At 43.4% G+C, this 230686-nt stretch carries 177 protein-coding genes, 10 tRNA genes, 3 rRNA genes and 1 pseudogene (2 of these 191 cut by a window edge); 156 read left to right on the top strand and 35 right to left on the bottom strand.

The window, feature by feature from the left end; translation table 11 throughout:
- Positions 1-646, bottom strand: partial view of a BT2802 family ribose utilization protein gene (locus BacF7301_RS02810; protein WP_167959998.1) — the start only. The gene continues 896 nt to the left of window position 1, outside the view; the window shows 646 of its 1542 coding nt (coding positions 1-646); its start codon is at positions 644-646; the stop codon falls past the left edge of the window.
- Between the two features lie 255 nt (positions 647-901).
- Here BacF7301_RS02810 and BacF7301_RS02805 point away from each other — a divergent pair, with 255 nt between their 5' ends.
- Together BacF7301_RS02805 and BacF7301_RS02800 are read left to right on the top strand one after the other, a co-directional pair.
- On the top strand, positions 902-1705 hold the full coding sequence (locus BacF7301_RS02805; RefSeq protein ID WP_167959996.1) for an inositol monophosphatase family protein: 804 nt from the start codon (positions 902-904) through the stop codon (positions 1703-1705).
- Between the two features lie 35 nt (positions 1706-1740).
- Positions 1741-2448: a ComF family protein gene (locus tag BacF7301_RS02800; RefSeq protein WP_167959994.1), complete on the top strand. Its 708-nt coding sequence runs from the start codon at positions 1741-1743 to the stop codon at positions 2446-2448.
- A gap of 103 nt (positions 2449-2551) precedes the next feature.
- Here the strand turns inward: BacF7301_RS02800 and BacF7301_RS02795 are convergent, their stop codons facing one another.
- Positions 2552-3013, bottom strand: a complete 462-nt coding sequence (locus BacF7301_RS02795; RefSeq protein ID WP_167959992.1) for an HU family DNA-binding protein — start codon at positions 3011-3013, stop codon at positions 2552-2554.
- Positions 3014-3223: 210 nt separating this feature from the next.
- Positions 3224-7321: a hybrid sensor histidine kinase/response regulator transcription factor gene (locus tag BacF7301_RS02790; protein ID WP_167959990.1), complete on the bottom strand. Its 4098-nt coding sequence runs from the start codon at positions 7319-7321 to the stop codon at positions 3224-3226.
- 248 nt (positions 7322-7569) lie between these two features.
- On the opposite strand from BacF7301_RS02790, the gene BacF7301_RS02785 reads away from it, so the two are divergent.
- The 5 genes from BacF7301_RS02785 to BacF7301_RS02765 are packed head-to-tail and all read left to right on the top strand — an operon-like array spanning position 7570 to position 16875.
- Complete coding sequence (locus tag BacF7301_RS02785; protein ID WP_209319493.1) at positions 7570-8640, top strand: Ig-like domain-containing protein; 1071 nt, start codon at positions 7570-7572, stop codon at positions 8638-8640.
- Positions 8641-8657: 17 nt separating this feature from the next.
- Complete coding sequence (locus BacF7301_RS02780) at positions 8658-11699, top strand: SusC/RagA family TonB-linked outer membrane protein (RefSeq protein ID WP_167959988.1); 3042 nt, start codon at positions 8658-8660, stop codon at positions 11697-11699.
- A gap of 49 nt (positions 11700-11748) precedes the next feature.
- Positions 11749-13188 carry a RagB/SusD family nutrient uptake outer membrane protein gene (locus BacF7301_RS02775; RefSeq protein WP_167959986.1) on the top strand — a complete coding sequence of 480 codons (1440 nt, stop codon included), beginning with the start codon at positions 11749-11751 and terminating at the stop codon, positions 13186-13188.
- A 17-nt stretch (positions 13189-13205) separates the two neighbouring features.
- Complete coding sequence (locus BacF7301_RS02770) at positions 13206-15122, top strand: DUF4091 domain-containing protein (RefSeq protein ID WP_167959984.1); 1917 nt, start codon at positions 13206-13208, stop codon at positions 15120-15122.
- 52 nt (positions 15123-15174) lie between these two features.
- On the top strand, positions 15175-16875 hold the full coding sequence (locus BacF7301_RS02765) for a DUF4091 domain-containing protein (RefSeq protein WP_245208319.1): 1701 nt from the start codon (positions 15175-15177) through the stop codon (positions 16873-16875).
- 103 nt (positions 16876-16978) lie between these two features.
- Here the strand turns inward: BacF7301_RS02765 and BacF7301_RS02760 are convergent, their stop codons facing one another.
- The 3 genes from BacF7301_RS02760 to BacF7301_RS02750 all read right to left on the bottom strand — a co-directional run bounded on the left by BacF7301_RS02760 (position 16979) and on the right by BacF7301_RS02750 (position 21216).
- Positions 16979-17578 (bottom strand): HU family DNA-binding protein, encoded by a 600-nt coding sequence (locus tag BacF7301_RS02760; RefSeq protein ID WP_167959980.1) that lies wholly within the window; start codon positions 17576-17578, stop codon positions 16979-16981.
- Between the two features lie 294 nt (positions 17579-17872).
- Complete coding sequence (locus BacF7301_RS02755; protein ID WP_167959978.1) at positions 17873-19429, bottom strand: ATP-binding protein; 1557 nt, start codon at positions 19427-19429, stop codon at positions 17873-17875.
- Between the two features lie 101 nt (positions 19430-19530).
- Positions 19531-21216: a sodium:solute symporter family protein gene (locus BacF7301_RS02750; RefSeq protein WP_167959976.1), complete on the bottom strand. Its 1686-nt coding sequence runs from the start codon at positions 21214-21216 to the stop codon at positions 19531-19533.
- Between the two features lie 211 nt (positions 21217-21427).
- On the opposite strand from BacF7301_RS02750, the gene BacF7301_RS02745 reads away from it, so the two are divergent.
- The 10 genes from BacF7301_RS02745 to BacF7301_RS02700 all read left to right on the top strand — a co-directional run bounded on the left by BacF7301_RS02745 (position 21428) and on the right by BacF7301_RS02700 (position 43444).
- Positions 21428-22465: a LacI family DNA-binding transcriptional regulator gene (locus BacF7301_RS02745; RefSeq protein WP_167959974.1), complete on the top strand. Its 1038-nt coding sequence runs from the start codon at positions 21428-21430 to the stop codon at positions 22463-22465.
- A 408-nt stretch (positions 22466-22873) separates the two neighbouring features.
- Complete coding sequence (locus BacF7301_RS02740) at positions 22874-25957, top strand: SusC/RagA family TonB-linked outer membrane protein (protein ID WP_167959972.1); 3084 nt, start codon at positions 22874-22876, stop codon at positions 25955-25957.
- A gap of 24 nt (positions 25958-25981) precedes the next feature.
- Positions 25982-27589 carry a RagB/SusD family nutrient uptake outer membrane protein gene (locus BacF7301_RS02735; RefSeq protein WP_167959970.1) on the top strand — a complete coding sequence of 536 codons (1608 nt, stop codon included), beginning with the start codon at positions 25982-25984 and terminating at the stop codon, positions 27587-27589.
- Between the two features lie 31 nt (positions 27590-27620).
- The gene (locus BacF7301_RS02730; RefSeq protein WP_167959968.1) at positions 27621-29327 is read left to right on the top strand and encodes a DUF5017 domain-containing protein; all 1707 of its coding nucleotides are present in this window, start codon (positions 27621-27623) and stop codon (positions 29325-29327) included.
- 18 nt (positions 29328-29345) lie between these two features.
- Positions 29346-31958: a glycoside hydrolase family protein gene (locus tag BacF7301_RS02725; RefSeq protein ID WP_167959966.1), complete on the top strand. Its 2613-nt coding sequence runs from the start codon at positions 29346-29348 to the stop codon at positions 31956-31958.
- Between the two features lie 3 nt (positions 31959-31961).
- Complete coding sequence (locus BacF7301_RS02720) at positions 31962-35390, top strand: glycoside hydrolase family 88 protein (RefSeq protein WP_167959964.1); 3429 nt, start codon at positions 31962-31964, stop codon at positions 35388-35390.
- Between the two features lie 2 nt (positions 35391-35392).
- Entirely contained in the window at positions 35393-37450 is a 2058-nt protein-coding gene (locus BacF7301_RS02715; RefSeq protein WP_167959962.1) for an SGNH/GDSL hydrolase family protein, read from the top strand.
- Positions 37451-37466: 16 nt separating this feature from the next.
- Positions 37467-39962, top strand: a complete 2496-nt coding sequence (locus tag BacF7301_RS02710) for a beta-glucosidase (RefSeq protein WP_245208317.1) — start codon at positions 37467-37469, stop codon at positions 39960-39962.
- Between the two features lie 42 nt (positions 39963-40004).
- A complete protein-coding gene (locus tag BacF7301_RS02705) occupies positions 40005-42287 on the top strand; it encodes an FAD-dependent oxidoreductase (protein ID WP_167959960.1) in 2283 nt (760 codons plus the stop codon).
- Between the two features lie 131 nt (positions 42288-42418).
- Positions 42419-43444 carry a GntR family transcriptional regulator gene (locus tag BacF7301_RS02700; protein ID WP_167959958.1) on the top strand — a complete coding sequence of 342 codons (1026 nt, stop codon included), beginning with the start codon at positions 42419-42421 and terminating at the stop codon, positions 43442-43444.
- A gap of 61 nt (positions 43445-43505) precedes the next feature.
- Here the strand turns inward: BacF7301_RS02700 and BacF7301_RS02695 are convergent.
- Positions 43506-43579 (bottom strand) — tRNA-Asn (locus tag BacF7301_RS02695).
- Between the two features lie 28 nt (positions 43580-43607).
- A tRNA-Asn gene (locus BacF7301_RS02690) sits at positions 43608-43681 on the bottom strand.
- A 77-nt stretch (positions 43682-43758) separates the two neighbouring features.
- Between BacF7301_RS02690 and BacF7301_RS02685 the strand changes: the two genes are divergently transcribed.
- Both BacF7301_RS02685 and BacF7301_RS02680 read left to right on the top strand, forming a co-directional pair.
- Positions 43759-44748, top strand: coding sequence for an adenosine kinase (locus BacF7301_RS02685; RefSeq protein ID WP_167959956.1), 990 nt, complete (start codon positions 43759-43761; stop codon positions 44746-44748).
- A 45-nt stretch (positions 44749-44793) separates the two neighbouring features.
- Positions 44794-46482, top strand: coding sequence for a S41 family peptidase (locus BacF7301_RS02680; protein WP_167959954.1), 1689 nt, complete (start codon positions 44794-44796; stop codon positions 46480-46482).
- A gap of 78 nt (positions 46483-46560) precedes the next feature.
- Here BacF7301_RS02680 and BacF7301_RS02675 read toward each other — a convergent pair whose 3' ends face one another.
- On the bottom strand, positions 46561-47751 hold the full coding sequence (locus tag BacF7301_RS02675; protein ID WP_167959952.1) for a sensor histidine kinase: 1191 nt from the start codon (positions 47749-47751) through the stop codon (positions 46561-46563).
- A gap of 171 nt (positions 47752-47922) precedes the next feature.
- Here BacF7301_RS02675 and ahcY point away from each other — a divergent pair, with 171 nt between their 5' ends.
- Together ahcY and BacF7301_RS02665 are read left to right on the top strand one after the other, a co-directional pair.
- Positions 47923-49353 carry an adenosylhomocysteinase gene (gene ahcY / locus BacF7301_RS02670; protein ID WP_369805620.1) on the top strand — a complete coding sequence of 477 codons (1431 nt, stop codon included), beginning with the start codon at positions 47923-47925 and terminating at the stop codon, positions 49351-49353.
- A 99-nt stretch (positions 49354-49452) separates the two neighbouring features.
- Positions 49453-51975, top strand: a complete 2523-nt coding sequence (locus tag BacF7301_RS02665; protein ID WP_167959947.1) for a YfhO family protein — start codon at positions 49453-49455, stop codon at positions 51973-51975.
- A 165-nt stretch (positions 51976-52140) separates the two neighbouring features.
- Here the strand turns inward: BacF7301_RS02665 and BacF7301_RS02660 are convergent, their stop codons facing one another.
- Positions 52141-52737: a DUF4890 domain-containing protein gene (locus BacF7301_RS02660; protein WP_167959945.1), complete on the bottom strand. Its 597-nt coding sequence runs from the start codon at positions 52735-52737 to the stop codon at positions 52141-52143.
- Positions 52738-53125: 388 nt separating this feature from the next.
- Here BacF7301_RS02660 and BacF7301_RS02655 point away from each other — a divergent pair, with 388 nt between their 5' ends.
- From BacF7301_RS02655 to BacF7301_RS02640, 4 genes are read left to right on the top strand one after another with little or no spacing between them, the layout of a single operon-like run.
- Positions 53126-54457 carry a TolC family protein gene (locus BacF7301_RS02655; RefSeq protein WP_167959943.1) on the top strand — a complete coding sequence of 444 codons (1332 nt, stop codon included), beginning with the start codon at positions 53126-53128 and terminating at the stop codon, positions 54455-54457.
- Positions 54458-54485: 28 nt separating this feature from the next.
- On the top strand, positions 54486-55577 hold the full coding sequence (locus BacF7301_RS02650; RefSeq protein ID WP_167959941.1) for an HlyD family secretion protein: 1092 nt from the start codon (positions 54486-54488) through the stop codon (positions 55575-55577).
- A 52-nt stretch (positions 55578-55629) separates the two neighbouring features.
- Positions 55630-57267 carry an efflux MFS transporter permease gene (locus BacF7301_RS02645; RefSeq protein WP_167959939.1) on the top strand — a complete coding sequence of 546 codons (1638 nt, stop codon included), beginning with the start codon at positions 55630-55632 and terminating at the stop codon, positions 57265-57267.
- 38 nt (positions 57268-57305) lie between these two features.
- A complete protein-coding gene (locus BacF7301_RS02640; RefSeq protein ID WP_167967081.1) occupies positions 57306-58181 on the top strand; it encodes a helix-turn-helix domain-containing protein in 876 nt (291 codons plus the stop codon).
- 4 nt (positions 58182-58185) lie between these two features.
- Here BacF7301_RS02640 and upp read toward each other — a convergent pair whose 3' ends face one another.
- Positions 58186-58839, bottom strand: coding sequence for a uracil phosphoribosyltransferase (upp, locus tag BacF7301_RS02635; RefSeq protein ID WP_167959937.1), 654 nt, complete (start codon positions 58837-58839; stop codon positions 58186-58188).
- A gap of 281 nt (positions 58840-59120) precedes the next feature.
- On the opposite strand from upp, the gene pckA reads away from it, so the two are divergent.
- The 3 genes and pseudogenes from pckA to BacF7301_RS25885 all read left to right on the top strand — a co-directional run.
- Positions 59121-60728, top strand: coding sequence for a phosphoenolpyruvate carboxykinase (ATP) (gene pckA, locus BacF7301_RS02630; RefSeq protein ID WP_167959935.1), 1608 nt, complete (start codon positions 59121-59123; stop codon positions 60726-60728).
- A 289-nt stretch (positions 60729-61017) separates the two neighbouring features.
- The gene (locus BacF7301_RS02625) at positions 61018-62331 is read left to right on the top strand and encodes a MutS-related protein (protein ID WP_167959933.1); all 1314 of its coding nucleotides are present in this window, start codon (positions 61018-61020) and stop codon (positions 62329-62331) included.
- 58 nt (positions 62332-62389) lie between these two features.
- Positions 62390-62562 (top strand): annotated as a pseudogene (locus tag BacF7301_RS25885) (acyltransferase family protein); the annotation flags it as partial.
- Positions 62563-62653: 91 nt separating this feature from the next.
- Here the strand turns inward: BacF7301_RS25885 and BacF7301_RS02615 are convergent.
- The gene (locus BacF7301_RS02615) at positions 62654-63517 is read right to left on the bottom strand and encodes an Rpn family recombination-promoting nuclease/putative transposase (RefSeq protein ID WP_167959931.1); all 864 of its coding nucleotides are present in this window, start codon (positions 63515-63517) and stop codon (positions 62654-62656) included.
- 1628 nt (positions 63518-65145) lie between these two features.
- On the opposite strand from BacF7301_RS02615, the gene BacF7301_RS02610 reads away from it, so the two are divergent.
- From BacF7301_RS02610 to BacF7301_RS02575, 8 genes are all read left to right on the top strand, one after another.
- The gene (locus tag BacF7301_RS02610; RefSeq protein WP_245208315.1) at positions 65146-68361 is read left to right on the top strand and encodes a SusC/RagA family TonB-linked outer membrane protein; all 3216 of its coding nucleotides are present in this window, start codon (positions 65146-65148) and stop codon (positions 68359-68361) included.
- 10 nt (positions 68362-68371) lie between these two features.
- Positions 68372-70297: a RagB/SusD family nutrient uptake outer membrane protein gene (locus BacF7301_RS02605; protein WP_167959927.1), complete on the top strand. Its 1926-nt coding sequence runs from the start codon at positions 68372-68374 to the stop codon at positions 70295-70297.
- 33 nt (positions 70298-70330) lie between these two features.
- Complete coding sequence (locus BacF7301_RS02600) at positions 70331-71587, top strand: DUF5000 domain-containing lipoprotein (RefSeq protein ID WP_167959925.1); 1257 nt, start codon at positions 70331-70333, stop codon at positions 71585-71587.
- Positions 71588-71603: 16 nt separating this feature from the next.
- Positions 71604-72791 (top strand): DUF4998 domain-containing protein, encoded by a 1188-nt coding sequence (locus BacF7301_RS02595; protein ID WP_167959923.1) that lies wholly within the window; start codon positions 71604-71606, stop codon positions 72789-72791.
- 182 nt (positions 72792-72973) lie between these two features.
- On the top strand, positions 72974-75466 hold the full coding sequence (locus tag BacF7301_RS02590) for a glycoside hydrolase family 95 protein (RefSeq protein WP_167967080.1): 2493 nt from the start codon (positions 72974-72976) through the stop codon (positions 75464-75466).
- 29 nt (positions 75467-75495) lie between these two features.
- A complete protein-coding gene (locus BacF7301_RS02585; RefSeq protein WP_167959921.1) occupies positions 75496-76053 on the top strand; it encodes a chromate transporter in 558 nt (185 codons plus the stop codon).
- Positions 76050-76574, top strand: coding sequence for a chromate transporter (locus BacF7301_RS02580; RefSeq protein ID WP_167959919.1), 525 nt, complete (start codon positions 76050-76052; stop codon positions 76572-76574). The genes BacF7301_RS02585 and BacF7301_RS02580 overlap by 4 nt, the downstream gene beginning before the upstream one ends.
- Before the next feature lie 29 nt (positions 76575-76603).
- A complete protein-coding gene (locus tag BacF7301_RS02575) occupies positions 76604-78178 on the top strand; it encodes a beta-N-acetylhexosaminidase (protein ID WP_167959917.1) in 1575 nt (524 codons plus the stop codon).
- A gap of 102 nt (positions 78179-78280) precedes the next feature.
- Here the strand turns inward: BacF7301_RS02575 and typA are convergent, their stop codons facing one another.
- The gene (gene typA / locus BacF7301_RS02570) at positions 78281-80080 is read right to left on the bottom strand and encodes a translational GTPase TypA (protein WP_167959915.1); all 1800 of its coding nucleotides are present in this window, start codon (positions 80078-80080) and stop codon (positions 78281-78283) included.
- A 156-nt stretch (positions 80081-80236) separates the two neighbouring features.
- Between typA and rpsO the strand changes: the two genes are divergently transcribed.
- From rpsO to BacF7301_RS02555, 3 genes are all read left to right on the top strand, one after another.
- Entirely contained in the window at positions 80237-80506 is a 270-nt protein-coding gene (gene rpsO, locus BacF7301_RS02565) for a 30S ribosomal protein S15 (protein ID WP_167959913.1), read from the top strand.
- A 185-nt stretch (positions 80507-80691) separates the two neighbouring features.
- Positions 80692-81267, top strand: coding sequence for a helix-turn-helix domain-containing protein (locus tag BacF7301_RS02560; protein ID WP_167959911.1), 576 nt, complete (start codon positions 80692-80694; stop codon positions 81265-81267).
- Between the two features lie 46 nt (positions 81268-81313).
- Positions 81314-82963, top strand: a complete 1650-nt coding sequence (locus BacF7301_RS02555; protein WP_167959909.1) for an AMP-binding protein — start codon at positions 81314-81316, stop codon at positions 82961-82963.
- Between the two features lie 158 nt (positions 82964-83121).
- Here BacF7301_RS02555 and BacF7301_RS02550 read toward each other — a convergent pair whose 3' ends face one another.
- Positions 83122-84204 carry a mannose-1-phosphate guanylyltransferase gene (locus BacF7301_RS02550; protein WP_167959907.1) on the bottom strand — a complete coding sequence of 361 codons (1083 nt, stop codon included), beginning with the start codon at positions 84202-84204 and terminating at the stop codon, positions 83122-83124.
- A 164-nt stretch (positions 84205-84368) separates the two neighbouring features.
- Here BacF7301_RS02550 and BacF7301_RS02545 point away from each other — a divergent pair.
- From BacF7301_RS02545 to BacF7301_RS02530, 4 genes are all read left to right on the top strand, one after another.
- A tRNA-Leu gene (locus BacF7301_RS02545) sits at positions 84369-84452 on the top strand.
- Positions 84453-84573: 121 nt separating this feature from the next.
- Positions 84574-85155, top strand: a complete 582-nt coding sequence (locus BacF7301_RS02540) for an ORF6N domain-containing protein (RefSeq protein WP_167959905.1) — start codon at positions 84574-84576, stop codon at positions 85153-85155.
- Between the two features lie 493 nt (positions 85156-85648).
- Positions 85649-86308, top strand: a complete 660-nt coding sequence (locus BacF7301_RS02535; RefSeq protein ID WP_167959903.1) for a hypothetical protein — start codon at positions 85649-85651, stop codon at positions 86306-86308.
- A gap of 140 nt (positions 86309-86448) precedes the next feature.
- Positions 86449-86793 (top strand): DUF4890 domain-containing protein, encoded by a 345-nt coding sequence (locus BacF7301_RS02530; protein ID WP_167959901.1) that lies wholly within the window; start codon positions 86449-86451, stop codon positions 86791-86793.
- A gap of 1321 nt (positions 86794-88114) precedes the next feature.
- Here BacF7301_RS02530 and BacF7301_RS02525 read toward each other — a convergent pair.
- Together BacF7301_RS02525 and BacF7301_RS02520 are read right to left on the bottom strand one after the other, a co-directional pair.
- On the bottom strand, positions 88115-88618 hold the full coding sequence (locus BacF7301_RS02525) for a hypothetical protein (protein WP_167959899.1): 504 nt from the start codon (positions 88616-88618) through the stop codon (positions 88115-88117).
- Positions 88619-88625: 7 nt separating this feature from the next.
- Positions 88626-89045, bottom strand: coding sequence for a hypothetical protein (locus BacF7301_RS02520; protein WP_167959897.1), 420 nt, complete (start codon positions 89043-89045; stop codon positions 88626-88628).
- 370 nt (positions 89046-89415) lie between these two features.
- On the opposite strand from BacF7301_RS02520, the gene BacF7301_RS02515 reads away from it, so the two are divergent.
- The 10 genes from BacF7301_RS02515 to BacF7301_RS02470 all read left to right on the top strand — a co-directional run bounded on the left by BacF7301_RS02515 (position 89416) and on the right by BacF7301_RS02470 (position 102462).
- Positions 89416-90099: an energy transducer TonB gene (locus tag BacF7301_RS02515; protein ID WP_167959895.1), complete on the top strand. Its 684-nt coding sequence runs from the start codon at positions 89416-89418 to the stop codon at positions 90097-90099.
- A gap of 171 nt (positions 90100-90270) precedes the next feature.
- Positions 90271-90894 carry a hypothetical protein gene (locus BacF7301_RS02510; RefSeq protein WP_167959893.1) on the top strand — a complete coding sequence of 208 codons (624 nt, stop codon included), beginning with the start codon at positions 90271-90273 and terminating at the stop codon, positions 90892-90894.
- Between the two features lie 47 nt (positions 90895-90941).
- Entirely contained in the window at positions 90942-91505 is a 564-nt protein-coding gene (locus BacF7301_RS02505) for a cob(I)yrinic acid a,c-diamide adenosyltransferase (protein WP_167959891.1), read from the top strand.
- A gap of 73 nt (positions 91506-91578) precedes the next feature.
- Positions 91579-91800 (top strand): DUF2795 domain-containing protein, encoded by a 222-nt coding sequence (locus BacF7301_RS02500; RefSeq protein WP_002558131.1) that lies wholly within the window; start codon positions 91579-91581, stop codon positions 91798-91800.
- Positions 91801-91953: 153 nt separating this feature from the next.
- Positions 91954-92523: an RNA polymerase sigma-70 factor gene (locus BacF7301_RS02495; protein ID WP_167959889.1), complete on the top strand. Its 570-nt coding sequence runs from the start codon at positions 91954-91956 to the stop codon at positions 92521-92523.
- A 199-nt stretch (positions 92524-92722) separates the two neighbouring features.
- Positions 92723-93907: a FecR family protein gene (locus tag BacF7301_RS02490; protein ID WP_167959887.1), complete on the top strand. Its 1185-nt coding sequence runs from the start codon at positions 92723-92725 to the stop codon at positions 93905-93907.
- A 51-nt stretch (positions 93908-93958) separates the two neighbouring features.
- A complete protein-coding gene (locus BacF7301_RS02485; RefSeq protein WP_167959885.1) occupies positions 93959-97507 on the top strand; it encodes a TonB-dependent receptor in 3549 nt (1182 codons plus the stop codon).
- A 14-nt stretch (positions 97508-97521) separates the two neighbouring features.
- Positions 97522-98985: a RagB/SusD family nutrient uptake outer membrane protein gene (locus BacF7301_RS02480; RefSeq protein WP_167967079.1), complete on the top strand. Its 1464-nt coding sequence runs from the start codon at positions 97522-97524 to the stop codon at positions 98983-98985.
- A 10-nt stretch (positions 98986-98995) separates the two neighbouring features.
- The gene (locus tag BacF7301_RS02475; protein WP_167959883.1) at positions 98996-99901 is read left to right on the top strand and encodes a hypothetical protein; all 906 of its coding nucleotides are present in this window, start codon (positions 98996-98998) and stop codon (positions 99899-99901) included.
- 17 nt (positions 99902-99918) lie between these two features.
- Positions 99919-102462 carry a zinc-dependent metalloprotease gene (locus BacF7301_RS02470; protein ID WP_167959881.1) on the top strand — a complete coding sequence of 848 codons (2544 nt, stop codon included), beginning with the start codon at positions 99919-99921 and terminating at the stop codon, positions 102460-102462.
- Positions 102463-102569: 107 nt separating this feature from the next.
- Here BacF7301_RS02470 and BacF7301_RS02465 read toward each other — a convergent pair whose 3' ends face one another.
- From BacF7301_RS02465 to BacF7301_RS02455, 3 genes are read right to left on the bottom strand one after another with little or no spacing between them, the layout of a single operon-like run.
- The gene (locus BacF7301_RS02465; protein WP_167959879.1) at positions 102570-103757 is read right to left on the bottom strand and encodes a porin; all 1188 of its coding nucleotides are present in this window, start codon (positions 103755-103757) and stop codon (positions 102570-102572) included.
- A 15-nt stretch (positions 103758-103772) separates the two neighbouring features.
- A complete protein-coding gene (gene ansB, locus BacF7301_RS02460; protein WP_167959877.1) occupies positions 103773-104831 on the bottom strand; it encodes an L-asparaginase 2 in 1059 nt (352 codons plus the stop codon).
- Between the two features lie 32 nt (positions 104832-104863).
- Positions 104864-106174 (bottom strand): anaerobic C4-dicarboxylate transporter family protein, encoded by a 1311-nt coding sequence (locus BacF7301_RS02455; RefSeq protein ID WP_167959875.1) that lies wholly within the window; start codon positions 106172-106174, stop codon positions 104864-104866.
- A 180-nt stretch (positions 106175-106354) separates the two neighbouring features.
- On the opposite strand from BacF7301_RS02455, the gene BacF7301_RS02450 reads away from it, so the two are divergent.
- The 3 genes from BacF7301_RS02450 to ybiA all read left to right on the top strand — a co-directional run bounded on the left by BacF7301_RS02450 (position 106355) and on the right by ybiA (position 110366).
- Complete coding sequence (locus BacF7301_RS02450) at positions 106355-107788, top strand: aspartate ammonia-lyase (RefSeq protein WP_167959873.1); 1434 nt, start codon at positions 106355-106357, stop codon at positions 107786-107788.
- A 224-nt stretch (positions 107789-108012) separates the two neighbouring features.
- On the top strand, positions 108013-109383 hold the full coding sequence (locus BacF7301_RS02445; protein WP_167959871.1) for an FAD-dependent oxidoreductase: 1371 nt from the start codon (positions 108013-108015) through the stop codon (positions 109381-109383).
- A gap of 107 nt (positions 109384-109490) precedes the next feature.
- The gene (ybiA, locus tag BacF7301_RS02440) at positions 109491-110366 is read left to right on the top strand and encodes a riboflavin biosynthesis intermediates N-glycosidase (protein ID WP_167959869.1); all 876 of its coding nucleotides are present in this window, start codon (positions 109491-109493) and stop codon (positions 110364-110366) included.
- 461 nt (positions 110367-110827) lie between these two features.
- Here the strand turns inward: ybiA and BacF7301_RS26030 are convergent, their stop codons facing one another.
- On the bottom strand, positions 110828-110950 hold the full coding sequence (locus BacF7301_RS26030) for a hypothetical protein (RefSeq protein ID WP_256380254.1): 123 nt from the start codon (positions 110948-110950) through the stop codon (positions 110828-110830).
- A gap of 226 nt (positions 110951-111176) precedes the next feature.
- Here BacF7301_RS26030 and BacF7301_RS02435 point away from each other — a divergent pair, with 226 nt between their 5' ends.
- The 7 genes from BacF7301_RS02435 to BacF7301_RS02405 all read left to right on the top strand — a co-directional run bounded on the left by BacF7301_RS02435 (position 111177) and on the right by BacF7301_RS02405 (position 117705).
- Positions 111177-111752 carry a porin family protein gene (locus BacF7301_RS02435; RefSeq protein WP_167959867.1) on the top strand — a complete coding sequence of 192 codons (576 nt, stop codon included), beginning with the start codon at positions 111177-111179 and terminating at the stop codon, positions 111750-111752.
- A 33-nt stretch (positions 111753-111785) separates the two neighbouring features.
- Positions 111786-112040: a DUF3791 domain-containing protein gene (locus BacF7301_RS02430; protein WP_167959865.1), complete on the top strand. Its 255-nt coding sequence runs from the start codon at positions 111786-111788 to the stop codon at positions 112038-112040.
- Entirely contained in the window at positions 112037-112555 is a 519-nt protein-coding gene (locus BacF7301_RS02425; protein WP_167959863.1) for a DUF3990 domain-containing protein, read from the top strand. The genes BacF7301_RS02430 and BacF7301_RS02425 overlap by 4 nt, the downstream gene beginning before the upstream one ends.
- Positions 112552-112779 carry a DUF3791 domain-containing protein gene (locus BacF7301_RS02420; RefSeq protein ID WP_245208313.1) on the top strand — a complete coding sequence of 76 codons (228 nt, stop codon included), beginning with the start codon at positions 112552-112554 and terminating at the stop codon, positions 112777-112779. The genes BacF7301_RS02425 and BacF7301_RS02420 overlap by 4 nt, the downstream gene beginning before the upstream one ends.
- A gap of 84 nt (positions 112780-112863) precedes the next feature.
- Positions 112864-115320, top strand: a complete 2457-nt coding sequence (priA, locus tag BacF7301_RS02415) for a replication restart helicase PriA (RefSeq protein WP_167959861.1) — start codon at positions 112864-112866, stop codon at positions 115318-115320.
- A gap of 57 nt (positions 115321-115377) precedes the next feature.
- Positions 115378-117174 (top strand): DUF4091 domain-containing protein, encoded by a 1797-nt coding sequence (locus BacF7301_RS02410; protein WP_167959859.1) that lies wholly within the window; start codon positions 115378-115380, stop codon positions 117172-117174.
- 60 nt (positions 117175-117234) lie between these two features.
- A complete protein-coding gene (locus BacF7301_RS02405) occupies positions 117235-117705 on the top strand; it encodes a low molecular weight protein-tyrosine-phosphatase (protein WP_167959857.1) in 471 nt (156 codons plus the stop codon).
- Here BacF7301_RS02405 and BacF7301_RS02400 read toward each other — a convergent pair.
- Positions 117680-119752: an HD family phosphohydrolase gene (locus tag BacF7301_RS02400; protein WP_167959855.1), complete on the bottom strand. Its 2073-nt coding sequence runs from the start codon at positions 119750-119752 to the stop codon at positions 117680-117682. The two genes, BacF7301_RS02405 and BacF7301_RS02400, sit on opposite strands and share 26 nt — an antisense overlap.
- 94 nt (positions 119753-119846) lie before the next feature.
- Here BacF7301_RS02400 and gltX point away from each other — a divergent pair, with 94 nt between their 5' ends.
- Entirely contained in the window at positions 119847-121364 is a 1518-nt protein-coding gene (gene gltX / locus BacF7301_RS02395) for a glutamate--tRNA ligase (protein WP_167959853.1), read from the top strand.
- 13 nt (positions 121365-121377) lie between these two features.
- Positions 121378-122601, top strand: a complete 1224-nt coding sequence (locus BacF7301_RS02390; protein WP_167959851.1) for a 3-deoxy-D-manno-octulosonic acid transferase — start codon at positions 121378-121380, stop codon at positions 122599-122601.
- Between the two features lie 129 nt (positions 122602-122730).
- On the opposite strand, the gene BacF7301_RS02385 is transcribed toward BacF7301_RS02390, so the two are convergent.
- From BacF7301_RS02385 to BacF7301_RS02375, 3 genes are all read right to left on the bottom strand, one after another.
- Positions 122731-124359 (bottom strand): TlpA family protein disulfide reductase, encoded by a 1629-nt coding sequence (locus BacF7301_RS02385; RefSeq protein ID WP_167959849.1) that lies wholly within the window; start codon positions 124357-124359, stop codon positions 122731-122733.
- A gap of 233 nt (positions 124360-124592) precedes the next feature.
- Positions 124593-125105 carry a gamma carbonic anhydrase family protein gene (locus BacF7301_RS02380; RefSeq protein ID WP_167959847.1) on the bottom strand — a complete coding sequence of 171 codons (513 nt, stop codon included), beginning with the start codon at positions 125103-125105 and terminating at the stop codon, positions 124593-124595.
- Between the two features lie 148 nt (positions 125106-125253).
- Positions 125254-127035 (bottom strand): aminopeptidase P family protein, encoded by a 1782-nt coding sequence (locus BacF7301_RS02375; protein WP_167959845.1) that lies wholly within the window; start codon positions 127033-127035, stop codon positions 125254-125256.
- A gap of 187 nt (positions 127036-127222) precedes the next feature.
- Between BacF7301_RS02375 and rpsU the strand changes: the two genes are divergently transcribed.
- The 53 genes from rpsU to BacF7301_RS02110 all read left to right on the top strand — a co-directional run bounded on the left by rpsU (position 127223) and on the right by BacF7301_RS02110 (position 161698).
- Positions 127223-127414: a 30S ribosomal protein S21 gene (rpsU, locus tag BacF7301_RS02370; protein ID WP_022137136.1), complete on the top strand. Its 192-nt coding sequence runs from the start codon at positions 127223-127225 to the stop codon at positions 127412-127414.
- A gap of 73 nt (positions 127415-127487) precedes the next feature.
- The gene (gene xerC, locus BacF7301_RS02365; RefSeq protein ID WP_167959843.1) at positions 127488-128369 is read left to right on the top strand and encodes a tyrosine recombinase XerC; all 882 of its coding nucleotides are present in this window, start codon (positions 127488-127490) and stop codon (positions 128367-128369) included.
- Between the two features lie 16 nt (positions 128370-128385).
- The gene (gene hpf / locus BacF7301_RS02360) at positions 128386-128685 is read left to right on the top strand and encodes a ribosome hibernation-promoting factor, HPF/YfiA family (RefSeq protein ID WP_044655866.1); all 300 of its coding nucleotides are present in this window, start codon (positions 128386-128388) and stop codon (positions 128683-128685) included.
- Positions 128686-128782: 97 nt separating this feature from the next.
- Positions 128783-128856, top strand: a tRNA-Thr gene (locus tag BacF7301_RS02355).
- Between the two features lie 77 nt (positions 128857-128933).
- Positions 128934-129016 (top strand) — tRNA-Tyr (locus BacF7301_RS02350).
- A 30-nt stretch (positions 129017-129046) separates the two neighbouring features.
- A tRNA-Gly gene (locus BacF7301_RS02345) sits at positions 129047-129119 on the top strand.
- 9 nt (positions 129120-129128) lie between these two features.
- Positions 129129-129200 (top strand) — tRNA-Thr (locus BacF7301_RS02340).
- A 50-nt stretch (positions 129201-129250) separates the two neighbouring features.
- A complete protein-coding gene (gene tuf / locus BacF7301_RS02335; RefSeq protein WP_167959840.1) occupies positions 129251-130435 on the top strand; it encodes an elongation factor Tu in 1185 nt (394 codons plus the stop codon).
- Positions 130436-130487: 52 nt separating this feature from the next.
- A tRNA-Trp gene (locus BacF7301_RS02330) sits at positions 130488-130560 on the top strand.
- Between the two features lie 14 nt (positions 130561-130574).
- The gene (secE, locus tag BacF7301_RS02325) at positions 130575-130766 is read left to right on the top strand and encodes a preprotein translocase subunit SecE (protein WP_004296363.1); all 192 of its coding nucleotides are present in this window, start codon (positions 130575-130577) and stop codon (positions 130764-130766) included.
- 17 nt (positions 130767-130783) lie between these two features.
- The gene (gene nusG, locus BacF7301_RS02320) at positions 130784-131326 is read left to right on the top strand and encodes a transcription termination/antitermination protein NusG (protein ID WP_044655864.1); all 543 of its coding nucleotides are present in this window, start codon (positions 130784-130786) and stop codon (positions 131324-131326) included.
- 61 nt (positions 131327-131387) lie between these two features.
- Positions 131388-131831 carry a 50S ribosomal protein L11 gene (gene rplK, locus BacF7301_RS02315; RefSeq protein WP_004296361.1) on the top strand — a complete coding sequence of 148 codons (444 nt, stop codon included), beginning with the start codon at positions 131388-131390 and terminating at the stop codon, positions 131829-131831.
- 15 nt (positions 131832-131846) lie between these two features.
- Entirely contained in the window at positions 131847-132545 is a 699-nt protein-coding gene (gene rplA, locus BacF7301_RS02310; RefSeq protein ID WP_004296360.1) for a 50S ribosomal protein L1, read from the top strand.
- Between the two features lie 15 nt (positions 132546-132560).
- Positions 132561-133079: a 50S ribosomal protein L10 gene (gene rplJ, locus BacF7301_RS02305; protein ID WP_167959838.1), complete on the top strand. Its 519-nt coding sequence runs from the start codon at positions 132561-132563 to the stop codon at positions 133077-133079.
- Positions 133080-133126: 47 nt separating this feature from the next.
- Positions 133127-133501, top strand: a complete 375-nt coding sequence (gene rplL / locus BacF7301_RS02300) for a 50S ribosomal protein L7/L12 (protein WP_044655862.1) — start codon at positions 133127-133129, stop codon at positions 133499-133501.
- Between the two features lie 104 nt (positions 133502-133605).
- The gene (gene rpoB / locus BacF7301_RS02295; RefSeq protein WP_167959836.1) at positions 133606-137418 is read left to right on the top strand and encodes a DNA-directed RNA polymerase subunit beta; all 3813 of its coding nucleotides are present in this window, start codon (positions 133606-133608) and stop codon (positions 137416-137418) included.
- 104 nt (positions 137419-137522) lie between these two features.
- The gene (gene rpoC / locus BacF7301_RS02290) at positions 137523-141806 is read left to right on the top strand and encodes a DNA-directed RNA polymerase subunit beta' (protein WP_167959833.1); all 4284 of its coding nucleotides are present in this window, start codon (positions 137523-137525) and stop codon (positions 141804-141806) included.
- Positions 141807-141950: 144 nt separating this feature from the next.
- Positions 141951-142259 carry a DUF3467 domain-containing protein gene (locus BacF7301_RS02285; protein WP_167959831.1) on the top strand — a complete coding sequence of 103 codons (309 nt, stop codon included), beginning with the start codon at positions 141951-141953 and terminating at the stop codon, positions 142257-142259.
- A gap of 136 nt (positions 142260-142395) precedes the next feature.
- Positions 142396-142797 carry a 30S ribosomal protein S12 gene (rpsL, locus tag BacF7301_RS02280; protein ID WP_005675419.1) on the top strand — a complete coding sequence of 134 codons (402 nt, stop codon included), beginning with the start codon at positions 142396-142398 and terminating at the stop codon, positions 142795-142797.
- Positions 142798-142940: 143 nt separating this feature from the next.
- A complete protein-coding gene (gene rpsG / locus BacF7301_RS02275) occupies positions 142941-143417 on the top strand; it encodes a 30S ribosomal protein S7 (RefSeq protein WP_005675420.1) in 477 nt (158 codons plus the stop codon).
- A gap of 49 nt (positions 143418-143466) precedes the next feature.
- The gene (gene fusA / locus BacF7301_RS02270) at positions 143467-145584 is read left to right on the top strand and encodes an elongation factor G (protein ID WP_167959828.1); all 2118 of its coding nucleotides are present in this window, start codon (positions 143467-143469) and stop codon (positions 145582-145584) included.
- A gap of 81 nt (positions 145585-145665) precedes the next feature.
- Complete coding sequence (gene rpsJ, locus BacF7301_RS02265) at positions 145666-145971, top strand: 30S ribosomal protein S10 (protein ID WP_002558075.1); 306 nt, start codon at positions 145666-145668, stop codon at positions 145969-145971.
- An 18-nt stretch (positions 145972-145989) separates the two neighbouring features.
- Positions 145990-146607 carry a 50S ribosomal protein L3 gene (gene rplC, locus BacF7301_RS02260; protein ID WP_167959826.1) on the top strand — a complete coding sequence of 206 codons (618 nt, stop codon included), beginning with the start codon at positions 145990-145992 and terminating at the stop codon, positions 146605-146607.
- Positions 146607-147233 (top strand): 50S ribosomal protein L4, encoded by a 627-nt coding sequence (gene rplD, locus BacF7301_RS02255; protein WP_073347351.1) that lies wholly within the window; start codon positions 146607-146609, stop codon positions 147231-147233. Before rplC ends, rplD begins: the two co-directional genes overlap by 1 nt.
- A 16-nt stretch (positions 147234-147249) precedes the next feature.
- A complete protein-coding gene (gene rplW, locus BacF7301_RS02250) occupies positions 147250-147540 on the top strand; it encodes a 50S ribosomal protein L23 (protein ID WP_167959824.1) in 291 nt (96 codons plus the stop codon).
- Positions 147541-147545: 5 nt separating this feature from the next.
- Positions 147546-148370 carry a 50S ribosomal protein L2 gene (gene rplB / locus BacF7301_RS02245; protein WP_167959822.1) on the top strand — a complete coding sequence of 275 codons (825 nt, stop codon included), beginning with the start codon at positions 147546-147548 and terminating at the stop codon, positions 148368-148370.
- Positions 148371-148390: 20 nt separating this feature from the next.
- Entirely contained in the window at positions 148391-148660 is a 270-nt protein-coding gene (rpsS, locus tag BacF7301_RS02240) for a 30S ribosomal protein S19 (RefSeq protein ID WP_008762037.1), read from the top strand.
- Positions 148661-148696: 36 nt separating this feature from the next.
- Positions 148697-149107 carry a 50S ribosomal protein L22 gene (gene rplV, locus BacF7301_RS02235; RefSeq protein WP_004296344.1) on the top strand — a complete coding sequence of 137 codons (411 nt, stop codon included), beginning with the start codon at positions 148697-148699 and terminating at the stop codon, positions 149105-149107.
- Between the two features lie 5 nt (positions 149108-149112).
- Entirely contained in the window at positions 149113-149844 is a 732-nt protein-coding gene (gene rpsC, locus BacF7301_RS02230; RefSeq protein ID WP_005675430.1) for a 30S ribosomal protein S3, read from the top strand.
- Positions 149845-149867: 23 nt separating this feature from the next.
- Complete coding sequence (gene rplP / locus BacF7301_RS02225; protein ID WP_007212073.1) at positions 149868-150302, top strand: 50S ribosomal protein L16; 435 nt, start codon at positions 149868-149870, stop codon at positions 150300-150302.
- A 5-nt stretch (positions 150303-150307) separates the two neighbouring features.
- A complete protein-coding gene (rpmC, locus tag BacF7301_RS02220; protein WP_005675431.1) occupies positions 150308-150505 on the top strand; it encodes a 50S ribosomal protein L29 in 198 nt (65 codons plus the stop codon).
- Positions 150502-150771 carry a 30S ribosomal protein S17 gene (gene rpsQ / locus BacF7301_RS02215; protein WP_209319491.1) on the top strand — a complete coding sequence of 90 codons (270 nt, stop codon included), beginning with the start codon at positions 150502-150504 and terminating at the stop codon, positions 150769-150771. Before rpmC ends, rpsQ begins: the two co-directional genes overlap by 4 nt.
- 2 nt (positions 150772-150773) lie before the next feature.
- Positions 150774-151139, top strand: coding sequence for a 50S ribosomal protein L14 (rplN, locus tag BacF7301_RS02210; RefSeq protein WP_024988104.1), 366 nt, complete (start codon positions 150774-150776; stop codon positions 151137-151139).
- A gap of 20 nt (positions 151140-151159) precedes the next feature.
- A complete protein-coding gene (rplX, locus tag BacF7301_RS02205) occupies positions 151160-151489 on the top strand; it encodes a 50S ribosomal protein L24 (protein ID WP_007747948.1) in 330 nt (109 codons plus the stop codon).
- Complete coding sequence (gene rplE / locus BacF7301_RS02200) at positions 151489-152046, top strand: 50S ribosomal protein L5 (protein WP_004310886.1); 558 nt, start codon at positions 151489-151491, stop codon at positions 152044-152046. The genes rplX and rplE overlap by 1 nt, the downstream gene beginning before the upstream one ends.
- Before the next feature lie 5 nt (positions 152047-152051).
- Positions 152052-152351, top strand: a complete 300-nt coding sequence (gene rpsN, locus BacF7301_RS02195; RefSeq protein ID WP_167959818.1) for a 30S ribosomal protein S14 — start codon at positions 152052-152054, stop codon at positions 152349-152351.
- Positions 152352-152402: 51 nt separating this feature from the next.
- Positions 152403-152798, top strand: a complete 396-nt coding sequence (gene rpsH / locus BacF7301_RS02190) for a 30S ribosomal protein S8 (protein ID WP_004296336.1) — start codon at positions 152403-152405, stop codon at positions 152796-152798.
- A 15-nt stretch (positions 152799-152813) separates the two neighbouring features.
- Positions 152814-153383, top strand: a complete 570-nt coding sequence (gene rplF / locus BacF7301_RS02185) for a 50S ribosomal protein L6 (protein ID WP_167959816.1) — start codon at positions 152814-152816, stop codon at positions 153381-153383.
- Between the two features lie 21 nt (positions 153384-153404).
- Complete coding sequence (rplR, locus tag BacF7301_RS02180; RefSeq protein WP_167959814.1) at positions 153405-153749, top strand: 50S ribosomal protein L18; 345 nt, start codon at positions 153405-153407, stop codon at positions 153747-153749.
- Positions 153750-153754: 5 nt separating this feature from the next.
- Positions 153755-154273 (top strand): 30S ribosomal protein S5, encoded by a 519-nt coding sequence (rpsE, locus tag BacF7301_RS02175; protein ID WP_004296333.1) that lies wholly within the window; start codon positions 153755-153757, stop codon positions 154271-154273.
- Between the two features lie 9 nt (positions 154274-154282).
- Positions 154283-154459, top strand: coding sequence for a 50S ribosomal protein L30 (gene rpmD, locus BacF7301_RS02170; protein WP_002558056.1), 177 nt, complete (start codon positions 154283-154285; stop codon positions 154457-154459).
- Between the two features lie 32 nt (positions 154460-154491).
- Positions 154492-154938: a 50S ribosomal protein L15 gene (gene rplO / locus BacF7301_RS02165; protein ID WP_044655423.1), complete on the top strand. Its 447-nt coding sequence runs from the start codon at positions 154492-154494 to the stop codon at positions 154936-154938.
- A gap of 4 nt (positions 154939-154942) precedes the next feature.
- Positions 154943-156283: a preprotein translocase subunit SecY gene (gene secY, locus BacF7301_RS02160; protein ID WP_167959812.1), complete on the top strand. Its 1341-nt coding sequence runs from the start codon at positions 154943-154945 to the stop codon at positions 156281-156283.
- Positions 156284-156298: 15 nt separating this feature from the next.
- Positions 156299-157096, top strand: coding sequence for a type I methionyl aminopeptidase (map, locus tag BacF7301_RS02155; protein ID WP_167959810.1), 798 nt, complete (start codon positions 156299-156301; stop codon positions 157094-157096).
- Position 157097: 1 nt separating this feature from the next.
- Positions 157098-157316 carry a translation initiation factor IF-1 gene (gene infA, locus BacF7301_RS02150; protein WP_002558052.1) on the top strand — a complete coding sequence of 73 codons (219 nt, stop codon included), beginning with the start codon at positions 157098-157100 and terminating at the stop codon, positions 157314-157316.
- Positions 157317-157324: 8 nt separating this feature from the next.
- Positions 157325-157441 carry a type B 50S ribosomal protein L36 gene (gene ykgO, locus BacF7301_RS02145; protein WP_002558051.1) on the top strand — a complete coding sequence of 39 codons (117 nt, stop codon included), beginning with the start codon at positions 157325-157327 and terminating at the stop codon, positions 157439-157441.
- Between the two features lie 33 nt (positions 157442-157474).
- On the top strand, positions 157475-157855 hold the full coding sequence (rpsM, locus tag BacF7301_RS02140; RefSeq protein ID WP_004296328.1) for a 30S ribosomal protein S13: 381 nt from the start codon (positions 157475-157477) through the stop codon (positions 157853-157855).
- A gap of 11 nt (positions 157856-157866) precedes the next feature.
- Positions 157867-158256: a 30S ribosomal protein S11 gene (gene rpsK, locus BacF7301_RS02135; RefSeq protein WP_004296327.1), complete on the top strand. Its 390-nt coding sequence runs from the start codon at positions 157867-157869 to the stop codon at positions 158254-158256.
- A 116-nt stretch (positions 158257-158372) separates the two neighbouring features.
- A complete protein-coding gene (gene rpsD, locus BacF7301_RS02130; RefSeq protein WP_167959808.1) occupies positions 158373-158978 on the top strand; it encodes a 30S ribosomal protein S4 in 606 nt (201 codons plus the stop codon).
- An 11-nt stretch (positions 158979-158989) separates the two neighbouring features.
- Positions 158990-159982, top strand: a complete 993-nt coding sequence (locus BacF7301_RS02125; protein WP_004296325.1) for a DNA-directed RNA polymerase subunit alpha — start codon at positions 158990-158992, stop codon at positions 159980-159982.
- Positions 159983-159985: 3 nt separating this feature from the next.
- Entirely contained in the window at positions 159986-160504 is a 519-nt protein-coding gene (gene rplQ / locus BacF7301_RS02120; protein WP_167959806.1) for a 50S ribosomal protein L17, read from the top strand.
- Between the two features lie 149 nt (positions 160505-160653).
- Positions 160654-161049, top strand: a complete 396-nt coding sequence (locus BacF7301_RS02115) for a DUF8440 family protein (protein ID WP_167959804.1) — start codon at positions 160654-160656, stop codon at positions 161047-161049.
- A 106-nt stretch (positions 161050-161155) separates the two neighbouring features.
- The gene (locus tag BacF7301_RS02110) at positions 161156-161698 is read left to right on the top strand and encodes a DUF8460 domain-containing protein (RefSeq protein WP_167959802.1); all 543 of its coding nucleotides are present in this window, start codon (positions 161156-161158) and stop codon (positions 161696-161698) included.
- A gap of 45 nt (positions 161699-161743) precedes the next feature.
- Here BacF7301_RS02110 and BacF7301_RS02105 read toward each other — a convergent pair whose 3' ends face one another.
- Positions 161744-163558 (bottom strand): MutS family DNA mismatch repair protein, encoded by a 1815-nt coding sequence (locus BacF7301_RS02105; RefSeq protein WP_167959800.1) that lies wholly within the window; start codon positions 163556-163558, stop codon positions 161744-161746.
- A 297-nt stretch (positions 163559-163855) separates the two neighbouring features.
- On the opposite strand from BacF7301_RS02105, the gene BacF7301_RS02100 reads away from it, so the two are divergent.
- From BacF7301_RS02100 to BacF7301_RS02035, 14 genes are all read left to right on the top strand, one after another.
- Complete coding sequence (locus BacF7301_RS02100) at positions 163856-164497, top strand: DUF6563 family protein (RefSeq protein WP_167959798.1); 642 nt, start codon at positions 163856-163858, stop codon at positions 164495-164497.
- Between the two features lie 117 nt (positions 164498-164614).
- Positions 164615-166612 carry a urocanate hydratase gene (gene hutU / locus BacF7301_RS02095; protein ID WP_167959796.1) on the top strand — a complete coding sequence of 666 codons (1998 nt, stop codon included), beginning with the start codon at positions 164615-164617 and terminating at the stop codon, positions 166610-166612.
- A 162-nt stretch (positions 166613-166774) separates the two neighbouring features.
- Positions 166775-167677, top strand: a complete 903-nt coding sequence (gene ftcD / locus BacF7301_RS02090; protein WP_167959794.1) for a glutamate formimidoyltransferase — start codon at positions 166775-166777, stop codon at positions 167675-167677.
- Between the two features lie 14 nt (positions 167678-167691).
- The gene (gene hutI / locus BacF7301_RS02085) at positions 167692-168945 is read left to right on the top strand and encodes an imidazolonepropionase (protein ID WP_167959792.1); all 1254 of its coding nucleotides are present in this window, start codon (positions 167692-167694) and stop codon (positions 168943-168945) included.
- Between the two features lie 24 nt (positions 168946-168969).
- Positions 168970-169599 (top strand): cyclodeaminase/cyclohydrolase family protein, encoded by a 630-nt coding sequence (locus BacF7301_RS02080; protein ID WP_167959790.1) that lies wholly within the window; start codon positions 168970-168972, stop codon positions 169597-169599.
- Positions 169596-171095, top strand: a complete 1500-nt coding sequence (gene hutH, locus BacF7301_RS02075; protein WP_167959788.1) for a histidine ammonia-lyase — start codon at positions 169596-169598, stop codon at positions 171093-171095. The genes BacF7301_RS02080 and hutH overlap by 4 nt, the downstream gene beginning before the upstream one ends.
- A 352-nt stretch (positions 171096-171447) precedes the next feature.
- Positions 171448-172104 carry a TetR/AcrR family transcriptional regulator gene (locus tag BacF7301_RS02070; protein ID WP_167959786.1) on the top strand — a complete coding sequence of 219 codons (657 nt, stop codon included), beginning with the start codon at positions 171448-171450 and terminating at the stop codon, positions 172102-172104.
- Positions 172105-172148: 44 nt separating this feature from the next.
- On the top strand, positions 172149-173498 hold the full coding sequence (locus BacF7301_RS02065; RefSeq protein ID WP_167959784.1) for a TolC family protein: 1350 nt from the start codon (positions 172149-172151) through the stop codon (positions 173496-173498).
- A gap of 33 nt (positions 173499-173531) precedes the next feature.
- Positions 173532-174548, top strand: a complete 1017-nt coding sequence (locus BacF7301_RS02060) for an efflux RND transporter periplasmic adaptor subunit (protein ID WP_167959782.1) — start codon at positions 173532-173534, stop codon at positions 174546-174548.
- 73 nt (positions 174549-174621) lie between these two features.
- On the top strand, positions 174622-177762 hold the full coding sequence (locus BacF7301_RS02055) for an efflux RND transporter permease subunit (RefSeq protein WP_167959780.1): 3141 nt from the start codon (positions 174622-174624) through the stop codon (positions 177760-177762).
- Between the two features lie 30 nt (positions 177763-177792).
- Positions 177793-178086 (top strand): PG0541 family transporter-associated protein, encoded by a 294-nt coding sequence (locus BacF7301_RS02050; RefSeq protein WP_167959778.1) that lies wholly within the window; start codon positions 177793-177795, stop codon positions 178084-178086.
- Positions 178087-178201: 115 nt separating this feature from the next.
- Positions 178202-179599 carry an SGNH/GDSL hydrolase family protein gene (locus BacF7301_RS02045; RefSeq protein ID WP_167959776.1) on the top strand — a complete coding sequence of 466 codons (1398 nt, stop codon included), beginning with the start codon at positions 178202-178204 and terminating at the stop codon, positions 179597-179599.
- On the top strand, positions 179586-180506 hold the full coding sequence (locus tag BacF7301_RS02040; protein WP_167959774.1) for an SGNH/GDSL hydrolase family protein: 921 nt from the start codon (positions 179586-179588) through the stop codon (positions 180504-180506). The genes BacF7301_RS02045 and BacF7301_RS02040 overlap by 14 nt, the downstream gene beginning before the upstream one ends.
- A complete protein-coding gene (locus tag BacF7301_RS02035; protein ID WP_167959772.1) occupies positions 180493-181980 on the top strand; it encodes an MBOAT family O-acyltransferase in 1488 nt (495 codons plus the stop codon). Before BacF7301_RS02040 ends, BacF7301_RS02035 begins: the two co-directional genes overlap by 14 nt.
- 173 nt (positions 181981-182153) lie before the next feature.
- Here the strand turns inward: BacF7301_RS02035 and BacF7301_RS02030 are convergent, their stop codons facing one another.
- From BacF7301_RS02030 to BacF7301_RS01995, 8 genes are all read right to left on the bottom strand, one after another.
- Positions 182154-185321 (bottom strand): DUF4906 domain-containing protein, encoded by a 3168-nt coding sequence (locus BacF7301_RS02030; RefSeq protein WP_167959770.1) that lies wholly within the window; start codon positions 185319-185321, stop codon positions 182154-182156.
- 2 nt (positions 185322-185323) lie between these two features.
- The gene (locus tag BacF7301_RS02025) at positions 185324-187795 is read right to left on the bottom strand and encodes a DUF4906 domain-containing protein (protein ID WP_245208312.1); all 2472 of its coding nucleotides are present in this window, start codon (positions 187793-187795) and stop codon (positions 185324-185326) included.
- Positions 187796-187804: 9 nt separating this feature from the next.
- Positions 187805-188947 carry a FimB/Mfa2 family fimbrial subunit gene (locus BacF7301_RS02020; RefSeq protein ID WP_167959766.1) on the bottom strand — a complete coding sequence of 381 codons (1143 nt, stop codon included), beginning with the start codon at positions 188945-188947 and terminating at the stop codon, positions 187805-187807.
- 21 nt (positions 188948-188968) lie between these two features.
- Positions 188969-190357 carry a hypothetical protein gene (locus BacF7301_RS02015; RefSeq protein WP_167959764.1) on the bottom strand — a complete coding sequence of 463 codons (1389 nt, stop codon included), beginning with the start codon at positions 190355-190357 and terminating at the stop codon, positions 188969-188971.
- A gap of 167 nt (positions 190358-190524) precedes the next feature.
- On the bottom strand, positions 190525-191868 hold the full coding sequence (locus tag BacF7301_RS02010) for a hypothetical protein (protein ID WP_167959762.1): 1344 nt from the start codon (positions 191866-191868) through the stop codon (positions 190525-190527).
- A gap of 194 nt (positions 191869-192062) precedes the next feature.
- On the bottom strand, positions 192063-193601 hold the full coding sequence (locus BacF7301_RS02005) for a DUF3868 domain-containing protein (RefSeq protein ID WP_167959760.1): 1539 nt from the start codon (positions 193599-193601) through the stop codon (positions 192063-192065).
- 10 nt (positions 193602-193611) lie between these two features.
- Complete coding sequence (locus tag BacF7301_RS02000; protein WP_167959758.1) at positions 193612-194199, bottom strand: DUF3575 domain-containing protein; 588 nt, start codon at positions 194197-194199, stop codon at positions 193612-193614.
- Between the two features lie 438 nt (positions 194200-194637).
- Complete coding sequence (locus BacF7301_RS01995) at positions 194638-195816, bottom strand: tyrosine-type recombinase/integrase (protein WP_167959756.1); 1179 nt, start codon at positions 195814-195816, stop codon at positions 194638-194640.
- A gap of 221 nt (positions 195817-196037) precedes the next feature.
- Between BacF7301_RS01995 and BacF7301_RS01990 the strand changes: the two genes are divergently transcribed.
- On the top strand, positions 196038-197048 hold the full coding sequence (locus tag BacF7301_RS01990; RefSeq protein WP_167959754.1) for an aldo/keto reductase: 1011 nt from the start codon (positions 196038-196040) through the stop codon (positions 197046-197048).
- Between the two features lies 1 nt (position 197049).
- Here BacF7301_RS01990 and BacF7301_RS01985 read toward each other — a convergent pair whose 3' ends face one another.
- Positions 197050-197607: an RNA polymerase sigma-70 factor gene (locus BacF7301_RS01985; protein WP_167959753.1), complete on the bottom strand. Its 558-nt coding sequence runs from the start codon at positions 197605-197607 to the stop codon at positions 197050-197052.
- A gap of 167 nt (positions 197608-197774) precedes the next feature.
- Between BacF7301_RS01985 and BacF7301_RS01980 the strand changes: the two genes are divergently transcribed.
- The 10 genes from BacF7301_RS01980 (at position 197775) to BacF7301_RS01935 (ending at position 216562) form a co-directional block, all read left to right on the top strand.
- Positions 197775-198755 (top strand): FecR family protein, encoded by a 981-nt coding sequence (locus tag BacF7301_RS01980; protein WP_167959750.1) that lies wholly within the window; start codon positions 197775-197777, stop codon positions 198753-198755.
- 172 nt (positions 198756-198927) lie between these two features.
- Positions 198928-202371, top strand: a complete 3444-nt coding sequence (locus BacF7301_RS01975) for a TonB-dependent receptor (protein ID WP_167959748.1) — start codon at positions 198928-198930, stop codon at positions 202369-202371.
- Between the two features lie 21 nt (positions 202372-202392).
- A complete protein-coding gene (locus BacF7301_RS01970; RefSeq protein WP_167959746.1) occupies positions 202393-204261 on the top strand; it encodes a RagB/SusD family nutrient uptake outer membrane protein in 1869 nt (622 codons plus the stop codon).
- Between the two features lie 37 nt (positions 204262-204298).
- On the top strand, positions 204299-205927 hold the full coding sequence (locus tag BacF7301_RS01965; RefSeq protein WP_167959744.1) for an IPT/TIG domain-containing protein: 1629 nt from the start codon (positions 204299-204301) through the stop codon (positions 205925-205927).
- Positions 205928-205935: 8 nt separating this feature from the next.
- On the top strand, positions 205936-207246 hold the full coding sequence (locus BacF7301_RS01960) for an IPT/TIG domain-containing protein (RefSeq protein WP_245208311.1): 1311 nt from the start codon (positions 205936-205938) through the stop codon (positions 207244-207246).
- A gap of 29 nt (positions 207247-207275) precedes the next feature.
- Entirely contained in the window at positions 207276-208952 is a 1677-nt protein-coding gene (locus tag BacF7301_RS01955; RefSeq protein ID WP_167959740.1) for a right-handed parallel beta-helix repeat-containing protein, read from the top strand.
- A 53-nt stretch (positions 208953-209005) separates the two neighbouring features.
- Positions 209006-210586 carry a right-handed parallel beta-helix repeat-containing protein gene (locus BacF7301_RS01950; protein WP_167959738.1) on the top strand — a complete coding sequence of 527 codons (1581 nt, stop codon included), beginning with the start codon at positions 209006-209008 and terminating at the stop codon, positions 210584-210586.
- 36 nt (positions 210587-210622) lie between these two features.
- The gene (locus BacF7301_RS01945) at positions 210623-212767 is read left to right on the top strand and encodes an alpha-N-acetylglucosaminidase (protein ID WP_167959736.1); all 2145 of its coding nucleotides are present in this window, start codon (positions 210623-210625) and stop codon (positions 212765-212767) included.
- A gap of 29 nt (positions 212768-212796) precedes the next feature.
- Positions 212797-214197, top strand: coding sequence for a Gfo/Idh/MocA family protein (locus BacF7301_RS01940; protein ID WP_167959734.1), 1401 nt, complete (start codon positions 212797-212799; stop codon positions 214195-214197).
- A gap of 40 nt (positions 214198-214237) precedes the next feature.
- On the top strand, positions 214238-216562 hold the full coding sequence (locus BacF7301_RS01935; RefSeq protein ID WP_167959732.1) for a beta-galactosidase: 2325 nt from the start codon (positions 214238-214240) through the stop codon (positions 216560-216562).
- Positions 216563-216581: 19 nt separating this feature from the next.
- On the opposite strand, the gene BacF7301_RS01930 is transcribed toward BacF7301_RS01935, so the two are convergent.
- Positions 216582-216779 carry a hypothetical protein gene (locus tag BacF7301_RS01930; RefSeq protein WP_167959394.1) on the bottom strand — a complete coding sequence of 66 codons (198 nt, stop codon included), beginning with the start codon at positions 216777-216779 and terminating at the stop codon, positions 216582-216584.
- A gap of 910 nt (positions 216780-217689) precedes the next feature.
- On the opposite strand from BacF7301_RS01930, the gene BacF7301_RS01925 reads away from it, so the two are divergent.
- From BacF7301_RS01925 to BacF7301_RS01865, 13 genes are all read left to right on the top strand, one after another.
- Positions 217690-218832, top strand: a complete 1143-nt coding sequence (locus BacF7301_RS01925; protein ID WP_167959730.1) for an ISAs1 family transposase — start codon at positions 217690-217692, stop codon at positions 218830-218832.
- Between the two features lie 144 nt (positions 218833-218976).
- Positions 218977-220245, top strand: a complete 1269-nt coding sequence (locus BacF7301_RS01920) for an ATP-binding protein (RefSeq protein WP_167959728.1) — start codon at positions 218977-218979, stop codon at positions 220243-220245.
- 508 nt (positions 220246-220753) lie between these two features.
- Positions 220754-221092 (top strand): hypothetical protein, encoded by a 339-nt coding sequence (locus BacF7301_RS01915; RefSeq protein ID WP_167959726.1) that lies wholly within the window; start codon positions 220754-220756, stop codon positions 221090-221092.
- 1036 nt (positions 221093-222128) lie between these two features.
- Positions 222129-223653: ribosomal RNA gene (locus BacF7301_RS01910) — 16S ribosomal RNA — on the top strand.
- Positions 223654-223816: 163 nt separating this feature from the next.
- Positions 223817-223893, top strand: a tRNA-Ile gene (locus BacF7301_RS01905).
- Positions 223894-223965: 72 nt separating this feature from the next.
- Positions 223966-224039 (top strand) — tRNA-Ala (locus BacF7301_RS01900).
- Between the two features lie 177 nt (positions 224040-224216).
- Positions 224217-227098, top strand: a 23S ribosomal RNA gene (locus BacF7301_RS01895).
- Between the two features lie 113 nt (positions 227099-227211).
- Positions 227212-227322, top strand: a 5S ribosomal RNA gene (gene rrf, locus BacF7301_RS01890).
- The 16S, 23S and 5S rRNA genes sit together here with 2 tRNA genes alongside, the layout of an rRNA operon.
- A 380-nt stretch (positions 227323-227702) precedes the next feature.
- Entirely contained in the window at positions 227703-228146 is a 444-nt protein-coding gene (locus BacF7301_RS25880; RefSeq protein WP_167959724.1) for a DUF8440 family protein, read from the top strand.
- 163 nt (positions 228147-228309) lie between these two features.
- Positions 228310-229113, top strand: a complete 804-nt coding sequence (locus BacF7301_RS01880; protein ID WP_167959722.1) for a MotA/TolQ/ExbB proton channel family protein — start codon at positions 228310-228312, stop codon at positions 229111-229113.
- Positions 229114-229142: 29 nt separating this feature from the next.
- Complete coding sequence (locus BacF7301_RS01875) at positions 229143-229748, top strand: ExbD/TolR family protein (RefSeq protein WP_167959720.1); 606 nt, start codon at positions 229143-229145, stop codon at positions 229746-229748.
- Between the two features lie 15 nt (positions 229749-229763).
- Positions 229764-230417: an ExbD/TolR family protein gene (locus tag BacF7301_RS01870; RefSeq protein ID WP_167959718.1), complete on the top strand. Its 654-nt coding sequence runs from the start codon at positions 229764-229766 to the stop codon at positions 230415-230417.
- Positions 230418-230443: 26 nt separating this feature from the next.
- Positions 230444-230686 carry the beginning of an energy transducer TonB gene (locus BacF7301_RS01865; protein WP_167959716.1) on the top strand. It continues 573 nt past the right edge of the window, so only the first 243 of its 816 coding nucleotides appear in the window; its start codon is at positions 230444-230446; the stop codon falls past the right edge of the window.

Below are 230686 nucleotides of genomic sequence, written 5' to 3'. Positions count from 1 at the left end.
AAGCGGCTATATAAAGCTCGTTGACCATAAGGTCGTTCATATCCTGTTTTTGCTTTGCAGTCCGTATGGCTCCGATATGAGAGAGACGGTATTTTAATAAATTATGCAGAGAAGATTGCTCCGTTATTTTTCGAATTTTCTTTAACGATTCATTTTGGATAAAATGTTTGTGAAAAAGCTCCTGCTCTGTCATGTTAGGGAAGTTCAGCCGTAGCAAATATTCCAATTCCTGTTTCTGTGCAATCGTCAGAATCTCGTTGTTTTCATAGAACTGTGCCTGTTCTATCGTGTTGGATAGTATCTCGAAACATTCTTCGAACAGGGAACGCTCGTATAGCATACGGGCTTTGCATAAATCGTTCAACAAGTCATAGTAGATGTCTTTCTTCTTTCTCAATGTGAGTAGTGTATCTACCAGTTTCTCATATAAATATTGAATGGATACTTCAAAAGAACCTTTAGGTCTGCGCTTATAAAATTCTCCTTTCACCACATTTCCGTTAGGCTGTTTACTCTTCGTGATAATGTCGTAAATCACAAGATAGTCCTTCTCTTCCTTGTCTTTGACGACCTGCAAGGAGAAGTGTTTCTTTTCTGATTTCGATAAAGAGTATATCAGGGAAATAACGGAATCGACTCTTTTCATGAAGCCCTTTCAATTAGAATTCGGGTACAATATTCGGGAAATTCTGTGGAAAAAGCAAATATCGAGTACGTTAAAAATCCGTTTCGCATGGTGCTGAATCGGATTCTTTTAAATATTAATGAACAAGGGAATATCCGGAATTTCCACCTTATGTATTGAAAGTTCTTATCTTTTTCAGGGAAAACTCTCACTTCTATGAAAAAAAGTGATAATTTTGGCATAGATTTGTGGGTAGCCTAAATTACAAAAGAAGAAATGTTAGATTTGAAACAACTTACAGCCGAAGTATGCCGCATTGCAACTGACGCCGGACATTTTTTGAGAGAAGAACGGAAGAACTTCCGTCGTGAACGTGTTGAAGAGAAGCATGCGCATGATTACGTGTCTTATGTGGACAAAGAATCCGAAGTGCGAGTGGTGAAGGCTCTTTCTGCCTTGCTTCCCGAAGCGGGATTTATAACCGAAGAAGGCTCTGCCACCTATCGCGATGAACCGTATTGCTGGGTGATTGACCCGTTGGATGGAACCACGAACTATATTCACGATGAGGCTCCCTACTGTGTATGTATTGCTTTGCGTAACCGCACCGAACTTCTTTTGGGTGTCGTTTATGAAGTCTGCCGGGATGAATGTTTTTATGCCTGGAAAGGTGGGAAAGCCTTTATGAATGGTGAACAAATTCATGTCTCTGCTATTCAGGACGCGAAAGATGCGTTCGTTATCACGGAATTGCCTTATAATCATCTGCAATATAAACAGACAGCTCTCCATCTGATAGATAAGTTGTATGGAGTGGTGGGCGGTATCCGTATGAATGGTTCAGCCGCTGCCGCAATCTGTTATGTAGCTATCGGACGTTTTGATGCCTGGGCGGAAGCCTTTCTAGGTAAATGGGATTATTCTGCGGCAGCTTTGATTGTGCAGGAAGCGGGCGGACGCGTAACCAATTTCTATGGTGAAGAGCATTTTATTGAAGGGCACCATATTATAGCTACGAACGGACACCTGCATCCTTTATTTCAGAAACTTTTGGCGGAAGTTCCACCATTAGATATGTAGAAAAAATATCTCCTTATTAATTCCTTACTGTTATTATGAAACACACACTCTTTATAAAAGACTGGCTTGGTTCATTCTTATCCTTGTTCTTTCCCCATTGCTGCATAGTTTGTGGCAGGCCGTTGGCGAAAGGTGAAGAATGTCTTTGCACAATGTGCAATATCAATCTCCCACGCACAGATTACCATCTTCGAAAAGACAATCCCGTAGAAAAACAGTTTTGGGGAAAGATTCCATTGGAACGAGCCACCTCTTTCTTCTTTTACCGGAAAGGAAGTGACTTCCGGCAAATTCTACACCAACTCAAATACGGCGGACAAAAAGGCATCGGGGCAATCATGGGGCGTTATATGGCAGCCGAATTGCTGGAATCCGGTTTCTTTGAAGGGGTGGATGTAATACTTCCCGTGCCGTTGCACAAAAAGAAACAGCAGATTCGTGGTTATAATCAAAGCGAATGGATAGCCCGGGGGATTTCCGCTGTGACAGGAATTTCTATAGACACGGAATCTGTAGTGCGCCGAAAGAATACGGAGACACAGACACGTAAGTCCTCTTTGGAGCGTTGGGAGAATGTGGAAGGAATCTTTGAGTTGCATCATGCGGAATCTCTGACCGGAAAGCACGTTCTGATTGTAGATGATGTGTTGACTACCGGGGCCACCACCGTGGAATGTGCGTCTTGTCTGACTGATATAGAAGGAATACGGATTAGTGTGCTGACGTTGGCGATGGCGGAATAAAAAGCAGAATAAAAGAGAAACTAAAAAAAGTTGCAAGAACAGGATGGTGTATCCGCTTTCTTGCAACTTTATCTTTTTAGTTCATTAATATATTACACAGTAATTATGCTGCCGGATCCGGTGTTTCACCGTCGCCTTCATTGCCACCACCACTGGGAGGCGTAGAAACTTTAGTATCCGAAGTTTCCAGTTTCTGAATACTGACTGTTTTTATCATGTCTTTCAATAGACTTCCCGGTGTAAAGATAATCTTACGATTCTTTAAGGTCTCCGTAGTTACTCCCGCTGCATCGTTCTGGCTTTTACAGCCGAAAGAGGGGCGGAAAGTTCCAAAATCTCCGAGACTGACGGACGCTCCGATTTCCATATACGTTTTCAGTGAATCAATCAATCCGTCAAGGACAGATTTTACTGTACCGCGTGGAACGAATCCGACTCTGGTTACTTGGTCGCATAACATTTTAAAATCAACGTTAACCACGTTGAATGGTCGTGCTACATATTTCTCATTTTTGTCCTTGTCAAAGCCAAAGGTTGCTTTTTTGACTACATATCTCAGTGCCATAATTTTTTAATAGTTTTAATCGTTAATAGTTCTAGTTGTTTTGTGATCACGACGCAAAGATATGGCAACTGAAATTACTGACCAAACGATTTTGAAAGTGTGCGTGAATAAAATAATTAATTTCGGGATAATGGATTGAATATTAGATGGCTATGCGTTTCTTAATATTTACATTGCTCTAATTCTGAAAGCATAGCCATGCGCAGAAGTTTAAATTTCCGGCTTTTTATGTTTCTCCATATACTCTTTAGGACTCTGCCCAAACCTCTTTTTGAAATCATCGCTGAAATAGCGTCGTTCCGAATAACCTACCATATAAGCGATTTCGGTAATATTCAGTTGGTTTTGGACAAGCAGTTGTGCGGCTCTTTTCAATCGGAAATCCTTTACGAATCCAATAACTGTCATGCCTGTGAGCGCTTTTATCTTTTTATACAGGTTGGAATGGCTCATTGCCATCGTACTTGCCATTTGAGCGATATTTAGTTCAGGCTCTTCAATATGTTCTTCGATATAGCTGACTAATTTGGAAAGAAAGATACTGTCCTGTGACGTCAGGCTTATCTCCTGCGGATTGATAATAGCTTCCTTCTTAATTTGTTCCCTGATTCTTTTCCTGTTTTGCAATAAGTTGTTGACTCTGGTCAACAGGATATGTTCGTTGAATGGTTTAGTCAGATATTCATCGGCTCCGGTTTCAAATCCCTCGATAATAGAATTGACTAAGGTTCTGGCAGTTAATAGAATAACAGGAATATGACTGATTCTCATGTCACTTTTTAGTTTTCGGCAGAAAGCGATGCCGTCCATGACAGGCATCATAATGTCACTTATAATAATATCGGGAACGAGCTCCAAAGCCCTTTCGAAGCCTTCCTGCCCGTTTGAAGCCTCGTATATCGAATATTGTGGCGATAGCAGGTCGGTCAGATAAGTTCTGATGTCGGGATTGTCTTCAATCAGTAATACGGAGAACTCTTTTAAATCCTGTTCCGGTAGGCGGTCGGGAGCTACTTTTACCTCGTCATCCGTGAAATACTCCGACAGAATACTGGCTTTTGAAGGAGATGATATAAACTCAGCGTTCTTTAAATGTTCTTTTCCCGGTTGGAGATGAATGGTAAATTCAGAACCTTTCCCTCTGGCGCTTTTCACCTGGATATTTCCGCCATGCAACAGTACGATTTCACGTGTAATGGCTAACCCTACACCGAAACCGTTGCCTTCAGCCTGCCTGTCCACCTGATAGAAGCGATTGAAGATATGGCTGATTTCCCCGGCTTCGATTCCTTCTCCTGTGTCGGCGACTGAAACGGTCGCTTCCCCGTCATTGGCATAATTGACTTTCACTGAAATTTCTCCTTTTTCGGGAGTGTATTTGAACGCGTTGGAGATGAGGTTGCAAACGGCTCTCTCGAATTGCACTTTATCTATCCAAACGCTGATTTCCGGTTGTGAATATTCGAATTTATACTCAATATGCTTGTTGATGGCAAACTGGGTATAACTGATGTAGATTTCTTGCACAAACTCAACCAGATTTTCCTCGGATACCCGAAGGGTGACGTTTCCCGTTTCCAGTTTTCTGAAATTCAGTAATTCTCCGGTGAGGTTCAGTAGGCGGTTGGTATTGGTTTTTATCAGTTTCAGGTATTTCTGTTCGGCTGCATCCATGTTTTCTCTGTTGAAAAGTTTGTTGATAGAGCCTGCAATCAAAGTGAGCGGCGTTCGGATATCATGTGAGATATTCGTGAAAAAATGCTGTTTCAGTTCGTAGATATGTTCTTCCTGTTCACGCTTGAATTTCTCAAGTTTCAATTCATTTTTGATTTCCGACCATTTTAAGGTATATCTACGGAATAGATACAGGGTGATTATGATAAGAATAAAATAGATAAGATAAGCCCACCAGGTAAGCCAGAAGGGGGGAAGCACCTGAATTTCAATTTGTGCGGGTGTTGCCTGCTGATAAGAAGGCTCACCGGCGGGACGTACCATAAAGGTATATTTGCCGGACGGAAGATTAGTGAAAGTAACTGTATTCTGAGTACCCACGCTTTGCCAGTCCTCATCCCTGCCGGCCAACTTGAACTCATAGTTTATATTCTTGGAGAAAGAATAGTCCAAAGCGGCATATTCTATGGAAAATACGCTCTGGTTGTGTTTGAGAACTATTTTCTTCTCAAAACATATCTGTTGTTTCAGCACACTTTGGGCATTTATGGCTACAGGCTTGCTGAACAGTTTGAAGCCGGTGAGACACATTGCGGGAACAGGCGTTTCAAATTGTATTTGGGAAGGATAAAAAGCTACTACCCGTTCGTTGCTACCGAAGTACAGTTTCCCGTCTTCATCTTTAAAGGCAGATTTGAGACAAAAGTTATCATAAAGACCGGGGATAAAGCTTACCTGGTTATTATCCTTTTGAATACGCATGATTCCTTTCTGGGTGCCTGCCCAAATGTTTCCGTCTTTGTCTTTCAGCAGGCTTACGGTGTTCCGGCGTTGCATGTCGGCCTCATTCATCGGAATCGTTTCAAACTCTGAGGTCTTGGGATTGAAACGGACAGGCCCCTCTTTCGTAGCCAGCCATAGACAGTTGTCGTCTCCACGCAGTAAGGCGAAAATGTAGTTGCTGGCTAGTCCGGGATAATTTTCAGCTTTGTAATTCTTGAATTTCTTGGTGACCGGATTATACATTGACAGTCCGTCACCATACGTTGCCAGCCATAGACACCCGTCACTGTCGGGACTTAATGCCAGCACATTGTCCCCGCCGAGTGATGCCGGATTTCCCGGTTCGTGCTTATATGGCCAGCTCATTTGAACCTTGGTGTCGAAATAGACAAGTCCGCCGCCCCAAGTGGCTATCCATAAGTCGCCGGAAGGCAAGACAAGAATGTCCTGGACGTTATTGTGGGAAATGAAATGCCGGGGAATGGATTTACCCGTTTCATCGCGGGTATTTTGCATCTCAGGATAGAAACGGTGCAGTCCCTGGGCGTAAATGGCTATCCAGAAACTTCCGTCATTGGCAGGTTTGATACATTGGATGAAATCGCCTACATATCCGTTGTTGGTCGCTTTACAGAAAAAACGGGAAATCTCGTAATGGGATTTCTCATGCCGGGATTTCAATAAAGTCAGACCTTCCCCGTCAGTTCCCAGCCAGAGCCCGTGCTTGTCGTGAAAAACAGAAAGGACAGGTATCTTATATTCCCCTTTGCCGTCACTATAATACTGCTCGATATTTGTCGTTTCCTTTTTTATCAGGTTGATTCCTTTTTTCGCGCTGCCTATCCATAGGTTAGATTGCCGGTCTTCGAAAAATACATTAATCGTGTTTGACGAAAGAGAATTGTGTACGTTATGGTTGTTTTGATAGTTTTTAATTTCGAGCGGCTGTCCGGGCTTTCTTGTGATGTGCAATATGCCTAGCCCGTCGGTTCCTATCCACAGGTTGTTGAGTTTATCCTGCCAGATGCATCTGACGATGAGCAGGTCGTCATACGGAGTACCTGCCAGGTAGTTTGAAATTCTATTTTGTTGGAAATCGAAATATTTCAGTCCCTGCCCGTTGGTTCCGACAAGTAAGTTCCCTTTCTCGTCCGTAAATAATGCATTGATATAATCGGTATTGTCCTTTAATCCGTCGAATGGTTTTGTGTCGAAATGCGTGAACTCACCCGATTTCTTATCGAAAAGATAAAGCCCCGAGCCGAATGTGCCAATCCAAATCCGGTCGGCAGGTGCTTCGAGCATGGCTCTGATATCATTCTTGTTTGATGAATCGGATTTGTCCTCTTTCAGTTGGTAATGCCTGGATTTACCTGATGCATCATACGAGTAAATTCCCTTTTCGGTAGCAATCCACATAATCCCGTCCTTATCTTCGAACAGTGCGTGGATTTCCATGTAATGATTGCTTCTACCGGGAGAGGAGTCTAAGGGTATAGGCTGGAAGGTATCGTTGAGAGGATTGTAGAGGAAAAGACCGTCGCCGTTGGTTCCTACCCAAAGACGGTTCCGGCTGTCAATGTTCAGAATGGAAATATCGTTTCCTATTTGATAAGGTTCGTGTTGGGAGTAGATTTTGAAGTTGGTTCCATCATACCTGTTTAATCCGTGTTTGGTTCCCACCCAGATAAATCCGACGCTGTCCTGGGCAATGCTGGTGACACTGCTGTGCGAAAGACCGTTCTCGACACCTATGTTTAGAAACTCGGTATGCCGGAGTTGCGCTTGGGCGTTTGTCAGTGTAAGGAAGAACAGGAGCAGTAATCCTGTAAGCAGTGTGTTGTTTTTCATAAGAATCATCTATAATTGGATTTTCTTTTAAGGAATGATGATAGCAAAACTACAATATTTTTTCTGAATTTCCTGTTTTTATTTGCCCGAATATCCCCCGGAATCCCCTGTTTACGAATTTACAGCATCTATTGTACGAATTTGTATCCCCCTTTATAGCCCACTATTGCCGTATTTAGCGAATCGAAATCACACAACGGCTGTCATTTTATTAGTTAACTGAATAATAATTAAAAATCAAAATGCTTATGAGAAAACTAGTTTACAAAAAAATCCTTTATTTTTTGTTACTTGCAACTCCTTTGTTGCAGTACGGCTGTAAAGAGGAAGAGCAAGACATTGCGCTCGAAAGTTTCACGTTAAATACGTCGGATATATTGATAGGTGTTGATGAAATACAGTCTGTTGTAGCTGTTGCGTCTCCGGACGATATGACGGATAAGCTGAAGTGGGAATCTGCCAATCCCGAAATAGCGCAGGTACAATCCAATGAACCGGGGTTGGTATCCGGCATTATCGGGCTGAAAGTGGGTACCACTACCATAACCGCCTCTACTGCGGACGGAAAAGTGAAACAGTCGCTTCCGGTCAGGGTGATTGTAAAAGTGACGGGAATAAAGTTGTCGCCTGAAGTTCCCATAGCTCCGGGGAAAATACGGTATGATGTCCTTTTCACACCGGCGGATGCTTCTATTCAGGACTTGACCTGGACTTCGAGCGACCCCGAAGTAGCTAGTGTGGATAATGGCGTGGTGACAGCACTCTCGCGAGGTTCTTCCATCATAACGGCCACTACGGTGGAAGGTGGACGAAGCGCGTTCGTCGAGGTGTTTGTAAGCGGTAATCCGCCGGTGTTCGGCAAAGAATATTGTACGATTACAGGTTATGGTGAATATTGCCCGGATGAAGTCCGCACCGAGGGAGCTGCGCAAAACCTGTCGCACGTGAATACTGCCATACCGACTAATAATTATAAGTACTATCCCGAAGACCGCCTTATCGTGAAAAGAGGCAGTGACTTTACACTTCATCTGGTACAATCGAACAACTGGTCATGCAGTGCTGTGTGGATAGACTGGAACGGTGACAGGAATTTCACAAATGACGGAGAACGTATTGCAGTGTTCGGCGACTTTGAAGGGACGAATAATGGCCCGTATAGCATATCCGTACACGTTCCGGCAGATGCTGCGCTTGATGTTGTGCGTATGCGGGCGGCTACTGTGGATTCATGGGCTGTCGATCTTTCTGCTTTCGAACCGTGCGGCAGTGTGAGACATGGTACTGTCAAGGACTTTGACGTGGAGATTACGGACTAAACTAATAATCGGATAATATGAAAAATATGAAGAAAATAGTGTTATTAATTATGCTTGGGCTGATTGTTTCGTTTTCGGCCTTTGCACAGCAGACATTAAAAGGTACGATACGGTCGAAAGCCGATAATCAGCCGCTTCCGGGTGTATCTGTCGCAATAAAAGGGACTTTGACAGGCGGAATTACCGACCTGGACGGTAACTTCTCTATCAGTGTGAAGCCCGGAGATATACTTGTTGCCAGTTTTATTGGTTATAAAACGCAGGAAATACCGGTGAACAACCGGACGAAAATGGATATTCTGCTGGAAGAAGATGTCGCTTTACTGGATGAAGTAGTCGTAGTGGGGTATGGTATTCAGAAAAAGAGTGATATTACAGGCTCGGTAAGTTCCGTTAAATCAGAGAACATACAGAACTCAGCCTTTACACGTACCGATGAGGCGCTTCAGGGGCAAATAGCCGGAGTGCAGGTAGTCAATAATGATGCCTCTCCCAATTCCAGTATTTCCATTCGGATTCGTGGTGTAAATTCAATCAATGCCGCAAGTGACCCGCTGGTTATCATCGACGGAATGCAGGGCGGCTCGATGTCGAACGTGCACCCGAATGATATCGAATCTATTGAGATTCTGAAAGATGCCTCGGCTACTGCTATTTATGGCTCGCGAGGAGCCGGCGGGGTTATTCTGATTACGACTAAAAAGGGTGGCAGCCAAAAGCCGGTTATCACTTATAATGTATTCGGCGCCCTTCAGCAAGTGCGCAAAAAACTGGATATCATGAACGCTTCGGAATATGCTCAATATATTAATACGAACAGGGAAGCGAGAAAACTGCCTGCCGTATTTGACGACGTATCTGTTTTTCAAAATAATAGTACCGACTGGCAGGATGAGATATTCAGAACCGGGACGACCCAGAATCATCATCTTAGTATCAGCGGGAAGTCAGGGATTATCTCTTATAATATTGCCGGAGATTATTTGGGAGTCAAGGGAATTGTCATCAACTCGAAATTCCAGAAGATGTCGCTGCGCTCGAACCTCTCTATCGACCTGAACAAGAGAATCAAGCTGAACCTGAACACATTCTTTTCCTCGTCTAAGGATAATCCGACGGTTCAGAATGCGCGGGACGCTTACGGAAGTCCTATCTATGCCGCTTTGAACTTCGCACCGACAAGACCCGTGTATGAGAGTGACGGCACCTATTCGCAACCGGGAGGTGGTTACGGCTCGAATACGGAATATAACCCGGTGGCGCTTGCCAATGAACAGACGAATGTATATCGCCAGAAAATGAATATCATTAATCCTGAAATCGTCGTTCAGCTATTCAAAGACCTCAAGTTCCAGTCGTCCGTCTCCTGGCAGATGACAGACGGGGAAAGTGACTGGTATTACACCGAGAAAGTGATTAACGGAGACGAATCGACACGGACGGCCAGCATAAGCAATGATAAGTGGATGCAATTCCAAAATACGAATATGCTGACATACGACCATACGTTTGCAGACAAACATCATCTGGTTGCCACTGCGGTTTTGGAACAGCAATTATCTAAAACGACTTCCAGTTATGCTTCTTCCAAAGGCTTTTTCACGAACGAGAAATTATATAACAACCTGGGACTCGGAAATGAAACCATTCAGCCCGGTTCTTACAGGGCCGACCAGACACTCCTTTCTTATATGGGAAGAATCAGTTATACCTATTCAGACCGTTACTCGGCTACGTTGACCATGCGTGCAGACGGCTCGTCGGTATTTGCAAAGAACAATAAATGGGGATATTTCCCTTCTGCCGGACTGGCATGGAATATTTCAAACGAGAAGTTCTTGAAGAATGTCTCCGTCATAGATAATCTAAAGTTGAGATTGAGTTACGGCGTAGTCGGCAATCAGGCTATTTCTCCCTATCAGTCATTAGACTTGTTGGTGACAGGCTCTAAAGCGGCTTATGCATTTGACGGTGAGAAACTTCATCAGGGCGTTGCATTGTCTACTTTGGCGGGAAATCCGAATTTGAAATGGGAAACTACCAAACAATGGAATGCAGGTGTCGACCTTTCTTTATTTAAAGGCAGGTTCAACCTCACAGTCGATGCTTACCGGAAGATAACTTCGGATTTGTTGTTTGAAAAACAACTGAAAATGGCTTCCGGACAAGCCACTCAGTTAGTGAACGCCGGAAAGATTCGCAACCAGGGAATAGAACTGGTTGTGGGCGGAACACCTGTGCGGACGAAGAACTTCGAATGGACTACCAACCTGACTTATGCCGCCAATCGTAGTGAAGTGCTGGCACTCAGTGAAGGAGTAGACGAAATGATACTTGGAGGAGCCGGTATGCCCGGATTTTCGGACGCAGTCCGCCTGGAAGTGGGGCAACCTATCGGCCTGGTGAAAGGTTTCAGGTATGACGGAGTGTGGAAAAGCAGCGAGAAGATTCTGGCGGGTGCGTATGGGGTTACTCCCGGCTCTCCGAAATATTTCGACAAGGACAATAACGGCGTGATAGACAGCGAAGACATGGTGACAATTGCCAAAACACTGCCGGACTTCACGTATAGTTGGAGTAATAGCTTCCGTTATAAAGACCTGTTCCTGAATGTGTTGATTGTCGGAGTACAGGGAAATGATATCGTGAACCTTGGAAAGTTTATGTTGGAGGGAGGCACAGACGGAGTCGGCAGGAACCTTCTGAACCGTTGGACGCCTGAAAATGAGAATACGAACGTTTCGGGACATGATGTACTTGGAAATCAGCGAAATTCCAGCCAGTGGGTAGAGAACGGCTCGTATCTCCGGGTGAAAAACATCACTTTCGGCTATAATCTGCCTTCCAAATTCCTGAAGAAATTCAAGATAAATGCAGTGAAAGTATATGTGACCGGGACGAACCTGTTGACTTTCACCAACTATTCGGGATTTGACCCCGAAGCCAATAATGCTTCCAGTATTGCTTCCGGCAATAATTCGGGACCGTTTACCGGATTTGATATGGCTTCCTATCCTTCCCAAAAACAGTATGCAATCGGTCTGGATATTACTTTCTGATAGCGTTGGCAAAAAGAATTAAAGAATGATAATCAAAAAGATATACATTATGAAACTTATAAAAAATATAGGACTACTTTTCCTTTTGTGCCTGACAATGCCGTTGGTCGTTTCGTGCGTGGATTTGGACGAGAATCCGCCGTCAGACTTATCGCCACAAAACTTTTATACCTCGGAAAGCGAGTATAATGCCGCCTTGACGGGTATAATCAAAGCTCTTTACTCCGACTGGTCGGGATTCGATTATGGATATGACCTCATCCTGGCGTCCGGGGCAGAGGATATTCGTTCCGACGCAGACCTGTTTAAAAATTTCGACCGCTTGGTTCCCAATGACCGTGAACTTGTCATTCACGATTTCTGGATGAAATGCTATCAGGCTGTTTCCAATGCCAATACGTTGATTAGCAAACTTCAGAACGCGAAAGACGTTTCGGCGGAAAAACTGGATGCGCTTGAAGGACAGGCAAGATTCTTGCGGGCTTTCACCTATTTTTATCTGGTGCGCTTTTTCGGTCCTGTGCAGGTGACGACTTATGAGAATCAAAATGATATTGAAACCGTAAAACAGTCCACTGTGGCAGAAGTCTATGACGCCATTCTTGAAGACTTGGGGATAGCTGAAGTTAAACTACCCCCTTCATTTGCGGAGAAAGGCAGACCGACAAGAGGGGCGGCGAAGGCCCTGTTGGCAAAAGTGTATTTGACAATGACGGGCTGGCCGTTGAATGATAAGTCTTATTATGTGCTGGCCAGGGACAAGGCAGCGGAAGTAATGGATGAAAAATATGGGTATGACCTGGAAGACGATTTTGCCGATTTGTGGAAGCAGTCTAATAAATTGAAGTCAAAGGAGTTTATCTTCACTTTCTACGGTTCGGTTGCAGAAGACGGAGTGGCCGGAGGCCACATGGATTTGGCTACAAGATACTTTGGAAATGGCGAAGGCGGTTGGGGCGACTATTTCAGTGAAACCCGCTTCTTCGACGCTTTTCCTGAAGGACCCCGGAAGGATGCCACTTTCACTTCCGTATTTGCTGACGGTACGACTTTCACAGAAGCGGGCGTCGAACCTTTTATCGCCAAATATCGTGACGGCGGTCGCCGGGTGAATACTTCCAGTGAAGGTTTCCGTCCGATGTTGCGCTTTGCCGATGTTTTGCTGATTTATGCGGAAGCGGCTAACTATGTGAATAATGGCCCGGACCAGGCAGCGTTGGATGCATTCGACCGGGTATATAGCCGGGGACGAGGTGAAAGTTCTCCATATACGCTCCGGACATCGCAGAATGAGTTTGACAGGGCTGTTCTGGAGGAAAGAGCATGGGAGTTTGCTTGCGAAGGAGACAGGTGGCACGACCTTGTCAGAAGGGAAATGGTAGTCACGGCCAATGCGGAACGTTTGCCGAATGTGAAAGAAACTGCCAGGTTGCTGCCCAAGCCGGGCACGGAAATAATCCCGGGTATTCTCGACCAGAATGAGTATTAATCAAATCTATCGGATAGATGAAAAATAGTATTAGTTTAAGTATATATGCGCTTTGTATGTCCGCTGCCTTGTGCGGCTGCGGACAGGCGCAGTCAGGAGGAACAGTCCGTAATCAGGTAATGGACCCCGTCACCGAAATTCCCGAATGGTTGAAAGTGACGGTGGAGTCGGCATTGCCTTCGGATTCATTGAATGTGTGGATACCTACCGGGGAGCTTGCGACATCGTCATTGATACGGGTCCCCAGGTTTCCTGCGCCCAAGCATGAAAATGACAAGCAGCCTTCACCGTTCGATATCCGGCCTGTCGACTTCTCGGCCATTCATTCAATCACGGGAGTGCGTAACGAACAGCAGTCTTTTCAACTGTCGGTTGCGTCGGTCCATGAACTTACCGGGCTTTCTGTCAGGGTGGAAGATTTAATCTCGGAAAAAGGGGATACGCTGGATGCCGGCTGCGTGAAAGTCAGGTATGTCCGTTATGTACCCGTGGAGCGTGCCCGTAGCGAATATACGTGGACTGCCCGCCAGGAAGATGTCTACGGGCAGGAAGTGAGTGGAACGGGGGCGCCGGATGTCGTAGCTGACCCTTTAATGGAATTGCCGGCGGTAGATGTGCCTGCTTACAGGGCGCAACCTGTCTGGTTCACGGTAGAAATACCGGAATCTGCCGTTCCCGATATTTATCGCGGGAAGCTTGTGATTCATACAGACCAGTATCAGGAAGTTGCCCTTAATCTGGCCGTGAATGTACTGGCTCCTGCATTACCGGCACCCGAAAATTATAGTTTCTTCCTGGATTTGTGGTTCAATCCCAACGCGGTGGCTGTGGAGAAAGGAGTGGAAGCATGGTCCGAGGAACATTGGAAACAGATAGACCCGTATCTGGAAGATTTGGCATCAAGAGGAGCGAAAACCATTACGACCACTATCGTGCCTTATCCCTGGAAAGTAGACTGGCTGGCGGGCAGTCAGCGTTCGCAGACTTATATGGGCTATCCCGCCATGATTACCTGGCTGTTGGACGGTTCGGGAAAGTGGAGCTTCGATTATACGGTCTTCGACCGCTTTGTGGAGGCTTGTTTCAAGCATGGGATTGACCGGCGTATTGATGCATTCTCGCTGTCTCCTTTCAATCATAAGACGGACCGTCGGGAGATTGTCTACCGTCATAAGGAGACGAATGCTTCGGATACATTGTATTACGACCAGTTTGCTCCTGAATATAAAGAGGTATGGAAATCCTTCTTGCGTGACTTCGAAACTCACCTGACTTCAAAGGGGTGGCTGAATAAAACTTATCTGAGTTTTGATGAAAGTCCGCACGAGGTGATTGAGTCGATTCTGGATATAGTGGGTGACAGCGCGCCTGTATTCTTGCAGCAATTTTCGATAGCAGGCAGGAAAGAGGCTTCTTCATTGGCAAAGTCGTTTTCACTGTTTTACTCCTTCTTGCCCGAAGAACTGACTGCGGGTGACGAAATCTCCACCTGGTTGCAGGAGAGGAAAAAAGACCCGGACAAGATAACGAACTTTTATTTGTGTGGCGACCCTGCGCATCCCAATACCCTGACCTATTCTCCCGCTATCGAAGCAAGGATGATACCCTGGCTGGCTGCCCATTACGGACTCGACGGATATTTACGGTGGGCATATAACAGTTGGTCGGATAAAGACCCGTACAGCAAACCAGTTTTCAACTTTATACAGGGGGATGATTATTATATTTATCCGGGGGAAAACGGCCCTGTCAGTTCCATACGCTGGGAATTACTGAAAGAGGGTATCGAAGACTTTGAATTACTCAAAATAGTGGATTCGAAACAGAAAAAAGAAGCGATTGACATGGCTGTGAGAAACCGGGACGGACGGCAGAAAACTGTTACGGATTTTGAGAATGCCAGAAAACTGCTGCTGGATACTGATATCTATTGATGCGCATAAACATAGAATATATCAATATAAAATAACCGAAATGAGAAAATATATGATTTTAACTGCAATGTTCTGTTTGCTGCTCGCATTTCCGGGTTGTAGCAGTGACGAGAAAGATGCTCCGGACGTAGGTGGGGGACAACCGCCCGTAGAAGCGCCTCAAACCATGAAAGGCTCTTTTGAAAGTAAATATAAGCGATACGCGCAGAGAGATAAGCATGAAGGTCAGAGTTCTGCCGACAAGATTGTGACTCAATGGCGGGATACGGTCTGGAGAAACGAGCGTGTGCATACCCAACTTATTCTTTGGGCGGAAAAGAATGTGCAAGGAATAAGCTATCAGGTGAATGACTTGAAGTGTGGCTCACAGACGTTGCCTTCTTCAAATATTCGTTTGCGATTCCCTACCTATGTATTGGGGGATGCAAAAGCCTTGGATTGCGGTATGCAGACTTCGCGCCAGTCGGCATATATCGCCGATGCGCTGTCGGAACAGCAAGTAACTCAAATCTCTTCCACTGACCCGACAAAGGTGTGGGTGACGATTGACGTCCCTAAGAACACCTCACCCGGCTTGTATGAAGGGAGCATCGACGTGAAGCAGGAGAAAACAGGGGAAAAACTGTCTTTCAATATTCAGCTTCTTGTGACAGACCACACTTTGCCCGATGTCAAAGACTGGACGTATCATCTGGATATATGGCAATTCCCTTTTCAGTTGGTTACTTTGTGCGGGAAGAGTGGTAATGAGATAGAACCTTTCTCTCCGGCTTACGAATCTTTGATGTCTTCATTCTATAAGATGTTGGCAGATGCCGGTCAAAAGGCTGTTACGACCTACATTAAAGACGGTGCCTTTTTGGAAGGGCAAACGATGGTCGACTGGAACTTGAACAGGGATAACACGTGGAGTTTTGATTACACTAATTTTGATAAATTCGTGGAGTTCATGTTCTCTTTAGGAATTAATAAACAGATAGACTGTTTTTCTTTGGTCGGTTGGAACAATTCAATAGGGTATTTTGATATAGCGACTTCGAATTACAAAACTAAAAAACTGCCGATAGGGACAGATGAGTACAATGAAGTCTGGACAGCGTTTCTCACATCATTCCGTGCGCATCTGACTGCTAAAGGTTGGTTTGATAAAACAATTTTGTTTCTTGATGAGGCGCGTGACGAAGAAACCCGCCAAGTGGTGAATCTCATCAGGCAGAACGGCTCGGATTGGAAGATAGGACTGGCAGGAAGCCGTATTGCTGCTGATATAGAGAATGAACTCTATGATTATTGTACGCTTTTAGGATATGAAAGAGCCTCAACTAATCATATCTCAACTTTCTACACCAGTTGCTCGCAAATGTTTCCCAACAATTATGTATCCAAGGAAACATCCCCGGCAGAAATGGTATGGATGTCATGGTATGCTGCGTCAAAAGGATTGAATGGTTATCTCCGGTGGGCTTTTGATTATTGGTTGAGTTCTGACCCCCTGAATATACAGGATGGAACCAATACTGCCGGAGATTTCCATATGATATACCGTACGGATAACACGGCTTCAAGCAAGGCGGTAGCCAGCATACGTTTTGAGATGCTTCGCGAAGGTATCCAGGATTATGAGAAAATTAAAATAGTATCTGCTCCGGCTTTGGATGCTGCGGTAAAGAGTGTAGATGCAGCCAGTGCCCGAACAGCAGAAAAGACAATACTTAACACACAAAAAATCCTTAAACAAGTCTCGGTAAATTAATGAAAAAATGTATTTGATATTTAGCAGCCGCTAGTGATTAGTGGCTGCTAAATTATTGAATTTGTAGCATATAAATATGATATTTTATAAATGTCTCCTTTTCTCACGCTTTCAGATATACTACCGTCTTGCCGCCGCCATATCTCCTGATAATTCCCTCTTCCTGATACTCTTTGAGCAATTCAATTGCTTTGTTCCGGCTGATTCCCGTTAATCTCATGAAATCGGAACGGGTGATGCAACCTTGTTCGTTTATATGTTGTATCAGTTGGGTACGGCATTCATCTTCGTTCAGGTTGTTATTAGACCGGTAGGGGGATTCCATACGTTCCAGTTGTAAAGGCTCCAGACTTTCGCGGAACTTTTTGTTAATACGTAAGTTCACTTTATTCAAATGGATAGAAGGAGAACGAATTTCCTTTTTCTCCATTACCGGACGTTCGCATTTCAGTGATAAGGAGAAATGTCCTAGTTCGCCTACTTCTACTGTCCAACCTTGGGAGAGCCAATGTTGTAACTCATTAGTGATAGCTTGCAGGCAACCTTCTATGGTTGCTTGGCTGAACCCATTCGCTTTTGATACCATTTCGATGAACTTTTTGGAATCAATGGTTCCTGACGGAATGACCCGTGCATAAAGCGGTTGTTGCTCTTCGTGTTTTTGCGGATTTCCGCTTGTGTATAAATCGTAATAGACGCTCATTGCTATATTTATTATTTTTTGTTCTACAAATAATTCTTTTTTCTTCATAGACTAATTCGTTCGCCTATAGCCATACAAAAATACGCCTATAGGTAATCTTGCGTTTGCCTATAGGCGGACGAAAGATTGCCTATAACCGGACGGATTAGTTTATGCACTCAAAGTTATTACTTTTTTCAGATAAAGAAATTGATTTGTGCATTAAACAAGAAAATTATATTTTCCTTCTATGTTTTGATGTAAGAAAGGCTATACCCTTCAAAGTGCGTTAATACTAAAGAAGGATACTGGTAGTTATTCAATCTTCCAGTCGCCTATGGTTCTTGTAGCACTGTCAAAATTGACACCGACTTTAATTGTTTTCAAGTTTCCAGTCTGATAAGGAATGGCATACCCCTTACTGTTAATCTGTGCCAACGCCTCTTCCGGTGTACCATCCACTTTGAATTCAAAGACGTAAACGGCATCTTGCATTTTCACGACTGCATCCGCTCTTCCGATGGCTGTGTCTACTTCCACATCTATATATTGTCCCATCAGGCGGAAAAACAGGTAGAAGATAGTCTGATAATGTTTTTCTTCTTTATTGTTTAGTTTGTTAGGGATGGAAGCGAAGAAAGATTTCATCCTTTCCAGACATTCATTCAATTTCCCGACACGTAAGTCTTTGATGAACGATATTACATAAAATGTATTCTCGCGTGCAGGCAAATGTACATAAGCTGGCATGAGCGACTCGATAAAACCTTTTCTCACCTCTTTGTTGGGATACCCCAATGTGTAGGCTTGAAAATTCGGGTCGTAGCCTTTTATTGTGAGGTAACCGCTTTGGTAGAGCACCGGAAGCGGGTCGGTAATTCTATTGCTGGGAGCGTCAAACTGTTCCGCTGTGGCAGTAGTGGCATCCAAATCCCGGATGTCAAAGCCGCTTTCTTGCAGAAGGTCTATTAAGAAAGTAGGCGTGCCGGTAGAAAACCAGAAATTCGCATATTTCTTTTGCGCAAATGCATTGATTAAACTAAAGGGATTGTAGATATCTTCACTGTTTTCACTGAAGTGATAACCGTCATATTGTAGTTTTAAATGTGCGCAAGCTTCTTCATACGTTTCGTTGTTGGCTTGAGCCATCTGTTCGATATCAAATTGCAATTGGGAACGCAACTCTTCTTCTGTGATGCCGCAAATCGCACTAAATTCATCCCACATGCTGATATTTTGCAGATTATTCAGTTCGCTGAAAATACTCATTTGGCTGAATTTGCTGATGCCTGTCAGAAACAACAGACGGAGATATTGCCCGGCTCCCTTGAGAGGACTGAAAAAATCCCGCATTATATTCCGGATTTCCGCTTGAACTTCTTCATTATTGTTGCTGTCCAGCATCGGCGAATCGTATTCGTCTATCAATATAACTACTTGCTTTCCCGTCTGCTCATAAGCGCGGCGGATAACCCCTTCAAAGCGTAAACTGAAAGTCGTATCTCCTTCTTCCCGACTGTATAATTTCTCCCAAAGGAGTAATTGGCGGTTAATTACAGCAGTCAGCATATCGGAAGTAGTATATTTACTTATACTGAAATCTATATGCAGCACCGGATACACTGTCCATTCTTTCTCCAGAGTTTCCATTGCCAGTCCGTTGAACAATTCTTTCTTTCCTTGGAAATAAGCTTCGAGTGTGGATACTAGCAAACTTTTCCCAAAACGTCGGGGACGGCTCAGAAAATAAGTTGTATTGGTATTCGCCAATTTATAAACCAAGGACGTCTTATCTACATATACGTAATTTCCATTGCGCAACTGCTCGAAATTCTGTATTCCTATCGGGTATCTTCTGAAGTTCATTTCCATGATATACGGCTGTTTTGTAAATGAAATATAGACAAAGATAAGCATTAAATGAGAATCTGAATATATCTGTCTATATTTTCTTTTACATAGAATGGATTTATTCAGGAGTTTCCCTTTTTATGAATGATTTTGGGATTCCTGGTCATCAGCAATCCGAGCAGGGCAAACACGACGCCCGTTGTGATGATAAGTTTCTGACCGTTATCTGCCATGCCGCCCAGTATCGCAATACCGGCTCCGGAAGCGAAGATACCATAACCGATCACCCGTTTGCTGAAATTATTGCCCGCTTTTTCTGACGATTCATTTTCTTCAATTTCTTTTAGTTTCCGGGCATTGTTCTCTTTATTCCATACTAAGTAAGATTGATACTTTTCCGATTCCTTGTTCTTCGCTTTATAATATATCTCGAAAATAGCCAGGCATAGGATTGGGAAAGTAACTCCAAGAATCATCTCCTCGGCACGATTGAGAGAGAAGCCCATTAGCGGAGTGATGAATTTGAATAAACCATTGACAGCTAAACTTAATAAAGTGGTGGTGATGTTCGAGGTCGAAGTCTGTCTTTTGGAGAATAGCGTCCAAATGATAGGCAGATATAAAGGAACACCTGTCAGTGCCGCCAAGCTGATAACCACATTTACAACTCCCCCCATTTTAGGAATAAGCATGGCTATCAATATGCTGAGCACTCCGAAAAGAATCGTCGAGATTCTTGCAACGTACATCAGCGTACGGTCGGAACTTTTCGGTCTTAGGTTTTTGAATATATCATTAGTGATGACTCCCGAAGCAATATTCAGTTTTGAATTCAGCGCGCTGGTGGTTGCGAAAATCATACCGCCGATCATCAATCCCAAAAGCCCGTTCGGAAGTACTTCTTTGCACATCATCAAATATGCGCCTTCTGCGTCAAGCAATGAGAGTGAAGGATCATATACCCTGTAAACCATTGGCGGGAGCATCCATAACACCGGACTGATGATGTATAAAGCGCCGAACAGATAACCTACCTTCCTGGAGTCATTTTGTGTTTTGACACAGGTATATCGCTGTACGTATGCCCAGTTTCCACCCAGGAATATAGTGTTATAGATACCAAAGGCTATCAGGAAGCCAAAAGTATATTCATCATTCAGAAGATTATAGAATGTGTCGGGCACTTGTTCTATCAAAGCGGTGACTCCATTGATTTTGTCGAAAGATAAAGGAACTACGATAATAACCGCCGCCGTCAGGATAACGAACTGAAGTACGTCTGTGGAAATCACAGCCCATAATCCGCCTGCGGACACATACAAAATGCATAGCCCGCCTAATAATAAAATACAAGTATTTAAAGGCAAACCGGTAGAAACCTCTAATATTTTGGCGACCGGATAGAGGAAAGAAGCAGTGAGAAACACGGAGATAGATAAGAACAGGTAGGTATATATCTTCTGCGTAGACTTGCCCAGTCTTTTGTGTATGTATTCTGCTGCTGTGAGCGCCCCCGTTTTATGCCATTTGGGAGCAATGAGCACCCCCACTATGAAACCGGCGACCGCCATTGTCCATTGGATAGTAATTGAAACCCAGCCCATGGAATAAGCTATGGAACCCCATACGACGAATGTGCCGGCAGAGAAAAATCCCATAAACAGGGACAGTCCGCTCATATACCACGGCATGGTTCCGTTGGCGGCAAAGAAAGATTGCATACTTTTACCTTTTCTGGAGAAAGCCAATCCGACCAAAACAACTCCGAGTGAAAATAGTACGATAGTAATGATGTCAAGAGTAGTCATATCAAATGATTTAGTTAACAAAACAGGCTTGGAAAACATCTAAGCTGACGGCAAATATATTTTTGATTCTACAGATAAATAAGCAATTCGGAATATAAATCATCGGGAACGTTACCGCAAACGTTCCCGAAATTAAACTCTTGGCGTTTTAACATCTCAATCACCGGAATTTGATTATATTCGGGCAATTTTTAAGAAAGGGGATTAGCTTATGAGTAAATCAAGAGTGACTATCAAGGATTTAGCCAAGGAGTTGAAGATTTCGACTTCCACTGTTTCCAGAGCCTTGTGTGATAAATGGGACGTCAATCCGGAAACACGCAAAGCGGTTCTGGAGCTTGCGGAAAAGTGGAATTATAAGCCGAATCCGATTTCTTTGAGCCTGAAACAAAGCCAGTCCATGTTTATTGGAGTGATTGTCCCTGAGTTTGTCAACTCCTTCTTTTCGGAGGTAATTATGGGCATTCAGAGTGTGCTCAATCCTGAAGGATACCATGTGCTGATTATGCAGTCTAACGAGTCGCACGAGAATGAATTGCGGAATATGCAGGCGTTGGAAGCGCAGATGGTAGACGGCTTTTTGATTTCGGTTACCCAGGAATCAGAAAACACCAGTTACTTCTCTGATTTGATTCGGAATAATTTCCCCGTGGTTTTCTTCAATCGGATTTGTGCGGAGCTGTCTGCTCCCCATGTGGTTATTGATGATTATAAATGGGCTTTTTCTGCGGTCGAACATTTGATACGGCAAGGATGCAGGCGGATCGTCCATTTGGCGGGTTCTGAAGATTTGCTCATTGCACAGAAACGTAAGAGCGGATATATGGATGCCTTGCGAAAGTATGGCTTGCCGGTCGACGAGTCCTTGATTATCGACTGCGGAATAATGATGGAAAAAGGGATAATGGCTGCCCACCGGATTCTTGAAATGGAAAAATTGCCGGATGGAATCTTTGCAGTGAATGACCCCGTAGCAATAGGAGCGATGAAAACGCTTCAGAAAAACAGAATCCGTATCCCGGAAGATATAGCGGTAGCCGGCTTCTCCGAATCAAAAGAAGCACTTATCGTGGAACCTAACCTGACTAGCGTGGAGCAGCCGACTTTTGAAATGGGGAGGAATGCCGCGCAATTGTTATTGGAACAAATCAAGCATAATAGCAATAATGAAGATAAACTGCCGTCGAAGTCAATCATTCTGGATGCAAAACTAAATATCAGAGAATCTTCTCTTAAAAAGACGAGTTGAAACCCTGACTTTTTCAGATCGTATTATTTGCGGGACATAGCCTTTTCTATATAAAAGAGGTGTGTCCCGTTTTTCTTTTTCCTGCTTCCGAAAAAAAATAAAAGTGCATTACCCCTTGTTAATGAGCCTTCTGTGATATTCTGCAAGAATAATTATACTTTTTTCTTTGAATTTATTTGGAGTTTAATAAATAATCGCTATGTTTGCAAAGTCTAGCAGACCAGAGTAGACCAGTTGCTAGCATTGAAAACTTAGATATACCATTTAAATTGTTAACGAGAAATTAAGTATTGCACCATGAAGAACGCAGTTATTTCAAAAGCGAAGTGGTACATTAGATGCTGTAGTCTTGTGTATTTATCTATTTCCTTTTCTTCTGTAGTACATTCGGCAGAAGATGTTTCAAAAATGAACAGTGTAGCGATTGCCCAACAGGCAAAAACGCGAACGGTAATTGGCTCGGTGATTGATTTTGAAACAGGAGAACCTATTATCGGGGCTTCTGTAGCGGTCGCCGGGAAAAGCGTGGGTACTATCAGCGACCTGGATGGGAATTTTTCTATCCGGGTGGATGGCGATAACATAAATCTGGAGGTTTCTTTTATCGGATACGAGAAGCAGACGGTGACGGTAGCGGATGGAAAGAAACTGACCGTTCGCTTACGTGCCGTTTCGGAATTGTTGGAGGAAGTGGTGATTACTGCATATGGTTCCGGCCCTCGTAAGGATTTGACGGGAGCTATTGCAAAGGCTAATGTGCAAGATATGCGTAAAGCGCCGGTTTTTAATTTTGAAGAAAGTCTTGCGGGGCGTGTAGCAGGTGTACAGGTAACTTCGTCCGACGGACAGCCGGGCAGTGACTTGCAGATTGTCATTCGTGGTAATAACTCGGTGACGCAGGATAACTCTCCATTGTATGTAGTGGATGGCTTTCCGCTGGAAATGGCAGTGGGAAATATGCTGAATCCCGAAGAAATCGAGTCTATTGAAATCTTGAAAGATGCGTCGGCAACGGCTATCTATGGTGCGAGAGGTGCGAATGGGGTGATTTTGGTAACTACAAAGAAAGGGAAGGTCAGTTCGCCTACCGTGACATACAGTGGTTGGGTAGGTGTACAGCAAATTATCAAGAAGCAGGAAATGCTTGATCCTTATGAGTTTGTACGCTATCAGTTGGAAGCGGACTACAACGTTTACAGTAAGCGTTATTTGGCTGGTGAAAGGACATTGGAAGATTATCGCAATATTGAAGGTATCAACTGGCAGGACAAGGTGTACAGGGATGCTTTGGTACATAGCCACAATATAGCTGTCAGGGGTGGTACTGAAAAGACGAGATACTCTGTTTCGGGTTCGTTGGTAGACCAGCAAGGTATTATGCTGAACAGCGGTTACAAAAAATATCAAGGTCGTTTCGTACTTGACCAGACAATCAATAAGAAAATAAAAATGGGCATTAATGCCAACTATACATATTCGAAGAAATATGGTACCATTGTTTCTGAATCGCAGACCAGTCCTACGGCAAGTTTGATGTATGCATTGTGGGGATACCGTCCGGTGGCAGGTGTCAACGATAGTGATTTATTGAACGATTTGTATGATGAATCAACCGATCCGACTACCGACCTTCGTATCAATCCCCTGATGGCAGCCGAGAATGAGTATAATCCGTTATTCACCTACAATTTCATCGGAAACGCTTATTTTGAATATAAGATTTTGAAGAATCTGACTCTTAAGATTACTGGTGGATATAATAAGATACATCAACGGAAAGAAGTATTTTTCAACTCTAACTCGCGGGGTGGACATCGCTATAGCAATAATAAGGTGAACGGTTGGATTACCAACACGGAACGGACTAGCTTACTGAATGAAAATACCTTGACATATGATGTCCCTTTAAAAAAAGGCCATCGTCTAAAAGTGCTGGGTGGTTTTACTGTGCAGGATAATGGTACGTTTATTGATGAAATCAGAGCGATTAATGTCCCTAACGAGGCATTGGGAATTGCCGGACTGGATGAAGGCGAACTGACTTCCGCCACTATCAGCAAGACAGCCAACGGCTTGGTTTCTTATTTGGGAAGAGCAGACTATAATTATAAGTCTAAATATCTGTTGACTGTTTCATTCCGTGCCGACGGTTCGTCGAAGTTCCCGAAGAATAACCGTTGGGCTTATTTCCCGTCTGCTTCTGCCGCATGGGGATTCGGTGAAGAGAAATTCGTAAAAAATATCAAATGGATTAGCAGCGGTAAGCTGAGAGCCGGTATCGGTACGACGGGCAACAACCGCGTGACGGACTATGCTGCATTGACAGCCCTGCAGATAACGGCAGACTCCGGATACAGCACAGGTAATACACCGGGTAAAGGAGTAGTGCCAAAAACGTTGGGAAATCCCAAACTGAAATGGGAGACTACCGTACAGACTAACATTGGATTGGACATGTCGTTCCTGGATAACCGGATTTCGTTAACGGCAGATTATTACTATAAGAAAACGAAAGACTTGCTGTTGAATGCTACATTGGCACCGAGCATGGGATATTTGTCGGCTTACAGAAATGTAGGATCGGTTTCCAATTCGGGACTTGAGTTCACCATCGACACTAAAAACATACAAACGAAAGAGTTCTCCTGGACTTCCAGCTTTAACATCTCGTTCAACCGCAACAAAGTTTTGTCTTTGAACGATGATGAACCGAGCCTGGCAAGCCGTGTGAACTGGGGTAATTTCAACAATGCTTATCCTTATATTGCCATTCCCGGGCATCCGATTGCTATGTTCTACGGACATATTTTTGACGGGGTTTACCAGTACACGGATTTCGATAAGGTAGGAGAGTCATATATACTGAAAGACGGTGTCCCCAATAATGGGAATGCACGTGAGAAGATTCAGCCGGGAGATATCAAATTCAAGGATATCAATCGCGACGGAGTGGTGAATGACTATGACCTGACTATTATCGGTAACCCGAATCCGAAGCACATCGGTGGATTCGGCAATAACTTCCAGTACAAGAACTTCGACCTGAACGTATTCTTCCAATGGAGCTATGGCGGCGATGTGTTGAATGCCAACCGTATTGAGTTTGAAGGTGGCGATCCGAATGCCCGTACCTCACTCAATATGTTTGCTTCGTTTGCAAATCGTTGGACTCCCGAAAACCAGACGAACGAACTTTACCGGATAGGTGGGCAAGGACCGGCTGTTTATTCATCGCGTACCATTGAAGACGGTTCTTTCCTGCGTCTGAAAACAGTATCATTGGGATACAGACTGCCGAACGCATGGCTGAAAAAGATAAATATCAAGTCATTGAAAGTATATGCTTCTGCGCAGAACTTGATTACATGGACCAAATATTCAGGACCGGATCCGGAGGTTTCCACTCGCCCCACGGCGTTGACGCCCTCTTTCGACTGGTCCCCTTATCCAAGACCGAGAACTTTAACATTAGGAGTTGACATTTCTTTTTAAACCCTTAAAATCAAACCGTTAGATATGAAGCATACTATATTGTTATGGATGACCGTATGTCTGTTGGCAACTTCCTGCTCGAACATACTGGATAAAGAACCTGATTTCGTTTCTCCTGATTATTATTATAATACGGAAAGCGAACTGTTGCAGGCATTGAACGGAGTGTATAATCGTCTGATTGACACAAACGGAAGAATGTACAGTAAGGGACTTTTCAGCCTCTTTGTGCTGAGCGACGAGTCTTTTTATACTAATAATTTTAACAACACTAATATCCGTGCAGGGGTAATGGATGCCGCTGACCTGGATGTCGGACGCTTCTGGGAAGTGCTGTATGAAGGAGTGAACAGGGCCAATCTTCTGCTGTATAGCGTCGAAGGTAAAGAATTGGATACAGATGTGATGAAAGCGGCGAAGGGAGAGGCTCTTTTCTTGAGAGGATATTTCTATTATCTGCTGACCTCTTTCTTTGGTGAAGTGCCGTTGAAGCTTACTCCTACAATGTCTGCTAATGATAGTTATCTGGCGAAATCGCCATTGGCAGATATTTATAAGCAGATTGTAAAGGATATGCAGGAGGCTGAAAAACTGGTATTGGATATTGATGCGCTTGGTTATAACGAACGGATTAGTAAAACGGGTGTTCAGGCTGTCTTGGCAAGAGTGTTCTTGAAAATGGCCGGTGAACCGTTGAAAGACGAGACACGCTATGCGGATGCTTTGGAGTATGCCAACAAGGTGATTGCCTCAACAAAACATGAACTGAATTCGGATTATGCGCAAATCTTTATTAATCATTCGCAAGATATTAATGAAAGCAAGGAGTGTATTTGGGAAATAGGTATGTATGGTAATAAAATTGGTACGGTAGATTTGGCCGGCTCTGTAGGAGTGGAGAATGGTATTTTATGCCGTGATGAATCTATTGGTTATTCAGGTGGTCCGATGAAGGCTTCTAAAAGACTTTATGATTCGTATGGAGAGGGTGATTTACGTAAGGATTGGAATGTTGCTCCTTATTACTATAATATAGTGGAAGAAACAAAGGTTAATGAGGAAACTCAGGAAACAGAAGTGGTTCAGGTTACTAAGAAAATAATGTTTTCGGCTACTCAGATATATAATCGTAACCCCGGCAAATGGAGAAGGGAATACGAGACAGGGCAAAAAGCACGTCTCTTTAATTCCACAAATTTTCCTGTTATCCGTTACAGTGATGTCCTGCTGATGAAAGCTGAGGCTGAGAATGAGGTCAACGGTCCTACCGACGAAGCGTATGACGCAATCAACCAGGTGAGAAGAAGGGCCTATGGAAAACCGATTCATACCGTTGATGCGACAGTGGATCTTCCGGCAGATTTGGCTAAGACGGATTTTTTGGAAGAAGTAAAAAAAGAACGGTTTAGGGAACTTTGTTTTGAAGGGCAACGTAAACTCGACTTGCTTCGTTGGGGAGAATATGTGGCTACAATGAAGGCTTTTGGAACGGAAATTTCAACGACTGCTCCGTCGGAATTTAAATACGCAAGCAGAGTAGGGCAGAATATGACAGACCGTAATGTTCTTTTCCCAATTCCGAATACAGAGATTACCGTCAACAAGCTAATGACTCAGAATGAGGGTTGGTAATTGATTTTTTATCTTTTTAAAACAATCGAACATGAAAAATATAATAAAATATTGCGGTTTGTTACTTGTGGGGTTGGTTTCCTGTATGGAAGATGAGGTTCCAAGTGTAGAACTGAATGTGGCGCTGGATAAGCAGGTTTATCAGGTAGGCGAACCTGTAACTTTCAAGTTGGGCGGAAATCCGGATAATATAGTGTTTTATTCGGGTGAGGTTGGGCATAATTATGCTTATAAAGAAAGATATCATGCAGATGGTGACCTGTTGGTCAAATTCAATTCCTGGGTACGTTATGGAGATATTTACCATAACCTGAAATTCCTGGTTTCTTCCGATTTTAGTGGAATCTATGACAAGGAGAATGTGGAAGCAGCTACATGGATTGACTTGTCTGATAAGTTCCGCTTTTCGGTAGGAGATGACCAGACTCCTTCCGGAGAGGTGAATTTGAAAGAGTATGTCGGTGCGGCAGAGGATGCTAAGTTGTTTGTTGCATTCCGTTATGAAGATGAACAGAAAGCACGGCAGAACAACTGGATTATCCGTTCCATCACACTTGATTGCGTTTCTACCGAAGGGGTACGAAGCAATTTGGCTACGATGCCTACTATGGGCTGGAAGGTGGTGGATTTTGAAAATCCGGCAGTGACATGGAATGTTTCTTCTACCAGCCAGATATTGATTGATGGGGGAACTAATCAGCCGAAAAATGTAGATTGGGTTATTTCACAGGCTTTTGATGTCCGGAAAACCACTCCTGACACGGGTGTTGCGTTGAAGAATATTAGTACGACGATGGATGAGTACAAGTACATATATACTAAACCGGGAATTTATGAGGTTGTATTTGAAACGACATCCGATTGGTATAATGGCAGTGACCATGCATTGACGAAACTGACCGTGGAAGTGCAAGGCGAGGTAGAGGAAGAGATTCCCGCTTCATTGAGCGTTTTGCCGGATAAGGTGGAATGTAAGGCGGGAGAGCCTATAACGTTTAGTTTGACTGGCAATAATGCCAATAGTGTAGTTTTCTATTCTGGAGAAAGCGGACATAACTTTGACTTCAGGGAAAGATTTTATGCGGATAATGACATGGTGGTGAATTTCTCGACATTTGTACGTAATGGGGTAGATCAACTCTTGAAATTTAAAGTATCAACGGATTTTGATGGTGTTTATGAGAAAGAGCATGTAGAAGCTGCTACGTGGATTGATTTATCTGAGAAGTTCATTTTTTCAACAGGTAGTGATAATACTCTTTCCGGAGAAATCAGTTTGAAAGAAATAGCAGGTAATGATCCGAATGCTAAATTGTATATGGCTTTTCATCATAAAGATGAAAGAGAAACAGCTAACAGGGCTGATTGGATTGTCAGAAAGTTTGAATTAGCCTTGATTTCTCCAGAAAATTTTAGAGGAACTAATCAAATGGGCTTCTCAAAAGATGCCTGGTTCGGAGTGGATTGCTTGAATCCGAAAAAGAATTGGGACATTACTTCTGCGAGAGCATATTTGGCAGGTGGCGGGACAACTGCAACCGCTAATGATGACTGGGCTATCTCCAAACCTGTTTATATCAGAAAAGGTACTCCTGATAAGGGAGTCTCTCTAAATAGTGTTACTTCCAGAGATTACGTACATACTTACAATACTCCCGGCACTTATAAAGCTGTATTCGACTGGTATGACGGAAGTAATTATTCGCAAGTGAAATTAAACATTGAAGTGAAAGAATAACCGATAAAAATGAAAGGGATGCCAAAGAATTTCATTAACTATTTTTCTATAGGCGTAGCACTAAGCTTATCTGTCGCTTTATCAGCCCAGGAACAGTCCGTTGTACGATTGGCTAATGACCAACTTGAACTCGGATGGAAAAAGGATGCTGGCGGATATACGTTAGAAACGCTGAAAGTGAAGGGAACGAGCGGTTGGGATATTATGGAGACAGCTAAATATCAGCATAATGTTTTATATGCTTCTTCTAAACCGGAAACGACACCACAGAAATTATATGATAATATGGGAAAAGAAATTCTTTTCCCGGCTCCGCAATATCGTTATATTATTCCTTCATGGCAGCAGAATACAAATGCCGTTGCCATGAATAAGGCAGGAGAAAACATGGTTTTTCATCCTTCGGCAGTGGAGCGTATTTCCGATACGGAGCTTTGCTTCCGGTACGAAAATGAAACGATGCGGATTACAGAAAAATGGTGTCTGGACCCGTTCCATCGGAATGATATTAAAGTTGATTTCATTTTGCATCCCAAGAAGACTGGTTATTATTCTTTGGCAACTCCTTCGCTGGTTTCAATAGATAAATATGATTTTCAGTGGGCTACCGTCCCCGGAATATTTCAGGGGAATGCTATAAATATGGACTTTGTACAAGCGTATGGCTATGGTCAGGGAATCCCTCACGTACCGGTAGTGGCAAGAGAACGTACGGCTTCTACATTATCCGCACTGATAACGGATGGAAAAGGTGTGACCGTTGCCGTCACTGCCGAGCCGGGTACTGGCAGAGATCCTTGGCCGAAGGATAAAAAGACGCATGCGGAATGGCAACTCGGATTGTCGGTTATGAACCGTGAGGGAGAGTTCTCGCCCACACTTTACCATCCTGTGTTGGGAGAGAAGAATTCATTGGCGAATGTAGGGGACAGCCTCTCTTTCTCTTTCCGTTATACCATTCAGAAAGCGGATTGGTATGCTGTATTGAAACATGCGATTAATGATATTTATCGCTTCACGGATTTTCTAAAGTTGAAACAGACAAAGTATTCATTGACGCAAAGACTTTACGATATGCACGCATACCTTACTAATGACAGTACTTCCAAATGGCACAACCAGGTATATAAGGGAGTGACGATTGGAGCACAGGACTATCTGGGTGGTGTGTATGATTCGGAAAAAGATGCCATGAAAAACTCCGATTACGGGGCAATGTGGATGTTGGCAAAGTTGACGGATGATCCTCGCTTGACACAAAAAAGACTGCCGAATGCGTTGAACTTTAAATTGATGCAGCAACATGCGGAGAAAGATTTCCTCTATGGCTCCTCTGCGGGACAGTATTATTTGTATAAAAGCAAACGGTTCACCGAAGAGTGGGGACCCTATACGGAACCCATTGCAACCACTTATTATATGTTGATGGATATGGGCAATATCCTGCTTTTCGAACCGCAGCAAAAGGAATTAAAACAGCATGTCAGACTGGCTGCCGACCGCTTGTTGGAATGGATGAAACCTAACGGACAATGGGAAGTAGCCTATGAGAATAAAACCTTGGAGCCTACTTTTACCGATATTGCGGATTTACGGCCGACGTTTTATGGATTATTGATTGCTTACGAGATACTGAAAGATAAGAAATATCTGCAGGCAGCTATACAAGGAGCGGACTGGTATGTGGAGAACGCTGTAAGGAAAGGACATTTCCTGGGTGTTTGCGGTGATACCCGTTTTGTCCCGGATTTTGCCACAGCCCAAAGTGTACAAGCTTTGTTGGAACTGTATAACGTGACGAAAAACGAGAAGTATAAAGAAGCGGCTATATCGGCAGCTAAGATTTATACGGCATCGGTTTATACGCATCCTATACCAACGTCAGTGGTAAAGCGGGTGAAAGGGGTAGAACGGAAAGACTGGGAAATCAGTCAGGTGGGATTGAGTTTCGAGCATGGTGGAGTAGCCGGTTCTGCCAATCATCGCGGACCGATACTCTTGGCTAGCCATGCCGGAATGTTCGTACGGATGTATGGGTTAACAAAAGACTCATTATTCCTGAATATGGCGCGCGCGGCGGTTATAGGAAGGGATGCGTTTGTGGATTTGAAAACGGGAGTCGCTTCCTATTATTGGGATTCGATGAATAATGGAGCAGGACCTTATCCGCATCATGCTTGGTGGCAGGTGGGATGGATTACCGACTATTTGTTGTCTGAAATATCCCTGCGTTCCAATGGCAGGATAACTTATCCGGGTGGATTTATTACTCCTAAAGTAGGACCTCACCAGACTTACGGCTTTGCGCCCGGCACTGTATTCGGTACGAAAGCCGATTTGATAATGCGTCCGGGATTATTCAAATTGGATAATCCTTACGTGGAATATATGACTGCTGTAAACGAGAAGGAGAAGACCGTTTTCCTTATCTTGCTGAACAATGATGATGAAAAACAGTCCTCTTTGATTGGAATGGATGCGGAGTGTTTGTTCCCCAGAAAAAAGATTCGGGTGAAAAACGTATCTTGCTTGGATAATCAAGGTCATTCCACACTTGTAGACGGAGTGGACAATTGGAACGTAACGATTGATGCATATGGCTTGACAGTTTTAAAGATTAAATATAAATAGGATATGAACATAAATCACTGGATAGTAAAGAATCTTGTTTGCACCCTTCTTTTTGCGGTTGGAGGATTGAATATGTATGCGCAGAAAGATAAATATTTGATTGAAGCTGAGGCTTTCCAGTTCAAGGGAAAATGGTCAACGGATAGGTCGACTGATTGCATGGGGAGTGCCATGCTTCGTTTGAACGGTGGTGGAAGTCTTGACGAACAGTTTGATGCGCTTACAGTCGTCAATATAATAGAAGAAGGGGACTATAATGTATGGGTAAGGTCGGCAGATTATGAGAAATTGCCGGGGACACGCTTGTTCCGTTTAAGTGTGGATGAGAAACCGATGAAAGAATCCGGAAAACATGGAAAGGTCGGATTTTATTGGGAAAATGCGGGCGGTGTGCAGTTGGCAAAAAAACAGGTCTTATTGCGATTGCATGACACGAAAAAGAATTTCGGTCGATGTGACGCGATTCTATTGGTGAAGGATCATTCTATCAATCCCAATGAAATGGATAGGAAAGAAGTGGGCAAGTGGAGAAAGAATCCTGTTAAGATAGAGACGAAAGGATCCGGTTTTGATAATGTGTCTACTCCGCTTTTATTATCGCCTAGTGCGGAAATGGTGGCTAATATAGAGAATTCGAATATCCGGGTGAGTTTTGTAAAAGCCGGAGCGAACAACCAGGCGATTGCCTGCCGGACGGAAATCAAGGTAAAGGGAATCTGGCGCCGTTTCTTGTCTACTATGGAAGACCATAAGGTGTTTCTTATCACTGCGGAGCAAAGTCCGGTAGATAATGATAAATTCTTCCCTTCCTGGAGAAATGCAGTTTCGAAAAGTACATTTACTGTAAATGGAAAGGAATACACCGTACAGTCTGATGAGGATTATTTGAATCCTTATGTGGCAGGAGTGCTTAGTGAGGCTATTCCGGTGAAAGCGGTGAACAAGGACAATAAGAGTATTGAAGTACAGTATATCACGAAGAATGGCTCTTCTATCACAGGTTACTGGACGTTACCTGCCGAAGGGAATCATATCGAGGTGAGATTATCCTGCCGTCCAGCTACTGACGGAATGTATAGTATGGGACTTTCTGCTTTTCAGCCTGTCCCCCAGCCGAATGTGAGTAATATACTTCTTCCGCCGATGTTTCAGTATAAGCGGGTTTCTCCACATCCGGTGATGATGCTTTCTTCAATGATGCAACAACCGTTGGCTATTGTTGAATCAACTACTTCTTTGGGTGGAGTGATGTCATCTTTTATATCAGGGGATGATACGACTTTCCCGCAAGAATGGGGAAGTGTGGATTTTTCTCCGATGGGATTTTCAGTCAGGAATGAGCAGAATGTTGTTCAGCCGGTAGCCTTTGCTCCCGTTATGGGGATGAAAGACTCTCATGTGAAGGCGGGGCAGATGATTGAACGCAAGTTTGTGATAGGCATACTTCCGGCTGGCTGGAATGAGGTGGTAGAATATATTTCGGATCAAGTATATAAGGTGAAAGATTACAGGAAACAAAAAGATGTATCACTGACTGAGGCAATGTTCAATATTCTGGATTTGATGCGCAATGAAGAGTATGGCGGATGGGATGCCGGTCTTAAAGGGTTTTATGACATTGAAGGAGATCCGGAAACGGCTCCGACAGTAGTGCACGCTGCTCCTTTGGCTATTGTCGCAGCATCTGTCTTCTCGGAAGATGAAGAATTTTATTTGTCACGCTCTTTACCGACAATAGAATATACATTGTCTCGGAGTGGATACAGATGGGCTACGGACTTGGTTCCAAGCGGATACAACAAAACGCTTGAGACACTCCGGCTCAATCCTTTTCACTCGCAGTTCAATACTTCTTATTATGAAGGCTTGCATCGTCTTTTGGGAGGGCTGAACCCGTGGCTGGCTTCTATCGCCTTACCGGGGGATACATTGAGGAAAACAAAGGGATATTCTACACAGGTTCTCTCGTGGGTACAGGCAATCTCCGCCTATAACCTGACCGGAGATGAGAAATGGAAACGTTTTGCTACTTCTACTGCCGACCGGTATATAGATTTGCAGATATATAAGAACTCATCCCAACCGGTAGGATTGATGTCTTTTTATAATACGAATGTGTATGCTCCGTGGTGGGATCTGATAGACTTGTATGAGTTGACAAAAGAAGAAAAATATTTGAAAGCGGCACAATACGGGGCTTCCAATACCATTGCAGGAATCAGGTCTTTTCCTGCCGTAACAGAGAATCTACAAACGATTCATCCGGGAAACCGTTTTGACGGGAATACAAACTTATGGTGGAAGGGAAAAGAGAAATACCGTCTAGGATTTCCACGAGTGGCAAATGATGCGCAGGAGAAGCAAGTGCCGGAATGGCTTGTCTCACCGGTCGGACTGGGCTTTGAACAGCCTTCGACTTATTTCCTGCGGACAAAGGGAAAGCAGGTGCGTCCGGTCTTTATGAGCAACTGGGCTCCTCATCTGCTCCGTCTCTATCAATATACCCATAAACCTATTTACGAGACTTATGCCCGGAATGGAGTGATCGGACGGTTTACAAATTATCCGGGATATTATGCAACAGGATATACGGATATAACCCTGTCACCGGATTTTCCTTATAAGGGTCCCGATGTAAGTTCTATCTATTACCACCATATTCCGCCCCATTTGGCATTTACGTGGGATTATCTGGTATCTGAAGCCATAGAACGTTCCAAGGGGAATATTTATTTCCCGTCGTGCAAGCAGGAAGGTTTTGTCTGGTTTACAAACCGTATCTACGGGAATGAAAAAGGGAAAATATTTGGAGACAACAAGGCGAAGCTTTGGACAAAGAAAGGGTTGGTCCAGGTGGATAATCCGACAGTAAATTATCTGACTGCGGTTTCCGATAAATATTTCTGGGTGATTTTATCCGGTGAGTCTGAACAGGAAGAATCACTGACTGTCCGCTTGGACGAAGTTGCCGGATTGATTGGACAAGGTGATGTTGTACAATACACCGAAAAAGGTAAAACGATGAAAATAAACAGGGCTGGAAATGCGGTTAAGGTTTCTGTTCCGGGAAAAGGTTTCAGGGCTTTGGCATTTCCTTTAGCCGAACCTCGCAAAGAGACTCGTTACCCTGTGTTGAAGAATGGAATGGAAGTGGTGGATATGGGAGAACCTTTCGGCAAGGTCTTTTTGTTCCGCATCCGTTCTCCGTTCGGATGGGATTCTGTGTATGGATTTGCTGAAACTGCGCCGATCAAGGATAAGGAAATGTCCATAGCGGTGGAATGTAACGGACAGTCTTGTACGGTTGCTTCTTATCCGTTTGAATGGAGCTTCTATAAATTGAAAATGGACGAAAAAGCCGTTGTTAAAGTAACGGTGAAATCGGAAGGACAGGCAGATAAAACGAAGGAAATTATACTTAATTCAAAATGAAGATGATACAGATACGACAACTGGGAGCTGTTATCGCAGGAATGGTACTAATGACAGTACTTCCCTATGCTTATGGGCAGAGCCGGTTCGATTTGGATAAGATTGCCGCTTCGCAGGGAGGAGCTTCACCTTTGGTGTACACAACGGCAGATAAGGAAATCTCACTGGTTCAACCCGGAAGTTACTATGATGAAAAAGAATGTGCGGTAAGAAAGGGGCTTCCTAACTTTTCTTTAAAAATAGAGAAAGGGCAGGAAATCACGGTTGCTTTTATTGGTGGCAGTATTACACAGGGAGATTATTGCTATCGTTTGCAAACTACCCGCTATATGGAAAATACATTTTCCAAGACCCGTTTCAGATGGATTAATGCCGGAGTGTCCGGCACGGGTACGGACTTGGGGGCTTTCCGGATTCGGGAACAGGTGTTACAGTATAAGCCGGATCTTGTTTTTATTGAATTCGCGGTAAACGGCGGTTATCCGGACGGTATGGAGGGGATGATCCGAAAGATTATAAAAGAGAATCCCCATACGGATATTTGTTTGATTTATACGATTTATACAAATCAGACTGCTATTTATCAGAAAGGAGATGTTCCGCAGGTGATTAAAAGATTGGAGGACATTGCCGCGCATTACCAACTTCCTTCTATTCATTTGGGCATGGAAGCGGCAGCACTCGAAGAGGCGGGTAAGTTACTTTGGAAAGGAACCAAAGAGGTTGCTGCCGGGAAGATTTTGTTTTCTAATGATGGGGTACATCCAGTCACCGATGGGGGCAACCTATATGCTTCCGCTATTGCACGGGGACTGGAGAAGATGCAAAAAGGAAATAGTGCTTCGCAGAGCTTTTCGCAGGCACATATGCTTCCTGAACCGCTTATCGGTTCGGAATGGGAAGAAGCCGAAATGTATATCCCTTCACAGATTGCTTCTTTTGATAAGTCATGGAAAGAGGTTAATACATCAGAGAACCCTTCCTTAAAGAAATTTTCCGGCTGGTTTGATACAGTGATGACCAGTAGTAAGGAGGGAGCGTCATTTTCCTTTGGCTTTGAGGGAGATATGCTAGGCTTGTTTGATATTGGCGGTCCGGAAGTAGGACAGGTTGAAGTTCTGGTTGACGGAAAATTTGTTCAGTTGAAAGAGGTTAGTACTAAAGGCTTTCATCTGTATGAAGCGAATGACCGTATCGGGAATTATACTTTGAATCGTTTTAATTCCTGGTGTAACAATCGCTACCGGGGGCAGTATGATGTGATAAAGTTGGAGAAAGGTGTTCATCAAGTAACTATCCGGATCTCTTCCGAGAAAGCTGACAAGAAAAAAATACTCAGTAATAAACAACGGGAGGATATAATAGCACATCCTGAAAAGTATGACCAGTCGGTAATCTATCTGGGAAGGATACTCTTACGTGGAAAACCGATTCCGTGCGAACGGATAAAGGGAGTTCCTAAACTGGCACAACAACTAAAGTGGGATCAGAAAATGAGGCGTTATGAAAAGGCGGATTCCATCAATCCGCCGACAAAGAATTTGATTCTTTTTGTGGGTAGTTCAACGATGGAGAACTGGAAATCCTTAGCGGATGATTTCCCAGGGAAGCCGGTTCTGAACCGGGGCGTTTCCGGCACGAAAACGATAGACTTGATTAATTATAAGGACCGTTTGATAAGCCCTTATCATCCTAAACAGATTTTTGTTTATGAAGGGGACAATGATATTGGTTACAAATGGACTCCGGATGAAATACTGGCGCAGATCAAGAGATTGTTCTTTATTCTCCGGAAAGAAAAACCGGAAGCGGAGATTATTTTCATTTCTATCAAACCGTCTGTGCGGAGATTGAAGGACAAAGAGAGGATTGAACAGACAAATGCGTTGATAAAAGAGTTTGCAGAGCAACAGGTGAATACTGCTTATGCTGATGTATATCATCCGATGTTTACGGCAAAAGGAGAATTGTTCCCGGAGCATTATCGGGAGGATGGGTTGCATCTGACGGCTGAAGGTTATGCCGTGTGGAAAGAGGTTATTTCCAAGTATATTAAATAACAAATAGTAGAATAGAATGATGAAGCATTTAGTGATCGTTGGGATTTTGAGTTGTTTTTCTATGAGTGGATTTGCTCAGATATACAAAGATAAAACAGCTTCTGTGGAGGACAGGACGAATGATTTGCTCCACCGCATGACATTGGAAGAAAAAATAGATTATATAGGAGGTTATAAAGGCTTTTATATAAGAGGTATCGAACGTCTAGGCGTACCCGAGATAAAGCTGACGGATGGCCCTGTCGGTACACATAAAGACGGTAAATCGACAGCTTATCCGGCAGGGGTACTGACTGCTTCGACCTGGAACAGGGAACTGGCATATGAATTAGGAAAACAACTGGGAAGAGATTCAAGAGCACGTGGTGTACATATATTATTGGGACCCGGTGTGAATATTCTTCGTTCTCCTTTGTGTGGAAGGAATTTTGAGTATTTCACGGAAGACCCGTATTTGAACTCTCAGGTAGCCATAGGTTACGTGAAAGGATTGCAGGATCAGAAAGTGGTGGCTACTCTGAAGCATTATGCTGCGAACAATCAGGAGTGGGACCGGAACAATGTAAGCAGTGATATTGATGAGCGGGTGTTGCATGAAATTTATCTACCTGTCTATAAAGCCGCCATTCAGGAAGCGGGTGCGGGTGCTGTTATGGATAGTTATAATCCGGTGAATGGGGTGCACGCCACGCAGAATGATTATTTGAATAATCAGGTGTTGAGAAAACAATGGGGATTTGATGGAATTGTAATGAGTGACTGGTCGGCTACTTATGATGCTGTGGAAGCTGCTAATGGTGGTTTGGACTTGGAAATGCCGCGTGCCAAGTGGATGAATAAGGAGAATCTGATTCCTGCGATAAAAGCCGGGAAAGTGAAGGAAGCGACTATTGATGAGAAAGTGAAGAGAATTCTGAGAATTATGTTCCGGTTCGGCTTTTTTGATAATGAGCAGTTGGATAGCTCTATTCCATACAATAACCCGGATGCGGCAAAAGCCGCATTGGAACTGGCTAGGGAAGGAATTGTATTGTTGAAGAATGAGAATGGTTTACTCCCGTTGAATCCGTCAAGAGTGAAGTCGGTTGCCGTGATTGGTCCTAATGCCAACTCTTATATATCAGGTGGTGGAAGTTCTTATACATTCCCGTTTCATTCTGTTTCGGTATTGGACGGGTTGAAGATTGCCGGACAGGAACTTCAGATTTCTTATGCGCCCGGTGTGCCTACCTTGACAGAAACGGTTACTAATGCTGCTTTTTATACAGAAGCGGGAAGCTGCACTAGAGGGCTTAAGGCTGAATACTTTGATAATATCCGTTTAAAGGGAACACCGGCAAAAACTGTGATAGATACGATTGTCAATATAGGCAACGGCTGGCATATTGCTGCCGAAAATAAGGGTATTCCGTACGACCATTGTTCCATGCGTTGGAGTGGGGTTGTACGTCCGGAAAAGACTACTAATTATCGGTTCATAGTCAGAGGGTTCGACGGATTCCGTTTGAAAGTCGGTACGGAAATGGTGATTAATGAGTGGAGAGACCAGGGAATAACGACTCGTGAAGTTGTATTGGCATTGGAAGCCGGAAAGGAATATCCTGTTATTCTTGAATACTTTGCGAATGTGCATCCGGTTGATATCTCTTTCGGATGGAGGGAGGATAAGTTGCTCTTTGATGAGGCTGTAGAGATTGCCCGGAAATCTGATGTGGCTATTGTGAACATAGGATTTAATGAGAGCAGTGAACGTGAAAGTAATGACCGTCCCTTCGAGTTGCCCGAGTATCAGGATAGTTTAGTGCAGTGCATTACTGCTGCCAATCCCAATACGGTTGTATTGCTTAATGCTGGAGGAAATGTGGATATGTCGAAATGGATAAATAAAGTTCCTTCCTTATTGCATCTGTGGTATGCGGGTCAGGAAGGTGGAACGGCTGTTGCTGAAATTCTGTTCGGAAAGGTAAACCCCAGTGGAAAACTGCCTGTCTCTTTTGAAAAGAAATGGGAAGATAACCCGGCTTATCCATATTATTATGATACGGATGGTGATAAGCGGGTAGAGTATAAAGAGGGGCTTTTTATGGGGTACAGGCATTATGATATTAGTGAAACGAAGCCTCAATTTGCATTCGGCTATGGATTGTCTTATACCACGTTTAAATATTCTGACTTACGTATAAACAGAGAAAAAGGTAAAGAACTGGTGATTAAGGTCCGCTTTACAGTAAAGAATACAGGGAAGTATGACGGAGCAGAAACGGCTCAGGTATATATTCGACCTATAAATCCGAAGGTTGAAAGACCTTATAAGGAGCTTAAAGGGTTTGCTAAGTATTTTATTAGAAAAAATACCGGGCAAGAAATGGAAATAACGTTGAATAAGGATGCTTTCTCTTATTACAAGACGGAATTGAAAGACTTTGATTATGATGCGGGAAGTTATGAAGTGCTTGTAGGAAGTGCGTCCGACGACATTCGGTTACGTAAGGTAATACAAATAGAAAAGTAGGTTTAGGCTAAAATAGAAGTAAAATTAATTAGATACGAGAAGATGGTACTTGATAAGTTTAATAGTGTGAGAATGTTGAATACGGATGCTCTTCAGGCTGATTTTGTAATAGTAGGCGGAGGTATTTCAGGGGTTTGTGCTGCTATAACCGCAGCTCGCCAAGGGCTGAAAGTAGTGCTTATACAAGATCGTCCGGTATTGGGCGGGAATGGTTCCAGCGAAATAAGGCTGTGGATGCTCGGAGCAACTTCTCATATGGGAAATAATAATCGCTGGGCACGTGAAGGCGGTGTAATAGATGAAATTATGGTGGAAAATACGTTCCGTAATCCGGAAGGAAATCCGATCATTTTTGATTCCGTTATGCTTGACAAGGTGGTGAGCGAACCGAATATAACTTTATTGTTGAATACCTGCGTGTATGAGGTAAAAAAGAGTGCCGGTCACAAAATAGAAAGTGTCAGAGGTTTTTGTAGCCAGAACAGTACTATGTACGAAGTAACCGCTCCTTTGTTTTGTGATGCTTCCGGTGACGGTGTTGTCGGTTTCCTTGCCGGGGCTCCTTACCGTATGGGGGCTGAGAGCAGAGAGGAATTTGGCGAAAAGTTTGCACCGGCTGAGGATTATGGCGAGCTTTTGGGACACAGCTTGTATTTTTATACAAAGGATACCGGTCAGCCGGTGAAATATGTGGCTCCTTCTTATGCAATGGACGTAACGAAGACAGTTCCCCGGTTCCGTAGTTTCAACGCAAAAGAACATGGCTGTAAATTATGGTGGGTTGAATATGGGGGTGACTTGGACACGGTGCATGATACGGAGCAGATTAAATGGGAACTGTGGAAAGTTATTTATGGAGCCTGGGATTATATTAAGAATTCGGGCAAATATCCGGAAGCGGAAACAATGACGCTGGAATGGGTAGGCTGTATTCCCGGAAAACGGGAGAGTAGGCGGTTTGAAGGCGACTATATGCTGATTCAGCAGGATGTCATAGAACAAAGACATCATGAAGATGCGGTGTCTTATGGTGGATGGAGTATTGATTTGCATCCGGCAGCCGGTGTGTTTGGCGAGGAATCTGCTTGTAATCAGTGGCATTCGAAAGGGGTATATCAGATTCCTTACCGTTGTCTTTATAGCAGGGGAATTGAGAATCTTTTCTTTGCGGGAAGAATTATTAGCGTATCGCATGTAGCTTTCGGGTCAACTCGTGTGATGGCTACTTCTGCGCACAGTGCTCAAGCTGTGGCGGTGGCTGCGGCGATGTGCCTGGAGGAGAATATTTCTCCAAGAGAAGTATATTCTTTAGGTAAAGTATCCGAATTACAGAAGAGATTATCAAGAATGGGGCAGTATATCCCTGATATGAAAATTAGGGACGAAGAAAATCTGGTAAAGAAAGCTACTTTAGCTGCATCCAGTGAGTATCATTTTAAAGGTTTTCCGGCAGATGGGGAGATGCAGGCTTTGGATGAGTCTGTAGCCCAAATGATTCCTTTGCATAAAGGGGATAGATTAGGAAAAGTAAAAGTTGGACTTTTTGTTTCTGAAGAAACCCTGTTGGAAGTAGAACTTCGTGTAAGCAGTAAGCCGTTTAATCATACTCCGGACGTTACTTTGGAAACGAAAACAGTCTCTTTATGCCAAGGTAAGCAACAACTGGAACTGACTTTTGAAGCGGTGATGCCGGAAGAACAGTATGTTTTCCTGGTTTTCAAGAAAAATCCTTTGGTGCAATTACAATATACCAAAGAGAGGATAACCGGAGTTTTGTCTGTGTTTAACACTATTAATGAAGCTGTGTCCAATTTTGGAAAACAGACTCCTAAAGAGGATATCGGAATTGAGGAATTTGAATTTTGGTGCCCGAAGCGAAGACCCGGTGGACATAACATCGCTGTTCAGTCAGAAAAAGACTGCTATGTTTTTTCTGTTTCAAATATTGATAATGGCATTGATCGTCCGGTTCAATCACCGAATGCCTGGGTTGCAGAGTTGAATGACCCGGCTCCGGCTCTGACGGTCAGATGGGATTCGGCTGTGCGTATCGGAAAGATGTCTCTCTTTTTTGATACGGATTATGACCAACCGATGGAAACGGTTCAGATGACACATCCGGAGAATCAGATGCCTTTCTGTGTAGAGAAATATAAAATATATGATGGAGAGGGGCGGTTGGTTTATGAGAAGACAGACAACCACCAGTCGATAAATGAGTTTGTATTTCCGGAGAAGCTGGTGACCGATGAGATTAAGATTGTCTTGGAACATCCTTCTGATTTAATCCCGGCGGCTTTATTTGCTGTGAAGTGCTATGAATAGTTCAATATATTTTGAATAAAATATGATTCTTGGGAAAGTCATGGAAAGGTCTGGGATTTTGTCTGTCTATTCGTTTGCTTTATCATGGTATTTAAGTATATTTGCTAAAATTTTATTTAGTATTGCTAGTAATGCAGAACCAGAATCTTGATATAACGGAACAGAAGAAACCAGCTTCACGGATGAAGTATCTTCAGTTAGTGGATTATATTAATTCGCTAATTGAAGATGGTACGCTTCAGATCGGTGACCAGATACCTTCACTGAATCAATTGCAGACACAGTTGCACATGAGTAAGGAAACTTTGTTGAAAGGATTGAATTACTTATTGGAAATGGGGGTTATCGAGGCTATTTACAGGAAGGGGTATTTTGTAAAAAAAGTATCTATAAATCATTCTTATCATGTATTCCTGTTATTGGATAAGATGAACGTGATGCGTGAGCAGATTTATCGTTCAATTTTCAATTCTTTGAAAGATGTAGGGGATATTGATATTTACTTTCATCATCATAACTATAAGGTTTTTGAAAAACTCATAAAAGAGAATTTGGGTAACTATACACATTATATTATAGCTACTTTTCTGAAGGAAGACGTGACAGATGTTTTAAACTTGATTCCGGCAGAAAAAAGAATCATCATAGATTATAATCAACAAGGATTGAGCGGTAATTACAGTTGTATTTATCAGGATTACGGCTATGATATTTATTGTAGTCTTTTACAGTTGCAGGACCGTCTGAAAAAATATGAGAAATTGATTTTGATAGCACGCCCGGAAGCCATTCATGCCCAACAGGTTATTAATGGTTTTCTACATTACTGTGTGAAGAGCGAATTGCCTTATTCGATAGAATCGAATGTGGAAGAAAAGAATTTCCGTAAGGGGAATGCCTATATTACTTTCAGCAGATATGATACGGATGATGTGGCATTGATTAAACTGGCTAAGAAAGAAGGATATGAGTTGGGCAAGGAAATAGGTTTGATTTCTTATAATGATACTGCCGTTAAAGAAATACTGGAAGGAGGAATCACCGTTATTTCTACGGATTTTGAGATGATGGGGAAAACAGCAGCTTCTGTTATTCTGGATAAGAATACGATTTATAAACGAAATCCGACGAAAGTGATTATACGTAATTCTCTTTAAAAAGATACTTCATCAATGATACCAAATAAAAAAGCCACCCTCTTAGGTGGCTTCTTTTTTGCTCTTCCTCTTGGACTTGAACCAAGGACCCTCTGATTAACAGTCAGATGCTCTAACCGACTGAGCTAAGGAAGAATGTTTGCAACTGAGATTTTGAACTTTGCTCTTCCTCTTGGACTTGAACCAAGGACCCTCTGATTAACAGTCAGATGCTCTAACCGACTGAGCTAAGGAAGAATGTTTTTCTCAATTGCGATGCAAAAGTAGTAGGTTTTTTTGAAATATGCAATATCTTTGCAAAAAAAATATTTGAAATGGACAAAATAATAGGATTGGGCAACGCCCTGGTAGACGTACTTGCAACCCTAAAGGATGATACGCTCCTGGATGAAATGGGATTACCCAAAGGAAGCATGCAACTCATTGATGACGCTAAGTTACAGCAGATTAACTCGGAATTTTCGCAAATGAAAACCCATTTGGCAACGGGCGGATCGGCTGGAAATACTATCCTCGGACTGGCTTGTCTGGGTGCCGGAACAGGTTTTATAGGAAAAGTAGGAAATGATCATTATGGAGAATATTTTCGCAAAAATCTTCAGAAAAACAATATTGAGGACACATTATTGACCTCGGAGCAACTTCCTTCCGGCGTCGCGTCTACTTTTATTTCGCCGGATGGGGAACGTACTTTCGGTACTTATCTGGGAGCGGCTGCTTCCTTGAAAGCGGAAGAACTGACACTGGATATGTTTAAAGGATATGCATACCTGTTTATTGAAGGATATTTGGTTCAGGATCACGAAATGATTCTTCATGCCATTGAATTGGCAAAAGAAGCAGGCTTGCAGATTTGTCTTGACATGGCAAGCTATAATATTGTAGCCAATGACCTGGAATTTTTCTCCTTATTAATAAATAAGTATGTGGATATTGTTTTTGCGAATGAAGAAGAAGCAAAAGCATTTACAGGCAAAGAGCCGGAAGAAGCTTTGGGAATTATTGCCAAGAAGTGCAGCATTGCTATCGTGAAAGTAGGAGCAAGCGGTTCTTATATTCGTAAAGGAACGGAAGAAATCAAAGTTTCCGCAATTCCGGTAGGGAAAGTGATAGATACAACCGGAGCAGGCGACTATTTTGCTGCCGGTTTCTTATACGGTTTGACTTGTGGATATTCGTTGGAGAAGTGTGCTAAAATAGGTTCCATTCTCTCGGGAAATGTTATCCAGGTAATCGGAACAACAATGCCAGAAGAACGCTGGGATGAAATTAAGTTAAATATTAACAGGATTCTAGCGGAATAACCAAGGATTGAGTTACTTTTACAACTCATTTATATTGAAAGAAGTATGAAAAAATTGCTGAATGGGCGGGTAGCTATCGTTATAGTGGCTGTTATGGCTACCGTAGCTTTCTTTAGTTTCAAGAGTGGCGACGACCGCAATTTCCAGATTGCAAAGAACCTGGATATATTTAACGCGATTGTGAAGGAACTGGACATGTTCTACGTAGATACGATCGACCCGAATAAGACAATCAGGGAAGGAATCGACAATATGCTTTTCACGCTCGATCCTTATACGGAATATTTCCCGGAAGAAGACCAGAGTGAACTGGAACAGATGATTAAGGGCTCATTCGGTGGTATAGGATCATACATTACTTATAATACCAAGCTGAAACGCTCGATGATCTCCGAACCGTTCGAAGGCACACCGGCAGCGAAAGCCGGATTGAAAGCCGGAGATGTCCTGATGGAGATTGACGGGACAGACCTTGCAGGCAAGAACAATGCGGAAGTCAGCCAAATGTTGCGCGGACAAGCGGGTACCAGTTTCAAACTGAAAGTGGAACGCCCGAATCTCAAGGGCGGACGCACTCCGATGGAATTCACAATTGTGCGTGAATCTATCCAGAATCCTTCCATTCCTTATGCTGCCGTACTCGATAATCAGGTAGGATACATCAACTTGAGTACTTTTTCCGGTAATCCTTCCAAAGATTTCAAGAAAGCATTTTTGGATTTGAAGAAACAGGGAGCCACTTCGTTGGTAATCGACCTTCGTGGAAACGGCGGTGGCCTGCTGGATGAAGCGGTGGAAATAGCTAACTATTTTTTGCCACGTGGAAAAGTGATTGTGACGACTAAAGGAAAAATCAAGCAAGCCAGCAATACGTATAAGACATTGCGCGAACCGCTGGATTTGGATATTCCGGTTGCAGTGCTGGTAAATAGCGGGACAGCTTCCGCTTCCGAAATCCTGTCAGGCTCTTTGCAGGATCTTGACCGTGCGGTAGTCATTGGCAACCGTACTTTCGGAAAAGGACTGGTGCAGGTTCCCCGTTCTCTGCCTTACGGCGGAACGATGAAGGTGACTACCTCCAAATATTACATACCTAGCGGGCGTTGTGTGCAGGCTATCGACTACAAGCATCGTAATGAAGACGGAAGTGTAGGAACTATTCCCGATAGCCTGACTCAGGTTTTTCATACGGCAGCCGGACGTGAAGTCCGTGACGGCGGTGGTGTAATGCCGGATATTGTCATCAAGCAGGAGAAATTGCCGAACATTCTGTTTTATCTGGTACGTGATAATCTGATTTTCGATTATGCCACTCAATATTGTCTGGATCATCCAACGATTGTTGCCCCTGAAAAGTTTGAAGTGACGGATGCTGATTATAATGCCTTTAAAGCATTGGTGAAGAAAGCCGATTTCAAATATGACCAGCAAAGCGAGAAGATTCTGAAAACGTTGAAGGAAGCTGCGGAGTTTGAAGGCTATATGACGGATGCTTCGGAAGAATTCAAGGCACTTGAAAAGAAACTGAACCATGATTTGGATCGTGACCTGGATTATTTCTCCGACGATATAAAGAAAATGATTGCTTCTGAAATTATCAAGCGTTACTACTATCAGCGCGGTAATATCATCCAGCAACTGAAAGATGATGACGGACTGAAGGAAGCTGTAAAAGTCCTGAATGATCCGGTGAAGTATAAAGAAATGCTGAGTGCGCCGGTTGCAAAGAAATGAGATTGAATAGATAAGAGAAACGGTGGATAGCTATATTGCAAGAGCTATCCACCGTTTCTTATTTGTCAAAGTATCTTTTTAGACGCGAACCAACGGGAGAGTAAAGTAGAATCTGCTTCCTTTGCCTTCTTGAGAGCGTAGCCAGATACGTCCGCCCATCTTTTCTACTAACATTCTGCAGAGTGTCAGTCCCAGTCCGGTTCCCTGTATGAAATCATTTACTTTTCCGAAACGGCGGAAGATGGTAGCTGCTCTTTCTGGCGCAATGCCGATGCCGCTGTCCTTGACATAGAATTCCACAAAATCTTCCTTTTCGAGATAGCCGAAGTGAATTTCTCCCTTGGGAGTAAACTTGGTGGCGTTGCTAAGCAGATTACTTATAACCTGTATGACGCGATTCCAGTCACCGGAAGCATACATATCCGTATCTACGTCATCCAGGATGAGTTTGACACTGCTTTGAGTTTTATAATGGAATTGCTGCACCAGTTGCAGGCAAATGTCGATTAACTTGATAGGGCGGATATTGAACTTGAGCGATCCGGCTTCAAGCGATGACAAATCAAGAATGTCATTAAACAGGTTCAGCAGTATCTCCGAGTTTCTGTCGATAATCTCGGCATATTGGTTCTTTTCTTCTGCGGATTCCGCAGATGCGAGCAATTTGGAAAATCCGACTATGGCATTAAGCGGAGTGCGGATTTCATGGCTCATATTGGCTAGAAAGGCAGATTTGAGCCGGTCGGACTCTTCGGCTTTTATCCTGGCGGCATCCAGTTCCTTTTTCTGCCTGGCATTTGTTTGCTCCGCATCCCATTGCTTGGATATGTCACGGCACATACACAGCAGATATTCATCATCCAAAGGGAAGATGCGATTTTCGTAATGATGCAGAATACCGTCCTGTACCAAATCATGCCTGGCAGTCGAACTTTTGCCGGTACGGATTACTTTATCCATGTTTCTGCGTACATTCTCGTACGCTTCCTTGGGCAAAATGTCCTTTACATTTGAAGAAATAATGCTTTCGGAATCAGTCCCTTCCACATGATTAGTCGCGGCTGAAGAGGCAAGCTCGATAATATTAGCGTCATGGTCGAAAACAGTGAGCATATCGGGGAGGGCATCCAATATACGCATGCCGTATCTTTCACGAAAACGTTCCGAATCAGTGCATACAGATTGGGAAGAAAGATATTCTGTCTTCTTCTCTAATTGTTCGATTATTTCTAATAACTCTTCTTTTGTTTTGTTGTCGTAGTTTCGCATAGAGGGCTTACTGCTATTTACTAAATGTTGTATAAACTGTTTTATCAGTTGCAAATATAAGGCATTATTTCGACAAAGCGGGTGACCTTCCAAGTTATTATAATATAAAAAAAACGGATAGCTTTTGCCCTACTAATCAGAATGTTCTATCTTTGTACCATTATATATTAAATGATTTACAATATGTCTACAGAATTATTCTCTACTCTGCCCTATAAGGTGGCAGATATTACGCTTGCAGATTTTGGACGCAAGGAAATCGATTTGGCAGAAAAAGAAATGCCCGGCCTGATGGCTCTTCGCGAAAAGTATGGAGAATCCAAACCGTTAAAGGGTGCCCGCATTATGGGCTCGTTGCACATGACTATTCAAACAGCCGTGTTGATTGAAACATTGGTAGCTTTAGGAGCTGAAGTCCGCTGGTGCTCTTGTAATATATATTCAACGCAGGATCATGCTGCTGCTGCCATTGCTGCTTCAGGCGTACCTGTGTTTGCATGGAAGGGTGAAACGCTTGCCGATTACTGGTGGTGTACTTTGCAGGCATTGAGCTTTGCTGATGGTAAAGGCCCGAATGTGATTGTGGACGATGGCGGTGACGCTACGATGATGATTCACGTAGGTTATGACGCAGAGAATAACGCGGCTGTATTAGATAAGGAAGTACATGCTGAAGATGAAATCGAACTGAATGCCATCCTGAAGAAAGTATTGGCAGAAGATAATACCCGTTGGCATCGTGTCGCTGAAGAAATGCGTGGTGTATCTGAAGAGACAACGACAGGCGTACACCGTTTGTATCAGATGCAGGAAGAAGGCAAACTGCTGTTCCCGGCATTCAATGTAAACGACTCGGTGACGAAATCCAAGTTTGACAACCTGTATGGCTGCCGTGAATCATTGGCCGACGGTATCAAGCGCGCGACGGACGTGATGATTGCCGGAAAAGTCGTAGTTGTATGTGGTTATGGCGATGTAGGTAAAGGTTGTTCCCACTCCATGCGCTCTTACGGAGCACGTGTATTGGTGACGGAAGTAGACCCTATCTGTGCATTGCAGGCTGCTATGGAAGGCTTTGAAGTGGTAACTATGGAAGATGCTTGTGCTGAAGGTAACATTTTCGTGACTACCACCGGTAATATTGACATTATCCGTATCGACCATATGGAGAAAATGAAAGACCAGGCTATTGTTTGTAACATCGGTCACTTCGATAATGAAATCCAGGTAGACGCCTTGAAGCATTATCCGGGTATCAAATGTGTGAACATCAAGCCACAGGTAGACCGCTATTATTTCCCGGATGGACACAGTATCATCCTGCTTGCTGACGGTCGTCTTGTAAACCTCGGTTGCGCAACGGGACATCCGTCATTCGTTATGAGTAACTCGTTTACAAACCAGACATTGGCTCAGATTGAGTTGTTTAACAAGAAATATGAAGTCGATGTATATCGTTTGCCGAAGCATCTGGACGAAGAAGTTGCCCGCCTGCATCTCGAAAAGATTGGCGTGAAACTGACCAAGTTGACTCCTGAACAGGCTGCTTATATAGGTGTATCTGTAGACGGACCTTATAAGGCCGACCATTATAGATATTAATTAAATTGAGAATTGAAAATTGAGAATTAGCTGCGCGGTATGAAGTGTGGTGGTTCTCAATTTCCAGTTATCAATTCTCAATTCTCAATTCTTAATTATATGAAGAAACTCCTTCCCGACTTAATCGCCATTCTGGCTTTTATAATTCTGTCTTTTGCTTATTTCTTTCCGGCTAATATTGAGGGCCGTATTTTGTTCCAGCATGATTCCGTAGCCGGAGTAGGTGCCGGACAGGAATCGAAAGAGTATCGTGACCGCACCGGAGAGCGTACACGCTGGACGAATGCCATCTTTGGCGGTATGCCTACTTATCAGATGTCTCCAAGTTACGACTCGACGAAACCCTTGAACTGGGTTGAAAAAGTTTATCGGCTTTACCTGCCTGACTATGTGGTGCTGACTTTTATTATGATGCTCGGATTCTATATCCTCTTGCGGGCATTCGGCATATCGGCATGGCTGGCGGGATTAGGCGGAGTTATATGGGCTTTTTCTTCCTACTTCTTTATACTGATACCTGCGGGACATATCTGGAAATTTGTGACACTGGCATATATACCGCCTACGATTGCGGGCGTGGTCCTGGCCTATCGGAAGAAATACCTGTTGGGGGGAATTGTCACAGCTTTATTCATCGCTCTTCAGATTCAGTCCAACCACATTCAGATGAGCTATTACTTCATGTTTGTCATCCTGTTTATCGTAGGGGCTTATTTCGAAGATGCTTATAAGAAGAAAGAACTGCCGCATTTCTTCAAAGCCAGCGCGGTTTTGGCATTGGCTGCCGTAGTGGGAGTGTGTATCAATATCTCCAATCTGTACCACACGTATGAGTATAGCAAAGAGACGATGCGTGGCAAAAGCGAGTTGAAGCAGGAAGGACCAGCCGCCAACCAGACAAGCAGTGGATTGGATCGTGATTATATTACGAACTGGAGTTACGGAATTGGTGAAACATTGACCTTACTGGTTCCGAATGTGAAAGGCGGGTCGTCATCGGCTACTATGTCGCAGAGCGAAGCGGCTATGGCAAAGGCGAACCCGATGTATGGCAGTATCTATTCGCAGTTCCCGCAATATTTCGGTGACCAGCCGTGGACTGCCGGCCCGGTATATGTAGGCGCATTTGTCATGTTCCTGTTTATCTTGGGTTGTTTTATCGTGAAAGGGCCACTCAAATGGGCATTGCTGGGAGCTACCATTTTCTCGATTTTGCTTTCCTGGGGAAAGAATTTCATGGGACTGACGGATTTCTTCATAGATTATATCCCGATGTATAATAAGTTCCGTGCCGTATCTTCTATTTTGGTAATTGCCGAATTTACAATTCCTCTGTTGGCGATTTTTGCTTTGAAGGAAATATTCAGTAAGCCGGAAATCCTGAAACTGAAAGAGAACCGTACAGGAGTAATTGTAACCTTGGTGCTTACAGCAGGTGTTGCGTTGATTCTGGCTGTTGCTCCGGGTGCCTTCTTCTCCGGTTTCGTTACGGCACAAGAGATGGCTGCTTTGCAACAAGGGCTTCCGGCAGAACATCTTACCCCGGTTGTGACGAATCTGACGGAAATGCGCGAAGCAATTATCTCTTCGGATGCATGGCGCAGTTTCTTCATTATCATTGTAGGATGTTTCCTCTTATTCTTGTATCAGCAGAAGAAGTTGAAAGCCACTTTTACTTTGGTGGGTATCGCACTTCTATGTCTGATAGATATGTGGACAGTCAACAAACGCTATTTGAATGACGAACAATTTGTTCCGAAGTCCAAACAGGCGGAAGCATTTGTTAAAACAAAGGCGGATGAAATCATCCTTCAGGATACTACGTTGGATTACCGTGTGTTGAACTTCGTAGGCTTCCCCAATAATACGTTTAATGAGAATAATACGGCATACTGGCATAAGAGTGTCGGTGGTTACCATGCCGCCAAACTGCGTCGCTATCAGGAAATGATCGACCATCATATCGCCCCTGAAATGCAGGCCACTTATCAGGCTGTGGCTACTGCCGGCGGTGAGATGGACAGTGTAGATGCTTCCAAATTCCGTGTGCTGAATATGCTGAACACGAAATACTTTATCTTCCCTGCCGGAGAACAAGGACAACCTGTCCCTGTTCAAAATCCGTATGCTTACGGCAATGCCTGGTTTGTGGATAAAGTGCAATACGTGAACAATGCAAACGAGGAAATTGATGCTTTGCATGATATTCTTCCGACAGAGACTGCTGTGGTAGACGCGAAATTCAAGGATCAACTGAAAGGTGTGGCAGAAGGATATAAGGACTCCTTATCCACTATCCGCTTGGTTAGCTACGAACCGAACCGCTTGATTTATAAGACCTCTTCACCTAAAGACGGAGTTGTGGTATTCTCTGAAATATACTATCCGGGATGGCAGGCGACTATTGACGGGCAGCCGGCAGACATTGCCCGTGCTGACTATATCTTGCGTGCGATGAACGTACCGGCCGGAGAACATACCATTGAAATGTGGTTCGACCCGCAGAGCATTCATGTCACCGAAAGTATTGCTTATGCGGCATTGGCTTTGTTGCTCATTGGAGTCATGGTTTTGTTATGGATGGGACGGCGCAAGATAGCTAAGAAGCCCAAAGTGGAATAAGTGGATTATACCTTATATATATAAGGTAGTCTTAATAGTATAAGATAGTCTTATAAAATAAGGACGGCTCTCTTCCTCACGAAGAGAGCCGCTTTGCATTCACTAAAAAATTATGAAAAACAAACGCTGTTGTGTTGTTATTGAAACATGCTAAAGTATTTATATCTATTGTTTCTTTTCGTCAAAGACCGGGCTGACACTGGAATGACCGTCTTTAGGGGCTCTTCTTTGAGAAGCTTTTTTACGGGCGGTAGCTTGTTCCGTTTGCCATTTCTCATATTGCTCCGGACTCAGAATCTTCTTTATTTTCTTCTCTTTGGCTTCTGCCGCTTTCTTTTGTGAATCGGCAAAACTGCTTTCCCTGTTCATCATCGCACCGCCACCCGCTCTTCCGGGGAAACCGCCTTCACCCATCATCGGTGGCTCGCCACCGCCACCCATCGGCGGACGTCCGCCCCGCATGCCGGGTCCGCCCATTGGCGGGCGTCGTTCACCGGAATTTTGCATGGACTTGAAAAACTCTTTTTGTTCTTTCAGATTCAGCTTGTATATCTTCTTATATTGTTTATCAGTCAGTTGCAACGATTCTTTCATCTGCCTGGTCATTTGTGTCGCTATCTTTTCCGGATTCGGAACTTCCCGCGGCAGTCGCTTCTCCTGCTGATGCCTTTCTTGCGAATCGTTGGCTTCTTGTGCATTGGCTAAGCCTGCGCAACATGTCAGGCAGACTGCAAGCCCTATCAGTTTTATTTTCTTATTCATCTCTCTTACTTTTATTTGTTTTAATCACTCAAAGCTAAGCAGATAACGGGACAGATAAAAATAAAATCGACTAAGCACTATTTTTTGTCTATCAAAGCGCTTGTTCTGCTTTGTGTTATAGCGTACATAGTATGTTCGGGGACAAAAAAGTTTCAACCCTATTTGAAACTAAGTGTTCCACACCGAGAAACGATTCGTTCCACACCGAGAAACCAACTGTTCCACACCGAGAAACTAAATGTTTCATCCGGAGAAACAATTTTGAAACTAATCGCCTTTGAATCGCCCTTCATTGAAAAAGGAAAATATGAATATAAAGAGTCGGATTATGGGTAGCCTTCATATGCCGTAACCCGCTAAATTTGTAGCCAATTATAGAACATCTATTATGAAAAGACTACTGTTCATTTTTACCTTTTTAGGTTTCTTCTTCGTAAATGGAAGAACACAAGAAGTAGAAACCCTGACATTGGAAGACTGCCTTCGGATAGGTATAGATAACAACCTGTCGTTGGAAAGCAAACGCAAAGAAATACAGAAAAGCAAATATGGCGTGTCTGAGAACCGGGCGAGGTTGTTGCCTCAGATTAGTGCCGCCGCCGGTTACAACAATAATTTTGATCCGCCGGTATCTGTAACGGACGGCTCCTCTTATGGTGTTCCCTATAATATAACCCGGACGTTGCAACATTCCGCTAATGCGGGACTGGAAATGCAAATGCCGCTTTTCAACCAGACTCTTTATACTTCCATGTCCATTGCCAAAATCATGGAAGAAATCAGCCGCTTGTCTTATGGTAAGGCAAGAGAGGATATTATTCTTCAAATCAGCAAGATGTACTATCTCGGACAAGTCACAGCCGAACAGATTATGTTGATAAAGGCGAATATCATCCGCTTGGAAGAGTTGAGGGATATTACCCAGGCTTTCTTTGATAACGGAATGTCTATGGAAGTGGATTTGAAAAGGGTAAATATCAATCTCGAAAACCTGAAGGTGCAATATGACAATGCGCAGGCAATGATGAAGCAGCAACTCAATATGCTGAAGTATATAATGGATTATCCTGCCGAAAAGGAATTTGCACTGACACCGGTGAATACCGACAGTATTACTACGGTGGCCCTGACCGGATTGTCGGAAAATCTCTACGAACTGCAACTTACACAGTCGCAGATAGAATTGGCGGAACGGCAAAAGCGGATGGTCAGCAACGGATATATCCCTTCTCTTAGCCTGACGGGCAGTTGGAGATATGCCGCCTATACTGATAAAGGCTACCATTGGTTTCACTCCGGCCCGTCCAACCACTGGTTTCGCTCCTACGGGCTGGGGCTGACCTTGCGTGTTCCAATTTTCGACGGACTGGATAAGACCTATAAAATAAGGAAAGCGATGATTGACATTGAGAATAGCAAACTGGCGTGGGAAGATGCCCGGAAGAACCTGCAAACGCAATATCTGAATGCGGTAAACGACCTGATGAATAACCAGCGTAACTTTAAGAAGCAGAAAGCCAACTATTTACTGGCTGAAGAGGTATATGCCGTCACGTCCGACCGCTATCGGGAAGGGATCGCTTCAATGACCGAAGTGCTGCAAGATGAAATGCAGATGAGCGAAGCGCAGAACAACTATATCAGCGCGCATTATAACTACCGGGTCACCAACCTGATGTTGCTCAAACTGACCGGGCAGATAGAATCAATCGTCAAATAACACGCAACTAACAATCGAATTATATAATATGGAAACAATGGAAAACAATATTCCTTCCGCAGCTCACCAGGAGAAAGCGAAGAAGATGAAAAAACTTCGCCGTTGGCAGATCGCAGTCAGCCTTTTGGGAGTGGCTATTATTGTCTGGGGAGTAATCGAAGTGGTTTGTCTTTTTCTGAATTATAGCCAGACAGAAACCAGTAACGACGCGCAGATAGAGCAATATGTATCGCCTATCAACTTGCGTGCATCGGGATATATTGATAAGATTTACTTTACCGAACATCAGGAAGTGCATAAAGGGGATACTTTAATGGTGCTCGACGACCGTGAGTATAAAATCCGGGTAATGGAAGCCGAAGCTGCACTGAAAGATGCGCAAGCCGGTGCCACGGTTATTAATGCCACACTGAACACCACGCAGACCACCGCATCCGTCTATGACGCCTCTATTGCCGAGATTGAAGTACGTCTGGCTAAACTGGAGAAAGACCGGAAACGATATGAGAATCTGGTGAAACGGAATGCCGCCACTCCTATTCAGCTTGAACAGATAGTCACGGATTATGAGGCTACACGCAAGAAACTGGAAGCCGTGCAAAGGCAGAAAAAGGCGGCACTCTCCGGCGTGGATGAGGTTTCTTATCGCCGTGTGAGTTCCGAAGCTGCTATTCAACGGGCAACGGCGGCACTCGAAATGGCGCGCCTGAATCTTTCCTATACGGTTGTAGTGGCTCCCTGTGACGGTAAGCTCGGTCGCCGTTCGCTCGAAGAAGGACAATTTATCTCGGCAGGACAGACGGTTACCTATATTCTTCCCAATACTCAAAAATGGATTGTGGCTAATTATAAGGAGACGCAAATCGAGAATCTGCATGTCGGGCAGGAAGTATCCGTCACGGTAGACGCTATTGGCGATAAAGAGTTTACGGGAAGAGTGACCTCTATTTCGGGGGCTACGGGTTCCAAATATTCGTTGGTACCGACAGATAACTCGGCGGGAAATTTTGTGAAGATACAACAGCGTATTCCTGTCCGTATTGATTTTACCGGTTTGCCCGAAGAAGATAACGAACGGCTTGTGGCCGGTATGATGGTGGTGGTTAAAGCCAAGCTCTAGCTATCCATTGCCACCTGCCTCAAACTTATTACTGACTCTTATTACTGACCCAATGCCCTCATATCCTAAAAATTATCCTTTTTATAACTGGATGCCCAAACCGCTGGGTATTATCATCCTGTTATTCTTCTTCCTGCCGATTCTTACGGTGGGCGGGGTTTATTCGGTGAACAGCACCGAGATGATGAGCGGACTTGGCATCATCTCCGAACATATCCAGTTTGCCAACTTTGTAACTTCTGTCGGCATGGCGGCTTTTGCTCCGTTCTTGTACGAACTGGTGTGTGTGCGCCGGGAGAAGATGATGTGTATTGCCGGATTTGCGTTGATGTATATATTCAGTTATATTTGTGCCAAGACCGACAGCGTTTTCCTTTTGGCGCTTTGCAGCCTGCTGACAGGTTTTCTGCGCATGGTATTGATGATGGTCAATCTGTTTACTCTTATCTGGTATGCCGGTGGTATGGAAGCTACCCGCAATATCACTCCCGGCCTTGAGCCGAAAGACGCTGCCGGGTGGAATAAGCTGGACATCGAGAGATGTGTAAGCCAGCCGGCGGTTTATCTGTTTTTTATGATTCTGGGACAGTCGGGCACGGCGCTTACCGCCTGGCTGTCCTTTGAATATGAGTGGAAATACGTGTATTACTTTATGATGGGGATTCTGCTGGTTTCTATCCTAATCATATTGATCACTATGCCCAATTACAAATTTCCGGGCCGCTTTCCCATTAATTTCCGCAAGTTCGGCAATGCCACCGCTTTTTGTATCTCGCTGACGTGCCTCACTTATGTGCTGGTTTACGGCAAAGTGCTCGATTGGTACGATGACGAATCCATTCGTTGGGCAACTGCTGCCAGTATCCTCTTTGCAGGAATTTTTCTCTATATGGATGCCACGCGCCGGTCGCCTTATGTTTTGCTGGATGCGTTCAAACTGCGCACAATCCGTATGGGAGCTTTGCTTTACCTGCTACTGATGATTATCAATTCCAGTGCCATGTTCGTCAACGTATTTGCAGGCGTTGGGATGCATCTTGACAATTTGCAGAATGCTGCATTGGGCAACTGGTGTATGGCAGGCTATGCTATTGGTGCTGTGATTGCCATGGCATTGGGAAGTAAAGGGCTACACTTTAAGTATCTTTTTGCCCTTGGATTTTTCTTCCTGTCCCTGTCGGCAGTATTCATGTATTTTGAAGTACAGACAGCCGGTATGTATGAACGCTTGAAGTATGCAGTGATTATTCGTGCCACTGGCATGATGATTTTGTATGCTCTGACAGCGGCTTATGCCAATCAGCGTATGCCTTTCAAATACCTTTCCACCTGGATTTGTATCATGCTTACCGTGCGTATGGTGCTGGGGCCCGGCATCGGGGGAGCAATTTACTCGAATGTGCTGCAGGAGCGGCAGCAACATTATGTCACCCGTTATGCGCAGAATGTCGACTTGCTGAATCCTGATGCTTCCGCTTCCTTCCTCGGTACGGTGCAAGGGATGAAATATCAGGGAAAAAGCGAAACGGAAGCCCGCAATATGGCTGCTATATCTACCAAGGGGCGGATTCAGGTACAAGCTACGCTCTCGGCTCTCAAGGAAATGGCGGGCTGGACGTTGTATGGCGGGTTAATTTGTATGATATTTGTGCTTGTTGTTCCTTATCCTAAACGAAAATTAGTAACTTAGCGTCGTTTTAGATAATGATTTGTTAATATGTTTGCATGATGGATACCCAACAAGACCGTTTATTACAATTTGACCGTGATTTGTTGAGCGGAAAAAATATATGTAGTTCGCAAGGTATATTTATAACCTTCCCCTCTTCTCTGAAAAGCCTTTTCCGGATGAAGGGACTGGGTGTGATAATATGTCATCGGGGCAACTTCCAGTTCTCTCTTAATCAGAAAATTCATTCCGCTAAAGCGGGTGAGAGTCTGTTTATTCCCGAGGAAGGCGAGTTTCTTGTGCTTCAGGAATCGGAAGATATGGAAGTGCAGATCCTGATTTATCAGATAGAGCCTATACGGGATATTATGGGCAATGCGGTGGTGACCATGTATATGTACTCACGGATTACTCCCGAAGAACCTTGTTGTGTTTGGGCCACCGGTGAGGAAGAGGAGATTACAAAATATATGTCCTTATTGGACAGCGCTTTGCAGATAGAAAACAATTCGTTTAAACTTTATGAGCAGAAATTACTCCTGCTTGCATTAACCTACAGGATTTGTTCTATTTACAACCGCAAATTGGTCAATGACGGAGAGGAAATAGGCGGACGGAAGAATGAAGTCTTTATCCGTTTGATTCAGTTGATCGAGAAATATTATATGCAGGAGCGGGGAGTGGAATTTTACGCGGATAAACTCTGTTTGTCTCCGAAATATCTTTCTGCGGTGTCCAAGAGCATTTGCGGATATACGGTACAGGAACTTGTGTTTAAGGCGATTATACGCAAAAGTATCTCGTTGCTGAAAAATACCCAACAGGACATCCAGGAGATTTCGAACGCTTTCGGCTTCCCCAATGCTTCTTATTTCGGTACATTCTTTAAGAAGCAAATGGGGATGTCGCCACAGCAGTATCGGAAGAATCTTTAAGGAATTATTCTTTTTCTCCGTAGGCAAGGTCGCCTGCGTCGCCCAATCCGGGAACAATATAAGAATGTTCGTTGATTTCGGGGTCGATAGCCGCACACCAAATGGTAGTTTTGTCTTCGGGGAATATATTTTTTATATGGTCGATGGCCTGTTGGCTGGCGATAATAGAAGCTACGTGAATCTCGGCGGGATGACCTTTGGTCAGCATTGCCTGGTAACTAAGTTCCATGCTACCGCCCGTTGCCAGCATAGGGTCGGTGATAATCAGCGTTTTGTCGTCGATACGCGGCGAAGCGATATATTCTATATGTATATCGAATTTCAACGTATCCTTGTATTTGCGGTAGGCAGAAACGAATGCGTTTTCCGCTCCGTCAAAGTAGCTCAGAAAGCCCTGGTGAAAGGGAAGCCCGGCACGCAGAATAGTGCTGATTACTAATTGGTTGTCCGGTGTGCTGACCGGAGCGGTGCCCAGTGGTGTCCGGACATTCTTTACCGAGTACGTAAACTCCTTGCTCATTTCGTAGGCCATGATTTCTCCGATACGCTCTATATTGCGGCGGAAACGCAGGCGGTCATTCTGAACTTCTACATTTCTGATTTCGGATATGTACTGGTTTAGAATCGAATTTGTTTTGCTAAAATCAATTACTTTCATATTATAGTTTAATCATAATTTAATCTCATTTTCATAGTCCTGATATCATACTGACTTGCAAAGTAAACGATAATCTTTCAAATTGCAATATTCAGTTTGCAGATATTGTTAGGAATTTATAAAAGAGATTCAATTAGGGAAAAATTTCTCTAATCCCTTCTTCCTTTCCAAAGAAAGTATTACTTTTGTACCCGGATTTACAAGGGGCTATCCAAAGCTCCCCATGTTAAGGTAAAAGAGATAATAAAACAAAATACCAATTTAAATTAATTCAAAAGAAAATGGCAAATTTAGATTTAAGCAAGTACGGTATCACAGGCGTGACCGAGATTCTGCACAATCCGTCTTATGACGTTTTGTTCGCTGAAGAAACAAAACCGGGTTTGGAAGGTTTTGAAAAAGGCCAGGTAACTAACATGGGCGCTGTAAACGTTATGACTGGCGTTTATACAGGACGTTCTCCTAAAGATAAATTCTTTGTAAAAGACGAAACCAGCGAAAATACAGTTTGGTGGACTTCTGAAGAATACAAAAACGACAACAAGCCGGTTGACGCAAAATGTTGGGCAGCTGTGAAAGATTTGGCAACTAAAGAACTTTCTAACAAGAGACTGTTCGTTGTTGACGCTTTCTGTGGTGCTAACGAAAACTCTCGCTTGAAACTGCGCTTCATCATGGAAGTAGCATGGCAGGCTCATTTCGTAACAAACATGTTCATCCGTCCGACTGCTGAAGAACTGGCTAACTTCGGTGAACCTGATTTCGTTATCATGAACGCTTCTAAGGCTAAAGTTGAAAACTACAAAGAACTGGGCTTGAACTCAGAAACTGCAGTTGTATTCAACTTGACTGAAAAGATCCAGGTTATCCTGAATACTTGGTACGGTGGTGAAATGAAGAAAGGTATGTTCTCTTACATGAACTACTTGCTGCCTTTGAACGGTATGGCTTCTATGCACTGCTCTGCTAACACAGATAAAGAAGGTAAGAGCTCTGCTATTTTCTTCGGTCTGTCCGGTACAGGTAAGACTACTTTGTCTACTGACCCGAAACGTCTGTTGATCGGTGATGACGAACACGGATGGGATGACGAAGGTGTATTCAACTTCGAAGGTGGTTGCTACGCTAAAGTTATCAACTTGGATAAAGAAAGCGAACCGGACATCTGGAATGCTATCAAACGCGACGCTCTGTTGGAAAACTGTACAGTTAACGCTGAAGGCGAAATCAACTTCGCTGATAAGTCAGTAACTGAAAACACTCGTGTTTCTTATCCTATCTATCACATCGAAAACATCGTTAAACCGGTGTCTAAAGGTCCTCACGCAAAACAAGTTATTTTCTTGTCTGCTGACGCATTCGGTGTATTGCCTCCGGTATCTATTCTGAACGCTGAACAAACTAAATATTACTTCTTGTCTGGTTTTACAGCTAAATTGGCTGGTACAGAACGTGGTATCACTGAACCGACTCCGACATTCTCTGCTTGTTTCGGTGCTGCTTTCTTGTCTCTGCACCCGACTAAATACGGTGAAGAACTGGTGAAGAAGATGGAAAAAACAGGTGCTAAAGCATACTTGGTTAACACAGGTTGGAATGGTACTGGCAAACGTATCTCTATCAAAGATACTCGTGGTATCATCGACGCTATCCTTGACGGTTCTATCGACAAAGCTCCGACTAAGGTTATGCCTTACTTCGACTTCGTTGTTCCTACAGAACTTCCGGGTGTTGATCCGAAAATCCTTGACCCGCGCGACACTTACGAATGTGCTTGCCAATGGGAAGAAAAAGCAAAAGACTTGGCTGGACGTTTCATCAAGAACTTCGCTAAGTTTACAGGTAACGAAGCTGGTAAAGCTTTGGTTGCTGCTGGTCCGAAACTCTAATTTATATATTAGATATATTGCAGAAGGCGGTTCCGAAAGGAGCCGCCTTTTTGTGTTAGGATGCTTTCAGATAGTTCGCATAAGAATGTTTACATCTTCAATTATGTTTCTTATGGACGTCAAGTATGTCTTTCGTTTTTCTATTCTATTGTAGTTTGTTTCTTATTCGATTTTATCAGTTACACTTGAAAATTGTCTATTATTAAGTGATATTTTCAAGTGTAACTGATAAATTTCTGTATCTTTGTTATACATCGATGATGTCGAATTTTAATCTTGAAATAATAGTATGACATACCTGGATACTGATAAACAGACCTATGCAGACCTGAGCATTACAGAGAGCGCAAGTAATGAGCAGGTCATCTATTCTTTGTTTTCTAAAACGGAAACAAAACAAGGCAAGTTATTGGTCTTGGAATGGATGATGCATCCGCTAAGCGATTTGGACACAATTCGTAAGCGCCAGGAAGCTATTGCGTGGGGAGCTTTGCCGGAGCTTCTTTTACAGGAAGAAGAATTGGACTTTATTGAATATTATCTGTCATATTGTGACGGGATACGGAAGGCGAATGTTCTGCTTTCTTGTGCTACTATCATTGATCGTTTATTGAGACATGATTCTAAACGCTATGTGATTTGTAGAGGAGTAAAGCTGGTGGTTCATTTGCTGCATCGTTTAGAAAAATGGGCAACGGGACTGAACAAAGACGCCCCACAATTAATGAAAGAATCTGTCAGTATGATCAATGGTATTCTGCACGGGAGTGAATTGGAAGAAGTGTTGGCGCAGACCTACGGCAAAGAAAAGCGGCTGTCTAATTATGCAATAGACAAGTATGATTATTTGTTCCGGTGTGTCCGGCTGCAATCTTTAAAGGAATTATTGTCTGTTGTTTATTTATTGGATGCTTGCCGGACAGTTCATCGGGTAGCAAAAGAAAAGGATTTTTGCTATACTCCCACGATGGTGCAAACGATGGAATTTTCGGTGGAAGGAGTTGTTCACCCTTTTGTGAAAGACGGGCAGACGAATAGTTGGGAGATGTCACGGGGAAATATATGTATTTTTACAGGTTCTAATATGGCAGGTAAATCAACTACTTTAAAGGCATTGGCGCTATCTGTTTGGCTGGCGCATTGCGGTTTGCCTGTTCCTGTAAAATCTATGATTTGCCCTCTTTATGAAGGTATTTATACTTCAATTAATTTACCGGATTCCTTGCGGGACGGGCGAAGCCACTTTATGGCCGAAGTGCTCCGTATAAAAGAAGTAATGCAAAAGGCTGTGACAGGGAAACGTTGTCTGGTAGTGCTGGATGAGATGTTTCGCGGGACTAATGCAAAAGATGCTATTGAAGCTTCGGTTGCCGTCAATGGATTATTGGAGAATTTTTCTCATTGCCATTTTCTTATATCGACACATATTCTGGAGTATGCAAAAACGTTTGAGGAAGACCCTTCCTGCTGTTTCTATTATATGGAAGCGGAAATTGTAAATGATACTTTTGTCTGTCCTCATCGCCTACTGAAGGGCATTTCGGAAGCCAGAGTCGGGTATTGGGTAGTGAAAAAGCTATTGTCTGATTTGAAATACTCTTGATTTATCGTATCTTTACCCCGCTTTCAAACCGTAACTAATTATAATCAGATACTATTTTATGAACACCCCCTTTTCCCCCCCCACGCCTTCCGGACGTTTGGCCTCACTTGATATTTTACGAGACTTCGACCTTTTTCTTTTAGTCTTTTTCAACCGGTATTTTCTGTTTTGGCACACCGCCTGAATTTACCCTGGCTTAACACTGTTTTGTATCAGTTTGACTACGAAGTATAGGTTGGCTTTCGTTTTTGGGATCTTATCATGCCCCCTATGAATGAAACTAGATAATCCACATAGCAGAATTAGCTCATAACGGTGCAGTTTACAGTTCTTCAATCTCTTTTTCCGATAGACCGGTAGTCTGCATAATGATTGCAGTCGATATTCCGACTTTTTTTAAATTACGAGCTACTTCTTTGTGTCCTTCTGCCATACCTTCTGCCATACCTTTTGCCATACCTTTTGCCATACCTTTTCGTTCTGCGCTGTTTAAAAGCGTTTTTTCTACGCTTATAATATCCCAGAACTTTTCATATCCAGCCAATTGTGCATCCGTAAAAGCTGATTCCTCAAGGGCATTAACAGCTTTTTTAAGTTCAGGACTGGCAAGCAGTTCTGCGGGGATTTCACGGGTCCGTTCGTTTATCTCGGTTAGATATCGCAGCCACAGCACTTGCATTTTTCTCTCGCTGTAGCTATGTGGAGTAAACTTGGGAAGCTCCACAAATATCAGATGCAATCCCTCTATCACCTTGTCCGTATGCTCCACGTGCACCAAACGGTAGTAATGATAGTATTCGTCATTCAATTCCGGTTCGAAGATATCGTTCACTAGATTCAGCGAATATACGGGCTGCAGGAGCTCATACTGCTCGCCGGCGTCCAGCTGCCGCACGTAAGCTTTCGAGGCGTTGAACAATACACGCTGTTTGAATTCGGGCGTCCATATCATTTGCATCTCCACCAGAAAGGTGCGGCCGTAATTGTCGCGGCAACGAACATCAACGATGCTGTTCTTGCGTAACGGGTTGTCCGGCACCAACTCGACAGGAAGGTATTCTATATCAGTCACTTCTTGATTGGGGGAAAGTGGTAGCAAAGCATTTAGCAAGCTCATCACCAAGTCGGGGTGCTCGCCGAAAACACGTTTGAACGTCAGGTCGGCTTTGGGGTCTAAGTATCTCATTGTTAATCTATATATCTTTGAAAACTGAATAGTGCAAATATACGGATAATTAATGGGACTAAGATAATCATATTAAAATTTTGATTCATTTCTGCACGGGTTTTGAGCTAATTGATGTGATTTTCTCACTACTATAAAGTTTAAAAGTGTGCAGGTATCTGCAACGCTGCAACAAAACGGGAGTAATGTATTAATAGATAGATGGTTACAGCGTTGCAGATACCTGTTGCAGATGGTGGCAGATGTCTTTTATCTGCCACACTGTATAAAACAATAAATCTTTTATTGCAAACGGTACAATCATATATATGAAACAATGGTTCCCTACATCAAAACTCCCGTTCCCAGGCTGGAAATTGCAGTATCCGCGTATGGAAACGAGAGTATCCGCGTAGGGAAATTGGAGTTTCTGAGTATAGATACTCCAGTTTCCCTATGCGGATACTGACATCAATGTAATGCCTCCGGCTTTTCCTTAAGGGGATATCTGCCCGTAACTACACGATACGTGTTGCAGATAAGGGATATCTGCCACCATCTGCCACAGGTATCTGCAACGCTGTAACTATCTATTTATTAGTTCATTGCCCCCGTTTTGTTGCAGCGTTGCAGATACTTGTATATTTTTAAACTTTATAGTAGCATGAATATTACATTAGACTCATCTTAATACAGATTAGTTCATTTCTGCATCTTTATGAATCAATTTTCATTAGTTACTGCTGATGAAAGGGTGGGTACATTCTATTATAATAGTGAAACTTTAGAGCAGATATTTACTAAGTTCTACTGAAACTTAGTGATTCGTTTTGTAAGATGAACTAATATGTTAGTTTGTATGCAATAATAATTGTAATACGCTGCAAATATATAGGTATTTTTTGTAATTGCAATATATTTAAGCAATGTTTTTATTATTTAGTCGGGAAAATATAAAAAAGGAGCTTATCTATTTTAATATTTTGATCTGATGAAATGATTTGTTAATAATTCTGTTTGCTTATAAGCGTTTGTAGAGTGATTTTGTATCTATATATTATGCGCTTTTTATAATTATCTTTGGTAGAGTCTTTGTTTTCTCCATTTAACACCCCTCTGATATGTATTCTTTTTTTATCACTAAGTTTCAGTAGAACTTAGTGTAGCGATAAATTTAAAAAGACCTTATATCCTATGAACAGTACAGCTCAACACAGTTTACCTTCTTTGGTACAGTATAACCAGGTTATATTATCTTGTTCTTTATATTCAATCTATGGGAAAAAGAGTGCTTTTGTCCGGGGATTGAGTAAGTCTTGTACTACGATGTATTATTTGAAACTTAACATACCCCCAAGCTCCTACAATCGATACAACAAAATGTAGTACCGGGTAGTGGGATTTTTTGAAAGAACCGAATGTGATTCATCAGATAGAAAATGCCATCTATTTGGGTATTGTCGGTGTAACACCTTTAACAAGATTATAAACTAATAACAAATGCTGGCAAAGAAAAAATGAATGCTTTTATGAAGATAGTAATTTTCATCAATGAAAGTGCTATCCTTAATTTATTGAAAACCTTTAATTAACCCAGATTCATGCTTATCGAAAAGCATAAGAATGAATTGTTAACACTTTTAATTTCTATGATGAATGAAAAACAAAATTGTGGAAGAATACTGCGATTATTGATCCTGTTTTGTTTGTATGGTATTTGTTTACCTTCCCTTCACGCCAAACAGGATATTGCATCACCACAACAGACAGGCAAGACCTATACGATTAAAGGAGTTGTATTGGATTTTAACAATGAACCGATTATTGGTGCCAGTGTCTTTATTCCGGGAACCAGTATCGGAGTTGCTACAGACCTGGACGGAAATTATGTACTGAAAGTACCGGCAAACACGAAAAATATAGAATTCTCTTACATTGGATATGAGAAGAAAGTTGTTCCGTTCAACCCTAAAGACTTAAATGTCTTTCGTGTTGTGACGATGAAAGAAGATAGAGGTATTGCACTTGAAGATGTCACGATTGTAGCTTTTGCCAAACAAAAGAAAGAGTCTGTATTAGGCTCCGTTTCCACTATCAAACCGGCGGAGTTAAAAACTACTAGCAGTAATCTTACTACCGGATTTGCCGGAAAGTTGGCGGGTGTAGTTGCTTATCAAAGAAGTGGAGAACCGGGTGAGGATAATGCCGAATTCTTTATTCGTGGTGTGACGACATTTGGAACAGGGAAAGCCGACCCGTTGATTTTGATTGATAACATTGAATTGACTTCATCAGATTTGGCAAGATTGAATACCGATGATATCGCCAGTTTCTCCATTCTGAAAGACGCTACCGCTACTGCGCTTTATGGTGCGCGTGGTGCTAATGGCGTTATTCTTGTAACGACAAAAGAAGGTACGGAAGGTAAAATGAAATTATCTTTCAGGGTAGAAAGTTCGTTCTCCGCTCCTTCCAAAGAGGTTGAAATTGCTGACCCGCTGACGTTTATGAAACTTCATAATGAGGCGGTGAGAACCCGAAATCCGGATGGTGCATTACCTTATCTGGAAAGCGCGATTGCTGCTCGCGAAAAAGGGTTGAATCCGATGGCTTATCCAATGGTAGATTGGAAGGATATGCTATTCAAAGATTTCACAACTAACTATCGCGGAAACATGAGCCTTAGCGGTGGTGGCCGTGTAGCCCGTTACTATGTAGCATTGTCTTATTCGCGGGATAATGGTATCTTGAAACAGGTTCCCAGTAACCTTTTTGATAATAATATTAAGTTGGATAAATATACGGTACGTTCGAATGTTAATATCAATCTGACTAAAACAACCGAGTTGGGAGTGCGCGTGAGCGGTACGTTTGATAGTTATCAAGGCCCGATACAGGGCGGTTCGCAGGTTTACAGTCAGGCTATTAAAGCAAGTCCGGTTCTTTTTCCTGCCATGTATGCTCCGGATGCAGCTAACCAATATACCAATCATCCTATGTTCGGTAATTATGGAACTAGTGCAAATTACTTGAATCCATATGCTGAAATGGCACGCGGTTATAAAGAATATGAAAACACAGTTATACTTGCCCAGTTGGAGCTGAAGCAAGATTTCAGTTTTATAACCGAAGGCTTGAAAGGGCGTTTGTTGGGAAATGTCACGCGAACTTCATATTATGACCTTCAACGTTCTTATACTCCGTTCTATTATGCCTTGGATAGTTATGATAAGACAAAAGATGAATACACTCTCTCTGCTCTAAATCCGGATTTGGGTACAGATTATCTAGGATACTCTCCGGGAAGTAAAAAAGTAGGCAGTTCCCTGTATTTGGAAGCGTCGTTGTCATATGACCGGACGTTTGTTGAAAAACACAATGTCAGTGGTATGTTGGTTTATACAGTACGTGAAGGGAAAAGCGGCAATGAAAACACTTTGCAGAAATCACTCCCTACCCGTAATCTGGGATTAGCAGGACGTTTTACTTACGGATTCTCCGACCGTTATTTTGCGGAGTTTAATTTCGGTTACAACGGTTCCGAACGTTTTGACAAGAGTCATCGTTGGGGATTCTTCCCGTCGGGAGGTTTGGGTTGGGTTGTGTCCAATGAAAAATTCTGGGCGGACAAACCAATTTCCAAAGTTATCAATATGCTTAAGTTGAAAGGTTCATACGGATTAGTCGGTAATGATAATATTTCTAATAATGACAACCGGTTCTTCTATTTGTCTGAAGTAAATATGAATAATTCCGGTAGGGGAATGAGTTTCGGAACAAACTTTGACGAAGGTTATAACGGTATTTCTATCAGCCGCTATGCCAATCCGAAGATTGGTTGGGAAATTTCTCATAAAATGAATGTGGGATTTGAACTGAAATTATTCAATGACCTGGAGATTCAGGCGGAGTATTTTAAAGAAAGAAGAACGAATATTCTGCAAGAACGTGCCGATATTCCTAGTTTGATGGGATTCCAGGCGCCTATCCGGGCAAATATCGGTGAGGCTAAAGGACATGGGGTCGATATTTCTCTGGATTATTCGCATATCTTCAATAAAAATTGGTGGACTACTGTCAGAGGTAACTTCACATACGCTAGCAGTGAATTTTCTGAATACGAAGAACCTGACTACTCGGCTACTCCATGGAGAAGTAAAATTGGTTCTAAGCTGAGCCAGACTTATGGTTACATAGCCGAACGTTTGTTTGTTGATGATGAAGATGTGGCAAACTCTCCGAAACAACAATTTGGCGAATATACGGCCGGAGATATCAAATATAAAGATATCAATCGTGACGGAATCATCGACGAGCAGGATATTGTACCTATCGGTTATCCGACTACGCCGGAAATTATTTATGGTTTCGGTTTTTCTGTCGGATATAAAGCGTTTGATTTTAACTGCTTCTTCCAGGGATCGGCACGTTCCTCCTTCTTTATTGACCCTTTGCGTATCACTCCGTTTGCCCAGCCTTATGACCCGGACAACGAATTGGGAGGAAAACAGGCTAACAATGCTTTGCTTCAGGTTATCGCCAATAATCATTGGAGCGAGTCCAACCAGAATATGTATGCTTTCTGGCCACGGTTGTCGGATACGGCTATCAGTAATAATAACCAGTCGAGTACATGGTGGTTGCGTGACGGTACTTTCTTGCGTATGAAATCGGCAGAAATAGGCTATACACTTCCAAAACGGCTGACCAGTAAAGCTAAATTGGAAAACTTGCGTATTTACGTAAGCGGGACGAACTTGTTCAATATTTCCAAATTCAAGATTTGGGATACGGAAATGGGGAACAACGGTTTGGGATATCCTGTTCAACGAGTATTTAATGTAGGTATTCAACTTTCACTCTAAAACATGTTATATGAAAAAAATAATCATATCCATATCACTCGTGATTGCTGCCATGCTGTGTAGCACTTCTTGTAGTGATTACCTAGATATAGTGCCCGAAGGTACTCCAAGCATGGATAATGCCTTCAGCAACCGCATTAATTCATTTAAGTTTCTACATACTTGTTATAGTTACCTGCCTTCATGGGATCAGGGTGGCTCCATTGGCTTTTTGGCAGGTGATGAACATTGGTTAATGCCTAAAGGAACCGGTTTTATAGATCAGCGTATCTCTCTCAACGCATGGGAAATAGGCCGCGGTGAACAAAATAATAATGACCCCTACCAGAATTTTTGGGATGGAGGAAATGGGGGAACCAATCTTTGGGTAGCTATCCGCGATTGTAATATTTTCTTGGAAAATATCAACAAACCTCTCGATTTGCAGAATTATGAACGTACTCGTTGGATTGCAGAAGTAAAATTCCTCAAAGCTTATTATCATTATTACCTGTTTATGCTTTACGGCCCTATTCCTATCATGGATACTAATATTGCGGTAGATGCTTCACAGGATGAAGTAAGGCGTTATCGCGAGTCGGTGGATGATGTAGTGGCTTATATCTCTAACCTGCTGGATGAAGCATATAAAGATCTGCCTTCAAAGATCACAGATCCGGGACAGGAGATGGGGCGCATCACCCAGCCAATTGCAAAAGCAGTAAAAGCACAATTGTTATTATTGGCTGCCAGCCCTTTGTTTAATGGAAATTCGGATTATATTAATGTGAAAGATAATCAGGGCAGGCATTTGTTCCCGACACAGGTTGATAACAGTAAATGGAAATTGGCAGCAGACGCAGCGCTTGAAGCGATAAATTGTGCAAAAGAAAATGGTCACGAGAAACTTTATACTTTCTCTTTGCCGATCAATAGTATTTCTGCGGCAACACGCAAACTGCTGGATATCGGTGAGGCTGTCACAGAAAAATGGAATGAAGAAATTATTTGGGGAAGTACTCGGAACGTTAACGGATTGCAGACGGTTGCAATGGCTAAACATACGAAGGGGAGCCACTATGACGCGCGTTCTGTCTTAGGGCCAACTTTATCAGTAGCCGAAGCATTCTATTCTTCAAATGGTGTGCCTATTTCTGAAGATAACAGTGATTTCTGGACGGCTAATTATCCTAACCGCTATGAGATTACCACTATCCCGGATGAGGGAAATAATAAATATTACCTTCAGATAGGAGAGCAAACAGCCTATCTTCACTTGAACCGTGAACCGCGTTTCTATGCTTCATTGTCATTCGACCGTGGAACATGGTATGGAGATGGTTATACGAATGATGAGCCGGCAAATCTTGCTTTCTATCATTTTCGGGCGAAGGAGGTATCAGGGCGCCAGACTTCGGAAGACCATTCATATACGGGATATTTGAATAAAAAGGTATGTAGCTATAAGACTGGTTTGACAAAAGACGGTTTCTCTCCCTATCGTTATTCGTTCCCGATCATACGTCTTGCTGATTTGTATCTGATGTATGCGGAAGCTTTGAATGAATCGCAGGAATCACCAGCACAAGATGTATATGATTACGTGGACTTGGTTCGCGAACGTGCAGGGTTGAAGGGGGTAAAAGAGTCGTGGAGTAAATATTCCAAGTCCCCGGATAAGCCTAATACGAAAAACGGTATGCGTGAAATCATTCGCATGGAACGTTTGAATGAATTGGCCGGTGAAGGAAAACGTTTCTGGGACTTGCGTCGTTGGAAAAAAGAACTTCCCCGCGAAGTAAAAGGGTGGCATATTCAGGGAGAGACTGCCCAGGAGTTTTATAGGGTAACCACTATCTACTTACGCTCAAAGTATAGTTATAAGGATTATTTGTGGCCGTTAAAACTGGAAACAATATTAAAAGATCCGAACCTGGTACAAAATCCGGGGTGGTAACTATGATGTTCATAATTTAAAATGACTGGAAATATGAGAAATATGAATAATATATCAAAGCTTGTGAAATATGCGTTCGTCACATTGCTCGGTACGCTCTGCCTGGCAGGATGTGGACAGGACGAAAAGATTGGTCTCAATGCTACCGACAGTGTAGCACCGGGATTGCCCACTAATATAGAGGTGGAGAATATTAATGGAGGAGCTATCATTCGTTATACTCCTCCGAAAGATGACGATCTTTTATGTGTTGTGGCGTCTTATATGATTAATGGGGTGGAAAGAACCACAAAAGCTTCTCCTTATGTAGATAGCTTGATCGTAGAAGGATTCGGAAAGGTGGGTGACTATAATATCTTTTTGAAGAGTGTAGACAAAAGCCAGAACGAGTCTGAACCGAAAACCGTTTCTATCAGTCCATTAACTCCTCCTGTAGAATATATTTATGAGTCACTCAAGATTACTGATAGTTTTGGAGGAGTGAGTTTGACGTGGAAAAATCCGACTCGACAGAATATTATTCTGGAAGTTACCAAAAAGGAAAACGGAGAATGGGTTTCTTTGGAGAATTTCTATTCCAGTATAGTGGAAGGGCAAGCTAAAATCCGGGGATTGGCTGCTGAACCCATCACGTTAGGATACAGAATTCGTGACCGTTGGGATAATTATTCCGAGATGTTGGAGCTGGAAAGCAATCCTTTGTATGAAGAGGAACTTGACAAGTCGAAATTTAAAGAACTTCCGACACGTTTGCCCGGTGATTGTGAAGCGATGGGCGGTCTGCCGATACGAAATATCTGGCAGGGTAATAATAACACAGACTGTTTCCATAGTGTTACTAATAGTGATAACCCTGCCCCTGGTCGGTGTATAACGTTCGATATGGGACAGGTTGCCAAGGTAAGCCGTTTCAAGATGTGGCAACGTAGAGGAGATGCAAACGTTTGGACCTATACTCATAATAATTTGAAGAAATATGTGATTTATGGTTGTGCGGAGCTTACGGACGAAATGTATAATAGCGGTCAGGAAAAAGATGGTATCATGTATCCTACATTTGATGGTTGGACGAAGATTATGGATGTCGAATGTTATAAACCTTCCGGACAAGATAATCCGAATATAACCAATGAAGATATTGAATATATACAGAACGGCGATGAGCACGAAGTTCCCATTGAAGCTCCTAATTTCCGTTATGTAAGAATTCTTATGCTTGAAACCTGGAGTGGAGGTACTTACGCTCAGATTGGTGAAATGACTTTCTGGGGACAACCTGCAACAGAATAATTTAAAAAGTCAGATTATGAAAAATATAATAAGATATATAACTTGTGGCTTGTCAGCCTTTTTGATGACCGCTTGCGGAGATATGTATGAGATACACGAAAAATACCTTGAAATGGGAGAAGAAACCTATCTCGGGGCCGTTCAGGATTTGAGTGCCTATAGCGGGTTCAATCGTGTCAAGTTGGAGTGGTATCTGAATGCCGACCCACGAATCAGCTCTTGTGTGATTACGTGGGAGGGAAATGAAAATCCTGTGGTAGTTCCTGTTCCGGAGAATCGTGTTATAAAGGATCCTATGTCGACGATTATTGACCTTCCGGAAGGGAAATATATATTTAATATGATAACGAGGAGTGATACCGGTAAAGAGTCTTTGGTAAGAACTATTGCGGGTGAAGTGTACGGTTCCACTTATCAGACTGGTCTGTCTGCTCAGGGAATTAATTCGATTTCGGCAGATTTGAACGGAGTAACGATTAATTGGGTTCCGGTAGAAGGTTGCACCGGAACTACGTTAACATATACAAATGATGAGGGAAAGGAGAAAGTAGTCAAAGTAGGTGAAGGGGAAACTATTACAGTCATACCGGATGCGGTCCTTAAAACGTCATTTAAGTTGGTTTCTACATTTAAGCCGGCAGATGACGCTTTCGATGATATTCCGACGTTGGAGAAAATAATGGTTTTTCCTGCTTATTATGTTCTTTCAGAAAAAGTTTGGAGCGGAATTCATGAACAATATTTCGATGTAGAAAACACGGGATGGACAGTTGAAGCTAGTACAGAAGAGTTGACAGGTGAGCTTAGCTCTAATAGTGGACCTGCGGATCGTATCATTGATGGAGATATAAAGACTTTTTGGCATTCACAATGGGATGGTGAGGGAGCTAATCCGCCATTGCCACACGAACTTATTATTGATATGCAGAATTCACAGGATATCATGTCAATAGAACTGTATAGACGTAACATTCCAAGTTTTAATTCAGACTTGAAAACTGCTGTGTTTAGTATCAGTGATAATAAGACAAATTGGGCAGAAGTGGGACAATTGGATTTTCCGAACGCTCCAGATCCCAACGTTCAGACTCTTTTATTGCCGCAAGCTGTAAGTGGAAGATATTTCCGTATAATGGTTACTGCTAGTAATAATAAGACTAATGCTAGTATAGGCGAGGTGAAGTTTACAATGGGCAAAAAATAATATCAGTAGATAATAAATATCAGGTCATTCACAGGAAACTCTCCTTCTTTCTTAAAACTATTTTTCTCTAGTTTCCGAAAGAGGGAGAGTTATTTTTCTGTTTCTGCAGAAAAGTGATTCTTTTTTAGTACTTTTACACGAATTGTGAGAAAGAATATTAATCCTAAATTTATGTTACGATGATGAAACTACTTTATTCACTTTTTGTCTGTATTTTATGTGCTATGCCTGTTGTTCACGCAGAAGATACGGATTATATTCAAGGACTCTCTATTTGGTTCGATACTCCTAATACCTTGCAAGGACACGCTGTATGGTATGGTGGGAGGCCCGACATGTGGAAAGGGGAGAGTAAACCGGAAACAGCCGGTGATACAGCCCGTAACCCTGATGCTGCCTGGGAGTCTCAATCATTGCCAATCGGTAATGGTAGCTTGGGTGCCAATATAATGGGTTCGGTGGAAGCGGAACGTATTACCTTTAATGAGAAGACGCTTTGGCGTGGTGGGCCGAATACATCAAAGGGGGCGGATTATTATTGGAATGTCAATAAGCAATCGGCTCATGTTTTAGATGAAATACGGAGAGCATTTACGGAAGGCGATCAGAAAAAGGCTGAAATGTTGACGCGGCAGAATTTTAATAGTGAAGTTTCATATGAAGCTGACGGGGAAAAACCTTTCCGTTTCGGCAGCTTTACTACGATGGGAGAATTCTATGTAGAAACGGGATTGAATATCATCGGGATGAGTGATTATAAACGTATCTTGTCTTTGGATTCTGCTATGGCGGTTGTACAATTCAAGAAAGATAAAGTCGCTTATCAGCGTAATTATTTTATTTCTTACCCGGCAAACGTGATGGTAGTACGTTTTAGTGCAGACCGGCCGGGAAAACAAAATCTGATTTTTAGTTATGCTCCGAACCCTGTGTCTACAGGAAATATGGCTGCTGATGGCAGTAATGGGTTGGTTTATTCCGCGTCTTTGGATAATAATGGAATGAAGTATGTGGTACGTATTCAGGCTGACGCCAAAGGTGGAACATTGACAAATGTGGATGGGAAACTGACGGTGAAGGGCGCGGATGAGGTTGTGTTCTACATTACAGCGGATACGGACTATAAGCCTAACTTTGATCCGGATTTTAAAGATCCGAAAGCGTATATCGGCGTCAACCCGGAAGAGACGACGAAGCAATGGGTTGATAATGCTGTTTCCTTTGGATACGCTGCTTTATTCAACCAACATTATGAGGATTATGCCGCTTTGTTCAACCGGGTGAAGTTGAATCTGAATCCTGCGGCGAAGCCGGTTAATCTGTCTACTCCCCAGCGTTTGAAGAATTACCGGAAAGGACAGCCGGATTATCATTTGGAAGAATTATATTATCAGTTCGGGCGTTATCTGCTGATTTCCAGTTCACGGCCGGGGAATATGCCTGCCAACCTGCAAGGAATCTGGCATAATAATGTTGATGGCCCGTGGCGTGTAGATTATCATAATAATATCAATGTCCAGATGAACTACTGGCCTGCCTGTTCTACTAATCTGAATGAATGTGTACTTCCTTTAGTCGATTTTATCAGAACTTTGGTGAAACCGGGTGAAAAGACTGCGCAATCTTATTTTGGTGCAAGAGGGTGGACGGCTTCTATCTCCGGCAATATATTCGGATTTACCACTCCGTTGGAAAGTCCGGATATGTCATGGAACTTCAATCCGATGGCAGGTCCCTGGCTGGCTACTCATATTTGGGAATATTATGACTATACGAGAGATTTGAAATTTCTGAAAGAAACAGGCTATGACTTGATAAAGAGCAGTGCGGATTTTGCTGTTGATTATTTGTGGCATAAACCGGACGGTACATATACGGCAGCGCCTTCCACTTCGCCGGAACATGGGCCTATTGATCAGGGAGCGACATTTGTGCACGCTGTGGTGCGTGAGATTCTGCTGGATGCTATTGAGGCGAGCAAGGTATTGGGTGTAGACAAAAAAGAACGCAAGCAATGGGAGCATGTACTTGCTAATCTTGCTCCTTATAAAATAGGACGTTATGGGCAGTTGATGGAATGGTCGGTGGATATTGATGATCCGAAAGATGAACATCGCCATGTGAATCATCTGTTCGGATTGCATCCAGGGCATACGGTTTCTCCGGTCACTACTCCTGAATTGGCAAAAGCAGCCAAAGTGGTACTGGTACATCGTGGCGACGGAGCTACCGGCTGGAGTATGGGCTGGAAGTTGAACCAATGGGCACGTCTCCAGGATGGCAATCACGCTTATACATTGTTCGGCAATTTACTGAAGAACGGAACGATGGATAATCTTTGGGATACACATCCGCCTTTCCAAATTGATGGAAACTTTGGTGGAACAGCGGGAGTCACCGAAATGTTGCTACAAAGCCATATGGGATTTATCCAGTTATTGCCCGCCCTGCCAGATGCATGGAAAGATGGTTCTGTCGACGGTATCTGTGCAAAAGGTAACTTTGTAGTAGATATGGTATGGGAAAATAATCAATTAAAAGAAGCGACAGTTCATTCCGGTGCAGGCGGAATTTGTGTGATAAAGTATGCGGATAAGACGTTGTCTTTCAAGACAGTGAAAGGACGGGATTATCAGATAAAATATGACGTGGCTAAAGGATTGATAAAAAACTGAACTTAGTATAGCAGGAAAACGAAGAAAGAATGGTATTGGAGTATTTAAAACTGTTTGTGACATTTGCTAAAATAGGAATGTTCACGATTGGTGGCGGTTATGCCATGATTCCGTTGATTGAGCGGGAGATTGTGGCGAAACAATGGATGAGTAAAGAGGAATTTATGGAGATGTTTGCTCTGACGCAGTCACTTCCGGGTGTGTTTGCGGTAAATATCTCTATTTTTGTGGGATATAAACTATATAAGGTAGGTGGAAGCCTGGTGTGTGCATTGGCTACTATTCTTCCTTCCTTTGTTATAATGATGCTGATAGCCATGTTCTTTGCCCGGTTTCAGGACAATGAAATAATGATTCGTATCTTTAATGGAATACGTCCTGCGGTGGTGGCGCTCATTCTGTTTCCTTGTATTTCGGCTGCAAGGGCTTTGAAGTTGAAATATTTTCAGTTGATTGCTCCTGCCATAGCTACTGTTCTGATTTGGCAGTTCGGCTTGTCGCCAGTTTATATCGTATTGGCAGGGATTATTGGAGGATTAGTATATACATTGTGGTTGAAAGAAAAAATTGTAAGTAAACAGGTATGATATATTTGCAGTTGCTTTGGGTGTATCTTAAAATAGGTACGTTTGGTTTTGGTGGTGGATATGCGATGCTTTCCCTTATTCAGCACGAGATAGTAGACCTGCATCATTGGCTGACTCCCCAACAGTTTACGGATGTAGTGGCCATTTCGCAGATGACTCCGGGGCCGATTGGTATAAATAGTGCTACCTATGTTGGCTATGCGGTGACGCAAAGTGTTTGGGGAGCAGTGGTGGCTACCGTGGCGGTTTGTTTGCCGTCTTTTATCCTGGTACTGCTTATTTCCTACTTCTTTGCCAAATGTAAGGACAATAAATATATCAAGGCTGCCATGTCCGGTCTGCTTCCCATGTCGGTTGCGCTGATTGCTTCGGCGGCGTTGCTTATGATGAATAGGGAGAATTTTATCGACTATAAAAGTATAAGCATTTTTGCGGTCGCTTTCTTAGTGACGTGGAAGTGGCATCTTCATCCCATCCTGCTGATTTGCCTGGCAGGTCTAGCCGGGCTCGTCTTGTATTAAATAAATTCTTTAGTTAAATAGATGCTATTATGAGAACCTTTATTTGTATTTGCCTGCTTTTGTTGACTGTGCATCTGCCTGCCCAGGATATAACTTCTGCATTGCTGCCTATGCCCAATCAGATCACTTTAAGTAAAGAAAAGCCTTTTGTCATTCGTCCCGGTAAGACGGCGGTTTATTGGAATCGTCCGGAGTTGGAACTCATGGCATGTAGTCTGCAAGATGTTTTGCGGGACAGGATGCAGATAGAAATCCCTGTTTCAGAATCAGAGCGTGCAGATATTCGTTTGCTGATTGACTCTGCTATGGAAGGAAAAGAACATTATGTCCTTGAAATAAACGCTAAAGGCATAACTGTTAAAGGAACGACTGCTGCTGCTGTTTACTATGGTGTAATGACTCTCGATCAGCTTCTGTTGGGGGATGTTTGTGCTACTTCCCAAAAGAAACTCTCTTCTGTTTATATAGATGATGCGCCGAGATTTGCGCACCGTGCACTGATGCTCGACCCTGCCCGTCATTTTCTTCCGGTGGATGATATTAAATTCTATATCGACCAAATGGCGCGGTACAAGTATAATATTCTCCAATTACATTTGACGGACGATCAGGGATGGCGGGTAGAAATCCAAAAGCACCCCAAACTGGTGGGTAAAGATTACTATACACAGGAACAGCTTGCGGACTTAATCAAATATGCGGCACGGCGTCATATTGAAATTATCCCCGAACTGGATATTCCCGGACACACCGTAGCTATATTGGCCGCCTATCCCGAATTAGGCTGTACGCACACAGATACCTTGCCCAAGAATGTAGGTGAAACAGTGGATCTGATGTTGTGTGCAAACAATGAAAAGGTATATACCATTTACCAGGATATTATAAAAGAAATTGCTGCTTTGTTCCCATCCCGTTATATTCATCTGGGCGGAGATGAGGCTGTCATAGAAAAGAACTGGACTAAATGCGAACGCTGCCAGGCCATGATGAAAGAACTGGGTTATCAAAAAGCGTCTCAATTGATGATCCCTTTCTTTGACCGTATGCTCTCATTTGTGCAGGATAATGGCAAGACTCCTATACTTTGGTGTGAATTGGATAATATCTATCCGCCGGCCAATGATTATTTGTTTCCCTACCCGAAGAATGTAACGTTAGTCAGTTGGCGGGGCGGTCTGACTCCTACTTGCTTGGAGCTTACCCGGAAACATGGTAATCCATTGATTATGGCGCCGGGAGAGTATGCCTACCTCGATTATCCCCAATTCAAAGGTGACCTGCCTGAATTTAATAACTGGGGAATGCCTGTCACCACCTTGCAAAAATCTTATCAGTTTGATCCGGGATATGGAGTGCCCGCGCAGGAACAAGCGCATATTCAAGGTGTTATGGGAACTCTGTGGGGAGAAGCTATCCGGGACATAAACCGGGCGACCTATATGACTTATCCTCGTGGACTGGCATTGGCGGAAGCCGCGTGGACGCAAATGGAGCATCGCGGTTGGGAATCATTTAAAAGACGTCTTTATCCTAATCTTATGGATCTGATGAAAAAAGGAGTATCACTACGTGTGCCTTTTGAGATTGTGGATCGGAAGTAATGACAAAATAAAATCACCCACGCTGCATCATCTGTAGTGTGGGTGACTTCATTATAAGGGGAGAGTTTTATCCCCCCCCCTTTTATAGTATCTAATTTTGAATTAGTTCTTGTTCGCACGCTTACGTTCGGTTTCGTCCAGAATCACTTTGCGCATACGCATTGCCTTCGGAGTAACTTCCACGTATTCATCTTCCTTGATGTATTCCAATGCTTCTTCCAATGAGAATTGAACGGGAGGAATCAGGCGGGCTTTATCATCCGTACCGGAAGCACGGGTGTTGGTCAGCTTCTTTGATTTGGTAACGTTCACAACGAGATCCTTATCGTGTGAGTGCTCGCCTACTACCTGTCCGGCGTACACTTCTTCTTGCGGGAAGATAAAGAATTTACCGCGATCCTGCAGTTTGTCGATAGCATAAGCAAATGCCGTTCCGGCTTCCATCGCGATAATAGAACCGTTGGTCCGGCGTTCGATATCTCCCTTGAACGGTTGGTATTCTTTGAAGCGGTGCGCCATGATAGCTTCACCGGCAGAAGCTGTCAATACGTTGGTACGCAAGCCGATGATACCGCGTGACGGCATGTCGAATTCGAGATTTACACGTTCGCCGTTGCTTTCCATCATTGTCATTTCACCCTTACGACGAGTTACCATATCGATAATCCTGCTTGAGTATTCTTCGGGAACGTTGATAGTCAGTTCTTCGATTGGTTCACATTTTACACCGTCAATCTCTTTGAAGATAACCTGTGGCTGACCTACCTGTAACTCGTAGCCTTCGCGACGCATAGTCTCTACAAGTACGGACAAGTGAAGTACGCCGCGACCGGATACGATCCACTTACCATCGTCTTCGCTCTTACGGACACGAAGGGCGAGGTTCTTATCCAATTCTTTCATCAGGCGGTCATGGATATGGCGTGAAGTTACAAACTTGCCGTCTTTGCCGTAGAATGGAGAATCATTGATAGTAAACAGCATGCTCATTGTCGGCTCGTCAATCGAGATAGGCGGCAATGCTTCCGGATTTTCGAAATCGCAAACTGTATCACCGATTTCGAATCCTTCGATACCTACCAGTGCGCAAATATCACCTGAAGAAACTTCTGTTGTCTTCGCACGGCCCAAACCTTCGAATACGTGCACTTCCTTAATCTTGGATTTCGTGAAACTGCCGTCTCTTTTAGCCAGCGATACGTTCATACCTTCTTTCAAAGTGCCGCGGTGTATGCGACCTACGGCGATACGACCTGTATATGATGAATAATCCAGCGAGGTAATCAGCATCTGCGGAGTACCTTCCAGTTGCACGGGAGCCGGAATGTTTTCGATGATACAATCTAATAGTGGAGTGATGGTATCAGTAGGTTGCTGCCAATCGGTACTCATCCACCCGTTCTTTGCCGAGCCGTAGATGGTAGGAAAGTCGAGTTGCTCTTCTGTGGCGTCAAGACTGAACATAAGGTCGAATACCATTTCGTGCACCTCTTCCGGACGACAGTTCGGTTTGTCCACCTTATTAATAACGACAATTGGTTTCAGTCCGATTTCCAATGCTTTCTGCAATACGAAACGTGTTTGTGGCATAGGGCCTTCGAAGGCGTCAACCAGCAAAATACAGCCATCGGCCATATTTAATACGCGCTCCACTTCACCGCCGAAGTCGCTGTGTCCCGGAGTATCAATAATGTTAATCTTAGTTCCGTTGTAATTGATGGAAACGTTTTTCGAAAGAATAGTAATTCCACGCTCACGTTCCAAGTCGTTGTTATCCAGAATTAATTCACCACTTGTTTGATTGTCGCGGAATAGATTTCCGGACAATAGCATCTTGTCAACCAGCGTTGTTTTCCCATGGTCGACATGGGCAATGATTGCAATGTTTCTAATATTTTGCATATAATACCTATTATTTGGCTGCAAAGGTACGAAATAAGGATTAGAAATATATGCAATGGCGGCAATTTTTTCTTGTAAATCGTTGTGGGATATAAAGATAATCCCTATCTTTGCACGCTCAAAAGAATAATTTACTATATTAAAATTCTAAGAATTATGTATTTAGACGCTGCTAAAAAGCAAGAAATCTTCGGAAAGCACGGGAAGTCTAACACTGATACTGGCTCAACTGAGGCACAGATAGCTTTGTTTTCCTACCGTATTTCTCACCTGACTGAGCATATGAAGCTCAACAGAAAAGATTATAGTACAGAGAGAGCTTTAACAATGTTGGTTGCTAAACGTCGTCGTTTGCTCGACTATCTGAAAGCAAAAGATATCACAAGATATCGTGCTATCGTTAAAGAACTCGGTTTGCGTAAGTAATCCACTTGCCGCGAAAAGTTTAGAAAGCCGTTTCCCGTTATGGGGGAACGGCTTTTTTAGTTTCCTCTTTTTCTGTCGGATAGTTATATTTTCTTTGATTATAATTGTGCTCATCTAAAGAATTTGTTATTTTTGCAACCGGATTATTATAATTTATCACCTTTGATAACTAAAATACTTACAATATGGATACCAGTAAAATTGTCGGCGAAAAAATTAAAGCTCTCCGCGAAGATAAATCAATTACCATAGAAGAGTTGGCACAACGCTCCGGTTTGGCCATCGAACAGATTGATCGTATTGAAAACAATATAGATATCCCTTCTCTTGCGCCGCTCATTAAGATTGCCCGCGTGCTAGGGGTACGTTTGGGCACGTTCCTTGACGACCAGGATGAAGTAGGCCCGGTGGTATGTCGTAAGAAGGAAGCCAAGGATGCAATCAGTTTTTCCAATAATGCGATTCATTCCCGCAAACATATGGAGTACCATTCCCTGTCCAAGTCGAAGGCAGACCGTCACATGGAACCGTTTATTATCGACGTGATGCCGACGGAAGATACCGACTTCGTGCTTTCTTCACATGAAGGCGAAGAATTTATTATGGTCATGGAAGGCATCATGGAAATCAGTTATGGCAAGAATACCTATCTGCTCGAAGAAGGCGACAGCATCTATTATGATTCTATTGTTCCCCATCACGTACATGCTTATGAGGGACAAGCTGCCAAAATCCTCGCGGTAGTTTATACGCCGATTTAACGACTCGGCGGTTATCCATTAATCACTAACAATTAATCCTGACTACATGCAATTATTTGACCGTACTTTGGGACAGTGGCTCGAACACTGGGCTGAAGAGACTCCTGATAAAGAATATATCGTATATTCCGACCGCAATCTCCGTTTTACCTGGAGCCAGTTAAACCGCCGTGTGGATGATATGGCAAAAGGGCTTATCGCCATCGGGGTGGAGCGTGGTACACATGTCGGTATCTGGGCGGCTAACGTGCCCGATTGGCTGACATTGCTGTATGCCTGTGCCAAGATTGGTGCGGTATATGTTACTGTAAATACGAACTATAAGCAATCCGAACTGGAATATCTTTGCCAGAATTCGGATATGCATACCCTCTGCATCGTAAATGGTGAGAAGGACAGCGATTTCGTACAGATGACTTACACCATGCTTCCCGAACTGAAAACCTGCGAACGCGGGCATTTGAAGAGCGAGCGTTTCCCGTACATGAAAAATGTAGTGTATGTGGGGCAGGAAAAACATCGTGGAATGTATAACACGGCTGAAATTCTGCTGTTGGGAGGTAATGTGGAAGATACCCGTTTGAGCGAACTCAAAAGTAAGGTTGGCTGCCATGATGTGGTAAATATGCAATATACATCAGGAACTACCGGTTTTCCGAAAGGAGTGATGCTGACGCATTATAATATAGCCAACAACGGTTTCCTGACCGGTGAACATATGAAGTTCACGGCAGATGACAAACTCTGCTGCTGCGTCCCGTTGTTCCATTGCTTCGGAGTCGTGCTGGCTACCATGAACTGCCTCACTCATGGCTGTACGCAAGTAATGGTAGAGCGTTTTGACCCGTTGGTTGTATTGGCTTCTATTCATAAAGAACGTTGTACGGCTCTTTACGGAGTGCCGACTATGTTTATTGCCGAGTTGCATCATCCGATGTTCGACCTCTTTGACATGTCTTGTCTTCGTACGGGTATTATGGCAGGTTCTCTCTGCCCTGTCGAATTGATGAAGCAGGTAGAAGAGAAGATGTATATGAAGGTGACCAGCGTCTACGGATTGACGGAAACCGCTCCCGGTATGACGGCTTCCCGCATTGACGACCCGTTCGATGTACGTTGCAATACGGTAGGCCGTGATTTTGAATTTACAGAAGTGAAGGTGCTTGATCCGGAAACAGGCGAAGAGTGTCCGGTCGGTGTACAAGGTGAGATGTGCAATCGTGGCTATAACACCATGAAAGGATATTATAAGAATCCCGAAGCAACCGCCGAAGTGCTTGATGCCAACAACTTCCTACATTCCGGTGACTTGGGTATAAAAGACGAAGATGGAAACTATCGGATTACCGGGCGAATCAAAGATATGATTATTCGTGGCGGAGAGAATATTTATCCGCGTGAAATCGAAGAGTTCCTTTATAAACTTGATGGAGTGAAAGATGTTCAGGTAGCGGGTATTCCTTCAAAGAAATACGGTGAGGCTGTCGGGGCGTTTATCATCTTGCAGGAAGGTGTGACGATGCAGGCGGAGGATGTGCGCGACTTCTGTAGAAATAAAATATCCCGCTATAAAATACCAAAATACGTTTTCTTTGTGAACGAATTCCCGATGACGGGCAGTGGAAAGATTCAGAAGTTCAGGCTGAAAGATCTGGGTCTGCAACTTTGCAAAGAGCAGGGGATAGAGATTATCTAAACATATACGATTGAAGAGTTAAGACACACAAAGTTTTATTCGATTATAGAAACAGAGAACGGTGAACAAACTGCCTAATTGCTTGCAGAGCGTTCACCGTTTACTTTTTATATGATTATCTAATCTGAGCTGTTCCGCTCGGTCTTTGATTCAATCCACTAAATAAAATCATCACCCAATTGCATTTGGGCATCATTTACATATTTGCGGATGGCATGCTCTTCGTCTTTGCGGCAAATCAGCAGGACGTTGTCTGATTCGGCTATCAGATATCCTTCCAGTCCGTCAATCACAGCCAACTTCCCTTTCGGGAGCACTACCATATTATCCTTACTATTATAGATAAGTGAATGGCATTTCAGGGTAACATTACCTTCCAAATCCCTTTCCGACAAGTCATAAAGCGACCCCCATGTTCCAAGGTCAGACCAGCCGAAATCTCCTAAAGATACATATACATTATCCGCTTTCTCCATGATGCCTATGTCGATGGATACGTTGGGACATGCAGGGAAGTTCTCCTCAATAAATGCTTTTTCTCCGTCAGTAGCATAGATATCTCTTCCCGGTGCCAACTTGGAAGCCAATTCCGGTAGTAATTCTTCGCTTGCTTTAATGATGGAATTTACATTCCACATAAACAGTCCGGAGTTCCAGTAAAACTCTCCACTCTCCACAAATACTTTGGCTAATTCAAGTTCCGGTTTTTCGGTGAATGTCTTTACTTTGTAGAAATTGCCACCGGCAGGTTCGTCGATTTGTATATATCCGTATCCGGTTTCCGGGCGGTTGGGTTTGATTCCTAAAGTGAGTAGTTTTTCCGAGCGTGAAACAAAATCCAGTCCTTTTTCAATAGCGGCAAGAAATTCGTCCTCTTTTAAAATCAGGTGATCCGAAGGGGCGACTACGATATTGGCGTTCGGGTTTAGTGCCCTGATATGGTAGGAAGCCCATGCGATACATGGAGCGGTATTTCTTCTAGCCGGTTCCAGTAGAATCTGTTCTTCGCTCACTTCGGGCAATTGCTCCTTCACTAAGTCTGCATACATTGCGTTGGTGACGATGAGAATATTTTCTGTTGGAACCACCTTTTGGAAGCGGTCAAAAGTCTGTTGCAAGAGTGAGCGACCGGTTCCGAAGAAATCTAAAAATTGTTTGGGCAATGTTTTGCGGCTAAACGGCCAAAAGCGGCTTCCAATGCCGCCACCCATAATCACGCAATAATTATCCTTATTTGTCATGATAGTGACTCTATTTTAAAGTTTCTGCTAATGTACGGTTTATTCTCTGAATAGAGAAGCGTTTAAGACATGTTTTATTATTTTTTTCTCCTTTTTTTTGCCAAACTATTGCAGATTCAAAATAATGTCGTATCTTTGCACCGCAATTGAGAAATCAAGTATGCGCCCAGATGGCGGAATCGGTAGACGCGCTGGTCTCAAACACCAGTGGATTCACTTCCATCCCGGTTCGACCCCGGGTCTGGGTACTAAAAAACCTTCATAAACAGCTAATAAAAGGGCTTTTATGAAGGTTTTCTTTTTTTATGCCGAAATGTAACTGAAACTTTTTGGTAAAAGAATCCTCTTTTTATATCAAAGCAGAATAGCATGAAACAGCTCGAAGTAATACAAAGTAAGATATACGACATACGTGGACAAAAGGTAATGATTGACCGTGATTTAGCGGAAATGTATGGAGTCGAAACCCGGGTTTTAAATCAAGCGGTGAAACGTAATATAGATCGTTTTCCTTTAGATTTCATGTTTCAGTTGACGGATGAAGAAACGGGAAATTGGAAATCACAAATTGTGATGACCAATTCTGTAAAAATGGGTATTCGGCGCAATCCTTACGTATTTACGGAGTTAGGCGTAGCAATGCTTAGTAGTGTTCTCAATTCAAAGACAGCAATACAAATAAATATGAGTATCATGCGGGCTTTTGTTGCAGTTCGCCAATTGCTATTAAATCCCCCTGTTAGTCCGATTCATGAATTGCAAAACGAAGTCAAGGAATTGAAGGAGTACATCGAAGAAGTATTTGCCGACTATAACGACATCAACGAAGACACCCAGACACAACTGGAACTAATCAATCAAACATTGGCTGAGTTACAAGCTCAAAAGGTGTTAGCGGACAAGCCACGTAATCCTATCGGTTTCCCTATTCCGAATAAAGACAAAGAATGACTACAACTGTTTGATTGCTTGTGATTACTGCAATGGGTATTGCAGCCATTTTATGTTTTGAAATAATATCTCATAGATAAATAATGTGAAAACAGTGTTCTTTTCTTTTGAATGGAATTAACTTTCAGTCATTTGTGAGGTCTAAGAGAACCAGATAAGCAATGTTTCTTTTCTATTCATTTAAAATATTAGATATCCTTAGAAATAAATCTCTTTATCTCTTCCTCACCGGGTAGTTGAACCATATATTAAATAGCTTTTTAGATGGTAATACCAACACATTGCTTTGTCCATCAGTTAATTGTAATTCGGCGGACGGTGTGTGCCGAATCTCTGAACCTGACATAACGTAGCTTAGAGTTATTTTAATATGACTTTGCAGTCTTTTTTATCTGAAATTGATAGTGCGTTGCAGCGCCTGTTTTCAATTTTCCATAGAAAGTTGAAACAAACTCAATTATATTATATACATTTGTGTCAAATATGACAAACTATGAAGAAGTATTTGGCTATTATCTCAGCATTGTTCATGCTTGCCGCCTGCGACAAATCATCTGACCAACCTGAATTTAAAACAGTGGGCTTGATTGATGAAATAAAGATATCGGATATCGAAACTGTTACTTCGGCGATTACAGAGGTAGCTTTCGTTGCCCGGTTTCACGGATTCAACGATCACGCGGGTGTCTTTACCGATGCAGACGGTAAAGACATCCGCGTGATGTTGAAAGTTCCCTTCGATGCAAAAGGCACAACGTTGGTCCTGCCGAAAAATCCGCCACAGGAACTTTTGGGCAACATAGCATTGGATTTCCCCAAAGGATTCGAAATAAGTAATCCAGAGGCAAAGACCATCGCTTTTGTGGAAATAGCTTGCAATATCTCCGCACAGAACCGTTTTTCGGACTTTCTTTATATGGTTTCAGATTCAGAAAATGTATGCTATGAACAGACATACATCTATTGCGACCGCTCCACAACCGTCACCGGAACAGGCGAAGACTGGTGGGGAAATCGCACAGTCTACAACCTGAACCTTCAAAAAGGATGGAATATGGTCGTCAAAAAAACAGAACAACGAAATAACTCCGTAACCAACCTGATGCCTTCGGGCATGAAATGGAAGCAGGGCAGGTGGATAGGAGGGAGATAAAACATACCTATTTATGTTTTAGATTTATTCTTCGTTAGATAAATAATGTGAAAACAGTCTTCTTTTCTTTGGAATGGAATTAACTTTCAGTCATTTATGAGGTCTAACATACATTATTCATTTAATAATATGTTAGAATTATGAGAAAGCAAATTTTAAGTTTGATTGTTGTGTTCTTGATTGGCTCAACGGTATGTATGGCTCAAAATCGTCAAAAAGGGAAAGTTGATAGAGAGAAGCGTATGGAGCAGATGATAACCGACTTGGGGCTGGATGAAAAGCAGGCTAAAGATTTTAAAGCTGCAATAGGAGAAATGCGACCTGCAAAGAGTAACTCAGGTGAAAGACCTTCACGCGAAGAGATGCAAAAAAGGAGAACAGAAGGAGAAGCTAAAATAAAAAGTATCCTGACTGATGAACAATATAAGAAGTATCAGGATATACGTAAAAAGGAAAATGCAGATAGAAAGAAGAGAACCAAATAAAGTATCATAAATGCAGCTATAAGAACTTGCTGTTCCTCGATTTCACCTGATTCTCAAAATGCCGATGAATAAGGAGATAGCGGGTGAAAGCAAGGGGTGAATTCAGGTGAAACCGGACATTATCGGTTTCACCTTGTTTTTTCAAAATATCCTTTGTTTTTCAAAATATCCCTTGAGCTAAAACCAATATCATTATAGCTAATCCGGATATGCTTATAGCTAATCGAAATATGCTAATAGCAAACTCACTGTCAGGTATTAATAGATGAACTGTCAGGTATTAATAGCCTAGTTGTCAGGTGTTAATACCTTGGTTGTCATCTATTAATACTTGAATTGGTACATCTATATATTCAACAGATTGCATCTATATACTCACCGTATTGAATCTATATATTCAGCACGGTGGCTCTATATGTCCAGCAATCGGTATAAATAAATTCAAAAGGTGAAAGCGATAATGAAAGACTTCACCTTGTTTTTCCCTACGCTTTCACCCGCTATCTCCTTATTCATCGATGTTTCAGATGTAAGGTGAAACTGGTGGAACTTATGAATCAAAAGTTTATGTTATACTTATGCGCATCAGTAGTTGAAAACAAATCTGACACGTGGGCTAAAGAGTGCAGAGTGTGGGCTGAGTATCAATTCCTTTTTGCTTTCAGGTGTGCTTTCAGCCAAAAGTGTCGATGAAAAGGGGCTTTTTAAAGGTGGCTGAAAGCTGAAGCCCCTTTTTATTAGTGTATATTGGAAGTAGTAAAAATAAGGGGAACAGCCGGATAAATCCACTTGCTGTTCCCCTTCGGGTTTTGCTAGCCTCTGAAATAAAATATTGTAAAAGGCAAGTAGTAACACTTGAATGTTACGTTTTCGACTTTATAGCCGTCAGCCGCCAGTCGCCCCTGTCTGATTTTACTTACCCTTGCATAGTTATTACAAAATTGTGCATCATACCTTTTTTGCAAACGTATAGACATAAAAAAAGCGGAAAGGTATTTACCTATCCGTCAGAGAGGGAGTCCAAGCCCTATGCACACAAACAGGAAACACCCCCCGCCTATTGCAAGGAGTATTCATCTGTTTCTTGTGGCATTAATAAATTTGGACTTTTCTCTGACACAGAAATCAGCTAAACACTTTTTTTCTTAAAATGTAAAATGCGTGTCGCGCTACGACGTCACAAAGATAGTAAATTATTGAATCACTAATAGTCCGATGCTCTATTTTTTCATTCGATTGTTTGTTTTTCTTTTTCCTGGGTAATAGTGTTGTCTTTTCTGCTTAACGGCTTATACGTCCTTGAGTAGTTCGTCTATGGTCTTTATAAAAGTAAGATATAAATTATGCAACATAGAATGCCAACTCCAAGTCCCAATAGCTTCGTTTTAGTACTAATATCTATTGATTCTATTTGTTTAGTTTTGAATAGTTGTATCTCTATTGCGATAAATAATGTGAAGTACAAAAGTGGCAGGATATAGAAAGCTATCGGGTTTAATTCTATAAAAATTTCATAGAATGGTAGGATTGCCTTCAATAAAAGTAGCAGTATCAATGCCTGTGTCGAAATCCAATATAGCTTTTTGTTACTCCAATAACTTATCCCTGTAAGTATAAGTATCGTCCATAGAAAGGCAGGACAAAATGTGTTTTCTCTATATTTGCAGAAATCAACAATGCCACCATACATCGCATCGACTTCCTCCATAGAGTACAAAGTAAAATAGTCATAAACTTCCAGGCTGAGTAGAATTATCCCTATAATGATTTCTGCATACGGGATTAATTTTGCCTTATCTTTCGGAATTTGAAATAATGATTTCATGGGTTGATTAATTTTTAGAATTACTCTTCGCATGCTTCATACTAAAGTCTGGGTTTTCATTAGATGGTGTACCCCATTCCAGTATGTATCCATAATTTTCCATAATTATTTCTTTGGGGACATCTTTGCGGATAATCTCCCCTTGACCATCATAGTAGTTCCATGTATTATTCAATAATACAATCAATTTGGGTTCTCGTTTGTCTCCGATATCTTCTATGGGCATATCATTAATAATGAAATCATATTTGCTTATTATAATACGATCGCATATGCTATCATATTCAAAAGCTAATTTAATATTCCAGTTTTTATCAAACATTCCGGCTTTGTTATTAGTGTTTACAAAAACAAGCCCATCTTTCAACGTATATATGTTTTTATATATGAAAGGCTGAATAATTTCATCTTTTTCTGCGTATATCATCCCATATTTATTTATAGTATTTAAGAAGCTGTATTTGCCGGGTGGTATTACTATTGTTTCATAAGTCTTGAGTTTGAAGAGTTGTAAGTTAACTTACAAATGTAACACTTTCTATGGATATCCGGACGTTTTGTGTTGAGTGTTTTTTTGTTTATATTGTGATTGGGAAAAAATAACCGGTACTTTTCATAAATTTTATCCAAAAGATAGCAAAAGAATGAAATAAACAAGAGCTAATGTAACGGCCTATCCATAAAAATACTATATTTATTGCAGCTAGAGAGCACTTTAAGTAATGCTTAAGAGGAAAAACGAAAAGTAGTATATATACTATATATTTTCTATTATTAATTACTTAAACACATTTTTTATGGAAGCCAAAAAGTCAAAAAAGGCTGCAATTGAGAACCAACGTGGTTCTTGGTTGCTGATGGGTGCAGTTGTTGCGCTTGCTTTCATGTTTGTTTCGTTCGAATGGACACAGCATGATGTGAGATTAGCGGCAAATTCGTTAGCTAACGACCCCATCTTTGAAGAGGTACTCGTTCCGATCACGTATCCCGAAGAGAAACTGGAACCGCCTCCACCACCGGAAGTTAAAGCATCAGAATTGATCGAAATAGTAACTAACGAACAAGAGGTGACGGATGCAGTTACAACAGTCTCGGAAGATCAAGGTCAACCTTACGAAATCGTTTGGGTACCGCCTGTTGTGGAAACTGAAAAGGTTGAAGAAGACGTCATTCATGTGACTGCCGAAATCATGCCTGAATTTCCTGGGGGCGCGGCTGCCTTGATGAAGTATTTGGGTACAAATATCAAGTATCCGACTATTTCTCAAGAAATGGGTTCAATGGGAAGAGTGATTGTCCAGTTTGTCGTTGACAAAGACGGAACGATTACGAATCCGACAGTGGTACGAGGGGTAGATGCCTATTTGGATAAAGAAGCTATCCGTGTGATAAGCTCTATGCCGAAATGGAAACCCGGAGTACAGAATGGCAAGAAAGTTCGAGTGAAATATACTGTGCCTGTGGTATTCAGACTACAGTAGTAACTTGGAATAGATGAGTAATGAGGGTTGGTTCCGCAAGGAGCCAACCCTTTTCTAATGAAATCCGCTTCCTTAAATTGCCGAATATTTATAACATTTCTTTCCCGGTTTGCTTCTGTGAGATAAAAAAACATATCTTTGCGTTACGAATAAAAAACGAATGATGGTTTTATGAATCTTCTACTCTGTATAAAAAGACCTTTTATCTGGCTTTCCCGTTTCCGTTATCGTTGCGGATATGGTGTACATTCCCCTTTTGCTTTCAGTCTGATAACAGATGTGATATATGAAAAAATGCCTTATTATGCTTACGATTCTTTGAAAAAGGAACAGAAGAAGTTGGTAAGAGAGCGTGGGTACAGTAAAGGTTCACAAAAAGTAAATCGTTTCTTGTTCCGGCTGGTGAATAAGGTGCAACCTGCCACTATCGTTGAAGTAGGTCGTCCTTCGGTGACCTCACTTTACCTTCAATCGGCTAAACCTTCTGCTGAGTATCTTTTTGCTCCTGACTTGTCGGAGCTGTTCCTGGATACGGACGTTCCGGTCGATTTTCTCTATCTGAATGATTACCGGAATCCTGAATTATTGGAAGAAGTGTTTGGTATCTGTGCGCAGCGGACTACTCTGAAAAGTGTATTTGTCGTACATGGCATCTGCTATTCGAAAGAGATGAAAGCGCTTTGGCAACGATTGCAAGAGGACGAGCGGGTAGGGATTACTTTTGACTTATACGACCTCGGTCTGCTCTTTTTTGATAAAACAAAAATAAAACAGCATTATATCGTCAACTTCTGAGAACCTTTGTACGTTTACCTTATATAGATGACTAAAAAAAGAACATTATGAAAAAGAGCCTTGTATATACAAAAACCGGTGATAAAGGGACTACCAGCCTGGTTGGCGGTAGCCGTGTACCGAAAACTCATATCCGTCTGGAAGCCTACGGAACAGTGGATGAACTGAATTCCCATTTAGGATGGTTACATACTTATCTGCTGGATGAGGCAGACCGTGACTTTGTCCTGGGTATTCAGCATAAGCTCTTCGCTATCGGGTCACATCTTGCCACCGACCAGGAGAAGACACAACTGAAACCTGCCAGTATAATCTCTTCGGAAGATGTGGAAAGTATCGAACAGGAGATAGATAAACTGGACGAGCAACTACCGGAACTTTGCGCGTTTATTATTCCGGGCGGAAGTCGGGGGGCATCTGTTTGCCACATCTGCCGTACTGTTTGCCGGAGAGCGGAAAGACGTATTCTGACTTTATCCGAAACTTGTACAATTTCGCCTAAAGTCCTAGCTTTTGTCAACAGATTATCAGATTATTTGTTTGTTTTATCCCGAAAAATTAATTTTGATGAACAAAACAACGAAATATTTTGGGATAATAGTTGGAAATGATAGATTTTATTATACTTTTGCCGAAAAATAGAAAGCAAGACAAATTAAGTATTCACTTTAAATACTCAAAATTATGTATTGGACATTGGAACTAGCATCAAAACTTGAAGATGCTCCCTGGCCGGCAACCAAGGACGAATTGATTGATTATGCCATGCGTTCGGGTGCTCCTCTTGAAGTTATTGAGAATCTCCAAGAGATGGAAGATGAGGGCGAAATCTATGAGAGTATCGAAGATATTTGGCCGGATTATCCTAGTAAGGAAGATTTTTTCTTTAACGAGGAAGAGTATTAATTTATAAATGACCGAGCATATAAAAATCCCCGACAACCTTTCTGAAAAAGGTTGCCGGGGATTTTTTTTTCTTTGTTGCCCTGAAGAAAAATATCCGTTCTTCTGTATAGGATATTATTATTAAATTTGTATTTTTGGCGCAAAACTCCTGCAATGGGTAGCAATGAGATTTCAATAGAACAGATAAATAAGCTGGATGTCACAGCCTTCCGACTGCTTTATAAGAGTTATTATAAAGGGTTGGTTTGCTATGCGATTCAGATTATAGGCACTTCCGAATCAGCGGAAGACATTGTGCAGGAATTGTTTTCTACTATCTGGGCGAAGAAGATGGTATTTCAATCACTGGTATCTTTTAAAGCCTATTTGTATAATTCCGTCCGGAACGCTTCACTTGATTATCTGAAACACAAAAACATAGAAGGTAACTATCTACAGAAAATGCTCGACGCTCATCCGGCTTATCGGACAGGAGAAGAGGATGAAGAGGGATTTTTTAGTGAGGAAGTCTATCGCCGGCTTTTTGAAACGATTGATGCTTTGCCGGAACGTTGCCGTGAAGTGTTCCTGATGTATATGGAAGGCAAAAAGAATGAGGAAGTAGCCCAGGCGCTTCATGTCTCTATTGAAACGGTAAAGACACAGAAGAAAAGGGCGATGTCCATCCTTCGGAAAAAACTGAGTTCCTATCAGTTCTTGTTGCTCCAACTGCTGCTTCCATAAAATAAGATATAAATACTCGACTGACTACATTTGTTAACACCTGTTTGCAATGAACAAAATGTTCGTTGTATGTGGCTGATTTTGTGCAAAAAGAACTAATTCTGAATTATAAAAATATCTTTTTGAAGAAAATAGTTCGGAAACTTGTCCCTCATTCTTTTTGCTTAATCGTCTTTGATATAAATAAGTATGAAATAATATGATGAAGCGTAAAAGAAGTATAAACTCCATTATCCATGATCAGTTGCTGGGATATGCTTCGGAAGAAGATAAAGAACAGTTGCAATTATGGCTTGATAGTTCTCCGGAAAATAGAGAGAACTATGAACGTATGATGCGGGAAACTTGTCTGGCAGACCGGTATCGGGAGTTTGCCCGAGTGGATGAAGAACGTGCATGGCAACGGTTTCAGAAAGAGCATTTCCCTGTCCGGACTATGCGTTGGGGCAGGATAGGACGTTACGCTGCTATCTTTATGATACCCGTGATAGGACTTGCCGTCTGGCTTTGGGGAACATATCGGATGGATTCCAAACCGGTAATCTCGGAAGAAACCCGTATCGCAATGATTCGTTCGGAGCAAATGGGAAAACAAAAGGCGACACTTGTCTTGACGAACGGGCAGCAGGTAGACTTGAAATCAGCACCTGCCAGTTCGATACAGGATACGATTGTGAAATTACTCGTTCCGCCGTCGGCAAAACCTCAAGCGGAAGAAGATATGCCGGTAGAAACCCCTGTGGCGGAGAATAACAAACTGTCTACATATGATGACAGCGAATTCTGGATGACATTCGAGGACGGGACGAGGGTACATTTGAACTATAATACAACGTTAAAGTATCCGTCGCATTTCTCTAGCGGCAGCCGTACGGTTTATCTGGACGGTGAAGCCTATTTTGAGGTGGCTAAAGACAGCAAACGTCCTTTCCGGGTGGTAACGGCAAATGGAGTGGTCCGCCAATATGGCACTTCCTTTAATGTCAATACCTATATGGCCGGAATCACGAAAGTAGTCCTGGTAAACGGCTCCGTCAGCGTCCTGCCTAATCTGGGGGGAGAATATAAGATAAAACCCGGAGAACTGGCTGTGCTTCATGCCGCAACGCAGGAAGTGCAGATTAGTGAGGTAGACATAGAACCTTATGTTGCCTGGAATAACGGACGCTTTGTTTTTGACAACTGCTCGTTGGAAAGTTTGATGAACGTGATATCCCGTTGGTATAATAAAGAAATCATATTTGAATCGGAAGACATCAAGAAAATACGCTTTACGGGTGATATTGATCGTTACGGTTCTATATCCCCCATACTGAAAGCCATACAACGTGTGACGCATCTGGAGGCGGAAGTCCGGGGAGAAAGCATTGTTATAAGAAAATAAGAAAATAAGCAAATTACCTATTACTAATACTATTCTAAAAAAGGAGGGCACATGCAAAAAAAGAGAGCTCGTGAACGTATTGTTATGATTCTCTGTTTCATTTTCCTGTTGTTTACGCCGGTGTTGGCTACATCGCAGTCGAGTGCAAAGAGGGTATCCTTAAATCTGAAGTCTGCTACGGTAAAAGAATTTTTTGATGCTGTGAAGGTACAGACAGGTCTGAACTTTATTTATAGCACGGAACAAGTGAAAAACATGCCTCGCATCACTGTGCGGAGTAACAGTCAGCCGATAGGCGAGGTGTTGGATAAGGTATTGTCAAATACGGGCTATACTTACGAAATTGAAGGAAACATCGTGACGATTGTTTATCAACAGCCTAAGAATGAATCTCGTATTGCTGCGGGAGTTGTGGTAGATGAAGACGGACTGCCATTGCCGGGAGCTTATATTAAGTTAATGAAAACAGACCATTCGACTATAACGGACAGTGAGGGTAAATTCTCAATCAGCCTGTTGCAGCAGAAAGAACCGTTATTGCAAGTCTCTTATCTGGGAATGATGGTGGAAGAGGTAAAAGTCGTCATCGGAAAACCTTTGAGAGTAGTGATGAAGTCGGACGTGAAATCCATTGACGAGGTGGTCGTGACAGGGTATCAGGAGATTGACAGACGCAAGCTGGCCAGCTCTATTTCTTCTATAAAGGGAGCGGACCTGATAGGGGGAGAGTACTTGTCCATTGACAGAATGTTGCAAGGGCGCCTGCCGGGTGTGGCTGTAATGAATATGTCTTCCACTCCGGGAGCAGCTCCTAAAATCAGAATCCGGGGTTCTTCTTCCATTACCGGAAACAGAGAGCCGGTGTGGGTGGTTGACGGGATCATTCTGGAAGAACCGGTCAATATCTCCACGGAAGAGTTGAACAGTCCTGACAAGATTAATTTGATTGGAAATGCAATCGGTTCCGTGAATCCGGAAGATATTGAACGGGTGGATATCCTGAAAGATGCCAGTGCTACGGCTATCTACGGTATAAAGGCTGCCAATGGGGTGATTGTGGTGACTACCAAACAGGGCAAAAGCCAGAAGCCCAGCATCTCATACACTGCTACACTGGGGATAACGGCTCCCCCCACTTATGATAAAATGTTCAGGATGAATTCCGCAGACAGAATTGATATGTCTATCGAGATGCACGAAAGAGGACTCGCTTTCGGAAGTTATAAGCCGTCGGATATCGGTTATGAAGGGGCATTACAGCAGTTGTGGAATAAGGATATCTCCTATCAGGACTTTCTGCAAGAAGTAAAGGCATTGAAGGGGTTGAATACAGACTGGTATGATTTGTTATTCCGTACGGCATTTACCCATCAACATTCGGTAGCCATCTCGGGCGGTAACGACCGTGCCAATTATTATATGTCCGTAGGATATGCCAATAACCAGAGTGTCACAATCGGGGAAGGGCTGGAACGTTATAACGTGCTGGCTAAAATAAATACCCGGATCAACCGGAACCTGCAATTAGGATTAAAAGTAAGCGGCTCGCTCTCTAAGGCGGATCGCCCTCATACTTCTATTGATGTGTACGAGTATGCCTATAACACCTCGCGGGCTATTCCTTTGCGGACAGCTTCCAATGATTTGCATTTTTATTCCAATGCGTCGGGCTATAATGGCAATTTACCTTATAATATCGTTAATGAACTGAACCATAGCGGAAACAAAAATGACAACTCAGCCATTGACGTAGCTATTAACCTGGACTGGAAACCAGCCTCATGGCTGAAGTTCTCGTCTATCCTGGGACTTTCGAGAAGTCATGTGACGCAGGAAAACTGGGCGGATGAGCAATCGTACTACATCTCTTCCATGAGACTGACTCCCTATGGTACGATGTTGCCGAATCCGTTGGAAGACCCGGTTTTTGCCGAACAGAGGTGTCTGCTTCCGTTCGGTGGAGAGCTGGTGACATCGAACACCCGCCATACCTCTTATACCTGGAGAAATAGCATGAGCCTGATGCATAGTTTCGGCAAACATGAGATTTCCGGAAGTATCGGTCAGGAAGTCAGGTCTTCCAAGTATGACGGTCTGCGGTCTACACAGTATGGTTATCTGCCGGACAGAGGTAAGAAGTTTGTAGACATTGACCCTACTGTATGGACAAGATACGGAACTTTGATGAAGAACAGCCCGGATGTGGTGACCGATACGAAGAATAATGTAGTTTCGCTTTACGCTACGGCGGCGTATGTCTATGACAGCCGCTATATCCTGAACTTTAACATAAGGACGGACGGTTCCAATAAGTTCGGTCAGAGCCGGAGCGTGCGCTTTCTGCCTATATGGTCGGTTTCTACACGCTGGAACGTTATCAATGAGAAGTTTATGAAGAATGTCAACTTCCTGAATGATTTGGCAGTCCGTGCTTCGTATGGCATACAGGGTAATGTACACCCGGACCAGACACCCAATCTGATAGCAAGCTTGGGAACGCTGGAAGCATTGCCGCAGGAATATGTGTCCACCCTTCACAAACTGCCGAATAATAAGTTGAAATGGGAAAAGACGCGGTCGTATAATATAGCACTCGACTGGGCTTTCTGGAATAACCGGATCTATGGCTCGCTCGATGTATATTATAAAAAGGGCGTCGACCAGGTGGTCACGAAGAATGTAGCTCCTTCCACGGGGGCGATGAGTGTATCCATTAATGACGGAGACGTGGAAAACAAAGGATGGGACCTGGCAGTGTCTTTTGTGCCGGTTCAGACCAAAAACTGGATGTGGAGTCTCTCATTCAATACGGGAAAGAACTACAATAAGGTGCTGAATGCCGGAAATTCGGCTGTCACTTGGGAAGACTATATCTCGGGTACGCTGGTAAGCAATGGGAATGCTGTCAACAGCTTCTATTCCTATAAATTCGATAAGCTGGACGCGAATGGCTATCCTACTTTCAAGGATATCAATGAAAAGGATGAAGAAGGAAACACAGTTGTCCATTCACAACAGGAAATGTATGACCGCGCCTTTGTGCTTTCCGGAAAGCGCGAACCTGACTTGACAGGGGGCTTCTCTACTTATCTGCGCTATAAGAATATCACGTTCAATGCATTGTTCTCATTCAGCTTCGGCAATAAGCTCCGCTTGAACGATTTGTACGAATCGTCCGGGCAGCGCCTTCCTTATCCGGATCAGAATATGTCCAGTGAGTTTGTGAACCGTTGGAGAGAACCGGGCGATGAAGACAGGACCAATATACCGGTACTGTCAGATAAGAGTCTGACGATTAATGAGAGAGATGTGACTTATCGCATTGCGGATAACGGTTGGGATATGTATAATAAGAGTGATATCAGAGTCGTTTCGGGCAGTTTCCTCAGATGCCGCTCGATGTCTGTCCGTTACGACCTCAAACGGGAATGGCTGAAGCCTGTTTTCCTGAAAGGCGCAAGTGTCAGTTTCGATGCCGGCAATGTGTTTGTCATTAAAGACAAAGCCTTGAAGGGAAGAGATCCGGAACAAATAGGACTGGGTTCGCGGAGTATTCCGCCGCAGCGTTCGTATTCACTTCGCTTTAGTATAACTCTTTAATTATGGAAACAATGATGAAAAAGTATAATTTATATATCTTATTGCTTGCGGGCATACTGTCATCATGTGGCGACTTTTTAGAAGAAAGTTCACAGGATTTGATGATACCCAAGTCGGTCAAGGACTATAAGGAGTTCTTCTTCGGCGAGGTGATGAAGACGAAAGCCAGGGAGATACCTCATCCCTATCTGGAGTATATGACCGATGATGTGCAGGACCAATGCTACTATGGGACCCGTCCCACTCCTTTGTCTAATGACTTCAGAGAATCCGTATGGGCATACTATACCTGGCAGGCAAATCCGGAAGTCGGCATGTCGAATGAGTTTTCATCCGATGTGGCGTGGAATTCCTATTATCATAAAATTCTGATGACCAACATCATCCTCGACCAGCTTCCCGAAATGAACGGGACGGACATGGAACGCCGGGACTTGGCCGGTGAGGCCTATTTCATGCGAGCTCTTTCATATTTCATGCTTGCCAATCTGTACGGGCAACCTTACACTCCCGCTACGGCAGACCAAGATCTCTGTGTACCGGTCAATGATGAAGTCAGTTTGTCGGATAGAATGATGAAACGGGCAACCAATGCCGTGGTCTATGCGAAAATGGAAGGAGACATCATCCGGGCTATCCAGTGTTTCAAGGCAGTGGACGGTGAAAAGACTATCTTCCGTCCGAACTTGCCGAGTGCTTATCTGCTGGCGTCGCGTATTGCTCTTTTCCAGGAAAAATATGATGAAACGGTTTTATATTGCGATTCCGTGTTGAGGGCGACTTCCCATCCCCTTTATAAGTTGCGCGAAGACGATAGCCATAATTTCTTTTCCGTTGCCAATAAAGAAATCCTGTTGTCCTATGGAGTCACTACATTCGAGTCGCACATGGGAGAAGATTACAGGTATGCGGGACAGATAGTGGTGTCTGATGATTTGCTGGCATTGTATTCGGCAGATGATTTGCGCCTTGTACGGTACTTTAAGAATACGGTGGGACGTCAGACCAGCCCTTCTGCGAAAGAGTATTGTTTCTATACTCCCTTTAAGTGGAAAAGCAATTCGGCAACAGTCTACTCGAATGCCTTCCGCATTTCGGAAGCCTATTTGAACCGTGCGGAAGCTTATGCAGTGTCCGGCAATACGAACAAGGCGCTTGCCGACCTGAATGAACTTCGGGATAACAGGATGAAACAGGGAGCTGATCCCCTGGTTATCGACCCCGAAGGGATTGTGGCTACTGTGCGTAAGGAGCGTCGCCGTGAATTGGCCTTTGAAGGTTTCCGTTGGTTTGATTTGCGCAGATATGGCTGTCCGCCTCTGCAACACACATATACCTCGAAAGAAACAGAGGGTGCGGGAGATGTTTTCAAGCTTCAGGACAAAAAGGGGTATGTATTGCCGATTCCTAAAAGCGAGAGAGACAGGAATACGGAAATTGAGATATTTGAACGTCCGGTTAGTGAACCTATTAAATAATTGACTGATTATGAGGAAATTTATATTGTTAATAAGTTTGTTGGCAGGAATGTCTTCCTGTTATAATGAGGATGCGTTGAACGTGTCCGACCAGCCGGACAAGTACAATGTCCTGGAGGATGACCCGTCGGACCCTACCCGGCATTTTATCCATGAGTTCTATCAGAAATATCAGACCGTCATCATCACCAATCCCACTGAAGCGGACTATAAATTTAACTTCACCTCTGACAACGGTATTAAGATTACCGCTCCCGAACAGAAGCAGGAAGTAATGGATGAAGGCATTGAATTTCTGCAAGAGGTATTGCTGGATTTATATCCGGATGATTTTCTGAAGAAGAATTTGCCGTTTTCGGTGATATTGGCAGAAGAGGTAAAAATGGATTCTTATGGCGAAACGACAGTCATGAACTGTTATGCCAGTGGCAGCTTTATTGCCGTAGGCAATGTGACATCCGGCCTGAAAACAATGCCGCAGGAAGAATTCAGGCAGATCAGGGCAGATGTGAACGCAACTTTTTGGGCGAGATATATGTCCGAAGTCAGAGGGCTATTTACTATTTCCGACGCTTTCTACGCAGCTAGCGAAGAGGTGAAAGCGGGTGTGTATGACTGGTTCTATTTTGGTTATGACGCTACCCCTTACGATACGGATTTTTACTATTACGGGCTTATCAGCTATGACCCCGACCGTTCTTTTGTGGATGAAGAAGATGAGGACTGGCCTTTTTATTCACTCTATGCCCCTTCCAGGGAGACGGATTTATCTCAATGGATGAACTTCGTTTTTGCGAAGACTCCTGCCGAGATTCAGGAAATCTGTGCTCAATATCCTGTGATGAAGAAAAAGTATGATATCATCCGTGAAGCCATGCTTGAAAACGGATTCGACCTGTCCAAGTTGGAATTATAGATTTAAAGAAACTTTATATGAATAAGATTATCAGTTTATTTCTTGTAGGGACTTTGGCTGCCGGAGTGACAACTGCCAATGCTGAAAGCCAGATCCTGAAAAATAAGAAAAAGAAAGCGGCAACGGAACAGACTGCGGTGAAGGATTCTGCCAGGAATGGTTTGACGGAATACAACAAATTATTAAAGGGAGCCGAAACTATTGACGGTATGTTCAAGATACATATCGTCAAGGATAAATATTATTTCGAGATTCCCAAAGACTTGATGAAACGGGATTTCATGATTTCGTCCAGAGTGTCGAGCACCAGTAATAACAAAGATATAGCTGCCGGACAAATGCCACGCAATCCGGTATTGGTGACTTTCTCGGCAGATGAAAAGAAAGTGTATATGCACAGGAGAATGGTTCGTAACCTATGCGATACCACTTCCAACATGTACGAAGCTTTTCTGCGTAACTTTTCAGACCCTATCTGGGAGGCTTACAAGATAGAGAGCCTGTCGCCGGATTCTTCGGCATACGTTATCAATATGAGCCCGCTTTTTATTACCGACGTACCGGAGTTCAGCCCGTTCCGTTCGGAGAATATCATGGACGTGTTGAGGAAGAAGAAAGCGATGAAAGGAAGCCTTGTCGCTTCCAAGTCTTCTATTTTGGGAATGAAATGTTTTCCCTTGAATATTAATATCAAGTCATTGATGAGCTATACCGTAGACGGCGGCCCGTTTACGGTGACTATGACACGTAATATTATTCTATTGCCGAAGAAGATTATGCGTCCCCGTTACAGTGATTCGCGTATCGGTTATTTTGATGAAACCAAAAGGCTATATACGGAAAAGAAAGACGGCCTGCAGGAACTTTCGTATATCAACCGATGGAATTTGCAACCTAAACCCGAAGAACTGGAACGTTACCGGCAGGGGGAACTGGTTGAGCCGCAGAAACCGATTATCTATTATGTGGATACCGCCATTCCCGATAAATGGAGGGATTATATAAAGAAAGGAATCGAGGACTGGCAGGTTGCATTCCAAGAGATAGGATTTAAGAATGCGATTGTGGCGCGGGATTATCCGAAAGATGATCCGGATTTTGATCCCGATGATATCCGGTATAGTTGCTACCGGATGATTACAACTCCCGAACAAAACTCCATGGGGCCTTCCTGCGTCGACCCGCGGTCGGGAGAAATTATTCAGGGAGATGTACTTTTCTATTCGAATCTCGTGAAATTGCTGCATAACTGGCGGTTCGTGCAAACTGCTGCGGTAGACCCGAAAGTGCGTAAGGCTGTATTCGATAATGAGACAATGGGAAGCTCTCTGCGTTATGTAGCTGCGCACGAAATTGGTCACACATTGGGATTAATGCATAATTTCGGCGCGTCCTATTCGTTTCCTGTCGATTCATTGCGTTCAGCCACCTTTACCCGAAAATATGGTACGACTCCTTCTATCATGGACTATACCCGTTTCAATTATGTAGCCCAACCGGGTGACGAAGGCGTTGTTTTGACTCCGCCGCTTCTGGGGGTATATGACAAGTTTGCTATCAAGTGGGGATATAAACCCATTTTGGACGCTGCTTCTCCTGATGAGGAAAAAACGACATTGAATCAATGGATTAAAGAGAAAGAGCATGACCCGATGTATAAATACGGCCCGCAGCCATTTATTAATGAGGTCGACCCGTCTTGCAAGGCGGAAGATTTGGGAGACAACGCGGTAAAAGCGGGAATGTATGGGTTGAAAAATCTGAAACTGATCGTGAAGAACCTGCCGGAATGGACTAGTGAGGATGATAACCAATACGAACGTCTGACGGAATCCTATAAGGAAGTCATCATACAGATGCAGCGTTATCTCCTGCACGCTATGGTGACGGTGGGTGGCATTTATCTGGATGAACCGCGTCGGGACAGTGAGAAGTCCGTTATACGTTTTGTTCCGAAAACGGAACAGAAGGAAGCCTTGAAGTTTATATTGGAGACGATGATGGAACTGCCGGAATGGTTGTTGGACAGAAATGTGATAAAGTACACCGGTCCCATTTATTCGCCGAGTTCTTTGCAGAATATGGTTCTCAACCGCCTGTTCTTCCCTTATGTGACATCGAGCCTCGTTCTGTACGAAGAATTGTATCCTCAACAGGCTTACCGTTACAGCGAGTTTATGGATGATATTTATAATTTTGTATGGAAGAAAACCAAATCCGGTTCCGGGCTGAATATGTATGACCGCAATTTACAGATTGCTTATGTAGAGAAACTGTTGAAAGAAGGCGGACTGGTGACACAGAAAGCTTCTCTATTTTCTTTTAAAGCACAGAATGAGGTTGAGGAACGTTTTATTACTGAACGTGTAGATTGGCAAAAGGCAGGGTTCGAGTTAAATCCGCTCAGTAATACAGGGATGATAAAGAATCCGGCTATTCATCAGAAAATAATGGATAGTTATGCCCTGCTCCAAAGTAAAGCAAATGCAGGAGATACTACTACCCGCGCTCATTATCAGAGTTTGGCCTTTAAAATTAAGCAGGCATTAACTGGTAAATAAAACAGTTTTCCAAAATAAACAGATTCTTAAGACAGAATCTTCTTTCTCTCTTAAAAAACGAAGGCACCTCGTCACTGTGATTGTGGCGAGGTGTCACTTTCTTTTCTTTAGAATACAGGCATTTGCCAAATGAATCCTACAGAAATGCGGTTGGTATTGTAATTCTCCTGTCCCAACACTTTAGCGCGGGAAGTGAAGTCGTACGAACGTCCTACGTAGGTGACGAAGAAGTGCAGGTTGGTTTCCATCGGATAGAACTCGACACCTGCCAGGTAGCCCCAGGAAGTGCGGTAGTTTCCTTTCTCGATTCTTTCGGAAGCCTTGGTGACGGAAGCCGTCTCATACATACCTTTCACAAAGGCGTTCCATTTCGGCAGAAAACGATAATTGCATTTGGCTACCACAGAAAGATAACCGGTGTCAAAAGCATTATGTCCGCCCGGACGACCGACGATATTGGTTATGATACCTTTGCGGTCGATATCCTCTTTCGAATACATGAAATCCACAAAAGCGTTCCATTTCCCCAGGTTCAGTTCGTTTCCCAGAGCATAATAATACATATTATGGCTCTTGGCTTCGTTCATGACGGAAGCCGACCAACGGGTCTTGAATACATTGTTGAAATTACCGTTCCAGTTCAATGTATAAACCAATGGCATTTTGCCGGATTTCAAATCGGGAATATTCCCTTCCGCATCTTCCGTGATTCCGTAGGTGCTGTCGAAAGAGCCGTTACGACTGTTCAGGACTTGCAGGTTAAGCTGCTGGTCGGGAGTGACATTATAGCCGACATTCAATCCGGTCATAAAGTTGCTCATATAGTCGATCATGTCGCTGTATTGATAGATGTCAATCGGGTTCAAGTCGAACTCGAAGCCACCATAAGCCGCACATTGCTTTCCGGCGAAAAGATTGAACTGGTCGTTCAGCTTGATGCCGATGCCGGCGTAGTCGATGGAAGTCGGGAGATTGTCAATCATGCCGTTTGCGTCGTTCGAACGGTTGAGGCGCTGGCGGTAACGGTAAGAGAGCCAGTTGTTGATATTTCCTTTCGCTTCGATGCGGAGCTGGTGCATATTGAAGTCGCCCTCTTGAAATCCGTCCTGGAAATGAGCGTCGAAACTACCTTGCATATTCAGATAAAGATTGAACTTATCCGTTTTCTTTTTGACGTCTGTCAGTTCTTCAAATAAGGGAGTATTGGGCGAGAATTTGTCTTTCTTCTCCGTTTTTTGAGCATATACTCCCTGTATGCTGCCCGCCAGGAGCAGCATAAGGATTAATTTTTTCATAAGTCAGTCCGGTTTTTAGTATTCGTTAAAGTATTGCTGAATTTGTCTCCAGTCTGTGGTTTTGGTTAATGCGAGCATTAACAATACGCGGGACTTTTGCGGATTCAGTTCCTGTGAAGCTACGAATTGATACTTGGCATCATCTACTTCGGCATCGAGAGTGGTAGGACCGGTCGGTACACGGGAAGAGCGGACTACGAGGATTCCTTTTCTACGGGCGTCTATCAATGACGGGAAGATGTTCTTGTGGATATTTCCGTTGCCGACTCCTGCATGGATGATACCTTTATATCCGTTGTTGAGCAGGGGAGTCATCATATCCGCTTCGATGTTGGAGTAACTATATACGATACCGACTTTAGGCAGTGAGGTAAGGTGCGTTACATCGAATACAGACTGAGTTGTATGTTTTTTGAGCGTCACTTGATTGTAGAATACTTTTCCGTTCAGTACATAGCCCAGTGCGCCGGAGTTAGGAGCTTGGAAAGTCTGTACGTCGACAGTGTTCATCTTCACTGTACTTTCTGCTCCCAGGATAAGTCCGTTCATGGCTACCAATACGCCTTTGTCTTTGGACTCTTTGGCAGAGGCGGTAACGACGGCATTGTAAAGATTCAGCGGGCCGTCAGCGCTTAACGCAGTGGAAGGACGCATGGCGCCTACCAGTACTACCGGTTTGTCGCTTTTGACAGTCAGGTTCAGAAAATAAGCGGTTTCTTCCATCGTATCCGTTCCGTGAGTGATGACGATGCCGTCAATATCCGGGCGTTTCAACAGCTCATTGATTTTCTTGGCAAGTGTCAGCCAGACTTCATCGTTCATATCCTGCGAGCCGATTCTTACAATCTGTTCGCCTGTCACGTTGGCGATGTCCTTAATTTCGGGAACGGCATCGAGCAATGCGCCGATGGCAACCTGTCCTGCCGTGTAACTGGTTCCGGTGGCGGAACTTCCCGTACCGGCAATAGTTCCACCGGTGGCAAGAATGTGAATATTCGGTTTTGCGGCAAAAGCCATCGTTACGGTAAGTAGCAGGGCGGTTACTACCAGACCAAATCTTTTGAATTGTTTCATAACTGAATGAAGTTTAGGTTAATAATATATTATTAGAATATTTGTATAAAAAGCAGTCCCAACGCAATAGCGACGGCTGTGGACACCAGTCCGGGCATCATGAACGAATGATTCAACACATATTTGCCGATTTTTGTTGTCCCTGTCCGGTCGAAATTGATGGCGGCCACCACAGTGGGGTAGTTCGGGATAAAGAAATATCCGTTAACAGCGGGGAACAGGGCAATCAGCATATACGGAGAGATACCCAGTGCGATACCCAGTGGCACAAGTGCCCGCACGGTGGCTGCCTGACTGTAAAGCAGGATAGACATCACGAATAGCGCAATTCCGAAAAGCCACGGCATCTCGCGGACAATGCCTTCAATAGAGAAAGTTAGTTGTGCCATATTCCCTTGAAGGAACGTATCACCCATCCAGGCAATACCGAAGATAGCGATAACCGCTTGCATCCCGGCAGGGAATACGGAACCCTGTGTTGCCTTGATTCCGTCTGTCTTCGTTACTAACAAGATGATGGCTGCGGCCGATAACATGACAATTTCGATGATGGACGACATTCCCAATGTCACAATTTCACCGTCGATAAGGAAAGACGGGCGCATGCCTTCGAAAGAGCCGAAGAGTACGATAAAAGCGGTTGCCAATATAAAGATGATGACGGAAATCATCGCTGAACGTTTGTTCTTGACATCCTTAATCTCTATTTTCTTGTCATTGAAAAGACCTTCTTTCAACCGTTTCTGATATTCGGGGTCGTCTACAAGGTCTTTCCCCACTTTCATGGAGAATAAAGCGCCTACCAAAACACCGACAATCGTAGCGGGAATTGTAATTTTAAGAATATCGAAGAGGGTAATATCAAATCCCGCCAGCAGTCCGAGCAAAGCAACGGTGGCGGCGGAGATAGGACTTGCTGTGATGGCTTGTTGAGAAGCGATGACCGCAATGCCGAGCGGACGTTCCGGACGGATTTTTGTTTCGGTGGCAACTTCCGCTATCACGGGTAATACGGAATAAGCCACATGTCCGGTTCCTGCTACGAAAGTAAACAGATAAGTCACCAGCGGGCTTAACAGAGTGACGTGTGACGGATTTTTTCGTAGCAAATGTTCTGCCAGCTTTACCATGTAGTCTAGCCCCCCGGCGGCTTGCATACAAGCGGCTGCCGAGATAACGGCGGCAATCATCAGCATGACATCGATAGGCGGAGCGGTGGGCTGTAAACCAAAAACGAACGTGAGTATCGCCAATCCAACGCCTCCCATAACGCCAAGACCAATACCGCCCAGGCGTGCGCCAATAATAATGGCAGTCAGAACAAATGCTAATTGTAATATCATAGGTTGTTACTTTTTAAAATTTAAACGCAAAGATAACCGTTTTCGTTCTTTGTATTTTCTTTTTCTTCTATTAACAACAAAAAACTTATTGAATAGTTTTTGCATATTTATAAAAACAATAACCTCGCTGGTTGGTTATATAAGTACTAACTAAAATGTTATTGTTATAAAACAACCGATATGGAACAGAATTTATCGAAGAAAACTCGTACAGAGAGCGACTTGATAGGAAGTCGTGAAGTGCCCGAAAGCGCATTGTATGGAGTACAGACACTCCGTGGTATTGAAAACTTTCGCATCAGCAAGTTTCATTTGAATGAGTATCCTTTATTTATTCAGGCGTTGGCTATCACGAAAATGGGGGCTGCCGTCGCCAACCGTGAATTGGATTTGCTGACCGAAGAACAGACAGACGCTATTTTGAAGGCTTGTAAGGAAATCCTCGAAGGGAAACATCACGAACAATTTCCTGTTGACATGATTCAGGGCGGAGCCGGAACTACGACGAACATGAACGCCAATGAAGTGATTGCCAACCGTGCATTGGAACTGCTGGGACACCAGCGCGGCGAATACCAGTATTGTTCCCCCAACGACCACGTGAACCGTTCGCAATCTACCAATGACGCGTATCCTACCGCTATTCACATTGGCTTATATTATACCCACCTGAAACTGGTGAAACATTTCACCGAGTTGATAGCATCTCTCCGCAAGAAAGGAAAAGAGTTTGCGCATGTGATTAAGATGGGACGTACTCAGTTGGAAGATGCTGTGCCGATGACCCTCGGACAGACATTCAACGGATTTGCAAGCATACTGGAACATGAAGTGAAGAACCTTGACTTTGCCGCACAGGATTTTCTGACGGTCAATATGGGGGCAACTGCCATCGGAACCGGAATCACCGCCGAGCCCGAATATGCCGAAAAGTGTATTGCCGCTTTGCGTAAAATCACCGGACTGGATATAAAACTGGCAGACGACTTGGTAGGAGCCACTTCGGATACTTCCTGCATGGTAGGTTATTCGGCTGCTATGAGACGTGTGGCTGTCAAGATGAATAAGATATGCAATGATTTACGGCTATTGGCTTCCGGTCCCCGTTGCGGATTGGGAGAGATTAACTTGCCGGCTATGCAGCCGGGGTCTTCCATCATGCCCGGAAAAGTAAATCCGGTGATTCCCGAAGTCATGAATCAGATAGCCTATAAAGTGATAGGAAACGACCTTTGTGTAGCCATGAGCGGCGAAGCCGCCCAAATGGAACTGAATGCAATGGAACCGGTGATGGCGCAATGCTGTTTCGAATCTGCCGACTTGTTTATGAATGGTTTTGATACTCTGCGTACTCTATGTGTGGACGGTATCACGGCGAATGAAGAAAAATGCCGCCGGGACGTACACGACAGCATCGGAGTAGTGACTGCCTTGAATCCGGTAATCGGATATAAGAACTCTACGAAAATTGCCAAAGAAGCGTTAGAGACCGGAAAGGGAGTTTATGAACTTGTATTGGAACATAATATCCTTTCCAAAGAAGATTTGGATACCATTCTGAAACCGGAGAATATGATAAAACCTGTGAAGTTGGACATTCATCTGAATAGTTGATTGATGTTATAGTAAGTGGAAATAGAATCAATAGAGAAATCGCCGGAGTGGATAAATATCTGCTCCGGCGATTTTAATTATACTTACTTTTGTTTCTTATAGGAATAATTGCTAACTTATCCGGCAAAATCGTTATTGTCCGTTATCTCGAAAGAGGCGACCTTTGCAATATGAAATAAAACAAACTGAAAAAGCTGATTTTAAACTTATAAAAAGATAGGAATATGAATGTATTTGATGTTATAATCATTGGTTTCGGCAAAGGCGGAAAGACCCTTGCGGCAGAGTTTGCAAAACGCGGACAGAAGGTAGCTATTATCGAACGTTCCGACAAAATGTATGGTGGCACATGTATTAATATCGGATGTATCCCGACAAAGACGCTAGTACATCAGGCTAAAATAGCTTGGGGTAGGAAAGAGGCCACCTTTGAGGAGAAAAGTGATTTTTACCGGCAAGCGATTACCGTGAAAGAAACGGTAACCGGCGCATTGAGAAACAAGAATTACCATAACTTGGCGGACAATCCCAATGTAACTGTTTATACAGGTACAGGCTCGTTTGTTTCTTCCGATACGGTCGCAGTCCGCACAGCTACGGAAGAAATCCTGCTGACATCCAAACAAATCATTATCAATACAGGAGCGGAAACGGTCATTCCATCTATTGACGGAGTGGCGGGCAATCCTTTTGTCTATACCAGTACTTCAATCATGGAACTGACAGACCTTCCCCGCCGTCTGGTCATTGTCGGCGGCGGTTATATCGGACTGGAGTTTGCGTCCATGTATGCTTCGTTCGGTTCGCAAGTGACTGTGCTCGAAAGCTATCCCGAACTGATTGCCCGTGAAGACCGTGATATTGCGGCAAGCGTAAAAGAAACATTGGAGAAAAAAGGCATTGTTTTCCGGATGAACGCAAAGGTACAGTCGGTGAAGCATGATGAAGACAAGGCAATCGTCGCCTTCACTGATTCGCAGACTAACGAGGCATTCGAGCTTGAAGCCGAAGCGGTATTGCTGGCGACAGGTCGCAGGCCTAACACGGCAGGGCTTAATCTGGAAGCCGCCGGAGTAGAGGTGGATACGCGTGGTGCTATCATTGTCGATGAATATCTGAAAACAACTAACCCCAATATACGTGCCGTAGGTGATGTGAAAGGTGGTTTGCAGTTCACTTATATCTCATTGGATGATTACCGGATTGTCCGTGAGGATTTATTCGGAGATAAGGAACGGAAGACAAGTGACCGTAATCCTGTCAGCTATTCTGTATTTATCGACCCGCCATTGGCGCGTATCGGACTGAATGAAGAGGAAGCCCGCAAGCAGAACTTGGATATTATTGTGAAGAAGCTGCCCGTCATGGCTATACCGAGAGCGAAAACATTAGGAGAAACAGATGGTCTGCTGAAAGCTGTCATTGATAAGCACACGGGAAAGATACTAGGCTGTATGCTTTTTGCGCCCGATTCCAGCGAAGTTATCAATACGGTTGCCATTGCTATGAAGACAGGGCAGGATTATACTTTCCTGCGTGACTTCATCTTTACTCATCCCAGCATGAGCGAAGCACTGAATGATTTATTCTCATAATAGTAACTTTTAGAAAAGAAAAGTACTACTTTTATGCCGATATAGGTTATCGTACTATTTGAATAATTGCAAATAGGAGAATTGTTTAATACAACAACTATGAATATATGAAGACGGACCATTTTACAATAGACAATCCGTTACCGCCATTGTGGCTGACATATCCTGAAATATCTCAGTATAGTATAGGGTGGCGAATGGGATATGGTGAGGGTTACAGATGGTTATTTAATGATTGGTTTGCTGGATTGTCTCAGGAAGAACAATCGAAGTATCGTGAGATGTTTCCTGCCCCTTACTCATGGCGGGGATATTATGAAGATGCGTTTGAAGAGAAAGATATTTATTCTCTGGAAGGTATCTACTTTCGGCAACCGGACGGAGTTCCTGAATATTCATTGGAGCAACTCAGAACGGAAGTTGCGAATGGGAAAGAGTTTGATTATCTCTTCTTTTGGGGACATCATAAGAAGGCGGGAATCAGTAAATCGTGTTTGAGCCAATGGTGGCAGACGTCTTTTCGGATAGATATTAATAAATATTGCTGTATGGAGCAGTATATGATGGCTGAAAAAGCACGTCTTTTTGAAGATGGGGATACAAGAAAGCTGATATTAGATGAAACAGACCCCAAAATGATAAAGGCATTGGGACGAAAAGTAGAGGGATTCGAGCAGAGTGTGTGGGATCAATACAAATATTCAATCGTTCTCAATGGAAATTATGCTAAGTTTATCCAAAACCAGGACCAACTTGACTTTTTACTGAGTACTGGCGATAAAGTTCTGGTCGAAGCCAGTCCATATGATACCATATGGGGAATTGGTATGCAGGAGACTGACCCTCAGGCACATAATCCGTTTTTATGGAAAGGAGAGAATCTGTTAGGTTTCGCTTTGATGGAAGTAAGAAATGAGTTGAGGCGGGTATTGCAGTCATGGCACTTGATTGATTGGGAGCAAGTGGAAAAGGTGGTTGATTAAAATGCTGTTATCCCCTACACTAAAGTTTGAATAATATAAAAACATCTGCCACCTGCAACGAAATTGAAATAAACAGTTGGAATGTAGATGGTTACATCGTTGCAGATACCTGTGGCAGATGTGTTGCAGATAAAGTATCTGCAACCTTATTTTCTCGTTCGTTTATAGTTAAACAGCTAATTGTCTACCGTTAGCTAAACCGGAAAACATACGGTCTAATTACTTGTTTCCTGCTTTGAAACTCCAGTTCCAACGGTCGAAACTCTAGTTTCTGCGGTAGGAAATTGGAGTTTCTAAGGCTGGATACTTTAGTTTCTAACGCTTGAAACTCTAGTTTCAAAGGCTTGAAACTAAATGTTTCTCGGTGTGAAACACTTCGTTTCACCGCATGAAACACTTTGTTTCACTATTTGAAACAAAAATAACTCTTAGTTGTTAATTCCGTTTACAGTAGACTTATTCTAAATAAGGCGGTGATAGGTGATAGATGCAGTGATAGGTTGCCAACAACCTATCACCGCTCTGAAAGTGCGATGAATAAGGGTCTTGGAGATGGTGGTGATAGGTTGAAAGAGGATTTTCATTTTTTATATAAGAGAGAGTAAGCGGATAATACAGAACTTGCGGCATTTACTCCTATATTTCTACTGCATTTCAAAAAACATCTTTATCATACGCTTTCAGTTCATTATAAAGATACGGGGCAGGATTGGATAAACAACAGCGACTTTGAGCGAACAAAAAACCGATAAATTGTGTTTATTTATTCTAATTATATATCTTTGTCCCGAATTATAAACACGTAAATTTATGAAAAAGATTTTTGGTGCTTTAATGATTGCTGTATGTATTGGTATGGCAATGCCTGCTCAGGCTCAAATACATTTTGGTGTAAAGGGAGGTTTGAACTTGTCAAAAGCAAGTTTGTCCGATGTCCCCGGCAACTTTAAGAAGGATAATTTTACCGGTTTCTTTATCGGACCGATGGCTGAGTTTAATATTCCAATCATAGGATTGGGAGTAGATGCTTCTCTGCTTTTTGCCCAAAGAGGTGTAAAAGTGTCTGAAGGGAATGATGAACTTACTGTTAAGCAAAACGGTCTTGATATTCCGGTTAACTTGAAGTATAACATCGGTTTGGGAAGTCTGTTAGGACTTTATATTGCTGCCGGACCTGATTTTTATTTCGATTTTGAGAAGAAGTCAGGGATTGACAAGAAGAAAGCCGAAGTCGGTATTAACGTCGGCGCAGGTGTGAAATTGCTCAATCATTTGCAGGTTGGTGCCAATTATAACATTCCGTTGGGTGATACAGCTAAGATTGAAGGAACAGACGGTTCTTATAAAACCAAGACCTGGCAAGTATCCGTTGCTTATATATTCTAACTTAATATATTAAAAAAGCGAAGTTTACAACTTATGACAGAAAACCAGCGAGCTACCGAATTTGCGGTCTATTGCATAGAGAACGTTGCTGTTCGCTTGGGATGTTCCGGACATGATGTATTCCTTGAATTGCAACGTACCGATGGAATAAGGAGTTTTCTATATCCCAGTTATCCTGCCCTGCATACACAAGGTAAAGATTATATTGTGGATGAAGTTTTGGAATATATTTATCGCCACAATCCCGATTTCCGGCCGGGGAAAGCAAGTGAGGAGGTACAGTTATGATTGTTTTTCATGGTTCTACGGAAATTATCCGTCAGCCGCTTGCCAATGCAGGACGTCGCAATTTGGATTTCGGCACTGGTTTCTATGTCACCGACTTACGTGACCAAGCTGTATTTTGGGCTAATCGTCCCGTAAATAATAATCGTCCGCACTGGCTGAATGTCTATGAACTTGATATGGATGGTATTCTTAACTCCGGTTACCATTACCTTCGTTTTAGTAGTTATGATTTCGAGTGGCTGGAATTTGTTGTAGCCAATCGTCGCGGGGAAGAGCGTTGGCAAACTTACGACCTGATTGAAGGTGGTATCGCTAATGATCGGGTATTCAACACTATCGAACTTTATGCCGCCGGACTTACTCCTCGTGAGGATGCTTTGGAGAAGTTACGATATGAAAAGCCTAATAATCAGCTGTGTCTGCTCCGTCAGGAACTGATAGACCGCTATTTACACTTCATTGCTGCCGAAGAGGTTACCTCTTCGGTTGCTGTTAAGGGGAAGGAGAAGAAATGATGAACGAGAACCCGCTTATTAATGAAACTCTGTTGCAAATGAAGTATGCCCGTGTCATTGACTTGCTGGCGCAGCGACTTGATATTAGCCATCCCCGTGCGCTTGAAATTTTCTACAATTCGGATACGTACAGCTATATGAGTCGCAAGATGTATCATTTGCACAATATGAGCGATGCTTATATCGTAGATGAAGTGATGTTAGAGCTACAGAGGATGCAATGATGGATATAAAACATTTCTTTAACATACTAGAACTAGAGACTTTCGACTGCCGGAAGTCTCTTTTTTTATATCTTTGTGCCTGCAATGAAAAGATATGTAGATGTCATATTACCGCTTCCGCTCCCAAAGAGCTTTACTTACTCTTTGCCGGACGAGTATGCGGAAGAAGTGAAGATAGGCTGCCGCGTGGTGGTTCCTTTCGGGCGAAAGAAGTTCTATACAGCTATCGTCCGTAACGTTCATTATTGTGCCCCGACAGAATATGAAGTGAAAGAAATATCGACATTACTGGATGCTTCTCCTATTTTATTGTCGAATCAGTTCAAATTCTGGGAATGGATAGCCGATTACTACCTCTGTACGCAGGGCGATGTATATAAAGCGGCACTGCCTTCGGGGCTGAAACTTGAAAGTGAAACGATTGTAGAATATAATCCCGACTTCGAAGCGGACGCGCCATTGCCGGAACGTGAACAGCGTATTCTGGATTTGCTGGCTGTCGATTCGCAGCAATGCGTCACCAAACTGGAGAAGGATAGCGGTGTCAAGAATATCCTTACCGCCATTAAATCCTTGCTCGATAAAGAAGCGATTTTCGTAAAGGAAGAACTTAAACGTACTTATAAGCCCAAGACAGAAGCACGGGTTCGTCTTGCCGGAACGGCGGATGAGAAGCAACTGCATATCCTGTTTGATATACTGTCTCGTGCTCCGAAGCAACTGGCGCTTCTTATGAAATATGTGGAATGTTCGGGTATTTTGGGAAATGGCACTCCGAAAGAAATTTCCAAGAAAGAACTATTGCAGCGGGCTGATGTGGCTCCTGCCGTATTGAACGGTCTGGTGGATAAGAAGATTTTCGAGATTTATTATCACGAAATCGGACGACTGAATAAACAGGAGAAAGAAGTTGTTGAACTGAATGCTCTGAATGAGTTCCAGCAACGGGCACATGATGAAATAGTACAATCCTTTCAGGAGAAGAATGTCTGTCTGCTTCATGGGGTAACGTCCAGCGGTAAGACAGAAGTATATATTCATCTGATAGAAGAAACTATTCGTCAGGGCAAGCAAGTGTTGTACTTGTTGCCGGAAATTGCGCTGACTACTCAGATAACGGAACGCTTGCAGCGTGTCTTCGGTTCGCGTTTGGGTATTTACCATTCTAAGTTTCCTGATGCCGAGCGGGTTGAAATATGGCGGAAGCAACTCGGGGAGAATGGATATGATATTATATTAGGTGTCCGTTCATCTGTATTCCTGCCTTTCCAAAATTTGGGATTGGTGATTGTGGATGAAGAGCACGAAAATACTTATAAACAACAAGACCCGGCACCCCGTTACCACGCCCGTAGTGCGGCGATTGTGTTGGCTGCCATGTATGGCGCCAAAACTTTGCTGGGAACGGCTACGCCATCCATCGAAACATGGCAGAATGCGATGGATGGAAAATACGGCTTTGTACAACTGAAAGAGCGGTATAAAGAAATCCAGTTGCCGGAGATTATTCCGGTAGATATAAAGGAATTGCATCGCAAGAAGAGGATGGTCGGTCAATTCTCACCGCTTCTGATACAATATATGAAAGAAGCCTTGGAACAGAAGGAACAAGTGATTCTTTTTCAGAACCGTCGTGGTTTTGCTCCAATGATAGAATGTCGTACCTGCGGTTGGGTGCCGAAGTGTAAGAACTGTGATGTAAGCCTTACCTATCATAAAGGAATCAATCAACTGACCTGCCACTATTGCGGCTATACCTACCAGCTTCCGAAGGCTTGTCCCGCTTGTGAAGGGACGGAACTGGTAAACCGCGGTTTTGGTACGGAAAAGATTGAAGATGACATTAAAGTTCTTTTCCCGGAAGCTGCCGTAGCACGAATGGACTTGGATACTACCCGTACCCGTTCCGCCTACGAGAAGATTATCGCGGACTTTGAACAGGGAAAAACCGACATACTCATCGGAACGCAAATGGTATCCAAAGGCTTGGATTTCGACCATGTAAGTATCGTCGGAATACTGAATGCGGATACCATGCTGAACTATCCCGATTTCCGTTCTTACGAGCGTGCTTTTCAACTGATGGCGCAAGTAGCGGGACGTGCCGGACGTAAGAACAAGCGCGGACGGGTGGTGCTGCAAACCAAAAGCATCGAGCACCCGATTATTCACCAGGTCATCGCCAATGATTATGAGGATATGGTGAACGGACAACTGGCGGAACGTCAGATGTTTCATTATCCGCCTTATTACCGCCTGGTATATGTCTATCTTAAAAATCATAATGAAGCCTTGCTCGACCAAATGGCGGCAGTGATGGCAAACAAGCTGAGAGCCGTATTCGGTAACCGTGTATTGGGGCCGGATAAACCGCCGGTTGCCCGTATCCAGACACTTTTTATTAAAAAGATAGTGGTGAAGATTGAGCAGAATGCACCGATGGGACGTGCACGGGAACTATTGTTACGCATCCAGCGTGAGATGATTGAAGACGAACATTACAAATCTTTGATTATCTATTATGATGTAGACCCTATGTGATGAAGAAATTATTCCCCCTTATAAATAACCTTTATTCATTTAATTAACTAACTAACCATGAAACGACTTACTATTATTTCTTTAGCCAGTCTATTTAGTATGAGTTCTCTGTTTGCCCAGCAAGGAGTTACTCAGTGTGGAACCCCTACAGGGCAACCGAAATTCCCTTTAGGGACTTATCAGGAATTGCCTGACCCTGCGACACCTTCCGAGAAGGAATGGGCGGCAGTCACAACAACGCAAGTCTCTTGGGGTACAACAGATACCCGCTATGCGAAACATCAACTTCCCTCGTTGAAAACTCAAAAGAATATTTCTTTGAAGGGATGGCGTGGTGAACGTGTAAATGCGCAAGCTGTTGTATGGACAGGAACAGACCTGAAAGACCTGAACTTCAGCTTCTCCGATTTTAAAGATAAAAAAGGGAATACTCTTTCGAAAGATGCGTTGACTGCCGGTTTTGTACGTTATGTGATGACAGATGAACTGAACAAGGATGGGAGAGGGGCATGTGGTCATCGGAAGTCTATGGATTACGATTCGCTGCTGGTAGCCGATCCGATTGACTCGAACCTGAAGTCAATGGCATTGCCTGCCCGTACCGTTCAACCTATCTGGGTGCAATGTTGGATTCCACAATCTGCTGCTCCCGGAACTTATAAAGGTGAGTTATTGGTCAACGACGGTTCACGCCTGTTGCAACGTCTGAATCTTGAAATAAATGTTTCTTCCCGAGAACTTCCTCAGCCGTCGGAATGGGCTTTCCATTTGGATTTGTGGCAAAGTCCGTATGCCGTAGCCCGTTATTATCAGGTTCCTCTGTGGAGCCAGGAGCATCTCGACGCCATGCGTCCTTTGATGAAAATGCTGGCAAATGCCGGACAGAAGATTATCACGGCTACTTTGATGCATAAGCCTTGGAACGGGCAGACGGAAGATTATTTCGATACAATGGTAACCTGGATGAAGCGTGCCGACGGTACATGGGCATTTGACTATACCATTTTCGACCGTTGGGTAGAGTTTATGATGAGCGTAGGCATTGACAAGCAGATTAACTGCTACTCAATGGTGCCCTGGGAACTGTCTTTCCAATACTATGACCAGGCAACGAACTCTTTGAAATCAGTAAAGACTGCTCCGGGCGAACAGGCTTATGAAGAAATGTGGGTGGCAATGCTTGCTTCTTTCTCCAAGCATCTGAAAGAAAAAGGCTGGTTTGATATTTGCACTATTGCAATGGATGAACGCCCGATGGACGTGATGCAGAAAACATTGAAAGTGATTCGCAAGGCTGATCCGGATTTTAAAGTTTCATTGGCAGGAAATTACCATGCGGAGATTGAACCGGATTTGTATGATTATTGCATTGTAATCGGTCAGAACTACCCCGAAGATGTACGTATCCGCCGTAAAGCCGAGAATAAGCGTACCACCTATTATACTTGTTGCACGGAAGCGCATCCTAATACGTTTACTTTCTCTGACCCGGCGGAAGCTGCCTGGATGAGTTTCTATGCTTCAAAGAAACATTTGGACGGTTATCTGCGTTGGGCATATAATAGTTGGCCGTTGGAACCGTTGCTCGATTCACGTTTCCGTACGTGGGCGGCTGGAGATACGTATTTGGTCTATCCTGGAGCACGTAGCTGTATCCGCTTCGAACGTTTGATAGAAGGAGTACAGGCACATGAGAAAATAAATATTCTCCGCCAGGAATTCGAGAAGAAAGGAAACAAAGCCGGATTGAAGAAAATAGAAAAGATGTTGGCTCCGTTCAATTTGGGAGATATGCCGGAGATTCCGGCAGCAGTCACCGTGAACCGGGCTAATCAGATATTGAATTCATTGTAACCGGCGTAGCGCCGGAGCAAGGTTTCCTTGCGGCGTATTGTCAAGTATTAAAAAATAATTATGAAGAAAATATTATTTGTTTGCCTGGGAAATATCTGCCGTAGCTCTACGGCAGAGGGCGTAATGCTTCACTTGATAAAAGAAGCGGGACTGGAAAAAGAGTTTGTGATAGACTCTGCCGGAATCCTGTCTTATCATCAGGGCGAATTGCCGGATAGCCGGATGCGTGCCCATGCGGCACGGCGCGGTTATGAACTGGTGCATCGTTCGCGTCCCGTCCGTACGGAAGATTTTTATAATTTTGATTTAATCATCGGCATGGACGACCGGAATATAGATGATTTGAAGGATAAAGCCCCTTCTCCCGAAGAGTGGAAGAAGATTCATCGCATGACGGAATATTGCACCCGTATTCCTGCGGATCATGTCCCCGACCCCTACTATGGTGGGGCCGAAGGATTTGAATATGTGCTCGATGTGCTTGAAGACGCCTGTACCGGCTTGCTTACTTCTTTAACTCAGGATAGCTGATCCGGGTATGATAGGCAATCTTTAATTTTTCTTTGAACACAGCTTTTACGGTTGCGATGTCCTTGAAAGTGATGGGGCATTCTTTGAAATAACCTTCAGTAACCTGGGAATCGATAATCTTGTCGACCAGGTTACTGATACTTTCTTCTGTATATTCCGGCAGGCTGCGTGACGCGGCTTCCACAGCATCCGCCATCATTAGGATAGCCTGTTCTTTGGTGAACGGATTCGGTCCGGGATAGGTGAACAGTTCTTCATTCGGCTCTTCGTCCGGATGCTCATTCTTCCATGAAATATAGAAATACTTCGTTTTTCCCCGTCCGTGATGGGTGCTGATAAAGTCTTTGACGGCTTTAGGCAGGTTATGCTTATCGGCCAACTTTAACCCGTCTGTGACATGATTGATAACCACCTGCGCACTTTGTTCGTAACCCAGGTTCTTGTGCGGATTGATTCCGCCCGACTGGTTCTCTGTGAAGAAAGCCGGATTCTCCATCTTCCCTATATCGTGATACAAAGCTCCTGTACGTACCAGTTGACTTTTTGCGCCGATACGGATAGCCGCTTCTGCTGCCAGATTAGCTACTTGCATGGAATGTTGGAACGTTCCGGGGACTGTCTCGGACATTTGTCTCAACAGGTCATTATTGATATTCGAAAGTTCTACCAACGTCACATTCGAGGTAAATCCGAATGTCTTTTCAAGTAAGAATAGTAGCGGATAGGCGAACAACAGCAAGATTCCATTAATAAAGAAATAGGTGTACATCCGTATATTCAACTTCGAGAGGTCATTCGAGAGTCCGTTCTCCGTCATTAACTCGAAAGCAAAATAAACAGCGGCATAAGTCAGTATGACCAACAAGGCTGTACGGAAAAGCTGCGACCTCTGCGAGAGTTCCCTTAAACTGAATATCGCCACCATTCCGGCTGCTAGCTGGGTGAGGATAAACTCATGCGGAAAACGCAGGGATATGGAGCAAATCAATATTGTGATGACATGGGTAAGAAACGCTGTCCTCGAATCGAGGAACACGCGTATAATAATAGGTAGCATCGCATAAGGGATGATATACACATTAAATACGTTATGCGTCACCATGAAAGCTGTGACGATGCTATAAAATACAATCAATGTAAACAGTAACGATAAACTCCCTTTCCGCTGGTAGTAATCTTTCCTAAACAGGTCGAGATAGAGCATGAAGCAGAGCATCAGCATGCCGACAAACAGGATTTGCCCGCCGAGAATCAGCCGGCTTTGTCCCATGGATTCATTGCGTTTGATGGACTCTTTGCGTAGCGACTCCAGTATGTTGTAAGTTTCGGGACTGATGATTTCGCCCCGGTCAATAATCTTTTGCCCGCTTACTACCAGACCCTTTGCCCAGGAATAGCTGTTCAACATCTCCTCTTTGGCTGTCTGGGTTCTCTGCTCGTCGAAGGTAAGGTTGGGAGTAATGTACTCATTCAGCGAACATTGCCTGAGAATCTCCCGGTTGAAGTGGGTGGAATCTGCCGAAAGCAGGTATTCATATGCTTTTTTTACAGTATAAATATCGTCTGTCGGGTGTGAATTGGCCAGTTTGTCATCAATGACCATGATAGATGAGGTGCTGTCTTTCTGCAACTGTTGGATATTCTCCGTAGATACAATCCCTGCCTGGTAGATTGCTTTCAGAGTGCGTTCAATGTAGCGCAAGTAATCTATGGAAGGAAGTATTCCTTTCAGATTCGTGTGGTAGTTCTCTTTCAGTTTGGCTATCGCATCTTTTTCTACTTTCTTGTCAAGCTCGTAATAAGGCTGGAAAAGAGTCATCAGACTGTCCTGCTCTTTCTTCACCACCGCATCACCTTTATAAATAGGAAAGTCGAAAGTGGCTATCAGTTGTCCGTATTTCCAAGGCTTGTTTATGTCAAACTGATAGTTGAACTTGCCGTCACGTGGCAGGAAATAGACTATCAATGCCACAGTGCTCACAAATAGCAGTGATTTATATAACAAATCTCTCCATGAAAAACTCTTTTTCTTCTTCAAATGTTCCATATCCACTGAAATTTTTGCGAAAAGTACAAAAAAAAACAATAGTGTGGAAAAAAAGGTTTAATTTTGCCACGATTTACCTATACTAACCCAAATTATGGCAGAAAGAAAAGTAAGAGTTCGTTTTGCTCCGAGTCCTACTGGAGCATTGCACATCGGCGGTGTGCGTACAGCTTTGTATAATTATCTATTTGCGCGTCAACACGGCGGAGACCTGATATTTCGTATTGAAGATACTGACTCTAACCGGTTTGTTCCGGGAGCGGAAGAGTATATACTCGAATCTTTCAAGTGGTTGGGTATCCACTTTGATGAAGGTGTGAGTTTCGGTGGCGAACATGGTCCGTACCGTCAGTCCGAACGCCGCGAAATCTACAAGAAATATGTGCAGATTTTGCTGGAAAATGGAAAAGCATACATTGCCTTTGATACTCCGGAAGAACTGGACGCTAAGCGTGCTGAAATTGCTAACTTCCAATATGACGCATCTACCCGTGGAATGATGCGCAATTCACTGACTATGCCGAAAGAAGAAGTGGACGCACTGATTGCTGAAGGCAAACAATATGTAGTCCGTTTCAAAATCGAACCGAATGAGGATGTACGTGTGAACGACTTGATTCGTGGTGAAGTGATAATCAATTCATCCATCCTTGATGATAAGGTGCTTTATAAATCGGCAGATGAACTGCCTACTTACCACCTGGCAAATATTGTAGACGACCATTTGATGGAAGTCTCTCACGTTATTCGTGGTGAAGAATGGCTGCCTTCCGCTCCGTTGCATGTACTGTTGTATCGTGCTTTCGGTTGGGAAGATACAATGCCGGAATTTGCTCACCTGCCTTTGTTGTTGAAGCCGGAAGGTAATGGAAAATTGAGCAAGCGTGACGGTGATCGTTTGGGATTCCCTGTATTCCCGTTGGAATGGCATGATCCGAAATCAGGAGACGTTTCTTCAGGTTATCGTGAATCCGGTTATCTGCCCGAAGCGGTTATCAATTTTCTTGCTTTACTGGGATGGAATCCGGGTAATGACCAGGAAGTGATGTCAATGGACGAACTGATTAAGTTGTTCGATCTGCATCGTTGCAGCAAGTCGGGAGCCAAGTTCGACTATAAAAAAGGGATATGGTTCAACCATCAATATATCCAGCAGAAACCTAACGAAGAAATTGCTGAACTGTTCTTACCGATGTTGAAAGAGCACGGTGTGGATGTTCCTTTTGAAAAGGTGGTGACTGTGGTTGGTATGATGAAAGACCGCGTAAGTTTCGTTAAAGAACTGTGGGATGTTTGTAGCTTTTTCTTTGTGGCTCCTGCCGAATATGATGAAAAAACAGCAAAGAAACGTTGGAAAGAAGATTCTGCCAAGTGCATGACTGAACTGGCGGAAGTGATTGCCGGTATTGAGGACTTTAGCATCGAAGGACAGGAAAAAGTCGTAATGGACTGGATTGCTGAAAAAGGCTATCATACAGGTAATATCATGAATGCTTTCCGTCTGACTTTGGTTGGCGAAGGAAAAGGCCCGCATATGTTCGATATTTCCTGGGTATTGGGTAAAGAAGAGACAGTGGCTCGTATGAAGCGGGCAGTAGAGGTTTTGAAGTAATTGACACAGTACTATGCTTTACGACCTGGCAATAGTCATTTATGACTTTATCGTTCATTTAGCTGCTCCGTTTAGCCGCAAGCCCCGAAAGATGATGAAGGGGCATTGGGTGGTATATGAACTTCTGCGCCAACAAGTGGAGAAAGGGGAGCGCTATATCTGGTTCCATGCTGCTTCTCTGGGTGAGTTTGAGCAGGGGCGTCCCTTGATTGAAATGATTCGGGCAAAGTATCCTGACTATAAGATATTACTGACATTTTTTTCTCCTTCCGGTTATGAAGTGCGCAAGCACTACCGGGGAGCGGACATTGTCTGTTATCTGCCGTTTGACAAACCGAGGAATGTGAAGAAGTTCCTTGATATCGCGAATCCTTGCATGGCGTTCTTTATCAAGTATGAGTTCTGGAAGAATTATTTGGATGAACTTCACAAACGCCGTATTCCGGTATATAGTGTATCGTCCATCTTCCGTCGCGAACAAATATTCTTTAAGTGGTACGGTGGAACTTACCGCAGTGTACTGAAAGACTTTGATCATATGTTTGTGCAGAATGAGGCTTCAAAACGTTATTTGTCAAAGATCGGTATCAATCGTGTGACGGTAGTGGGTGATACCCGCTTCGATCGGGTGTTGCAGATCCGCGAGGAGGCCAAAGACCTTCCGTTGGTAGAGAAATTCAAAGGAGGCAATGCCTTTACTTTTGTTGCCGGAAGCTCTTGGGGGCCGGACGAAGATTTATTCCTCGAATACTTCAACAGCCACCCGGAAATGAAATTGATTATCGCTCCGCACGTGATAGACGAGAATCATCTGGTAGAAATAATCAGCAAACTGAAACGTCCGTATGTACGCTATACCCGTGCTGACGAAAAGAATGTGTTGAAAGCGGACTGTCTGATTATAGACTGTTTCGGATTGCTCTCTTCCATTTATCGGTATGGAGAAATAGCTTATGTCGGCGGTGGCTTTGGCGTGGGTATCCACAATACACTGGAAGCCGCCGTATATGGCATTCCTGTAATCTTCGGGCCGAAATATCAGAAGTTTATGGAAGCTGTACAACTGCTTGAAGCAAAAGGTGCTTACTCTATTAAGGATTACGACGAACTGAAAACTTTATTAGACCGTTTTCTTACGGATGAGATGTTCTTGCGTGAAACCGGAACGAATGCCGGTTATTATGTGACTAGCAATGCCGGAGCGACGGAGAAGATAATGCATATGATAAATTTCTAAATACAGACTGCCTTTCATGAGGCATTGGAAATCAAATTTATCTCCATGAGGTTGTGGCAAAAGTCAGTAGTAATTTGAACACAAACCTCATGGAGTTTTTATTTTTCATCACGTCTTGCTGTTAGCCTGCTATTTATTGATTTCTTGCTTTAATATTTCTTCCAGTTCTTTCCGTGTCACGTGGATGAACCGTTTTGCTATATTTCCCTGCTTGTCTATCACCAGATACATTGGTAATCCTGACATCTGAAAATGTTTCCAGAGATAGCCCCATTGTTTTTCGTTTAGCCAGTAGTGTTCGCCGGGAATGTCTTGTATGAGTATCTTCCAAGTTTTTTCTATTGAGCTGGGGCCGGTAAGGTAGACGAACGCCACCTCTTCACCCAATTCCTTTTTGACTGGCTCATATTCTTTAATCATCCTTCGGCAACCGCCGCACCAGGTAGCCCAAAAATCGATAAATTGTACTTTCCCTTTGTGGCGGGCAATGAGGGAGTCGAGCAACTCTTCTTCCGCTACTTCAGGTGCTTTGCAGATATTGGGCTCTTTTGTGATTGTTTTCCGGCGGGGCTGTATCTGTCGGTTCATATCTTGAATAATTCCCAGGAAAATAGGATTTGTAATTTCCGAAGCCATAGTTTCCTGTAGGGTAGTCAGTGGCTTCAGGTTGTAGAGGCTGGAGCGCATATAGACTGCCCGTAGGTAGTCGACAATTAAGCAAGTGCTGTCTTGCATGATATTGCTAAGGCGTTCTTTTGCTTTGGAAAATAATTCCCATCTGAATTGTTCATCCTCTTTGGAGTATTTTACACTAAGTGCCATCAGTTCACTTCCTTGCTGGAAGGCGGTACCTGTTTTGAAGGCTATCTCATGTTGGCGAATAAGCGTCTGTTCTTCTTGGGTAAGCGTAGCTTTTGCCAATAAATATTTCTCGAACATTAGCGGATCGTGGTGTAGCTCGTAGAGATCCGCTGAAATTGCATTGCGATAATTGTAGCAATAGAGCGCTAACGGATGGTTGACAGGAAGAATCTTTAAGAAGTCATAGAAGTCGGCAGGATAGTCAAAATCGGCAAAGGCGGCAACGGCTTGCTCCCATGTGATGTTTTTCTTTTTCTGATAGGCTGTTTGCAGGCAATAACGGGTTGCATATAAGTTCTCCATACAATCGAATGTGCATGAGAGATTGGCAAGTGTGCGGGTATCTTCGCTAAATTGTAGTTGTGCGTTGTTATGTGCTATGTACTGTTGGTATTGGTCTATGCAGCGTTTCTTAAATTCGTTGGCGCTGATGCCTAAAATAGAGTCCAGCATATCGCCGTCTCTATAAACAGGTGGTATCTTTGTTTTCAGTTCCGGTTGGCACCATTCGTTGTTGATGGTGGCATATTGTCCGTTGAATATGAATTGTTTTCCTTTCGGATTACTCAGATTGATAGCCACATTCGTCTCTTTTTCAGGACTAAGCAAGATGACAAAGTCAGCGTTTCCTATTATTATCCGTATTTGTGTACTGTGGTAGAGGGGAATGTCGATTTTGAAACTCCCGTCTGCTTCGACAGTGGGAAAAAGAGTTTCGGCAGATCCCATCACGATATTGGGAGCTCCGATTTTGAACATCAGATTGTCGGCTGGATTGTAATTTGCAATTGTGCCACTCAGGATGGCTTTTCCTTTCTGATATTCAGGAACGGGAAGTTGTGCTTGTGCAATGCTGCATAGCAAAGACAAATAGAGGGTAATGATTAACTTGTTCATAGTAGCGATTTTATAATATTATTAATTGTTCTGTGTGAGTTCGGCTTATCTGACTTTATGATTCTACGAATGTTTCGCAAAGTTACGAATTGTTCGTAAATATAAAATAGCCAATAGACTAAATAATATGAATAAAATGCTACTCGATGATATTGTATCGTTTTGCTGGGGATTATAACCAATAAAATAGGACGTGCAGGCTATACTAGTCTGCACGCAGGAAAATTACTCCTCTATTTATACCATTGCGAATACATCAGATAATTGTGTGCTATCTTTTGATTCAGCTCTTTGGCCTGTTCTGGATCTACCTTTTTTATAAATTTGGCAGGTACTCCGCCCCAAATACTTCCAGGTTCGATTACTGTGTTACTTAGAACCAAGGAGCCGGCGGCAACAATGGCCCCTTCGCCAACTACAGCATGGTCTAGTATGGTCGACCCCATTCCGACCAAAGCATAATCTTTGATAGTTGCTCCGTGAATGGTAACATTATGTCCCACGGAAACATGGTCGCCGATTTCGATAATTGATTTCTGATATAATGTATGTAGCACGCTCCCGTCCTGTATGTTTACTCCGTTTCCTATTCGTATGGAGTTGACGTCACCGCGCAATACGGTACTAAACCAGATGCTGCAATCATTTCCTATTTTTACATCTCCTATGATAGTTGCGTTGTCTGCGAGGAAGCAGTTCTCTCCGATTTCGGGAGTGAATCCCCGTACTGATTTGATTAAAGCCATAAACTATTTGTTTCTAATGAGGTTTTTTATTTAATGCAATTGAATGTTACCTGACACCCGGGTCTCAGACGTCCTGACACCCGGGTCTTGGATAACCTGAGATCCGGGTGTCGGGTATGCTGACACCCGGGTGTCAGACAAGTTCTGTTTAAATGGAAGCAGTCGCCTCTTGTAGCCAGACTTTTTCTTCTTCGCTAAGATTCGGAGATAGTTTCTCGTAGACAGTCTGATGGTAACTGTTCAGCCATCCGATTTCTTCATTTGTCAGCATCTCCTTGATTATCCCTTTCTTGCAGATAGGGCATAGAGTAATTGTTTCAAGCTTGAGATAATCTCCGAACATACCTTCTTTTTCTTTGCAAACTAGCGTCAGGTTCTCTGTGCGTATTCCGTGGCTTCCGGCTTTATAAACTCCCGGTTCGTTAGAAGTAACCATGCCCGGTTGTAGTACAACGGGGTTTTCGTTCATGCGGATACTTTGCGGTCCCTCGTGTACGCTGAGGAAATGACCGACCCCATGTCCTGTGCCATGAAGGAAATTCATCCCGTGATTCCAAATCGGCATACGTGCCAATACATCGAGTTGGGCGCCGCGGGTTCCGGCAGGAAACTTAGCCATCGCTAACGCAATATGCCCCTTTAATATTAAGGTATAGTCTGTTTTTTCTTCCTCGGTAAGTTCGCCTAATGCAATCGTTCGTGTGATGTCGGTTGTCCCGTCCAGATACTGCGCTCCTGAATCTAAAAGTAGAAATCCTTTCGGTTGGAGTATTACGTCACTTTCCGGTGTTGCCGAATAATGCACAATTGCTCCGTGTTCTTTGTATCCCGCAATTGTGTCGAAGCTTTCACCCATATAAAGAGGTTGGGCAGCTCTGAATTCATGTAGCTTTTTGTCTACGCTCAACTCCGTTTCTTTGCCGGAAGGAACTGACTCTTCCAACCATTTGAGAAACTTGACGAGCGCTACGCCATCCTTCTGCATAGCGGCATGAATGCCGGCAATTTCCTGTTCATTGCGAATCGCTTTCAATAATGCCACAGGAGACTCTCCACGAACAATCAAACACTTAGGATTGATGGCGGAATAAATTGCGAAATTTGTTTTCCTGGGGTCGATAAGGATATTCTTGCCACTAAAACTGTTTAGAAAGTTCTCTACTTTATTGTAATCATACAGGTTTACATGCTGTTCTTTTAAATAAGACTCGACCTCTTGAGTGACTTTCTCCGGTGATATAAAATAAGTAACTTCATCCTGTGTGACTAGTAAATAGCTGACTACAACCGGATTGCAATGTACATCACTTCCCCGCAGATTAAGAGTCCATGCTATTTCGTCCAAAGCCGATAAGAATAAAGCGTAAATTCCTTTCTTCTTCAACTCCGCACGGATAGCGGCAATCTTTTCTTCACAACTTTTTCCTGCATAGCTGATATCGTAGATGAAAGCAGGAGAATCGGGTATGGAAGGGCGGTCTTTCCATATACTTTGCAATGGATCGCCAAATATGTCGACCTGTAACTGATGTGCTGCAAGTTCTTCTTTCATCTGTTCCACCTGTTGCACGGAGAACATTTTCCCGTCTATGCTTACGGATTCGCCCGGTTTTAAGTTCTGGCAGAGAAACTCTGTGATACTTGGAGTTTCCGGCAACATCTCTTTATATAAGGTAATGCCACTGCCTTCCAACTCTTCCCCGGCTTGCAGAAAGTAGCGGGAGTCTGTCCATAATCCGGCTTTATCCATTAATACGACGACAGTTCCCGCAGAGCCGGTAAAACCGGAAATCCATTCGCGTGACATCCAATGAGGGGCTACATATTCGCTCAGGTGCGGATCAGTGCTGGGAATGATAAACGCCTTGATGTAGTTGGGTTGGAATGTCATGCGCAGCGCATGCAATCTCTCTTTTATACTCTGTTTCATACTTTATAATATTATAATTGGTACATAAGTGACTCAAAGGTACTAACTTTCTGTGTTTAATGCCTTGTTTATGAATAGTTTTTGAGAAATATTTGCCGAAAGTTTTGTGAATAAAGAAAGTATGTGTAATTTTGCGGCGCAATTTGACTGCGGAAATTTTTAATCATAACATATTAATAGTAACAAAATGATTGTAGTACCTGTAAAAGAAGGCGAAAACATTGAGAAATCGCTGAAGAAGTTTAAAAGAAAATTTGAGAAAACTGGCATCGTGAAAGAATTGAGACGCAGACAGCAGTTTGACAAACCGTCTGTAACTAACAGACTTAAGAGAGAACGTGCAGTTTACGTACAAAAACTTCAGCAAATAGAAGATTAATAATTCGTAATTTCCTTTGAATTATTGAATTCTTTTCATACATTCGTTGCACGATTTTAGATGTAGCGATATTATGTTGATAGAATCTTTTCTTGATTATCTCCAGTATGAGCGGAATTATTCGGAAAAAACCGTTCTTGCGTACGGTGAAGATATAAAGCAACTGCAGGAGTTTGCTCAGGAAGAGTATGGAAAATTTGATCCGCTGAAGGTCGAGGCTGAGCTTGTTCGTGAATGGATTGTTTCATTGATGGATAGAGGATATACCTCAACTTCTGTAAATCGTAAGCTAAGTTCGCTCCGGACGTTTTATAAGTATCTTTTAAGGCAAGGAGAGACGGCAATAGATCCTTTATGCAGAATAAAGGGGCCTAAGAACAAAAAGCCGTTGCCTGTGTTTTTGAAAGAAAACGAAATGAACCGATTGTTGGATGATACGGATTTTGGCGAGGGATTTAAAGGTTGTCGGGACCGATTGATTATTGAAGTGTTTTATGCTACCGGTATGAGACTTTCTGAATTAATAGGTTTGGATGATAAGGATGTGGATTTTTCGGCTTCTCTTCTGAAAGTGACCGGGAAAAGAAATAAGCAGCGTTTGATTCCGTTTGGCGATGAGCTGCGGGGTTTGTTGCTTGGATATATTGATATAAGAAACGAGAAGATTTCGGTAAGGTCGGAGGCTTTCTTTGTAAGAGAGAATGGCGAACGGCTTTATAAGAATCTAGTCTATAATTTAGTGAAACGGAACCTGTCAAAGGTGGCGACGCTGAAAAAAAAGAGTCCTCACGTGTTGAGGCATACTTTTGCTACCACGATGCTGAATAATGAGGCGGAGTTGGGTGCGGTAAAAGAACTTTTGGGTCACGAGAGTATAACAACTACCGAGATTTATACGCACGCTACATTTGAAGAACTTAAAAAAGTGTATAAACAAGCTCATCCAAGAGCTTAAAAACAAGGAGGTAAGTATGGATATTAGAATTCAATCAATTCACTTTGATGCGTCAGAGCAATTGCAGGCATTTATTCAGAAGAAAGTGTCTAAGTTGGAAAAATATTACGAAGATATAAAGAAAGTAGAGGTGTCATTAAAGGTAGTTAAGCCGGAAGTCGCTGATAACAAAGAAGCGGGCATTAAGATTCTTATTCCAAATGGAGAGTTTTATGCAAGCAAAGTGTGCGACACATTTGAAGAAGCAATTGATTTGGATGTGGAAGCGCTCGGCAAACAGCTGGTTAAATACAAGGAAAAGCAACGTATCAAATAAAAAAAGCGCAAATATTTTGCGGAAAAGAAATAAATAACTAAATTTGCAGCCGTTTCGCTCGCGTTAGATCGTGACGGTTGCATTTTTTAGCTAGAATGCCTCTTTAGCTCAGTTGGCCAGAGCACGTGATTTGTAATCTCGGGGTCGTTGGTTCGAATCCGACAAGAGGCTCAAAAGATGAAGGATAAAGATAAAACAACGGTTGTTATCATATTGTTTGTTTTGGTTCTTTTATTTAATGAAAACAAGGGCAAATACCAGAGTGGCCAAATGGGGCAGACTGTAAATCTGCTGTCTTTCGACTTCGGTGGTTCGAATCCATCTTTGCCCACAAAATCAGAGTGACAACTTTGGCGAGAATGCGGAAGTAGCTCAGTTGATAGAGCATTAGCCTTCCAAGCTGAGGGTCGCGGGTTTGAGCCCCGTCTTCCGCTCTTTTTCTTGCTGTTATAGCTCAGTGGTAGAGCACTTCCTTGGTAAGGAAGAGGTCCCGGGTTCAAATCCCGGTAACAGCTCATAAAGATGTAAATGCTGATTATTAATCAAATAAATAACAAGTAAAGCTATGGCTAAAGAGAAATTTGAACGTACCAAACCGCACGTAAACATTGGTACTATCGGTCACGTAGACCACGGTAAGACAACGTTGACAGCTGCTATCACTACTGTGTTGGCGAAAAAAGGTCTTTCTGAATTGCGTTCTTTCGATTCTATCGACAACGCTCCTGAAGAAAAAGAAAGAGGTATTACTATTAATACTTCACACGTTGAGTACGAAACAGCTAACCGTCACTACGCACACGTTGACTGTCCGGGACACGCCGACTATGTGAAGAACATGGTAACTGGTGCTGCTCAGATGGATGGTGCTATCATCGTTTGTGCTGCAACTGATGGTCCGATGCCTCAGACTCGCGAACATATCTTGTTGGCTCGTCAGGTAAACGTTCCTCGTCTGGTTGTATTCTTGAACAAGTGCGATATGGTTGATGATGAAGAAATGTTGGAACTTGTAGAAATGGAAATGAGAGAACTTCTTTCATTCTATGACTTCGATGGCGATAATACTCCTATCATCCAGGGTTCTGCTCTTGGCGCATTGAATGGCGTTGAAAAGTGGGAAGACAAAGTAATGGAATTGATGGATGCTGTTGATACTTGGATTCCACTGCCTCCGCGTGATGTTGATAAACCATTCTTGATGCCGGTTGAAGACGTGTTCTCTATCACAGGTCGTGGTACTGTAGCAACAGGTCGTATCGAAACAGGTATCATTCACGTAGGTGATGAAATCGAAATCCTTGGTTTAGGTGAAGATAAGAAATCAGTTGTAACTGGTGTTGAAATGTTCCGTAAACTGTTGGATCAAGGTGAAGCTGGTGACAACGTAGGTTTGTTGCTTCGTGGTGTTGACAAGAACGAAATCAAACGTGGTATGGTTCTTTGTAAGCCAGGTCAGATTAAACCGCACTCTAAATTCAAAGCTGAGGTTTATATCCTGAAGAAAGAAGAAGGTGGTCGTCACACTCCGTTCCATAACAAATACCGTCCTCAGTTCTATTTGCGTACTATGGACTGTACAGGTGAAATCACTTTGCCGGAAGGAACAGAAATGGTAATGCCGGGTGATAACGTAACTATCACAGTTGAGTTGATCTACCCAGTTGCATTGAACCCGGGTCTTCGTTTCGCTATCCGCGAAGGTGGACGTACGGTAGGTGCTGGTCAGATTACAGAAATTCTTGACTAATACACAATATTTAATCAGTTCCCGGTTTTAATCGGGAACTGATTATGTACACACGGGAGTAGCTCAGTTGGTAGAGCACCGGTCTCCAAAACCGGGTGTCGGGAGTTCGAGCCTCTCCTCCCGTGCTAATATTATTCAAATGAAAAAGGTAATAGCTTATATTAAAGAATCTTACGACGAACTTGTTCATAAAGTATCGTGGCCTACGTATTCTGAACTTGCTAACAGTGCAGTAGTTGTTTTATATGCTTCCCTGCTTATTGCATTGGTAGTATGGGGTATGGATGTCTGTTTCCAGAACTTCATGGAAAAAATTGTTTATCCACATTAAAAAAATAGGAATTAAAAATGGCTGAGATTGAAAAAAAATGGTACGTTCTGCGTGCTATTAGTGGTAAAGAAGCTAAGGTAAAGGAATATCTTGAAGCTGATCTTAAAAACAGCGACCTTAGTGAATATGTATCTCAGGTATTGATTCCTACTGAAAAGGTGTACCAGGTTCGCAATGGCAAAAAAATTGTGAAGGAAAGAAGTTATCTTCCTGGTTACGTTTTGGTGGAGGCTGCTTTGGTTGGTGAGGTTTCTCACCACTTGCGCAACACTCCGAATGTGATAGGCTTTCTTGGTGGCTCCGAAAAACCGGTGCCCCTCAGACAGTCAGAAGTGAATCGTATACTTGGTACAGTTGACGAACTGCAGGAAACGGGTGAAGAACTCAATATTCCATACGTGGTTGGTGAAACTGTAAAGGTTACTTTTGGTCCTTTCAGCGGATTCAGTGGCATCATTGAAGAAGTGAATAGTGAAAAAAAGAAACTGAAGGTCATGGTGAAGATATTCGGGCGCAAAACGCCGCTTGAATTAGGCTTTATGCAAGTGGAAAAAGAATAACGCGGAATTGTTACGCTGTTGTTGTTCTTCGTTTAATGTTTATATATAAATCAATAAAAAAATGGCTAAAGAAGTTGCTGGACTAATCAAATTACAGATTAAAGGAGGCGCTGCAAATCCATCCCCCCCAGTTGGACCTGCTCTAGGTTCTAAGGGTATCAATATCATGGAATTTTGCAAGCAATTCAATGCCAGAACCCAAGACAAGGCAGGTAAGATTTTACCTGTTATCATTACTTACTACGCAGATAAGTCTTTCGATTTTGTAATCAAGACTCCTCCCGTTGCTATTCAATTACTTGAAGTAGCTAAGGTAAAGAGTGGTTCTGCTGAGCCTAACCGTAAGAAAGTTGCCGAGCTTACTTGGGAACAAGTTCGTACGATTGCTCAGGACAAAATGGTTGACTTGAACTGTTTTACTGTGGAAGCTGCCATGAGAATGGTTGCAGGTACAGCTAGAAGTATGGGTATCGCTGTAAAAGGGGAGTTCCCGGTTAATAACTAATAAACTTCAATTGTAATGGGTAAACTGACAAAAAATCAAAAGTTAGCTGCAGAAAAGATTGAAGCAGGGAAAGCATACTCACTGAAAGAAGCTGCATCTCTGGTGAAAGAAATTACTTTCTCCAAGTTTGATGCTTCACTGGATATAGATGTACGTTTAGGTGTTGATCCACGTAAAGCTAACCAGATGGTGAGAGGTGTTGTTTCACTTCCTCATGGTACTGGTAAAGAAGTACGTGTATTGGTACTTTGTACACCGGATGCTGAAGCTGCTGCAAAAGAAGCTGGCGCTGACTATGTTGGTCTTGACGAATATATTGAAAAGATCAAAGGTGGATGGACTGATATTGATGTTATCATCACTATGCCATCTATCATGGGTAAAATTGGTGCACTCGGTCGCGTACTTGGTCCTCGTGGATTGATGCCGAACCCGAAGAGTGGTACTGTAACTATGGATGTTGCTAAGGCTGTAAAAGAAGTAAAACAAGGTAAAATCGACTTTAAAGTTGATAAGAGCGGTATCGTTCATACTTCTATCGGTAAGGTATCATTCAGTCCTGATCAGATTCGCGACAATGCGAAAGAGTTTATCTCTACTCTGAACAAACTGAAACCGACTGCGGCAAAGGGTACGTATATTAAGAGTATTTATCTTTCTAGTACAATGAGTGCGGGTATCAAAATCGACCCGAAATCAGTGGATGAAATCTAATAAAACAGAGAAAAAATGAGAAAGGAAGATAAAAGTACGATTATAGAGCAAATTGCTGCTACAGTAAAGGAATATGGTCACTTCTATTTGGTAGATGTTACAGCTATGAACGCTGCTGCTACCAGCGCACTGAGAAGAGATTGTTTTAAATCTGACATCAAATTGATGTTGGTTAAAAACACGCTGCTTCACAAGGCACTGGAAAGCCTGGAAGAAGACTTTTCACCTCTTTACAATTCTTTGAAAGGTACTACAGCCGTTATGTTTAGCAACATTGCAAACGTTCCTGCTAAACTTATCAAAGATAAAGCGAAAGATGGTATTCCCGGACTGAAAGCTGCATATGCAGAAGAAAGCTTCTACGTTGGTGCAGATCAATTGGATGCTCTCGTTGCAATCAAGAGTAAGAATGAAGTTATCGCTGATGTTATTGCCTTGTTGCAATCTCCGGCCAAGAATGTTATTTCTGCTCTTCAATCAGGTGGTAACACCATTCACGGCGTACTCAAAACACTTGGTGAGAGACCCGAATAATTTTCAAAAAACAACAAAGTATTTAAACAATTAAAATCATACAAAAAATGGCAGATTTGAAAGCTTTTGCAGAACAATTGGTTAACTTGACAGTAAAAGAAGTTAATGAACTTGCAACTATCCTTAAAGATGAATACGGTATTGAACCTGCTGCTGCAGCTGTTGCTGTTGCTGCTGGTCCTGCAGCTGGTGCTGCTGCTGTAGAAGAACAAACTTCTTTCGACGTAGTGTTGAAAAGCGCTGGTGCAGCTAAACTTCAGGTTGTTAAAGCCGTTAAGGAAGCTTGTGGCCTAGGTTTGAAAGAAGCTAAAGACTTGGTAGACGGTGCTCCTAGCACAGTTAAAGAAGGTTTGGCTAAAGACGAAGCAGAATCATTGAAGAAAACATTGGAAGAAGCTGGAGCTGAAGTTGAACTTAAATAACATTGGCCTGGTAATCAGGTAATTCGGTTAGGAATCCTTCGCAAGAGGATTCTTAACCTTTTTGTGTATATATTTCAAATTAAGTTCTCCAAATTCATTAATAGATGTCTTCAAATACTGTAAATCAAAGAGTTAATTTTGCTTCGACTAAGAATCCGCTCGAATATCCGGATTTCCTGGAAGTACAATTGAAGTCATTCCAAGACTTTCTACAATTAGATACCCCACCTGAAAAGCGTAAGAATGAGGGATTGTATAAAGTATTTGCTGAAAACTTCCCTATTGCCGATACTAGAAACAATTTTGTTCTTGAGTTTCTGGACTATTATATTGATCCGCCGCGTTATACCATCGATGATTGTATAGAGCGTGGGCTCACTTATAGTGTTCCTTTAAAAGCGAAACTTAAGCTTTACTGTACGGATCCCGACCATGAGGATTTTGATACGGTGATTCAGGACGTATTCCTCGGACCGATTCCTTACATGACTGATAAGGCTACTTTCGTCATTAACGGTGCCGAACGTGTAGTTGTGTCACAGCTTCACCGTTCTCCGGGTGTGTTCTTCGGCCAAAGTGTACATGCCAATGGTACGAAACTTTATTCGGCTCGTATTATTCCGTTTAAAGGTTCGTGGATTGAGTTTGCTACTGACATCAATAATGTGATGTACGCATACATTGACCGTAAGAAGAAATTGCCGGTAACTACACTATTGCGTGCGATTGGCTTCGAGAATGACAAAGATATTCTTGAAATTTTCAACCTTGCAGAAGATGTGAAGGTTAACAAGACAAATCTGAAGAAAGTGCTGGGCCGCAAGCTGGCTGCACGTGTCTTGAAAACATGGATTGAAGATTTCGTTGATGAAGATACCGGTGAAGTGGTTTCTATCGAGCGTAACGAAGTTATTATCGACCGTGAAACTGTATTGGAAGAAGTGCACGTGGATGAAATCCTGGAGTCGGGAGTTCAGAATATTCTTTTGCATAAGGATGAACCGAACCAGTCCGATTTCTCTATTATATATAATACGCTGCAGAAGGACCCGAGTAACTCGGAAAAGGAGGCTGTGTTGTATATCTATCGTCAGTTGCGTAATGCCGATCCGGCCGATGACGCAAGTGCACGTGAAGTTATCAACAACTTGTTCTTCTCAGAAAAAAGATATGACCTTGGTGATGTAGGTCGTTACAGAATCAACAAGAAGTTGAATTTGACGACTGATATGGACGTGCGTGTCCTCACGAAGGAAGATATCATTGAAATCATCAAATATCTGATTGAGTTGATTAACTCTAAGGCAGATGTGGATGATATTGACCACTTGAGTAATCGTCGTGTGCGTACAGTGGGCGAACAGCTTTCTAACCAGTTTGCTGTTGGTTTGGCTCGTATGTCCCGTACGATTCGTGAACGTATGAATGTTCGCGACAATGAAGTGTTCACTCCGATTGATTTGATTAACGCGAAGACTATTTCTTCTGTAATCAACTCTTTCTTCGGAACGAATGCCTTGTCTCAATTCATGGACCAGACAAACCCGCTAGCTGAAATCACGCACAAGCGTCGTATGTCTGCACTGGGTCCTGGTGGTCTTTCCCGTGAACGTGCCGGATTTGAGGTTCGTGACGTTCACTACACACACTATGGTCGTCTTTGTCCGATTGAGACTCCTGAAGGTCCGAACATCGGTTTGATTTCCTCATTGTGTGTATTCGCAAAAATTAATGAACTCGGATTCATTGAAACTCCGTATCGTAAGGTAGATAACGGAAAAGTGGATCTTTCTGATAACGGTCTGATTTATCTGACTGCTGAAGAAGAGGAAGAAAAGGTTATTGCACAGGGGAATGCTCCGTTGAATGATGACGGTACATTCGTGCGTAATAAAGTTAAGTCTCGTCAGGATGCTGATTTCCCGGTTGTTGAACCGCTGGAAGTGGACTTGATGGACGTTTCTCCTCAGCAGATTGCATCAATCGCAGCTTCATTGATTCCGTTCCTGGAACATGATGATGCTAACCGTGCATTGATGGGATCAAACATGATGCGTCAGGCAGTTCCATTGTTGAGAAGCGAGGCGCCGATTGTTGGTACAGGTATCGAACGTCAGTTGGTGAGAGATTCTCGTACGCAGGTTACTGCGGAAGGGGATGGTGTGGTTGACTACGTTGATGCTACTACGATTCGTATTTTGTATGACCGTACAGAGGATGAAGAATTTGTAAGCTTCGAATCTGCTTTGAAGGAATATAGATTGCCTAAATTCCGTAAGACCAATCAGAACATGACGATTGACTTACGCCCGACTTGTGAGAGAGGACAACGTGTGAAGAAAGGTGATATATTGACCGAAGGTTATTCTACTGAAAAGGGTGAACTGGCACTAGGTAAAAACTTGTTGGTTGCTTATATGCCTTGGAAGGGTTACAACTATGAGGATGCTATCGTTTTGAACGAACGTGTAGTACGCGAAGACTTGCTGACTTCAATTCACGTAGAAGAATATTCTTTGGAAGTTCGTGAAACAAAACGTGGTATGGAAGAGTTAACTTCTGATATCCCGAATGTGAGTGAAGAAGCTACTAAGGACTTGGACGAAAACGGTATCGTAAGAATTGGTGCCCGTATCGAACCGGGTGATATCATGATCGGTAAGATTACTCCGAAAGGTGAGTCTGATCCTTCTCCTGAAGAAAAACTGCTTCGTGCAATCTTTGGTGATAAGGCCGGTGATGTGAAAGATGCTTCACTGAAAGCTTCTCCTTCTTTGAAAGGTGTTGTTATCGACAAGAAGTTGTTCTCACGTGTTATCAAGAATCGTAGCTCTAAGCTTGCAGATAAGGCATTGTTGCCTAAGATCGATGATGAATTCGAATCAAAGGTAGCAGACTTGAAACGTATCCTGGTTAAGAAACTGATGACTTTGACAGAAGGTAAGACTTCTCAGGGTGTGAAAGATTATCTGGGTGCGGAAGTGATTGCTAAGGGTTCTAAATTCAGCGCGTCTGACTTTGATTCACTTGACTTTACTTCTATTCAGTTAAGTAACTGGACGAATGACGACCATATCAACGGTATGATTCGTGATTTGGTGATGAATTTCATCAAGAAATATAAAGAATTGGATGCTGAATTGAAGCGTAAGAAGTTTGCTATTACTATCGGTGACGAACTTCCTGCAGGTATTATTCAGATGGCTAAAGTATATATTGCTAAGAAACGTAAGATCGGTGTTGGTGATAAGATGGCGGGTCGTCACGGTAACAAGGGTATTGTGTCACGTGTCGTACGTCAGGAAGATATGCCGTTCTTGGCAGACGGTACTCCGGTTGATATTGTTTTGAATCCGCTGGGTGTGCCTTCTCGTATGAACATCGGTCAGATTTTTGAAGCTGTACTTGGGCGTGCCGGAAAGACATTGGGTGTGAAGTTTGCAACTCCTATCTTTGATGGTGCTACAATGGAGGACTTGAATGTATGGACAGACAAGGCAGGATTGCCGCGCTACTGTAAAACTTATCTTTGTGATGGTGGTACAGGTGAGCAGTTTGACCAGCCGGCAACTGTGGGTGTAACTTATATGTTGAAGTTAGGCCACATGGTTGAAGATAAGATGCATGCTCGTTCTATCGGTCCGTACTCATTGATTACTCAGCAACCTCTTGGTGGTAAGGCACAATTCGGTGGTCAGCGTTTCGGAGAAATGGAGGTTTGGGCACTCGAAGGATTTGGTGCTGCTCATATCCTGCAAGAAATTTTGACTATCAAGTCTGATGACGTGGTAGGACGTTCGAAGGCTTATGAAGCAATAGTGAAGGGTGAACCGATGCCGCAACCTGGTATACCGGAATCCTTGAACGTATTGTTACACGAGTTGAGAGGTTTAGGTTTGAGTATCAACCTAGAATAATATAATGAAGAATACGTGATGTCAACAAGCCGATGAAGGCTTGTTGACATCCGTGTCTTTTCAATTTGCAATGATTCAATTATCAAATCTCAATTATATAGAGTATGGCTTTTAGAAAAGAAAATAAGTCGAAAAGTAATTTCTCGAAGATCTCAATTGGTCTGGCTTCCCCGGAAGAAATCCTAGAGAATTCGAGTGGTGAAGTTTTGAAGCCTGAAACCATTAATTACCGTACATACAAACCTGAACGTGACGGTTTGTTCTGCGAGCGCATTTTTGGTCCTATCAAGGACTATGAGTGCCATTGCGGTAAATACAAACGTATCCGTTATAAAGGTATCGTCTGCGACCGTTGTGGTGTGGAAGTTACTGAGAAAAAGGTGCGTCGTGAACGTATGGGACATATCCAGCTGGTTGTGCCGGTGGCTCACATCTGGTATTTCCGTTCGCTCCCTAATAAAATCGGTTATTTGCTCGGATTGCCGACAAAAAAACTGGATTCGATTATATACTACGAACGTTATGTTGTTATTCAGCCGGGTGTAAAAGCTGAAGATGGCGTAGCTGAATATGATTTGCTTTCTGAAGAAGAATATCTGGATATTCTGGATACACTTCCAAAGGACAATCAATATCTTGAAGATAATGATCCAAACAAATTCATCGCTAAGATGGGTGCTGAAGCTATCTATGATTTGTTGGCTCGTTTGGACTTGGATGCTCAGTCTTATGAATTACGTCACCGTGCAGGTAACGATGCTTCACAGCAACGTAAGAATGAAGCGTTGAAACGTCTTCAGGTAGTAGAATCGTTCCGTGCATCACGTGGACGCAACAAACCGGAATGGATGATTGTACGTATTGTACCGGTTATCCCGCCCGAACTTCGTCCGTTGGTTCCGTTGGATGGTGGCCGTTTTGCTACATCTGACTTGAACGACCTTTATCGTCGTGTGATTATACGTAACAACCGTTTGAAACGACTGATCGAAATCAAGGCTCCGGAAGTAATCTTGCGTAATGAAAAACGTATGCTTCAGGAATCTGTTGATTCTTTGTTTGATAACTCACGTAAATCAAGCGCTGTAAAGACAGATGCCAACCGTCCGTTGAAATCACTGTCCGACAGTTTGAAAGGTAAGCAAGGACGTTTCCGTCAGAACTTGTTGGGTAAACGTGTTGACTACTCTGCTCGTTCAGTAATCGTCGTTGGCCCTGAATTGAGAATGGGTGAGTGCGGTATTCCTAAATTGATGGCTGCCGAACTGTACAAACCGTTTATTATCCGCAAACTCATCGAACGTGGTATTGTTAAGACTGTAAAGTCTGCGAAAAAAATCGTTGACCGCAAGGAACCGGTGATTTGGGACATTTTGGAACATGTAATGAAAGGACATCCGGTACTGTTGAACCGTGCTCCGACATTGCACCGTTTGGGTATCCAGGCTTTCCAGCCTAAAATGATTGAAGGTAAAGCTATCCAGCTGCATCCGTTGGCATGTACGGCATTCAACGCCGACTTTGACGGTGACCAGATGGCTGTTCACTTGCCTTTGAGCAATGAAGCAATTCTTGAAGCACAGATGTTGATGCTTCAATCACATAATATTTTGAATCCAGCAAATGGTGCGCCTATCACTGTACCTGCACAGGATATGGTTCTTGGTCTATACTATATTACCAAGTTACGTGCCGGTGCAAAGGGTGAAGGTCTGACATTCTACGGTCCGGAAGAAGCATTGATTGCTTATAATGAAGGTAGAGTGGATATTCACGCTCCGGTGAAAGTAATCGTGAAAGACGTAGACGAAAATGGTAACATTGTAGACGTAATGCGCGAAACTTCAGTAGGACGTGTGATTGTGAATGAAATCGTTCCCCCTGAAGCAGGGTATATCAATACTATTATCTCTAAGAAATCTCTTCGTGATATTATTAGTGATGTAATTAAGGTATGTGGTGTGGCTAAGGCTGCAGATTTCCTGGATGGGATCAAGAATTTGGGTTATCAGATGGCGTTCAAGGGTGGTCTGTCATTCAACTTGGGTGATATTATCATTCCGAAGGAAAAAGAAACTTTGGTGCAAAAGGGTTACGACGAAGTAGAACAAGTTGTAAACAACTATAATATGGGTTTCATCACCAACAACGAACGTTACAATCAGGTAATTGATATCTGGACACATGTTAACTCTGAGTTGTCTAACATCTTGATGAAGACTATTTCTTCGGATGATCAAGGATTTAACTCTGTTTACATGATGCTTGATTCAGGTGCCCGTGGTTCTAAAGAACAGATTCGTCAGTTGTCAGGTATGCGTGGTTTGATGGCAAAACCCCAGAAAGCAGGTGCTGAAGGTGGTCAGATCATCGAGAACCCGATCTTGTCGAACTTTAAAGAAGGACTTTCGGTATTGGAGTACTTTATCTCTACCCACGGTGCTCGTAAAGGTTTGGCGGATACCGCTTTGAAGACTGCCGATGCCGGTTATTTGACTCGCCGTCTGGTGGATGTATCACATGATGTGATTATTACAGAAGAAGACTGCGGTACACTCCGTGGATTAGTTTGTACCGACCTTAAGAATAACGATGAAGTTATTGCTACTCTGTATGAACGTATCTTGGGACGTGTTTCTGTACATGATATTATTCATCCTACTACTGGCGAATTGATAGTTGCCGGTGGAGAAGAAATCACCGAAGAAATCGGTAAGAAGATTCAAAATTCTCCAATCGAGAGTGTTGAAATCCGTTCGGTATTAACTTGTGAAGCAAAAAAGGGTGTTTGTGCAAAATGTTACGGACGTAACTTGGCTACGAGCCGTATGGTTCAGAAGGGTGAAGCTGTTGGAGTAATCGCTGCTCAGTCTATCGGTGAGCCGGGTACACAGTTGACATTGCGTACGTTCCACGCCGGTGGTACTGCTGCCAATATCGCAGCAAATGCAAGTATCGTTGCTAAAAATAGTGCTCGTCTTGAGTTTGAGGAGTTGCGTACTGTAGATATCGTTGATGAAATGGGTGAGTCTGCGAAAGTGGTAGTAGGTCGTTTGGCTGAAGTTCGTTTCGTAGATGTAAATACCGGTATCGTTCTTTCTACTCATAACGTTCCTTATGGTTCAACGTTATATGTAGGTGATGGGGAACTGGTAGAAAAAGGCAAGTTGATTGCTAAATGGGATCCGTTCAACGCTGTTATTATCACGGAAGCAACCGGTAAGATCGAATTTGAGGGCGTAATTGAAAACGTTACTTATAAGGTTGAATCGGATGAAGCTACAGGTCTCCGTGAAATTATCATTATTGAATCTAAGGATAAGACGAAGGTTCCTACGGCTCATATCCTGACAGAAGATGGTGATTTGATACGTACTTACAACTTGCCGGTGGGTGGTCACGTGATTATCGAAAATGGTCAGAAAGTGAAAGCCGGTGAAGTAATTGTGAAGATTCCGCGTGCCGTTGGTAAAGCGGGTGATATCACGGGTGGTCTTCCTCGTGTTACCGAATTGTTTGAAGCTCGTAATCCATCTAACCCTGCTGTCGTTTCTGAAATTGACGGTGAGGTTGCAATGGGTAAGATTAAACGTGGTAATCGTGAGATCATCGTAACTTCCAAAACAGGTGAGGTTAAGAAATATCTGGTTGCATTGTCCAAACAGATTCTAGTACAGGAAAACGACTATGTACGTGCTGGTACTCCATTGTCTGATGGTGCTACTACTCCTGCGGATATCCTGGCTATTAAAGGTCCTACAGCTGTACAGGAATATATCGTGAATGAAGTTCAGGATGTATACCGCCTGCAGGGTGTGAAGATCAATGATAAGCACTTTGAGATTATCGTTCGCCAAATGATGCGTAAAGTACAGATTGACGAACCGGGTGATACTCGCTTCTTGGAACAGCAAGTTGTAGACAAGCTGGACTTCATGGAAGAAAATGACCGTATCTGGGGTAAGAAAGTAGTGGTTGACGCTGGTGATTCTCAAAGTATGCAAGCTGGTCAGATTGTAACTGCCCGTAAGCTGCGTGATGAGAATAGTATGCTGAAACGCCGTGACTTGAAACCTGTTGAGGTTCGTGATGCTGTGGCTGCTACATCTACTCAGATTCTTCAGGGTATTACACGTGCCGCTTTACAGACTTCAAGCTTTATGTCGGCTGCTTCCTTCCAGGAAACAACGAAGGTATTGAATGAAGCTGCTATTAACGGTAAGGTTGATAAACTTGAAGGTATGAAGGAAAATGTGATCTGTGGTCACTTGATTCCGGCAGGTACAGGACAGCGTGAATATGAAAAATTGATCGTTGGTTCGAAAGAAGAGTATGACCGTATCTTGGCAAATAAGAAAACAGTACTCGACTACAATGAAGTAGAATAATACAATTCAATTGACTATATGAGAAGGAGCGATTGCCGAATGAGGTAATTGCTCCTTTTTTTTGTTTCTTTTTATTTAAGTGTATGGCCTTTGTCTCAGGAAAATTGTGTTATTTTGCAGGATAACTATTAATCATATTATATAATGGAAGAGCAAAATAACAACGGGCAATTACAGATTGAGTTAAAAGAAGAAGTAGCACAGGGTACATATGCCAATCTAGCTATTATAACCCATTCAAGCTCAGAATTTATTCTTGATTTTATACGCGTGATGCCGGGTGTGCCGAAAGCTGGCGTGCAATCGCGTGTCATCGTGGCTCCCGAACACGCAAAACGACTGCTGCGGGCATTGGAAGATAATATCGCTAAATATGAACGTGTATTTGGTCCGATACGTATTTCCGATGAATCTCCTATTGCTCCCCTGACAAGTGTAAAAGGTGAAGCGTGAGACTGATATAAAAATATTAAAAAATAAAAAAAGGTTGTGGCGCATTGAATATTCAAATATTATTCGTATTTTTGCAGCCCAAAATGTATAGTTACGAAATTAATATAACAATAATATAAATCAAAAAACAATTAAAATGCCTACAATTCAGCAATTAGTAAGAAAAGGACGCGAAGTGCTGGTGGAGAAAAGTAAATCTCCAGCCTTGGATTCATGTCCTCAAAGACGTGGCGTTTGCGTGAGAGTATATACTACTACTCCGAAGAAGCCGAACTCTGCAATGCGTAAAGTAGCTCGTGTACGTTTGACTAACCAGAAAGAGGTTAACTCTTACATTCCGGGAGAAGGACACAACTTGCAGGAACACTCAATCGTTTTGGTACGTGGCGGTCGTGTAAAAGACCTTCCGGGTGTACGTTATCACATCGTTCGTGGTACGCTTGATACAGCAGGTGTCGCTGGTCGTACTCAAAGACGTTCTAAATACGGAGCTAAGCGTCCGAAACCAGGACAAGCTGCACCGGCTAAGAAAAAATAAGGATTAAGACCTAATTAAAATCAAAGTAATAACTTACGTTTTAGTTTGTTGGAAATGCTAAAGGTTGAGTAAATTCTCCGGTGGGAGAGTTGAAGAAGTCGAGAAGTAGACAACCAAGAACAAAAACATTATTTTTCAAACAAATGAGAAAAGCAAAACCCAAAAAACGTGTAATCCTTCCGGATCCCGTTTTTAATGACCAAAAGGTTTCAAAGTTCGTAAACCACTTGATGTATGATGGTAAGAAGAATACATCTTATGAAATCTTTTATGCCGCTCTGGAAACAGTGAAAGTGAAACTTCCTAACGAAGAAAAATCTGCTCTTGAAATCTGGAAAAAGGCTTTGGATAATGTGACTCCGCAAGTGGAAGTTAAGTCTCGCCGTGTAGGTGGTGCTACTTTCCAAGTTCCTACTGAAATCCGTCCGGATCGTAAGGAATCAATCTCAATGAAGAATTTGATCCTGTTTGCTCGTAAAAGAGGTGGTAAATCAATGGCTGACAAGTTGGCTGCTGAGATCATGGATGCCTTCAATGAACAAGGTGGTGCATACAAACGTAAAGAAGATATGCATAGAATGGCTGAGGCTAACCGTGCATTTGCTCATTTTAGATTCTAATACTATAAGATACAATCAATTAAAAACTTAAAGTAAAAGGAATTAAAAGATGGCTAAGCAAGATTTACATTTGACTCGTAATATCGGTATCATGGCTCACATTGATGCCGGAAAAACAACAACTTCTGAACGTATCCTGTTCTATACTGGATTGACTCACAAAATCGGTGAAGTTCATGATGGTGCTGCTACTATGGACTGGATGGCGCAGGAGCAAGAACGTGGTATTACTATTACTTCTGCTGCAACAACGACTAAATGGAAGTATGCTGGTGATACTTATAAAATAAATTTGATTGATACTCCGGGACACGTTGACTTTACTGCTGAAGTGGAACGTTCATTACGTGTTCTTGATGGTGCTGTCGCTGCTTACTGTGCAGTAGGTGGTGTAGAGCCTCAGTCGGAAACTGTATGGCGTCAAGCTGACAAATACAATGTTCCCCGTATTGCATATGTGAACAAGATGGACCGTTCCGGTGCTAACTTCTTCGATGTAGTAAGCCAAATGAAGTCTGTATTGGGCGCTAATCCATGTCCGGTAGTAATTCCTATCGGCGCTGAAGAAAACTTCAAAGGTGTAGTTGATCTTATCAAGATGAAGGCTATTCTGTGGCATGATGAAACGATGGGTGCTGACTATAGTATAGAAGAAATTCCTGCTGCTCTTAAAGAGGAAGCTGATGAATGGAGAGATAAGCTGCTGGAAAAAGTATCTGAATTTGATGATGCTTTGATGGAGAAATATTTCGAAGATCCTTCAACTATTACTGAAGAGGAAATCTTTAGAGCCCTTCGTAGTGCTACTGTTCAAATGGCTATTGTTCCAATGTTGTGCGGTTCTTCATTTAAGAATAAAGGTGTTCAGACATTGCTTGACTATGTTTGTGCATTGTTGCCTTCCCCATTGGATACGGAAAATGTAATTGGTACTAATCCGGATACAGGTGCTGAAGAAGATCGTAAGCCGAGTGAAGAGGCTAAGACTGCAGCTTTGGCATTTAAGATTGCAACTGACCCTTATGTTGGTCGTTTGACTTTCTTCCGTGTCTATTCAGGTAAGATTGAAGCAGGTTCTTATATCTATAACTCTCGTTCAGGAAAGAAAGAACGTGTTTCACGTTTGTTCCAGATGCACTCAAATAAGCAGAACCCTGTAGAAGTGATTAGCGCAGGTGATATCGGTGCTGGCGTTGGATTTAAAGATATTCACACAGGTGATACCTTATGTGACGAAACAGCTCCTATTATTCTGGAATCTATTGACTTCCCTGAAACTGTAATTGGTATTGCAGTTGAACCGAAGACCCAGAAAGATATGGATAAACTTTCTATTGGTTTAGCTAAGCTTGCTGAGGAAGATCCGACATTTACTGTAAAATCCGACGAACAGACTGGTCAGACAGTGATCTCTGGTATGGGTGAACTTCACCTTGATATTATTATCGATCGTTTGAGACGTGAGTTTAAGGTGGAATGTAACCAAGGTAAGCCTCAAGTAAACTACAAGGAAGCTATCACTAAGACTGTTAACTTGCGTGAAGTATACAAGAAGCAGTCAGGTGGTCGTGGAAAGTTTGCTGATATCATCGTAAATGTAGGTCCGGTTGATGAGGATTTTAAAGAAGGTGGATTGCAATTTGTTGATGAAGTGAAGGGTGGTAATATTCCTAAAGAATTTATTCCTGCTGTTCAGAAAGGTTTTGCGACTGCTATTAAGAATGGTGTATTGGCCGGATATCCGCTGGATTCACTGAAAGTAACATTGATAGATGGTTCATTCCATCCGGTTGACTCTGACCAGTTGTCTTTCGAAATCTGTGCGCAGATGGCTTATAAAAATGCTTGTGCAAAGGCAGGTCCTGTATTGATGGAGCCTATAATGAAACTGGAAGTAGTAACTCCGGAAGAAAATATGGGTGATGTTATCGGTGACTTAAATAAGCGTCGTGGTCAGGTTGAAGGTATGGAATCCAGCCGTTCAGGTGCCCGTATTGTGAAAGCAATGGTTCCGCTGGCTGAAATGTTTGGTTATGTGACCGCATTACGTACTATCTCTTCTGGTCGTGCAACGTCATCTATGACATATTCTCATCACGCTCAAGTTTCAGCTTCTATTGCCAAGGCAGTATTGGATGAAGTAAAGGGACGTACTGATTTACTCTAAAATATCTTAGGCAGCAGGCTAGCGAATGACTCTTAGCCTGCCGCTTTATCTTATTTATAACTATCTTAATTTAAAAATATAATGAGTCAGAAAATTAGAATTAAATTGAAATCTTACGACCACAACTTGGTTGACAAATCAGCTGAGAAGATTGTAAGAACCGTAAAGGCTACGGGTGCTATTGTTAGTGGTCCAATTCCTCTTCCTACGCACAAGCGTATCTTTACAGTGAACCGCTCGACTTTCGTTAACAAAAAGTCTCGTGAACAGTTTGAACTTTCTTCTTATAAGAGATTGATCGACATTTATAGCTCAACAGCTAAGACAGTGGACGCTCTGATGAAGTTGGAGTTACCGAGTGGTGTGGAAGTAGAAATTAAAGTTTGATAATTAAAAATTAGTGAAATGCCAGGATTATTAGGAAAAAAAATCGGAATGACATCCGTTTTCAGTGCCGATGGTAAGAATGTACCATGCACTGTTATCGAAGCAGGTCCTTGTGTTGTTACTCAGATTAAAACTGTAGAGAAAGATGGCTATGCAGCTGTTCAGTTGGGTTTCCAGGACAAAAAGGAAAAACATACAACTAAACCGTTGATGGGTCACTTCAAAAGAGCTGGGGTAACACCGAAGAGACACTTGGCTGAGTTCAAAGAATTTGAAACAGAATTGAATCTGGGTGATACAATTACCGTAGAGTTGTTTGATGGCGCTGACTTTGTTGACGTTGTTGGTACTTCTAAAGGTAAAGGTTTCCAGGGTGTAGTAAAAAGACATGGTTTTGGTGGTGTGGGTCAGGCTACTCACGGTCAGCACAACCGCGCTCGTAAACCGGGTTCTATTGGAGCTTGTTCTTACCCTGCAAAAGTATTCAAAGGAATGCGCATGGGTGGACAACTTGGTGGTGACAGAGTCACTGTACAAAACTTGCAGGTATTAAAAGTAATCGCGGATCATAACCTTCTTTTGATTAAAGGTTCTATCCCGGGTTGCAAAGGTTCAATCGTATTAATTGAGAAATAATGGAAGTTAACGTATATAACATTAAAGGTGAAGACACTGGGAGAAAGGTTACGTTAAACGAATCTATCTTCGGAATTGAGCCCAACGACCACGCTATCTATTTGGACGTAAAACAATTTATGGCCAACCAGCGTCAGGGTACTCACAAGTCAAAAGAAAGAAGTGAAATCAGTGGTTCTACTCGTAAAATCGGTCGTCAGAAAGGTGGCGGTGGAGCACGTCGTGGTGATATGAACTCACCGGTTCTCGTTGGTGGTGCACGTGTTTTCGGCCCGAAGCCAAGAGATTACTTCTTCAAATTGAATAAAAAAGTTAAGACATTGGCTCGTAAGTCTGCTTTGTCTTATAAAGCTCAAAACAATGCAATCGTTGTTGTAGAAGATTTCAATTTCGAAGCTCCGAAGACAAAGGATTTCGTTGCAATGACAAAAAATCTTAAAGTTTCCGATAAAAAGCTACTTGTGATTTTACCGGAAGCAAATAAAAACGTATATTTGTCAGCTCGTAACATCGAGGGTGCTAATGTACAGACTATTTCAGGATTAAATACTTACAGAGTATTGAATGCTGGAGTTGTTGTGCTTACAGAAAACTCTCTGAAGGCTATTGACAATATCTTAATTTAAAAAGGAGGCTTAAATAATGGGAATTATTATTAAACCGTTGGTAACAGAAAAAATGACTGCAATCACTGATAAGCTGAATCGTTTCGGCTTTGTTGTGCGTCCTGATGCTAACAAACTGGAAATTAAGAAGGAAGTTGAAGCTCTTTATAATGTTACTGTAATTGATGTGAATACTGTAAAGTATGCTGGCAAAAATAAGAGCCGTTATACCAAAGCAGGTATCATCAATGGCCGTACGAATGCATTCAAAAAAGCAATCGTGACATTGAAAGAAGGAGATACTATTGATTTTTATAGCAATATTTAATAAAAATGGCAGTACGTAAATTTAAGCCCACAACACCGGGGCAAAGACATAAAATTATTGGTACTTTCGAGGAAATTACTGCATCAGTACCAGAAAAGTCTCTTGTATATGGTAAGAAATCATCTGGCGGTCGTAACAACGAAGGTAAGATGACTATGCGCTACATGGGTGGCGGTCATAGAAAGGTGATTAGAATTGTTGATTTCAAGAGAAATAAGGACGGTGTTCCGGCAGTGGTTAAGACAATTGAATACGATCCGAATCGTTCGGCTCGTATTGCTTTGTTATTCTATGCTGATGGAGAAAAAAGATATATTATTGCTCCCAATGGATTGCAAGTTGGCACGACTCTGATGTCAGGTGAAACAGCAGCGCCAGAGATTGGTAATGCTCTTCCTCTTCAAAACATTCCGGTGGGTACTGTGATTCACAATATCGAATTACGTCCGGGACAGGGTGCTGCTCTGGTTCGTTCGGCTGGTAACTTTGCACAGTTGACTTCTCGTGAGGGTAAGTATTGTGTAATCAAGTTACCTTCAGGTGAAGTAAGACAGATTCTTAGCACATGTAAAGCTACTATCGGTAGTGTAGGTAACTCTGATCATGGATTGGAAAGTTCAGGTAAAGCTGGACGCTCTCGTTGGCAAGGACGTCGTCCTCGTAACCGTGGTGTTGTTATGAACCCGGTTGATCACCCGATGGGTGGTGGTGAAGGACGTGCTTCAGGAGGTCATCCAAGATCACGTAAGGGATTGTACGCTAAGGGACTTAAGACTAGAGCTCCTAAGAAACAATCATCTAAGTACATTATTGAGAGAAGAAAAAAGTAATCTGATTAATTGAGTAAACTATGAGTCGTTCATTAAAAAAAGGTCCATATATTAACGTAAAGCTTGAAAAGAGAATTTTTGCCATGAATGAATCGGGCAAGAAAGTCGTAGTAAAGACTTGGGCCAGAGCTTCAATGATTTCGCCTGATTTTGTAGGCCATACAGTTGCAGTTCACAATGGAAATAAATTTATTCCTGTTTATGTTACCGAGAATATGGTAGGACACAAGTTGGGCGAATTTGCTCCAACTCGTACATTCAGAGGACACGCTGGTAACAAGAAAAGATAACAGGATTTATTTGAAATAATAAAGTAATAAATAATAATGGGAGCAAGAAAAAAAATATCGGCTGAAAAGAGAAAAGAAGCCCTTAAGACCATGTATTTTGCAAAATTGCAAAATGTTCCTACTTCTCCACGTAAGATGCGTCTGGTTGCAGACATGATCCGTGGTATGGAAGTGAACAGAGCACTTGGTGTTTTGAAATTTTCTTCAAAAGAAGCTGCTGCAAGAGTGGAAAAATTGCTTCGCTCTGCAATTGCTAACTGGGAACAGAAAAACGAACGTAAAGCAGAAAGCGGCGAGTTGTTCGTAACACAGATTTTTGTTGATGGTGGCGCTACACTCAAAAGAATGAGACCGGCACCCCAGGGTAGAGGTTATAGAATTCGCAAACGTTCAAATCACGTAACATTGTTCGTTGGTGCTAAAAGTAATAACGAAGATCAAAATTAAGGTAGATGGGACAAAAAGTTAATCCAATAAGCAACCGTTTAGGAATTATCAGAGGATGGGATTCTAACTGGTATGGTGGAAATGATTACGGTGATTCTTTGCTGGAAGATAGCAAAATCCGTAAATATCTTAATGCAAGACTTGCAAAGGCAAGTGTATCAAGAATCGTAATTGAACGTACGCTGAAGCTCGTTACTATTACTGTTTGTACTGCTCGCCCGGGTATTATTATCGGTAAAGGTGGCCAAGAAGTTGATAAGTTAAAAGAGGAGTTGAAGAAGGTTACCGACAAAGATATTCAAATCAATATCTTTGAAGTGAAAAGACCTGAACTGGATGCTGTGATTGTTGCTAACAATATCGCTCGCCAGGTAGAAGGTAAAATTGCCTATCGCCGTGCCATCAAGATGGCTATCGCAAATACAATGCGTATGGGTGCTGAAGGTATCAAAATTCAGATTTCAGGACGTTTGAATGGAGCTGAAATGGCTCGTTCTGAAATGTATAAAGAAGGAAGGACTCCGTTGCACACTTTCAGAGCTGATATCGACTACTGTCATGCAGAAGCATTGACTAAGGTAGGTTTGCTGGGTATCAAAGTTTGGATTTGTAGAGGTGAAGTATTTGGTAAGAGAGAATTAGCTCCGAACTTTACACAAAGCAAAGAAAGTGGTCGTGGAAACAATGGTGGAAACAACGGCGGAAAGAACTTCAAAAGAAAGAAAAATAATCGCTAAACGAATTTGAATTTTAGGAAACTATGTTACAACCGAAAAAGACAAAATTCAGAAGACAACAAAAAGGCCGTCAGAAAGGTATTGCTCAGAGAGGCAATCAGTTGGCCTTCGGTTCTTTTGGCATAAAGGCTTTGGAGACTAAGTGGATTACAGGCCGTCAGATCGAAGCTGCTCGTATTGCAGTAACAAGATATATGCAACGTCAAGGACAGATCTGGATCCGTATATTCCCGGACAAACCGATCACTAGAAAACCTGCCGATGTACGTATGGGTAAAGGTAAAGGTGCTCCGGAAGGATTTGTGGCTCCTGTGACTCCAGGTAGAATCATTATTGAAGCTGAAGGAGTATCTTACGAAATCGCGAAAGAAGCATTGCGCTTAGCTGCTCAAAAGCTTCCTATTACAACGAAGTTTGTCGTAAGACGTGATTATGATATTCAAAATCAAAATGCGTAAGTGTTATGAAAATTGCAGAAATTAAAGAAATGACTACTAGTGATTTAGTAGAAAGAGTAGAGGCAGAAACAGCTAATTATGACCAGATGGTTATCAATCATTCTATTTCTCCTTTGGAAAATCCTGCTCAAATCAAACAATTACGCAGGACTATTGCGCGTATGAAAACTGAGTTACGCCAAAGAGAACTTAACAATAAATGATCAGCTTGATGGAAGCAAGAAATTTAAGAAAAGAAAGAACAGGGGTTGTTGTGAGCAATAAGATGGATAAGACTATCACAGTTGCTGCCAAATTTAAGGAAAAACACCCTATATATGGTAAGTTCGTTAGCAAAACGAAGAAGTACCATGCTCACGATGAAAAGAATGAATGCAATATCGGTGATACTGTAAGCATCATGGAAACTCGTCCTTTGAGCAAGACTAAAAGATGGAGATTAGTAGAAATAATTGAAAGAGCTAAGTAATTATGATACAAGTAGAATCCAGACTTACAGTATGTGATAACAGTGGAGCTAAAGAGGCTATGTGTATCCGCGTTTTGGGTGGTACACGTCGTCGTTACGCTTCGGTGGGGGATGTCATTGTTGTTTCAGTGAAGAGTGTTATCCCTTCTAGTGATGTTAAAAAAGGTGCAGTATCAAAGGCTTTGATTGTACGTACAAAAAAAGAAATCCGTCGTCCTGATGGTTCTTATATACGTTTTGATGATAATGCTTGCGTGTTGTTGAATAATGCAGGTGAAATTAGAGGAAGTCGTATTTTCGGTCCTGTAGCAAGAGAACTTCGTGCTACTAACATGAAAGTTGTGTCACTTGCGCCTGAGGTACTTTAATTTTGTAAAAGATTTAAGTAATGAGTAAATTACATATTAAAAAAGGCGATACAGTTTACGTAAATGCTGGTGAAGATAAGGGCAAAACTGGTCGTGTATTGAAGGTTCTTGTTAAAGAAGGACGTGCATTTGTAGAAGGTATCAATATGGTATCTAAAAGCACAAAACCGAATGCAAAGAATCCGCAAGGTGGTATTGTGAAGCAGGAAGCTTCTATCCACATTTCAAACTTGAACCCGGTTGATCCAAAAACTGGTAAAGCAACGCGTATTGGGAGAAAAGTAAGTTCTTTGGAAGGTAAAAGAACTGTAGTGCGTTATTCTAAAAAATCAGGAGAGGAGATTAAGTAATGAGTAATACTGCTAGTCTTAAGAAAGAATATGCAGAGCGTATAGCACCTGCATTGAAATCACAGTTCCAGTATTCTTCTACAATGCAGATACCCGTACTTAAGAAGATTGTTATCAATCAGGGTTTAGGTATGGCTGTTGCCGATAAGAAGATTATTGAAGTTGCAATCAATGAAATGACGGCTATTACAGGTCAGAAAGCTGTAGCTACCATTTCTCGTAAAGATATCGCAAACTTTAAGTTGCGTAAAAAAATGCCGATCGGCGTTATGGTAACTTTACGCCGTGAAAGAATGTACGAATTCCTTGAAAAATTGGTTCGTGTAGCTCTTCCTCGTATCCGTGACTTCAAAGGTATCGAAAGTAAGTTTGATGGTAAAGGTAACTATACCCTTGGTATTCAGGAACAAATCATTTTCCCTGAAATAAATATCGATAGTATTACAAGAATTCTCGGAATGAATATTACCTTTGTAACCTCTGCGGAAACAGATGAAGAAGGTTATGCATTGCTGAAGGAATTCGGTTTACCTTTTAAAAACGCTAAAAAAGACTAATAGATATGGCAAAGGAATCAATGAAAGCACGTGAAGTAAAACGTGCTAAATTAGTAGCCAAATTCGCCGAAAAAAGAGCTGCTTTGAAACAAATCGTTAGAACAGGTGAGCCTGCTGACGCTTTCGAAGCTGCACAGAAGTTGCAAGAGTTGCCGAAGAATTCTAATCCGATTCGTATGCACAACCGCTGCAAACTGACTGGTCGTCCTAAAGGTTATATTCGCCAATTCGGAGTTTCAAGAATTCAATTCCGTGAAATGGCATCTAACGGACTGATCCCAGGCGTAAAGAAAGCAAGCTGGTAATTATTGTTTAAATATTGTCAGGGAAGTCCTGATTAATTTAATTTATTTTATATGACTGATCCAATAGCAGATTATTTGACGAGGTTGCGGAACGCGATTGGTGCTAAGCACAGAGTTGTTGAAGTTCCCGCTTCGAACTTGAAAAAAGAAATCACTAAGATTCTTTTTGAAAAAGGCTACATTCTTAACTATAAGTTTGTAGAAGATGGTCCTCAAGGAACTATTAAGGTTGCCTTGAAGTATGATTCTGTTAACAAAGTTAACGCAATCAAAAAATTAGAAAGAATATCTTCTCCGGGTATGCGTAAGTATACTGGTTATAAAGATATGCCGCGTGTTATTAATGGGTTGGGTATTGCTATAATATCTACTTCCAAAGGTGTAATGACTAACAAAGAGGCTGCAGAACTGAAGATTGGTGGTGAAGTCTTGTGTTATGTATATTAATTAGGAGGAATTAGAATGTCAAGAATAGGAAAATTACCCATTAGTATTCCTGCTGGAGTGACAGTCACTCTGAAGGATGATGTGGTTACCGTAAAGGGACCCAAAGGCGAAATGAGCCAATATGTGAATCCTGCTATCAATGTTGCCATTGAAGATGGACACGTGACTTTAACAGAAAACGATAAAGAAATGCTTGATAACCCGAAGCAAAAACACGCTTTCCACGGTTTGTATCGTTCATTGGTTCATAACATGGTTGTGGGCGTATCTGAAGGATATAAAAAAGAGTTGGAACTTGTCGGTGTAGGTTATCGTGCTTCTAACCAAGGTAACATCATTGAACTGGCTTTAGGTTATACACACAATATTTTCATCCAATTGCCTGTTGAGGTAAAAGTTGAAACTAAGTCTGAAAGAAATAAGAATCCTCTTATCATATTGGAATCGTGTGACAAACAGTTGCTTGGTCAAGTTTGCTCTAAAATACGTTCTTTCCGTAAGCCTGAACCATATAAGGGTAAAGGTATTAAGTTTGTTGGCGAAGTAATTCGTAGAAAGTCTGGTAAATCAGCCGGCGCTAAGTAAATCATATAAAATTAGATTATTATGACAACAAAAATAGAAAGACGAGTTAAGATCAAATATAGCGTACGCAATAAGATTTCAGGTACTACTGAACGTCCGCGTATGAGTGTATTTAGAAGTAACAAGCAAATTTATGTCCAGATTATCGATGATCTTTCTGGTAAGACACTGGCTGCTGCTTCTTCTTTAGGTGTGACTGAGAAGGTTTCTAAAAAAGAACAAGCTGCTAAAGTTGGTGAAATGATTGCTAAAAAGGCTCAGGAAGCAGGTATAACTACTGTTGTTTTCGACCGTAATGGTTACTTGTATCATGGGAGAGTAAAAGAAGTAGCTGATGCTGCTCGTAACGGTGGACTTAAATTTTAATCATTATGGCAGGAGTTAATAATAGAGTTAAGATTACTAACGATATAGAACTGAAAGATAGATTGGTTGCTATTAATCGTGTTACTAAAGTTACCAAAGGTGGTAGAACTTTTAGTTTCTCTGCAATCGTTGTTGTAGGTAACGAAGAAGGTATCATTGGTTGGGGACTTGGTAAAGCAGGTGAAGTAACAGCTGCTATCGCTAAAGGTGTTGAGTCAGCTAAAAAGAACCTGGTGAAAGTACCTATTTTGAAAGGTACTGTTCCTCATGAACAATCTGCTAGATTTGGTGGTGCTGAAGTATTCATCAAACCTGCATCTCACGGAACTGGTGTTGTAGCCGGTGGTGCTATGCGTGCTGTATTGGAAAGTGTTGGTGTAACTGACGTTTTGGCAAAATCAAAGGGTTCTTCAAATCCGCATAACCTTGTTAAAGCTACAATCGAAGCTTTAAGTGAAATGCGTGACGCAAGAATGGTTGCTCAGAACAGAGGTATTAGTGTTGAAAAAGTATTTAGAGGATAAGGAGGAGATATGTCAACTATAAAGATTAAACAAGTTAAAAGTAGAATTGGTGCTCCGGCTGATCAGAAAAGAACTCTTGATGCACTGGGACTTCGTAAACTGAACCGCGTGGTTGAACACGAAAGCACTCCTTCAATTCTTGGAATGGTAGATAAGGTAAAACACTTGGTTACCATTGTTAAGTAATTATTTATTGAATAATAAAACGAAATTACAATATGAACTTAAGTAATTTAAAACCTGCAGAGGGATCTACTAAGACAAGAAAAAGAATTGGACGTGGAACTGGTTCTGGCTTAGGCGGTACTTCTACAAGAGGTCATAAGGGAGCTAAATCAAGATCTGGATACTCTAAGAAAATCGGTTTTGAAGGTGGTCAGATGCCTCTTCAACGTCGAGTTCCTAAATTTGGTTTTAAGAATATCAATCGTGTAGAATATAAAGCAATCAACTTGGATACTATCCAGAAACTTGCTGAAGCTAAGAGCTTGGCAAAAGTTGGTGTTAACGACTTTATCGAAGCAGGATTTATTTCTTCAAATCAGTTGGTAAAAGTGTTGGGTAACGGAACTCTGACTAACAAGCTGGAAGTAGAAGCTCATGCATTCTCTAAGACTGCAACTGCTGCTATCGAAGCTGCTGGTGGAACTGTAGTAAAACTCTGATTCAATGAGAAAAGCTATTGAAACATTAAAGAATATATGGAAGATTGAGGATCTGAGACAGCGGATCCTCATCACCATATTGTTTGTGGCAATTTACCGTTTCGGATCATATGTCGTATTACCGGGTATTAATCCGGCTATGCTGGCAAAATTGCACGAACAAACAAGTGAAGGCCTTTTAGCCTTGTTAAATATGTTCTCTGGAGGAGCATTTTCTAATGCCTCTATTTTTGCATTAGGAATCATGCCTTATATCTCTGCATCTATCGTAATCCAGTTGTTGGGAATCGCTGTGCCGTATTTCCAGAAACTGCAACGCGAAGGTGAGAGCGGCAGAAGAAAAATGAATCAATATACTCGTTATCTGACGATCGCTATATTGTTAGTTCAGGCCCCTTCTTATTTGCTCAATCTTAAAATGCAGGCTGGCCCTTCCTTAAATGCTTCATTAGATTGGACTCTGTTTATGGTTACCTCTACCATTATTTTGGCAGCAGGTAGTATGTTTATTTTGTGGCTTGGTGAAAGAATTACTGATAAAGGTATTGGTAATGGTATTTCATTTATCATCTTAATCGGTATTATTGCTCGTTTCCCTGATGCTCTGTTGCAGGAAGTTGTATCAAGAGTAGCAAATAAGAGTGGTGGTCTGATTATGTTTATAATTGAAATCGTATTCTTATTGTTAGTGATTGGCGCTGCTATTCTTTTGGTGCAGGGTACAAGAAAGATTCCTGTACAGTATGCTAAGAGAATTGTAGGTAACAAGCAATATGGTGGTGCAAGACAGTACATTCCCTTGAAAGTGAATGCTGCTGGTGTAATGCCTATCATCTTTGCTCAGGCAATCATGTTTATACCTATTACATTTATTGGTTTTTCAAATGTAAATAATGCAGGCGGTTTCTTGCATGCGTTTACAGATCATACAAGTTTCTGGTATAATTTTGTTTTTGCGGTAATGATTATATTATTTACATATTTCTATACTGCAATTACAATTAATCCGACTCAGATGGCTGAGGATATGAAGAGAAATAATGGTTTCATCCCTGGCATTAAACCGGGAAAGAAAACAGCAGAGTATATCGATGATATTATGTCTCGTATTACTTTACCTGGTTCTTTCTTCTTGGCTTTAGTTGCTATTATGCCTGCTTTTGCTGGTATATTCGGAGTACAAGCTGGTTTCGCTCAATTCTTCGGTGGTACGTCTTTGTTAATTCTTGTAGGTGTGGTTCTTGATACACTGCAACAGGTTGAAAGTCATTTGTTGATGAGACACTATGATGGTCTGTTGAAATCAGGTCGTATTAAAGGACGCGCTGGTGTGGCGGCATATTAATTCTTTAGATTAGAAATGATATTTCTTAAAACAGAAGATGAAATAGAATTGCTCCGTCAGAGCAACCTGCTTGTTGGAAAGACTCTGGCAGAGGTTGCCAAACTGGTGAAGCCCGGTGTAACTACACGTGAGTTGGATAAAGTTGCTGAAGAGTTCATTAGAGATCACGGAGCAACTCCAACTTTCAAAGGATTTCCGAATCAATATGGCGAACCGTTTCCCGCATCCCTCTGTACTTCTGTAAATGAACAGGTAGTGCATGGAATCCCAAACGATATTGTTCTGAAAGAAGGTGATATTGTATCTGTGGATTGCGGAACATATATGAATGGTTTCTGCGGTGATTCTGCTTATACTTTTTGTGTAGGTGAGGTGGACGAAGAAGTTCGTAATTTGTTGAAGGTAACTAAAGAAGCGTTATATATTGGCATTCAGAATGCAGTGCAAGGCAAAAGAATCGGAGATGTAGGATATGCTATCCAGCAATATTGTGAGTCTCATTCTTATGGTGTAGTGCGTGAGTTTGTTGGTCATGGAATTGGTCATGAAATGCATGAAGACCCTCAGGTGCCTAATTATGGCAAGAGAGGATATGGTCCTTTGATGAAGAGAGGGCTTTGCATAGCGATAGAGCCGATGATAACACTGGGAGACCGGCAAGTGATTATGGAACGTGACGGATGGACTGTTAGAACCAGAGACCGTAAGTGTGCTGCACACTTTGAACATACGGTAGCAGTAGGCGCTGGTGAAGCTGATATTTTGTCATCATTCAAATTCATAGAAGAAGTTTTAGGAGATAAAGCAATATAATATGGCAAAGCAATCTGCAATAGAACAAGATGGAGTTATAGTTGAAGCATTGTCAAATGCAATGTTTCGTGTTGAATTAGAAAACGGACATGAGATTACTGCACATATTTCAGGTAAGATGCGGATGCATTACATCAAGATCCTGCCAGGAGATAAAGTGAGAGTCGAAATGTCTCCTTACGACTTATCGAAAGGAAGAATTGTGTTTAGATATAAATAAAATAAGATATGAAAGTAAGAGCATCATTAAAGAAACGCACGCCAGAATGTAAGATCGTTAGACGTAATGGCCGTTTGTATGTTATTAACAAGAAAAATCCTAAGTATAAACAACGTCAAGGATAATTTGTTATTTTTGCAAAAAAAATAATTTAGTATATGGCTATAAGAATAGTTGGTGTAGATTTGCCTCAGAACAAAAGAGGTGAAATTGCGTTGACCTATGTATATGGAATAGGTCGCAGTAGTTCAGCAAAAATTTTAGATAAAGCTGGTGTAGATAAAGATCTGAAGGTTAAAGACTGGACAGATGATCAAGCTGCTAAGATTCGTGAGATTATCGGTGCAGAGTATAAAGTAGAAGGTGATCTTCGTTCTGAAATCCAATTGAACATTAAGCGATTAATGGATATTGGTTGCTATCGTGGTGTACGTCACCGTATTGGTCTGCCTGTAAGAGGTCAGAGCACTAAGAACAATGCACGTACTCGTAAGGGTAGAAAGAAAACCGTTGCTAATAAGAAAAAAGCTACTAAATAATAATTGTTGATATGGCAAAAAAAACAGTTGCAGCTAAAAAGAGAAATGTGAAAGTAGACGCTAATGGACAGTTGCATGTTCATTCATCTTTCAACAATATTATTGTTTCTCTTGCAAACAGTGAAGGGCAGATTATCTCTTGGTCATCTGCTGGAAAAATGGGATTTAGAGGTTCTAAAAAGAATACTCCTTATGCAGCTCAGATGGCTGCCCAGGATTGTGCTAAAATAGCATTCGATCTTGGCCTAAGAAAGGTAAAAGCATATGTGAAGGGTCCAGGTAACGGACGTGAGTCTGCTATTAGAACTATCCACGGTGCTGGCATCGAAGTTACTGAAATTATTGACGTAACTCCGCTTCCACATAATGGTTGTCGTCCTCCCAAAAGACGTAGAGTTTAATTTACCTTTAACTTACAATGATCTTGATTTTGTTTTTGGATTACATTAATTTCTCTCTGTAATCGCGGCTGCAACAAATTGAGTTCATGAATAAACAATTAAATATTTAAAAAGAAATGGCTAGATATACTGGACCAAAATCAAGAATCGCCCGTAAATTCGGAGAAGGAATCTTTGGAGCTGATAAAGTTTTATCAAAGAAGAACTATCCTCCCGGACAACACGGTAATTCAAGAAAAAGAAAAACTTCTGAATATGGTGTGCAACTTCGTGAAAAGCAAAAAGCTAAATACACCTATGGAGTTTTAGAGAAACAATTCCGCAATTTGTTTGAAAAAGCAGCTACTGCTAAAGGTATTACCGGTGAGGTACTCCTTCAATTGCTGGAAGGCCGTCTTGACAACGTAGTATTCCGTCTGGGGATTGCTCCTACACGTGCTGCTGCTCGTCAGTTGGTTGGTCACAAGCACATAACTGTAGATGGTGAAGTGGTAAACATTCCTTCATATGCAGTAAAACCAGGTCAATTGATTGGTGTTCGTGAAAGATCTAAATCTTTGGAAGTTGTTGCTAACTCTCTCGCTGGTTTCAATCATAGCAAGTATGCATGGTTGGAATGGGACGAAGCTTCAAAGGTTGGTAAAATGTTGCACATACCTGAAAGAGCAGACATTCCTGAGAACATTAAAGAACATTTGATCGTTGAATTGTATTCTAAATAATAATTAATTTCATGGCGATATTAGCATTTCAAAAACCTGATAAAGTATTGATGTTGGAGGCGGACTCCAGATTCGGTAAATTCGAATTTCGTCCGTTGGAACCGGGTTTTGGTATTACCGTAGGTAATGCATTACGCCGTATCCTTCTTTCTTCATTAGAGGGTTTTGCTATCACTACCATCAGAATTGACGGTGTGGAGCATGAATTTTCTAGTGTACCTGGAGTAAAAGAGGATGTTACCAACATTATCTTGAATCTGAAACAAGTAAGATTCAAGCAAGTAGTTGAAGAGTTCGAGAGCGAAAAAGTGAGCATCACTGTCGAGAATTCCAGTGAATTTAAAGCAGGTGACATAGGTAAGTATTTGACTGGATTTGAAGTGTTAAATCCGGAATTAGTTATTTGTCATTTAGATTCTAAGTCAACTATGCAGATTGATATTACAATTAACAAAGGACGTGGTTATGTACCTGCTGATGAAAATCGCGAGTATTGCACGGATGTTAATGTAATTCCAATCGACTCTATTTATACACCGATACGTAATGTCAAGTATGCTGTAGAGAACTTCCGTGTAGAACAGAAGACTGACTACGAAAAGCTAGTACTTGAAATTAGTACCGACGGTTCTATACATCCGAAGGAAGCGCTGAAAGAAGCTGCAAAAATTCTGATTTATCACTTCATGTTGTTCTCTGACGAGAAGATCACGCTTGAAAGTAATGATACTGACGGCAATGAAGAGTTTGACGAAGAAGTATTGCACATGCGTCAGTTGTTGAAGACTAAGCTCGTTGATATGGACTTGTCAGTTCGTGCTCTCAATTGTTTGAAGGCTGCTGACGTAGAAACGCTTGGCGACTTGGTACAATTCAACAAAACTGACTTGCTGAAATTCAGAAACTTCGGAAAGAAATCGCTTACCGAGCTTGATGATTTGCTGGAAAGTCTGAATCTGTCGTTTGGAACCGACATTTCTAAATATAAATTGGATAAAGAATAAAAAATGAGACATAATAAAAAATTCAATCATTTAGGTCGTACTGCTTCTCATAGAAGTGCTATGTTATCTAACATGGCTTGCTCTTTGATCAAGCACAAAAGAATCACTACGACTGTTGCAAAGGCAAAAGCTTTGAAGAAGTTTGTTGAGCCTTTGATTACTAAGTCTAAAGAAGACACTACGAACTCTCGTCGTGTTGTATTTAGCAACTTGCAAGATAAGATTGCAGTAACAGAACTGTTCAAAGAAATCTCTGTTAAGATTGCTGATCGTCCGGGAGGTTACACTCGTATCATCAAGACTGGTAACCGTTTGGGTGACAATGCTGAAATGTGTTTCATTGAGTTAGTTGACTACAATGAAAACATGGCTAAAGAAAAAGTTGCTAAGAAAGCTACTCGTACTCGTCGTTCTAAGAAGAGTGCCGAAGCTGCTTCTGTTGCTGTTGAAGCTCCTGCAACTGAAGCTCCTGCAACTGAAGCTCCGAAGGCTGAAGAACCAAAGGCAGAATCAGCAGAATAATTCAACAATTATTCTTATAGATATAAAAAAGGCTACTCCTAAAGGGGTAGTCTTTTTTGTTAGTAGCCTGTTTACTTATCCTAAGATAAATTAAAAGATACCCTAAATGAACTTTTCATAAGTAAAATCTGTTATATTTGCAAGAGAATATGGCAAAATTTGTAAAGGTAATATTGTTTCTGTTGCTGACAGTTGCCCTTCACGGGATTGCAGGCAATGTTTTCACTGAAAAAACAGTGGAACAGACAGAGAATGCTGTTACCTATTCAATGAAACAACATGGACAGATCAGTGCTCCCGAGTTTCCTTGTTCGCCTGTGGCCGAACTGACAAATTTACAAAGTCATCAAATATCTGTGACACGTATCCAACGTGTACAGCTTGGGGAGTACTTCACTACATTGAGGAATTTGCAGCAATGCGGTGCTGAGCGTGAAAATTCTCTTTCTCAACATCGGGGACGGATTTATAACACAACAACTTCCTATTATTGCCAACCAGCGAGTGAATACTATGTGTTTACTCTAAGGCATATTATTATTTAGCAATTAATTTATTGGTATTATTTCTTTTATGATTACTGGTATAATCCGTATACTGGTGATCCTTCCTATCTTTATATTTTTACTAATAGATTAAATTTTAAATATTATGGCAACTACTCAAGTTATTGATGCTACTATATTTGCATCTTCACATCCCGATATCGCTAAACGTACCAGTGTTTCTGGTGTTATCATCTCTTCTGTCATGTTATTGGTGGGGATTTTAGCATTCGCTTCCACTTTTCAACTGGAAGACAAATCATCTACTGTCAGCATGGCATTAATGGTTCTTGGAACCGGACTATTCCTGATGGGAATTTTCCGTTTTTTCTGGAAATCTAAGGAAGTCGTTTATTTACCTACCGGAAGCGTGGCTAAAGAGCAGAGCATCTTTTTTGATTTGAAGCACATGGACTCTTTGACGAATATAGTTAATTCGGGTTCATTCTCTACCAACTCGGCTATTAAGAGCGAGTCAAGCGGCAATATACGTATGGATGTGATACTTTCTGAAGACAAGAAGTTTGCAGCCGTACAGTTGTTCCAGTTTGTACCTTACAATTATCAGCCGATAACGTCCGTGCAGTATTTTACAAATGACGGAGCTTCTGCTGTAGTAGCTTTTCTTTCAAAAAGCAAGCAGGGATAATGTGAACTAAAACAGAACTTTGATTTTCATACATAAGGATGGGGGTTAGTCGTCGATAACGGCTATCCCCATTTTTTTCATTAAGAAGCAGGCATTCATATTTTGCGCAACTCCATCTCTCATTTGATAAGAGAAGGTAAGCTCATTATTCGTGATATCTGCTTCAAAACAATAGTTTCGGATATTCTGTGGGAAAGAATCTATTAAAGTTCCCAATAGAAGATCATGAGTTGCGATGATGCCATTGGCATTCATATTCATAAACTGCTTGATGAGAGCAAAAGAACCTTTCTGCTTATCCATAGAGTTTGTACCCTTCAGAATTTCGTCCAGGATGATGAAGAGTTCTTCTCCGGCTTCCAACTTATCTATGATTAACTTTAGCCGTTTCAGTTCGGCAAAGAAATATGATTCGTTATCGGTCAACGAATCACTGGTACGAAGGCTGGTGATAAGACGAGCTGGATATATCTCCATTTGCTCAGCCCAGACAGGAGCACCAATGCATGCTAAGAGATAATTTATGCCTACAGTACGTAAATAAGTACTTTTCCCTGCCATATTCGCTCCGGTGATAATAATAAAGAAAGGACGCTTGTCGATGTCTATTCCATTGCGCACGCATTTGTTGCGATTCATTAAAGGATGGCCGAGCCCTTTTGCCTGTAAATGAAAAGACTGGGAGCAAACCTTTGGATAAATATATTCAGGATGATTGTATGTGAATGTTGCCAGCGAACAGTAAGCATCTATTTCCCCAATCGTTTCTATCCAGCGGGGAAGGTCATTGGCATGTGTATCCTTCCATTGCTCAATTCGCATAACCTGACGTAGTTCCCAAAATATAAGTCCGTTGAGAATAGTACTCATTAGCAAATTACTCCGTTGGTCCAGTGCATTCATTAATTTAGAAAGCTGGCGGACAGCCTGCGAAGCTGTTTGATTCTGACTGGTAAGTTCTGCTTTTAATTGCTGTAATATAGGACTGTGCATCTCTTTTTTCTCCGTAAAAAGAATTTGATCGGCATATGTGGAGAGAATTTGCAGCTTTTCACCATAAGTAGTTTGCAGTTTTGTGATTCCTTTGGAGAAGATAGAACTGAATATAACAAAACTAATAAATACCCCGCCAGCAGCGCTGGCAGGCAAAATGCCTAAAAAGGCAAGACTTATGCATACGAGATTGATGATACTTACCGTTACTGGGATAATACGTAATAACGCATGCTTCCGGTAATAGCTTGGGCTGTCGGCCCATTCTTTAATTTCGGTAGTATCAGCAGGTTTTCCTTTATAAAGTAATCCAAGTAAACGAATTTGTTGGCGGTATTCCAATTCAGTGGATAATTCACGGATAGCTTCCTGGCGTTGTTCAATGGCTTCCTTATTTTCCAGATGCCTATTGAACCAATCCGCAAGATGCTGTTTGCCGACAGGTGTTGATGTCCGGTTAATATACTGGAAAAGAGAATGTTCTCCGAACACATCCAGGTCGAAAGTATAGAGATGTCCCGGATCAATATATTCTTCACCATCTTCAAAACCAGAGAAATCATATTGGATAGCCCTCAACTCCTGTTCGTTGATTACTATTTTCTTTTTCAGAAAATCTTTCCGGTGAAACCAAAAATTGTGACGTTTTACCAGCCACACAAATAAGATAAAAGGCAGGATGGCAAATACAGAAATATACAGCCACCCGTCAGTCCAGAAAGTGATTGCGCCGGCTATGGCACCGACGAATAAAACCAATCGTAATAGGCTGATGTAATAAATACGTTTCCGGGCACTTTGTAGCTCCAACTCTGCATTTTGAATAATCTGTTGATATGTAGCGATAATATGTTCCAGTTTTTCCATGACAAATTCAATACTTTTTCGCAAAGGTAATATAATTCACAACGGTCGTGATAACAGCTTGTTTTAGTCGGGAGGAGATTTACTATTTATTAACGGTAGGCGATTGAAATATCGATTCGACAATAATTATTCGAATATATCGCCTGATAATGCGTGTGGAGAAAGTGCATCAAGGAAGCAAATATTGGTTTCCAGTTCCTTTTTTTTTGATATTTCTGTACTCCCCCTTGCATTTATCCGCTAAAATTTATAACTTTCCACTCTAAAATGCGTTTTGAAAGGAAAGGAGGATGGCTTATGAAGAAAGGATGTATCTTATTGTTGCTGATGAGCGTGATTGGCCTTCCGTTAATTGCGCAAAATATAATTTATTCCAACTTGAAAGAGTTGCTTGCTCAAGATGGCGATACCGTTGCCGTACTACGGGTAGAAAAGCGTTCCCGGAATCAGATTGTGCTGACTGGCGGTGCCGATTACCGGATAACGGCAGGTAATGACGAGTCTATGGGACGGCGGTTGAAAAAGCGTTGTTTTGCTGTGCGCGATGAAAAAGGAGATTTATATGTGAATTGCCGTAAGTTGCGATATAAAAAGCTGCGTTTCGGAGCTTGGTATGCTCCAGCTGTTCAGTTAGATAAAAAAATCTATTTCTGCGCTGTGCCTTTAGGTTCCGTTGTCGGTGGAAATTTTGTAGAAGACGATGATGTGAAGCTGGGAGGAAATATCGGTGACGCCCTTGCAACTTCGAGTTTAGTCACCAAACGTGTCTGCTATGAGTTGAATGCCGAGACAGGAAAGATTGAATTCATGGACAAAGACAAGATGCTTGAATTATTAAAGAAATACCCTGAATTAAAACAAGCCTATTTGAAAGATGACAGCCCGGAGGCGAAGCATACTTTTAAATATTTGCAGGAATTGCGGGATAAACAGAAATAATAACTTTCTGACAAGAAAAATGAAGTTTTTCTTGTCTTTTATCTTCTTTTTTTCTATCTTGCGAAGAGTTATGCAGCTGTATTACTTACAGTTTGTAATCCTTAATTCTGCTTTAGTATGAAGATGACTCTTGGCAACACACTACCGTCTTATCCGGATTTTGTAAAAGGTATCCGGAGAGCTCCCGACCGTGGTTACACACTTACCCCGGCTCAAACAGTTACAGCACTAAAAAACGCTTTGCGTTATATCCCCTCTGAATGGCACGAGCGGTTAGCTCCCGAATTTATGGAAGAACTGCGTACTCGCGGACGGATTTACGGATACCGCTTTCGTCCTGAAGGCGATTTGAAAGCGAAACCGATAGATGAGTATCGCGGTAGATGCCTGGAAGGCAAAGCCTTTCAGGTGATGATTGACAATAATCTCTGCTTTGATATAGCCTTGTATCCCTACGAACTTGTCACGTACGGTGAAACCGGACAAGTCTGCCAAAACTGGATGCAATATCGTCTGATTAAACAATATCTCGAAGAACTAACCCAAGAACAAACCCTGGTCATAGAATCCGGGCATCCCTTAGGGCTTTTCCGTTCCCGTCCCGACGCTCCCCGCGTCATTATAACCAACTCCATGATGATTGGCCAATTCGATAATCAGCACGATTGGCACATTGCCGCCCAAATGGGAGTGGCGAATTATGGTCAGATGACAGCCGGCGGTTGGATGTACATCGGTCCTCAAGGAATCGTCCATGGCACATTTAATACCCTGCTCAATGCCGGACGCTTGAAACTCGGTATTCAGCAAGATCAAGATTTGCGAGGACACTTGTTTATATCTTCCGGTTTGGGTGGAATGAGCGGAGCGCAGCCTAAAGCTGCCGAGATAGCCGGAGCCGCTTCCATAATAGCCGAAGTAGACAGCTCCCGTATTGAAACACGTTATCGCCAAGGCTGGGTAGGACATGTCACGCAAGATATGGCGGAAGCATATCGGATGGCAAACGAAGCGATGCAGCGCCGTGAACCCTGTTCGATAGCCTATCATGGAAACGTAGTCGACCTGCTCGAATATGCGGAACAAAGGAATATCCCCATTGAACTATTATCCGACCAGACCTCTTGTCATGCCGTTTATGAAGGCGGCTATTGCCCTGCCGGACTGACTTTTGAAGAGCGCACACAATTTCTTCACGAATCTCCCGAACAATTCCGCCGTTTGGTAGATGTCTCCTTGCACCGCCATTTCGAAGTAATCAAAAAACTGGTAGCCCGAGGCACCTATTTCTTTGACTATGGAAACTCCTTTATGAAAGCGATCTACGACGCCGGAGTAAAAGAAATCTCCCGCAACGGTGTAGACGAGAAAGACGGATTCATCTGGCCGAGCTATGTAGAAGACATTATGGGACCTCAACTCTTTGACTACGGTTATGGCCCGTTCCGATGGGTTTGCCTGAGTGGAAAACATGAAGACCTGATAAAGACAGACCATGCAGCTATGGAATGTATCGACGTCAATCGACGCGGTCAGGATTTGGATAATTATAATTGGATACGCGATGCGGAAAAGAACCAATTGGTAGTAGGAACACAGGCGCGCATCCTTTATCAGGATGCTGTGGGAAGAATGAACATTGCGCTCCGCTTCAATGAAATGGTTCGCCGTGGCGAAGTAGGACCTATCATGTTGGGACGCGACCATCATGACGTGAGCGGCACAGATTCCCCCTTCCGGGAAACATCGAATATAAAAGACGGAAGCAATGTAATGGCAGATATGGCTGTGCAGTGCTTTGCCGGAAACTGCGCCCGTGGAATGAGTCTTGTAGCTTTGCACAATGGTGGCGGAGTCGGCATTGGAAAAGCGATAAACGGTGGCTTCGGTATGGTATGCGATGGTAGCGAACGGGTGGACGAAATACTTCGCTCCGCCATGCTTTGGGATGTAATGGGGGGGGTAGCCCGGCGCTCTTGGGCACGTAATCCGCATGCAATAGAAACTTGCGAAGCATTCAACGAATCCCACGCCGGAGACTATCAGATAACAATGCCATATCTGGCTGATGAAGAATTAATAAAGAAAATAGTTCCAGATATTACGGTGAAGTAGTCCCACAAAATATGGGAAAGCATTCCCTCATATTACGGGAGTAATTTCCCATAAAATCGGGGAATAAGTTCCCACAATATATGGAACTACCCGAAGATGTGGATGTTTGAAGTAAAACCTCTAGTTATCCTGTAAATGTAACCTATAACATATATACTTATTATGAATTGGAATAAAATTATCGAGTGTGTCCCCAATTTCAGTGAAGGACGCGATTTAGAGAAAATAGATAAGATAGTAGCTCCTTTCCGTGGCAAGGCAGGCGTAAAGCTACTCGATTACAGCAACGATGAAGACCATAACCGCCTGGTTGTCACCCTCGTCGGCGAACCGGAAGCCCTGCGTGACGCAGTGGTCGAAGCCATCGGAATAGCTGTCCGTCTGATAGACCTGAACCACCATAGAGGGCAGCACCCGCGCATGGGAGCGGTGGATGTTGTCCCCTTTATCCCCATTAAAAACACTACGATGGAAGAAGCTGTCGAACTCTCAAAAGAAGTTGCCGCCCGCGTAGCCGAGCTATATAACCTTCCGGTCTTTCTATACGAAAAATCCGCCACCGCGCCACACCGGGAAAATCTCGCTTCCGTCCGCAAAGGCGAATTTGAAGGAATGGCCGAAAAGATAAAACTTCCCGAATGGCAACCGGACTTTGGCCCCGCCGAACGTCACCCCACTGCCGGAACCGTAGCTATCGGAGCCCGTATGCCGCTTGTCGCATATAATATCAACCTAAGTACGGACAATCTCGAAATAGCTACCAAGATAGCCAAAAATATCCGCCACATCAACGGCGGACTCCGCTATGTCAAGGCGATGGGAGTAGAGCTGAAAGAACGGAACATCACGCAAGTATCCATCAACATGACCGACTACACCCGTACCGCCCTCTACCGTGCCTTCGAATTAACACGTATCGAAGCCCGGCGTTATGGCGTCACGATTGTCGGCAGCGAGATAATCGGTCTTGTACCAATGGAAGCCCTGATTGACACAGCATCCTACTACCTCGGACTGGAAAACTTCTCCATGCAGCAAGTCCTGGAAGCGCGCATCATGGAATAATTAACAACAACTATATGAGTGAAAACCTGATTATATTCAACGCCCGCATCGTTACCCCTACCGGCTTTTCCGCCCGTAAAGGGGAAGAAATGTCGCAACTGCAAATCATAGAAAACGGGACAGTGGAAGTAACCAAAGGCATCATCACCTATGTCGGCGAGAACCGTGGTGAAGACCGCGACGGCTACTATCAACACTACTGGCATTACAATGCCCGCGGGCACTGCCTGCTACCCGGTTTTGTCGATTCCCATACCCATTTCGTATTCGGCGGCGAACGTTCCGAAGAATTCTCCTGGCGTCTGAAAGGCGAAAGCTACATGTCCATCATGGAACGTGGCGGCGGCATTGCCAGCACCGTGAAAGCAACGCGGAAAATGAACTTCCTGAAACTCCGTTCGGCAGCCGAAACCTTCCTGAAGAAGATGAGCACGATGGGAGTGACCACGGTAGAAGGAAAAAGCGGCTACGGCCTCGATCGTGAAACCGAACTGCTGCAACTAAAAATAATGCGTAGCCTGAACAATGACGAGCATAAACGCGTCGACATCGTTTCCACTTTCCTCGGCGCTCATGCCCTTCCCGAAGAATATAAAGAAAGAGGTGATGACTACATCGACTTCGTGATTCGTGAAATGCTTCCGGTTGTCCGTGAAAACGAACTTGCTGAATGTTGCGATGTCTTTTGCGAACAGGGCGTTTTCTCCATCGAGCAATCCCGTCGCCTGCTCCAAGCCGCCAAAGACCAAGGCTTCCTACTGAAACTCCATGCTGACGAAATAGTTTCCCTCGGCGGCGCTGAACTGGCAGCCGAACTGGGTGCCTTATCCGCTGACCATCTGCTGCACGCTTCCGATGCCGGAATCCGTGCAATGGCCGATACCGGCGTAGTAGCCACCTTGCTACCTCTGACCGCCTTTGCCCTGAAAGAACCCTATGCACGCGGACGGGAAATGATTGACGCCGGCTGTGCCGTAGCCCTTGCCACCGACCTCAATCCGGGAAGCTGCTTTTCAGGCTCCATCCCTTTGACCATCGCCCTGGCATGCATCTACATGAAACTAAGCGTAGAAGAAACCATCACCGCCCTGACCTTGAACGGAGCCGCCGCCCTTTATCGGGCCGACCGTATCGGCAGCATCGAAGTCGGCAAGCAAGGCGATTTTGTCGTCCTGAACTCCGCAAACTATCACATTCTACCTTACTATATCGGAATGAATAGCGTAATAATGACCATAAAAGGCGGCATGCTATACCCCGCCAATTAATAACCAACTAAAAAATAGAATACCATGTTAGCAGATTTAACCGTAAAAGATTTCTTAGATAAAGTGGCTTGCAGTGACCCTGTGCCCGGTGGTGGCAGTATTGCTGCGCTGAACGGAGCATTAGCTTCCGCCCTTTCCACAATGGTAGCCCGGCTCACCGTAGGTAAAAAAGGCTACGAAGTCAGCGAAGAACTGATGCAGCACGCCCAAACCATCACTCTCCGCTTGCTGGACGAGTTTATCGCACTCATTGACAAAGACTCCGAAGCTTACAACGAAGTATTTGCCTGCTTCAAACTCCCCAAGGCGACCGATGAAGAAAAAGCCGCCCGCAGCGCCGCCATTCAGGAAGCGACCAAAAAGGCCGCCCTCATTCCCCTGGAAGTAGCTCGAAAAGCCCTGGACATGATGACAATCATCGCAGACGTAGCCCACCTCGGCAACCGGAACGCCATCACAGACGCCTGTGTCGCCATGATGTCCGCCCGTTCTGCCGTCCTCGGAGCTTTGCTGAATGTCCGCATCAACCTCGGTTCGCTCAAAGACCGGGAATTTGTCCTGCAACTGCAAGGCGAAGCCGATAAGATAGAGCAAGCCGCCTGTCAGAAAGAAAAAGAAATACTGGATGCCGTTAACCAAGACTTGCGCGTATGAGTAAGAATGTATATCATGTCGGTTCCGGCGAACTGACCTTCGAAATCATCGAACGGATAATCAATGAGAACCTGAAACTAGAACTGGCTCCCGAAGCCAAGCTGCGCATTCAGAAATGCCGCGACTACCTCGACCGTAAGATAGCTTCTTCCGAAGAACCCCTGTATGGCATTACAACAGGCTTCGGCTCCTTATGTACCAAAAACATCTCTTCTGATGAACTGGGCACACTCCAGGAAAACCTGATAAAGAGCCATGCTTGCAGCGTAGGTGAAGAAATCCGCCCCGTCATTATCAAACTAATGATGCTGCTGAAAGCCCACGCGCTCTCTCTCGGACATAGCGGCGTGCAACTCATCACCGTGCAGCGCATCCTCGACTTTTTCAATAACGATGTCATGCCCATTGTCTACGACCGCGGTTCCCTCGGAGCATCCGGCGACCTTGCTCCGCTGGCCAATCTCTTCCTTCCCCTGATTGGTGTTGGTGATGTTTACTATAAAGGAAAGAAATGCGAAGCCATCAGCGTTCTCGACGAATTTGGCTGGGAACCCGTCAAGCTAATGAGCAAAGAAGGACTCGCCCTGCTGAACGGCACCCAGTTTATGAGCGCCAACGGCGTATTCGCCATGCTCAAAGCCTTCCGTCTTTCTAAGAAATCCGACCTGATTGCCGCCCTTTCCCTCGAAGCCTTCGACGGCCGTATCGACCCGTTTATGGACTGCATCCAGCAAATCCGCCCTCACCGGGGACAGATTGAGACAGGCGAAGCCTTCCGCAAACTACTGGCCGGCAGCGAATTGATCGAACGCCACAAAGAACATGTGCAAGATCCCTATTCCTTCCGGTGCATCCCGCAAGTGCATGGTGCCACGAAAGATGCCATCCGCTACGTCGCTTCCGTTCTGTTGACGGAAATCAACTCCGTCACCGATAATCCCACCATCTTCCCCGACGAAGACCGGATTATCTCCGGCGGAAACTTCCATGGCCAACCGCTTGCCATCTCTTATGATTTCCTTGCTATCGCCCTCGCCGAATTGGGAAATATCTCCGAACGCCGTGTCTCCCAACTAATTATGGGACTCCGTGGACTCCCCGAATTTCTGGTAGCCAATCCCGGTCTGAACTCCGGCTTTATGATTCCCCAATACGCCGCCGCTTCAATGGTCAGCCAAAATAAAATGTACTGCTATGCCGCATCAAGCGACTCCATCGTCTCTTCCAATGGACAGGAAGATCACGTAAGTATGGGTGCCAATGCCGCCACCAAGCTATATAAAGTAATGGATAACCTCGAACATATCCTTGCCATCGAACTGATGAACGCCGCTCAAGGCATCGATTTCCGTCGCCCGCTAAAAACGTCTCCGGTGCTGGAACGTTTCCTTCACGCATACAGGAAAGAAGTGCCTTTTGTGAAAGATGACATCGTGATGTACAAAGAGATACATAAAACAGTCGCCTTCCTGAAAAGGAACCAAATTGAATATTAACCATAAACCCATCCCTTTTTCGTTTTTCGTTAATAAGAGTGACTGTTATGGCCGGGTAAGTGTCGATTTTCATCGGCATTTATCCGGCCTTTATCGGTCAGAACCCTTCTGATAGCGATAAAACTTTACTTCTTATTCCTTTACTTCTTATCTTTGCCGTGTATTTGTTCCGTATTTCCTCTTAACACTTGTTTTCATATCAGTCTGTAGAATGATAATAATTCTCAAATGGATTATAAATACGTGGAAACTAGATTTGTTAATTGAGTTTTCTACTTATCTTTGTTCCGTTTTTCCTTTGTAAATGAAGAAAAAACGAAAACTGCATTAAAACAATTAAGAAGAACGAACGATGACAGAGCATGGAAAAGACGCTTCCCAAAGAGCAGAGTTAAGAGAACGAATTGTAGTGGCGGCAATGGAAGCTTTCAGATCGAAAGGCATCAAGAGTATTACAATGGACGATATTGCGGCAGCATTGGGCATATCCAAACGTACCCTCTACGAAGTCTTTTCGGACAAGGAATCATTGCTGAAAGAATGCATATTGAAGGCTCAGGAAGACAGGGATAAATACTTGCAGCAGGTATATGAGGAGTCGCACAACGTGCTTGAGGTAATACTTGCCGTGTTTCAGAAAAGCATTGAAATGTTTCATCGGACAAACAAACGCTTTTTTGAAGACATCAAGAAATATCCGAGGGTGTATGAGATGATGAGAGCCCGTCAGGACAGTGATTCTGAGAAAACGATGTCTTTCTTTAAGGTGGGAGTCGATCAGGGCATCTTTCGTTCGGATGTGAATTTTTCCATTGTCAATATGTTGGTGCGCGAGCAGTTTGACGTGCTGCTGAATACGGACATTTGCAATGAATATCCTTTTATAGAGGTGTACGAGTCTATCATGTTTACCTATATTCGTGGCATTTCTACAGAGAAAGGAGCCAAGGTACTGGAAGACTTTATACAAGAATATCGTAAGAACCGCATTGAAGAAAAGGAAGAATGAGGTTCAGTTGACAAACAATTAAAGATTTAATTAGAAACCAGTTTATGAACAAAATGAAAAGACTGACAGGTAAGAAGATTCTTCTGATGGCTGTAGCGCTCTGTGCATTTGGCTTTGCGAAAGCTCAGGAGACTCAGACAGGGGGGAATACGCTAACCTTAACCTTAGAAAAAGCCTTAGAAATTGCCTTGGATGAGAATCCGACAATGAAAGTAGCGGCAGAAGAAATCGCTTTAAAGAAAGTTGCTGGCAAAGAAGCGTGGCAAAGTCTGTTGCCGGAAGCCAGCATCGCAGGGTCTGTGGACCACACGATTAAAGCGGCTGAAATGAAGTTTAAAGGAATGGATCCTATAAAGATGGGGGATGACGGTACGAACACCGCCAATGCCGGATTGAGTATAAATCTGCCTCTGTTTGTGCCGGGCGTGTATCGCGCCATGTCAATGACAAAGACGGACATTGAACTAGCAGTGGAGAAGTCGCGCGCTTCCAAACTGGATTTGGTGAATCAGGTAAGCAAAGCCTACTATCAGTTGATGCTTGCGCAAGATAGCTACGAAGTGCTTCAGGGAAGCTACAAACTGGCAGAAGACAATTATAATGTTGTCAACGCCAAATATCAACAGGGAACTGTGAGCGAATATGATAAAATCAGTGCGGATGTGCAGATGCGCAGCATCAAACCGAACCTGATTGCGGCAGCCAACGCAGTGACTCTCGCTAAGTTGCAGCTCAAAGTGTTGATGGGCATTACAGCCGATGTGGAGATTAAGATTAATGATAATCTGACTAATTACGAGATGGCTATGTTTGCCAATCAGTTGCGAGAAGAAGAGGTTAATCTGAACAACAATACCACCATGAAGCAGTTCGAACTGAATATGAAGTTGCTGGAAAAGAACGTAAAGTCTTTGAAAACCAACTTTATGCCGACGCTTTCGATGAGCTTCTCCTACAACTACCAATCCTTGTATAATCCGAATATCAATTTCTTCGATTATAACTGGAGCAACAGTTCGAGCCTGATGTTCAACCTCAGCATCCCCTTGTATAAGGCAAGCAACTTTACGAAAGTGAAATCCGCCCGTATTCAGCAGCGCCAGTTGGACTGGAACCGCATTGATACGGAAAGACAATTGAATATGCAGATTGTGAGTTACCGTAACAATATGACTGCCAGCACAGAGCAGGTAGTCAGCAATAAAGAAAACGTGATGCAGGCAAAGAAAGCGGTGACCATTGCCGAAAAACGTTATGATGTAGGTAAAGGCACGGTGCTTGAACTCAACAGTTCGCAGGTATCACTGACACAGGCACAGCTCACTTACAATCAGTCCATATATGATTATCTGGTTGCTAAGGCAGATCTCGACCAGGTATTGGGAAAAGAATAAAGATAGACAACTAAAAAATTACAATTAAGGAATATGAAAACAAGTATCCAATTGGCAGCCCTATTGTTAACTGTATTTATGGGCTCATGTACAGGTGGAAAAGATAAAGTTGCCACGGAGCAGGTGGAAGAAAAACCCATCGTGAAACTGGCAGACGTAAAGGCACGTCCCGTAGATCAGATACAGGATTACACGGCAACGGTAGAAGCGGAAGCGAAAAACAACATCGCTCCTTCATCTCCCGTGCGTATCGACCGTATCTTTGTAGAAGTGGGCGACCGCGTATCCAAAGGACAGAAATTAGTAGAAATGGATGCGGCCAACCTGAAACAGACAAAGCTGCAACTAGATAATCAGGAGATAGAATTCAAACGTATCGACGAACTCTATAAAGTAGGCGGTGCGTCCAAGTCTGAGTGGGATGCTTCGAAGATGCAACTCGACGTGAAGGAAACAGCTTATAAGAATCTGGTGGAAAACACCTCTTTGCTAAGCCCTATCAATGGCGTAGTTACTGCACGCAATTATGATAACGGCGATATGTACAGTGGCGGTGACCCTGTACTGGTAGTAGAACAAATCACCCCGGTGAAACTCCTTATCAATGTTTCCGAAACCTACTTTACCAAAGTGAAGAAAGGCGAACCTGTCGACGTGAAACTCGATGTATATGGCGACGAGACATTTACAGGAAAGATCAGCCTGATTTATCCTACGATAGACGCTACTACCCGCACATTCCCGGTTGAAATCAAACTAGACAACAGGGATCAGCGTGTACGTCCGGGAATGTTCGCCCGTGCTACACTGAACTTCGGTACGGCCGACAACGTGGTTGTTCCTGATTTGGCCATCGTTAAGCAGGCAGGTTCCGGCGACCGTTATGTGTTCGTTTATAAAGATGGTAAAGTAACCTATAATAAAGTAGAGTTAGGTAGACGTATGGGTACGGAGTACGAGTTGAAATCCGGTGTGCCCGATAATTCTCAAGTTGTAGTTGCCGGCCAGGCACGTTTGGTGAACGGCGTAGAAGTAGAAGTTGAGAAATAAATAAACGGTTAACGATTAGTGATTGACGTTTGCTCATTAATCACTGCTCACTAACAAATTAATCCCTAAAGAAATGAGTTTATACGAAGGTGCGGTTAAGAAACCGATTATGACCTCGCTCTGCTTCCTGGCAGTGGTGATCTTTGGTCTTTTCTCCTTGTCCAAATTGCCTATCGACTTGTATCCGGACATTGATACAAACACGATCATGGTAATGACCGCTTATCCCGGCGCAAGTGCTTCGGATATAGAAAATAATGTGACTCGCCCGCTCGAAAATACACTGAACGCGGTGAGCAACCTGAAACATATAACCTCTCGTTCTTCCGAAAACATGTCATTGATTACATTGGAGTTCGAGTTTGGTAATGATATTGACGTCCTCACAAATGATGTGCGCGATAAGCTTGACATGGTAAGCTCACAGCTTCCCGATGATGTCGAGAACCCGATTATCTTTAAGTTCAGTACGGACATGATTCCTATCGTGTTGCTTTCCGTACAGGCGAATGAGAGCCAGTCCGCACTTTACAAGATATTGGACGACCGTGTCGTTAACCCGCTGGCACGTATTCCGGGAGTCGGAACAGTGTCCATCAGTGGTGCGCCGCAGCGTGAGATTCAGGTATATTGCGACCCGAACAAACTGGAAGCATACCATCTGACCATCGAAACAATCAGCTCCATCATCGGAGCCGAGAACAAGAATATTCCGGGTGGTAACTTCGATATCGGTAGTGAGACATACTCATTGCGTGTCGAAGGAGAATTTGATGATTCCAGCCAGTTGGCAGATGTCGTGGTGGGTACGCACAATGGGGCGAATGTCTTTTTGCGTGACGTAGCCCGAATAGTGGATACGGTAGAAGAACGTGCACAGGAAACCTATAACAACGGTGTGCAGGGTGCCATGATTGTTGTTCAGAAGCAGTCGGGAGCCAATTCGGTAGAAATCTCCAAGAAAGTAGCCGACGCACTGCCGAGGCTTCAGAAGAACCTGCCGAGTGACGTGAAGATTGGTGTTATCGTCGATACGTCCGATAACATTTTGAATACCATCGACAGTTTGACGGAAACCGTAGCCTATGCCCTGCTATTCGTAGTATTGGTCGTGTTCCTCTTCCTGGGACGCTGGCGTGCGACGCTGATTATCTGTATCACCATTCCGCTTTCATTGATTGCTTCGTTCATTTACTTGGCAGTTAGTGGAAATACGATTAATATTATCTCGCTTTCGTCCCTTTCTATCGCTATCGGTATGGTGGTGGATGACGCGATTGTAGTGCTTGAAAATGTAACGACACATATCGAACGCGGTTCCGACCCGAAACAGGCGGCCGTGCATGGAACGAATGAGGTGGCAATTTCCGTTATCGCTTCTACGCTGACCATGATTGCCGTATTCTTCCCGTTGACGATGGTAAGCGGTATGTCAGGTGTACTTTTCAAACAGTTGGGTTGGATGATGTGTGCCATCATGTTTATCTCCACCGTAGCGGCTTTGTCACTGACACCGATGCTCTGTTCGCAGTTGCTACGTTTGCAGAAGAAACAGTCGAAAGCATTTAAACTACTCTTTACCCCGATTGAAAAAACATTGGACGGACTCGATACCTGGTATGCGAAGATGCTGAACTGGGCAGTGCGTCATCGTCCGATTATCATTGTGGGATGTATCGTTTTCTTCGTAGTCAGCTTGCTGTGTGCGAAAGGTATCGGTACAGAGTTCTTCCCGGCGCAGGATAACGCCCGTATCGCAGTGCAACTGGAGTTGCCTATCGGTACGAGAAAAGAGATAGCACAGGAACTTTCGCAGAAGTTGACCAACCAGTGGATGACCAAGTATAAGGACATCATGAAAGTATGTAACTATACAGTGGGACAAGCCGACTCGGATAATACATGGGCTTCCATGCAGGACAACGGTTCGCATATTATCTCGTTCAACATCAGTTTGGTGGATCCGGGCGACCGTAACATCACGCTTGAAAAAGTCTGCGACGAGATGCGTACTGACTTGAAAGCCTATCCTGAATTCAGTAAAGCGCAGGTAATTCTCGGTGGTAGTAACACAGGTATGTCTGCCCAGGCTAGTGCCGACTTCGAAGTGTACGGATACGATATGGCGGTGACCGATAGCGTGTCAGCCCGTTTGAAACGCGAGTTGCTGAATGTGAAAGGTGTAACCGAAGTAAATATCAGCCGTAGTGACTACCAGCCTGAATATCAAGTAGACTTCGACCGCGAGAAACTGGCAATGCACGGATTGAATCTGGCAACTGCCGGTAACTATCTCCGTAACCGTATCAATGGTGCCGTTGCTTCCAAATATCGTGAAGATGGAGACGAGTATGATATCAAAGTGCGTTACGCGCCCGAACATCGTACAAGCCTTGAAAGTATAGAGAACATTCTTATTTACAATAGCAAAGGTGAGTCCGTGCGTGTGAAAGACGTCGGGAAGGTAGTAGAACGTTTTGCTCCGCCTACCATTGAGCGTAAAGACCGCGAACGTATCGTGACGGTGTCCGCCGTAATCTCCGGTGCTCCGTTGGGTGATGTTGTTGCCGCCGGTAACAAGATTATCGACAAGATGCATTTGCCGGGCGATGTAACGATTCAGATTTCCGGTTCGTATGAAGACCAGCAGGATTCCTTCCGCGACTTGGGAACACTCGCCATTTTGATTGTAGTTCTTGTATTCATCGTGATGGCTGCGCAGTTCGAGTCTCTGACTTATCCGTTCATCATCATGTTCTCACTGCCGTTTGCGTTTAGCGGTGTCTTGATGGCATTGTTCTTCACAGATAGTACGTTGAGTGTCATGAGTTTGTTGGGAGGTATTATGTTGATTGGTATTGTGGTGAAGAATGGTATTGTGCTTATCGACTACATCATCCTCTGTCGAGAGCGTGGACAGTCGGTGTTGCACTCCGTAGTGACAGCCGGTAAGAGCCGTCTTCGTCCGGTATTGATGACTACCGCTACCACTGTTCTCGGTATGATTCCGATGGCAATAGCCGGCGGACAAGGTTCCGAGATGTGGAGCCCGATGGCGATTGCCGTAATCGGTGGTCTGACGGTATCAACCGTTCTGACTTTGATTCTGATTCCTACCTTATATTGTGTATTCGCAGGAACAGGTATCAAGAACCAGCGTCGTAAACTCCGTCGCCAACGTGAACTGGACCTTTATTTCCAGGAAAATAATTAGAATATTATTAAGAAATAACAGATAAGAAATATGAAATCAGTATTAATAACATTCGACCAGGCTTATTACGAACGAATCATTGCGTTGCTCGACCGTTTGGGTTGCCGTGGTTTCACATATCTCGAAAGAGTGCAGGGACGCGGTTCGAAGACAGGCGACCCCCATTTCGGAAGCCATGCCTGGCCGAGTATGTGTTCGTCTATCCTGACCGTTGTAGACGACAGTAAAGTCGACCCATTGCTGGATACCTTGCATAAGATGGACTTGCAGACCGAGCAATTAGGCTTGCGTGCATTTGTATGGAACATCGAGCGGACCATTTGATAACCGGTCTGCCGGAACAATAAACGGAAAGGAGAATCTAATAAATAATGTAGATTCTCCTTTCTTTTTATGGCTTTTGTCTATCTTTGCGGTCGTTTTCGGATTTAGGAACATTATGGAGATTATAAAGAATTATTTGAAATATTCGTTGTGGTTTGTATTGGTTGTGTTTGCAGCCCTGTTGGGGCTCCACTGGCTTCCGGTCATCACCATCGATGGACACACGATGAGGCGTGTAGACCTTTTGAGCGACCTTCGTTATCCGGACATGGATACTGCCGTAGCCGATTCGGACAGTATCCCCCTGCCGCCTGTGGTAAAGCCGGTTTTCGTAGATACCTGCCGTGCGGGTATGACCTGCATTGAAGATTACAGCGACTCCACTCGTTGCGGCATGGCTCCTTTTTATGAAGCCCTCGACCGTGTCTCTTCCGGGACTTCCGGCTCCGGTGACAACTTGGTACGTATTGCCGTATTCGGCGACTCTTTCATCGAAGCGGACATCTTTACCGCTGACTTGCGGGAGATGCTTCAAAAACGGTTCGGCGGTTGCGGAGTAGGCTTTGTCACCATCACTTCCATGACAAGCGGCTATCGTCCTACGGTGCGACATATGTTCAGCGGATGGTCCAGCCACGCAGTGACGGACAGCGTCTATTTCGACAGGAAGAAACAAGGCATCTCCGGTCATTATTTCGTTCCCCGGAACGGAGCTTATGTAGAGCTGCGCGGGCAGAACAAATACGCTTCGCTGCTTGATACCTGCCAACGTGCTTCCATCTTCTTTTATAATAGAGATTCCGTTCATCTCTCCGCCCGTGTGAACAAAGGAGACAGCCGGAATTATGCATTGGCTCCTTCCGGCGGCTTGCAGGAAGTTCAGGTAGACGGACGCATCGGCTCTATCCGCTGGACGGTGGACCGTGCCGACTCCACGCTCTTTTATGGCTTGGCAATGGATGGCAAGCAAGGCATCATCCTCGATAACTTCTCGTTGCGTGGCAGCTCCGGCCTTTCCCTGCGCGGTATCCCTCAACAAATGCTGAAAGAGTTTAACCGCCAGCGTCCCTACGACCTGATTATTCTCGAATACGGATTGAACGTCGCTACCGAACGCGGACGCAATTACGATAACTACCAGAAAGGGCTGCTGACAGCCATCGACCATCTGAAAACATGCTTCCCGCAAGCCGGAATTCTGCTACTGAGTGTCGGCGACCGTGACTATAAGAACGAGAATGGCGACCTTCGCACCATGCCGGGTGTCAAGAACCTGATTCGTTATCAGCAGAACATTGCCGCCGAAAGCGGTATCGCCTTTTGGAATATGTTCGAAGCAATGGGCGGTGAGGGGAGTATGGCGAAACTGGTTCACGCCAAACCGTCCATGGCAAACTACGACTATACGCATATAAACTTCCGGGGCGGCAAGCACTTGGCAGGACTGCTTTATGAAACATTGATATACGGAAAAGAACAACACGACAGGAGGAAAGCTTATGAAAAAGAATAACCTGCTGCCTGTCTTTATACTGATGCTGGCAGGAATCCTGACTATTGCTCCCTGTTTTCTTTCCGGGATAACAGCGCAAGACCGCATACCCGCCTGCCCGCCATTAAACAAGACTTTAAAGAAAATCAAACCCTTACGGGAAATGACCTGGGCGAACGATACCATTTCCGCGCAAATCTCCTTCCCGACCGCCTTCCGCGAAACCGGGCGGAATGAGATTATCGACAGCATTGCCTTGTTATCTCCCGTATTCGAGCATCTCCGCCAAGTGCGTGCCGGATTGTCTGAAGATACAGTCCGCATCGTTCATATCGGCGACAGCCACGTACGCGGGCATATTTATCCGCAGACTACCGGAGCCCGCCTGACCGAGACTTTCGGGGCTGTCTCCTACATTGACAAAGGAGTGAACGGAGCTACCTGCCTCACCTTTACCCATCCCGACCGTATCGCCGAAATCGCAGCCTTGAAACCCGAACTGCTGATTCTTTCTTTCGGGACGAACGAAAGCCATAACCGGCGTTATAATATCAACGTACATTACAACCAGATGGACGAACTTGTCAAACTCCTGCGCGACAGTCTCCCCAATGTGCCTATTCTTTTCACGACTCCGCCGGGTTCGTATGAAAGCTTCCGGCAAAGAAGGCGCAGACGTACCTATGCCATTAATCCCCGCACGGTGACAGCCGCAGAAACAATCCGCCGCTATGCTAAAAATAACCGCCTGCTGGTATGGGATATGTACGATGTAGTCGGCGGTAAGCGTCGCGCCTGCACCAACTGGACAGAAGCCAAATTGATGCGTCCCGATCATGTACATTATCTACCTGAAGGATACATCCTTCAAGGAAATTTATTATACCAAGCCATCATCAAAGCATATAACGATTATGTTTCCCATTGATATAGATTTCAGCAGACTAAAAGAGGTATTTACTTACGACCCGCAAGCACCGATGATATTCAGCAGTGGTATCTTTCTTTGGCTGTTTGCTGCTTTTATGGTTGTGTATGTGTTACTGCAACGCAAGTACACCGCCCGTATCTTATTTGTCACCCTCTTTTCCTATTACTTCTACTACAAGAGTAGCGGCACTTATTTCTTTCTGCTCGCCCTCGTCACCGTTTGCGACTTCTTCCTGGCGCAACTCATGGCTCGTGCCGAAGGGTATTGGAAACGTAAGGGATTGGTGGCTCTGAGCTTAAGTGTCAATTTGGGGCTTCTCGCCTATTTCAAATATACTAACTTCCTGGGTGGAGTCATTGCATCCTTAATGGGAGGGGAATTCACGGCACTCGACATCTTTCTGCCTGTCGGCATCTCCTTCTTCACTTTCCAGTCCCTGAGCTACACCATCGACGTCTACCGGAAAGATATAAAACCTCTGACGAACCTGCTGGATTATGCTTTCTATGTATCTTTCTTCCCGCAGTTGGTGGCAGGTCCTATCGTTCGTGCCCGCGACTTTATCCCGCAGATACGGAAACCGCTCTTTGTCTCGCAGGAGATGTTCGGACGGGGAATTTTCCTGATTCTCTCCGGCTTGTTCAAGAAAGCGATAATCTCCGACTATATCAGTGTCAACTTTGTAGAGCGTATCTTTGACAATCCCACTCTCTATTCGGGAGTTGAGAACCTGATGGGGCTTTACGGATATGCTTTGCAGATTTACTGCGACTTCTCCGGATATAGTGACATGGCTATCGGTATCGCTTTGCTGCTGGGTTTCCATTTCAACCTGAACTTTAATTCTCCTTATAAGTCCGCTTCCATTACCGAATTTTGGCGTCGGTGGCACATCTCCCTGTCCAGTTGGCTGAAAGACTATTTATACATATCCTTAGGTGGAAACCGGAAAGGAAAGTTCCGTCAATACCTGAATCTGATAATCACCATGTTTTTGGGCGGATTATGGCATGGAGCATCCTGGAATTTTGTACTGTGGGGAACCTTCCACGGTGTTGCTTTGGCATTGCATAAAATGTGGATGACAATCACCGGGCGCAAGAAAGGCGAGCAAAGCCACGGTTGGCGTCGTATGTTCGGAGTGATTATCACTTTTCATTTCGTATGTTTCTGCTGGATATTCTTCCGTAACGCCGATTTCCAAAACTCGATGGATATGCTGAAACAGATATTCACCACTTTCCGTCCTCAGCTATTCCCGCAATTGTTGGAAGGTTATTGGAAAGTCTTTGCATTGATGCTGCTCGGTTTCCTGCTTCATTTTGCACCCGATAGTTGGGAGAATGCGGTATGCCGGGGCGTCATCCGTATGCCTTTCGTAGGAAAAGCTGTCTTGATGGTAGCTTTGATTTACCTGGTTATTCAAATGAAGAGTTCGGAGATTCAGCCGTTCATATATTTCCAATTCTAATTAGTTAAATTTACTCCTGTACATTGGTTTAAAACCAAGAACTCGTTTCTCACCGAGAAACAAGTGTTTCCACACCGAGGAAACTACAGTTTCTCGGTGAGGAACAAATTGTTGGTTAAAATTCGGAAATGAAGTTTCCAATAATCTGATTGGTAAGTTTAATTTTGCTAAATCTACGGGATGTCCTTGATACAGCGTAACCGATTATAACTATTATAAGATGCCTTGGATCTATTATATATCGTAAGACCATAATTGGCATCAATAGCACCACTTGTTGCTTCTGTTGAATCCCAACTTTTTTTAGATGCTTGTGTGGAACTCCAATATCCATAGGAATAACTTTTTGCCTTATTTTTGTTTAATGCCTCAAATCCTGTTTCAGAAAAGTCTTTTTCTAATTCATGAACGAATATTAAAATCATGGATAGTTCCCGACTATTCGGCACACGCCAGCTTCCCGGTTCGTCTTTTCCACTCTTTCCTCTATAGGCGTAGCATCCGGTATTCGTGGCTTGTGATGGGATATCCCAATTTTGGCTATTGGCAGTATTGAGTCTACCGTTTGCTTCCGCCCAAGTCATAGTGATGCTGTTTGCTCTCGGATTCCCTTCGGTATCTTTGAGTATATCACTGGCAAGATTATTTTGCGTATCACCGTCATTGTACACGTCCGTAGGCGATACAATAAATCTGGATGATGAAAAAGAAGAAACTAAAATTTCGGGGGTAACGGTACTATTGTAGAGTATCGGATAATTTTTTCTCACGCGAGAAACTTTTTTACCTAATGGTTGGGAAGTATCTGCTTGAGGATTGGTCGGGTCGTATTCTGTACCTTTTGTAGAATAACTATATAGATCCAATTCCTCATATAGTTCGGATTTCCCTTCGGCAGTCGTTCTATCTATGATTCCGTAAGGCAGAGTGGATAAATCTATCATGGCATAGGTGTCTCCATTGTCTATATATGTGGTTACTTTGGTTCCTGCTTTTCTTTCTGGAGGAACAGGTATGTCTCTGACACAGCGAACCCGTTTCCAACTGTCTTTACTTGTGTTGGCGGAAGTCCATCCTGCCACTTCTATCGACCAGCCGGGAGCACTGGTAATATCAAGTTCCGATGCTAATGCATTCGGGGCGTCATAAATAATAGTTCCGGCGGAGGCTAGTATCCCTAATGCTTGATATGTGGATGGTAAATACCATTCCAGTTCATTATTATCAGGATCGTTCGGGAGATAATCTATCACACCGTTTCCGTTTTTATCTCTATTTAAGTCATGACAGAATCTTGCATGGAAGCTGTTATAGTAATTATATTGATATAAGTCTATATTACCATTGATTTTTCGCATAGTTGGAATGATACTCTCCTTGTTGTAATTAACAACGTAGTTATCGGGATTTGTTGCTAAATTGAATGTTGCTTGTTTACCGTTCATAAAACTGCGGTAGTTTGTTTCGGCATCCTGATTCTGATTCCATGTATAATTGGTCAGGACATTATAATATCCGGAGTATATGTAGTCTGCTGGTGTTATTTGATCGTCAATTCTGTTATTGTTTTCATTAAATGCATCGATGATGAGCCCCTCTGTGTATTGCCCATCTTTTATTTCACCGCCAAACAGACCGGCATAATGTCCTCTTTTTTGCTTAATGGTATATATTCCTTCACGTTTTTTGGAAATTCCTTCGGCGGTAATATCTTCGGTAGTCACTTTTACGTAGAGAGTTCGCTCATATACGAAATCGGAAGGGGTGTAGTTTGTAACAGCCTTATAAATCTTGTTTCTATCGAATTCGGGGGTTACAATCATCCCATTTTCATCGGTGATATACTCGTCCGCATATAGGTATAGTTTGAATCGTGTTGGCACGAAAATATTGGTTTCTATCTGATTGGTGAGTGTCTTTGCGCTACCATTGCGCACCACTTCCGTATAATTGGGGTAGGATGAAAGTTGCAGCCAGTTCTCTGTTGGAGAACCTATGTTAACTAATTGTGTGCATGTTGCATCTTTGTAAATGCCGACAGTTACTTTACGCCCTTGTGCATAGATGATAACCGGCCGCCATCCATAATGAGCGTCAAAATAAACACCAGATGCTCCATCTATTGTTGTCGTTTTATCGTCACCGGAAATTTTGCGTGATATTGCTGAAAGATAAACCTTCTGTTCGGCCGTGTATGAACGGATACGTCCATCATTAAGATCAACAGAATTAATGATTGTCCGGAGATCATAATAGCTGTTTATCTCCACATCAAAATTGTCCGTGTTGTTATTTCCAACATATATCTGGTGGACTGTATAAAGACTTCGACTGCTTTTGGCGTATGACCACGCTTCGATATTTGTACCGGCTTCGGGTGCTTTTCCCGTTCCGTCGGTCACTTTCCGGTATCTGTCCCTTTCGGATGCTATATCTGTTACGGTTCCTTGTTTGTTCTGCGCAACATACCATTGCGATGTGAAGAAGCCGTCCGTGTCCTTGTCTGCGTCTTCGAAAGCATTGTCGCTTTCCAGGTCTGCCATTGGGATATTGTCTATTACGTCTTTATCTGCCGATGCTGGGTTGATACATAATTTGGTGGGTACTTTGAGTAACCTCATACCTTCGAGCGTGTTTTCCGTGACATCGAATTTATGTTTCAGTGTGATGCGGGATACCAGCCGTTTAACTTCTATACCACCGGAGAAACCATCCGGTGTGCCGTAGACAATTTCACCGTTGTCGCTATCTCCGGTTTTTCTTACGCTGACGCCTTTTGCGGCTCCGGCGTATGGAATTTCGCTCTCATTGGTTATCCGCGAATAGTAGAGCCCGTTTCTGTTGTCAACATAATCCAGTTGCAGGTTTTCAAGTTCGTTGATGTTTCGTATTTCCGCCAGGTTGGCCGCTACGGTTACTTTTTTGCCTAAAGCTACCAGGTAAAGCGTCTGGTCAGTGCCCACGCGTAGCGTGACATTCAGCAGAGCCATGTCGTTTACCATCGTCACCTCGTCGGAAACCTGCTGGGGCGAGCCATGTATGGAGCCGTCGCTATGAAACTGAAACAACCATAGATTGTACAGTTCCGTCACCTCTCCCGAACGTGTTTTGGCCGGAGATGTCTCTTTGAAGAATTCAATGGAAAAGCCTTTGCCGGCGGATTCGCTCCTCGATTGTAGCTGCTGCGGGATAGAAGCCGGGGGTATCTTAAAGCTAAGCGCTACTTTTACGCGTTCGCCTTCTTCTCCATTGCCGGAAGATGACAACAGTTCTTCTCTGACGCATGAGGTCAGAGCCATTATTGTCAGCACTATCAGTATATTTGTAGTTTTATTTTTCATGGTCACTTCGTGTTTTGGTAATAACTATAAGAGCTTGATGATATATCGCGATACCCAGATTCGTCTTTCTCTTTCATATATACAACAAAAGAAAGTCCGATAACATCCGGCGTATCATTAGCGAGTATATTCAGTTCCACGTCATATCCATGTTGGTTTCCATCTGTAATGGTTGCAACTGTGCTTTCTTCACCGCGGGGAGCGCTGAGATAAGTATACCGGACTTTAAGTTGAGCTCCTGTGGGCATGGCTACGTCGTCAGGAGTAAGTTCGATATGTATGGTATACTTGCCTCCCTCTCCTTTTATTCTATTATCGGTTCCCAGACCATTAATACTTGGTATTCCTTTGATGCTATATCTGCTCTGTGTTATCGTGAAATAATAAGTAGTCTCTTCACCGGTGAAGTGCATGGAAGTGAACTTCACTCCAAAGGTGCGGTCTTCGGTCCTTGATTCCCTGCGTGCGATGTACGCTTTGGGAGTCTGGGTATAAGAACCTTCGATTTCGTGCGTAACTCCTGTGGCTAAAGGTGCGAAGGAGAAGTCATCGAAATTCATGGAAGTTCCTGCGTGGTCTCCGCTCTTGATAAGTTCCATTTTCCAGTATGGCACGTTACTGTCCACATAGAAAGGCAGTCCGTTGATGGCTGCTCCCTTATAGTTTACGGACGTAGGCGGGTTGATTGTTATACGGGCTGCAGGAATGTTGTTTCTTACGCAACGAACGGTATATCCTTGTCCGGGAGCGGCTGCGCCGAGCGCTGCTGCTGTCGGATTCCGGCTGTCGAAGGAGAATGTCTTGTTGCTTTCCGTACTCCAATAGTTTCCCTTGTAATTATGGGAGGAAACCAGCACTCCGCTTTCATTGCGGTACTTGACGTTGGGTATCAGCAGTTCATGAAAAGAACGGTATCCATTATCATTTTCACTTCCTGTTCCGTTTGCTGCCTTCATCAATATGGTATATTCAGTAGGATTGGCCATGTGCCACTGTTGGTTGTCTAGCTTCCCTTCCACACCTATCTGATGAGGGGATAATGCTGCCAGACGGCAGGGATCTCCCTTACCCTGTGCTACCAGTTCGGGCGTATTCCCTGACGGGATATTGCTCGCATCCGTGATATAAGGGACATCATCCCAGTTACCGATACCCGTCACATCGAAATTTCCGGGATACCAGATTACATCATTGGTCGTTTCAACAGCCGTCGGGGCAGTGAACCCCTGCTCTGTAGTAGCCGTAGCATCATTTCCGGTAGCTATCAGGCTGCCGTATTTGAACAGGGCATCGTGGTAGGCATCATCCTTATATACTTTGAGTATGCCGGAATAGGCCGTGTAGTCACTCCACACATTGACATTCTTGTTGAAGTCCGCCTCCCGGTCGCTCACGATAACCAGTCCTTCCACCGGCTTCCAGTTTACCGTGATGTTGTACAGCTTGACAGGTTCAATCACCACATAGATGCCTTTGCTGCCTATCTGCTTAATGGTCGCATACACATTATAATTGGTATTACGAAGAAGTCTGAAATTTGCATCTCCTTCACGGAGCAGTATCTTGTACGTAGTGGGTACGCCCCCATAAGTTGCGTTGATAAACAAATAAGCGGCATTATCCGGGTCAGTAGCTTTTGTTTCGTCGTCCGTTCCATTCTCATAGAACGATTTTTCCGCAATAATGGCGGTTGGAAAGGTGTGATACAGTTTGCCGTTGTACTCTTTGTCTCCTCCGGATGCGGAAATGGTCATTTCGGGACCATTGAAGAGATTCTGTTTGGTATTGTCGGCATCCAGCCGGTCTACCAGATAACTGTTGCGTGGTATATTGCTAACCTGCACGTTGCTGATTTTTATTTCTTCCGTCACCGCATTGTCCTGTCGTAAAAACACGGATACTTGCGACATCACGCGGGGCATATCGATGGTTGCGGTTGTGGATGCTGTCGTGAAATCACCTTTGTATCTGCCGCCTTCCGAGTTGTATACGGGGCGCAGTTGCGCCACTCCTTGTCCGGACGTCGTTCCCGGTTGAATCTTTATCTCTCCCAGATTGGCCAACGACATATTGCCGGAGGTCAGCGCGCTGTTTTGCCAGTCGAATCCGGCGCCGTCGATATCCGTACGCTTCGTCACGACATTCAGTTTCTCCGTCAGTTCGGGCGTCTCGTTGATGATGGCGGCGAAAGAATATACTCCCGGGCTGACAGCAAGATTGAACAGCCCGTTGTCGTCAACGTTCAGCGTCCCGTTGGAAGTGGTATAATTATTCAATAATGTCTCATTCTGAAAGAGCATGAAACGCACTTTCTCTATGGTCACTCCTTCCACCACATTGCTGGCAAAAGCTCTGGTCTTTATCTGTACGGTCACTTTCTCCGCTTCAGGCAGGTTCATGACAGCAGACTCTTTAGCGCAGGCCGACAGGAGTGCGGCCGCAGCCAATGTCAGTATTCTATTTCTTATTCTCATCTTCATATCCTATTCAGCAGGTTTCACGTTCACAATTTCCCATTTTCCGATAAAGATTCTGATGTCCAGGCTAGCGCCGATACGTACTTCGACCGGATGTTCGTATATCCGGTCGAAATCACTCTGCGATTGGTAGATATACGCTCCCGTGTCGGGGTTGCGTGCCTTAAGCAGCATACTGACGATGTCAATCGGCTGTTCCGGAATCCTGCGTCCGCCGGGTGTCTCGATATATAAAAGCACCGGACGGTCCATTATCAGCCGCAATACCTTGATGTCGGCAGAGAGCGTGTTCGCGTCCATCGATGTCTTGAATGGAGAGTAGCGGACGGAGCGGGCATACCCGTCAAATGTGTTGTCGGACTTATACCTCTCGTCGGTGGCAACCGCCCACAGTTTGAAGTCCGTATCCCGGTTCGCGGCGGGCGTGTCCCGGACTTCCGGCGTGAGATGCTCCATTCCGCTTAAAGTGACTTTCAGTAGGTTGGTGTTGCGGATCAGTTCGATGCGGCGTGTAGTGACCACGCTGTTTTTAACTTCCACGGTTTCATAGGTATATATATCGCTTTGGGGATGGCGGGAGCCTGCCGCGCCATACCACAGGTCATTTATCTCCTCTGCTTCCGGAACAAGTTCTTCGGGCAGTCCGGATGCCGTCCGGCATTTTAAGAACATATAAAAGTCGTCCGCCATTGTCGCTCCCGGCGTGACGTCTTTCCTTAAATTATGGCTTTCCGGATTTTTCATTTCTCCATGAAAATAAGTAGTGTTGTCTTTCTGCCCGTTATCCGCCCATGATATAATCCTGTATTTTCCCGGCGGCACTTTATCCAGGTTCATCACATACTCGTCAGAGAGCTTTCCCCACGGGTTCGGTTTTGACACTGTCTGTATCTGTCCGTTTTGCAGGTAACTATATTTCAGTTTGTCTCCGTTGTCTGTCGCGTGGAGTTGAAGTATGCCGTCCGTGTCAAACAGGTACACGTGAATCCGCCGCACCTTTTCGCTGAAGAGATTGCCGTTGCCGGTATGATGGGTGAAGTAGAAATCGAGTCTGAGTCCCGAAAAGCAATCTTCCGTGTTCTCTTTGGTGCATCCTGCAAAAAGAGATGCAGTAATCAGGAGTATTCCTATGAAATATGTTCTATTCATTCTTTCTTTTATTTTCTCCGGTTAAAGTTCTACTTCCAAGTCTTTGTCTCTCCACTTGGAGACACGAAGTCCGAGTGCTAGATCTGCGCCTTCGGGTTCGGGCACGTGGGATGTCTGGTCGAAATCTTTGATGATGGGATCAGATTCCGTAGCTTTGTCGCCGTCGGTAATGCGGACTTCCAGCCCTAATGACCACGGGGTGATAACGACATCGTCGAGGTCGAGGGAATAGCAATATCCCGGCTTGAATGTGGTGATTGTCTCATGGTTGCTTTTATCGGTGAATGCCCTGATAGTCAGCCAGCGTTTTACCTTGTCGGTACTGAAGCCCATGATAAGATGGGGCATTCCGTTTTTGATTTCCTGCAAGGTGGCGCCTGCCGCTACGGACTGGGGAAAAAGATGGAAAGCGTTCACTTTTGTATTGTCTGATGTTCTGGTGTCATACATATTCGACTGCTGCCCTTCTTTCTTGTATTCGGCGGCGCCTGCGGCGGTATTCCATTCGGAAATGCCGTCGTTAGTGTTCTTTATGATAGTGCTGGCGTTGAGGCTCGGCTTGAAATAATTCATATAAAAATAGAATCCGGTTGGCGTGCTGTTGATATCGAAGCCGTCGGGGAAGGGCGACCGGATGAGCCGGACACGATAGGAATAGATGGCGGCAGCGGTAGCGTCTGTTCCGTATTTCTTCTTGAAATTCTCCCGAGCTCCTGCTTCGGCTGTGGCGATATTGGCTTCGGTGAAGTTCTTGATTTTGTCTCTGCCTGCGGTTCCGTCCGTCCAGTCGAATGTGTCGTTTGTGGTTGCGGGGTTGGTGACCACGATTTCCCCCGGTATGATTTCAAACCGGCTCAATACGGGAGACACTTCCACGGTGGCTTTCACCTTGACAGAGAAAGGGTCCGATTCCTCGGGGATGACGATTATTTCTTTGGTAACTCCTTCGTAAGGAATCTCTGTCCGGTTCATGGTAGGGGCGGGCGGGCCGTCCTGACTGCTTACCTGTAACTGGTTGATAAGCGGATTCTCCTCTTTAAACCGGTTTATCGTCACTTTCACGTATTGGGTTGTTACCGGAATCTTGGGTATGGAGAGTCTTGCCAACTCTCCGGTGGCGGTATTCCTGATGCCTGCAATCTCCGCATCGGTGGCTGTATAGGTGAATATAGGAGCGGCTTCAAGAGATTTATATAAATCGACTTTCAGCGTTTTTATCTCTGTGAAAGGCAATACATATCCCTCTCCATCGTTGCCGGTGATAGGGTCATCTACGGCTCTGGTGGAGACGCTGCCTAATGATAAATTAATTTGTAGCTCGATGCCGGAGCCTTCCGGCGAAGAAACGCGGCTCTCCTGGCTACAACCTGTCAGTATGGCAATCAACCCTACGAAAAAGATTTTTCTCATAATTCTGCATCAAAAAATGAATCTCATACTAACCGTTACAAGGTGCGGTTATCACCCGTTGCCGTCATTCTTTCCGGGGGAAGGGAAACGGCTTTGTGAAGGGAAGTGGTAATCAGCCACGTCCCCCCTTTTTTAATTCGTCACTTAACGTCCGGTAGTGGTGATGATTACCACTCGGGTTTCACGTTGACAATGGTCCACTCGGTGATCTTGACAAGAACGTCAAGGTCTTTGCCTACCGGTTCCGGATTCGGATCTGTCGGGTCTACGGGTTCCGGTATTTCAGGACCTACTGTACCGTTGGCGGTAACTTTCAGCTTGGCGGAATATTGATTGATATTAATATCGGCGGCATTCAGTACATATACTTTGCCGGCGTCGAAAGAGGTAACCAGTGCATCCGCAGCTTTCAATGCACGGATTGTCAGCCATCGGGTGGAGGCTGTACCGCTTGCGCTAGTGGCAAGTTTCAGGACGAAGTGCGGCATACTTGTTTTTACATCGGTGGTGCTGGCGGACGTACCGTTTGTTGCTGTTTGAGGAAATAAATTGTATGCGATAACTTTATCTGCATCTACAGTGGTATCGAACATCTTTTCCATATCGCCACCTGCTTTATATTTATCCTGAGCGTCACTGTTCCAGTCACCTGTACCGTTGTTGGCATTTAGGACTAGATTTCCACCTTTGGTGAGAGGAATATTATTCATATAATATCCGTTAATACCTGTAATCGTGTATGCGTCATCGTATGCATAGGAGACGGTGTATGTGTAGCTCCATGTCGGATCGGGAGAGCCCGGATTCGCTTTTCTCCACGCTTCTTGAGCGGCTTTCTCTGCCGCTGCAATTGTGGCATCGCTTACATGGGCTTTAGTCTGGTCTTTTGTTCCGTTTTCAACTCCGGTTGGTAGTGTACCGCTTGCTGAACTATTCACCTTAATGTCTGTTGCTTTGCCATGAAACTCGAAACGTGATAATACAGGCGCTACGGAAACTTCGACACAGTAAAGGTCGTTCGTACTGCCGTCTGTTCTTTCACCACCTGCTGTCTTCAATGTGATATCTTCAGGTGTACCACAATATTCCATCTTCGTGTATCCTATCTGCAAGTCATTAATGTCGGCAGCACTCTTATCGACGTTCATATAAACGTTCACTTTAGTCGTTGCGCTGGGAATGCTGCTAATGCGAACAGCGCTACGGCCTGCAGCAGCGGCATCCTGGTCGTCACCTTTTGCCGTAGCTACCTGCTCGGGTGTAAAGTCATACGTGCCGAGCGAAGCACTGGATGCGTTGAAGTACTCGATGGTAATGCTTTGAATGTTGTTTCTGACCGCTGTTATTGCTTCGGTCACCTTGTCATCACTCATTCTCGTTTTAGGAGAAGCGACATCAAAAGAAAAATCGAGTGATTTCAGGTTTGTCGTTTCTTGGGTCACTTCGTTGTCCTCATTGGAACAAGCGAAAATAGTGGTGGCCAATAAAGCCATGAAAATAATTTTCTTCATTGTTTCTATAAATAAAATGTTTAATAATTGCGTTAGCATTTGCTTTTGTTTTGCCCGTTTAATAGTTTGGTCCCTAATCAAACTATAGGTGAATGCTTACCTGTACAAGGTTGTTTTTTGTTATGCTTTCCTGTTTTTTTTAGTGTTTATAAATTCTGTTATTTATCTCTGTTATTTGTCTTTGTTGCTCATCTTTATTGTTTTTTTGACTGCTGTTGCCCGATAAGGATGGCATTTTCCTGCTTCTTTGCCATTTCTTCCAGATTTTGTTTGGCTTCCGGCAATCCTGATTCTGCTGCTTTGTTCAGGTGTGATGCCGCTTTGTCATAATTGCCGCAAAGTATCTCCAGTACTCCCATTGTGTTGTGGTATTCAGGAATATCGATCGATTCTTCTATTCTGCTCAAATATCGTTTTGCGTAGACTGTATCTCTGCGCGACAACGCGGCGGCTGCCGCGTTCAAATTGGCGGTAACGTCATTGGGATATAGCCTTACGGCAGTCTCGAACAGGTCGATAAATTCTTGTGAACCTTTCTCGCAGGTGTTGGCTAGGAGGAACATTTCATTCAGGCTCAGGTTCTGCGGGCGGCTTTTGAACACCTCTTTAGCCTGTTCGATGCTGAAATTTCTGACGTCAAAGTCAATCTTGCAGATCGCTTTGCGAAGTAAGGGGCAGAACTCCCGGATGATGTATCTGTATGGCTCGCCGCCTTTCAGGTTCATCAATGTTTTTTTGCGCCTTACCTGGGCAGCATAGCCGCATTCGGCCGGAAAAGACCCGATGACTTCCAATACTTCTTTGCGATACGGCATTTGGGATGCCTCTACGCATTCTTTGAGTCCGTCCCAGTTCTCACCCCCGAAAGCGACTTTGTATAAACTCCGCGGATAATCGAACCGTGAAGCCAAATAATCGGTCAGTGCTTTGGCCCGGCTTTCGGACAACCGTTGGTTGTTGGACAGCAAGCCTTCCGGTGAAGCGTAGCCGATTACGTTAATCGTACGGACTGTGACGTCCGGATCGTCTTTTATCCCGGCAACGAGGCCGGTGACTTTCTTCAGTTCCTGCGGATTATTCATGTAATCGGGGCGGATGTCGGTCTTGTTTACAACGAAATCCAGAAAAGCCTCGCCGGTGATTTCGCGTCTCTTTACCGGTTCGGCGACAGGTTGGACGTATGCCATGCTGGGAGTTATTTCGTACGGCTCTATTATTTTCTCTAACGTTATCCGGTTGGCAAGCATGGTGATACCCATTCTCCGCGCAGGATTGCCGCAGCCGCAAAGGTCTTCATACATATCCAGCTTTGCGTCCGCCATCCATGAACTGTACTTCACGGCTACGCTGTATGCGATTGTTCTCGAGTTTCCGGATTTGAATCCGGGGACGACTGCATACGGAGCTTCTGCGGCATACGCCGCTTTTTCCCGGCTGCTCATTAGAGCGGTTTCCCGTCGGTACACATTATAGTTTTCACGCCCCTTTACGACTACTTCGGGCAGGTACAACCTGTCGCTTGCCGCTACCAGAGCAGGAACCAGACTGATTGAACGGCGTGAATCTACGTTAACTCCGGAAATGTCGAAAGTGAGTTTTACGTACACCGAATCTCCTTCCTGTTGCAGGGATAACATGGTGACATGCATTTTGCCGGAATACTCTTTTTGTTGTGCTGATGTGTCCATACAGAACAGCAACACTATGACGAATAGCATATATTGTCTTTTCATGTTTGTTTGTCTATTTAATATAATATATCAGTGATATTCCTGCTTTCGTAGGACCGAAATAATTTTTGCTTTCTGTCCCGGTTTTTTCGCCGCACTTTTGGCATTTGTACTTGTCATAGTGCAGGCGTGCATATCCGATTCCTATATTGGCTTCAATGCTCCATCGTATGCCTAGAAAGAGGTTGTAACCGTATGAAATTCCCCCTCCGTAGCCGTAGCCTTCGAAGCGGTATTCTTTAGAACCTTTACCGAATATGAGTGGCAAATCCTGTTGTGCAATATTATATTGGCTACCGAGAACGTGCACTCCGAGAAAGTGTCCGGAGAAGCGTTGGCATAACCAGTAACGGTATTCTATCTCGCCTAGCCAGTGGACTAGTTTTTTGTTGTTTTCAGCCGTTCCGTCAAGATTCCAGGGATTATAGCCCCCGCCTAAATCGAGTGTGCTTCTTTTACCCAAACCTACTTCAATACTAAGGTTCGGGGTATAAGTATAACCTCCGTAAAGTAAATTTGTTTTTATAGCTATATCCTGTGCTCTCGAGTATGAAACGAGAAGGGTTAGGATGAGGATGGTGAAAATACTTTTTATTTTCATTATATTTACTTGTTGATTATTTTTGTATGTGTTTTTTAAGCTTGTACTATTTGTCTGTTTGTTTCGTTAATTGAAAAAAATGTAATATCTACCTGTTCTTTCTCTTCAAAAGAGACGGAACAAAACTTATATTATGTATGTAATTGTATTATAATCAGTGATATAATTGTATGCTTGGCTGGCGGAAAATTTCTTTTATTTATGAAATACGGGTAAATATATTTGTGGTCGTTTGAGGATTATAGTGTGGATGTTATTTTGAATATAGCTTGAATATTGTTTGAGAAATACTTGCGAGTAAATATTTAAATTGTTTATTTTGCAAATAAATATTTTGTTCCGTCTCTTTTGAAGAGAAAGAAATACAGTGAACAATAATGTGTAAATCAATTGATTATGCATAGACTGTAATTCCATCTTGTAGTCCTGCATACATTCCTATATATCAGAAATTAGTTTGGCATTAGCATCATCAATTACGGACCTGTCGAGAGATGAGAGATATATTCGAGTTGTCTTTTCGCTATTATGTCCCATACTTTCACTGATGATTTGTGTAGATATACCTTTTTTCTTGGCTAGTGTAGCCCAACTATGGCGCGCCACATATGAAGTCAGAGGTTTGGAAAGTCCCATGAAACCGGAGATTTTCTTTAAATGAATGTTATGAAGTCTCAAGGCACTATCATAATTCTGTGCGCTTTCTGATAAAACAGGAAATAAGAAAGTTCCGTTACTGTAATGAGAGTATCTATCAATAATAGCTTTTAAGCATATTTCCAGTTTAATGCTAAGTTCTTGTCCGGTCTTATGGCGTCGGTAAATAATATATTCTCCTTGGATATTCTCTTGGGTTAGGTACGCCAGATCAATAAAGGCCATTCCTCGTGCATAAAAACTGAACATAAACATATCGCGTGAAAATGCCAATCGTGGTTTTGACGATAAGTCCAATGTTTTAAATCTTGATATGACATCTTCATCTATTGCCCGTTTGACGGTTTTGTCATTACCTACGAATACTTTTTTAAATGGATGCTTTTGTTCTGTATAGCTTTCCTCGACAGCTCTATTATAAATGGCTCTTAGGTTTCGCATATAGAATGAAATAGTATTATTACATACCTGCTGTTTTTTCAGATATCTTTCGTAGTCTGAAATAAGTTTAGGGGTCAGTTCTTCGAAAGAAATGTCAACTCCGTTTCTAAATCGGAGGAAACTTTTTACTGAAGCTATATATGATTTTGCAGTTCGGGGTTGGTTCTTGGCATACAAATCATTTGTGACACTCTCGCTGAATACGGATAAGATGCTTTCACCTTGAATCTTTTTGAAAAGTTTGATGATGGTATCAATGTTGTTTTCACTTGCCAAAATGTGCTGAAGGTGTCGAATATCCCGGATGATGGAGTTTTCAATGAGTTGCAGTTCATATCTGCGCTGATATTCGGCATTTGATATCGCAATTAGCGAACGCTTGTCATCCCACTCGTGTGAATGAATCTTATACGGAGTTGTTATTTCTCTGTATTCTTTATTCCTTGTCAACAGATAATAGATTGTTCCTTTCTTTTTCTTAATTGTTGATTCTCTGAATTTAACCTTGATAGTTATCATATTTTTCTTTTTTTTAGGTAACGTGGACTACCGGCTATTGTTTTTTGTAAGGGGTAGAACGGTTTTATATTTTTGTTTAATTGTCTCAAGTAAAGAGACTGTCAGGGTTGTTATGGAAACTTTATTTAAATAATGCTGCCATAAAATTTAGGCTGGTTCAAAAGTATTATTAAAATATATTTTCCTTTCTTTGTGGAAGGAAAATATAAACATTCTGATTTATGGAAAATTCATTCACTTATCAGCCGGCAACCGACCGTTATGACCGTATGCAGTATAAATATTGCGGCAAGAGCGGCTTGCAGTTACCTCTTATTTCTTTAGGATTGTGGCACAACTTCGGTAGTGTGGACAATTTCAATGTGGCAACCGACATGATTAAATATGCTTTTGACCATGGCATTACTCATTTCGATTTGGCAAACAACTACGGCCCTGTTTCCGGAAGTGCTGAAACCAATTTCGGGCGGATTTTGAAAGACAATTTCCAAGGTTATCGGGATGAAATGATTATCTCTTCCAAAGCCGGACATGAAATGTGGGCGGGGCCTTATGGTGACGGTAGTTCCCGCAAAAATCTGATGGCAAGTATCAACCAAAGTCTCCGTCGCACAGGATTGGAGTATTTCGATATTTTTTATAGCCATCGTTATGACGGAGTAACCCCGGTAGAAGAAACGATTCAAACATTGATTGATATAGTAAAACAGGGTAAAGCCCTCTATATCGGAATATCCAAGTATCCCCCCGAACAAGCGCGCATTGCCTACGAAATGATGGCAAAAGCAGGTGTACCCTGTCTTATCAGCCAATACCGTTACAGCATGTTCGACCGTGCAGTGGAAGCCGAAACCCTTCCTTTGGCTGCTAAATTCGGTTCCGGCTTTATCGCCTTTTCCCCTTTGGCGCAAGGCTTGCTGACTGACAAATATTTGAACGGTATCCCTGAAGGCTCGCGGGCCGCACGCTCTTCCGGTTTCCTTCAGCGTTCGCAAGTGACTCCCGAAAAGATAGAAGCTGCCCGGCAGTTAAATGAAATAGCCCGTCTTCGTGGACAGACATTAGCAGAAATGGCATTGGCATGGGTGCTGAGAGATAAAAGGATGACATCGGTGATAGTGGGGGCAAGTTCCGTGAATCAGTTGGCTGACAATCTCAAAGCATTGGAACATTTGGATTTCACACCGGATGATTTGGCTGAAATAGAACAAATATTATCCCGGACGATTTAGCTTACTTAAAATACTTTTGCAGGCTTGCTGTTAATTTGCGAATAGCATTGGTCATATGTGTATTGACAGTTCTTTCGGATATGTCCAGTGCTTCGCTGATTTGTTTATAACTCATAAGCTCCTCTTTCGCCATGCAATAAACGATTCTTGTTTTTTCGGGGAGTTGCTGGATAGCCTGCTGCATATTCTCCTCCATATCTTTTTTCAGCAGTTTCTCTTCCGGGGTGAGATCATTTCCTGGTATTTCTATTACGATTTGGTTGATGGAGCTTAGATTGTCCTGACGGTGTTTCTCCAAAAATGAAAGAGCATGGTTCTTGACTGTGATAAATAAATAAGAATCCCAATCCTTCACATCTTTCAGATTCTGACGTTTATCCCACAAAGTGAGAAATACCTCAGACAACACATCTTCGGCAAACGAAGTAGATTGGACGAAATATAATGCAATGGAATAGCACTTCTTGAAGTACCGCTTATACATTTTTTCAAAGCAAGAAGAATTACCCTCGCTGATTTGACGTAATAGACAACTAATGTCATCTTCTTTGTGTGACATATTCAAGAGTTTGATTATAAGGTGTTTATAATAAAATGATAGAAATGTAGAAGCGTCTATTAACAATATTTATTTGCAAAAGTAACTTTTTATTTGAATTCAACTACGTATTTTGAATTTTATTTCTGTCTTTATTTATAGAAGCGCTTAATAATATTTGTAGAACGATGAAAGAAGACAGTAAAATATGGGACTTGCTTGCTAAAAGAACAGATCATTCTTTGAGTAAAGAAGAAGAAGAGTCACTGGATCAGATGCTGAAAGAGGACTCCTCTTTGCAGCGTGCTTCCCGGTTGGTGGAAGGCTCGCAGGTGAACATGGATACCCATCAGACAGAAGAAGCAATGAATCGTACCTGGAGTAAGATAGAAACAGGCATGAAGACAGACAGGAAACCTCGACTGAAACTAATCATTCGTCGTTATGCCGTTGCCGCCAGTATTGCCGTTTTGTTTGTGCTGGGTGGACTTCTGGGGTATCAGCTTTGGGGAAAACCGGATATGTTGATTGTGATGAACCAGGGAAAAGAAGCCTTGTTGTTTACGCTTCCTGACAATTCCAAAGTTTGGCTAGGTGGCGGTTCGAGCTTGAAATATCCGGATGAACTTTCGGGACGCAACCGCGAAGTATATTTGGAAGGCGAAGCATTCTTTGATGTGAAAAAAGATAATGGAAGAACCTTTCAGGTAGTTACGGACATTGTAGAAGTAATGGTACTTGGCACCCGTTTTGACGTCAGGGTATCCAAAACGGAAAGCACGGCGGAAGTTGTACTGGAATCCGGTTCCGTGAAACTGAATGAGCGTAACAAGACAGAAGACGGAGTGATTTTAAGGCCGGGCGAGATGGGACGCGTCATGCAGCAGTCCGGCATTGAAGTACGTCATGTCGATCTTCAACTCTACACTACCTGGAAAGATAAATATATGAATATCGAATCCCAAAAAATGGACAATGTGATGTTTATGTTGAGCAAACGTTACCACACGGAGATTCGTATTGAAGGCGAGGAATTGAAAGCGGAAATATTCTCAGGACGTTTTGACATTGATCAGTCTTTGGAGAATATTTTTGAGACGATTGATTTGATTACTCCCATTCGCTTTCAGAAACAACCGGATGGCACTTACCTAGTGACTCCGAAATAAAAGAGATAGGCAGCCTGATAATATGATAAACTGAAAAAAAAATTGCTAACCCTAAAAAGAAAAATGATGAACACCACTTAAAAAAGAAAAAAAGGATCGGAAAATTCCCGTTTTCCAATCCTCTTCAGATTAAAATTAACTCTACCTTTTATTAATTTTAAATTGCAAATTTATGAAAAATATTTCAATCCCAAAGGGAGTGAGAGGTTTTATTTTGCCCTCATCCTTTTTGGGGAAGCTAAGACTATGTACCTGGCAAATATTATTTCTACTCTTCTTTGTACCTGCCCAGTCATGGTCGCAACAGTCAGAATTGTTGACTCTAAATATGAAAAGCGTTACGCTGAAACAGTTTGTGGAAGCCGTTCAAACTCAAAGCGGGTATTCATTCCTTTACAAAGATAATCAACTAAATACAAATCAGCGCGTTACAGTTTCAGCAAAGAAACAATCAATAGATGTCGTGCTGGAACAGGCTTTTAAAGGCAAAGGAATTTCCTGGAAAATTCAGGGCAAGCAAATTTTACTCTTTCCTGCGAAAGAGGAATCTGCTGCCGGTACCGGTACGAAGAAATCGCGCACCGTAAAAGGTAATGTCACTACTACCACCGGTGAGTCAATTCCGGGTGCAAGTGTGAAATTATTAAACGCCACTACCGGAGTGATTACTGACATCGACGGATTTTATATGATTACAGTGCCCGATGGTCAGACAACACTGGAATACCGCTTTATGGGATACGAAGCCCGGACTGTAAAAGTAGGTAATCAGACTACCATTAATGTCTCTTTGGAGGAAGCGACTTCCAGTCTGGAAGAAGTTGTGGTAGTTGGTTATGGTGCTCAAAAGAAAGTGACGATGACAGGCTCGGTAGCTTCGGTGAATATAGGAAGCCTGAAAACTCCGGTCGCAAATCTGAGCAATGCCTTGCAAGGTAAGGTGGCGGGTATTATCTCTGTTCAATCCAGCGGTGAACCGGGATACGATAACTCGACCTTTACCATCCGCGGTATCGGTACTTTCACGGGAAACACTTCTCCACTGGTTATTGTAGACGGTGTACAGCGTGACGACGTAAACTCCACTTATGGGGGTGCTTATAACAATATTGACCCGGAAGACATCGTCAGCATCTCTCTGCTGAAAGACGCTTCCGCCACTGCCGTATACGGTGCGAAAGGTGCTAACGGCGTAATGATTATTACTACAAAGCGCGGAACAGTCGGCAAACCAAAAATCTCTATCAAGGCAGAGACAGGCTTTACAAACTTCACTAAAGTACCCAAGATGTTGAGCGGCGCCGACTATATGATGCTTTACAATGAAAGCCGTCGAAACTCAGGATTGAACGAAGTTTACTCCCGCGAGCAGATATTGAAGACCGAAAGCGGATTGGATCCCTACTTATACCCAAATGTAGACTGGATCAATCAGATCTATAAGAAAGTATCTTCCGTATCCAATGTCAATCTGAATATCAGTGGCGGTAGCGACCTGGTCCGTTATTACCTGTCAGCTTCTTTCTATAATCAAGGCGGACAATACAACGTAAAGGATGAAAACGGCTATAATCCTAACCTGAATTATAAACGTTATGATTTTCGTAGCAATGTAGACGTGAATATAACGAAAACCACCTTATTACAGATGAACCTCTCTGCCATCATGGTCGATTCACGTTATCCCGGCATTGGGGCCAATAAACTTTGGTACGAAGCATTTTCCACCTCACCGGTCGCTTTCCCTGTCCGTTATCCGGACGGACGTTGGGCAGGTCCCCCCGCCAATGCAGGTTCCAATCCGATGAATGAAGTACAAAATACGGGTTATACCGATACCTTCCGTCCTGCCTTGCAATCAGTATTTACGGTCAATCAGAAATTAGATTTCATAACCAAAGGTCTTTCGGCCTATGTACGTTTTTCATTCGACAGTTATAGTGAATTCAATAACAAACGTACGGGAGGAGTGGATTTATGGTATGCCAACCAACGTGACGGCAATGGAGAACTTATCTTCGGGAAACCTATCAAAGAAGGTTCTGACGAACTCTATTACGAGCACAGTGATACCGGGGAAAGAGTAATCTATACCGAAGCAAACATAGCCTATGACCGCACATTCGGTTCACACAACATCAACGGAATGGTACTTTATAATATGCGTAACCGTATGATTGCTACCGCCGGAAGTGCCATTGCTTCTATTCCTTACCGTAATCAGGCAGTTGCAGCCCGTTTGGGATATGGCTATAAAGACCGCTACCTGGCAGAAATAAACGGTTCCTATACCGGTTCGGAGAATTTTGCTCCCGGACACCGTTTCGGCTTTTTCCCTGCCGCTTCCGTAGGATGGGTAATCTCACACGAACCATTTTTCCAAAACATTGTTCAAACGGTCGATTTATTAAAGCTGCGTGCTTCCTATGGTATCGTAGGTAATGATAACATTGGCGGAACAGGCGACCGTTTTGCCTATTTTACCCAGTTCGGAAGTGGAAACAACTACGGCTTCGGTCCGAATGGTAATCTCGTATATGGTATCAGGGAGACTCTTCTAGGCTCAGACAAACTGACTTGGGAAAAGTCTTATAAAACAAATATCGGTTTGGAAATGATGCTTTTAGGCAAACTCAGTCTGACACTGGATTATTATTGGGAAAGACGTAAAGACATCCTGATTCAGCGTTCTTCCTTACCGAGCATGGCAGGATTTGATGCTGCCATCTATGCCAACATGGGTGAGATGGATAATAAGGGACTGGATGCCAACCTCGAATACCAGACCCGTATCAACAACAAAGTGGGACTGCGCCTGTATGGTAACGTGACTTACAGTAAAAACAAAATCGTATTCCGTGACGAACCGGATATGCAATATGCTTATCAGAAAAGTGAAGGAACCCGTTATGGCGAATACTACGGTTATATAGCCGACGGTTATTTCCAAAGTTGGGAAGAGATAGCAAACAGTCCGAAGCAATTGCGCGAACTGGCTCCCGGTGACATCAAATACAAAGACCTCAACAATGACAATGTGATTGATGCCAACGACCAATGTTATCTGGGCAAGTCCTGGTTCCCTTCCTGGTCCTACGGTATGGGTTTCAATGTCAACTATCATAACTTTGACCTGTCCCTGTTCTTCCAGGGTGTATCCGATGTATCCATTATGGCTAATGGTGGTTCTATGGACACAGGCAATGGTGATTGGGGAGCAGGCGGAGTAGGTATCGTACCTTTCACCGGTATGGGGCTGAATCCGAGTAACGTTATTACCAAAGCATTGGATCGCTGGACGGAAGACAATCCGCGTGCAGATGCATGGTATCCGCGTATGACCGCCAATGCCAGTACCAGTGACAATAATTATGTAAATAGTACACACTGGCTGAAAAACGGTAACTACCTGCGTCTGAAACAAGCATCGTTGGGATATACCCTTGAGAACAAGAAGCTGATGGACAAGGGGATAGAATACCTCTATTTCTACCTGTCCGGACAAAACCTGCTGACCTTCTCCAAATTCAAACTGTGGGATCCCGAACTTGGCTCTAATGGGGCAAAATATCCGCTATCACGCATGGTAACCTTGGGAATGAGAGTTTCATTTTAATCTAATCAAGCAATGAAAACAATGAAAAAAATATTTAACCGTATATTGGCTGCCGGATTATTATCTATTGGCGCGATGGGAATGGTCACTTCCTGTGACTATCTGGATCAGAAGCCTGAGAATCTGAAAACATCGGATATGATCTGGGAAACCCGTACAGATGCAGAGGCTTACTTATATAATATCTACGGATATATCTGGCTATCTACGGATGATCCGGTCGTATTTGGCTTTGCCGACGAAAGTTCTTGTGTATTCTCCAATACGAATGTCCGTAAGATGGTGGAAGGTAACTGGGGCCCTTCCAATACGCTGGGAGATAATAAATGGAATGCCGCTTATCGGGGTATTCAGAAAGCGCTTATTTTTGAAGAGAATATAGACCGTGTTCCCGAAGGCGTGCTGAGCACAGACCTGAAGATACAATACAAGGCAGAGTCACGCTTCCTGCGCGGTTGGTTCTACTGGAACATCTTGCGCCTGTATGGTCCGTTTGTGATTTTTGATAAACCGGTCGAACAGGACGAAGACTTTAATAAATACGTGCGCCGTCCGTTTGAAGAATGTGTAGAGTATGTTTGTGAACTGATGGAATCCACGCTGGGCGAACTCCCGGAAGTATGGACTTCTACGGCATACTTGGGACGTCCTACGAAAGGCGCCGCCTTGGCCGTAATCTCACAAGTACGTTTGTTGGCAGCCAGCGAACTTTGGAATGGAAATCCCCGTCTAAAGGATTTCAAGAATAAGGACGGCGAACTGCTGGCGCCCCAGACCAAAGATAACGAGAAATGGCGGATTGCCGCTGAGGCTGCCGAAGATGTGATTGATTTGGGTATTTATCACCTCTACCGTAATACGGAAAGCGGTGACAGAACCTTTGACCCTTATTTGTCTTTCCGCGATTTATTTATGTCCGGCAATCATGCCGAAGTCATATTCGCTACACATAAATCAGGAGACTGGCAGTGGGGCTATGACAAACGTTGCAACCCGAAAAACGGCGGATATAGCATGCAGAATGCGACACAAAATATCGTAGATGCGTTCTTGACCCGTGACGGACTGGATATTAATGATGATGAGAACTATACCGAAGCAGGATTCGCGAAAGAAGACGACCCCGCAGAATACGGAAAAGTCCGTAATGAAATCAACCGGGGATACCGCAAGGGAGAATCCAATATGTACGCCAACCGTGAGCCCCGTTTCTATGCTTCCGTACATTACAATGGACGTCCTGCACTTTCTGCCATTACCGTAGACGACCGCAACTACTTCTCATCCGACAAGAATAAGGACGGATTCGGAAGAGCTGAATATTACTATTCGGGTTCATCGGGCGCAGGAACGCAAATGACTGACTTTACCGGCTACAATATAGCGAAGAAAGTAAGTACCTCTTCCAGTATCCGTAACGACCAGGCGGTATATCGTCCGTTTATACATATTCGTTACGCCGAGATACTCTTGAACTATATGGAAGCGATGAATGAATACAACCCTGAAGATTCCAAAATTATCAGCTACTTTAATGAAATCCGTGACCGTGCAGGTATTCCGAAGATTATGGCTACCTACCCGCAGGATTTGGGAGACAAGGACAAAATGCGTGAATGGATTCTTCGTGAACGCCAAATCGAACTGGCTTTCGAAGGCGACCGTTTCTGGACACTTGCCCGCCGCCTGCTTTATGAGAAAGAAGAAAACCGCAAGATCTATCGTATGAATGTGCTTGCCGACGACCAGGGACAAGGCTTTGCTTTTGAAGGTTTCTATGAACGTAAAATCTTGCAGACCAGATATTGGGATAATAAGATGTACCTGTATCCTATCTATCAGACAGAGATTGACCGCGGACGTGGCCTGGTACAGAATCCGGGATGGTAAATTTTCCCCGATAATATAAAACTAATAAGATAGCAAAATGAAAACAATTTCATACTATATATCTATGGCTGTTATCCTGACAGCAGCCATTATCACCGGAGGTTGTACGGACGATGATGAAAAGTCGCTGTCGCTCCGTTCCGGAGAGCTTTCTATCTATGATTTTGCTCCGAATACAGGAAAAGGCGGCACGCAATTACTGATAAACGGAGAGCAGTTTCCCCTGGATGCGGCTTCTATCAGTGTGACCATCAATGAAGTGGAACTCTCCATTCTGCGTTCCAATGAAGAACAATTATTGGTCGAAGTTCCTGATAATGAAGCGATAGGGACAGCTCCTATTGTCATCAATACAAAAGGAAAGACCACCCAATCGGAAGTAAACTTTACTTTCCGGAAAACAGCCATCACAGGCTTTTCTCCTGCTTACGGAAAAGTAGGGACGAAGGTACGCATCTATGTGGAGAACCTGCCGGCAGAAATCAAGAATCCGACTGCAACTTATAATGGCATAACGGCAGAATGTACGGCAGAAGAAGGTTATTTCCAGGTGACTATTCCCGAAGCGGATTTCGGTTCTTATCCTATTATCATCAGCTTCAACGGAAGAACGCTTTCTACCGGTGAATTTGAATATAAAGACCTCTTGTTCGAGCGTACGATTACCACGCTGCCGGGAAGTTCCGAATTTAATATAATGTGTGCGGATTGGGAATACCGCCGGGGCGGAATCGCGGTAGATAACGACGGCAACGTATATCTGACGGATATAGGCAATTTGCGTGTTCGTAAAATCACGCCCGACGGAACCGTCAGCGAAGCGGCCGGCGCAGGAACGGAAAGTACGGTTGACTGGGGACTAAACTGGCGATATGAAAATGGTGGCACAGGTTCCTACAACGCAGTGGTACGTCCTACTGACTTAAAGGTGGATAGCAAGGGAAATATGTATATCTGTGACGACTGGACAGGTGCAACCGTATGTTTCGAACCCGATGGCAAAGCTCTTTATTTGGGTTGGCAGGCAGCCATTAGTCTGGCTGTTGATGAGGCGAACAACCGGCTTTACAGCATGAAGTCAAACGGAGATATTCTTCTCAAGGACTTGAATGATTATGGCGGTGACCCGGCAAGCGCAGGTACTTTGATTATTACCGGCAATGGAAGTTGCGGCGGAATGGACGTAGATAAGACTACGGGAGATCTTTATACTACCAATATCGGAACTCACCAAATCATCAAATATGCAAAAGACAGTTGGGGTACACCGATTGTGATAGCCGGCAGCGGACGGAGCGGATACTCCGACGGTGCGTACAACGAAGCTACATTTACCAGCCCGTGGGGAATAGCTGTTACGCCGGACGGAAACATTCTGGTGGCAGGCAATGGTACGTCAGATGCTTCGACAGTCAGTGCCGACCAGAGTATTCGTTACATAGACCAGAAGACGGGAATGGTTTCCACCTTCGCTGGTTCGGGAACATCCGGCAATACGGACAGCAGCTTCGAAGTACTCTCTTATGCTGGAATCAATTCCACTATCGAAAGCCTGCCTGCTGCCTTTGGCGCTCCTTCTTCTGTATGCGTCGGCAAGGACGGTACGGTGTATGTATTAGACCGCCGGAATAATTGTGTAAAGAAAATAACAACCGTAGAAAAATGATAAGTCTTATGAAACTGAACATTATTCAATATATTACTTTGGCTTTGCTGGTATGCAGTACAAGTCTGCTTAGCAGTTGTAAGGACGACGACGGGCACGATGCCGGCAGTCCGGTGGTAGTGAACCGTTTCTATCCGACCAGCGGTAGCGCCGGAACGGAAATCCTTATTACCGGAAAGAACTTTTCGGAGAATCCGGAAGATATTTCGGTGACTTTAGGAAACATTCCCTTAAAAGTGCTGAGCTGCAACATGAACAATATCATGGCTATTGTTCCGCCCAAGTTAGGTGACGGTGTGTTGACAGTTACTGTCGCCAACCGGGAGCCTGTCCGCACCATTGAAGCATTCACCTATTCGTTCTCAGCGGTAGTTACCACTTTTGCCGGTAGCAGCAATGGCGAACCGGGATACCAGGATGGCAATGGAAGCGAAGCATTGTTCTTCTTTGACGGTGCCAAGGGAGATCCTGCCGAAGACTGGCGGAAAGGCTCCATTTGCGTCGATGACGCTGGAAACGTGTACGTAGGCGACTGTGTCAACTATTGTGTCCGCAAGATTACTCCCGACGGAACAGTTACCACTTTGGCCGGACTCGCCGGAAACAGCGGTGACATAGACGGAACAGGAGCACAAGCCCGCTTCAATGGACTCTATGGTATGGATTGTGATGCGGAAGGCAATATCATCATGACCGATGTGTTCGGATGGAAAATCAGGAAAATAACTCCTGATGGCGTGGTGACCACACTTGGGGAGACTAGCTTTGAACCTTGGATGCTGACTGTGGATAAGGGCAACGGAGATATTTTTGTCTCATCCAATAGCGGTATATATAAATGGACAAAAGACGGTTCTACCCAGATTTCTACCGGTAATTTCAGAGGACTTGCTTTGGACAAAGAAGGCAATTTGTACGGAGCCGATCAGATATTGAATGGCATAGTCAAATTCAAGGCCGGTACTTGGGAAGCAGAGAATCTGACAGGTAAGGGTACGGCAGGATATTTGAACGGAGCCTTTGAAGACGCTCTCTTTACATTTCCGTGCGATTTGGCCATTGATTCGAATGGAGATATTTACGTGGCCGGTAATGGTTCATGGAATGGCGGCGAGAATCTCGACCAAAGTATCCGTTTGCTCGATATGACAAACAGGACCGTACGCTTAGTTGCAGGAGGTACTCAGGAAGGATATGTAGATGCGAATGGCTCGTCAGCCGTTTTCGCAGGCCCGCAAGATCTGGCTGTCGACAAGAATGGCGTGATTTATGTCTATGACAAGAAAAATAATGTAATAAGAAAAATTGTTTACGAGTAATTAAGGGGGGTATTTAAAAAGAAATACAGATGAGAAAGAAAATGATTCTAATGGCTTTTGCCTTGTTCATAGGTCTTAGTGCATGTGGTAATGACGACAAAGAGCTTACGGGCGAACCGGGAAACGAACAAGGGAGCAATGGCGGGGACGACCCGAATAATCCCGGTGATCCTTCCGGCAGTGAACCGGTAAGTTGGTATGTGGCTACCACAGGCAATGACGCAAACAGCGGTACTGTTGAAAGTCCTCTGAAAAGTATCTCAAAAGCATTGCTGCGTGTCAATCCCGGCGATACGATTTTCCTTCGGGAAGGCGCGTACCACGAGTTTGTCACTCCTACACGTTCGGGGAAAAAAGGCAAACTGGTAACAGTAAAAAGCTATCCGGGCGAAATGGCAAAGATTGACGGAACCGGACTGACTATCAAAGGATGGTTCAGCGCCTTGGTGCAACTGAAAAGCGTCCAATACATGACCTTTGAAAACCTGCATATCTGCGACGCTACGAATTCGGATGTCAATACCGACCCCGAAGGAGTATATATCAACGGAGTGTCAAGAGACATCACTTTCCGTAACTGCAAAATCTATAACATAAAAAACACCTGTCTTGCAGGACACAACAACGGTGACTGGCGTAGCGCGCATGCATTCCTGGTGATAGGCGACGATAACGGAACCCCGATACGTAACCTGACCATCGAAAAATGTGAAATCTACGATATACACACCGGAACCAGTGAGACGCTGACTATCGCCGGAAATGTGGATGGTTTCACCATACAGGATTGTGAAGTGCATGATGTGGAAAATATCGGAATCATCGTGGCGGGTGGGGATAACCTGAACGCGGGCGGCGATATATCCGTGAATTATGCACGTAACGGAGTAGTGAGACGCAACAAGGTGTATAGATGTTCCCACCAGGTTTCAAAGGATTTTTGGGAAGGTGTTTATAATAATCCCGCTGCCTATGGAGCCATCGGAATATATGTCTGCGGAGGTGCAAGCACCGTCATCGAGCAGAATATCGTATGGGAGTGCGACCGTGCCATCGGCCTGATAAGCGAGAGCGATGTACTGGCAACCAAAGACTGTATCGTGCGTAATAACTTTGTTTACAACAACTATCGTACAGGCATTTATCTGGGTGATTATATCGGCTATACCATAGGTGGTACGTCCGGATGCTATGTAGTAAACAACACCCTCTACCACAATAACCTGGTTGGCGGCGCACTGAACGGAAGCAATAATTCAGCGAACATCAATGACGAAAAGGACAGTGAAGGTGAAATCCGCCTGGCGGAGAATTGTACCAACAATACAATTATGAACAACCTCATTTACACAGTGACCGACAGGGATATTTTCGTCCGTAAGTACACCAAGTCCGGCAGCAAGAATAAAATAGGATACAACCTCTATTATTCTCCGACTACCGCCAATCACAAATGGTTTTGGGACGGCGTCGAATACACGAGTTTCACAGCATGGCAGAAAGCCAGCGGTGATGAAAACTCAGTCTATAATGCCGATCCTTTGTTGCAGAGCCCCAGTCTGCCCAATCCGAACCTGCACTTGCAGCCGGGTTCGCCCGCAAAGGGAAAAGGCCATTTTATAGCTGCCTATTTTGTTGGCAACTATGATATTGACGGTGACGTACGTTTTAGCGGAACGACGATCAGCATAGGTGCCGATCAGTAATAACACAATGAAATAGATAAACTCAATGATTTTCAATTAAAAGCAAAATAGAAATGAGAAAAAGTTTTTGCTCGCTCATCAGCTTTCTTCTATTTAGCTTGTTGGCGTGCGGAGCTACCCCTGCCCATTGGTATGTAGCCCCGACCGGTAACGACGCGAATAATGGAAGTAAAAGAAAACCACTCAAGACGATAGCCAATGCACTGCAACGTGTCAACCCCGGCGATACCGTTTTCCTGCGTGAAGGCTCATACGGCGAATTTGTCGTCCCCACACGTTCGGGAAAGCCCGGCAAGATGATAACATTGAAAAGTTATCCCGGCGAGACAGCCAGGATAGACGGCTCCGACCTGTATATCAAAGGGTGGGGGAATGCTCTGGTACAGATAAACAACATCGACTATATGCAATTCGAAAACCTGCATATCTGCCATGCCCATGATTCGGAGAACAACACCGACCCGGAAGGTATCTATATAAGCGGCACTTCCGGCAATATCACTTTCAGGGGATGCAAAGTGTACGACATAAAGAATGATTGCCCGCTGGTCGATGCCAAAGGTGACTGGCGCAGCGCGCATGCCATCCTGGTGTTAGGCAATAACGACAACACCCCGATTCGTAATCTGCTGATAGAAAAATGCGAGATATTCGAGATTCATAGCGGCACAAGCGAAGCCTTTACACTGGCAGGCAACGTAGTCGATTTCACGATTCAGGATAATGAAGTGCATGATGTGGAAAACATCGGTATCATTATCGCGGGCGGAGATAATCTGAACCCTCATGGCGATATTTCGGTCAACTATGCGCGTAACGGAATAGTGCGCCGTAATAAAGTATATCGCTGTACACACGAAAAGTCACAGGACTATTGGAGCCAGTCCGTATCCAATGGCGGAGCGATTGGTATCTACCTGTGTGGCAACGGAAATACGATTGTAGAACAGAATGAAGTCTTTGAATGTGACCGGGGAATCGGGCTGTGCAGCGAAAGCTATAAACTGCAAACCAAGGACTGCATCGTACGCAACAATTTCGTGTACAACAACTTCCGCACCGGCATCTATATGGGAGCCTATCTCGGTTTCGACGGCCTAAGCACCAAAAGTTGCTATGTGGTGAACAACACCCTGTTCAACAACAACCTGAAAGGCGGACAACTGGACGGCACGAACAACTACCTGAAGGTAAACGACCGCGACAACAGCAGTGAAGGCGAAATTCGCCTGTCCGAGTTGTGCGAAGAGAATGTAATAGCCAACAATATCATTTATGCCCTGTCAGACAGGGACATCTTTATCCGCAAATACACCACCTCGGGAAAGAATAATTTTATCGGCGGCAATATCTATTTCTCACCGAACAAGAAGAACCATAAATGGATGTGGGACGGCAAAGAATACACCGACTTTTCCGCCTGGCAAGCCGCCTGCGGCGACCGGACATCGGTATTCAATGTAGACCCGCTGCTGAAAAGCACCCGTACGCAACAACCGGACTTACACTTGAAATCCGCTTCGCCGGCCATCGGCACAGGCCTTGTATATCAGGGGTATGTCAATGGGATGTTCGACATCGACGGTGACAAGCGTTGCGAGATTCATCATATTAATATAGGTGCCGATCAATAAAGTATCCGCCCTTTCACCCGTTCAAATATACAAACCATGAAAATACTGAAACACTCTCTGGTTATTCTTTTTGTGTTGCTGTGTACGGCAGCCCATACCTGTGCCGCTCCGTTCGACGGCGTACGGGAGCTCGTATCCCGTCGTGCTCCGTGGCTGGGCAAACATATTCAGTTCAAGGCAATGCCTTCTTCGGACGGCGGTTGCTTCACATTGCAGACAGTTAATAAGAAACTACTGGTTCAGGCTACCGACGCAAATGCGGCGGCAGTCGGTGTCAACTGGTACTTGAAGTATTACTGCCATCGCAGTATGTCGCATCTTGGTGACCAGCTCGCCCCCGTAACAGAGCTTCCGGTCATTGACCAACCCGTAACAGTCAAAACCTCATCTATATATCGCTATGCGCTGAATTACTGTACCTTTAATTATACCATGAGTTTCTACGACTGGGATGACTGGCAGTGGGAGCTTGACTGGATGGCGCTCAACGGCGTTAACCTGATGCTTGTAGCCAACGGTTCGGAAGCTGTCTGGCAGAACACGCTCCGTCGGATGAACTACTCTGAAAAGGAGATTGCCGACTTTATCACCGGACCTGCCTATAATGCCTGGTGGCTGATGGGAAATATTGAAGGATGGGGCGGACCTATGCCCCAGTCGCAGATAGACAGCCGGAAGAAACTCGTACAGAAAATGCTGAAACGCATGAAGTCACTGGGCATCGAACCGTTGATGCCCGGATTCTACGGAATGGTGCCGAGCAATCTGAAAAACAAAAGTAAGGCACATATCATTCCCCAAGGTACTTGGGGAGCTTTCACAAGGCCGGATATTCTCGACCCGATGGATCCTGAATTCGACCGTATAGCCGGAATATTTTATGAAGAAACCCGTCGTTTGTATGGTTCGGATATCCGTTTCTTCTCCGGCGACCCTTTTCACGAAGGCGGAGCAACGGACGGTGTAGCGTTGGGAGACGCAGGCCGGGCTATACAGAAAACAATGCAGAAATACTTCCCGGAATCTATCTGGGTGTTGCAAGGCTGGCAGGACAACCCGAAGCCGGGGCTGCTTGAAAAACTGGATAAACGCTACGTACTGGTGCAGGAATTATTCGGTGAAAACACCAACAACTGGGAGACTCGCAAAGGCTACGAGGGAACTCCTTTCATCTGGGCTACCGTCACTAACTTTGGCGAAAGGCCGGGCATCAACGGAAAGTTGCAACGTTTTGCCGATGAGGTTCACCGTGCCTCGAATGGAGAATACGCATCGTATATGAAGGGAGTAGGCATTTTGCCCGAAGGCATTAATAATAACCCGATTACCTATGAACTGTTGCTTGAATTAGTGTGGCACAAAGACCGCGTAGATGTAGACCAATGGGTGGAATCCTATATTACAGCCCGCTATGGACGCATCACCGATGATATACGGACTGCCTGGAAAATGATGTTGAAATCCATTTATAGCAGTGAAATCGGTTATCAGGAAGGCCCGCCCGAAAACATCTTATGTGCGCGTCCGGCGTTGGAACTCAAATCTGTTTCTTCCTGGGGAAGACTGGCTAAGAAATACGACACGGAACTTTATCGAAAAGCAGCGCTCCTGTTTGCCAAGGCAATGCCCCAATTCAGTGACGTCCGTACCTATCGCATCGACTTGATACACTTCCTGCGGCAAGTGATAGCGAATGATGCCGATTCGGTATTCAATGCAATAATGACTGCTTACCAAGAAAAAGATACTGAAAAGTTTGAAAAGCAAGTATCCCGGTTCCTCGAAATGATAGATACCGAAAATGAACTGCTGGCACAAGACCCGTTCTTCCGCCTGAGCACATGGCAGCAGCAAGCGAAAGATGCAGGCAATACCGCCGTAGAGAAAAAGAACAATTTCCACAATCTGATGATGCTTGTCACTTATTGGGGCGAGCACATACCGGCGGAAGACAATCTGCATGATTATGCCTATAAAGAATGGGCAGGCATGATGAACACCTACTACAAAGACCGTTGGATGGTTTACTTTGACTATCAGCGCGCATTGCTTCGCGGAGAGACAGCGCAAGCGCCCGATTATTTCCATTGGGAGCGCGAATGGGTGGAAAAGAACCTGCATATGGCAGACGATGCGCCACGTATGTCTTTGACGGAAATTGTAAATAAGATTACCCGGTAATATTGTTTTATGTAAGAAGAAAGAACGTAATGAACAGGATATATTTCAGTTTTATGATTTCCCTTCTTCTGCTTGTCGGCTTTTCCGGCTGCGAGCAGAAGAAAGGAACCATACAGCCCCTTGTGGTGGCTACTATGGAGCGTCCTTCGGGGCAGGAGGATGTCATTCAGTTGACAGCCCCCAAGATAGACACCGTGCGTGTCGGATTTATCGGACTGGGGATGCGTGGCCCGGGAGCAGTGGCCCGTTTCACTCATATTCCGGGCACGAAAATCAAGGCTTTGTGCGACATTCGTCAGGAATGTGTGGAAAAGGCGCAGGATATTCTCAAAGAAGCCGGTTTGCCCGAAGCTACGGCTTATTATGGAGATGAAAATTCATGGAAACAGTTGTGCGAAAGAGACGATATAGACCTTGTATATGTAGCTACGGACTGGAAGCATCATGCCGAAATGGGGGTATATGCCATGGAACATGGCAAGCACGTGGCTATTGAAGTGCCGGCAGCCATGACGCTGGATGAGATTTGGAGTCTCATCAATACGTCCGAAAGAACCCGCAAGCACTGTATGCAACTGGAAAACTGCGTGTACGACTTCTTTGAACTGACTACGCTGAACATGGCGCAACAGGGAGTGTTCGGTGAGGTTCTGCACGTGGAAGGGGCTTATATCCATAATCTTGAAGAATACTGGTCTTCCTATTGGAACAACTGGCGTATGGATTACAATCGTAATAACCGGGGGGATGTATATGCGACACATGGCATCGGCCCGGCTTGCCAGTTGCTCAATATTCACCGGGGAGACAGGATGAAGACACTGGTGGCTATGGACACAAAAGCGGTCAATGGGCCTGCATATATCAGGAAAACAACGGGCGAGGAAGTGAAAGATTTCCAGAATGGCGATCAGACAACTACTGTCATCCGTACGGAAAATGGAAAGACGATGCTTATCCAGCACAATGTCATGACACCGCGTCCTTATAGCCGTATGTACCAATTGGTCGGCACAGACGGATATGCCAGCAAATATCCGGTCGAAGAATATTGCCTGCGTCCCGAACAGGTGGACACCCATATCGTCCCCAACCATGAGAACCTGAGCGCGCACGGCTCCATGCCCGAAGAAGCGAAACAGGCAATAATGGACAAATACAAACACCCCATTCACCGGGAACTGGAAGAGACAGCCAGGAAAGTGGGCGGTCATGGTGGTATGGATTACATCATGGACTATCGGTTGGTGTATTGCCTGCGCAACGGTTTGCCGCTGGACATGGATGTATATGATTTGGCAGAATGGTGTTGTATGGCGGAGTTGACCCGTCTTTCCATCGAAAATGGTTCGGCTTCGGTGGCCGTTCCTGACTTTACGCGTGGCGGATGGAACAAAATAAATAAATTCCGTCATGCGCTTGTGCAATAGGTATGAAAAGATAAAATAAGAATATAACGATTTAATATCCATGAATAAACGAAAACTTTGTCAGGCATTACTCGGTTTGCTAATGCCACTCCTGTTTCTGGCGTGTTCTCCCAAAGAACGTATCAAGCTGGACGGTGGAACTTTCAACATTGACGGGAAAGACGTACAATTAATTTGTGGCGAAATGCACTATGCCCGTATCCCTCACGAATATTGGCGCGACCGCCTGAAAAGAGCCCGTGCGATGGGACTGAACACCATATCGGTCTATGTCTTCTGGAATTTCCATGAGAGCCAACCCGGTGAGTTCGATTTTAGCGGACAGGCGGATGTAGCCGAATTTGTGCGTCTCGCGCAGGAAGAGGATTTGTATGTGATACTTCGTCCGGGACCTTATGCCTGTGCGGAGTGGGACTTCGGCGGTTATCCTTCCTGGCTCCTGAAGGAAAAGGATATGGTTTATCGTAGCAAGGACGCCCGCTTCCTCGAATATTGCGAACGGTACATCAAGGCGCTTGGCAAACAACTGGCTCCGCTGACTATCAACAATGGCGGTAACATCTTGATGGTGCAGGTAGAAAATGAATACGGCTCTTATGCGGCGGATAAAGAATACCTGGCTGCTCTTCGGGATATGATAAAGGATGCAGGATTCAATGTCCCGCTGTTTACTTGCGATGGTGGCGGTCAGGTTGAGGCCGGACATATCGACGGAGCGTTGCCGACATTGAACGGTGTATTCAGCGAAGATATTTTTAAGATTATAGATAAATACCATCCGGGCGGCCCGTATTTCGTGGCAGAATTCTATCCGGCTTGGTTTGATGTATGGGGACAGCATCATTCGACGGTCGATTATAAGCGTCCGGCGGAACAACTGGACTGGATGTTGGGACGTGGCGTATCCATCAGCATGTATATGTTTCATGGCGGAACCAACTTCTGGTATATGAATGGAGCCAACACAGCCGGCGGATACCGTCCGCAACCCACCAGTTACGACTATGACGCGCCTTTGGGCGAATGGGGAAACAGTTATCCCAAATATCATGTTTTCAGGGAAATCATCCAGAAATATCTGCCTGAAGGAACTGTATTGCCGGAAGTGCCTGCCGATAATCCTACAACGACATTTGCCGCGATTGAACTGAAAGAAAGTGCTCCCCTGAAATCTGCTTTCCACCAGACTACCCAATCAGAAAATGTACTTTCAATGGAAGACCTGGGCGTTGATTTTGGATATATACATTATCAGACTTCCATCAACAAGGCGGGAAAGCAAAAGCTAATCATACAGGACTTGCGCGACTATGCTGTGGTTCTGGTGAATGGGAAACAGGTGGCAAGCCTGGATCGCCGTTACAATCAGAATAATGTAATGTTGGATATTCCCCAGGCGCCTGCTGTCTTGGAGATATTGGTAGAGAACACAGGCCGCGTCAACTACGGTCCTGATATACAGTTCAACCGCAAAGGGATTACAAACCAAGTGCTATGGGGAGATGAAAAGCTGACCGGATGGTCCATTACTCCGCTACCTCTTTATAAAGAAAAGGTGTCCGAACTGAATTTCGGCGAATCGGTGCATGGAGTTCCGGCTTTCCATAAGGGAGTATTCAGCCTTCAAAAGAAAGGTGATTGTTTTGTCGATATGAGCCAATGGGGGAAAGGCGCTGTCTGGGTAAATGGAAAATCACTCGGACGTTTTTGGAACATCGGTCCGCAGCAGACTTTATACGTACCTGCGCCCTGGCTGAAAGAAGGAGAAAATGAAATCATTGTCTTCGAAATGGAAGATACCGGAAACCGTACTTTGCAAGGTTTGGACCGACCTATACTCGACAGCCTGGGAGTGGATAAGAACTACCAACAGGGACAACGACGTATCGTCCAGGGAACTCCGATTCTTGAAAAGGGAGATATTGCGCTGAAAGCTACCGTACAGGAATCCAATGACTGGCAACAATTTGAATTTCCTGTTGCCACAACATTACGTCATTTTTGCATCGAAACGCTTTCTTCTTATACCGATGACAATCAGGCTTGTATTTCAGAAGTCGAGTTATTGGATGATAAAGGACAGGCGATTGATAAGACGAAATGGGAAGTTGTCTATGTAAGTAGTGAACTGTCCGATAAAAATCTGGGAGTAGGAGAGAACTTATATGATGGCGATGTTTCCTCATTTTGGCATACAGACTGGGCTGCGGCTTCTGCCCATCCTCATCAGATTATTATTGATATGAAGGAGATATATAAAGTTTCTGCTTTACGGATGAAAGTGCGTGAAGGCTCGTTCTTGTCCGGTAAAGTAAAGGATATACAGCTATATACTCGTCCGCAATTCTTTTTGTTCCGTCAATAGATTATTGGATTAAATCATATCACATCACATTTGCCCTTTCCCACGCTTTATCTCTTTGTTCACTAAGAGCAGCGTGCGGAAAGGGTTTTCTACCAAGAAATATTTTATTAAGTTTTGCTCTCATACTCTCATAAATCGTTTGAATCCCTTTGTTCATCGTGGTTTCAGCTATGGGAGCAGGGACTTGTCTCTCCCTGATAGTAACTTTTACTCTCATACTGATTTTTTATTTTTAATATATAATATATTTATAATCAGTATAATATGTGTTTTCTTGTGATAAGTCAACATACTCCATGTCGACTGCTTTTTGTGCTTTATTTGCTTCGTATAGCCTATAATTTTATGTTTGTCTCGGTTTCAAGTAGCTGTTTTTATCCTTTTTTCTCCTATATATCATACGTCGGCTCCTTATATATTATATGTCGGTTCCTTATATATTATATGTCAGCCTTTGTATATTGTATGTCAATCCTTAAGTATTCTTCTGTTTTCCCTTAATCATGTGAAAGGGCTCACAACTGTGAGCTTATATGTTCACATATGTAGACATGTCTATTTACAACTGTTAGCCTATTTGTTCACACTAGTGAGCCCTTGACAATGAGTAAGGGAAGATATATAGATGCCTAAGGAAAGATGTCCGGATATTAGTGGGATGACCTCTTGACGTCTGCTTTGTGTGTTGTAAAGTACCGCTTGATAATATGTAATTAAGCGGTGCATGACTTCATGTTTACCTTTAAATATGTTGCTGTTTAATGATTCTTTCGTTTCAGAAGTGTTACTTTTCTTATGAGAAATGCTTGATAAACGTATGAGAAATGCACTGTTTTTAAGGTAAAATGGTGAAAAAAGTATGAGAAATGCCGTATTTGATTTTATTTCTCATAGTGTTATCTGATTGATTAATATGTAATTATCCTGTAATTATGAGAATATGAGAAATGATTTTGAAAAATCGTTTCTAGTAGCTTTTTTAGAGTAAGAACTATCAGGGCACCCGCTCAATAATCTCTACATAGTTTTGACTTTTTTTCATCTTCTCTCTGAAAAACCTATAAAACCTTTTTTCCTGTGTTGTTCTATGCCTATATTTGTTCTACAATCTCAAACTATATCGCCATATGAACCTACAAGAGTTTTCATCTTATGTTCCTGATGTTCGTAGTGAAAAGAACCAAGTGTATACGGTCGAAGAAATCGTATTTATTGCGATGGTTTCAGTTCTTTGTGGTGCTGAAACCTGGAATGAAATAGAAATATTTGGTAATAGTCATGAAGAATATTTCAAGAACCGTCTTCCTCATTTATCAGGTATTCCCTCAGAAGATACTTTCAACCGTTTTTTCACTTTGTTAGATATTGAATGGTTTGAAGAAATTTTCCGCCTTTGGATTAATGATATTTGCAGTCAGCTTCCCGGTGTCGTTGCTATAGATGGCAAGGCTGTATGCCCAACTTCCCATTCAAAGGGTCATGGGATGAAAGATCGTTTATATATGGTCAGTGCATGGGCCGTACGCAATGGCCTTTGTCTGGGGCAACAAAAAGTGGATGGAAAATCCAATGAAATAACTGCTATCCCTGAACTGATAAAGGCTCTTGACCTGACACAGTGTATTGTGACCATTGATGCTGTTGGTTGTCAAAAAACAATAACAGAGACAATTATAAATGCAGAAGCGGATTATATCCTGTGCGTCAAAGACAATCAGAAGAAACTCAAAGCTCGGATATTCTCTCTGCTCACAGAAGAAGACCGGATTTATCTACCTTATAAGCAAAGCTATTTCCAACAGAATGACGGTCATGGCAGAAAAGAATACAGAGAATGTGTTTGTGATGCCGCTTTTTACCCGGAGCATTTTTATGCCGGTTGGAAGGGGATAAAAACTATAGCGAAAATAACATGCGTCAGGCAGGTTGGCAATGCAGAACCAACCACAGAAACAAGATGCTATATTTCTTCTTTGCCACAAGATCCGAAATTGATTCTGGAATCGGTCAGGTCACATTGGCAAGTGGAAAATAACTTGCATTGGCAATTAGATGTTTCCTTTAGAGAAGATTACACTAGAAAAACGGATAATGCAGCAGTTAACTTTTCACTCATGTGCAAAATGGCTCTTATCTTATTAAAGCAAAGTAAAAAGAAGATAGGGATAGCAGGGAAAAGAAAACTATGCGGGTGGGATGAGAAATACAGAGATGAAATACTAGGTATTCAAAGAATTATACCACCCACAGAGCAAAAAGATAACATGTAGAGATTATTGAGCGGGTGCCCTGAAGAACTATTCTACCTAAGTATGTTTCAGTTAATTTTCATTTTTACCTAAGTATGTTTCGGTAAAATGGAGAATCTTCTTATATTTGCACTAGTTGCAATCTATCACAAAAAACATTGTAGTATGGAAAAGACCTTGATACGCCAGAATGCCCAATGGAACGGCAAAACTTTTGAACACTTATGCCGGAGGGACATTATGGAAAACTTGCTGAAGAAGAAAAAAATGCGTCATATCCAAATCCTGACCGGAGTACGTCGTTGCGGAAAATCAACTGTCTTCAAGTTGCTGATTAATGACTTGTTACAGTCAGGAATAGATGGTAAATCCATTCTGGTCCTCAATCTGGATGACCCACAGTTTATCCCGTTTTGGGACGATTCTTCCAAGTTGTTCGGTGTGATAGAAAATGCGGAACGCATGACCGGGGAAAAGGTGAAATATCTGTTCCTTGACGAAATACAACATCTGTGCGACTGGGAGATATTTGTAAAAAGTGCCTATGACAACGAACTGTTTGAAAAGATATATATTACCGGCTCCAATTCGCAACTGTTGCAAAACCGTTTTTCCAGTTTGCTGTCCGGCCGTTATTTCGAGAATGAAGTGCGTCCGTTCTCCATTCGGGAAGCCTTCCGCTCGCAAGGTATTATGACTCTGCTGGATTGCTATGCCCAGACACCGAAAGTCCTGCGCATGATGGACAGCCTTCTTTCTACCGGCTGTTTCCCTGAAATAGTGTTGGAGGATGCTGATGAAGACATCAAACAGGAGCTGTTGAAAAGTTATTTCGAGTCCATTGTGCAGAAAGACTGCATCGTTTACAGCGGTATACGCGACACCCATTTGTTTTTCAGGCTGGTCAACTATCTGATGCAGAATATGGGTAGCCGTTTTTCCATACCTGCTGTGGGAAAGGCATTGAAAAGTAATGAGAATACGATTTCATCCTATCTCAACTTTTTGTGTGACAGCTATATTTGTACGGATGTACGTAACTTTTCCTATTCCCTGAAAGAAACTTCCCGTTCCCAGCATAAGTGTTATTTCATAGATAACGGTCTGGTGTCAGCCAATGTATTTCGCTATTCCCCGCAAAGCGGAAGCGCTTTGGAAAATCTGGCTTATAATGAACTGAAGAATAAGCACTATGAGAACATTTCATTTGACAATAGTAAGACTGAATGTGATTTTATAGCCTATAAACAGGGAAAAGCATACGGCTTCCAAGTATGTTACGAGTTGAATGAAGCAAACTTAAAACGTGAGCTGAATGGATTTGAATTGGAAAATGTGATGCTTGAGAGAAAAATTCTCCTTACTTACAATCAAAAGGAAACATACGGGGACGTGTCAGTTGTTCCTTTTTGGGAGTGGGCCATGTCGGATTAAGGTAAATAATAATAGAATAATGACGCATTCCGGATATTCTGGAATGCGTTTTTTATACCTTACCCATAGCAGGGCGAACGCTCAATAGCTATTGATTTAAAATATTCGAAAGCTATTTCCTATCTATACGAAATAATTTCATTGTCCATGTTCATTTCTTTGTCAATATCGTTTGTTTGATAGATATTTATTGCTACTTTTGTCGTAGTTTACTTTCTAGCGAAGAAAGTAAGTTTTTGATAATTTTATTGAGAACGGTTATTTATTACATTCTATATAAAAATCCGCTAATTTTTAACTTTTGTGAATGGAATAAGTGACAGGTCTCGCGCACTATTGTCTATATACTTTGTTATATACTCAATTGGGCGTGGGGCTATCGCTTATGTTCACAAAAGGGGTCTTAGCGGATACCTTATATAGGGCATGGGTAGATAGTTCCTGCGCTCTTTTTTATATATAAACCCTCGCACCATCGGGAACTGATGCGGAACAAAACAAAAAGGCGATGGACATTGATTTTAAAGAGAACATCATCCGCTTGATGCAGCATCCTATCATGCACAAGCCCATAAGCGAACTGACCAGTTCTGAACAGAGCCAGGCGCGTGAAATCCTTGAAAACCTGTATGAGTGCTCAATGGATGAAAACTGTACCCAGATAGACTATATCCAAATTTCCCGTCTGCGTTATGCCCTTGGCGATCTAGCTTATGCTCAGTGCAGTAATCCTGAACGTATAATTAAATATTTGCTTTCCTCTCTCCATTCCTTGGAGAAAGGTGGCATTGACTTGAGTCTGAACAAATGGGCAGAGCTGGTTAATTTGCGTCAATCTTCGGAGTAATGGAGTCAATCTGCGGAGCGATGAATACTTTGAATGAATTCAATAAAAACAATAAATTCAATAAATCCAATAATTTGAATAACTCTGAGTTGAATTGCGTAAATCGGATAAAATCATCCGTATGCGCCGGATTCATAATTTTGTCGTACGTATGACATAATGACGAATCAGTTTTCGTAATCCTACCAGTGTATATGACGGAGGTCGCGAACCGGCAGACAGCTTGTGAAAGTAGTTTGTTTGGTTTGTCTCCTAGAGAGGATACCCAACTTTTCCCTTACGGGTATCCTCTTGTTTTTTCTAAATATCCTTTTTTTCTCCTGCAATTTCCGTTCTTTTTTTTCTTCCCGGTCTTTAATCTCTTCGCGCGCATTACGCGCACGTGTGAATATAATAAGGTGTCCTTCCTAGTCCGTTCCCGCGCACACTCCACCTCATATTAAAAAAATATGCTCTACAACATACTTATCAATCAGCCAGTTAGCATAAACATGCAAAAATAATTAGAAAAAAGCGTTGAATATATTTGGAGTATATACCAAAACGGACTACTTTTGCACCCGCTTTCCAAGAGAAGAAAGCCTTGACAAAATGACTTAGTGATAAAGCGAGAGACAGCTTAAAAATAAGAACAAAAAACTTCCGATAAAGTTTGGAAGATATAACTTAAAGTTCTTATCTTTGCAGTCCGATTCGCAAAGAAAACGGTTTTAGCTTTTCTTTTATAATTATTCTTTCCCTTTCGCAAGAGAGCCTGAGAAACGAGTTGAAAAGAAAAACAAAAAAAATTCCGAAAAAGTTTGGTAGTTAAAATTAAACCTCTTACCTTTGCACCCGCTTTTAAAACGAAAGCAACAAGTTCTTTGAAATATTGATAAACAATACAAGTAGTACAAGTTAAAAAATAGAACCGTCAATACTTGTTTCCAATGTAGCAATACATATGAAACACAGGTAATTGAAAAGAGTCAATAAATTTTGTACGGCATCCTGAACAGAGCAAAAACCAGCAGCAATGCTGATTAACAATACTTTTACAATGAAGAGTTTGATCCTGGCTCAGGATGAACGCTAGCTACAGGCTTAACACATGCAAGTCGAGGGGCAGCATTTTTCTAGCAATAGAAAAGATGGCGACCGGCGCACGGGTGAGTAACACGTATCCAACCTGCCTCATACTCGGGGATAGCCTTTCGAAAGAAAGATTAATACCCGATAGCATAGTCCCACCGCATGATGGGACTATTAAAGAATTTCGGTATGAGATGGGGATGCGTTCCATTAGATAGTTGGTGAGGTAACGGCTCACCAAGTCTTCGATGGATAGGGGTTCTGAGAGGAAGGTCCCCCACATTGGAACTGAGACACGGTCCAAACTCCTACGGGAGGCAGCAGTGAGGAATATTGGTCAATGGGCGATAGCCTGAACCAGCCAAGTAGCGTGAAGGATGAAGGCTCTATGGGTCGTAAACTTCTTTTATATGGGAATAAAGTTGAGTATGTATACTTTTTTGTATGTACCATATGAATAAGGATCGGCTAACTCCGTGCCAGCAGCCGCGGTAATACGGAGGATCCGAGCGTTATCCGGATTTATTGGGTTTAAAGGGAGCGTAGGTGGATTGTTAAGTCAGTTGTGAAAGTTTGCGGCTCAACCGTAAAATTGCAGTTGAAACTGGCAGTCTTGAGTACAGTAGAGGTGGGCGGAATTCGTGGTGTAGCGGTGAAATGCTTAGATATCACGAAGAACTCCGATTGCGAAGGCAGCTCACTAGACTGCAACTGACACTGAGGCTCGAAAGTGTGGGTATCAAACAGGATTAGATACCCTGGTAGTCCACACAGTAAACGATGAATACTCGCTGTTTGCGATATACAGCAAGCGGCCAAGCGAAAGCATTAAGTATTCCACCTGGGGAGTACGCCGGCAACGGTGAAACTCAAAGGAATTGACGGGGGCCCGCACAAGCGGAGGAACATGTGGTTTAATTCGATGATACGCGAGGAACCTTACCCGGGCTTAAATTGCACCTGAATATATTGGAAACATTATAGCCGCAAGGCAGGTGTGAAGGTGCTGCATGGTTGTCGTCAGCTCGTGCCGTGAGGTGTCGGCTTAAGTGCCATAACGAGCGCAACCCTTATCTTTAGTTACTAACAGGTCATGCTGAGGACTCTAGAGAGACTGCCGTCGTAAGATGTGAGGAAGGTGGGGATGACGTCAAATCAGCACGGCCCTTACGTCCGGGGCTACACACGTGTTACAATGGGGGGTACAGAAGGCAGCTACCTGGCGACAGGATGCTAATCCCAAAAACCTCTCTCAGTTCGGATCGAAGTCTGCAACCCGACTTCGTGAAGCTGGATTCGCTAGTAATCGCGCATCAGCCATGGCGCGGTGAATACGTTCCCGGGCCTTGTACACACCGCCCGTCAAGCCATGAAAGCCGGGGGTACCTGAAGTACGTAACCGCAAGGAGCGTCCTAGGGTAAAACTGGTAATTGGGGCTAAGTCGTAACAAGGTAGCCGTACCGGAAGGTGCGGCTGGAACACCTCCTTTCTGGAGCGATGTCGTTGCAAATGACTTTCAGGTTCTGTTTTTATTGTACTACTGGTACTTGTTTATTTATAAAATATAGATCAACCATCTATAGATAATATAGATAGAGATAAACAAGAGAAAAAAAGAAGCCGAGTCTAACTAAGGTAGACAAGGTTGAACTAGTCCTATAGCTCAGTTGGTTAGAGCGCTACACTGATAATGTAGAGGTCGGCAGTTCAACTCTGCCTGGGACTACCAAGCTCAAGAATGAAGGAAAGCGAAAGCAAAAAGAAAAGCGAAAGCAAAAACAGAATTCTTGAATAACCTCTTGGGGGATTAGCTCAGCTGGCTAGAGCATCTGCCTTGCACGCAGAGGGTCAACGGTTCGAATCCGTTATTCTCCACTCTTTCTAGGAAACGGACACATAAGAACCGGAAACGGACAGGAAAAACGATCTTTGACATGATGAAAACAAAAAAGTAAAATTTTAGTAAAGAGCTAAAAGTATATATCGAACCGTACGTTCTTAACGTATCAAGACTGCGCAAGCAGTCCCCCATACGCTAAGAAGTCAGTTTGAAAGAAAGTAAGCAAGGGCGCATGGCGGATGCCTTGGCTCTCGGAGGCGATGAAGGACGTGATAAGCTGCGATAAGCTTCGGGTAGGTGCAAATAACCTTTAATCCGAAGATTTCCGAATGGGACAACCCGGCATTCTGAAGGAATGTCATCCAACTTAGTTGGAAGCTAACACAGGGAACTGAAACATCTTAGTACCTGTAGGAAAAGAAAATAATAATGATTCCCCTAGTAGTGGCGAGCGAACGGGGATTAGCCCAAACCATAGATGTTACGGCATTTATGGGGTTGTAGGACCACGACATCGCATGAAATTTAGTGAATAGAACGTTCTGGAAAGAACGGCCATAGACGGTGATAGCCCTGTATATGAAGCTAAACTAAGCGTAGTGGTATCCTGAGTAGCGCGGGACACGAGAAATCTTGCGTGAATCTGCCGGGACCATCCGGTAAGGCTAAATACTCCCGAGAGACCGATAGTGAACCAGTACTGTGAAGGAAAGGTGAAAAGAACTTCGAATAGAAGAGTGAAATAGTCCCTGAAACCATGCGCCTACAAGCGGTCGGAGCTTCGTAAGAAGTGACGGCGTGCCTTTTGCATAATGAACCTACGAGTTACTTTTTCCGGCAAGGTTAAGCATTTCAAAATGTGTAGCCGAAGCGAAAGCGAGTCTGAACAGGGCGATTAGTCGGAAGGAGTAGACGCGAAACCAAGTGATCTACCCTTGGGCAGGTTGAAGGTTAGGTAACACTAACTGGAGGACCGAACCGATAAGCGTTGAAAAGCTTCCGGATGACCTGAGGGTGGGGGTGAAAGGCTAATCAAACTTGGAGATAGCTCGTACTCCCCGAAATGCATTTAGGTGCAGCCTTGTGAGTTACTAATGTGAGGTAGAGCGACTGATAAGATGCGAGGGCTTCACCGCCTATCAAGTCTTGATAAACTCCGAATGCGCATTAGTTCTATCACAGGAGTGAGGGCATGGGTGCTAAGGTCCATGTCCGAAAGGAGAAGAATCCAGACCATCAGCTAAGGTCCCCAAATAATTGCTAAGTTGAACTAACGAAGTCAGATTGCTAAGACAGCTAGGATGTTGGCTTGGAAGCAGCCATTCATTTAAAGAGTGCGTAACAGCTCACTAGTCGAGGAGTTTGGCGTGGATAATAATCGGGCATTAAGCAATTTACCGAAGCTATGGGATCAGTAATGATCGGTAGGGGAGCATTCCACTCTGCGTCGAAGGTGAAGCGTGAGCTTTGCTGGAGCGTGTGGAAAAGCAAATGTAGGTATAAGTAACGATAAAGGGGGTGAGAAACCCCCTCGCCGAAAGACTAAGGTTTCCTGATCAACGCTAATCGGATCAGGGTTAGTCGGGTCCTAAGGCTCAGCCGAACGGTGAGGCCGATGGCAGAACAGGTTAATATTCCTGTACTACCTTAATGAGTGACGTGGAGACGGAGCAGTGATAGCGCCGCGGACTGACGGAATAGTCCGTTGAAGGGTGTAGACGTTGATTGTGGCAGGCAAATCCACCGCAAGAGTCGAACCTGATAGTATGGAGCGTTCTTCGGAACAATCCAATAGTGCGTGTAAGCATACTCCCAAGAAAATCCGCTAAACTTAATCATTAAGGTACCCGTACCGTAAACGGACACACGTAGTCGGGTTGAATATACTAAGGCGCTTGAGTGATTCACGGTTAAGGAACTAGGCAAATTGACCCTGTAACTTCGGGATAAAGGGTCCCTACGGCAACGTAGGGCGCAGAGAATAGGTCCAGGCAACTGTTTAACAAAAACACAGGGCTGTGCAAAATTGAAAGATTCGGTATACAGCCTGACACCTGCCCGGTGCTGGAAGGTTAAGAGGAGATGTCATCGCAAGAGAAGCATTGAATTGAAGCCCCAGTAAACGGCGGCCGTAACTATAACGGTCCTAAGGTAGCGAAATTCCTTGTCGGGTAAGTTCCGACCTGCACGAATGGTGTAATGATCTGGACACTGTCTCAACCGTGAGCTCAGTGAAATTGTAGTATCGGTGAAGATGCCGATTACCCGCGATGGGACGAAAAGACCCCGTGAACCTTTACTATAGCTTAACATTGAATTTGGGTAATTGATGTGTAGGATAGGCCGGAGACTTTGAAGCAGGTACGCTAGTATTTGTGGAGTCGCTGTTGAAATACGGCCCTTTGATTATTTGAGTTCTAACCCGTAGATGCGGGGACACTGTTTGGTGGGTAGTTTGACTGGGGTGGTCGCCTCCAAAAGTGTAACGGAGGCTTCTAAAGGTGCCCTCAGGACGATTGGTAACCGTCCGTAGAGTGTAATGGCATAAGGGCGCTTGACTGGGAGACATACAAGTCGATCAGGTAGGAAACTAGAGCATAGTGATCCGGTGTTTCCGTATGGAAGGGACATCGCTCAAAGGATAAAAGGTACTCCGGGGATAACAGGCTGATCCCTCCCAAGAGCTCATATCGACGGAGGGGTTTGGCACCTCGATGTCGGCTCGTCACATCCTGGGGCTGGAGAAGGTCCCAAGGGTTGGGCTGTTCGCCCATTAAAGTGGCACGCGAGCTGGGTTCAGAACGTCGTGAGACAGTTCGGTCTCTATCTATCGTGGGCGTATGAAATTTGCGTGGCTCTGACACTAGTACGAGAGGACCGTGTTGGACTGACCGCTGGTTTACCAGTTGTGCCGCCAGGTGCATCGCTGGGTATCTAAGTCGGGATTGGATAAGTGCTGAAAGCATCTAAGTACGAAGCCAGCCACAAGATTAGATTTCTTAGGGTCGTCAAAGACGATGACGTTGATAGGATGCAGGTGTAAAGGTGGTAACATCATAGCCGAGCATTACTAATTGCCCGTTCACTTTCTTTCGAACCTGTACGGGGCGCGATATATACGTTTAGCAGATTACTGACACAGAAACGGGATACAGAAACAGCAGTAATACACTTAAATTTTACTTTTTCATCATGTCATAACCTTATTCAGGTGGTTATAGCACGAGGGTTCCACCTCTTCCCATTCCGAACAGAGAAGTTAAGCCTCGTCACGCCGATGGTACTGCGTAACAGTGGGAGAGTAGGTAGCCGCCGTTTTTGAAGAAGCCCCTTGATTCATAAAGAATCAAGGGGCTTTCTGTTTTTATACACCCTCTGTTTTTATACACCCTCTGTTTTTATACACCCTCTGTTTTTATACACCCTCTGTATTTATACACCTTCTATATTTATACATCTTCCGTATTAATTTCTGCATTTATATATTTCTACACTTAGTTTTTTACTTCGTCTCTAAGTATTAAATCTTTTTTAAGACATAAAATTACTTTCTTAAAGAACAAAACTCTCTCAGGCTTGTTCTAATAGTAGAGTTAAACTTAATAGTTTAAATGATGTGAACAACGACAAACATATGCATTTAATTGCTACATTTGTCGCCGAATGTCAAAAGGACAATAATAAACAACTAAAATACAATGAAAGCTTCCCCGAAATTCATATTAGCTTTTCTTCTGCTGATGCTATCTTTTAGCATAAGTGGGAATGCCGGGAATTCATCTTCTTGTATTTCAGCATGTGCTTCTTCTTCTTGTCAATTCTCCGAATCAACTTCCGGTACTAATCAACGCTCTTCTGTCAATAGTCACTCTGTGGGTTATGATAACTCTCAGTCTTTGTCTATTTCGGACGTAGAATTGGGCTTTAAACCGGTAACTGAATCAAATGCTAATAACTATCGTCTGCGTAGAATCATCGAAATAAATGACTCTTTAAAAGACGTTATACATAAGTTCTTCTTGTTAAGAGAAAACTCACTTGTATTAGATCAAAGTAAATCTTATTATTCGGATAAGGATCCACATTACTCCATTATCTGCAGCGACTACTATGTGTTCGCTCTAAGACGTATCCTTATTTAGTATTCTTACCCCGTTTTTACTCGTATTAATTTACTTTTCGTACCTCTGTATGAACTGTGCGCCTTTTTTATGTTCAAAAAGTCGCAGGGTCTGTAGCGCAGTGTGTCTAATCATTTGAAATTTTCTAAATAACTAAAATTAATATCTTAACAAAAAACTTATTATGGAAACTACTAAAAAAACTCAAGTTGTAGGTATAAAGAATGCCGGTATCGTAATTATCTGCTGTTTTATTCTGGCAGTGTGTATTTACCATTTCCTGTTGGGAAATCCGTCCAACTTTATGAACAATGATCCGAACAACCATCCGTTGCCCGGAAACTTTCTGGGTACTATCTACAAAGGTGGTATTATTGTGCCTGTCATTCAGACACTGTTGTTGACCGTGCTCGCATTGAGTATCGAACGCTATTTTGCTCTCCGCTCTGCTTTCGGAAAAGGTTCTTTAGCTAAATTCGTTGCTAATATCAAAGCTGCCCTGGCTGCCGGAGATATTAAGAAAGCACAGGAAATCTGTGACAAGCAACAGGGCTCTGTTGCTAATGTCGTTACTTCTACTTTGCGCAAGTATGAAGAAATGGAAAAGAACACTGCTTTGCCTAAAGAACAAAAGCTGCTGGCTATCCAAAAAGAACTGGAAGAAGCTACCGCGCTGGAAATGCCTATGATGCAACAGAATCTTCCGATTATCGCTACCATCACCACACTGGGTACATTGATGGGATTGCTCGGTACTGTAATCGGTATGATCCGTTCGTTTGCCGCTCTGTCTGCCGGTGGTGGTGCCGACTCCATGGCATTGTCGCAAGGTATTTCCGAGGCTTTGATTAACACTGCTTTCGGTATCTTGACCGGTGCTCTGGCTGTTATCTCTTACAACTACTTCACTAACAAAATTGACAAACTGACTTACGGGCTAGACGAAGTCGGATTCTCTATCGTGCAAACTTTTGCTGCTACTCACTAATTCTGCGAACCCTTTAAAATCTATTAATCATGGGTAGAGCGCAAATTAAAAAGAAAAGTACGTTCATAGATATGACTGCTATGAGTGACGTTACCGTACTGCTTCTGACCTTCTTTATGTTGACTTCAACATTTGTGAAGAAAGAACCGGTGCAGGTGAACACTCCGGCTTCCGTATCGGAAATCAAAATCCCGGAGACAAACGTGCTCCAGATTCTGGTGGATCCAAGCGGAAAAATATTTATGAGCCTCGACAAACAGCAGGATATGCAGGCTGTTTTGGAGAGCATGGGTGAAGAGTATGGCATTAAGTTTACTCCCGAGCAGGAGAAGCGGTTTACATTGGCTTCAACTTTCGGAGTGCCTATCAGAAGTATGCAGAAATACCTGGATCTGCCCGAAGAACAACGGGACAAGATTCTCAAGAATGAAGGGATTCCCTGCGATAGTACCGACAATCAGTTTAAGTCATGGGTGCGCAATGCACGTCTTGCCAACGCTGACTTGCGTATCGCTATCAAGGCAGATGCTTCGACTCCATACTCAGTGATAAAGAACGTTATGAACTCACTTCAGGATTTGCGAGAGAATCGGTATAATCTGATTACTTCTCTCAAAGCGGAATCTGAAGAATAAAAAGGAGGAAACAGAATGAGTGCTGAAGTACAAGAGAGCGGCGGAAAAAATGGAAAGAGCAAACAGAAGAAATTTGCCGTAAGGGTGGACTTTACCCCGATGGTGGATATGAATATGTTGCTGATTACTTTCTTCATGCTTTGTACCACCCTGAGCAAACCTCAGACGATGGAGATAAGCATGCCGAGCAACGACAAGAATATTACTGAACAACAGAAGAGTATGGTGAAGGCTTCGCAGGCAATTACATTATTGCTGGGAGCGGATAACAAGCTCTATTACTACGAAGGGGAACCGAACTACAAGGATTATACTTCGTTGAAAGAGACTAGTTACACACCGGACGGCATACGTGCCGTACTTCTTCAGAAGAATGCGGCTGCCGTGAACAAAGTGAGAGCTTTGAAGCAGCAGAAGCTGGACTTAAAGATTTCCGAGGAGGAATACCGCAAACAGGTTTCCGAAATTAAGAGCGGAAAAGATACGCCGACCGTGATTATCAAGGCGACGGATGATGCTTCTTATATGAATCTGATTGACGCGCTGGACGAAATGCAGATATGCAATATAGGTAAGTATGTGATTACGGACATTGCCGAGGCGGACGAGTTCTTGATTAAGAATTTCGATGCTAAGGGACAGTTGTCGCAGAACCTTGCCGATAAATGATGTAACACCTAAAAAAGAAAAGTAAAATGGCAAAAATAGATTTAACTTCTTCGGAATGGTGTCAACTGATTTTTGAAGGCAAGAATCAAGCGTATGGCGCTTATAAGATGCGCGCCAATTCAACGAAACGGCATAATCTGGCGATGCTGGCCGTATTGGTCATCGCATTGATCGGGTTTACGATTCCTACGCTGGTGAAGTTGGCAACTCCGAAACAGAAAGAAGTAATGACGGAGGTCACTACTCTGTCGAAACTGGCAGAACCGGAA

Origin of the sequence: Bacteroides faecium (genome assembly GCF_012113595.1) — a bacterium.
Taxonomy (GTDB): Bacteria; Bacteroidota; Bacteroidia; order Bacteroidales; family Bacteroidaceae; genus Bacteroides; species Bacteroides faecium.
This window is presented reverse-complemented; position numbering and strand designations above follow the sequence as displayed.

Bases quoted from the DNA above. Each gene is read 5' to 3' on its own strand.
- BacF7301_RS02025 (WP_245208312.1), bottom strand. From the start codon at position 187,795: ATGAGAATAAGAAATAGAATACTGACATTGGCTGCGGCCGCACTCCTG.
- BacF7301_RS01955 (WP_167959740.1), top strand. From the start codon at position 207,276: ATGAGAAAGAAAATGATTCTAATGGCTTTTGCCTTGTTCATAGGTCTT.
- hutH (WP_167959788.1), top strand. From the start codon at position 169,596: ATGAGTAAGAATGTATATCATGTCGGTTCCGGCGAACTGACCTTCGAA.
- ansB (WP_167959877.1), bottom strand. From the start codon at position 104,831: ATGAAACAATTCAAAAGATTTGGTCTGGTAGTAACCGCCCTGCTACTT.
- ftcD (WP_167959794.1), top strand. From the start codon at position 166,775: ATGAATTGGAATAAAATTATCGAGTGTGTCCCCAATTTCAGTGAAGGA.
- BacF7301_RS02520 (WP_167959897.1), bottom strand. From the start codon at position 89,045: ATGATATACGCAGAAAAAGATGAAATTATTCAGCCTTTCATATATAAA.
- tuf (WP_167959840.1), top strand. From the start codon at position 129,251: ATGGCTAAAGAGAAATTTGAACGTACCAAACCGCACGTAAACATTGGT.
- BacF7301_RS02420 (WP_245208313.1), top strand. From the start codon at position 112,552: ATGATGAACGAGAACCCGCTTATTAATGAAACTCTGTTGCAAATGAAG.
- infA (WP_002558052.1), top strand. From the start codon at position 157,098: ATGGCAAAGCAATCTGCAATAGAACAAGATGGAGTTATAGTTGAAGCA.
- BacF7301_RS02680 (WP_167959954.1), top strand. From the start codon at position 44,794: ATGAAAAAATTGCTGAATGGGCGGGTAGCTATCGTTATAGTGGCTGTT.
- rplO (WP_044655423.1), top strand. From the start codon at position 154,492: ATGAACTTAAGTAATTTAAAACCTGCAGAGGGATCTACTAAGACAAGA.
- BacF7301_RS02470 (WP_167959881.1), top strand. From the start codon at position 99,919: ATGAATAAGATTATCAGTTTATTTCTTGTAGGGACTTTGGCTGCCGGA.
- BacF7301_RS02510 (WP_167959893.1), top strand. From the start codon at position 90,271: ATGAATCTTCTACTCTGTATAAAAAGACCTTTTATCTGGCTTTCCCGT.
- BacF7301_RS02580 (WP_167959919.1), top strand. From the start codon at position 76,050: ATGATATATTTGCAGTTGCTTTGGGTGTATCTTAAAATAGGTACGTTT.
- BacF7301_RS02495 (WP_167959889.1), top strand. From the start codon at position 91,954: ATGGGTAGCAATGAGATTTCAATAGAACAGATAAATAAGCTGGATGTC.
- BacF7301_RS01875 (WP_167959720.1), top strand. From the start codon at position 229,143: ATGGGTAGAGCGCAAATTAAAAAGAAAAGTACGTTCATAGATATGACT.
- BacF7301_RS02800 (WP_167959994.1), top strand. From the start codon at position 1,741: ATGAAACACACACTCTTTATAAAAGACTGGCTTGGTTCATTCTTATCC.
- BacF7301_RS02765 (WP_245208319.1), top strand. From the start codon at position 15,175: ATGATTTTAACTGCAATGTTCTGTTTGCTGCTCGCATTTCCGGGTTGT.
- rpsG (WP_005675420.1), top strand. From the start codon at position 142,941: ATGAGAAAAGCAAAACCCAAAAAACGTGTAATCCTTCCGGATCCCGTT.
- BacF7301_RS02560 (WP_167959911.1), top strand. From the start codon at position 80,692: ATGGATACCAGTAAAATTGTCGGCGAAAAAATTAAAGCTCTCCGCGAA.
- BacF7301_RS01935 (WP_167959732.1), top strand. From the start codon at position 214,238: ATGAATAAACGAAAACTTTGTCAGGCATTACTCGGTTTGCTAATGCCA.
- BacF7301_RS02380 (WP_167959847.1), bottom strand. From the start codon at position 125,105: ATGGCTTTAATCAAATCAGTACGGGGATTCACTCCCGAAATCGGAGAG.
- BacF7301_RS02410 (WP_167959859.1), top strand. From the start codon at position 115,378: ATGAAACGACTTACTATTATTTCTTTAGCCAGTCTATTTAGTATGAGT.
- BacF7301_RS02600 (WP_167959925.1), top strand. From the start codon at position 70,331: ATGAGAAATATGAATAATATATCAAAGCTTGTGAAATATGCGTTCGTC.
- rplP (WP_007212073.1), top strand. From the start codon at position 149,868: ATGTTACAACCGAAAAAGACAAAATTCAGAAGACAACAAAAAGGCCGT.
- BacF7301_RS02060 (WP_167959782.1), top strand. From the start codon at position 173,532: ATGAAAACAAGTATCCAATTGGCAGCCCTATTGTTAACTGTATTTATG.
- rpsD (WP_167959808.1), top strand. From the start codon at position 158,373: ATGGCTAGATATACTGGACCAAAATCAAGAATCGCCCGTAAATTCGGA.
- BacF7301_RS02040 (WP_167959774.1), top strand. From the start codon at position 179,586: ATGAAAAAGAATAACCTGCTGCCTGTCTTTATACTGATGCTGGCAGGA.
- BacF7301_RS02725 (WP_167959966.1), top strand. From the start codon at position 29,346: ATGCCAAAGAATTTCATTAACTATTTTTCTATAGGCGTAGCACTAAGC.
- hutI (WP_167959792.1), top strand. From the start codon at position 167,692: ATGAGTGAAAACCTGATTATATTCAACGCCCGCATCGTTACCCCTACC.
- BacF7301_RS02100 (WP_167959798.1), top strand. From the start codon at position 163,856: ATGAAGAAAGGATGTATCTTATTGTTGCTGATGAGCGTGATTGGCCTT.
- rplC (WP_167959826.1), top strand. From the start codon at position 145,990: ATGCCAGGATTATTAGGAAAAAAAATCGGAATGACATCCGTTTTCAGT.
- BacF7301_RS25880 (WP_167959724.1), top strand. From the start codon at position 227,703: ATGAAAGCTTCCCCGAAATTCATATTAGCTTTTCTTCTGCTGATGCTA.
- BacF7301_RS02625 (WP_167959933.1), top strand. From the start codon at position 61,018: ATGACATACCTGGATACTGATAAACAGACCTATGCAGACCTGAGCATT.
- rplQ (WP_167959806.1), top strand. From the start codon at position 159,986: ATGAGACATAATAAAAAATTCAATCATTTAGGTCGTACTGCTTCTCAT.
- BacF7301_RS02455 (WP_167959875.1), bottom strand. From the start codon at position 106,174: ATGATATTACAATTAGCATTTGTTCTGACTGCCATTATTATTGGCGCA.
- rplF (WP_167959816.1), top strand. From the start codon at position 152,814: ATGTCAAGAATAGGAAAATTACCCATTAGTATTCCTGCTGGAGTGACA.
- rpsH (WP_004296336.1), top strand. From the start codon at position 152,403: ATGACTGATCCAATAGCAGATTATTTGACGAGGTTGCGGAACGCGATT.
- BacF7301_RS02640 (WP_167967081.1), top strand. From the start codon at position 57,306: ATGGATACCCAACAAGACCGTTTATTACAATTTGACCGTGATTTGTTG.
- nusG (WP_044655864.1), top strand. From the start codon at position 130,784: ATGGCTGAGATTGAAAAAAAATGGTACGTTCTGCGTGCTATTAGTGGT.
- ahcY (WP_369805620.1), top strand. From the start codon at position 47,923: ATGATTTACAATATGTCTACAGAATTATTCTCTACTCTGCCCTATAAG.
- rpsM (WP_004296328.1), top strand. From the start codon at position 157,475: ATGGCTATAAGAATAGTTGGTGTAGATTTGCCTCAGAACAAAAGAGGT.
- BacF7301_RS01985 (WP_167959753.1), bottom strand. From the start codon at position 197,607: ATGTCACACAAAGAAGATGACATTAGTTGTCTATTACGTCAAATCAGC.
- rpmD (WP_002558056.1), top strand. From the start codon at position 154,283: ATGTCAACTATAAAGATTAAACAAGTTAAAAGTAGAATTGGTGCTCCG.
- BacF7301_RS02385 (WP_167959849.1), bottom strand. From the start codon at position 124,359: ATGAACAAGTTAATCATTACCCTCTATTTGTCTTTGCTATGCAGCATT.
- rpsK (WP_004296327.1), top strand. From the start codon at position 157,867: ATGGCAAAAAAAACAGTTGCAGCTAAAAAGAGAAATGTGAAAGTAGAC.
- BacF7301_RS02400 (WP_167959855.1), bottom strand. From the start codon at position 119,752: ATGGAACATTTGAAGAAGAAAAAGAGTTTTTCATGGAGAGATTTGTTA.
- BacF7301_RS02110 (WP_167959802.1), top strand. From the start codon at position 161,156: ATGGCAACTACTCAAGTTATTGATGCTACTATATTTGCATCTTCACAT.
- secY (WP_167959812.1), top strand. From the start codon at position 154,943: ATGAGAAAAGCTATTGAAACATTAAAGAATATATGGAAGATTGAGGAT.
- BacF7301_RS02715 (WP_167959962.1), top strand. From the start codon at position 35,393: ATGATACAGATACGACAACTGGGAGCTGTTATCGCAGGAATGGTACTA.
- pckA (WP_167959935.1), top strand. From the start codon at position 59,121: ATGGCAAATTTAGATTTAAGCAAGTACGGTATCACAGGCGTGACCGAG.
- rpsS (WP_008762037.1), top strand. From the start codon at position 148,391: ATGAGTCGTTCATTAAAAAAAGGTCCATATATTAACGTAAAGCTTGAA.
- BacF7301_RS01870 (WP_167959718.1), top strand. From the start codon at position 229,764: ATGAGTGCTGAAGTACAAGAGAGCGGCGGAAAAAATGGAAAGAGCAAA.
- BacF7301_RS02525 (WP_167959899.1), bottom strand. From the start codon at position 88,618: ATGAAATCATTATTTCAAATTCCGAAAGATAAGGCAAAATTAATCCCG.
- BacF7301_RS02555 (WP_167959909.1), top strand. From the start codon at position 81,314: ATGCAATTATTTGACCGTACTTTGGGACAGTGGCTCGAACACTGGGCT.
- BacF7301_RS02430 (WP_167959865.1), top strand. From the start codon at position 111,786: ATGACAGAAAACCAGCGAGCTACCGAATTTGCGGTCTATTGCATAGAG.
- BacF7301_RS02730 (WP_167959968.1), top strand. From the start codon at position 27,621: ATGAAAAATATAATAAAATATTGCGGTTTGTTACTTGTGGGGTTGGTT.
- BacF7301_RS02115 (WP_167959804.1), top strand. From the start codon at position 160,654: ATGGCAAAATTTGTAAAGGTAATATTGTTTCTGTTGCTGACAGTTGCC.
- BacF7301_RS01990 (WP_167959754.1), top strand. From the start codon at position 196,038: ATGGAAAATTCATTCACTTATCAGCCGGCAACCGACCGTTATGACCGT.
- BacF7301_RS02740 (WP_167959972.1), top strand. From the start codon at position 22,874: ATGAACAGTGTAGCGATTGCCCAACAGGCAAAAACGCGAACGGTAATT.
- BacF7301_RS02540 (WP_167959905.1), top strand. From the start codon at position 84,574: ATGAAACAGCTCGAAGTAATACAAAGTAAGATATACGACATACGTGGA.
- BacF7301_RS01960 (WP_245208311.1), top strand. From the start codon at position 205,936: ATGAAACTGAACATTATTCAATATATTACTTTGGCTTTGCTGGTATGC.
- BacF7301_RS02660 (WP_167959945.1), bottom strand. From the start codon at position 52,737: ATGAATAAGAAAATAAAACTGATAGGGCTTGCAGTCTGCCTGACATGT.
- rplA (WP_004296360.1), top strand. From the start codon at position 131,847: ATGGGTAAACTGACAAAAAATCAAAAGTTAGCTGCAGAAAAGATTGAA.
- rplW (WP_167959824.1), top strand. From the start codon at position 147,250: ATGGGAATTATTATTAAACCGTTGGTAACAGAAAAAATGACTGCAATC.
- rpmC (WP_005675431.1), top strand. From the start codon at position 150,308: ATGAAAATTGCAGAAATTAAAGAAATGACTACTAGTGATTTAGTAGAA.
- BacF7301_RS02795 (WP_167959992.1), bottom strand. From the start codon at position 3,013: ATGGCACTGAGATATGTAGTCAAAAAAGCAACCTTTGGCTTTGACAAG.
- BacF7301_RS02030 (WP_167959770.1), bottom strand. From the start codon at position 185,321: ATGAAAAATAAAACTACAAATATACTGATAGTGCTGACAATAATGGCT.
- BacF7301_RS02285 (WP_167959831.1), top strand. From the start codon at position 141,951: ATGGAAGAGCAAAATAACAACGGGCAATTACAGATTGAGTTAAAAGAA.
- BacF7301_RS02735 (WP_167959970.1), top strand. From the start codon at position 25,982: ATGAAGCATACTATATTGTTATGGATGACCGTATGTCTGTTGGCAACT.
- rplB (WP_167959822.1), top strand. From the start codon at position 147,546: ATGGCAGTACGTAAATTTAAGCCCACAACACCGGGGCAAAGACATAAA.
- BacF7301_RS01950 (WP_167959738.1), top strand. From the start codon at position 209,006: ATGAGAAAAAGTTTTTGCTCGCTCATCAGCTTTCTTCTATTTAGCTTG.
- BacF7301_RS01940 (WP_167959734.1), top strand. From the start codon at position 212,797: ATGAACAGGATATATTTCAGTTTTATGATTTCCCTTCTTCTGCTTGTC.
- priA (WP_167959861.1), top strand. From the start codon at position 112,864: ATGAAAAGATATGTAGATGTCATATTACCGCTTCCGCTCCCAAAGAGC.
- xerC (WP_167959843.1), top strand. From the start codon at position 127,488: ATGTTGATAGAATCTTTTCTTGATTATCTCCAGTATGAGCGGAATTAT.
- rplL (WP_044655862.1), top strand. From the start codon at position 133,127: ATGGCAGATTTGAAAGCTTTTGCAGAACAATTGGTTAACTTGACAGTA.
- BacF7301_RS02390 (WP_167959851.1), top strand. From the start codon at position 121,378: ATGCTTTACGACCTGGCAATAGTCATTTATGACTTTATCGTTCATTTA.
- BacF7301_RS02805 (WP_167959996.1), top strand. From the start codon at position 902: ATGTTAGATTTGAAACAACTTACAGCCGAAGTATGCCGCATTGCAACT.
- BacF7301_RS02050 (WP_167959778.1), top strand. From the start codon at position 177,793: ATGAAATCAGTATTAATAACATTCGACCAGGCTTATTACGAACGAATC.
- BacF7301_RS01880 (WP_167959722.1), top strand. From the start codon at position 228,310: ATGGAAACTACTAAAAAAACTCAAGTTGTAGGTATAAAGAATGCCGGT.
- BacF7301_RS01995 (WP_167959756.1), bottom strand. From the start codon at position 195,816: ATGATAACTATCAAGGTTAAATTCAGAGAATCAACAATTAAGAAAAAG.
- BacF7301_RS02775 (WP_167959986.1), top strand. From the start codon at position 11,749: ATGAAACTTATAAAAAATATAGGACTACTTTTCCTTTTGTGCCTGACA.
- BacF7301_RS02505 (WP_167959891.1), top strand. From the start codon at position 90,942: ATGAAAAAGAGCCTTGTATATACAAAAACCGGTGATAAAGGGACTACC.
- BacF7301_RS02530 (WP_167959901.1), top strand. From the start codon at position 86,449: ATGAGAAAGCAAATTTTAAGTTTGATTGTTGTGTTCTTGATTGGCTCA.
- BacF7301_RS02550 (WP_167959907.1), bottom strand. From the start codon at position 84,204: ATGACAAATAAGGATAATTATTGCGTGATTATGGGTGGCGGCATTGGA.
- rpsL (WP_005675419.1), top strand. From the start codon at position 142,396: ATGCCTACAATTCAGCAATTAGTAAGAAAAGGACGCGAAGTGCTGGTG.
- BacF7301_RS26030 (WP_256380254.1), bottom strand. From the start codon at position 110,950: ATGAAAATCCTCTTTCAACCTATCACCACCATCTCCAAGACCCTTATT.
- BacF7301_RS02790 (WP_167959990.1), bottom strand. From the start codon at position 7,321: ATGAAAAACAACACACTGCTTACAGGATTACTGCTCCTGTTCTTCCTT.
- fusA (WP_167959828.1), top strand. From the start codon at position 143,467: ATGGCTAAGCAAGATTTACATTTGACTCGTAATATCGGTATCATGGCT.
- BacF7301_RS02595 (WP_167959923.1), top strand. From the start codon at position 71,604: ATGAAAAATATAATAAGATATATAACTTGTGGCTTGTCAGCCTTTTTG.
- BacF7301_RS02685 (WP_167959956.1), top strand. From the start codon at position 43,759: ATGGACAAAATAATAGGATTGGGCAACGCCCTGGTAGACGTACTTGCA.
- map (WP_167959810.1), top strand. From the start codon at position 156,299: ATGATATTTCTTAAAACAGAAGATGAAATAGAATTGCTCCGTCAGAGC.
- BacF7301_RS02490 (WP_167959887.1), top strand. From the start codon at position 92,723: ATGATGAAGCGTAAAAGAAGTATAAACTCCATTATCCATGATCAGTTG.
- BacF7301_RS01975 (WP_167959748.1), top strand. From the start codon at position 198,928: ATGAAAAATATTTCAATCCCAAAGGGAGTGAGAGGTTTTATTTTGCCC.
- rpsJ (WP_002558075.1), top strand. From the start codon at position 145,666: ATGAGTCAGAAAATTAGAATTAAATTGAAATCTTACGACCACAACTTG.
- BacF7301_RS02700 (WP_167959958.1), top strand. From the start codon at position 42,419: ATGCAGAACCAGAATCTTGATATAACGGAACAGAAGAAACCAGCTTCA.
- BacF7301_RS02015 (WP_167959764.1), bottom strand. From the start codon at position 190,357: ATGAGAAAAATCTTTTTCGTAGGGTTGATTGCCATACTGACAGGTTGT.
- hpf (WP_044655866.1), top strand. From the start codon at position 128,386: ATGGATATTAGAATTCAATCAATTCACTTTGATGCGTCAGAGCAATTG.
- ybiA (WP_167959869.1), top strand. From the start codon at position 109,491: ATGAAGACGGACCATTTTACAATAGACAATCCGTTACCGCCATTGTGG.
- BacF7301_RS02425 (WP_167959863.1), top strand. From the start codon at position 112,037: ATGATTGTTTTTCATGGTTCTACGGAAATTATCCGTCAGCCGCTTGCC.
- rpsC (WP_005675430.1), top strand. From the start codon at position 149,113: ATGGGACAAAAAGTTAATCCAATAAGCAACCGTTTAGGAATTATCAGA.
- upp (WP_167959937.1), bottom strand. From the start codon at position 58,839: ATGAAAGTAATTGATTTTAGCAAAACAAATTCGATTCTAAACCAGTAC.
- rplE (WP_004310886.1), top strand. From the start codon at position 151,489: ATGAGTAATACTGCTAGTCTTAAGAAAGAATATGCAGAGCGTATAGCA.
- rpsQ (WP_209319491.1), top strand. From the start codon at position 150,502: ATGATCAGCTTGATGGAAGCAAGAAATTTAAGAAAAGAAAGAACAGGG.
- rplN (WP_024988104.1), top strand. From the start codon at position 150,774: ATGATACAAGTAGAATCCAGACTTACAGTATGTGATAACAGTGGAGCT.
- rpsE (WP_004296333.1), top strand. From the start codon at position 153,755: ATGGCAGGAGTTAATAATAGAGTTAAGATTACTAACGATATAGAACTG.
- BacF7301_RS01945 (WP_167959736.1), top strand. From the start codon at position 210,623: ATGAAAATACTGAAACACTCTCTGGTTATTCTTTTTGTGTTGCTGTGT.
- BacF7301_RS02375 (WP_167959845.1), bottom strand. From the start codon at position 127,035: ATGAAACAGAGTATAAAAGAGAGATTGCATGCGCTGCGCATGACATTC.
- BacF7301_RS02675 (WP_167959952.1), bottom strand. From the start codon at position 47,751: ATGCGAAACTACGACAACAAAACAAAAGAAGAGTTATTAGAAATAATC.
- rplJ (WP_167959838.1), top strand. From the start codon at position 132,561: ATGAGAAAGGAAGATAAAAGTACGATTATAGAGCAAATTGCTGCTACA.
- typA (WP_167959915.1), bottom strand. From the start codon at position 80,080: ATGCAAAATATTAGAAACATTGCAATCATTGCCCATGTCGACCATGGG.
- BacF7301_RS02500 (WP_002558131.1), top strand. From the start codon at position 91,579: ATGTATTGGACATTGGAACTAGCATCAAAACTTGAAGATGCTCCCTGG.
- BacF7301_RS02575 (WP_167959917.1), top strand. From the start codon at position 76,604: ATGAGAACCTTTATTTGTATTTGCCTGCTTTTGTTGACTGTGCATCTG.
- BacF7301_RS02665 (WP_167959947.1), top strand. From the start codon at position 49,453: ATGAAGAAACTCCTTCCCGACTTAATCGCCATTCTGGCTTTTATAATT.
- BacF7301_RS02615 (WP_167959931.1), bottom strand. From the start codon at position 63,517: ATGAGATACTTAGACCCCAAAGCCGACCTGACGTTCAAACGTGTTTTC.
- BacF7301_RS02405 (WP_167959857.1), top strand. From the start codon at position 117,235: ATGAAGAAAATATTATTTGTTTGCCTGGGAAATATCTGCCGTAGCTCT.
- BacF7301_RS02760 (WP_167959980.1), bottom strand. From the start codon at position 17,578: ATGAGCGTCTATTACGATTTATACACAAGCGGAAATCCGCAAAAACAC.
- BacF7301_RS02010 (WP_167959762.1), bottom strand. From the start codon at position 191,868: ATGAAGAAAATTATTTTCATGGCTTTATTGGCCACCACTATTTTCGCT.
- secE (WP_004296363.1), top strand. From the start codon at position 130,575: ATGAAAAAGGTAATAGCTTATATTAAAGAATCTTACGACGAACTTGTT.
- rpsO (WP_167959913.1), top strand. From the start codon at position 80,237: ATGTATTTAGACGCTGCTAAAAAGCAAGAAATCTTCGGAAAGCACGGG.
- BacF7301_RS02650 (WP_167959941.1), top strand. From the start codon at position 54,486: ATGGAAACAATGGAAAACAATATTCCTTCCGCAGCTCACCAGGAGAAA.
- BacF7301_RS02125 (WP_004296325.1), top strand. From the start codon at position 158,990: ATGGCGATATTAGCATTTCAAAAACCTGATAAAGTATTGATGTTGGAG.
- BacF7301_RS02450 (WP_167959873.1), top strand. From the start codon at position 106,355: ATGGAACAGAATTTATCGAAGAAAACTCGTACAGAGAGCGACTTGATA.
- BacF7301_RS02005 (WP_167959760.1), bottom strand. From the start codon at position 193,601: ATGAAAAGACAATATATGCTATTCGTCATAGTGTTGCTGTTCTGTATG.
- rpsN (WP_167959818.1), top strand. From the start codon at position 152,052: ATGGCAAAGGAATCAATGAAAGCACGTGAAGTAAAACGTGCTAAATTA.
- BacF7301_RS02055 (WP_167959780.1), top strand. From the start codon at position 174,622: ATGAGTTTATACGAAGGTGCGGTTAAGAAACCGATTATGACCTCGCTC.
- rplK (WP_004296361.1), top strand. From the start codon at position 131,388: ATGGCTAAAGAAGTTGCTGGACTAATCAAATTACAGATTAAAGGAGGC.
- BacF7301_RS02480 (WP_167967079.1), top strand. From the start codon at position 97,522: ATGAAAAAGTATAATTTATATATCTTATTGCTTGCGGGCATACTGTCA.
- BacF7301_RS01920 (WP_167959728.1), top strand. From the start codon at position 218,977: ATGGAAAAGACCTTGATACGCCAGAATGCCCAATGGAACGGCAAAACT.
- BacF7301_RS01925 (WP_167959730.1), top strand. From the start codon at position 217,690: ATGAACCTACAAGAGTTTTCATCTTATGTTCCTGATGTTCGTAGTGAA.
- BacF7301_RS02655 (WP_167959943.1), top strand. From the start codon at position 53,126: ATGAAAAGACTACTGTTCATTTTTACCTTTTTAGGTTTCTTCTTCGTA.
- rplD (WP_073347351.1), top strand. From the start codon at position 146,607: ATGGAAGTTAACGTATATAACATTAAAGGTGAAGACACTGGGAGAAAG.
- BacF7301_RS02070 (WP_167959786.1), top strand. From the start codon at position 171,448: ATGACAGAGCATGGAAAAGACGCTTCCCAAAGAGCAGAGTTAAGAGAA.
- BacF7301_RS02080 (WP_167959790.1), top strand. From the start codon at position 168,970: ATGTTAGCAGATTTAACCGTAAAAGATTTCTTAGATAAAGTGGCTTGC.
- BacF7301_RS01980 (WP_167959750.1), top strand. From the start codon at position 197,775: ATGAAAGAAGACAGTAAAATATGGGACTTGCTTGCTAAAAGAACAGAT.
- BacF7301_RS02485 (WP_167959885.1), top strand. From the start codon at position 93,959: ATGCAAAAAAAGAGAGCTCGTGAACGTATTGTTATGATTCTCTGTTTC.
- BacF7301_RS02590 (WP_167967080.1), top strand. From the start codon at position 72,974: ATGAAACTACTTTATTCACTTTTTGTCTGTATTTTATGTGCTATGCCT.
- BacF7301_RS02515 (WP_167959895.1), top strand. From the start codon at position 89,416: ATGGAAGCCAAAAAGTCAAAAAAGGCTGCAATTGAGAACCAACGTGGT.
- BacF7301_RS02065 (WP_167959784.1), top strand. From the start codon at position 172,149: ATGAACAAAATGAAAAGACTGACAGGTAAGAAGATTCTTCTGATGGCT.
- BacF7301_RS02750 (WP_167959976.1), bottom strand. From the start codon at position 21,216: ATGACTACTCTTGACATCATTACTATCGTACTATTTTCACTCGGAGTT.
- BacF7301_RS02770 (WP_167959984.1), top strand. From the start codon at position 13,206: ATGAAAAATAGTATTAGTTTAAGTATATATGCGCTTTGTATGTCCGCT.
- BacF7301_RS02435 (WP_167959867.1), top strand. From the start codon at position 111,177: ATGAAAAAGATTTTTGGTGCTTTAATGATTGCTGTATGTATTGGTATG.
- BacF7301_RS02610 (WP_245208315.1), top strand. From the start codon at position 65,146: ATGATGAATGAAAAACAAAATTGTGGAAGAATACTGCGATTATTGATC.
- BacF7301_RS02785 (WP_209319493.1), top strand. From the start codon at position 7,570: ATGAGAAAACTAGTTTACAAAAAAATCCTTTATTTTTTGTTACTTGCA.
- BacF7301_RS01930 (WP_167959394.1), bottom strand. From the start codon at position 216,779: ATGAGAGTAAAAGTTACTATCAGGGAGAGACAAGTCCCTGCTCCCATA.
- rplR (WP_167959814.1), top strand. From the start codon at position 153,405: ATGACAACAAAAATAGAAAGACGAGTTAAGATCAAATATAGCGTACGC.
- rpoC (WP_167959833.1), top strand. From the start codon at position 137,523: ATGGCTTTTAGAAAAGAAAATAAGTCGAAAAGTAATTTCTCGAAGATC.
- BacF7301_RS02105 (WP_167959800.1), bottom strand. From the start codon at position 163,558: ATGGAAAAACTGGAACATATTATCGCTACATATCAACAGATTATTCAA.
- hutU (WP_167959796.1), top strand. From the start codon at position 164,615: ATGAAGATGACTCTTGGCAACACACTACCGTCTTATCCGGATTTTGTA.
- BacF7301_RS02645 (WP_167959939.1), top strand. From the start codon at position 55,630: ATGCCCTCATATCCTAAAAATTATCCTTTTTATAACTGGATGCCCAAA.
- BacF7301_RS02585 (WP_167959921.1), top strand. From the start codon at position 75,496: ATGGTATTGGAGTATTTAAAACTGTTTGTGACATTTGCTAAAATAGGA.
- rplV (WP_004296344.1), top strand. From the start codon at position 148,697: ATGGGAGCAAGAAAAAAAATATCGGCTGAAAAGAGAAAAGAAGCCCTT.
- BacF7301_RS02445 (WP_167959871.1), top strand. From the start codon at position 108,013: ATGAATGTATTTGATGTTATAATCATTGGTTTCGGCAAAGGCGGAAAG.
- BacF7301_RS01915 (WP_167959726.1), top strand. From the start codon at position 220,754: ATGGACATTGATTTTAAAGAGAACATCATCCGCTTGATGCAGCATCCT.
- rpsU (WP_022137136.1), top strand. From the start codon at position 127,223: ATGATTGTAGTACCTGTAAAAGAAGGCGAAAACATTGAGAAATCGCTG.
- BacF7301_RS02035 (WP_167959772.1), top strand. From the start codon at position 180,493: ATGTTTCCCATTGATATAGATTTCAGCAGACTAAAAGAGGTATTTACT.
- BacF7301_RS02710 (WP_245208317.1), top strand. From the start codon at position 37,467: ATGATGAAGCATTTAGTGATCGTTGGGATTTTGAGTTGTTTTTCTATG.
- BacF7301_RS01965 (WP_167959744.1), top strand. From the start codon at position 204,299: ATGAAAACAATTTCATACTATATATCTATGGCTGTTATCCTGACAGCA.
- BacF7301_RS02605 (WP_167959927.1), top strand. From the start codon at position 68,372: ATGAAAAAAATAATCATATCCATATCACTCGTGATTGCTGCCATGCTG.
- BacF7301_RS02045 (WP_167959776.1), top strand. From the start codon at position 178,202: ATGGAGATTATAAAGAATTATTTGAAATATTCGTTGTGGTTTGTATTG.
- BacF7301_RS02780 (WP_167959988.1), top strand. From the start codon at position 8,658: ATGAAAAATATGAAGAAAATAGTGTTATTAATTATGCTTGGGCTGATT.
- ykgO (WP_002558051.1), top strand. From the start codon at position 157,325: ATGAAAGTAAGAGCATCATTAAAGAAACGCACGCCAGAATGTAAGATC.
- BacF7301_RS02020 (WP_167959766.1), bottom strand. From the start codon at position 188,947: ATGAATAGAACATATTTCATAGGAATACTCCTGATTACTGCATCTCTT.
- BacF7301_RS02755 (WP_167959978.1), bottom strand. From the start codon at position 19,429: ATGGAAATGAACTTCAGAAGATACCCGATAGGAATACAGAATTTCGAG.
- BacF7301_RS01970 (WP_167959746.1), top strand. From the start codon at position 202,393: ATGAAAAAAATATTTAACCGTATATTGGCTGCCGGATTATTATCTATT.
- rpoB (WP_167959836.1), top strand. From the start codon at position 133,606: ATGTCTTCAAATACTGTAAATCAAAGAGTTAATTTTGCTTCGACTAAG.
- BacF7301_RS02745 (WP_167959974.1), top strand. From the start codon at position 21,428: ATGAGTAAATCAAGAGTGACTATCAAGGATTTAGCCAAGGAGTTGAAG.
- rplX (WP_007747948.1), top strand. From the start codon at position 151,160: ATGAGTAAATTACATATTAAAAAAGGCGATACAGTTTACGTAAATGCT.
- BacF7301_RS02535 (WP_167959903.1), top strand. From the start codon at position 85,649: ATGAAGAAGTATTTGGCTATTATCTCAGCATTGTTCATGCTTGCCGCC.
- BacF7301_RS02475 (WP_167959883.1), top strand. From the start codon at position 98,996: ATGAGGAAATTTATATTGTTAATAAGTTTGTTGGCAGGAATGTCTTCC.
- gltX (WP_167959853.1), top strand. From the start codon at position 119,847: ATGGCAGAAAGAAAAGTAAGAGTTCGTTTTGCTCCGAGTCCTACTGGA.
- BacF7301_RS02465 (WP_167959879.1), bottom strand. From the start codon at position 103,757: ATGAAAAAATTAATCCTTATGCTGCTCCTGGCGGGCAGCATACAGGGA.
- BacF7301_RS02000 (WP_167959758.1), bottom strand. From the start codon at position 194,199: ATGAAAATAAAAAGTATTTTCACCATCCTCATCCTAACCCTTCTCGTT.
- BacF7301_RS02705 (WP_167959960.1), top strand. From the start codon at position 40,005: ATGGTACTTGATAAGTTTAATAGTGTGAGAATGTTGAATACGGATGCT.
- BacF7301_RS02720 (WP_167959964.1), top strand. From the start codon at position 31,962: ATGAACATAAATCACTGGATAGTAAAGAATCTTGTTTGCACCCTTCTT.